General features: G+C 70.2%; 187 protein-coding genes, 6 tRNA genes, 1 other RNA gene, 4 pseudogenes and 1 riboswitch (1 of these 199 only partly in view). Of the genes and pseudogenes, 79 read left to right on the top strand and 119 right to left on the bottom strand.

The window, feature by feature from the left end; all coding sequences use genetic code 11:
• Nucleotides 1-143 precede the first annotated feature (143 nt).
• On the bottom strand, nt 144-1,736 hold the full coding sequence (locus ACFYW8_RS06525; protein WP_389068601.1) for a beta-N-acetylhexosaminidase: 1,593 nt from the start codon (nt 1,734-1,736) through the stop codon (nt 144-146).
• A gap of 130 nt (nt 1,737-1,866) precedes the next feature.
• Between ACFYW8_RS06525 and ACFYW8_RS06520 the strand changes: the two genes are divergently transcribed.
• Nucleotides 1,867-2,748: a DUF4429 domain-containing protein gene (locus tag ACFYW8_RS06520; protein WP_389068600.1), complete on the top strand. Its 882-nt coding sequence runs from the start codon at nt 1,867-1,869 to the stop codon at nt 2,746-2,748.
• Between the two features lie 142 nt (nt 2,749-2,890).
• Here the strand turns inward: ACFYW8_RS06520 and ACFYW8_RS06515 are convergent, their stop codons facing one another.
• Entirely contained in the window at nt 2,891-4,459 is a 1,569-nt protein-coding gene (locus tag ACFYW8_RS06515; RefSeq protein ID WP_389068598.1) for a purple acid phosphatase family protein, read from the bottom strand.
• A 164-nt stretch (nt 4,460-4,623) separates the two neighbouring features.
• Here ACFYW8_RS06515 and ACFYW8_RS06510 point away from each other — a divergent pair, with 164 nt between their 5' ends.
• The gene (locus tag ACFYW8_RS06510; RefSeq protein ID WP_326787600.1) at nt 4,624-4,881 is read left to right on the top strand and encodes a hypothetical protein; all 258 of its coding nucleotides are present in this window, start codon (nt 4,624-4,626) and stop codon (nt 4,879-4,881) included.
• A gap of 14 nt (nt 4,882-4,895) precedes the next feature.
• Nucleotides 4,896-6,713, top strand: a complete 1,818-nt coding sequence (gene glmS, locus ACFYW8_RS06505; protein WP_365870099.1) for a glutamine--fructose-6-phosphate transaminase (isomerizing) — start codon at nt 4,896-4,898, stop codon at nt 6,711-6,713.
• A gap of 192 nt (nt 6,714-6,905) precedes the next feature.
• Here glmS and ACFYW8_RS06500 read toward each other — a convergent pair whose 3' ends face one another.
• Together ACFYW8_RS06500 and ACFYW8_RS06495 are read right to left on the bottom strand one after the other, a co-directional pair.
• Nucleotides 6,906-7,469: a GPR1/FUN34/YaaH family transporter gene (locus tag ACFYW8_RS06500; protein ID WP_365870100.1), complete on the bottom strand. Its 564-nt coding sequence runs from the start codon at nt 7,467-7,469 to the stop codon at nt 6,906-6,908.
• Between the two features lie 180 nt (nt 7,470-7,649).
• Nucleotides 7,650-8,177: a universal stress protein gene (locus ACFYW8_RS06495; RefSeq protein ID WP_261703579.1), complete on the bottom strand. Its 528-nt coding sequence runs from the start codon at nt 8,175-8,177 to the stop codon at nt 7,650-7,652.
• A 582-nt stretch (nt 8,178-8,759) separates the two neighbouring features.
• Here ACFYW8_RS06495 and ACFYW8_RS06490 point away from each other — a divergent pair.
• The 4 genes from ACFYW8_RS06490 to ACFYW8_RS06475 all read left to right on the top strand — a co-directional run bounded on the left by ACFYW8_RS06490 (nt 8,760) and on the right by ACFYW8_RS06475 (nt 11,672).
• Nucleotides 8,760-9,131, top strand: coding sequence for a hypothetical protein (locus ACFYW8_RS06490; protein ID WP_389068594.1), 372 nt, complete (start codon nt 8,760-8,762; stop codon nt 9,129-9,131).
• 374 nt (nt 9,132-9,505) lie between these two features.
• Nucleotides 9,506-10,747, top strand: coding sequence for a helix-turn-helix domain-containing protein (locus ACFYW8_RS06485; RefSeq protein WP_365870103.1), 1,242 nt, complete (start codon nt 9,506-9,508; stop codon nt 10,745-10,747).
• A gap of 141 nt (nt 10,748-10,888) precedes the next feature.
• Nucleotides 10,889-11,491: an oligoribonuclease gene (orn, locus tag ACFYW8_RS06480; RefSeq protein ID WP_355850864.1), complete on the top strand. Its 603-nt coding sequence runs from the start codon at nt 10,889-10,891 to the stop codon at nt 11,489-11,491.
• 108 nt (nt 11,492-11,599) lie between these two features.
• Nucleotides 11,600-11,672, top strand: a tRNA-His gene (locus ACFYW8_RS06475).
• A 251-nt stretch (nt 11,673-11,923) separates the two neighbouring features.
• On the opposite strand, the gene ACFYW8_RS06470 is transcribed toward ACFYW8_RS06475, so the two are convergent.
• Complete coding sequence (locus tag ACFYW8_RS06470; protein ID WP_389068591.1) at nt 11,924-12,751, bottom strand: serine/threonine protein kinase; 828 nt, start codon at nt 12,749-12,751, stop codon at nt 11,924-11,926.
• Between the two features lie 232 nt (nt 12,752-12,983).
• Entirely contained in the window at nt 12,984-14,039 is a 1,056-nt protein-coding gene (locus ACFYW8_RS06465; protein WP_365870105.1) for a LacI family DNA-binding transcriptional regulator, read from the bottom strand.
• 389 nt (nt 14,040-14,428) lie between these two features.
• Here ACFYW8_RS06465 and ACFYW8_RS06460 point away from each other — a divergent pair, with 389 nt between their 5' ends.
• The 4 genes from ACFYW8_RS06460 to ACFYW8_RS06445 all read left to right on the top strand — a co-directional run bounded on the left by ACFYW8_RS06460 (nt 14,429) and on the right by ACFYW8_RS06445 (nt 19,211).
• The gene (locus ACFYW8_RS06460) at nt 14,429-15,748 is read left to right on the top strand and encodes an ABC transporter substrate-binding protein (protein ID WP_389068589.1); all 1,320 of its coding nucleotides are present in this window, start codon (nt 14,429-14,431) and stop codon (nt 15,746-15,748) included.
• Nucleotides 15,745-16,773, top strand: a complete 1,029-nt coding sequence (locus ACFYW8_RS06455; RefSeq protein WP_365870107.1) for a sugar ABC transporter permease — start codon at nt 15,745-15,747, stop codon at nt 16,771-16,773. Before ACFYW8_RS06460 ends, ACFYW8_RS06455 begins: the two co-directional genes overlap by 4 nt.
• Nucleotides 16,770-17,681: a carbohydrate ABC transporter permease gene (locus tag ACFYW8_RS06450; RefSeq protein ID WP_389068586.1), complete on the top strand. Its 912-nt coding sequence runs from the start codon at nt 16,770-16,772 to the stop codon at nt 17,679-17,681. Before ACFYW8_RS06455 ends, ACFYW8_RS06450 begins: the two co-directional genes overlap by 4 nt.
• Before the next feature lie 99 nt (nt 17,682-17,780).
• On the top strand, nt 17,781-19,211 hold the full coding sequence (locus tag ACFYW8_RS06445) for a GH1 family beta-glucosidase (protein ID WP_365870109.1): 1,431 nt from the start codon (nt 17,781-17,783) through the stop codon (nt 19,209-19,211).
• A 276-nt stretch (nt 19,212-19,487) separates the two neighbouring features.
• On the opposite strand, the gene ACFYW8_RS06440 is transcribed toward ACFYW8_RS06445, so the two are convergent.
• From ACFYW8_RS06440 to ACFYW8_RS06430, 3 genes are all read right to left on the bottom strand, one after another.
• Nucleotides 19,488-20,231 carry a helix-turn-helix transcriptional regulator gene (locus ACFYW8_RS06440; RefSeq protein WP_389068582.1) on the bottom strand — a complete coding sequence of 248 codons (744 nt, stop codon included), beginning with the start codon at nt 20,229-20,231 and terminating at the stop codon, nt 19,488-19,490.
• Between the two features lie 10 nt (nt 20,232-20,241).
• Nucleotides 20,242-21,180: an alpha/beta hydrolase gene (locus tag ACFYW8_RS06435; RefSeq protein ID WP_389068580.1), complete on the bottom strand. Its 939-nt coding sequence runs from the start codon at nt 21,178-21,180 to the stop codon at nt 20,242-20,244.
• 134 nt (nt 21,181-21,314) lie between these two features.
• On the bottom strand, nt 21,315-21,608 hold the full coding sequence (locus ACFYW8_RS06430) for an ATP-binding protein (protein ID WP_389068577.1): 294 nt from the start codon (nt 21,606-21,608) through the stop codon (nt 21,315-21,317).
• A 24-nt stretch (nt 21,609-21,632) separates the two neighbouring features.
• Here ACFYW8_RS06430 and ACFYW8_RS06425 point away from each other — a divergent pair, with 24 nt between their 5' ends.
• A complete protein-coding gene (locus ACFYW8_RS06425; RefSeq protein WP_389068574.1) occupies nt 21,633-22,118 on the top strand; it encodes a DUF5753 domain-containing protein in 486 nt (161 codons plus the stop codon).
• Between the two features lie 11 nt (nt 22,119-22,129).
• The gene (locus ACFYW8_RS06420) at nt 22,130-22,333 is read left to right on the top strand and encodes a DUF397 domain-containing protein (RefSeq protein WP_389068572.1); all 204 of its coding nucleotides are present in this window, start codon (nt 22,130-22,132) and stop codon (nt 22,331-22,333) included.
• A gap of 147 nt (nt 22,334-22,480) precedes the next feature.
• On the opposite strand, the gene ACFYW8_RS06415 is transcribed toward ACFYW8_RS06420, so the two are convergent.
• From ACFYW8_RS06415 to ACFYW8_RS06405, 3 genes are all read right to left on the bottom strand, one after another.
• Nucleotides 22,481-23,965 (bottom strand): cellulose binding domain-containing protein, encoded by a 1,485-nt coding sequence (locus tag ACFYW8_RS06415; protein ID WP_389068569.1) that lies wholly within the window; start codon nt 23,963-23,965, stop codon nt 22,481-22,483.
• 383 nt (nt 23,966-24,348) lie between these two features.
• Entirely contained in the window at nt 24,349-25,725 is a 1,377-nt protein-coding gene (locus ACFYW8_RS06410) for a sensor histidine kinase (RefSeq protein WP_389068567.1), read from the bottom strand.
• Nucleotides 25,722-26,426, bottom strand: coding sequence for a response regulator transcription factor (locus ACFYW8_RS06405; protein ID WP_365870116.1), 705 nt, complete (start codon nt 26,424-26,426; stop codon nt 25,722-25,724). Before ACFYW8_RS06405 ends, ACFYW8_RS06410 begins: the two co-directional genes overlap by 4 nt.
• A 156-nt stretch (nt 26,427-26,582) precedes the next feature.
• Here ACFYW8_RS06405 and ACFYW8_RS06400 point away from each other — a divergent pair, with 156 nt between their 5' ends.
• A complete protein-coding gene (locus tag ACFYW8_RS06400) occupies nt 26,583-27,125 on the top strand; it encodes a hypothetical protein (RefSeq protein WP_389068565.1) in 543 nt (180 codons plus the stop codon).
• Nucleotides 27,126-27,226: 101 nt separating this feature from the next.
• Here ACFYW8_RS06400 and ACFYW8_RS06395 read toward each other — a convergent pair whose 3' ends face one another.
• Complete coding sequence (locus ACFYW8_RS06395; protein ID WP_365870118.1) at nt 27,227-28,132, bottom strand: fused MFS/spermidine synthase; 906 nt, start codon at nt 28,130-28,132, stop codon at nt 27,227-27,229.
• Between the two features lie 376 nt (nt 28,133-28,508).
• Nucleotides 28,509-28,946: a hypothetical protein gene (locus ACFYW8_RS06390; RefSeq protein WP_389068562.1), complete on the bottom strand. Its 438-nt coding sequence runs from the start codon at nt 28,944-28,946 to the stop codon at nt 28,509-28,511.
• 299 nt (nt 28,947-29,245) lie between these two features.
• Between ACFYW8_RS06390 and ACFYW8_RS06385 the strand changes: the two genes are divergently transcribed.
• Nucleotides 29,246-30,814 (top strand): hypothetical protein, encoded by a 1,569-nt coding sequence (locus ACFYW8_RS06385; RefSeq protein WP_389068561.1) that lies wholly within the window; start codon nt 29,246-29,248, stop codon nt 30,812-30,814.
• Nucleotides 30,815-30,854: 40 nt separating this feature from the next.
• Here the strand turns inward: ACFYW8_RS06385 and ACFYW8_RS06380 are convergent, their stop codons facing one another.
• The gene (locus ACFYW8_RS06380; protein WP_389068558.1) at nt 30,855-31,451 is read right to left on the bottom strand and encodes a histidine phosphatase family protein; all 597 of its coding nucleotides are present in this window, start codon (nt 31,449-31,451) and stop codon (nt 30,855-30,857) included.
• A gap of 263 nt (nt 31,452-31,714) precedes the next feature.
• On the opposite strand from ACFYW8_RS06380, the gene ACFYW8_RS06375 reads away from it, so the two are divergent.
• The 7 genes from ACFYW8_RS06375 (at nt 31,715) to ACFYW8_RS06345 (ending at nt 38,450) form a co-directional block, all read left to right on the top strand.
• On the top strand, nt 31,715-32,716 hold the full coding sequence (locus ACFYW8_RS06375; protein WP_389068556.1) for a phosphatase PAP2 family protein: 1,002 nt from the start codon (nt 31,715-31,717) through the stop codon (nt 32,714-32,716).
• Nucleotides 32,613-33,854, top strand: a complete 1,242-nt coding sequence (locus tag ACFYW8_RS06370; protein WP_389068554.1) for a hypothetical protein — start codon at nt 32,613-32,615, stop codon at nt 33,852-33,854. The genes ACFYW8_RS06375 and ACFYW8_RS06370 overlap by 104 nt, the downstream gene beginning before the upstream one ends.
• Nucleotides 33,845-35,440, top strand: coding sequence for a hypothetical protein (locus tag ACFYW8_RS06365; RefSeq protein ID WP_389068551.1), 1,596 nt, complete (start codon nt 33,845-33,847; stop codon nt 35,438-35,440). Before ACFYW8_RS06370 ends, ACFYW8_RS06365 begins: the two co-directional genes overlap by 10 nt.
• Entirely contained in the window at nt 35,437-36,771 is a 1,335-nt protein-coding gene (locus ACFYW8_RS06360; protein ID WP_365870124.1) for an AAA family ATPase, read from the top strand. The genes ACFYW8_RS06365 and ACFYW8_RS06360 overlap by 4 nt, the downstream gene beginning before the upstream one ends.
• Before the next feature lie 145 nt (nt 36,772-36,916).
• Entirely contained in the window at nt 36,917-37,294 is a 378-nt protein-coding gene (locus ACFYW8_RS06355; RefSeq protein WP_365870125.1) for a hypothetical protein, read from the top strand.
• 345 nt (nt 37,295-37,639) lie between these two features.
• Complete coding sequence (locus tag ACFYW8_RS06350) at nt 37,640-38,386, top strand: bifunctional DNA primase/polymerase (protein ID WP_389068546.1); 747 nt, start codon at nt 37,640-37,642, stop codon at nt 38,384-38,386.
• Nucleotides 38,377-38,450 (top strand) — tRNA-Lys (locus ACFYW8_RS06345). The genes ACFYW8_RS06350 and ACFYW8_RS06345 overlap by 10 nt, the downstream gene beginning before the upstream one ends.
• A gap of 217 nt (nt 38,451-38,667) precedes the next feature.
• Here the strand turns inward: ACFYW8_RS06345 and ACFYW8_RS06340 are convergent.
• Nucleotides 38,668-40,197, bottom strand: coding sequence for a M6 family metalloprotease domain-containing protein (locus tag ACFYW8_RS06340; RefSeq protein ID WP_389068826.1), 1,530 nt, complete (start codon nt 40,195-40,197; stop codon nt 38,668-38,670).
• Nucleotides 40,198-40,551: 354 nt separating this feature from the next.
• Here ACFYW8_RS06340 and ACFYW8_RS06335 point away from each other — a divergent pair, with 354 nt between their 5' ends.
• A complete protein-coding gene (locus ACFYW8_RS06335; RefSeq protein ID WP_389068543.1) occupies nt 40,552-42,480 on the top strand; it encodes a putative bifunctional diguanylate cyclase/phosphodiesterase in 1,929 nt (642 codons plus the stop codon).
• Here ACFYW8_RS06335 and ACFYW8_RS06330 read toward each other — a convergent pair.
• The 3 genes and pseudogenes from ACFYW8_RS06330 to ACFYW8_RS06320 all read right to left on the bottom strand — a co-directional run.
• Complete coding sequence (locus tag ACFYW8_RS06330) at nt 42,471-43,586, bottom strand: LLM class flavin-dependent oxidoreductase (RefSeq protein WP_389068540.1); 1,116 nt, start codon at nt 43,584-43,586, stop codon at nt 42,471-42,473. The genes ACFYW8_RS06335 and ACFYW8_RS06330 overlap by 10 nt on opposite strands.
• Before the next feature lie 238 nt (nt 43,587-43,824).
• Entirely contained in the window at nt 43,825-44,556 is a 732-nt protein-coding gene (locus ACFYW8_RS06325; RefSeq protein ID WP_389068537.1) for a decarboxylase, read from the bottom strand.
• Nucleotides 44,553-44,724, bottom strand: a pseudogene (locus ACFYW8_RS06320) (decarboxylase); the annotation flags it as partial. The pseudogene ACFYW8_RS06320 and the gene ACFYW8_RS06325, both read right to left, overlap by 4 nt.
• Nucleotides 44,725-44,981: 257 nt before the next feature.
• Between ACFYW8_RS06320 and ACFYW8_RS06315 the strand changes: the two are divergent.
• The 7 genes from ACFYW8_RS06315 (at nt 44,982) to ACFYW8_RS06285 (ending at nt 50,521) form a co-directional block, all read left to right on the top strand.
• Entirely contained in the window at nt 44,982-45,965 is a 984-nt protein-coding gene (locus tag ACFYW8_RS06315) for a D-2-hydroxyacid dehydrogenase (RefSeq protein WP_389068535.1), read from the top strand.
• A gap of 112 nt (nt 45,966-46,077) precedes the next feature.
• A complete protein-coding gene (gene ehuB, locus ACFYW8_RS06310; RefSeq protein ID WP_389068532.1) occupies nt 46,078-47,019 on the top strand; it encodes an ectoine/hydroxyectoine ABC transporter substrate-binding protein EhuB in 942 nt (313 codons plus the stop codon).
• On the top strand, nt 47,016-47,759 hold the full coding sequence (gene ehuC, locus ACFYW8_RS06305) for an ectoine/hydroxyectoine ABC transporter permease subunit EhuC (RefSeq protein WP_389068528.1): 744 nt from the start codon (nt 47,016-47,018) through the stop codon (nt 47,757-47,759). Before ehuB ends, ehuC begins: the two co-directional genes overlap by 4 nt.
• A complete protein-coding gene (gene ehuD, locus ACFYW8_RS06300) occupies nt 47,756-48,406 on the top strand; it encodes an ectoine/hydroxyectoine ABC transporter permease subunit EhuD (protein ID WP_365870133.1) in 651 nt (216 codons plus the stop codon). The genes ehuC and ehuD overlap by 4 nt, the downstream gene beginning before the upstream one ends.
• 58 nt (nt 48,407-48,464) lie before the next feature.
• Nucleotides 48,465-49,232 (top strand): ectoine/hydroxyectoine ABC transporter ATP-binding protein EhuA, encoded by a 768-nt coding sequence (gene ehuA / locus ACFYW8_RS06295; RefSeq protein WP_389068823.1) that lies wholly within the window; start codon nt 48,465-48,467, stop codon nt 49,230-49,232.
• Nucleotides 49,233-49,485: 253 nt separating this feature from the next.
• Complete coding sequence (locus ACFYW8_RS06290; RefSeq protein WP_365870134.1) at nt 49,486-50,244, top strand: IclR family transcriptional regulator C-terminal domain-containing protein; 759 nt, start codon at nt 49,486-49,488, stop codon at nt 50,242-50,244.
• A gap of 203 nt (nt 50,245-50,447) precedes the next feature.
• Nucleotides 50,448-50,521 (top strand) — tRNA-Lys (locus ACFYW8_RS06285).
• 93 nt (nt 50,522-50,614) lie between these two features.
• On the opposite strand, the gene ACFYW8_RS06280 is transcribed toward ACFYW8_RS06285, so the two are convergent.
• The 6 genes from ACFYW8_RS06280 to ACFYW8_RS06255 all read right to left on the bottom strand — a co-directional run bounded on the left by ACFYW8_RS06280 (nt 50,615) and on the right by ACFYW8_RS06255 (nt 58,354).
• A complete protein-coding gene (locus ACFYW8_RS06280) occupies nt 50,615-51,916 on the bottom strand; it encodes a M18 family aminopeptidase (RefSeq protein ID WP_365870135.1) in 1,302 nt (433 codons plus the stop codon).
• Nucleotides 51,917-52,346: 430 nt separating this feature from the next.
• Nucleotides 52,347-54,101 (bottom strand): AMP-binding protein, encoded by a 1,755-nt coding sequence (locus ACFYW8_RS06275; protein WP_389068522.1) that lies wholly within the window; start codon nt 54,099-54,101, stop codon nt 52,347-52,349.
• 90 nt (nt 54,102-54,191) lie between these two features.
• Nucleotides 54,192-54,662 (bottom strand): DUF3592 domain-containing protein, encoded by a 471-nt coding sequence (locus tag ACFYW8_RS06270; protein ID WP_389068519.1) that lies wholly within the window; start codon nt 54,660-54,662, stop codon nt 54,192-54,194.
• Nucleotides 54,663-54,795: 133 nt separating this feature from the next.
• Nucleotides 54,796-55,434, bottom strand: coding sequence for a lytic polysaccharide monooxygenase (locus ACFYW8_RS06265; protein WP_389068516.1), 639 nt, complete (start codon nt 55,432-55,434; stop codon nt 54,796-54,798).
• A gap of 216 nt (nt 55,435-55,650) precedes the next feature.
• Nucleotides 55,651-56,835, bottom strand: a complete 1,185-nt coding sequence (locus ACFYW8_RS06260; RefSeq protein ID WP_389068512.1) for an SPFH domain-containing protein — start codon at nt 56,833-56,835, stop codon at nt 55,651-55,653.
• Between the two features lie 178 nt (nt 56,836-57,013).
• Complete coding sequence (locus ACFYW8_RS06255) at nt 57,014-58,354, bottom strand: peptidoglycan-binding protein (protein WP_389068510.1); 1,341 nt, start codon at nt 58,352-58,354, stop codon at nt 57,014-57,016.
• A 183-nt stretch (nt 58,355-58,537) separates the two neighbouring features.
• Here ACFYW8_RS06255 and ACFYW8_RS06250 point away from each other — a divergent pair.
• Nucleotides 58,538-58,611: transfer RNA gene (locus ACFYW8_RS06250), tRNA-Lys, on the top strand.
• A 472-nt stretch (nt 58,612-59,083) separates the two neighbouring features.
• On the opposite strand, the gene ACFYW8_RS06245 is transcribed toward ACFYW8_RS06250, so the two are convergent.
• From ACFYW8_RS06245 to ACFYW8_RS06220, 6 genes and pseudogenes are all read right to left on the bottom strand, one after another.
• On the bottom strand, nt 59,084-59,749 hold the full coding sequence (locus ACFYW8_RS06245; protein WP_365870141.1) for a class F sortase: 666 nt from the start codon (nt 59,747-59,749) through the stop codon (nt 59,084-59,086).
• A gap of 1 nt (nt 59,750) precedes the next feature.
• Nucleotides 59,751-60,296, bottom strand: a complete 546-nt coding sequence (locus ACFYW8_RS06240; RefSeq protein WP_389068506.1) for a hypothetical protein — start codon at nt 60,294-60,296, stop codon at nt 59,751-59,753.
• Nucleotides 60,297-60,571: 275 nt separating this feature from the next.
• On the bottom strand, nt 60,572-61,351 hold the full coding sequence (locus ACFYW8_RS06235) for an HAD-IIA family hydrolase (protein ID WP_365870143.1): 780 nt from the start codon (nt 61,349-61,351) through the stop codon (nt 60,572-60,574).
• A gap of 157 nt (nt 61,352-61,508) precedes the next feature.
• A pseudogene (locus ACFYW8_RS06230) lies at nt 61,509-61,631 on the bottom strand (GntR family transcriptional regulator); the annotation flags it as partial.
• A 45-nt stretch (nt 61,632-61,676) separates the two neighbouring features.
• Nucleotides 61,677-62,603: a hypothetical protein gene (locus ACFYW8_RS06225; RefSeq protein WP_389068501.1), complete on the bottom strand. Its 927-nt coding sequence runs from the start codon at nt 62,601-62,603 to the stop codon at nt 61,677-61,679.
• 196 nt (nt 62,604-62,799) lie between these two features.
• Complete coding sequence (locus ACFYW8_RS06220) at nt 62,800-63,981, bottom strand: ROK family protein (RefSeq protein WP_389068498.1); 1,182 nt, start codon at nt 63,979-63,981, stop codon at nt 62,800-62,802.
• Nucleotides 63,982-64,209: 228 nt separating this feature from the next.
• Here ACFYW8_RS06220 and ACFYW8_RS06215 point away from each other — a divergent pair, with 228 nt between their 5' ends.
• The gene (locus tag ACFYW8_RS06215; protein WP_389068496.1) at nt 64,210-65,304 is read left to right on the top strand and encodes a Gfo/Idh/MocA family oxidoreductase; all 1,095 of its coding nucleotides are present in this window, start codon (nt 64,210-64,212) and stop codon (nt 65,302-65,304) included.
• Entirely contained in the window at nt 65,301-65,774 is a 474-nt protein-coding gene (locus ACFYW8_RS06210) for a heme-degrading domain-containing protein (RefSeq protein WP_389068493.1), read from the top strand. Before ACFYW8_RS06215 ends, ACFYW8_RS06210 begins: the two co-directional genes overlap by 4 nt.
• A 238-nt stretch (nt 65,775-66,012) precedes the next feature.
• Here ACFYW8_RS06210 and ACFYW8_RS06205 read toward each other — a convergent pair whose 3' ends face one another.
• The 4 genes and pseudogenes from ACFYW8_RS06205 to ACFYW8_RS06190 form a co-directional block, all read right to left on the bottom strand.
• Nucleotides 66,013-66,870, bottom strand: coding sequence for a fumarylacetoacetate hydrolase family protein (locus tag ACFYW8_RS06205; protein WP_389068490.1), 858 nt, complete (start codon nt 66,868-66,870; stop codon nt 66,013-66,015).
• 140 nt (nt 66,871-67,010) lie between these two features.
• Nucleotides 67,011-67,757, bottom strand: a complete 747-nt coding sequence (locus ACFYW8_RS06200; protein ID WP_389068820.1) for a YidC/Oxa1 family membrane protein insertase — start codon at nt 67,755-67,757, stop codon at nt 67,011-67,013.
• Between the two features lie 154 nt (nt 67,758-67,911).
• Nucleotides 67,912-68,220 carry a DUF6412 domain-containing protein gene (locus tag ACFYW8_RS06195; protein WP_365870148.1) on the bottom strand — a complete coding sequence of 103 codons (309 nt, stop codon included), beginning with the start codon at nt 68,218-68,220 and terminating at the stop codon, nt 67,912-67,914.
• 248 nt (nt 68,221-68,468) lie between these two features.
• Nucleotides 68,469-68,984 (bottom strand): annotated as a pseudogene (locus ACFYW8_RS06190) (winged helix-turn-helix transcriptional regulator); the annotation flags it as partial.
• A gap of 117 nt (nt 68,985-69,101) precedes the next feature.
• Between ACFYW8_RS06190 and ACFYW8_RS06185 the strand changes: the two are divergent.
• Nucleotides 69,102-70,568 carry an MFS transporter gene (locus ACFYW8_RS06185; RefSeq protein WP_389068486.1) on the top strand — a complete coding sequence of 489 codons (1,467 nt, stop codon included), beginning with the start codon at nt 69,102-69,104 and terminating at the stop codon, nt 70,566-70,568.
• A 122-nt stretch (nt 70,569-70,690) separates the two neighbouring features.
• Here ACFYW8_RS06185 and ACFYW8_RS06180 read toward each other — a convergent pair whose 3' ends face one another.
• On the bottom strand, nt 70,691-71,512 hold the full coding sequence (locus ACFYW8_RS06180) for a class E sortase (RefSeq protein ID WP_389068483.1): 822 nt from the start codon (nt 71,510-71,512) through the stop codon (nt 70,691-70,693).
• Nucleotides 71,513-71,865: 353 nt separating this feature from the next.
• On the opposite strand from ACFYW8_RS06180, the gene ACFYW8_RS06175 reads away from it, so the two are divergent.
• The 3 genes from ACFYW8_RS06175 (at nt 71,866) to ACFYW8_RS06165 (ending at nt 76,450) form a co-directional block, all read left to right on the top strand.
• Nucleotides 71,866-73,341, top strand: coding sequence for a beta-1,6-galactanase (locus tag ACFYW8_RS06175; protein ID WP_389068480.1), 1,476 nt, complete (start codon nt 71,866-71,868; stop codon nt 73,339-73,341).
• Between the two features lie 161 nt (nt 73,342-73,502).
• Complete coding sequence (locus ACFYW8_RS06170) at nt 73,503-74,519, top strand: SEC-C domain-containing protein (RefSeq protein ID WP_389068477.1); 1,017 nt, start codon at nt 73,503-73,505, stop codon at nt 74,517-74,519.
• Nucleotides 74,520-74,695: 176 nt separating this feature from the next.
• Nucleotides 74,696-76,450: a DUF262 domain-containing protein gene (locus tag ACFYW8_RS06165; RefSeq protein ID WP_389068474.1), complete on the top strand. Its 1,755-nt coding sequence runs from the start codon at nt 74,696-74,698 to the stop codon at nt 76,448-76,450.
• A 358-nt stretch (nt 76,451-76,808) separates the two neighbouring features.
• Here ACFYW8_RS06165 and ACFYW8_RS06160 read toward each other — a convergent pair whose 3' ends face one another.
• Entirely contained in the window at nt 76,809-77,480 is a 672-nt protein-coding gene (locus ACFYW8_RS06160) for an ATP-binding protein (protein ID WP_389068818.1), read from the bottom strand.
• A 217-nt stretch (nt 77,481-77,697) separates the two neighbouring features.
• Here ACFYW8_RS06160 and ACFYW8_RS06155 point away from each other — a divergent pair, with 217 nt between their 5' ends.
• From ACFYW8_RS06155 to ACFYW8_RS06125, 7 genes are all read left to right on the top strand, one after another.
• Nucleotides 77,698-78,546 carry a helix-turn-helix domain-containing protein gene (locus tag ACFYW8_RS06155; protein ID WP_389068816.1) on the top strand — a complete coding sequence of 283 codons (849 nt, stop codon included), beginning with the start codon at nt 77,698-77,700 and terminating at the stop codon, nt 78,544-78,546.
• Complete coding sequence (locus ACFYW8_RS06150) at nt 78,543-78,743, top strand: DUF397 domain-containing protein (RefSeq protein WP_389068471.1); 201 nt, start codon at nt 78,543-78,545, stop codon at nt 78,741-78,743. Before ACFYW8_RS06155 ends, ACFYW8_RS06150 begins: the two co-directional genes overlap by 4 nt.
• 256 nt (nt 78,744-78,999) lie before the next feature.
• Nucleotides 79,000-79,545 (top strand): hypothetical protein, encoded by a 546-nt coding sequence (locus tag ACFYW8_RS06145; protein WP_389068467.1) that lies wholly within the window; start codon nt 79,000-79,002, stop codon nt 79,543-79,545.
• Nucleotides 79,546-79,594: 49 nt separating this feature from the next.
• On the top strand, nt 79,595-79,897 hold the full coding sequence (locus ACFYW8_RS06140) for a hypothetical protein (RefSeq protein WP_365870168.1): 303 nt from the start codon (nt 79,595-79,597) through the stop codon (nt 79,895-79,897).
• A gap of 283 nt (nt 79,898-80,180) precedes the next feature.
• Complete coding sequence (locus ACFYW8_RS06135) at nt 80,181-81,020, top strand: hypothetical protein (RefSeq protein ID WP_389068463.1); 840 nt, start codon at nt 80,181-80,183, stop codon at nt 81,018-81,020.
• Nucleotides 81,021-81,251: 231 nt separating this feature from the next.
• Nucleotides 81,252-81,926, top strand: coding sequence for a response regulator transcription factor (locus ACFYW8_RS06130; protein WP_365870170.1), 675 nt, complete (start codon nt 81,252-81,254; stop codon nt 81,924-81,926).
• Nucleotides 81,923-83,278, top strand: a complete 1,356-nt coding sequence (locus ACFYW8_RS06125) for a sensor histidine kinase (RefSeq protein WP_389068458.1) — start codon at nt 81,923-81,925, stop codon at nt 83,276-83,278. The genes ACFYW8_RS06130 and ACFYW8_RS06125 overlap by 4 nt, the downstream gene beginning before the upstream one ends.
• A gap of 235 nt (nt 83,279-83,513) precedes the next feature.
• Here the strand turns inward: ACFYW8_RS06125 and ACFYW8_RS06120 are convergent, their stop codons facing one another.
• The gene (locus ACFYW8_RS06120) at nt 83,514-83,975 is read right to left on the bottom strand and encodes a MarR family winged helix-turn-helix transcriptional regulator (RefSeq protein ID WP_389068456.1); all 462 of its coding nucleotides are present in this window, start codon (nt 83,973-83,975) and stop codon (nt 83,514-83,516) included.
• A gap of 104 nt (nt 83,976-84,079) precedes the next feature.
• Between ACFYW8_RS06120 and ACFYW8_RS06115 the strand changes: the two genes are divergently transcribed.
• The gene (locus ACFYW8_RS06115; RefSeq protein ID WP_389068453.1) at nt 84,080-85,027 is read left to right on the top strand and encodes a zinc-binding alcohol dehydrogenase family protein; all 948 of its coding nucleotides are present in this window, start codon (nt 84,080-84,082) and stop codon (nt 85,025-85,027) included.
• 91 nt (nt 85,028-85,118) lie between these two features.
• Here ACFYW8_RS06115 and ACFYW8_RS06110 read toward each other — a convergent pair whose 3' ends face one another.
• The 3 genes from ACFYW8_RS06110 to ACFYW8_RS06100 all read right to left on the bottom strand — a co-directional run bounded on the left by ACFYW8_RS06110 (nt 85,119) and on the right by ACFYW8_RS06100 (nt 87,586).
• A complete protein-coding gene (locus ACFYW8_RS06110; RefSeq protein ID WP_389068450.1) occupies nt 85,119-85,478 on the bottom strand; it encodes a VOC family protein in 360 nt (119 codons plus the stop codon).
• 64 nt (nt 85,479-85,542) lie between these two features.
• The gene (locus tag ACFYW8_RS06105) at nt 85,543-86,061 is read right to left on the bottom strand and encodes a hypothetical protein (RefSeq protein WP_389068447.1); all 519 of its coding nucleotides are present in this window, start codon (nt 86,059-86,061) and stop codon (nt 85,543-85,545) included.
• Nucleotides 86,062-86,212: 151 nt separating this feature from the next.
• On the bottom strand, nt 86,213-87,586 hold the full coding sequence (locus ACFYW8_RS06100; RefSeq protein ID WP_389068446.1) for a DUF445 domain-containing protein: 1,374 nt from the start codon (nt 87,584-87,586) through the stop codon (nt 86,213-86,215).
• A 228-nt stretch (nt 87,587-87,814) separates the two neighbouring features.
• Between ACFYW8_RS06100 and ACFYW8_RS06095 the strand changes: the two genes are divergently transcribed.
• Nucleotides 87,815-89,143, top strand: a complete 1,329-nt coding sequence (locus ACFYW8_RS06095; protein WP_389068444.1) for an SGNH/GDSL hydrolase family protein — start codon at nt 87,815-87,817, stop codon at nt 89,141-89,143.
• 42 nt (nt 89,144-89,185) lie between these two features.
• On the opposite strand, the gene ACFYW8_RS06090 is transcribed toward ACFYW8_RS06095, so the two are convergent.
• The 4 genes from ACFYW8_RS06090 to ACFYW8_RS06075 form a co-directional block, all read right to left on the bottom strand.
• Nucleotides 89,186-90,052 (bottom strand): DUF1707 domain-containing protein, encoded by an 867-nt coding sequence (locus tag ACFYW8_RS06090; RefSeq protein WP_365870178.1) that lies wholly within the window; start codon nt 90,050-90,052, stop codon nt 89,186-89,188.
• A gap of 83 nt (nt 90,053-90,135) precedes the next feature.
• Entirely contained in the window at nt 90,136-91,278 is a 1,143-nt protein-coding gene (locus ACFYW8_RS06085) for an ATP-binding cassette domain-containing protein (RefSeq protein ID WP_389068441.1), read from the bottom strand.
• Nucleotides 91,279-91,282: 4 nt separating this feature from the next.
• The gene (locus ACFYW8_RS06080; protein ID WP_389068814.1) at nt 91,283-92,179 is read right to left on the bottom strand and encodes an ABC transporter permease; all 897 of its coding nucleotides are present in this window, start codon (nt 92,177-92,179) and stop codon (nt 91,283-91,285) included.
• Between the two features lie 4 nt (nt 92,180-92,183).
• A complete protein-coding gene (locus ACFYW8_RS06075; protein WP_389068439.1) occupies nt 92,184-92,984 on the bottom strand; it encodes an ABC transporter permease in 801 nt (266 codons plus the stop codon).
• Nucleotides 92,985-93,184: 200 nt separating this feature from the next.
• Between ACFYW8_RS06075 and ACFYW8_RS06070 the strand changes: the two genes are divergently transcribed.
• Nucleotides 93,185-95,680 carry a transglycosylase domain-containing protein gene (locus ACFYW8_RS06070; RefSeq protein WP_389068812.1) on the top strand — a complete coding sequence of 832 codons (2,496 nt, stop codon included), beginning with the start codon at nt 93,185-93,187 and terminating at the stop codon, nt 95,678-95,680.
• A 54-nt stretch (nt 95,681-95,734) separates the two neighbouring features.
• Here the strand turns inward: ACFYW8_RS06070 and bcp are convergent, their stop codons facing one another.
• Complete coding sequence (bcp, locus tag ACFYW8_RS06065; RefSeq protein ID WP_037619171.1) at nt 95,735-96,202, bottom strand: thioredoxin-dependent thiol peroxidase; 468 nt, start codon at nt 96,200-96,202, stop codon at nt 95,735-95,737.
• 135 nt (nt 96,203-96,337) lie between these two features.
• Between bcp and ACFYW8_RS06060 the strand changes: the two genes are divergently transcribed.
• The 6 genes from ACFYW8_RS06060 (at nt 96,338) to ACFYW8_RS06035 (ending at nt 99,088) form a co-directional block, all read left to right on the top strand.
• Nucleotides 96,338-96,676 (top strand): DUF3618 domain-containing protein, encoded by a 339-nt coding sequence (locus tag ACFYW8_RS06060; RefSeq protein WP_389068434.1) that lies wholly within the window; start codon nt 96,338-96,340, stop codon nt 96,674-96,676.
• A gap of 97 nt (nt 96,677-96,773) precedes the next feature.
• Nucleotides 96,774-97,076: a co-chaperone GroES gene (locus tag ACFYW8_RS06055; protein ID WP_103554526.1), complete on the top strand. Its 303-nt coding sequence runs from the start codon at nt 96,774-96,776 to the stop codon at nt 97,074-97,076.
• A gap of 53 nt (nt 97,077-97,129) precedes the next feature.
• A riboswitch (guanidine-III (ykkC-III) riboswitch) is annotated at nt 97,130-97,196 on the top strand.
• A gap of 35 nt (nt 97,197-97,231) precedes the next feature.
• Entirely contained in the window at nt 97,232-97,552 is a 321-nt protein-coding gene (gene sugE / locus ACFYW8_RS06050; RefSeq protein WP_389068432.1) for a quaternary ammonium compound efflux SMR transporter SugE, read from the top strand.
• Nucleotides 97,553-97,656: 104 nt separating this feature from the next.
• Nucleotides 97,657-98,310 carry an HNH endonuclease gene (locus ACFYW8_RS06045; protein WP_389068431.1) on the top strand — a complete coding sequence of 218 codons (654 nt, stop codon included), beginning with the start codon at nt 97,657-97,659 and terminating at the stop codon, nt 98,308-98,310.
• The gene (locus tag ACFYW8_RS06040) at nt 98,307-98,990 is read left to right on the top strand and encodes an HNH endonuclease signature motif containing protein (protein WP_365870184.1); all 684 of its coding nucleotides are present in this window, start codon (nt 98,307-98,309) and stop codon (nt 98,988-98,990) included. Before ACFYW8_RS06045 ends, ACFYW8_RS06040 begins: the two co-directional genes overlap by 4 nt.
• A gap of 13 nt (nt 98,991-99,003) precedes the next feature.
• Nucleotides 99,004-99,088, top strand: a tRNA-Leu gene (locus ACFYW8_RS06035).
• Between the two features lie 42 nt (nt 99,089-99,130).
• Here ACFYW8_RS06035 and rdgB read toward each other — a convergent pair.
• The 4 genes from rdgB to ACFYW8_RS06015 form a co-directional block, all read right to left on the bottom strand.
• Nucleotides 99,131-99,733 carry an RdgB/HAM1 family non-canonical purine NTP pyrophosphatase gene (rdgB, locus tag ACFYW8_RS06030; RefSeq protein WP_389068427.1) on the bottom strand — a complete coding sequence of 201 codons (603 nt, stop codon included), beginning with the start codon at nt 99,731-99,733 and terminating at the stop codon, nt 99,131-99,133.
• 205 nt (nt 99,734-99,938) lie between these two features.
• Entirely contained in the window at nt 99,939-100,337 is a 399-nt protein-coding gene (locus ACFYW8_RS06025) for a hypothetical protein (protein WP_365870186.1), read from the bottom strand.
• A 145-nt stretch (nt 100,338-100,482) separates the two neighbouring features.
• Entirely contained in the window at nt 100,483-101,229 is a 747-nt protein-coding gene (gene rph / locus ACFYW8_RS06020) for a ribonuclease PH (RefSeq protein ID WP_365870187.1), read from the bottom strand.
• 133 nt (nt 101,230-101,362) lie between these two features.
• Nucleotides 101,363-101,596, bottom strand: coding sequence for a PTS glucose/sucrose transporter subunit IIB (locus ACFYW8_RS06015; protein ID WP_351122607.1), 234 nt, complete (start codon nt 101,594-101,596; stop codon nt 101,363-101,365).
• 174 nt (nt 101,597-101,770) lie between these two features.
• Between ACFYW8_RS06015 and ACFYW8_RS06010 the strand changes: the two genes are divergently transcribed.
• Entirely contained in the window at nt 101,771-103,057 is a 1,287-nt protein-coding gene (locus tag ACFYW8_RS06010; RefSeq protein WP_389068421.1) for a PTS transporter subunit EIIC, read from the top strand.
• A 269-nt stretch (nt 103,058-103,326) separates the two neighbouring features.
• Nucleotides 103,327-104,574, top strand: coding sequence for a PTS transporter subunit EIIC (locus ACFYW8_RS06005; protein ID WP_389068418.1), 1,248 nt, complete (start codon nt 103,327-103,329; stop codon nt 104,572-104,574).
• A 71-nt stretch (nt 104,575-104,645) separates the two neighbouring features.
• Here ACFYW8_RS06005 and ACFYW8_RS06000 read toward each other — a convergent pair whose 3' ends face one another.
• A complete protein-coding gene (locus ACFYW8_RS06000) occupies nt 104,646-105,398 on the bottom strand; it encodes an MBL fold metallo-hydrolase (protein WP_365870190.1) in 753 nt (250 codons plus the stop codon).
• 251 nt (nt 105,399-105,649) lie between these two features.
• Between ACFYW8_RS06000 and ACFYW8_RS05995 the strand changes: the two genes are divergently transcribed.
• Complete coding sequence (locus ACFYW8_RS05995) at nt 105,650-106,123, top strand: type II toxin-antitoxin system PemK/MazF family toxin (RefSeq protein ID WP_365870191.1); 474 nt, start codon at nt 105,650-105,652, stop codon at nt 106,121-106,123.
• A gap of 211 nt (nt 106,124-106,334) precedes the next feature.
• Here the strand turns inward: ACFYW8_RS05995 and ACFYW8_RS05990 are convergent, their stop codons facing one another.
• From ACFYW8_RS05990 to clpS, 7 genes are all read right to left on the bottom strand, one after another.
• Nucleotides 106,335-107,285 carry a cysteine synthase gene (locus tag ACFYW8_RS05990; RefSeq protein ID WP_365870192.1) on the bottom strand — a complete coding sequence of 317 codons (951 nt, stop codon included), beginning with the start codon at nt 107,283-107,285 and terminating at the stop codon, nt 106,335-106,337.
• Nucleotides 107,286-107,302: 17 nt separating this feature from the next.
• Nucleotides 107,303-107,581, bottom strand: coding sequence for a MoaD/ThiS family protein (locus ACFYW8_RS05985; RefSeq protein ID WP_037619201.1), 279 nt, complete (start codon nt 107,579-107,581; stop codon nt 107,303-107,305).
• 115 nt (nt 107,582-107,696) lie between these two features.
• Nucleotides 107,697-107,798, bottom strand: a complete 102-nt coding sequence (locus ACFYW8_RS05980; RefSeq protein WP_311736770.1) for a putative leader peptide — start codon at nt 107,796-107,798, stop codon at nt 107,697-107,699.
• 79 nt (nt 107,799-107,877) lie between these two features.
• Entirely contained in the window at nt 107,878-108,300 is a 423-nt protein-coding gene (locus ACFYW8_RS05975; protein WP_328451999.1) for a M67 family metallopeptidase, read from the bottom strand.
• A gap of 110 nt (nt 108,301-108,410) precedes the next feature.
• On the bottom strand, nt 108,411-109,859 hold the full coding sequence (locus ACFYW8_RS05970) for an amino acid permease (RefSeq protein ID WP_389068411.1): 1,449 nt from the start codon (nt 109,857-109,859) through the stop codon (nt 108,411-108,413).
• A gap of 330 nt (nt 109,860-110,189) precedes the next feature.
• Complete coding sequence (locus ACFYW8_RS05965; RefSeq protein WP_389068409.1) at nt 110,190-110,795, bottom strand: DUF2017 domain-containing protein; 606 nt, start codon at nt 110,793-110,795, stop codon at nt 110,190-110,192.
• Between the two features lie 53 nt (nt 110,796-110,848).
• The gene (gene clpS, locus ACFYW8_RS05960) at nt 110,849-111,157 is read right to left on the bottom strand and encodes an ATP-dependent Clp protease adapter ClpS (RefSeq protein WP_355848856.1); all 309 of its coding nucleotides are present in this window, start codon (nt 111,155-111,157) and stop codon (nt 110,849-110,851) included.
• Nucleotides 111,158-111,283: 126 nt separating this feature from the next.
• On the opposite strand from clpS, the gene ACFYW8_RS05955 reads away from it, so the two are divergent.
• A complete protein-coding gene (locus ACFYW8_RS05955) occupies nt 111,284-112,663 on the top strand; it encodes a nicotinate phosphoribosyltransferase (protein ID WP_389068406.1) in 1,380 nt (459 codons plus the stop codon).
• A 197-nt stretch (nt 112,664-112,860) separates the two neighbouring features.
• Nucleotides 112,861-113,445: an isochorismatase family protein gene (locus tag ACFYW8_RS05950; protein ID WP_389068404.1), complete on the top strand. Its 585-nt coding sequence runs from the start codon at nt 112,861-112,863 to the stop codon at nt 113,443-113,445.
• A gap of 50 nt (nt 113,446-113,495) precedes the next feature.
• Here ACFYW8_RS05950 and ACFYW8_RS05945 read toward each other — a convergent pair whose 3' ends face one another.
• Together ACFYW8_RS05945 and ACFYW8_RS05940 are read right to left on the bottom strand one after the other, a co-directional pair.
• Nucleotides 113,496-113,858 carry a hypothetical protein gene (locus ACFYW8_RS05945; RefSeq protein ID WP_365870196.1) on the bottom strand — a complete coding sequence of 121 codons (363 nt, stop codon included), beginning with the start codon at nt 113,856-113,858 and terminating at the stop codon, nt 113,496-113,498.
• 132 nt (nt 113,859-113,990) lie between these two features.
• Complete coding sequence (locus ACFYW8_RS05940; RefSeq protein WP_389068400.1) at nt 113,991-116,345, bottom strand: immune inhibitor A domain-containing protein; 2,355 nt, start codon at nt 116,343-116,345, stop codon at nt 113,991-113,993.
• A gap of 439 nt (nt 116,346-116,784) precedes the next feature.
• On the opposite strand from ACFYW8_RS05940, the gene ACFYW8_RS05935 reads away from it, so the two are divergent.
• On the top strand, nt 116,785-117,096 hold the full coding sequence (locus tag ACFYW8_RS05935) for a hypothetical protein (protein ID WP_389068397.1): 312 nt from the start codon (nt 116,785-116,787) through the stop codon (nt 117,094-117,096).
• 225 nt (nt 117,097-117,321) lie between these two features.
• On the opposite strand, the gene ACFYW8_RS05930 is transcribed toward ACFYW8_RS05935, so the two are convergent.
• Nucleotides 117,322-118,023 carry an RDD family protein gene (locus tag ACFYW8_RS05930; protein WP_365870199.1) on the bottom strand — a complete coding sequence of 234 codons (702 nt, stop codon included), beginning with the start codon at nt 118,021-118,023 and terminating at the stop codon, nt 117,322-117,324.
• A gap of 63 nt (nt 118,024-118,086) precedes the next feature.
• Nucleotides 118,087-119,820 carry an RDD family protein gene (locus ACFYW8_RS05925; RefSeq protein WP_389068394.1) on the bottom strand — a complete coding sequence of 578 codons (1,734 nt, stop codon included), beginning with the start codon at nt 119,818-119,820 and terminating at the stop codon, nt 118,087-118,089.
• 292 nt (nt 119,821-120,112) lie between these two features.
• On the opposite strand from ACFYW8_RS05925, the gene ACFYW8_RS05920 reads away from it, so the two are divergent.
• On the top strand, nt 120,113-120,631 hold the full coding sequence (locus ACFYW8_RS05920) for an SsgA family sporulation/cell division regulator (protein WP_365870201.1): 519 nt from the start codon (nt 120,113-120,115) through the stop codon (nt 120,629-120,631).
• Nucleotides 120,632-120,809: 178 nt separating this feature from the next.
• Here ACFYW8_RS05920 and ACFYW8_RS05915 read toward each other — a convergent pair whose 3' ends face one another.
• Nucleotides 120,810-122,216: an FAD-linked oxidase C-terminal domain-containing protein gene (locus ACFYW8_RS05915; RefSeq protein ID WP_365870202.1), complete on the bottom strand. Its 1,407-nt coding sequence runs from the start codon at nt 122,214-122,216 to the stop codon at nt 120,810-120,812.
• 92 nt (nt 122,217-122,308) lie between these two features.
• On the opposite strand from ACFYW8_RS05915, the gene ACFYW8_RS05910 reads away from it, so the two are divergent.
• Nucleotides 122,309-123,970 carry a hypothetical protein gene (locus ACFYW8_RS05910; RefSeq protein ID WP_389068388.1) on the top strand — a complete coding sequence of 554 codons (1,662 nt, stop codon included), beginning with the start codon at nt 122,309-122,311 and terminating at the stop codon, nt 123,968-123,970.
• A gap of 92 nt (nt 123,971-124,062) precedes the next feature.
• On the opposite strand, the gene hppD is transcribed toward ACFYW8_RS05910, so the two are convergent.
• Nucleotides 124,063-125,208: a 4-hydroxyphenylpyruvate dioxygenase gene (hppD, locus tag ACFYW8_RS05905; protein ID WP_365870204.1), complete on the bottom strand. Its 1,146-nt coding sequence runs from the start codon at nt 125,206-125,208 to the stop codon at nt 124,063-124,065.
• Between the two features lie 122 nt (nt 125,209-125,330).
• On the opposite strand from hppD, the gene ACFYW8_RS05900 reads away from it, so the two are divergent.
• Together ACFYW8_RS05900 and ACFYW8_RS05895 are read left to right on the top strand one after the other, a co-directional pair.
• Nucleotides 125,331-125,828: an Lrp/AsnC family transcriptional regulator gene (locus tag ACFYW8_RS05900; protein ID WP_389068383.1), complete on the top strand. Its 498-nt coding sequence runs from the start codon at nt 125,331-125,333 to the stop codon at nt 125,826-125,828.
• Nucleotides 125,825-125,965 carry a hypothetical protein gene (locus tag ACFYW8_RS05895; RefSeq protein ID WP_389068380.1) on the top strand — a complete coding sequence of 47 codons (141 nt, stop codon included), beginning with the start codon at nt 125,825-125,827 and terminating at the stop codon, nt 125,963-125,965. Before ACFYW8_RS05900 ends, ACFYW8_RS05895 begins: the two co-directional genes overlap by 4 nt.
• 136 nt (nt 125,966-126,101) lie before the next feature.
• Here the strand turns inward: ACFYW8_RS05895 and ACFYW8_RS05890 are convergent, their stop codons facing one another.
• From ACFYW8_RS05890 to ACFYW8_RS05875, 4 genes are all read right to left on the bottom strand, one after another.
• Complete coding sequence (locus ACFYW8_RS05890) at nt 126,102-126,890, bottom strand: S16 family serine protease (protein WP_389068378.1); 789 nt, start codon at nt 126,888-126,890, stop codon at nt 126,102-126,104.
• Between the two features lie 338 nt (nt 126,891-127,228).
• On the bottom strand, nt 127,229-127,870 hold the full coding sequence (locus tag ACFYW8_RS05885) for an IclR family transcriptional regulator (protein ID WP_389068374.1): 642 nt from the start codon (nt 127,868-127,870) through the stop codon (nt 127,229-127,231).
• 538 nt (nt 127,871-128,408) lie between these two features.
• Nucleotides 128,409-130,211: a DEAD/DEAH box helicase gene (locus ACFYW8_RS05880; RefSeq protein ID WP_365870208.1), complete on the bottom strand. Its 1,803-nt coding sequence runs from the start codon at nt 130,209-130,211 to the stop codon at nt 128,409-128,411.
• Nucleotides 130,212-130,579: 368 nt separating this feature from the next.
• On the bottom strand, nt 130,580-131,839 hold the full coding sequence (locus ACFYW8_RS05875) for an MFS transporter (RefSeq protein WP_389068370.1): 1,260 nt from the start codon (nt 131,837-131,839) through the stop codon (nt 130,580-130,582).
• Nucleotides 131,840-131,902: 63 nt separating this feature from the next.
• Here ACFYW8_RS05875 and ACFYW8_RS05870 point away from each other — a divergent pair, with 63 nt between their 5' ends.
• A complete protein-coding gene (locus ACFYW8_RS05870; RefSeq protein ID WP_389068367.1) occupies nt 131,903-133,387 on the top strand; it encodes a recombinase family protein in 1,485 nt (494 codons plus the stop codon).
• 725 nt (nt 133,388-134,112) lie between these two features.
• On the opposite strand, the gene ACFYW8_RS05865 is transcribed toward ACFYW8_RS05870, so the two are convergent.
• A complete protein-coding gene (locus tag ACFYW8_RS05865) occupies nt 134,113-134,529 on the bottom strand; it encodes a hypothetical protein (protein WP_389068364.1) in 417 nt (138 codons plus the stop codon).
• A 501-nt stretch (nt 134,530-135,030) separates the two neighbouring features.
• On the opposite strand from ACFYW8_RS05865, the gene ACFYW8_RS05860 reads away from it, so the two are divergent.
• Nucleotides 135,031-135,222: a helix-turn-helix transcriptional regulator gene (locus tag ACFYW8_RS05860; RefSeq protein ID WP_389068361.1), complete on the top strand. Its 192-nt coding sequence runs from the start codon at nt 135,031-135,033 to the stop codon at nt 135,220-135,222.
• Between the two features lie 25 nt (nt 135,223-135,247).
• A complete protein-coding gene (locus ACFYW8_RS05855; protein ID WP_389068359.1) occupies nt 135,248-135,796 on the top strand; it encodes a hypothetical protein in 549 nt (182 codons plus the stop codon).
• 287 nt (nt 135,797-136,083) lie between these two features.
• Here the strand turns inward: ACFYW8_RS05855 and ACFYW8_RS05850 are convergent, their stop codons facing one another.
• Entirely contained in the window at nt 136,084-136,671 is a 588-nt protein-coding gene (locus ACFYW8_RS05850; RefSeq protein ID WP_389068357.1) for a hypothetical protein, read from the bottom strand.
• A 904-nt stretch (nt 136,672-137,575) separates the two neighbouring features.
• Between ACFYW8_RS05850 and ACFYW8_RS05845 the strand changes: the two genes are divergently transcribed.
• Nucleotides 137,576-138,544 (top strand): hypothetical protein, encoded by a 969-nt coding sequence (locus tag ACFYW8_RS05845; protein WP_389068355.1) that lies wholly within the window; start codon nt 137,576-137,578, stop codon nt 138,542-138,544.
• Nucleotides 138,545-139,205: 661 nt separating this feature from the next.
• Here ACFYW8_RS05845 and ACFYW8_RS05840 read toward each other — a convergent pair.
• From ACFYW8_RS05840 to ACFYW8_RS05825, 4 genes and pseudogenes are all read right to left on the bottom strand, one after another.
• Nucleotides 139,206-140,048 (bottom strand): helix-turn-helix domain-containing protein, encoded by an 843-nt coding sequence (locus ACFYW8_RS05840; protein ID WP_389068353.1) that lies wholly within the window; start codon nt 140,046-140,048, stop codon nt 139,206-139,208.
• Nucleotides 140,032-140,562: a DUF6879 family protein gene (locus tag ACFYW8_RS05835; RefSeq protein WP_389068351.1), complete on the bottom strand. Its 531-nt coding sequence runs from the start codon at nt 140,560-140,562 to the stop codon at nt 140,032-140,034. The genes ACFYW8_RS05840 and ACFYW8_RS05835 overlap by 17 nt, the downstream gene beginning before the upstream one ends.
• Nucleotides 140,546-140,737 carry a hypothetical protein gene (locus ACFYW8_RS05830; RefSeq protein ID WP_389068807.1) on the bottom strand — a complete coding sequence of 64 codons (192 nt, stop codon included), beginning with the start codon at nt 140,735-140,737 and terminating at the stop codon, nt 140,546-140,548. The genes ACFYW8_RS05835 and ACFYW8_RS05830 overlap by 17 nt, the downstream gene beginning before the upstream one ends.
• Before the next feature lie 149 nt (nt 140,738-140,886).
• Nucleotides 140,887-141,180, bottom strand: a pseudogene (locus ACFYW8_RS05825) (hypothetical protein); the annotation flags it as partial.
• Between the two features lie 236 nt (nt 141,181-141,416).
• On the opposite strand from ACFYW8_RS05825, the gene ACFYW8_RS05820 reads away from it, so the two are divergent.
• Nucleotides 141,417-141,488, top strand: a tRNA-Cys gene (locus tag ACFYW8_RS05820).
• Between the two features lie 298 nt (nt 141,489-141,786).
• On the opposite strand, the gene ACFYW8_RS05815 is transcribed toward ACFYW8_RS05820, so the two are convergent.
• The 8 genes from ACFYW8_RS05815 to ACFYW8_RS05780 form a co-directional block, all read right to left on the bottom strand.
• Nucleotides 141,787-142,953: an SUKH-4 family immunity protein gene (locus ACFYW8_RS05815; RefSeq protein WP_389068349.1), complete on the bottom strand. Its 1,167-nt coding sequence runs from the start codon at nt 142,951-142,953 to the stop codon at nt 141,787-141,789.
• Nucleotides 142,954-143,249: 296 nt separating this feature from the next.
• The gene (locus tag ACFYW8_RS05810) at nt 143,250-143,456 is read right to left on the bottom strand and encodes a hypothetical protein (RefSeq protein WP_389068346.1); all 207 of its coding nucleotides are present in this window, start codon (nt 143,454-143,456) and stop codon (nt 143,250-143,252) included.
• Entirely contained in the window at nt 143,453-145,759 is a 2,307-nt protein-coding gene (locus tag ACFYW8_RS05805; protein ID WP_365870212.1) for a molybdopterin cofactor-binding domain-containing protein, read from the bottom strand. The genes ACFYW8_RS05810 and ACFYW8_RS05805 overlap by 4 nt, the downstream gene beginning before the upstream one ends.
• A complete protein-coding gene (locus tag ACFYW8_RS05800; RefSeq protein ID WP_389068344.1) occupies nt 145,756-147,225 on the bottom strand; it encodes a 2Fe-2S iron-sulfur cluster-binding protein in 1,470 nt (489 codons plus the stop codon). Before ACFYW8_RS05800 ends, ACFYW8_RS05805 begins: the two co-directional genes overlap by 4 nt.
• Nucleotides 147,222-148,115 carry an FAD binding domain-containing protein gene (locus ACFYW8_RS05795; protein WP_389068341.1) on the bottom strand — a complete coding sequence of 298 codons (894 nt, stop codon included), beginning with the start codon at nt 148,113-148,115 and terminating at the stop codon, nt 147,222-147,224. Before ACFYW8_RS05795 ends, ACFYW8_RS05800 begins: the two co-directional genes overlap by 4 nt.
• 280 nt (nt 148,116-148,395) lie before the next feature.
• Nucleotides 148,396-150,048 (bottom strand): beta-N-acetylhexosaminidase, encoded by a 1,653-nt coding sequence (locus ACFYW8_RS05790; protein WP_389068338.1) that lies wholly within the window; start codon nt 150,046-150,048, stop codon nt 148,396-148,398.
• Nucleotides 150,049-151,208: 1,160 nt separating this feature from the next.
• Nucleotides 151,209-151,505, bottom strand: a complete 297-nt coding sequence (locus ACFYW8_RS05785) for a DUF3039 domain-containing protein (RefSeq protein ID WP_103554931.1) — start codon at nt 151,503-151,505, stop codon at nt 151,209-151,211.
• A gap of 85 nt (nt 151,506-151,590) precedes the next feature.
• Complete coding sequence (locus tag ACFYW8_RS05780) at nt 151,591-152,163, bottom strand: YqgE/AlgH family protein (protein ID WP_389068336.1); 573 nt, start codon at nt 152,161-152,163, stop codon at nt 151,591-151,593.
• A gap of 280 nt (nt 152,164-152,443) precedes the next feature.
• On the opposite strand from ACFYW8_RS05780, the gene murA reads away from it, so the two are divergent.
• Nucleotides 152,444-153,784 carry a UDP-N-acetylglucosamine 1-carboxyvinyltransferase gene (gene murA, locus ACFYW8_RS05775; RefSeq protein WP_365870218.1) on the top strand — a complete coding sequence of 447 codons (1,341 nt, stop codon included), beginning with the start codon at nt 152,444-152,446 and terminating at the stop codon, nt 153,782-153,784.
• A gap of 304 nt (nt 153,785-154,088) precedes the next feature.
• Here murA and ACFYW8_RS05770 read toward each other — a convergent pair whose 3' ends face one another.
• The 9 genes from ACFYW8_RS05770 to ACFYW8_RS05730 form a co-directional block, all read right to left on the bottom strand.
• The gene (locus tag ACFYW8_RS05770) at nt 154,089-154,370 is read right to left on the bottom strand and encodes an HU family DNA-binding protein (RefSeq protein ID WP_007382399.1); all 282 of its coding nucleotides are present in this window, start codon (nt 154,368-154,370) and stop codon (nt 154,089-154,091) included.
• Nucleotides 154,371-154,743: 373 nt separating this feature from the next.
• Nucleotides 154,744-156,177 carry an NAD-dependent malic enzyme gene (locus ACFYW8_RS05765; RefSeq protein WP_389068331.1) on the bottom strand — a complete coding sequence of 478 codons (1,434 nt, stop codon included), beginning with the start codon at nt 156,175-156,177 and terminating at the stop codon, nt 154,744-154,746.
• Nucleotides 156,178-156,662: 485 nt separating this feature from the next.
• Nucleotides 156,663-159,053, bottom strand: coding sequence for a HelD family protein (locus tag ACFYW8_RS05760; RefSeq protein ID WP_389068328.1), 2,391 nt, complete (start codon nt 159,051-159,053; stop codon nt 156,663-156,665).
• 83 nt (nt 159,054-159,136) lie between these two features.
• Complete coding sequence (locus tag ACFYW8_RS05755) at nt 159,137-159,919, bottom strand: anti-sigma factor family protein (protein WP_389068325.1); 783 nt, start codon at nt 159,917-159,919, stop codon at nt 159,137-159,139.
• 38 nt (nt 159,920-159,957) lie between these two features.
• A complete protein-coding gene (locus tag ACFYW8_RS05750; RefSeq protein WP_037619265.1) occupies nt 159,958-160,488 on the bottom strand; it encodes a sigma-70 family RNA polymerase sigma factor in 531 nt (176 codons plus the stop codon).
• A gap of 225 nt (nt 160,489-160,713) precedes the next feature.
• Nucleotides 160,714-161,301 carry a CGNR zinc finger domain-containing protein gene (locus ACFYW8_RS05745; RefSeq protein WP_389068322.1) on the bottom strand — a complete coding sequence of 196 codons (588 nt, stop codon included), beginning with the start codon at nt 161,299-161,301 and terminating at the stop codon, nt 160,714-160,716.
• A gap of 301 nt (nt 161,302-161,602) precedes the next feature.
• Nucleotides 161,603-162,754: a uroporphyrinogen-III synthase gene (locus tag ACFYW8_RS05740; RefSeq protein WP_389068320.1), complete on the bottom strand. Its 1,152-nt coding sequence runs from the start codon at nt 162,752-162,754 to the stop codon at nt 161,603-161,605.
• A 124-nt stretch (nt 162,755-162,878) separates the two neighbouring features.
• Nucleotides 162,879-164,261, bottom strand: coding sequence for a nitrate/nitrite transporter (locus tag ACFYW8_RS05735; RefSeq protein ID WP_389068317.1), 1,383 nt, complete (start codon nt 164,259-164,261; stop codon nt 162,879-162,881).
• Between the two features lie 315 nt (nt 164,262-164,576).
• Entirely contained in the window at nt 164,577-164,972 is a 396-nt protein-coding gene (locus ACFYW8_RS05730; protein WP_365870225.1) for an SgcJ/EcaC family oxidoreductase, read from the bottom strand.
• Between the two features lie 191 nt (nt 164,973-165,163).
• On the opposite strand from ACFYW8_RS05730, the gene ACFYW8_RS05725 reads away from it, so the two are divergent.
• Nucleotides 165,164-166,342 carry a sigma-70 family RNA polymerase sigma factor gene (locus ACFYW8_RS05725; protein WP_389068314.1) on the top strand — a complete coding sequence of 393 codons (1,179 nt, stop codon included), beginning with the start codon at nt 165,164-165,166 and terminating at the stop codon, nt 166,340-166,342.
• A 14-nt stretch (nt 166,343-166,356) separates the two neighbouring features.
• Here the strand turns inward: ACFYW8_RS05725 and ACFYW8_RS05720 are convergent, their stop codons facing one another.
• The 17 genes from ACFYW8_RS05720 to ACFYW8_RS05640 form a co-directional block, all read right to left on the bottom strand.
• Nucleotides 166,357-167,475: a hypothetical protein gene (locus tag ACFYW8_RS05720; protein WP_389068311.1), complete on the bottom strand. Its 1,119-nt coding sequence runs from the start codon at nt 167,473-167,475 to the stop codon at nt 166,357-166,359.
• 200 nt (nt 167,476-167,675) lie between these two features.
• Nucleotides 167,676-168,278: a hypothetical protein gene (locus tag ACFYW8_RS05715; protein WP_389068309.1), complete on the bottom strand. Its 603-nt coding sequence runs from the start codon at nt 168,276-168,278 to the stop codon at nt 167,676-167,678.
• 2 nt (nt 168,279-168,280) lie between these two features.
• Nucleotides 168,281-168,883, bottom strand: a complete 603-nt coding sequence (locus ACFYW8_RS05710) for a hypothetical protein (protein ID WP_389068306.1) — start codon at nt 168,881-168,883, stop codon at nt 168,281-168,283.
• Between the two features lie 15 nt (nt 168,884-168,898).
• Nucleotides 168,899-170,335 (bottom strand): hypothetical protein, encoded by a 1,437-nt coding sequence (locus tag ACFYW8_RS05705; protein ID WP_389068303.1) that lies wholly within the window; start codon nt 170,333-170,335, stop codon nt 168,899-168,901.
• Between the two features lie 15 nt (nt 170,336-170,350).
• On the bottom strand, nt 170,351-170,659 hold the full coding sequence (locus ACFYW8_RS05700; RefSeq protein ID WP_389068301.1) for a hypothetical protein: 309 nt from the start codon (nt 170,657-170,659) through the stop codon (nt 170,351-170,353).
• Nucleotides 170,660-170,697: 38 nt separating this feature from the next.
• Nucleotides 170,698-171,753 carry a hypothetical protein gene (locus tag ACFYW8_RS05695; RefSeq protein ID WP_389068299.1) on the bottom strand — a complete coding sequence of 352 codons (1,056 nt, stop codon included), beginning with the start codon at nt 171,751-171,753 and terminating at the stop codon, nt 170,698-170,700.
• A complete protein-coding gene (locus tag ACFYW8_RS05690; RefSeq protein WP_389068296.1) occupies nt 171,741-172,400 on the bottom strand; it encodes a hypothetical protein in 660 nt (219 codons plus the stop codon). The genes ACFYW8_RS05695 and ACFYW8_RS05690 overlap by 13 nt, the downstream gene beginning before the upstream one ends.
• A gap of 280 nt (nt 172,401-172,680) precedes the next feature.
• Nucleotides 172,681-173,370 carry a hypothetical protein gene (locus tag ACFYW8_RS05685; RefSeq protein ID WP_389068294.1) on the bottom strand — a complete coding sequence of 230 codons (690 nt, stop codon included), beginning with the start codon at nt 173,368-173,370 and terminating at the stop codon, nt 172,681-172,683.
• Nucleotides 173,371-173,390: 20 nt separating this feature from the next.
• A complete protein-coding gene (locus ACFYW8_RS05680; protein ID WP_389068292.1) occupies nt 173,391-173,906 on the bottom strand; it encodes a hypothetical protein in 516 nt (171 codons plus the stop codon).
• Nucleotides 173,907-174,104: 198 nt separating this feature from the next.
• Nucleotides 174,105-175,445: a hypothetical protein gene (locus ACFYW8_RS05675; protein WP_389068290.1), complete on the bottom strand. Its 1,341-nt coding sequence runs from the start codon at nt 175,443-175,445 to the stop codon at nt 174,105-174,107.
• Nucleotides 175,442-175,759 (bottom strand): hypothetical protein, encoded by a 318-nt coding sequence (locus tag ACFYW8_RS05670; protein WP_365870236.1) that lies wholly within the window; start codon nt 175,757-175,759, stop codon nt 175,442-175,444. Before ACFYW8_RS05670 ends, ACFYW8_RS05675 begins: the two co-directional genes overlap by 4 nt.
• A 43-nt stretch (nt 175,760-175,802) precedes the next feature.
• Nucleotides 175,803-176,849, bottom strand: coding sequence for a hypothetical protein (locus ACFYW8_RS05665; RefSeq protein WP_389068287.1), 1,047 nt, complete (start codon nt 176,847-176,849; stop codon nt 175,803-175,805).
• Entirely contained in the window at nt 176,837-177,496 is a 660-nt protein-coding gene (locus ACFYW8_RS05660) for a hypothetical protein (RefSeq protein WP_389068285.1), read from the bottom strand. Before ACFYW8_RS05660 ends, ACFYW8_RS05665 begins: the two co-directional genes overlap by 13 nt.
• Nucleotides 177,497-177,790: 294 nt before the next feature.
• Nucleotides 177,791-179,170: an acyltransferase family protein gene (locus tag ACFYW8_RS05655; protein WP_389068282.1), complete on the bottom strand. Its 1,380-nt coding sequence runs from the start codon at nt 179,168-179,170 to the stop codon at nt 177,791-177,793.
• On the bottom strand, nt 179,167-181,401 hold the full coding sequence (locus ACFYW8_RS05650; protein WP_389068803.1) for a glycosyltransferase: 2,235 nt from the start codon (nt 181,399-181,401) through the stop codon (nt 179,167-179,169). The genes ACFYW8_RS05655 and ACFYW8_RS05650 overlap by 4 nt, the downstream gene beginning before the upstream one ends.
• A 109-nt stretch (nt 181,402-181,510) precedes the next feature.
• Nucleotides 181,511-182,536, bottom strand: a complete 1,026-nt coding sequence (locus ACFYW8_RS05645; protein WP_389068280.1) for a hypothetical protein — start codon at nt 182,534-182,536, stop codon at nt 181,511-181,513.
• A gap of 311 nt (nt 182,537-182,847) precedes the next feature.
• The gene (locus ACFYW8_RS05640; RefSeq protein WP_389068278.1) at nt 182,848-183,840 is read right to left on the bottom strand and encodes a LysR family transcriptional regulator; all 993 of its coding nucleotides are present in this window, start codon (nt 183,838-183,840) and stop codon (nt 182,848-182,850) included.
• An 83-nt stretch (nt 183,841-183,923) separates the two neighbouring features.
• Here ACFYW8_RS05640 and ACFYW8_RS05635 point away from each other — a divergent pair, with 83 nt between their 5' ends.
• The 6 genes from ACFYW8_RS05635 (at nt 183,924) to ACFYW8_RS05610 (ending at nt 192,065) form a co-directional block, all read left to right on the top strand.
• Nucleotides 183,924-185,354, top strand: a complete 1,431-nt coding sequence (locus tag ACFYW8_RS05635) for an MFS transporter (protein ID WP_389068275.1) — start codon at nt 183,924-183,926, stop codon at nt 185,352-185,354.
• A 352-nt stretch (nt 185,355-185,706) separates the two neighbouring features.
• Nucleotides 185,707-187,002, top strand: a complete 1,296-nt coding sequence (locus ACFYW8_RS05630) for an ABC transporter substrate-binding protein (protein ID WP_389068272.1) — start codon at nt 185,707-185,709, stop codon at nt 187,000-187,002.
• Nucleotides 186,999-187,967, top strand: a complete 969-nt coding sequence (locus ACFYW8_RS05625) for a carbohydrate ABC transporter permease (RefSeq protein WP_389068269.1) — start codon at nt 186,999-187,001, stop codon at nt 187,965-187,967. The genes ACFYW8_RS05630 and ACFYW8_RS05625 overlap by 4 nt, the downstream gene beginning before the upstream one ends.
• Nucleotides 187,964-188,785, top strand: coding sequence for a carbohydrate ABC transporter permease (locus ACFYW8_RS05620; RefSeq protein WP_389068267.1), 822 nt, complete (start codon nt 187,964-187,966; stop codon nt 188,783-188,785). Before ACFYW8_RS05625 ends, ACFYW8_RS05620 begins: the two co-directional genes overlap by 4 nt.
• 11 nt (nt 188,786-188,796) lie before the next feature.
• Nucleotides 188,797-191,052 (top strand): alpha-xylosidase, encoded by a 2,256-nt coding sequence (gene yicI, locus ACFYW8_RS05615; RefSeq protein ID WP_389068265.1) that lies wholly within the window; start codon nt 188,797-188,799, stop codon nt 191,050-191,052.
• Nucleotides 191,052-192,065 carry a LacI family DNA-binding transcriptional regulator gene (locus ACFYW8_RS05610; protein WP_389068263.1) on the top strand — a complete coding sequence of 338 codons (1,014 nt, stop codon included), beginning with the start codon at nt 191,052-191,054 and terminating at the stop codon, nt 192,063-192,065. The genes yicI and ACFYW8_RS05610 overlap by 1 nt, the downstream gene beginning before the upstream one ends.
• A 100-nt stretch (nt 192,066-192,165) precedes the next feature.
• Here the strand turns inward: ACFYW8_RS05610 and ACFYW8_RS05605 are convergent, their stop codons facing one another.
• From ACFYW8_RS05605 to ftsE, 7 genes are all read right to left on the bottom strand, one after another.
• Entirely contained in the window at nt 192,166-193,593 is a 1,428-nt protein-coding gene (locus tag ACFYW8_RS05605; protein ID WP_389068261.1) for a hypothetical protein, read from the bottom strand.
• Nucleotides 193,590-193,727: a hypothetical protein gene (locus ACFYW8_RS05600; protein ID WP_389068258.1), complete on the bottom strand. Its 138-nt coding sequence runs from the start codon at nt 193,725-193,727 to the stop codon at nt 193,590-193,592. Before ACFYW8_RS05600 ends, ACFYW8_RS05605 begins: the two co-directional genes overlap by 4 nt.
• A gap of 157 nt (nt 193,728-193,884) precedes the next feature.
• Nucleotides 193,885-194,273: a transfer-messenger RNA gene (ssrA, locus tag ACFYW8_RS05595) on the bottom strand.
• 153 nt (nt 194,274-194,426) lie between these two features.
• Complete coding sequence (gene smpB / locus ACFYW8_RS05590; RefSeq protein ID WP_365870308.1) at nt 194,427-194,960, bottom strand: SsrA-binding protein SmpB; 534 nt, start codon at nt 194,958-194,960, stop codon at nt 194,427-194,429.
• 93 nt (nt 194,961-195,053) lie between these two features.
• On the bottom strand, nt 195,054-196,220 hold the full coding sequence (locus tag ACFYW8_RS05585; RefSeq protein WP_365870251.1) for a S41 family peptidase: 1,167 nt from the start codon (nt 196,218-196,220) through the stop codon (nt 195,054-195,056).
• 67 nt (nt 196,221-196,287) lie between these two features.
• Complete coding sequence (ftsX, locus tag ACFYW8_RS05580) at nt 196,288-197,208, bottom strand: permease-like cell division protein FtsX (protein ID WP_389068256.1); 921 nt, start codon at nt 197,206-197,208, stop codon at nt 196,288-196,290.
• A 33-nt stretch (nt 197,209-197,241) separates the two neighbouring features.
• Nucleotides 197,242-197,931 (bottom strand): cell division ATP-binding protein FtsE, encoded by a 690-nt coding sequence (ftsE, locus tag ACFYW8_RS05575; protein WP_351130846.1) that lies wholly within the window; start codon nt 197,929-197,931, stop codon nt 197,242-197,244.
• Between the two features lie 301 nt (nt 197,932-198,232).
• Here ftsE and ACFYW8_RS05570 point away from each other — a divergent pair, with 301 nt between their 5' ends.
• Complete coding sequence (locus ACFYW8_RS05570) at nt 198,233-198,424, top strand: hypothetical protein (protein WP_028805018.1); 192 nt, start codon at nt 198,233-198,235, stop codon at nt 198,422-198,424.
• A gap of 94 nt (nt 198,425-198,518) precedes the next feature.
• Here ACFYW8_RS05570 and ACFYW8_RS05565 read toward each other — a convergent pair whose 3' ends face one another.
• From ACFYW8_RS05565 to ACFYW8_RS05550, 4 genes are all read right to left on the bottom strand, one after another.
• Nucleotides 198,519-199,118, bottom strand: a complete 600-nt coding sequence (locus tag ACFYW8_RS05565) for a hypothetical protein (RefSeq protein ID WP_389068254.1) — start codon at nt 199,116-199,118, stop codon at nt 198,519-198,521.
• A 338-nt stretch (nt 199,119-199,456) separates the two neighbouring features.
• Nucleotides 199,457-200,563 carry a peptide chain release factor 2 gene (gene prfB / locus ACFYW8_RS05560; protein ID WP_365870255.1) on the bottom strand — a complete coding sequence of 369 codons (1,107 nt, stop codon included), beginning with the start codon at nt 200,561-200,563 and terminating at the stop codon, nt 199,457-199,459.
• Between the two features lie 78 nt (nt 200,564-200,641).
• The gene (locus ACFYW8_RS05555) at nt 200,642-201,886 is read right to left on the bottom strand and encodes a serine/threonine-protein kinase (protein ID WP_389068252.1); all 1,245 of its coding nucleotides are present in this window, start codon (nt 201,884-201,886) and stop codon (nt 200,642-200,644) included.
• A 105-nt stretch (nt 201,887-201,991) separates the two neighbouring features.
• Nucleotides 201,992-203,698, bottom strand: coding sequence for a serine/threonine-protein kinase (locus ACFYW8_RS05550; RefSeq protein WP_389068250.1), 1,707 nt, complete (start codon nt 203,696-203,698; stop codon nt 201,992-201,994).
• A 546-nt stretch (nt 203,699-204,244) separates the two neighbouring features.
• On the opposite strand from ACFYW8_RS05550, the gene ACFYW8_RS05545 reads away from it, so the two are divergent.
• Both ACFYW8_RS05545 and ACFYW8_RS05540 read left to right on the top strand, forming a co-directional pair.
• Entirely contained in the window at nt 204,245-208,258 is a 4,014-nt protein-coding gene (locus ACFYW8_RS05545) for an FHA domain-containing protein (protein ID WP_389068248.1), read from the top strand.
• Between the two features lie 402 nt (nt 208,259-208,660).
• Nucleotides 208,661-209,105, top strand: the beginning of a protein-coding gene (locus tag ACFYW8_RS05540) for an ABC transporter substrate-binding protein (RefSeq protein WP_389068246.1). 971 nt of this gene lie beyond the right edge of the window; only the first 445 of its 1,416 coding nucleotides appear in the window; the start codon lies at nt 208,661-208,663; its stop codon lies beyond the right edge, outside the window.

The raw sequence follows: 209,105 nt of genomic DNA, 5'->3' as shown, positions 1-209,105 counted from the left end.
GGGGGGCGCACCCTCGGGGGGGCCCCCCCCATACCCCCCGCGGGGGGGTTGGGGGGCCGGGGGGGGCGGGGGCCGGGCGGCGCCCCGGGGGGGGGGGGGCCCCCGGGGCGGGGCCCCGGGGGCCCCCCCGCCGGCATGTCCCGCTAGTTCGCGGGCCAGGGAACCTGCGGCGAGCGGTAGTAGCCGATACCCAGGGCGTCCCAGCGCGGCCCCTGGGCGGCGAGCCGCACCTTGTAGGTGTCCCAGTCGTGCGTCGACGCGGGCGACCAGCCGAGTTCGGCGGCCCCGGGCAGCCTCGGGAAGGCCATGACGTCGATGTCGGCGGAGGTCACGATCGTCTCGGTCCACAGCGGCGCCTCGACGCCCTTGACGGCCGAGGCGGGCACGCCGGGAAGGTAGCTGCCCGGGTCCCAGTCGTAGGCGCGCCGCACCTCCACCAGGCCGGCCCAGTCCTGGCCGAGCGGGGTGTCGGCGGTGTACTTCATGTCGAGGTACAGCCGGTCCGCGGGCGACAGCACGAGCCCGGTCCCGTTCCGCGCGGCCTCGGCGACCTGTGCCTTCTCCTCGGCGCTGGTGTCGTCGAGCCCCCAGTACTGCGCGATGGCGCCCTTCGCCGGGGTGGCCCCGGTGAGCTGGTGCCAGCCGATCACCTTCTTGCCGTACTTGGCGACCAGGGGCTGCACCTTGTCCATGAAGGTCACGTAGTCGGCGTGGCTGGTGGAGTGCGCCTCGTCGCCGCCGATGTGGAGGTACGCGCCCGGGGTGAGCGCGGCCAGCTCGCGGATCACGTCGTCCACGAAGGCGTACGTCAGCGGCTTGTCCACGCACAACGAGGAGAAGCCGACGTCGGTGCCCGTGTAGAGCGGCGGCGCGACCCCGTCGCAGTTCAGTTCGGCGTACGAGGCGAGGGCGGCGTTGGTGTGTCCTGGCATGTCGATCTCCGGGACGACCTCCAGATAGCGGGAGGCGGCGTACCGGACGATCTCGCGGTAGTCGGCCTTGGTGTAGGAACCGCCCTGTCCGCCGCCGACCTCGGTGGAGCCGCCGTGGGCCGCCAGCCGGGGCCAGGAGTCGACGGCGATGCGCCAGCCCTGGTCGTCGCTCAGGTGCAGATGCAGCTTGTTGACCTTGTAGAGCGCCAGTTCGTCGATGTAGTGCTTGACCTGGGCGACGGTGAAGAAGTGCCGGGAGACGTCGAGCATGGCGCCGCGGTAGGCGTAGCGCGGGGTGTCCTCGATGGTGCCGCCGGCGATCAGCCAGGGTCCGCGCCGGACGGAGTTCTTCTCGACGGCGGCGGGCAGCAGCTGACGCAGGGTCTGCACGCCGTGGAAGAGGCCCGCGGGCCGTCCGGCCGTGATCGTGACGCCCGAACCGCCGCTGTCGAGGCGGTACCCCTCGGCGCCCAGTCCCTTGCCGCCGAGCCGGAGCCGGATCGCTCCCGCGCCGTGCGAGGTGACCGGCAGCCGGTAGCCGGTGGAGGGCCGCAGGATGCCCGCGAGGTACTCGCCGACCGTGCGGGCCTCGCGGGAGTCGTCGACGCGGATACGGGTGTCGCCGGTGACGCGGTACGGGGATCCGCCCGGGTGGACGGAGGCGGGGGCCGGGACGACGCGGCCGAGCGGAGCGACGGCAGCGGCGCCAGGGGCGGGCGGTGCCGCACTGGCGAGGGAGATACCGGCCGCCGCCACGAGCAGCAGCGTACCGAGAAGGCGGGGCGTTCTGTGGCGCTGTCTCACATGTGCTCCCTTCGGTCCGGCGAAGGTCTTCGGCCGTCCGTGGCCGCGCCCTTCGCCGTGCCCTTCGAATCGGTCGAGAACCAATTGGTCGAGACCACTCTCCCGCAGACGCGGTGGAACAATCCCCGTCATGGCGGAAATCATCCAGCGGGACGGCACGTGGATCTTCGACGGAGACGCTCTGCGGCTGACCCCGGGACGGGACAAGAACGTCGGGCTGCTGCGCCGGACGCTGGGTGAACTCACCGTGCCGCTCGGCGCGTTGGCGGGTGTCTCGCTGGAGCAGGGCAGGAAGGCCGGGCGGCTCAGGCTCCGGCTGCGCGACGGCGCCGACCCGCTGCTCCAGGCGACGGGCGGCAAGCTCGCGGAGCCCGACGACCCGTATCAGCTGGCGGTGGAGGCCGACCGTTTCGGCGTCGCCGAGTACTTCGTGGACGAGGTCCGGGGCGCGCTGCTCCTCGACCAGGTTCCGTCCGGCCCGGTCGACGGCTATCTGCTGCCCGGCCCGGCGGTGCCGCTGTCCGCCTCCGCCGGTGACGGCACGGCGGGCTTCGACGGCGAGCGCGTACGTCTGGAGTGGAACTGGAAGACGGAGGACGCGAAGTCCGCGTCGGGGGCCCGGACCCTCGCCCTCGGCGACATCACGGCCGTCGAGTGGCGTCCGGCGGCCGGGCTGGAGAACGGCTGTCTGCGCTTCACCGTGCGCGGCGCCGGCACAAAAGCGCCGCCGAAGTACGACCCCAACTCCGTGGAGCTGTGGGGTTTCAAGAAGGACCCGCTGATGGCGCTGGTCGCGGCGGCGGTGCAGGCGAGGCTGCCGCATCCGGCGGCGGCGGTGCAGGACCGGACGGCCGAGGAGCCGGCCTGGGAGACGGCCCCCGAGCCCGGACCCGAGGCCGACCACGACGCCCTCCTGCGCAGGCTGCGCGAACTCGGCGAGCTGCACAAGGATGGCGTCCTGACGGACGAGGAGTTCACCCTGGCCAAGCAGGCGGTCCTGAAGCGCCTTTAGGAACGGGCGCTCGGGGACCGCCGCTCGCGGGAGAGAACCGCCGGCCAGGTACCAGGTACGCCCCGCCTTCCGGGCGTACCTGGGCACCTGTGCGCCTGTGTCTCTACGTGCCTGTGTCTCTACGTACCCGTGTGCCCGGGAGCTACTTGACCCGGCGCGCGATCGTGAAGTGGTCGACCTCCGCGCCGGTCTCGGCGATGCCGCGGACCTTCAGGGTCGCCAGGCGGCCCTTCGTGGCCGGGGTCACGTCCACGCGCAGGAACGAGTAGTTGAGGTAGCGCACGCGCGACCAGGCGACCGTCTCGGCCTGCTTGCCGTCCTTGAGGTTGATGAAGGAGGCGACGGACTCGACCTCGTTCTCCTTGCCCTCGTAGGACTCCGGCGCGCTGAACGCGTACAGGCTGCGGCCGGCCGCGCCCGCCGTCACGTAGACGACACCGTCGGTCTCCGTGTACGCCGTGCCGCCGATCGGCAGCTTCTTGGTGACCGTGTTCGCCTTGATCACGTCGGTGCGCTCGTACTGGTGGTTGTGGCCGTTGATCACCAGGTCGACGGTGTACTTCTCGAACAGCGGCACCCACTCCTGTCGCACGCCCCCCTCCGAGGCGTGCGCCGTGGAGGTGCAGTACGCGCAGTGGTGGAAGAAGATCACGACGAAGTCGATGTCCCGCGAGGCGCGGTACTTCTTGAGCTGGGCCTCCAGCCACTTGGTCTGCGTGCCGCCGGAGATGCCGAGGTTGGCCGGAATCTCGAAGGAGATGTCGTTGGCGTCCAGCGAGATGATCGCCGTGTTGCCGTGCACGAAGGAGTAGACGCCGGGCAGGTTGGCCTTGTCGGGGCCGTTGTCCGGCAGCGTCCAGCGGGCCTCCTCGCCGCCGTAGCCGTTGGGCGAGTACCAGGCCTCCATGTCGTGGTTGCCGTAAGCCGGCATCCACGGCACCTGCTTGGCGACCGTCTCGGTCTGGGCGAGGAACTGGTCCCAGATGCGCGAGTCGAACCCGGTGTCCGTGCTCTTGCCCTGGCCCGCCGGGTCCGCGTAGGCGATGTCGCCGGCGTGCAGGTGGAAGGCGGGGTTCTGGGCGAGCAGCAGGGCGTCGTTGGCGAGGCCGTGGTAGCCGACGCCCTCGTCACCGAAGGCGGTGAAGGTGAAGGGCTCGGCGTGCGAGGGCGCGGTGGTGAAGGTGCCGAGCGTGCCGAGCAGGTGGGGCCGGGCCGGGTCGAAGCCGGCGTGGCCGACGCCGTAGTAGTAGGTCCTGCCGGGGCGCAGGTGGGTGAGCTTGGCGTGCAGGTAGTACTGGGTGTGGTCGCCGCTCGCGCCCACACCGGCCGGGGTGTAGAGGGTGCGCACCTCGGCCTCGATCTTGCGCGAGAGGTCCCAGGGGTGGGCGCCGATACGGATGTAGGGCTTGCTGACCGCGGCCGGGACCTGCCAGGAGACGGTCATCTCGGTGCGCGGGTCGTTGCCGAAGGCGAGGTGGCGGCCGAAGGGGGCGACGAGCGCGCCGTCCACCTTCTCCGTCGAGGCCGGGGCGGCCGTCCGCTGCGTCGGGACGGCGGCCTGTGCGGCGCCGGGTACGAAGGCGCCGCCTGCGACGGCACCGAGGGTCACGGCGCCGCCTCTGATCATGTTGCGCCGCGAGAACTTGGCGCGAAGGTACTCGTGCTGCTCGGCCATGGTCATCTTCTCGGCGAGCCGCTCGGGTACGCCCATGCGTGGAGTGTCCATGGCACCAGAAGTTGCTCCCGGCAATCGACGCGGCGCAAGACACCGCATGGACAGCCTGTAAACAGCACACCATAAGAGATCCAACAACCCCTTGCCCGATATCGGGCAGGATTCTTGCGAATCGTCTTCCGGTACCCCAGGATCAACGGGTGCACGACGAACTCGTTGATCATTTGACGCGGTCGACCCCCCTGAACCGGGGTGAGGCGCTGCGGGTGATCCAGGACGTTCTCGCCTATTTCGACGAGACGACCCAGGAGTTCGTCCGCCGCCGCCACCGCGAGCTCCAGGCCCAGGGCCTGGTGAACGAGTCGATCTTCGAACGGATCGAGGCGGACCTGAAATATCGCGCGGTCGCGCCGCCGGAGCTCACGCTCAGGCAGCTGCGCCGCATCGTTTACGGCTGAGGGACTCTACGTATATGTGCGGAATCGTCGGATACATCGGCAGGCGTGATGTGACCCCGCTGCTCCTCGAAGGCCTTCAGCGCCTGGAGTACCGCGGCTACGACTCGGCGGGCATAGTCGTGACCTCCCCCAAGTCGGCCGGCCTGAAGATGGTCAAGGCCAAGGGCCGGGTCCGCGATCTGGAGGCCAAGGTCCCCAAGCGTTTCGCCGGCACCACGGGCATCGCCCACACCCGCTGGGCCACGCACGGCGCCCCCTCCGACGTGAACGCGCACCCGCACATGTCCGGCGACAACAAGGTCGCGGTCGTGCACAACGGCATCATCGACAACGCCTCCGACCTGCGCAAGAAGCTCGAGGCGGACGGCGTCGAGTTCCTCTCCGAGACCGACACCGAGGTCCTCACGCACCTCGTCGCCCGCTCCCAGCAGGAGAAGCTGGAGGACAAGGTCCGCGAGGCGCTGCGGGTCATCGAGGGCACCTACGGCATCGCGGTGATGCACGCCGACTTCCCCGACCGCATCGTGGTGGCGCGAAACGGCTCCCCCGTCGTGCTCGGCATCGGCGAGAAGGAGATGTTCGTCGCCTCGGACATCGCCGCCCTGGTCACCCACACCCGCCAGATCGTCACGCTGGACGACGGCGAGATGGCCACGCTCAAGGCCGACGACTTCCGGACGTACACCACCGAGGGCACCCGGACGACCTCCGAGCCGACCACCGTCGAGTGGGAGGCCGCGTCGTACGACATGGGCGGCCACGACACGTACATGCACAAGGAGATCCACGAGCAGGTCGAGGCCGTGGACCGCGTGCTGCGCGGCCGCATCGACGACCGGTTCTCGACGGTCCACCTCGGCGGCCTGAACCTGGACGCCCGCGACGCGCGCGCGGTGCGCCGCGTGAAGATCCTCGGCTGCGGCACCTCGTACCACGCGGGCATGATCGGCGCCCAGATGATCGAGGAGCTGGCCCGTATCCCCGCGGACGCCGAGCCGGCCTCCGAGTTCCGCTACCGCAACGCGGTCGTCGACCCCGACACCCTGTACATCGCGGTCTCCCAGTCCGGTGAGACCTACGACGTGCTGGCCGCCGTCCAGGAGCTGAAGCGCAAGGGCGCGCGGGTGCTCGGCGTGGTCAACGTCGTCGGCTCGGCGATCGCCCGCGAGGCGGACGGCGGCATGTACGTGCACGCGGGCCCCGAGGTCTGTGTCGTCTCGACGAAGTGCTTCACCAACACCACCGTCGCCTTCGCGCTGCTCGCCCTGCACCTCGGCCGCACCCGTGACCTCTCGGTCCGCGACGGCAAGCGGATCATCGAGGGCCTGCGCAAGCTGCCCGCGCAGATCGCCGAGATCCTGGAGCAGGAGGACGAGATCAAGAAGCTGGCCGCGGAGTACGCCGAGGCCCGCTCGATGCTCTTCATCGGCCGCGTCCGGGGCTACCCGGTGGCCCGTGAGGCCTCGCTGAAGCTCAAGGAGGTCTCGTACATCCACGCCGAGGCGTACCCGGCCTCCGAGCTCAAGCACGGCCCGCTGGCGCTCATCGAGCCGGCGCTGCCGACGGTCGCGATCGTCCCCGACGACGACCTGCTGGAGAAGAACCGCGCCGCCCTGGAGGAGATCAAGGCCCGCAGCGGCCAGATCCTCGCCGTGGCGCACCGCCACCAGGAGAAGGCCGACCAGACGATCCTCGTCCCGAAGAACGAGGACGAGCTGGACCCGATCCTGATGGGCATCCCGCTCCAGCTCCTCGCCTACCACACGGCGCTGGCGCTCGGCCGGGACATCGACAAGCCGCGCAACCTGGCCAAGTCGGTCACCGTCGAGTAGCCGACCGCCGGACGGTCCGCTCCGAGGGTCCGTGACTGAAGACCCGCCGCCGAGGATCCACCACCGGATGATCCGCCGCCGCGCATGTCCCCTGCCGACGGCCGGACCCGAACGATCCCCGTGCGCACCACCCGCGCACGGGGATCGTTCCTCAAGGGCCGGAGCCGCCCAATACCCCGGCCCGCGCCGAGGTCAGCCGGTGGCCGTCACTCCCCGGCCGGCGGCGCGTCGCGGAAGTGCCGTGGGCCAGTGGGCGAGCGCCGCGGTCGCCGCGTACCAGGCGACCGCGCCGGCCGCGACGGCGAACCAGCCGCCGGCCTTGGCCAGGTCGGCGTTGTCCGCGAAGCGGCCGATGGCGAGAAGCAGCAGGGAGACGAAGAACAGTCCGTAGGTGCCCTGGCCGAGCACGTCCCCGCCCGCGAGGGCGAGCGACAGCACGACGAGCGCGAAGAGCAGCAGGAAGAGTCCGGCCGCGTTGTCGGAGGCCTGGCCACCGGCCGAGACGGCCCAGGTGAACCAGAGGGCACCGAGTCCCGTGAAGGCCGTGCCGGTGGCCGTGTCACGGTCGCGGAACGCGAGCAGGCCGGCGACGAAGAGCGCAACGCCGCCTATGTAGTGGGCCAGTGACACGGCGTCAGCCGCCGTCACCCCGTCGATCAGGTCGGTGTACCCCAGGCCGAAGGCCAGCAGGGTGACGCCGAGCGCGAGTCTTCCTACGATCGTTGTGGTGCTTCCCGCAGAGACGTCGTTGTCCACGGCGGGCTCCCTTCATGCCTGTGCAGTCGTGCTGCGCCGTACCGGTCGCCGCGTAGGACCGGCGTCCCGTATATGCCCTTCACAAAGGCACAAACACCTCTACGCGCCAGTAGGTTCACCCACCGCGCACGGAACGCCACAGCGCTCCCCCGGGGTGGTCCGACCTGGGATGACGGCGCGTTACGGAATGACGATGACAGGGCGCTTGGCGCGCTTGGCGAGCCGTCCCGCGACCGAGCCGAAGATGCGCCCGACGATGCCGTGCGTGGAGCCGACCACTATCGCGTCCGCCTCGTACTCCCGGCCCACCTCTTCGAGTTCGTGGCAGATGTCACCGCCGCGCTCGACCAGGATCCAGGGCACCTCGGAGAGGTATTCGGCGCAGGCGAGCTCCAGCCCCAGCACCTCGGTGCGGTGGTCGGGAACGTCGACGAAGACCGGTGGCTCACAGCCCGCCCACACCGTGGTGGGCAGCCGGTTGGCCACATGGACGATGATCAGGCCGGAGCCCGAGCGGTGCGCCATCCCGATCGCGTAGGCGAGGGCACGCTCGCTGGACGTCGAACCGTCGAAACCGACGACGACGCCGTGCTTGAAAGCGGGATCGCAGGACTGGCGGGGTTCTTCCGCCGCCAGGGGCTCGGCCGCCGTGGGATCGGCGAGCGGGCGCTTGCGGTCCGCGGGATCGAAGAATTCGTGACCGGCCATGGGTGTCTCGGCGTTTGGATCCTCGTGGTGGGGACGACAACGAACGGCAGAGCTGTGTCTGGGAAACATCTTCCCAACCCCATACCCCCAAGGGTACGGCGGCACGCCTCCTCTGCCCAGATCCCGCGCGCCTTACGCGGCATTCCAGGGAGCATGCATGAGAGGACGCCCGTAACGCAATGGTTGCTGCCCCGTACAGGCGGTTTGCGCAAGACCCCCCGGGAATTTGCTCGGGCGGCCCGGGACCGGGGAATCCGGTCGCGGCACGGGACCGGGCGGCCACCTTCCGGACACACGCACCACCGGCCGGGCAGTGACCGGCCGGTCGAACACGCGTTGAACCGGTCGCAGCCGCCGCCATGGAGAACCACACACCATGGAGAACACGGAGAACACCGGAGTACTAGGGAGCAGCACGTGCCCGGCCCCGACACCGCCCCCCATTCCTCCACCCCCTCCACGCCGTCCGGCCCCTGCGGCCCCTCCCCGTCGCACACGGCACCCCCGTCCGGATCGCGATCGGGAACACGCCCCGGGGCGCGCTCCGGGTCACGCCCCTGCGCGCCACCCGTGGCGGACACGGTGAGCGATGTGGTCCGCTGGGCGGCCTTCAGCTGCGTCCTGGTCCCGGTGGTTCTCCTCTGGTGCGGCACCTCGCTCGCGGGCGCGGCCGGCGCGGCCCTGGGTCTCGCGGCCGTGACCGGGGCCTGCCTGGTCCTGCTGCGCCGGTCCGAGCGGGGTGCGGCGCTCCTGGCCGAGGAGCGACGGGGCCCGTCCCGCTCGCGTCGGCGCACCCCGCAGCGGCGCGGACGGCACGGGAGGACCGGCCCGGGGAGCACGGGAGGTGCGGGGCGCGGCAGAGGAGCGGGGACGGGGGCCGACCCGCGTGGCGGAAGCGGCACGGGAGTTCACCGAGGCGGTCGGCGCGGCGGGGGAAACAAGCCGGTCGACTGACCGGTTTGCGCGTACAGCTACGCTTCTTTTCAGCCAACTTCTGGTTGTGGCCCATCCCTTGCTCGAACGACCCCCCAACCCCCGTTCGACCTGCACCTAAAGGGGTACGGGGGGCGCGCGCACCCTACGTGGATTGGCCACTGCCGCAAGGCGCACTTCCCTGCGGCGCCCACGAGTGCAACGCTTCGTGATCGAATGCTTCACGCCAAGTTGCCATGTCGACATTCTGCGGAGTACCGAACTGGTCACCTTGGCACCGGCGAACACAGTAGATTCGATCTTGTCTTACGGCGGGGGACTCGTGCAGGACCGAGGGGAAACGTGCAGGAGCGACACAACCGAGGAGCCGCGACCACCGAGGGGGGCTTAGCAGGATGAGCCACGACTCCACTGCCGCGCCGGAAGCCGCGGCCCGGAAGCTGTCCGGGCGACGCCGCAAGGAGATCGTCGCGGTGCTGCTGTTCAGCGGCGGCCCCATTTTCGAGAGTTCCATACCGTTGTCGGTGTTCGGGATTGACCGCCAGGACGCCGGCGTGCCGCGCTACCGCCTTTTGGTGTGTGCCGGCGAGGAAGGCCCGCTGCGGACCACAGGGGGCCTGGAACTCACCGCACCACATGGCCTGGAAGCGATCTCCAGGGCAGGCACGGTCGTCGTGCCCGCCTGGCGGTCGATCACCTCGCCACCACCGGAGGAGGCGCTCGACGCACTGCGCCGCGCTCACGAGGAAGGCGCCCGCATAGTCGGGCTGTGCACCGGCGCCTTCGTGCTCGCCGCGGCCGGCTTACTGGACGGCCGTCCGGCGACCACCCACTGGATGTACGCCCCGACCCTGGCCAAGCGCTATCCGTCGGTGCACGTCGACCCCCGCGAGCTCTTCGTGGACGACGGCGACGTGCTGACATCGGCGGGTACGGCGGCCGGAATCGATCTCTGCCTGCACATCGTGCGGACGGACCACGGCAACGAGGCCGCCGGCGCTCTCGCCCGGCGCCTGGTGGTCCCACCACGGCGCACCGGCGGCCAGGAGCGCTACCTCGACCGGTCGCTGCCGGAGGAGATCGGCGCCGACCCCCTCGCGGAGGTCGTCGCCTGGGCGCTGGAGCACCTCCACGAGCAGTTCGACGTCGAGACACTGGCGGCTCGCGCCTACATGAGCCGCCGCACCTTCGACCGTCGGTTCCGCTCGCTCACCGGAAGCGCTCCGCTGCAGTGGCTGATCACTCAGCGCGTACTGCAGGCGCAGCGTCTCCTGGAGACCTCCGACTACTCGGTCGACGAGGTCGCGGGCCGCTGCGGCTTCCGTTCGCCGGTCGCGCTGCGGGGTCACTTCCGGCGGCAGCTGGGTTCGTCCCCGGCCGCCTACCGGGCGGCGTACCGCGCTCGCAGGCCCCAGGCCGACCGGTCCGCGGATCCGGACGGCCCCACGGGTCCGGTCGGACCACCACAGTCGCTGCACCAGGAGCACTCGGGCCCGGTCCCGATGCAGACGCGCCGCACCGCGGCGGCCGGCTCCCTGGGCGCGGCCGCGTCGCTCTCCGCGGAGGCGATGCGGGAGCGGGCGGAGCTGTACGCGGCGAGCAGGCCGAGCCTGCCCGGACAGCGCAGCGCGCCGTAGTCCGGCGGCAGGATGACGCGCGGGGCCCGCACCTTCGGGTGCGGGCCTCTTCGCACGTGGGCCCGGCCCATACGCGATCCGCCGCCCCGGCGGGCGCACGGGCGGGTCCACCCGACCGGGGCGGGCCGTAGGGTGAGACACATGAACGATCGCATGGTGTGGATCGACTGCGAGATGACCGGACTCTCGCTGTCGGATGACGCGCTCATCGAAGTGGCCGCGCTGGTCACCGACTCTGAGCTGAACGTGCTCGGCGAAGGTGTGGACATCGTGATCCGCCCGCCGGACGCGGCCCTGGAGACGATGCCGGACGTGGTGCGCCAGATGCACACGGCCTCCGGCCTGCTGGAGGAGCTCGCCGGGGGCACGACCCTGGCGGACGCCGAGGCGCAGGTCCTGGCGTACGTACGTGAGCACGTCAAGGAGCCGGGCAAGGCCCCGCTCTGCGGGAACTCCGTCGGGACGGACCGCGGTTTCCTGCTGCGCGACATGGCGGCGCTGGAGGGCTATCTCCACTACCGGATCGTGGACGTGTCCTCCGTCAAGGAGCTGGCCCGCCGCTGGTATCCCCGGGCGTACTTCAACAGCCCGGAGAAGAACGGCAACCACCGCGCCCTGGCCGACATCCGCGAGTCCATCGCCGAGCTCCGCTACTACCGCGAGGCGGTCTTCGTCCCGCAGCCCGGCCCCGACTCGGACACGGCCCGCACCATCGCGGCCAAGCACGTCCTGCCCGCCGAATAGGCCTTTGACGGGGCCCTGATGGGCCCCGGAAAAAGCCGTGCGCGAGCACCCCTCCGGACCCTGTACACTTTTTCTCGGCCGGTCGGAGAAGCACGAAGACCGGACATGGTGGGTGTAGCTCAGTTGGTAGAGCACCTGGTTGTGGTCCAGGTGGCCGCGGGTTCAAGTCCCGTCACTCACCCTGAGTAATCAGCCGGTGACCTGTTGAACAGGTCACCGGCTGATTGCGTTCCCGGGCACGCCGACAGCCGCTCGGCCGTAAGCGGCCGATCGACCGTACGCCGCCGGTCCAACGCACGCGGCCGATCCACCGCGACCCCGTGCGAGCGGGCGCGAGCCCCCAGCCCGTCACCGCGGCGGCGGGACTCACCGCGACCGGCGCACCCTCCAGGACGGCGAGGTCCGCCGGGAGCCGGCGGCAGGACGGTGACCTCACCCCTCGCAGGACACCCCGGCCGCGTGCCACGCGTCCGCGAAGCGGTGCACGTCGGCGTAGCGGTCGTCCGGATCGGGGAAGGTGGCGCGTTCGACGACCGCCAACTGCTGCGCGGTGCCGCGCCAGGCACGTTCGTCGTCACCCGCGTCGAGCAGGAGCCGGGCGGTGCGGCCGAGGGTGAACACGGTCGTACGGGTGTCGATGACGGCGCCCCGGACGAACTCCTCGGGGGCCATGAACCGGCGCGAGCCCGGCAGCCGTTCGTCGTCGAGGACGAAGGGGCCCGGCCGGTACTCGTCGAGGTCGATCAGGTGGACGGCGCCGGCGCCGAAGTCGTAGAGCAGCGCGCCGTCGTAGAGGTCGACGGCGACATGGCCGGCGGTCTCCACGGTGAGGTGCGCGTCGAGGACCCGGTCGAAGGCGCGCAGCACCTCGGCGGCGGGAAGGGACCGGAAGCGGGACATCGGGCTGCCCGGACTCACGCGGTCACGGGGCCCGCGCGCGGCGGGGTGGTGGAGCACCTCGCCGGAGCGCCAGGGCATGACCACCGCCCAGTCGTCCCCCACGGCGATCCGGTGGACCTGCGGGACGATCGCGGTGTGCCGGACGGCCCGGTGAAATGCCCACCCTCGTTCGAGTGAGCAGCGACCGCGTTCGTTGACCGCCTCCTTGACGAACCACCGGGCACCGTCGAGCAGCCGGACTCCGTAGGACACACACCCCGAGTCCTGCTCCCCGAACACCCTGAACACCTCGCCCACCCGGCCCAGATAGGACTCAACGGCGGGCACTTCATCGACTCCCAGCAAGGGATGCAGGACCATGGACGCCAGCCTGCCCTACCCGGGCGCCCCAGGAAGACAGAAGCCGCAGGCAGGACGTTCGTGGCGAAGCCGGGCGCCCCGCGCCCGTCCGGTCCTTCCCGCCGGACCGCGACGCCCGGCACCGCGTCGCGCCGTGCTGCCGGGTACGCCCCCGCACGACGGCGGCCTTGCGCCCCGCGACGCACGGCGCCGGACGCCGCGGTCCGATCCGGCGCGAGGGAACGGACCGTCCCTACGACGAAGCCCGCACCACCAGCTCCGCCGGCAGCACCAGCTGCCGCTTCTCCAGCCCCCGGGAGACCGCGGGGCGGCGGTCCGCGATCTCGCCGAGGAGGAGGTCGATCATCGCTCGGCCCATCTCCTCGATGGGCTGGCGGACGCTCGTGAGGGGCGGATCCATGTGCCGGGCGATCGCTGAGTCGTCGTAGCCGATGAGCGCCACGTCGTCCGGGATGCGGCGGCCGCTCTCGCGCAGCACCTGCCGGGCGCCCGCCGCCATGACGTCGGAGCCGGCGAAGACCGCGTCGAGGTCGGGGCAGCGTTCGAGCAGCAGGGACATGGCGCGCCGGCCCCCTTCCTCGGTGAAGTCGCCGGGGACGATCAGCTCGTCGAGCACCGGTCGGCCCGCGTCGAGAAGGCCCTGGCGGTAGCCGTCGACGCGCCGCTGGGCGCCGTAGACGTCCATACGGCCGGCGAGGTGGGCGATCCTGCCGCGGCCCCGGGCGATCAGGTGCTCCACGGCCGCGCGCCCGCCGCCGTAGTTGTCGGAGTCCACCGACGGAAGCGTCTCCCCCGCCGAGCGCCGGCCGCTGATCACCGCCGGGATCTCCAGCTGGGAGAGCAGGTCGGGGAGCGGGTCGTCGGCGTGCACCGAGACCAGCAGGACACCGTCCACGCGGTGCGCCGCCAGATACTGGGCCAGGCGCTGCCGCTCCCGGTCGCTGCCCGCGAATATCAGCAGCAACTGCATCTCGGTCTCGGAGAGTTCGGCACCGACACCGCGCAGCATGTCCGAGAAGTACGGTTCCGCGAAGAACCGGGTCTCGGGTTCGGGGACGACCAGGGCGATCGCGTCCGTACGGTTGGCCGCGAGGGCGCGTGCCGCCGTGTTCGGGACATATCCGAGCTCCGCGACCGCCGCCTCCACCGCGGCGCGGGTCGCGTCGCTCACCCGCGGGGAGCCGTTGATCACCCGGGAGACCGTGCCGCGGCCCACTCCCGCGCGCGCCGCCACCTCTTCGAGGGTCGGCCGCCCACCGCTGCGGCCCCGCGCTCCGTGGACTGCCATGGGCTCCGCCTCCCGTCGACACCAAGTTGGCCTGGAATCTAACAGCCTCGCCCGCGGAACCGGGCGACACTGGGCCGCCACCCCAAGAGCCCTTGTCGCACCGGGCGCTCGTCTTCGAGCGCCGAACGGGCTATAAGACTCTTCAGGCCATGTGGCGGAATGACATGTTCAGCTAACAGGCCGATAACTGAACGCATCTCTCCGCTCCTCCACCCTTGACACCCCCGCCCGAACCGACGACTCTTCAACACATCACTGGTGGGAGCGCTCCCACAGTACCTGACACATACACAACCCGCACGTTCCCCGCCCGAGCCGCAGCGAGTAACAACGGGCGCCACCAATGCAGTTGGCCGGGGGGTCGGCACGTCAGGCAACAGGAGGACGCAATGCGCACGAGTACCCGCCGGTCCCGCAGGCTGGCGGCCATCGCGGCCGTCGCAGCGATGACCGCAGGGCTGCTGGCCGGCTGCTCGAAGGACTCGAACGACGATTCGTCGAACTCGGACGGCGGTGGCAAGGGCAAGACCACGCTGACCATCGGAACGTTCGGCGTGTTCGGCTACAAGGAGGCCGGCCTCTACGACGAGTACATGAAGCTGCACCCGGACATCTCGATCAAGGAGAACGTCACCACCCGCACCGACGTCTACTGGCCCAAGACGCTCACCCGTCTGCAGGCCGGTTCCGGCACCGACGACATCCAGGCGATCGAGATCGGCAACATCACCGAGGCCGTCCAGACGCAGGCCGACAAGTTCGTCGACCTCGGCAAGGACGTCGACAAGTCGCAGTGGCTGGGCTGGAAGACCGCCCAGGCCACCACCAAGGACGGCAAGACGATCGGGCTCGGCACCGACATCGGTCCGATGGCGATCTGCTACCGCAAGGACCTGTTCGCGAAGGCCGGTCTGGAGACGGACCGCACCAAGCTCGCCGCGCAGTGGAAGGGCGACTGGTCCAAGTACGTCGCCGTCGGCAAGGACTACATGAAGAAGGCGCCGAGCGGCACCAAGTTCGTGGACTCCGCCTCCTCGGTCTACAACGCGGCGCTCGGTGGCGAGAGCGAGCGGTACTACGACAAGGACGGCAACGTCATCTGGGACAAGTCCTCGGGGGTGAAGAAGTCCTGGAACGCCGCGATGGCGGTGGCGACCAGCAACATGTCGGCGAAGCTCAAGCAGTTCGACCCGACGTGGGACCAGGGCTTCGCCAAGGCCTCGTTCGCGACGGTGGCCTGCCCCGCCTGGATGATCGGCTACATCGAGCAGAAGTCCGGTGACTCGGGCAAGGGCAAGTGGGACGTGGCGGCCGCGCCGACCGCCGCCAACTGGGGCGGCTCGTTCATCGGTGTGCCGGTGGCGGGCAAGCACCAGAAGGAGGCCGTCGCGCTGGCCAAGTGGCTGACCGCTCCCGAGCAGCAGGCGAAGGTCTTCGCCAAGCAGGCCAGCTTCCCGTCGACCCCGTCGGCGTACGCGAGCCTGAAGCCGGCCGCCGACACCACGGCGTACTTCTCCGACGCCCCGATCACGCAGATCTTCGCCGACTCGGCGAAGACCATCCCGGTCCAGATCTTCGGCATCAAGGACCAGCCGATCGGCACCGCGATCACCGACGTGGGCATCCTCCAGGTCGAGCAGAAGGGCAAGACGCCCGACCAGGGCTGGAACGCGGCAAAGGCTGAGATCAAGGACGTGCTCGGCCAGTGACCAGCTCCAAGCAGGCTCTCGCGCAGACCGCGACGAGCGCCGACGCCGCGCCCGGCTCACAGCCGGGCGCGGCCCGGGGCGCTCAGGGTCGCGGTACGCCGGCGCCCGGCCCGGATTCCTGGCGCAGCCGGCTGTACCGCTGGGACATGAAGGCGTCGCCGTACGCGTTCATCGCCCCCTTCTTCATCATCTTCGGTGCCTTCGGACTCGTACCGCTGCTCTACACGGCCTGGTACTCGCTGCACAGCGTGCAGTTGTCCGGCCTGGACCACCAGACCTGGGCCGGCCTGGACAACTACAAGAACCTGCTGTCCTCGGAGTTCTTCTGGAACGCTCTGGAGAACACCTTCACCATCGGCGTGCTCTCCACGGTGCCGCAGCTGCTCATGGCGCTGGGGATCGCCCACCTGCTCAACTACCGGCTGCGCGGCTCGACCGTGTGGCGGGTCGTGATGCTCACCCCGTACGCCACCTCGGTGGCGGCGGCGACGCTCGTCTTCACGCTGCTCTACTCGTGGGACGGCGGCATGGTCAACTGGCTGCTGCACTTCGTCGGGGTCCACCCGATCAACTGGCGCGAGTCGGACTGGGGTTCGCAGTTCGCCGTCTCCTCGATCGTGATCTGGCGGTGGACCGGCTACAACGCGCTGATCTACCTCGCGGCGATGCAGGCGATCCCCACCGACCTGTACGAGTCGGCGGCTCTCGACGGCGCGGGCCGCTGGCAGCAGTTCCGCCACGTGACGATCCCCATGCTGCGGCCGACGATCCTGTTCACGGTGGTCGTGTCCACGATCGGCGCGACACAGCTGTTCGGTGAGCCGCTCCTGTTCGGCGGGGTCAGCGGCTCGAAGGGCGGCTCCGCGCACCAGTACCAGACGCTCGGCCTGTACATGTACGACCAGGGCTGGGGCATCGGCAACCTCGGCAAGGCGTCGGCGATCGCGTGGACGATGTTCCTGATCCTGCTGATCATCGCCGCGATCAACCTGCTGGTCACCCGACGGCTGAGGAAATCCCAATGACCACCACTGAACTGACTCTCCAGCAGGCGGAGGCGAAGGGAACCCGGGCCGGCCGGAGGCCCGCGCGCCGCCGGGCGCTCGGCGCGGGCAAGCAACTGCACGCGGGCCCGGTCACCTATGCCGTCCTGATCGTCTTCGCGCTGGTCTCGCTCGCTCCGCTGGTCTGGACGGCCGTCGCGGCCTCGCGCAACAACCAGCGGCTGGCGCAGACCCCACCGCCGCTGTGGTTCGGCGGGAACCTGTTCAAGAACCTCCAGGCCGCGTGGGAACAGGCGGGGCTCGGCACCGCGATGGTCAACTCCACGATCGTCGCCGGAACCATCACCGTCGGCACGGTCGTGTTCTCCACGCTCGCCGGGTTCGCCTTCGCCAAGCTGCGGTTCAAATTCTCCGGCCTTCTCCTGCTGCTGACCATCGGCACGATGATGATCCCGCCGCAGCTCGCCGTCGTACCGCTGTACCTGTGGATGAGCGACCTCGGCTGGTCCAACCAGCTGCAGACGGTCATCCTGCCCACCCTGGTGAGCGCCTTCGGCACGTTCTTCATGCGCCAGTACCTGATCCAGGCGCTGCCCACCGAACTGATCGAGGCGGCACGGGTGGACGGCGCCAGCAGTCTGCGCGTGGTGTGGCACGTCGTATTCCCGGCGGCGCGCCCGGCGATGGCGGTGCTCGGACTGCTGACGTTCGTCATGGCCTGGAACGACTTCCTGTGGCCGATCATCGCCCTGAACCAGCAGGAGCCGACGGTGCAGGTCGCCCTCATGGCGCTGGGTACCGGTTACATCCCCGACCAGGCCGTGATCATGGCGGGAGCGCTGCTCGGCACGCTGCCGCTGCTCATCGCCTTCCTCCTGTTCGGCAAGCAGATCGTGGGCGGGATCATGCAGGGCGCGATCAAGGGCTGACCGCCCTCCAGGGGGCCGGGCCGGCGCCGCCTCGGCCCCCCTTTGTCCCTCCCCTCCTCCAACCCGTCGGTCTTGACGACCCCCCTTGGGAGCGCTTCCATGCCTGAGCCCATTACGTCCGTGACCTTCCCTCCAGCCTTCCTCTGGGGCGCGGCGACCTCCGCGTACCAGATCGAGGGGGCGGTACGGGAGGACGGCCGCACGCCCTCGATCTGGGACACCTTCAGCCATACACCTGGCAAAACGGCCGGCGGCGAGCACGGTGACATCGCTGTCGACCACTACCACCGCTACCGCGACGACGTGGCCCTGATGGCGGACCTCGGACTGGGCGCGTACCGCTTCTCGGTCTCCTGGTCGCGGGTGCAGCCGACCGGCCGGGGCCCCGCGGTCCAGCGCGGCCTGGACTTCTACCGGCGCTTGGTGGACGAGCTGCTGGCGCACGGCATCAAGCCGGCCATCACCCTCTACCACTGGGACCTGCCGCAGGAGCTGGAGGACGCGGGCGGCTGGCCCGAGCGCGAGACGGCGCTGCGTTTCGCCGAGTACGCGCAGATCGTGGGCGAGGCGCTGGGCGACCGTGTCGAGCAGTGGATCACGCTGAACGAGCCCTGGTGCAGCGCCTTCCTGGGGTACGGCTCGGGAGTGCACGCCCCCGGCCGGACCGACCCGGCGGCGGCGCTGCGCGCGGCCCACCATCTGAACCTCGCGCACGGGCTCGGCACTTCGGCGCTCCGTTCCGTCATGCCGGCCCGCAACTCGGTCGCGGTCAGCCTCAACTCCTCCGTGGTCAGGCCGGTTTCGCAGGACCCGGCGGACCTGGACGCGGTCCAGCGCATCGACGACCTGGCCAACGGCGTCTTCCACGGCCCGATGCTGCACGGCGCCTACCCCCAGACCCTGTTCACGGCGACACGGTCGATCACCGACTGGTCGTTCGTCCAGGACGGCGATCTCACCGCGATCCACCAGCCGTTGGACGCGCTCGGCCTCAACTACTACACGCCGGCGCTGGTCTCGGCGGCCGCCGCGCCCACGGACGGTCCGCGCGCGGACGGCCACGGCGCCAGCTCGCACTCCCCCTGGCCGGGCGCGGACGACGTCGCGTTCCACCAGACCCCGGGCGAGCGCACGGAGATGGGCTGGACGATCGACCCGTCGGGCCTGCACGACCTGATCATGCGGTACACCCGTGAGGCGCCGGGCCTGCCCCTGTACATCACGGAGAACGGCGCGGCCTACGACGACAAGCCGGACCCGGACGGCCGCGTCCACGACCCCGAGCGCATCGCCTACCTCAACGGCCACCTGTCCGCCGTGCACCGCGCGATCGCCGACGGCGCGGACGTCCGCGGCTACTACCTCTGGTCCCTCCTGGACAACTTCGAGTGGTCCTACGGCTACGGCAAGCGCTTCGGCGCGGTGCACGTCGACTACGCGACCCAGATCCGCACCCCGAAGTCGAGCGCCCACTGGTACGGCCAGGCGGCCCGCACGGGAACACTGGCGCCGGTGACGCCCGCCGAGTAGGCCACCGGCCCGGGGGACACGGGGGACACGGGGGACACGGGGGACACGGGGGACACGGGGGACGGGGCGCGACACCCGAGGGGGGTGCCGCGCCCCGCCCCGTTCGACCGCGTTCCCCCACCGCGTTCGACCGCGTTCCCCCACCCCGTTCGACCGCGTTCCCCCACCGCGTTCGACCGCGTTCCCCCACCGCACGGACCTCGCCCACGCGCGGTCCCTCCAACGGCCCGCCCCCGGGCGATCCGAACGACACCTCCGGGGCGGCGGCAGGAAGGTTCAACGAGGCGGTGCCTGCCGTTTCCTGGGAGGTTGCGTGAGTGAGGCCAGAGCGGTGGGCCGCACCGCGCCGGCCGCGGCCGAGCCGAGCAGCAGCCGGGCCAGATCATGGGGGCGCGCCCGCTCGTCGGCCGGAGCCGCCGCTGTGATGCGGTCGAGCCGGAAGCCCCGGCCGGCCTGCCGTGTGCGGCACCAGGCGACGAGGTACCACCTGCCGTCGGTGGTCAGCAGTCCGGCCGGCTCCACCACGCGGTCGCTCTCGCGTCCCGCCGCGTCGATGTAGGACAGCCGCAGGACCGAGTTCGTGGTGAGAGCCTGCTCCACCGCGGCGCGGACCGTGGAGTCGGTCGGGGAGGGCAGCGTGACGATCCGCGCGGCGAGTTCCTGTGCCGCCACCGAGGCGGGCCCGGTCATCGAAGCCGCGATCTTCTGGGCCGCCGTGCGGGCCGCACCGGCGTACGGGGCGCAGGCGTCCGCCGCGGCGAGCGCGACGGCCAGTGCCGAGGCTTCGGCGGCGGTGAAACGGATCGGGGGCAGGGTCATCTCCGGGTCGATCGACCAGCCACCGCCTCGCCCGGGTGTGGCGCGCACCGGGACACCGGCCTCCATCAGCGCCTGGAGGTCACGCTGCACCGTGCGGGTGTTCACCTCGAACCGCGCGGCGAGCGCGGCGACCGTCAGCGGCCGCGGTGCCGCCGCGCGCAGCTCTTCCACCAGCGCGTAGAGCCGGGTAGTACGGTTCACGCGGCCGACGCTACCTTCCCGCGGTGGACAGGAAGTCCCGCTCGCGCCGCAGTTCCCGCTCGGTGACGGTCAGGGGGAACAGGGTGAAGCCGTGCATCGCGCCGGCGACGACACCGAGTCGGACAGGCGCACCCGCCGCCTGCCAGCGTTGGGCCAGGAACAGCGAGTCGTCCAGGAGCGGATCCTCGGTGCCGACGACGATTCGGGCGGGCGGCAGGCCCGCCAGGTCGGCGAACAGCGGTGAGACCTCGGGATCGCGGCGCTGTTCCGTCCCCATCTCCGGTGTGAACAGCTCATAACTGCCCCGCAGCGTTTCGGTGTTGCTCAGCAGCCGCTTCGCTCCGAACAGTCGCTGGCTCGGTGTCATCGACAGGTCGTAGGGGCCGAAGAGCAGGTGGGCGGCCCGGAACGCACCGGTGATGCCGTGCCGGTCGCGAAGGCGCAGCAGTGTCACGACACTCAGGTGGGCACCGGCCGACTCACCGCCGATCAGTAGCCGTCGAGTGCCGAACTCGGCCGCGGCGTGGTCCACCAGCCACCGGGCGACCGCTTCGCAGTCGTCGGGCCCGGCCGGGAACGGGTGTTCCGGCGCGAGGCGGTACTCCACGCTCACCACGGCCAGCCGTGCCTGCTCGGCGAGCCGCCACAGCCTCTCGTCCTGCCCGTCCGCTGAGCCGAACGCCCAGCCGCCTCCGTGTATGTGCAGGTACACGCCGTCGACGTGGTCGGGTACGAACACGCGGACTTTCACCCCGCCCGCGATGACGCGGTCCTGGCCCTGCGGCAGTCGCAGCGGTGGCGTGTCGCCGGCGAGCCGGTTGCGCCGCAGGGCGGCCAGCAGGGTCGCGTCCGGCACCCCTTCGCGCGCCGGGCGGCTCGCCGCGGCGGCGGCGAAGCTCTCGTTGAACTTCAGGGTCTCGGCGAGGCAGTCCTCGTCTGTGATCGTCATGCTGTCGACAGTCGCAGCCGTCCGCGACAACGTCCTGTCACCTTTTCCCCGTGAGCCGCGTCACAGATCTGCCGCATCGCCTGTCATCCCACCCGGCCCTGCTGTCCGCATGGGCGCGCATCGCACCCGGCCGGTCACCCGCGGAGACCCGACCGCCCCAGCTCGAACCAGGTCGCCTTGCCCCGCCCCGGTCCGTTCCCGCACACGCCCCAGGCGTCGGCCCCCTCGGAGATGAGCTGGATCCCCCGGCCTCCCTCTTCATCGGGGCCGGGGGTACGGCGGCCGGGAAGACCCGGAGCCTCGTCGTGGACGAGGACACGCAGGCGACAGGGGCCGGCCCAGCCGGCGCGCAGCGTGACCGGGGCCGAACAGCCGCGGCCGGTACAGGCGTTGACCGCGTTGGTGACCGCCTCGGAGGTCAGCAGCACCGCGATGTCGGTGAGTTCGGGCCGGTGGGACGCGACGAGGAGGGGGACCCTCAGCGGGCGGGCCGTTACGTCGAGTTCCGCCTCGCGCGGCAGCGTGCCCTGCACGGCGACGCGGCGGTGACGTACCGGGCGGTCATCCACGAGGCCGCGTTGCACGCCCAGGTCGGCGGCCCACAAGTCATGCGCCGCCAGCTCCTCCGTCTGATCGAGGTTTCCCGACTGCCCAACGTGACCGTGCAGATCTTTCCGTTCGCGGGCGGCGGGTACTCCGCGTACAGCCGCAGCTTCGCCATTTTCGGCGGAGTAGCACCGGAGTTGGACACGGTCTACCTGGAGCACCCGATGACGTCACTCTTCCTCAGCGATGGAGAACACCTCGCCGAGTACGCCAAAATGTTCGAGCGGCTCACCGATTTGGCCCTGGCTCCGGTCGACCCGGAGTCGGCGCCGGAGAGCCACGCTTCGCGCGACTCGCTGAGCCTGGTGCAACACGTCATGTACGCCCTCTGAGAGGAACCGAGATGCCCCGACTCTCCTGGCAGAAGTCGTCGTTCAGCGGTGGCGGCGAGGGCGAGTGCGTAGAGCTGACGGCGACCGCGACCGGTCACATCCGCCTCCGGGAGAGCGATCTGCCCGGCGACATCGCCACCTCGACGCCCCGCGCGCTGGCGAACCTGCTCCTCGTGCTCAAGAGCGACTCCTGGGGGCCGGATCGGAGCCGGTGAGACGGACAAAGGGCCTTGGCCGTGTCCGGAAGATCACCGGATACGGCCAAGGCCCTTTGCGTGGTCCGGCTACGACGCCCCGGCCGGGTGGGGGGTGGAGAAGTCCGGCCGGGGCGTGCAACCCCCGTTTCACAGTGGCTGGTTGGGTTACTTCAGTGCGGCGAACGCCTTCGAGAAGGCGCCGTCGCTCTGGAGGACGGAGCTGCACACCGCGTCGGCGGTGTTCTTGGCACCGCCGGCGCACTGCTTGTCACGGGCGGCGGACCACATCGAGAGCCAGCCGATGCCCTTGGACTGCGCGAAGGTCACCAGCTGCGAGGCGTCGTCGACCTTGAAGATCTCCGAGGCGACGTCGTTGACGCCGATCATCGGGGTGATGGCGACGGTCTTCCACGCGGCGCTGTCGGAGAGGCCGAGGACGCTCTTGATCTGCGCCTGCGTGGCCGTGGCGGCCTGCTGGGCGAGGTCGCCCATGTCACCGCTGAACGCGGGGCCGTAGTCCATCGCCATGATGTTCACGGTGCTGATCTTCACGCCGTTCGACTTTGCGTCGGAGACCAGGTTCACGCCGTCCTGGGTGAGGCCCTGCGGCATGACCGGCAGGGTGAGGGAGACGTCAAGACCCGGGTGCTGCTGCTGGAGCTTCGCGATGGCCTTCGCGCGGTTGGTGTTCGCGGTGGCGTTGGGCAGCGCGCCGCCCTCGACGTCGAAGTCGACCTTGGTGAGCTTGTAGGCGTCCACGGCCTTGCCGTACGCCGCCGCCAGCGCGTCGGCCGAGGAGCAGGTCGTCGCGAGCTCCGAGCCGGAGGCGCCGCCGAAGGAGACCCGGACGTCGCCGCCCTTGGCGCGCAGCGCGCCGATCTGCGCCGCCACCGCGTCACTGGCGAGGTCGCTCACGCCGCCCCACTTGGGCGTGCAGCCGCCGCCGTCCGTGATGAACGCGAGGTTGTAGTTCTTCACGCCGGTGGCGTCGGCCGCCTTGACCAGGTCGAAGGCGGGGAAGAGGGAGGTGTCGACGTAGGGCGCGAAGCCCGCGGACGTCGTGGTGCCGCCGCCCGAGGTCTGCGTGGGGGACGGGGTCGCCGTGGCGGTGGCGGTCGCCGTCGGCTTCGGGGTCGCGCTCTGCGTCGCGCTCGCGGTCGGGGTGGGGGTGGCCGTCGGGGTCGCGGTCTGCGTCGGGCGGCCGCTCGGCTCGGGCGTCGCGCCGTCCACCGAGCACTTGGTGCCGTCGATGACACAGCCGGTCGGGTTCGCGGTGCCGTTCACGACGAAGCCGACGGTGACGGACTCGCCGGCCGCCAGACCGTCCTTGTCCCAGGACGGCGGCTTCACGGTGACGTGCTGTCCGCTCACCGTCGACGTCGCGTCCCACAGCGAGCTGAGCTTGGAGCCCGCGGGCAGGTCGAACTCCAGCGTCCAGTCCGGCTTCGCCTGGCCCGTGTCGTTGGAGACGACGTACTGCGCGGTGTACCCCGTGGACCACTCGCTGGTCCTTGTGTACGCGGCGCCGACGCTCGACGCGTTCGCGACACCGGTGAACAGGAGGGCGCCACCACCGGCCACGGCCGCCGCGACAATGCCGCCTATCGCCTTGTTCCTGCCACTGACTTTGCGCCGGTGCGTACTGCTCATCGCGTGTGCCTGCCTTCGCGGATTCACGGGGTTCGCTGGGGACGTCCCAGGGGGTGCGGGCATCACGCTAGCGATCCGGAATCGGTCAAACCGCTTGATCCGGACAGCGCTAGAGGATCTTAGGGTGCGCTTAAGGAAGGCATCGGGAGCCGTTAAAGGTCGAGACCAATGCGGGCGGTTCGGCGCGTGCCACCAGCCTGCTCGGCGCAGGCGGCGGGCCTGGGAAGCACAGGGCGCGGGGCGGCCCGGCGCGTGCCACCCGACCTCTCGACGCAGGGTGAGGACCCGCGCAGCGCAACGCGCGACTCGGCTCAGCGCAACGGGCGAGTCCGGCTCAGCGGGTTCCGCAGGCCCACTCAGAACATCAGGTCGCCCATGGCGTGTCAGCGCACGCCCGCGCCACGTCTGCGGCGCCGCACCCTGCCCCGGTGCCCGCTCCGGACCGGAGCTCTCCCGTCCAGCTGGATCCAGATACGCACCTCGGTTCCGCCCAGCACGGAGGAACCGATCCGTACGTCCCCGCCCGTCGACTCCGCGAGCCGTCGCACGATGTCGAGGCCGAGGCCCGTCGAGCCGTCGTTGCCCGAACCCCGGCCGCGCGCCATCGCCGCCACCGGATCCGCTATTCCCGCGCCTGCGTCCGACACCAGCACGATCACGGCGTCCTCGGCGTTGTGCACGTCGACCGCGAAGGCCGTGCCCTCGGGTGTGTGGCGGAAGACGTTGCCGAGGAGTGCGTCGAGCGCGGCGGCGAGGTCGGCGCGGGCCACGGGTATGCGGACCGGCCGGTCCACGCCGGCCACCCGCACCTTGCGGCCCTCGTCCTCGGCGAGCGCCGACCAGAAGTCCATGCGCTCCCTGACGACCTCGGACGCGTCACACCCGGCGCCGGCGCCGATCGCCGCGGTCTGCGGCTTGGCCTCCCGGGCCGTCCGGATGATCGTGTCGACCTCGCGCTCCAGCTGCGCGACGGCGGCCCGGGTCTGCTCGGCGGCCGGCCCGTCGCCGAGCGAGGCGGTGTTGAGGCGGAGCACCGTCAGGGGTGTACGCAGCCGGTGCGAGAGGTCGGCGGCGAGCTCCCTTTCGTTGGCGAGCAGTTGGACGACCTGGTCGGCCATGGAGTTGAAGGCGATGGCGGCCAGCCGCAGTTCGGTCGGCCCCTCCTCGGGCACGCGGGAGCCCAGTTTCCCCTCGCCCAGTTCGTGCGCGCTCTCGGCGAGGTGCTGCGCGGGCTGCACCATCCGCACGCCCAGCCGGTCGGCGACCGCGACGGAGCCGATGACGAGGGCGACGCCGACCGCGGCGAGGACCGCCCAGGCCGTACCGACGCCGTTGCTGACCTCGGCCTCGGGGACGTACACCTCGATGACCGCGATCTCGCCGGAGCTGAGCGCGATGGGCTGGAGCAGCGCGGAGCCGCCGGGCACTTCCGTGGTGGAGGCCCGGCCCAGCCGCCGGGTCATGGCGATGTCCTTGCCGACGGCGCGCTGCTTGCCTATCTCGACCGCCGGCTTGCCGTCGGCCGCGGGGATGTGCACGCCTATGCCCGCGTCCGAGCCGGCCGAGGCGACGACCCGCTCCAGCTCGTCCCGTTCGGTGGTGATGGAGAGCGCGGGCGCGATGGCCGCGGCCTGCCGCTCGGCGTTCGAGAACGCCCGGTCCCGCGCCATCTCCTTGATCACCAGGCCGAGCGGGACCGCGAAGGCGACCACGACCATCGTCGTCACCGCCACGCACACCTTGACCAGTGCCCACCTCACAGCGGCCGCTCCGCTCTCGGCGGCTCCAGCTTCACGCCGACGCCCCGCAGGGTGTGCAGATAGCGCGGACGCGCAGCCGTCTCGCCCAGCTTCCGCCGCAGCCACGACAGATGGACGTCTATGGTCTGGTCGTCGCCGTAGGCCTGCTGCCACACCTCGGCGAGCAGTTCCCTGCGCGGCACGACGACGCCGGGGCGCCCGGCCAGGAAGGCGAGCAGGTCGAACTCGCGCCGGGTGAGGTCGAGTCGTACGCCGTCGAGTTCCGCCTGGCGGCGCAGCGGGTCGATGGCGAGCCCGCCGACGCGGATGACCGTCGACACGGGCGCGTCGCCCACGGTGGTGCGCGAACGGCGCAGCACCGCCGCCATCCGCGCGGACAGGTGCTCGACCGAGAACGGCTTTGTCAGATAGTCGTCCGCACCGGCGTTCAGCAGCCGGACGATCTCCGTCTCGTCGTCCCGCGCGGTGGCGATGATCACCGGGACGTCGGTGATTCCGCGCAGCATCTTCAGCGCCTCGGACCCGTCCAGATCGGGCAGTCCGAGATCGAGGATGACGACGTCGAAGGAGAAATGGGCGACCTCGCGCAGCGCCTCCAGGGCGGTGCCGACGCTGCGCACGATGTGCGCGGCCTCGGTCAGATGCCGGATGAGGGCCGAGCGTACGAACTGATCGTCCTCGACAACGAGCACACTTGCCATGGGCGGCACCGTACGCCATCCGGGCGCGGCCGTACGGCGCCTGTGGACAACCCCGGTTGGGCACCTGTGGACAATCCCGGCCCGCCCCGCGGGGACATTCCGGATCTTGGCGGGGCCATGAGACACCCGTGGTGCTCGTGGTGCAGTATGGCCGCGATGCGCAGAGGACTCGTACACGTACTCGCGTGGTCGCTCGCCACGGGCGCGGCGGTCACGCTGTCGTGGTGGGGTGTCCACACCGTCATGACGGGGACGGCGTACGACCCGCCGCGGGCCCTGCCCATCACGGCGGCCGGTGCGACGACGCGGGAGACACGACCTCTGGCGTCCTCGACGCGACGGGCCGAGCCGTCCAGGGGTGCGCCGGACAGGCCGTCCGCGAGCCCGAGGCCGAGCGCGGCCCCCTCGAAGTCGGCACCGGCGAGCGGCGGTCCCACGCCCGCCGCCCCTTCCTCGACGGGCTCCCCGACCTCCTCCGGGCAGGTCAAGAGCTACGACTCCGCCGGCGGCCGGGTGGTCTTCGACATCGCCGCCACGTACGGGACGCTGGTGTCCGCGACGCCGAACACCGGCTGGTCCATGCAGGTGTGGAAGTTGGACACCTATATCCGCGTGGAGTTCACCTCGGGCGCCGACCGGGTGTCGGTGTTCTGCGACTGGCACGACGGGCCGCCGCACGTGGACATCGGGACGTACTGAACCGGCGGACGCGGCGAGCGGGCGTACGCACGCGGCCGGGAGCGGACGAGCGGACGGGGCGTGCGCGCCGGAGCCGCGGACCGGGGTGTGCCGAGGCCGGGTCAGCGGAACACGGACGGCGGCGGCGCGGGTGACGCGACCGCCACCGCGTCCGTGACCGGGGACGCGCCGCCCGTGAAGTCCATGAGTTCCTTGCCGTGTTCGACCCGGGCGGGATGCGGGTCGGAGGCGGCGCGGCGGGTCAGTTCGGTGATCGGCAGCGGCCGTCCCGAGGCCACGAGGACGGCGTTCCCGAAGCGTTTGCCGCGCAGCACCGTCGGGTCGGCGACCAGGGCGAGTTCCGGGAAGACGGAGGCCACGGTGGCGATCTGACCGCGGAGGTGGGCGAGCGGGGGCCCGTCGGCGAGGTTCGCGGCGTAGACCCCGGAGTCCTTCACCGTCCGGCGGACCTCCGTGACGAACTCGACGGACGTCAGGTGTGCCGGGGTGCGCGCGCCGCTGAACACGTCCGCGATGACCAGGTCCGCCCAGCCGTCGGGCACCTTGGCGAGACCTTCCCGGGCGTCGGTGGAACGCACCCTGATCCGGGCGTTGGGATCCAACGGGAGTTCGCGGCGCACCAGTTGGACGAGGGCCGCGTCGCGTTCGACGACCTGCTGGGTGGACCGGGGGCGGGTCGCGGCCGTGTAGCGGGCCAGGCTGAGGGCGCCGCCGCCGAGGTGCACGACCTGCACGGGCTTGCCGGGCGCGGCGACGAGGTCGATGACATGGCCGAGGCGGCGCTGGTACTCGAAGCTCAGATAGGCGGGGTCGTCGAGGTCGACGTGGGACTGCGGGGCCCCGTCGATGAGCAGGGTCCAGGCGCGCGCCCGGTCACGGTCGGGCAGCAGCTCGGCGAGCCCGCCGTCGACGGCCTCCACGACCGCCTCGGCCGCCGCCTGCCCGCGCCGCCCGCCCCGCCCGGTGTCGCGGCCCTCGTCCGCCCGCTGATTCCTCGCCCTCGCCATCCCGCCATTATCAGGGCGCGGGGGCGAGTCGGCTCAGTGACGGGTCACCGGGGTATCCGCCACAGGCCTCTGACGGCCTCGGAGTTGTCGCACGGCACACACCACGTGATCGTTCCGGGCCATCGCCCGGCCCGGAGGCTGGTCACGATCGCCACGCTTCACACATGATCATCCACCCGGCGGGCCCTCGGGCGAGGCGGCCCGGGAGATGACGTGACGTAAAGCGTCGGGCGCATGGTGCTGATCAGTCCGGTACGGACCGGCCACGCCCCCTGCCAGGTCGTGGTCCACGCCCTGCGTTTCCGTCGTGCCCAGGTGAGCGCACGGGCCGCCCGCTCGGCCTGCGCCTGACCCTCCGGACACACCGTGGGGCTGCTCACCGGCAGCCGTCCGCCGCCTCGATCAGCCGTGCCGCCTCGCCCAGCGCGGCCCGCAGCACCGCCGGGTCGGTCGCGAGATCCGCCTCGCCGGGCGGGAGCAGCCAGTCCGAGCCCTCGACCGGGGGCTCGGGCACCGGCCGCAGGCCGCGGCCGTTGGTCTGTGTACAGGTGCTGCCGGGCACGTCCCAGGCGTCGGCGGTGCCGGGCGGCACCAGGAAGCCGAGGGTGTCGCAGCCCCCGTCGTGCAGGACGGGCCCTACGGATTCCGCCGCGCCCCGGCGCAGGATGTCGACCGCCTCCAGCCCCTGGCGTGCCGGAACCGTCACCAGGTCGCACTCGGTGGCCTGCCGAGGCGGAGCACCGCACTCCTGGGACGGCCCGTGCTGCGTGGTCGACGGCGGCGTACGGAACTCGGCGCTCTGTGTGATCTGCATCCCGGCCTCCAACGGAACCCCTCCTCATGACGAGTGGGTCGGGAGTTCGGGCGGCTCCCGGTCCACCCGGTTCAACGCGCCAGGACGTCAACGGCTACGGCGAAACTCCGCCACAAAGGATGGCAGTTCATGGCGGATCGTGGGTGAGATATCCGGTTTGTAGCCAAACCCAGCGTGGCGGCGTTGTCACACCAGGTACGTTCTTGCCCCGCCGGAAGCAGGGCACCTACTGGGCACAACCCGGTCAACTCGGCCCGGATTCCGGCATGGTTCGACGGTTCGCAAGAGAGGGCCCGGCCATGGCGTCGTCAACGGTGACCTCGTCCCCGTCCCCCCGGCCACCACGGCCGAATCTCGCCTTCCGGCGCTTGCGCGGCCGGCGCTCCCCGGGCGAGTTCGCCGCGGCGGTGCGGAGGGCCGCGCGCGAGATCGGAGAGCGGGTCAGCTGCGACGCGCGCTACATCGGGCGCGTCGAGGCGGGCGAGATCCGCTGTCCCAACTACGCGTACGAGCGGGTGTTCCTGCACATGTTCCCCGGCCACACGCTGACCGACCTCGGTTTCACTCCCCGCTCATGGGTACGCGGACGCGGGGCGCGGGACATGGACGAAGCACCCCTCGCGCGCTCCACACCCCTTTCGCGCGCCCCACATGAGACGGACGGGGCACCCGAGACGTATGAGACGCCGGGGCCGCACCACCCCTGGGCCCCGCACACAGCGCACCACCCGCACGGCCCGCACGACCCCCATGATCCGTACGGACCCCGTGATCCGTACGACCCGCACCACTCGTGCGACCCGTACGACCCGTACGAGAAACGCGATCAGAACCACGAGGAGAGCGACGTGCAGCGTCGCGCATTCATGACGGGAGGCACCGCCACCATGGCGGCGGCCTCACTGGGACCCTTCGCGGGCGCCTTCGGCGGCAGCGCCGCGGCGGCCGAACGGCCCGTCCACCGGGCGGGTACGTCCGAGGCGGGCGCCCTCGAAGAGGCCGTCCGCAGAATCCGGCTGCTCGACGACCGGCACGGGGCCGACGGCCTCTACCGGCGCGCCGCGGCACCCCTGCGCACGGCGTACGCGCTGCTGGACGCGGGCACCACCCGGCAGGCCACCGCCGAACGGCTGTACTCCGGGGCGGGCGAGCTCGCCATCTCGGTGGGCTGGCTGGCCCACGACTCCGGGCGCTTCGACGACGCGCGCTCGCACTACGCGGAGGCACTCGCGACCGCCCGGATGGCCGGCGACCCGGGTCTTGAGGCCCACGCCTTCTGCAACACGGCGTTCCTCGCTCGCGACGCGGGGCGGCCTCGCGAGGCCGTGCGCGCGGCCCAGGCGGCACAGCGCGCCGCACGCCCCCTGGGCTCCCCCCGCCTGCTCTCCCTGCTCGCGCTGCGCGAGGCGGGGGGCTGGGCCGGGCTCGCCGACCGCAAGGGATGCGAGCAGGCGATGGCGCGCGCGCAGGCCCTCTACGAGCGGGGCCCCTCGGAGACGGATCCCGAGTGGATGACGTTCTACGGGGAGGCCGAACTGGAGGGCCTCGAAGCGCAGTGCTGGTCGACGCTCGGCGACTGGCCCCGGGCGGCCCGCCACGCACGCCGCGCCGCCCACCTCCAGGACCCGCACTTCACCCGCAACATCGCGCTCTACACCGCCGAACTCGCGGACGACCTGGCCCGCGGCGGTCGCCCCGACGAGGCCGCCCTCGCCGGTCTGCGCGTCCTGGACCTGCTGAACGAGGTGCAGTCCTCCCGCATCCAGACCATGCTGGCGGGAACGGCCCGCGTGCTGCTCCCGCACCGCAGGGCCTCGGGCGTCTCCGCGTTCCTCGACCGCCACGCGAGCCTGCCGCGCACGGCGTGAGGGCCGCCGCGGGTCCGGTCGGCCGCTCAGGTGACGCCGGTCAGGCGCTCAGGTGTCCGCAGTCGTTCCACACCTCGACGGCGGGCTCCCCGTAGGCCCAGCCGAGCACCGACAGAGAGGTCGGGTTGAGGCGGATACGGGCCGCGAAGTCCAGCGGAAGGCCCAGCCAGCGTGCCCCTATGGAGCGCAGGATGTGGCCGTGGGCGAAGACCAGCACATCGCGGTCCTCGGAGCGGGCCCATGAGACGACCTCGTCCGCGCGCGCGGAGACCCGTTCCAGGGTCTCCCCCTCGGGGACGCCGTCGCGCCAGATGAACCAGCCGGGCCGGATGCCCTGGATCTGTGCCGGGGTCATGCCCTCGTAGGCGCCGTAGTCCCACTCCATGAGCGCGTCCCAGGTGCTCGCGCGCTCCCCGAAACCGGCCAGTTCGCACGTCTCGCTCGCGCGTGCGAGCGGGCTGGTGCGCACCTCGGTACCGGGCAGCCCGTCGAAGGGCGCACGGTGGAGCCGCTCGCCCAGCAGCTTGGCGCCGCGCCGCCCCTCTTCCAGGAGCGGGATGTCGGTCCTGCCGGTGTGCTTTCCGGACAGCGACCATTCGGTCTGTCCGTGCCGGGCCAGCAGGATGCGCGGTGCCATGGAGAAGAGCCTTTCCGGAACGGGCGGCACGAGTGAGAGATGACTCACTCGATGACGTGCGGAGTGGGTCGTTCCATCATCGCTCACCTCTACCGCGGGCAACCCGGGGGGCGATCTCCGCGTCTTTGAGATCCGGGGCGCCCCTTCGGGACGTTCGCGTACACCGTAAAATCCCCGGGTGGCCACGGACCGTCGTCAGCGGACAGCGGACCGTCGGGTCACCACGAGCAGATGGGCACGAGCAGATGGGGGAGGGCGATCGGATGCCGCAGACCGATGCACCGCGTACCGAAGCGGCACCGCGCGCCCGGTCGCGCCGGTCGACCGAGCCGCGCACGTCCGCGGCGGAGCGGGCACGACTCCGCTGGTGGACCGAGGTCCCGCTGATCCTGCTCGTCTACGCGTCGTACACGGCGGGCCGGCTGCTCGCCCGGGGCGACACCGACGGCGCGGTCGGCCACGGCCTGTCGATCCTGCGCGTCGAGAAGCTCCTCCACCTCAACGCCGAACATCCGCTGAACCGGCTGTTCACGCGTGAGGCCTGGCTGGGCGTGCCGGCCGACTTCTGGTACGCGTCGCTGCACTACCTGGTGACGCCCGCGGTCCTGATCTGGCTCTTCCGCTCCCGGACCGTGCGCTACCGCGCGGCCCGCACCTGGCTGATGACCTCCACGTTCATAGGCCTGATCGGCTTCACCCTGCTGCCGACCTGCCCGCCCCGGCTGCTCTCGCCCGGTCACGGCTTCGTCGACACGATGGCCCAGTACAGCTCCTACGGCTGGTGGGGCGGCGAGGCGAGCGCGCCGCGCGGTATGGGCGGGATGACGAACCAGTACGCGGCGATGCCGAGCCTGCACGTGGGCTGGGCGCTGTGGTGCGGTGTGATGCTGTGGCGCCACGGCCGTACACCGGCCGCCAAGGTCGCCGCCGTCGTCTATCCGCTGTTCACCACGATCGTCGTGATGGGCACGGCCAACCACTACTTCCTGGACGCCGTCGCCGGCGCCGCGGTGATGGGGGCCGGCCTGCTGCTGACCCCGTTCGTGACGCGGGCGGCGAACCGGCTGCGGGCCCTCGTCGAGGGCCGCGTCCCGTGGGTCTCGGGTGCCTCGCGGGGCGAGGGTTCCACGATTGTCAGTGCGGGGTGCCAGACTTCCCCGGGTGAACGAATTCCCCGACAGCGCGAGTCCCGGACCGGGCCGGGAGCCGAGCAGGGTTCCTCTCCCACGGACGCCGGGGACAGCGCTGCGACAGCAGCTCGCTGAGCTGCGCGGACCGGACGTGGCGCCCAAGGCGCTCGACGCGCGTGCCCTCGCGGCACTCGCGGCCAATCCCGGGTGCGACCGGCGCGCCCTGCTGGACGGAGCGGGCGTCGACAAGGCGAAGCTGGCGAGCGCGCTCGGCGCGCCGTCCGCGTTCGGGATGTCGCAGTTCGCCTTCATGCGGGGCAACGCGTTCGAGGCACGGGTCAAGGCCGACGGCGGCGCGGAGCTGCTGCGGCTGGTGCACGAGAAGCTGGACCCCGGCGCCGAGCCGCCCGGCGCCGGTGCCGTGCCCGACCTGAGCGCGATCGGCCCCGAGGGACGCGCCGCGCGTACGGCGCTGGCCCTTCGCGAGGCCACCGAGGCCGGTGTCTGGACCCTCCTCGACCACCCCATGCTCGCGCTCGACGTCGCGGGCTCCGCCGCTTTCCTGGAGCCGGACGCCGTGGTCGTGCACCCCGACGGCGGCTGGACGGTCGTCGAGATCAAGTCGTTCCCGATGCTGGACGGTTCGGCCGACCCGGCCAAGGTGGGCGCCGCCGCCCGGCAGTCCGCGGTGTACGTCCTGGCCCTGGAGGAGGTCGCCGCCCGCCTCGACCCCGCTCCCGAGGTCCGCCACCGCGTCCTGCTGGTCTGCCCGAAGGACTTCTCCAACCTCCCGGCCGCCTCGGCCGTCGACGTCCGCAAGCAGCGCGCGGTCACCCGCCGCCAGCTCGCCCGGCTCACCCGCGTCGAGGACATCGCGGCCGCCCTCCCCGAGGGCAGTTGCTTCTCCCCCGCCCTTCCCGCCGAGGACCTGGTCACGGCCGTCGAGGCGGTCCCCGCGACCTACGCCCCCGAGTGCCTGTCCGCCTGCGAACTGGCCTTCCACTGCCGGACCCGCTCGCGCGCCGAGGGCGCGGTGACGTCACTGGGCCGCTCGCTGCGTGCCGAGCTGGGCGGTCTGACGACGGTCACCGACGTCCTTGCGGCGGCGCACGGCGAGTCCGGCGATCCCGCGGACCCCGCCGTCGCGGCCCTCAGGAGAGCGGCACTGCTCCGGGCGGAGGCCCTGCGCGGCACGGCCGCCGTCCCGCGGCCGGCCAGGGTACCGGCGGCGGCCACGCCGGGTGACGGCCGGGAGGCGGGCGCATGTCTCTGATCGCCACCCTCGCGCGGCTGGAGGCCGTGGAGAGCGGGCGGGCGCAGCCCGCCGCCACCGTGCTCCACCGCCATCTCGTCGAACGGCCGCTGGTGTTCGTGCCGCTCACCACCGCGGGCGAGGCGGGAGCCCCGCTGGGCGCGCTCGTCGGCACGGACCGGGACGCGCCCCGGCTGCTGGTCGTTCCGCAGCCCCGCGACCGCGACCTGCGCTTCGCGTTCCTCGCCGAGCTGGCGGACGTCGTCCTGCCCTACATCGACTCGTACGCGGACGTGGTCGAGGCCGCCGAGCGCAGCGAGACCGACCCGGAGACCGGCAAGCGCGTCAAGGTCGAGGTCGAGCTGTGCGCGGACGCGCCGCAGCTGATCGTGCCGGGGCGCGCGGGCATCGAGTTCGTCCGCCTCCTCGGGCGCTCCACCCGTTTTCGCCGCACCGCCGAGCAGGATCCCGAGACCCCGCATCCGGCGCCGCCCCGGGTGCCGTTGTTCGGGCGCTGGCTGACCCATTTCGGGGAGCGCGCCCGCGTGCCCGGCTCCGCCCTGCTCCTCGCCCTCACCGACGTACTGTCCCGGCACTGGGCCACCGGCCAGAGCAGCCTGGAGGACCAGCATCTCGGCGCGCTGCTCGCCTGGCTCGATCCGCCGGAGGGCGAGCCGGGCGCCGAGGCCGCGGTGCGGGCCGAGCTCCAGCGGGACGCACGGGGACAGCTCGTCTGCCCGCCCGCCGGACCGGCCACCGACCCCGCCTTCGACAACCAGCTGCTGGCCCCCGCCATCGAGCGCTACGACCGGGCGCGCACCGCGCTGGCCGCCGCCGAGGACGGCGTCGAGGCGGACGACCGGCTCGGTGAGCTCACCGCCGCGGAGCGGGACATCCGCGAACTCGTCGAGCGCGTCACCCGGCCCACCTGGGACGGGGTGTGGCGCGGGCTCGACCTGCTGCGGTCGCTGCCGGAAGGGGCGCACGCCGCCGACCGCTGGACCCGCGACCGCTGGTCGTTCACCGGACACCGCGACCGGGTCGTGGCGGGCGAGCCACCGCAGCCGCGCCGCGACGACGCGGTCACCGCCGCGAACAAACTGGCCACCCGCGAGCGTGAACAGGCCCGCCTGGAAGCACAGGAGGCTCTCGACGACCCGCTGGTCATGGCCGGCCGGCGGCTCGCCGGAGAGGCGTTCGCCGGCGAGGTCACCGATGTCGTGATGGCGTACGGCGAGGGCAGGCGGCCGAGCCCCCGCCCGCTGGTGACCGTCCGCACGGACGACCGCCCGCACCTGGGGGAACGGGCCAGGGTGTACCGCTCGCTCGGCGGGAAGCCGCAGGCCGCGGAGTTCGTGGAACTCGACGACGAGGGCGCCGCCGTGGTGCTGCGGATCGTCGACAAGATGGGACGCGGCAAGGAACCCGAGGCCGGGTCCCTGCCGGAGAAGGGGGATCTCGTCTGCTTCACCCTCTTCGAGCACGAACAGCGCGGCGGCGCCAAACTGCCCGACCCGGAGGAGACGCCGTGGACGCACGGAGGGCCGCCGGGTGAGCCCGACGCCCTGCCGCTGCCGGACCCGGTGACCGAGGAGGACGTCCTTTGACCGCCGTGTTCGACCCGGGTGCCGAGGCCGCCCGCGCCACCGACGCGATCCTGCGCGACACCCTGCACGGCACCGACCGCGGTGTCGTGGTCGACTCGCCGCCGGGCGCCGGCAAGTCGACCCTCGTCGTCCGGGCCGCACTCGAACTGGCCGCCGCGGGACGCCCGTTGATGATCATCGCGCAGACCAACGCCCAGGTCGACGACCTGGTGCTGCGGCTCGCCGCGAAGGCCCCGGAGCTGCCTGTCGGGCGGCTGCACAGCAGTGACTCCGACCCGTACGACAAGGCGCTCGACGGTCTCGACCAGGTGCGCAAGTCGGCGAAGGCGGCCGACCTCGCCGGCCTGGACGTCGTCATCTCCACCGCCGCGAAGTGGGCCCACGTCAAGGGCGTCGAGCCCTGGCGGCACGCGATCGTCGACGAGGCGTACCAGATGCGCTCGGACGCGCTGCTCGCGGTCGCCGGGCTCTTCGAGCGGGCGCTGTTCGTGGGCGACCCCGGGCAGTTGGACCCGTTCGCGATCGTCGGCTCGGAGCAGTGGGCGGGACTGTCCTACGACCCGTCGGCGTCCGCGGTCACCACCCTGCTCGCGCACAATCCGCAGCTGCCGCAGCACCGGCTTCCGGTGTCCTGGCGGCTGCCCGCGTCGGCCGCGCCACTGGTCTCGGGCGCCTTCTATCCGTACACGCCGTTCCGCAGCGGCACCGGCCACGGCGACCGGCGGCTGAACTTCGGTGTCCCGTCGGACGGTTCGGGCACCGACCGGGTCATCGACGAGGCGGCCGAGTCCGGTTGGGGTCTGCTGGAGCTGCCCGCCCGGCACACACCGCGCACGGACCCGGAGGCGGTGCGCGCGGTGGCCGGGGTCGTACGGCGGTTGCTCGACCGGGGTGGGGCGGCCACGTCGGAGCAGGCGGAGGATCCGGTGCCGCTGACGGCCGACCGGATCGCCGTCGGCACGGCGCACCGGGACCAGGCCGCGGCCGTGCGGGCGGCGCTGGCCGGCCTCGGCGTCACGGACGTCACCGTCGACACGGCGAACCGGCTCCAGGGACGGGAGTTCGACGTCACCGTCGTCCTGCATCCGTTGTCGGGGCGGCCCGACGCCACGGCGTTCCATCTGGAGACCGGACGGTTGTGCGTGCTCGCTTCCCGGCACCGGCACGCGTGCATCGTGATCTGCCGGGAAGGAATCACGGAGTTGCTGGACGACCACCCGTCGACCGAGCCCGTACAGCTGGGAGTGACCGTGAAGTTTCCGGACGGTTGGGAGGCCAATCATTCGGTGTTGTCCCATCTGGCGGAGCATCGGGTGGCGTGGCGGCCCTGAGACCCGCTCCGGGCACACCGGGCCCGGCGGCATCCCGGCCCGGCGGGGCGCGCTCGACCCTCCGGGCCCACTTGCGCGGGCGCGAGACAATGGACGGTGGCCCTCTACCGACAGGGGCCCCTGAACCGTACGAGGAGGAGAAGACATGGCGGAGCCCACGCCGCGTCGGAACGAACCGCGGCTACGCCCCGCGCCCCTGCTCTTCGAGCCCGCGGAAGCAGCCGGGGATCCGGAGCACTTCTTCGACCTGGAGTCGATCGACGATCCGCGCGCGCTGCTCGACCGGTCCACGGAGCTGGCGCAGGCGTTTCGCGCCGCCGCCGACCGGGCCGTCGAGTTCCAGGCCATCGCCGCCGCGCAGCTCGCGGATCCACGCCGCTTCGACCGGCTGACCGCCGCCTCGATCGCCGAGCGGGCGGAATGGACCGAGGACTACGCGAAGAAGATGGTCGAGTTCGGCCAGGACCTGCTGCGGGGCACGGAGGGCAGCGGACACGGCCACGGGGTGACCGACCCGCTCTGACGACCGACCCGCTCCGGACGGCACGCCCCCGACCGCACGCCCCGGACCACAGGCAGGACCGGGGTGGCCCGACGACCGACACCGGAAAGCCGCCGACCGACGGAGTGACGGCTCGCCGACTCTCGGACCGGCGGACCGGCATCTCGGCACTCGGCCGCTGCGGACCGGGCCGTTCGGCCAACGGCGGATCTGCAACCGACGGCCTGCCCGGGGACGACTTCGTCCTCGAAACCCGTCCCGGCTGGCATATGCCAGCCGGGCAAGATACTCCACCTCACCCACTCCTGTCCCGTTTTCCGGCAACCCTCCGGGACGGGGTGCTCACCACCGGTAGATGTATGCGGCATGAGCAGCACACGGAACCCGCCGAGCAGCACACCGCGCAGCCCCGGAGCCCCGTCGCCCGACCGGCTGGACGTATCGGGTGTCACGTCCGAGGGAGCCACCTGGCTCGCCTCGGCGGGAACGTATCCGCGCAGCACTCTCGCCCTGTGGCGCGAACGGCCGAATGCGCCGGTCGTCCTGCCCTGCGGCAGTTCCTTCGACGTCGTCAGCGCTCCGGCGCTCTTCGGGCGGCGGATGCTCGACCGGCTCTGGGACGACGGGCCGGGCTCGGGCCCGGTTGCGGCGTTCCGCGGGCGGATGCTGCTGTTCGCCGCGCCCGGCACCGCCCAGCGGCTCCCCGCGCTGATGGAGTGGGAGGAGTGGGGCTCGGGCGCCCGCGCGGGGCGGGAAGGCGTGGAGACCGAGGCCACCGCGAAGCACGGCGGGCAGGCAGGGCGTGCGGCCCGGGGGAACGGCGGGCATGTGGGGCGGTGCCGGGAGGTACCGCCGCTCCTCTGCCACGGTACGGGGGACGCGGTCACCGTGCCCGCGCTGAGCGCCGACGGTGGCGGGCCGGGGGCCCTGCGGTCCGATTCCCGCTGGCTGGTGGCCCCAGACACACGACAGCCCTGGCTTCCCGGCCCCGAGATCCTGCTCTGGGCGGCCGTACGGGCGGCCCGTGCGGCGGCCTCGGCGTCGGTACGGATATCGATTTTTCCTCGCGCCGATCAGGATGCTAAGGTCTACGACGTCAGCAGGCGCCGCTAGCTCAGTTGGTTAGAGCAGCTGACTCTTAATCAGCGGGTCCGGGGTTCGAGTCCCTGGCGGCGCACGCCAACGAGAGCGGGATGATTCGCGGAAGCGCGAGCATCCCGCTCTCGTCGTTTCCCGGGCTCCACGAGTTTCCCGGGCTCCACGAGGGCCCCGTCGACCGCAGTCCGTCGGCTGTCGTCCACCCCTCGCCACCCCCACCCGTCACCTGCCTCCTGCCACCTGCTGCCCGCCTCCGCAGGCATCCGCACGGCGCCGGCCAGTGTCACGAAAGCGGCTCAGCCCGTGGTGATCCTCACCGTCCAGGCTCCCGAAGCCGTCCGGTCCTCCACCTGGACCCGGACCTTCGCGCCCGGCACCCTGAAGCTCTCGCCGAGGCTCACCGGCGCGTCCGCGAGCGGCGGGTACACCGAGTCCTCCCAGCAGGACTCGGTGCGGGGGTGGGCGTCGAGCACCTGGATGGGGCCGCTGCCCGACTCGGTCCCACTGCGGACCCGGTAGACGAGGACGCCCTGCTCGCACGTCGAGCCGTCGTTGCCCGCCGGACCGCGCGCCTCGAAGGCGACCGCGCTGTCCGGGCCCGTGGGGACCACCACCAGCTTGGTGCCCCGGCCGGCACCGAAGGTCCGCGAGCCGGCCGGAGCCGCCACGCCCACCGCGTCCGAGGACGTGCCCGGCCCGCCCGAACCACGCGCGGCCGGCCGCGGCCGGCGGGAGGACGCCGGCGGCCCGAAGTAGGAGGCATCCGCCCGGCGCGAGGACACCTGTGGCCGCCGCGGGGCCGCCGCCGTCCCGCTCGGCGCGGCCGAACGGGTGGCGAGCACCCCGGAGCCGGCCGCCCCCACGGCGCGCGCGCCGGCCGAACCGACCGCGGAGTCGACGGGTCCGGCCTCCAGCGGCTCCAGCGTCAGACGGGTGGTGCCGGAGCCCATGACGCACGCCACCTGGTGCGGTTCCAGCCACCCCAGCCGCCATTTGTGCCAGCCGAAGAGGTCGGGGGCGAGACCGAACTGGCTGCCCATGAGGTCCCAGTCGCCCACATAGGTGTCCCAGTCCCCCTTGCCGTCGGAGGGCCGGTGGTAGAGGTCGGGCAGGTCGAAGACGTGCCCGGTCTCGTGCGCGAGGACGAGACGGTCCGGCGGATGCTTCTCGAACACCGTGACGACGCGTCGGATGTCCTTGCCGTCCGCGCGCAGGGGGGTGTCCAGGTTGACGACCTTGGTGGCGTCCGAGTCGACGCCCGGCGCGTCCGGGTCCGCGATGAAGTAGACGACGTCGTAGCGCGAGAAGTCGACCTCCGGGTCGGCCACGGCGAGCGCGTCGCGCAGATAGGCGGCTCGGTCGGCGGCGTTCCAGTCCCGCTGTATGGCGTACGACGTGGAGGCGTGCGGCATCTGGATCCAGGTGCGCTGCGGATGCGGGCGGACCGTGAACCTGCCGTACGAGGCACGCTCGAAGAAACGGCTGGTGGCGGGGAAGTAGTCGCCCGTCAGCTCGGCGGGCGTGGTGTTCGGGGTGGAGTCCGGGAAGGACAGGAAGACCATCACGGCGTCGAGGGGACGGGTGGGGCGCTCATAGGAGGAGTTCCAGGTGTCGGCGCCCTCCGAGTGGTGCGCCGCGGTCCGCGTCAGGGCGCAGGGGGACGCCAGGGGTTCGGCGAGCGCGTGACTCGGCGCCAGGGAGGTCGCGGCGAGCGCGGCCATCGAGGTGAACACGGCCGCGGTGCCGCGCCAGCGCGGTGCCCCGTCACGGGCGGGGCCGCGCGGAGCCTCGCGAGCGAGAGCCCTCAGGGGGAGCGGACGCGGCACGTCGACCTCCGGATGCGGATTTCGGGACACCGCACCCAGCCTGATTCAATTTGTAGTACTTCGCCCTGTTTGTCTGCACCGGAAGGGTGAGAGGGCACACGGGCCGACACCCCCGGACCTTCACGGAACGTCACATGCGGTCGACGAGGGAGAGAACCCGTCCAGATACAGGCAGAAACGATCTGTCAGAACGGGTGGTTGTTCCTGGACACTGGACAGTGGCCGCACCGTTTCGAGGCCAGCCTCTATGATCGGCACACTTTCCTGCACGGACACGGCTTGTGCGGCGGTCCATCACAGGCCGACCGCCCCGAGAGACCCATACGAAGAACGAGTGCACTGCGGGAGCGAGCGGTGAGCGGAACGTCCGAAGGGCCGGCGCCCGCGGGAGACCTCGTCCGGCCGACCGTCACAGAACGTCACATCAACACGTCTTCTCGTACGTTCGCCGGGACCTCTCCCGGCCCACCCGTCCCCTCCGTGTCGCCCGTAACGCCGGGGGCACCCTCCGGGGCGCCCGCGCCCATGACGGTGACCGACGGAACGTCACCCCGTACGTTCCACGCGGCCTTCTCCACCGCCCCCCTCGCGATGGCCGTCGTCGACCACGACGGTCTCGTCGTCACCGCCAACGAGTCACTGGGCACGCTGCTCGGCGCCGGGGCGCGGACGTTCGCCGGGCGGGTCGCCGCCGACCTGGTGGACCTGACTTCCGACACCCGCATCTGGCACGCGTACCGCGAGGTGCTGGCCGGCAGCCGGGCCCGGCTGCGCTGCACCCGGCGGCTCAAGCACCCCGACGGCCACGCGATCTGGGCGCAGGTCACGGTCACGCCGCTGCCGCCGCAGGAGCGGGCGGTCCTGATCTCGGTCACCGACATCGGGGCGAGGCGTGAACTCCAGGCGCGGCTGCGCCACTTGCAGATGCACGACCCGGTGACCCGGCTGCCCAACCGCACGCTGTTCTTCGAGCGCCTGTCGGCGGCTCTGGAGGCGGAGGCGTACGACGAGGTGGGCACCGGCCGGATCGGGCTCTGCTATCTGGACCTGGACGGGTTCAAGGCGGTCAACGACACACTCGGCCACCGGGTCGGGGACCGGCTGCTCGCGGCCGTCGCGGAGCGTCTGACGCGCTGCGCGGAGGAGGCCGGTCTCACCAGGGCGGCCACTCCCCTGGTGGCGCGGCTGGGCGGGGACGAGTTCGCGCTGCTCGTCGAGGACTCCACGGGCACCGACCAGTTGGCGGACCTCGCCGAGTCCGTACTGAAGTCGCTCCAGGCGCCGTTCGACCTGTCGGGGCAGCGGCTGTCGCTGTCGGCGTCCATCGGGGTCGTCGAGCGGCGCGCCACCGGCACGACCGCGACCGGTCTGATGCAGGCCGCGGACACCACGCTGTACTGGGCGAAGGCGGACGGCAAGGGCCGCTGGACGCTCTTCGACCCGGAGCGCAACGCGCACCGCATGACGCGCCAAGCCCTGTCGTCCACTCTTCGCGCGGCCGTCGAGCGGGATGAATTCGCCCTGGAGTACCAGCCGTTGGTGGGCATGGAGGACGGCGGTGTGCACGGGGTCGAGGCACTCGTGCGCTGGAACCACCCGCGGTTCGGGATGCTCACCCCGAACCGGTTCATCGGACTGGCCGAGGAGAACGGCTCCATCGTCCAGCTCGGCCGCTGGGTGCTGGCCACCGCCTGCCGCCAGGCCCGCCGCTGGCAGTTGGACCGTCCGGACGCCCCGCCGATCTTCGTCAGCGTCAACGTCGCCGTGCGTCAGGTCTGGGACTCGGACCTGGTGGCGGACGTGGCGGAGATCCTGGCGGAGACCGGACTGGCCCCGCATCTCCTCCAGTTGGAGCTGACGGAGTCGGCGGTGATGGGCTCGGCCGGCCGGCCGCTGCAGGCACTGCAGGCGCTCAGCGACATGGGGGTCCGCATCGCCATCGACGACTTCGGCACCGGCTACTCGAACCTCGCCTACCTGAGCAGGCTCCCGGTGTCCGTGCTGAAGCTGGACGGCTCCTTCGTCCGCGGCTTCCAGTACGAGAACGCCGACGGCTCGTCCGCCCACCCCAACCCCGCCGACGAGGTCATCGTCGAGGCGCTCATCCAACTCGCCCACCGGCTCGGCCTGACCGTCACCGCCGAGTGCGTGGAGACGGCCTCACAGGCGTCCCGGCTGCGCGGGATCGGCTGCGACACCGGCCAGGGCTGGCTCTACTCCCGGCCGGTGGCACCGGAGCGCATCTCCGCGCTCCTGATGTCGGCGGCCTGTCCTCAGACCTGAGCGCCCTGCTCCTTCGGCAACCCGTAGGCGTCCGCGATCAGTTCGTACGAGCGCAGCCGTACGTCGCCGCCGTGCGCGTTGCCCGTGATCATCAACTCGTCGGCACCGGTGCGCTTCTGGAGGTCGTCGAGGCCCGCGCGGACCTCGTCGGCGGTGCCGTGGATGACGTTGGCGTTCCAGGAGCCGACGAACTCCCGCTCCATGGAGCTGAATTCGTAGGCTTCCGCCTCCTCCGGCGTCGGTACGAGACCGGGGCGCCCGGTGCGCAGACGGACCATGCTCAGCGCGGCCGCCAGCACCTGGCGGCGGGCCTCCTTCTCCTCGTCCGCGGCGAGGGCGGACACGCCGATGAGGGCGTACGGGGCGTCGAGGACAGCGCTCGGCCGGAAGGACTCGCGGTAGAGGTCGAGCGCCGGGATGGTGTTCTGCGCCGAGAAGTGATGAGCGAAGGCGAAGGGGAGACCGAGGGCTCCGGCGAGACGGGCACTGAAGCCGGAGGAGCCGAGCAGCCAGACCGGGGGCCGGTGCGGGGACTGGACCCCGCCCGGCGAGGTCGACTGGACGGGCCCGGGAACGGCGCGGATACGGGCGTAGGGGTGGCCGTCGGGGAAGTCGTCGTCCAGGAAGCGGGTGAGTTCCGCGAGCTGCTCGGGGAAGTCGTCGGCGCCCTCGCCCATGCGCTGGGTACGGCGCAGCGCGGCGGCCGTCGCACCGTCGGTGCCCGGGGCCCGGCCGAGGCCCAGGTCGATACGGCCCGGAGCCATCGCCTCAAGGGTGCCGAACTGCTCCGCGATGACCAAAGGGGCGTGGTTGGGGAGCATCACTCCGCCGGAGCCGAGCCGGATACGGTCCGTGTGGGCGGCCAGGTGGGCGAGGATCACCGCGGGCGAGGAGCTGGCCACACCGGGCATCGAGTGGTGTTCGGCCACCCAGTAGCGGTGGAAGCCACGGGATTCCGCGAGGCGGGCGATCTCGACGCTGGTGTGCAGCGCGTCGGTCGCGGTGCGGCCCGCGCCAACGGTGACCAGGTCCAGTACGGACAGGGGTACGGGGGCGGTGCCCTGTGCCGTGCCTCGGATCTCGCCCGTCTCGGCCGTCTCGTCCACCGGGGTGCCTCCTGTTGCGTACGCGTTGGTGTCCTCCGCATACGAACAGGAGGGTGACTCCGGTTATTCCCCGGGCTCCCCCGGGCGGGCGGGCCTCCTCACCCGAGGTGGCTCCCCCGGCGGGCTGGGGACGGGGTGTTTCACCCCCGCCGCCCCGTCCCCGCCCCGTCCCGTACCTGGGGCTCCGCCCCAGACCCCGCTCCTCGAACGCCGGAGGGGCTGAACCCTCGCTGGACCCTCACGCCTGGACGATCGGTTCCCTCGTGAAGAGGGTGCCGAGTTCCGGGGCGTTCACTCGGCGGTCCGTCAGGCGCAGGGCCTCCCGGACCGTGACCTGGTTCGCGGTGAGGACCGGTTTGGCGAGGTCCTTCTCCAGGGCCGGGATGTGCGAGGCGGTGTGCAGGGCCGTGTCGGGGAGGAGGATCGCCTCGGCGTCCGGGTGGTCCGCCTCGCGGGCGAGCGCGAGGACCTGGTCGTAGTCCCAGCCGGCGACCTCCGCGGCGGTGGCGACACCGGAACCGCGCACCGCCACCACCTCCGTGCCGGCCTCCTTCAGGAACGCGGCGAAGAGCGCTGCCACGTCGTCGGGGTAGGTCGCCCCGATCGCCACCCGCCGCGCCCCGAGCTCCCGCGCGGCGTGCACGAAGGCGAAGGACGTCGAGGAGGCGGGCAGGCCGGCCGCCCTGGCGAGGCCGCGGACCTGCTCGTGGGCGCCCTGCAGTCCGTGGACGAAGCTGCCGCCGGCGCACGCCCAGACCACGGCCTCCGCGCCGGACAGGAGCAGCTCCTCGACCCCCGACGCCAGGTGCCGCGCCGAGCCCATTTCGAGGAGCGCGTCCAAACGGTGGGTGTCCTCCCCGATGTCCGTATGGACGACGGTCAGGCGGATGTCGCTGCCGAGCAGCTGCTCGATGCGCGGGTAGTCGTCCTCGGCCGAGTGGCCGGGGTGGAGGAATCCGAGTGCGGTCATGCCCAACCTTCCTGTTCTTCGGGAAGTACGGGTCCCCGGTGGGCGGCTCGGTCAATCAGCCGGTGACAGGGGCCCACCGCCCCGGGTACCCAGTTGGCGCAGTACTGCCCACATCGTCACCTGGTCGGCCGAGATCGCCGGGATCCGCAGTTCCGCCTCGCGGCCGGGGGACCGCCTTCCCGCGCGGCCCCGAGTCCGGGATTCCGCGCTTGGGCCGAGGAAGGGCGGGAACCGGCCGCGGAGAGGGGAACAGGCGGGCAACGGACCGTATGCGAGCCCGTGTTGACGAAGGTAGGTTCGGGTGCGAGCGTGGTCGATCCGCGCATCTCGGACGGCTCAGCCCCGTTCGCCGCATGTCTCCCCGGTCATGTCGCCCCAGGATCTCCCCAGAGAAGCGGACTCGCATTGCGAAACGGTTTCCACCGATGAGCGCCCGTATGTCCCCCGGCGCGCCCCACCCGTCGGCCCCGGCCACCCTGCTCGTCCTGGACGCCGACCCGCTCCCCCGGCTCGGCCGGCTCACCGGTCGCGTACGGATCGAGCACGCCGACGAGTCCACGCTCGCGGAGCGGCTGCCGCACGCGGACGCGCTGCTCGTGTGGGACTTCGCCTCGGACGCGGTGCGCCGTGCCTGGCCGGGCGAGGGGTCCCGGCCGCGCTGGGTGCACACCGCCAGCGCGGGCGTGGACCATCTGATGTGTCCCGAGCTCGCCGCCTCCGACACGGTGGTGACCAACGCGCGCGGCATCTTCGACCGGCCGATCGCCGAGTACGTCGCCGCCCTGGTCCTCACCATGGCGAAGGACCTGCCGCGGACCTGGGACCTGCAGCGGCGCCACGAGTGGCGGCACCGCGAGTCGCAGCGGGTGGCCGGCACCCGCGCCTGCGTGATCGGTTCCGGGCCGATCGGGCGGGCGATCGTCCGCACCCTCAAGGCGCTCGATGTCACCACGGCGCTGGTGGGGCGCGTCCCGCGCACCGGGATCCACGGTCCGAACGACCTGGACCGGCTGATGGCACGCGCCGACTGGGTGGTGTCCGCGGCGCCGCTCACCGCCGAGACGTACGGCATGTTCGACGCGCGGCGCTTCGGGATGATGCAGCCCTCGGCCCGCTTCATCAACATCGGGCGTGGGCAGCTCGTCGTCGAGGAGGCGCTCGCCGAGGCACTGTCGAAGCGGTGGATCGCGGGGGCGGCCCTGGATGTCTTCCAGCACGAACCGCTGGGCCGTGACAGCCCGTTGTGGGAGGTCCCGGGGCTGATCGTGTCGCCGCACATGAGCGGGGACACGATCGGCTGGCGGGACGAACTGGGTCAGCAGTTCGTGGAGTTGTACGAGCGCTGGGCGGCGGGCAAGCCGCTTTCGAACGTGGTCGACAAGAAGCGCGGGTACGTGCCCGGACACTGAACCGCCCCGGGAGGGACCGGAGCCTCGACCCCGGCGGTCAGGAGCGCACCGGACGCGGGCGGGGCCCGGACGCGTCCGAATACTTCACATGGTCCCGGGTAGCCGCGCGGCCATGGCTCCACCACTTGGGAACGCACGTGCAGACGAACAGGGAATTGAACGCGGAAAGGACAGACACCCGTCCGGGACCACCCGCCGGTCGCTGCTCGCGGGGGTCGCGGCGCTCGGCGCGCTCGGCGCCGCCGGCTGCAGTCGCGTGGCCTCGGCCTCCGGCACGGACGGCGGTGACCTCCTCGACCGGCTGAAGGCGCAGGGCGTCGTACGTCTCGGCATCGCGGGCGAGATCCCGTTCGGCTACATCGACCGGGACGGCCGGCTCACCGGCGAGGCACCGGAACTGGCGAAAGCCGTCTTCAAGCGGCTCGGCGTCGGACGTGTCCAGCCGGTGCCGACCGAGTTCGGCTCGCTCATACCCGGGCTCGACTCCCAGCAGTTCGACGTCGTGTCCGCCGGGATGTACATCAACGCCGAGCGCTGCCGTCAGGTCATCTTCGCCGACCCCGACTACCGGATGCTCGACGCGTTCATCGTGCGCAAGGGCAATCCGAAGGGGCTGCACGACTACAAGGACGTGGTGGCGAAACAGGCCAAGTTCGCCACGGGTACGGGCTACGCGGAGATCCAGTACGCGGTCGAGGCCGGGTACGAGGAGAGCGACATCCTGATCGTGCCCGACCAGGTGGCCGGGCTGAACGCGGTCGAGGCGGGGCGCGCCGACGTCTTCGCGGGGACCGCGCTCACCGTCCGCGAGGTGGTGCGGAAGTCCGGCAAGGCGGAGAGCACGAAGCCCTTCGCGCCGCTGGTCAAGGGCAAGCCGCACGTCGACGGCGGTGGCTTCGCGTTCCGTTCGCCGGAGACGAGGCTGCGGGACGCCTTCAACGTCGAGCTGCGGAAGATGAAGGAGAGCGGCGAACTCTTCCGCGTCCTGCGGCCGTTCGGCTTCACCAGGGCCGAGATGACCGGCATGACCGCGAAGGAGCTGTGCCGCGGATGACGTCGGGACTCTGGAAACTCGTACTCGACGGCATCTGGGTCACCGTCCAACTGCTGTTCTTCAGCGCCCTGTTGGCCGGCGCCACGTCCTTCCTCGCCGGAATCGCGCGCACCTCCCGGCGGTGGATCGTCCGCTTCCTCGCGGGCTTCTACACCGAGGTGTTCCGCGGCACCTCCGCGCTGATCATGATCTTCTGGGTGTACTTCGTGCTGCCGCTCGCCTTCGGCTGGCAGCTCGTCCCGCTGTGGGCGGGCACCCTGGCGCTCGGGCTGACGTACGGGGCGTACGGCTCCGAGATCGTGCGCGGCGCGCTGAACGCCGTCGATCCGGCGCAGCGCGAGGGCGGCATCGCGCTCAGCTTCACGCCCTGGCAGCGGATGCGGCTGATCCTGCTGCCGCAGGCGGTGCCGGAGATGATCCCGCCGTTCAGCAACCTGCTGGTCGAGCTCCTCAAGGGCACGGCGCTGGTCTCCGTGATGGGCATGGGCGATCTGACGTTCAGCGCCAACCTGGTGCGGCTCGCGCTCCAGCGGAGCGCGGAGGTCTACACGTACGTCCTGCTCATCTACTTCGTCATCGCCTTCCTGCTCACGCGGCTGATGCGCGGCCTGGAGAAGCGGCTCAAGGCCGGGATCGGCAAGGAGCCGCGGCGCGGCACGGCGGCACGCGAGCCGAAGCGGGCCGGTACGACGGCCGTGAGCGCCGGTGCGGGAGCCGCCACCGGTGGAGGTGCCTCATGACATGGGACTGGAACGCCGTCGGCGACTTCATGCCGCACTTCTGGGACGGCCTGCTGGTCACCCTGCAGGCGCTGGCCCTCGGTTCGGTGATCGCCTTCACCCTCGGCCTGGTGTGGGCGCTGCTGATGCGGGCACCGACGCGCTGGGCGCGCTGGCCGGTCGGGGTGGCCACCGAGTTCGTGCGCGACACCCCGCTGCTGGTGCAGCTGTTCTTCCTCTTCTACGTGCTGCCCGAGTGGGACATCACGTTCTCCGCGCTGACCACCGGTGTGATCGCGATCGGGCTGCACTACTCGACGTACACGATGCAGGTCTACCGGGCCGGTATCGAGGGCGTGCCCGCCGGCCAGTGGGAAGCGGCCACGGCGCTCGGCCTGCCCGTGCGGCGCACCTGGACGGCGGTGATCCTGCCGCAGGCGGTCCGCCGCGTGGTGCCCGCGCTCGGCAACTACGTCATCGCGATGCTCAAGGACACCCCGATGCTGATGACGGTCACCGTGCTGGAGATGCTCGGCGGGGCGCGGCTGTACTCGCAGCAGCACTTCCGGTTCACGGAGCCGCTCACGGTCATCGGTGTGGCCTTCATCCTCATTTCCTACCCGGCTTCCCTGCTGCTGCGAGCCCTGGAGCGACGCCTTGTCCGCTGACACGAACACCGGCCCGGACACGGGCACGACCACCGCCCCGAACGCCGGGACCGACCCCCTGAAGGACCTCGCCAATCCCCCGGTGGACGGCAGCGAGCTGATCCGTTTCGACAAGGTCACCAAGCGCTTCGGGGGCAACACCGTCCTCGACGGGCTCGACTTCCGCGTCGACTCCGGAAAGCACGTCACGCTGATCGGCCCGTCGGGTTCCGGCAAGACGACGATCCTGCGGCTGCTGATGACCCTGACCCGGCCGGACGAGGGCACGATCACGGTCGCCGGGGAGCGGCTGTTCCCCGCGGACGGGAAGCGGGTCCGCGAGGTACGCAAGAAGATCGGGATGGTCTTCCAGCAGTTCAACCTGTTCCCCAACATGAGCGTGCTGAGGAACGTCACCGAGGCGCCCGTCACCGTCCTCGGCCTGTCCCGGGACGAGGCCGAGGAGCGGGCCCGTGAACTGCTCGACCTGGTCGGGCTCGCGGACAAGTGCGACGAGCGGCCGGGCCGGCTGTCCGGCGGCCAGCAGCAGCGCGTGGCCATCGCCCGCGCGCTGGCGATGCGGCCGCAGATCCTGCTGCTGGACGAGGTGACGTCCGCGCTCGACCCCGAACTGGTCGCGGGGGTCCTCGACGTCCTGCGTGACATCGCCCGCACCACGGACATCACGATGCTCTGTGTGACCCACGAGATGAATTTCGCCCGGGACATCTCGGACCAGGTCCTGATGTTCGATTCCGGCCATGTCATCGAATCCGGACCGCCCGAGAGGATCTTCGGCGATCCGGAGCACGAACGGACCAGGGAATTCCTCGGCGCGGTCCTCTGAAGTCCGGGAGTGAACGAGGGGCGGAGAGGGAGCACAATCGGGAAGGCGTGAGGTCCGGCCGTTGGGGCATGCCCGGAGTTCCATGCCTTTGGCATATGCCAGGGTGGTGCGTTCCTGCTGAGAGGCATGGAGCGCGCCACCAATCTCGTCAACAGACGCCCACGGACGGCTGTTTGACGGCTATCGTGGAGTGAGCCCAGCTGTCCGGACCGACGTCATTTTTGAGCCGGGCCATGAAGCGCAGGGGGAAACCGTGGCGCTGATGAACGAGCCGACCGCGCCGTACCACTCGGCCCAGGACGCGCTGCGCGTCCTGGAGTCGTTGTCGCGACACACCACCGGCGTCACCGAGGCCGAACTCGCCCGCCAGTCCGGCCTCGGCGCCGACCGGCTGACCGCACTGCTGCGCATGCTGCGCCGGGAGGGTTACGTCGAGCAGGTCACGGACGGCGCGTACGTCACCGGCGCCGCCCTCGGCCGCCTCGGTTCCGCGCAGGGCCGCGAGCAGGCCCTGCGCGACAAGCTCCAGCAGACGATCGACCGGCTCCGCGACTCGGTCGGCGCCGCGATCTACATCAGCCGCTACATCGACGGCGAGGTGCACGTCACCCAGTACGCGGAGAGCCCGTCGACCCCCGCGGTCAACGAATGGGTCGACTTCCGCTCCTCCGCGCACGCCAGCGCGGTCGGCAAGAGCCTGCTCGGACAGCTCGACCACAACGGCCGCCGGGACCACCTCGCCCGCCACAAGATGGCCCGCCTCACCTCGCGGACCATCACCAGCGAGCGGCTTCTGCTCTCCCGCCTCGACTCCCAGCCGGCCACCGTGCCCGTGCTCGATCTCCAGGAGTACGCGATCGGCACGGTCTGCGCGGCCGTCCCGATCACCGCCGGCTCCTCCGTCGGCTGCCTCGCCCTCTCCCTCCCGGTCGAGCACGCCCACCGGCTCCGCCGCGCCGCGGACACGCTGAACCGCGGAGCGGCACCGGTGCTGCTCTCCCTCGCGATCTGACAGCCGCCGCACCGGACCCGCACAGGGCGTATACGGGGCCCACACAGGGCCGGCGGGCCGATCCGCCCGCCCGCCGGAGCGGGATCCGGTCACATGGCCGGACGGACGGCCCGGCAGCGGTCGGACGGGTGGTCGGAAGCACCCCCTCGGACCAGGTAGTATTTCTTTTGTCGCCGCCCGCGGAAGCGGGAGGCGAGGGTCATGCGCCGCTAGCTCAGTTGGTTAGAGCAGCTGACTCTTAATCAGCGGGTCCGGGGTTCGAGTCCCTGGCGGCGCACCTCGGTGAAGGCCCCCCACGCATGTGGGGGGCCTTCACGCGTGTCCCGGGAGTCTTGGGCGGTCCCTGTGCCCCGGACGCGGGGAACCCGGCCTACTCCGACGTGACGAACTCGGTCAGCACCCGCGCCAGCAGACCCGGATCCCGCGCGCCGCACAACTCGCGCGCCGAGTGCATCGACAGCCCGGCCACGCCCACGTCGACCGTCGTCACGCCGAGGCGGGCCGCGGTGATCGGGCCGATCGAGGTCCCGCACGGCATCGCGTTGTGGGAGACGAACGGCTGCCACGGCACCTCGGCCCGCTCGCACGCGGCGGCGAAGGCCGCGACTCCGGTGCCGTCGGTGGCGTACCGCTGATTGACGTTGACCTTGATCACGGGGCCGCCGTTGGGCAGCGGACGGTGGTCCGGGTCGTGGCGTTCGGCGTAGTTGGGGTGGACGGCGTGGGACATGTCGCAGGAGACGCACAGGGCGCCGGCGAGGGCACGGTTGAAGTCCTCGGCCCCGCCGCCCCGGGCGGTCACGGACCGGCCCAGCACCCTTTCCAGGAAGGGTCCCTGGGCGCCGGACTCCGATCCGCTGCCGACCTCCTCGTGGTCGAAGGCGGCGAGCACCGGTATGGACGCGGGCGGCCGGGCGGCGCCGGCCGCGGCGACCAGGGCGGTGACGCCCGCGTGCACCGAGATCTGGTTGTCGAGGCGCGGCGCGACGATGAACTCCTCGTCCGCGCCCAGGTACCCGGGCGGCTGGATGTCGTGCAGCATCAGGTCCCAGCCGAGGATCTCGGCGGCGTCGGCGCCCGCCTCGTCCGCGAGCCGTCCGAGCAGGGCGCCGGGCCGGGCGTCGCCCAGCCCCCACAGCGGGGCCATGTGCCGCTGCCGGTCCAGGGTGAGCCCCTCGTTGACGGTGCGGTCCAGGTGGATGGCGAGTTGCGGGACCCGCAGCAGCGGCTTGTCCACGCAGACCAGCCGGCTCGAACCGTCGCGCAGGACCAGCCGCCCCGAGACTCCGAGATCACGGTCGAGCCAGGTGTTGAGCGGCACACCGCCGTAGACCTCCACGGCGATCTGCCGCCACCCCGCCGAGCCGGTGTCCGGCGTGGGCTTGACCCGCAGGTTCGGTGAGTCGGTGTGGGCGCCGACGATCCGGAACGGGGTGCGGGCGGGTGCGCCCGGCGGGACGTACCAGGCGAGCAGCGCTCCCCCGCGGACGACGTAGCGGCCTCCCTCCGCTCCGGCCGTCCAGTCGTCCCGCTCCCGCAACTCCGCGAAACCCGCCTTCTCCAGGCGCTGCGCCGCGCTCGCCACCACGTGGTACGGCGAGGGGCTGGCTCTGACGAAGCCGAGCAGGTCGTCATTGTGTCCGCGGTCGAGCGTGTCATGCGTGGGGGACATGAGTGCCTTTCGGGTGCTGTCGAGGGTCGGAGTGGGGGTGGGGGTTGTCGGACGTCCGGCCGGGCGCACGGTTCGGCCGGAGCGACGACCGGCCCGGAGGCGGCCTGGACCGCAGGGGCATGACAAGCGCCCAACCGGGCCCGGCGCACGGCGCCACCGACGCGGACACGAGCCGGGGCGACACCGCCCCGCGGCTCCCGTGTCCGCGACCCGGATCAGGCAACGCAACGCCCTTCTTCCCTCGGCTCGGACCTCTGGCGCACAGGCCTCTCGGCACACGTGCCCGGATATCCTCCCCGCGGAAAGCGGCCGGGATGCCTCACTCCGCCGTCGTTCGAAAGAGGCCGAGGGTCGTCGCCCACCGACGCGGGCAGTCCGGTACGACCGACACGGGTGGCGCGGGGGCGCTGTCCGCGGGACGTCCGCCCGGCTATCGCGTCAGCAACTCCGCCCGGCCGTGCGCCCGGTACTGGGCCACCAGCCCGTCCACGTCCGCCGCGGTCAGCGTCCGGTACGCCGGCTCACCCGGGGGCCGCCACCACACCGGGTCCGGGCAGCGGAAACCCTCGTGCCGCAGGCCCACCCGGTGGATCTTGTTGGTGGCGGTGACCGGCATCCGCTCCACGATCCGAAGGAACCGGGGTGCCATCTTCGTGCCCAGGTCCGGCTGGGCGAGCAGGAACTCCGCGAAGGACAGCGGGTCGAAGCGGGTCCGCTCCTTCAGTGCCAGCGTCGCCATCACCTGGTCGCCCGCCACCGGATCCGGCACGGCGTACACCGCGACGGCGGCGGCGTCCTCGTACCGGGCGAGGATGTTCTCGATCACCGCGGCCGCGAGGTTCTCGCTGTCGACGCGGAGCCGGTCGTCGGTGCGTCCGGCGAAGTAGAGGAAGCCGTCGGCGTCGCGGTAGAAGAGATCCCCGGTCCAGTACCAGCCCTCCCCCGCGTCACCGCCCCCTGTCTCGCCGTCCCCCGCCTCACCGCCCTCAGTCCCGCCGTCCCCCGCCCCGCCCTCCCCGGGCCGAGGGGACGCGCCCCGGCGCCGGGCGGCCTCGGCGTCGGGATTGCGCCAGTACCCCTCGAAGGGACTGGCGCCGCGGTTCACCAACTCACCTATCGCGTCCGCGCCGTTGAGCAGGCGCCCGTCCTCGGCGAAGACGGCGGCCGGACACTCCCGCCGGGTTCTCGGGTCGATCACCGCGAGGTCGTCGGCGGGCGCCGCCCGTCCGATCGCCCCGGCCGGGGTGCCCGGTGCCCGCTGAATGGCGGCGCCGCCCTCCGAGGACCCGTACCCCTCGATCAGCCGCGCCCCGAAGCGCTTCTCGAAGGCGGCCGCGTCGACCGAGCCGGCCTCCGTGCCGAATCCCCTGCGCAGGGGGTTGTCACGGTCGTCGGGACGCGCCGGCGTGGCCAGCAGATACTGCACGGCACGACCGACGTAGGTGAAGTACGTTGCCCCGCAGGCCCGTACGTCGGGGAGGAACCCGGACGCCGAGAAGCGGCGCCGCAGCGCGATCCCCGCGCCCGCCGCCAGCGCGGGGGCCCAGTCGGCGATCACCGCGTTGCCGTGGAACATCGGCATGCAGATGTAGTGGGTGTCGTCCGCTCGCACCCCGAAGTGGTCGACGAGCGAGTGTCCGGCCGCCGCGATCCTGCCCTGGGTGCAGATCGCGGCCTTGGGCGCGCCGGTCGAACCGGACGTGAAGAGCAGCAGGAACCGGCTGTCCGGTCCGGCCCCGCCGACGTCCGGCTTCGCACCCTCGTAGGTTCTCAGGAGCTCCGCGTAGGCGTCCGTGTCGGTCACCAGGACGCGTACTCCGGGGAGTTCGAGTCCGTCGAGGAGGGGCAGATGGGCCCGCTCGGTGACCAGCACACGGCACTCGGTGTGCAGGATGTCGCGGGCCAGTTCGGGGCCGCGCCGGGTCGGGTTGATCCCGGCGACGGCCGCGCCGGCGAGGGCGGCCGCGCTCAACCACAGGGGATATTCGGGGGTGTTGTCGAGCAGGACCCCCACATGCGGTTCGGCTCCGGGGGGCAGCAGTTCGGTCAGCAGTGCCGCCCGTGCCGCCGCGCCCGCCGCCACCTGGTGGTGACTGACGACCCGGCCCTCGAACCACAGCCCCGGCCGGTGGTCACCCCACCGCTCCCGGACGAGCTCCCCGACAGTGCGTCCACTGGATCCCATGGCGCCGTAAGGTAATTGACGCATCGTCAGAAGTGGAGAGGTATGCGCTCCCCGGCTCGGGCGGGTGCCTCCGACTCGGGCGTGCGCGCCTCAGATTCCGCCGAAGAGCGCGTCGTCGCCCGCGGACATCTCGTGGTACGTGATCATGAAGCCGACGCAGAACGCGACGATCACGCCGAAGAACACCAGCATGCCCAAGGTGCCCACGGCCACCCTGACCGGGTTCGGCTCATGGGCCGTCGCCTTGTCGGGGTGCTGGGCCGTGTAGTGCACGGTGACGATGTCACCCTCGACGACCGTCGGACGTCCGTCGCTCTCCTTGAAGCGGATCGCACGGCCGTCACGCGCCGTGAACTCGTAGACGTGGTGCAGGGTCGTGGTGACCGAGGTGTCGTTGGCGCCCCCGCTGACCGTCGTGAACGCGCGCAGACAGCGTGCCTCCGCGGTCAGTCCGCTCTTCCAGGCGCTGCGCAGCTCCAGCGAGCGGCGGACCGACTTGGCCGCCGCGAACAGCACCACGGTGATCATCAGGGCGGGCAGGGCATAGAAGAACACATTCATGACGATCCCCCGTCGGTCGGTAACAGTTCCCCGCGCGCCGACCTGGTCGAGTCGACGTGCGGGGAACATACCCGCACCGTTGGCGTCCGCGCCTCAAGGGAGGCTCAGAACACCCGCCTTGGACATGCGGGCCTCAGAACGTGACGTCCGCGCAGGAGTAGAACGCGTTCGTCGTGTCCGCGACCGTCCACACCCCGAGGACGATGTGGTGTCCGCTCCTGCCGCTCGGCAGGGTGCCGGTGTGCGAGAGCGTGGACGGGGGGCGCTGTCCGTTGTAGGGGACCGTCAGGAACGGGGTGGTCTCCAGGTCCGCGCGGGTCAGCGCGTGGTTCTGGTTCCAGCCGGTCTTGGTGATGAAGTACTTGAAGTCGGTCGTCGCGTGCATCGCGGTGAACTGCCAGCGGAAGGTGTAGGTCTGTCCCGCGGTCACCTTGGTCGTCGGCCAGGCCGTACCCGCGGGGGTCCTGGGCTGGTCGAGCTGGCCGAAGTTGGTGTGGTTCGCGGAACAGATCTGACCATCGGCCGGGCCGGCCGCCGGGAAGCCCTTGAGGCCCTCGACGCTCTGCGGCTCCCATTGGATGTCACCGCAGTTGGCGACGATCCCGCCGTTCGCGGCGCACATCTTCTGCCGGCTGAGAGGCTGGTCGGTGTAGCCGTGGGCGCTGGCTCCGCCGGTGGAGAGCACGAAGGTGCCCGCCGTGGCGAGACCGAGAGCCGCCGCGTACAACTTCACTTTTCTGCTGGTGCGGGACTGGTTCGTCCGTGTGCGCATGCTGCCGCTCCTGGAGGACGTGGGGGATGTTCCCGTGAGCCGTGCGCGCGAGGTTCAGGTCTAGACCAAGTATCAGATTATTGCGGGTAGTTGAACATGTCCATACCAATAGCGGACCTGTCCGCCCGCCTGTCCGCCCCGCCCGGGGACCCGCAGCGCCCCACCCGGGGGCCCGCAGCACCCCGCCCGGGGACCCACAGCACCCCGCCCGGGTGGCTACGAGGACACCTCCCCGCGCCCCGTGCAGAACGCCACCGTCAGGTCCTTCACCAACGCCTTGCGTTCGTAGTCGTCCAGTTCGACCAGCCCCCGCAGGGTCAGTCGGGTCACCGTGTCCTCCACCGAGTCGACGACCGAGCCGAGCACGCTGTCGCGGTGCTGGGCGTCCAGGGCCGCGATCCGGCGGCGCTGCATCACGGCGGCGATCTCCGGCGCGTACTCGATCCGGGTCGGCTGCGCGGAGAACACCTCCAGGCCGACCGGAGCCGTGTCCGCGGACACCATCCGGGTCAGCGCCTCGCCGACCGCGTCCGTGTTGCGCAGGGTCAGGTCCCTGATCACGGCGGGCGGCAGTTCGGCGGGCAGCTGGGAGAGCACCCGCGAGAGCGCCGCCTCCACGCACTCGCGCAGATACGTCCGGTGGTCGTCGACGGCGAGCGTGGCCCGCGCGGTGTCCTTGACGCGCCACACGACGAGCACGACCACCCGCAGCTCGACCCCGTTCGCGTCGACCACGGACATCGGCTCGCTGCGCCAGTGCCGCAGCCGTACGTCGACCCGGCGGCGCAGCACGAGCGGGTTGACCCACATCAGACCGGTGCGCCGGACCGTGCCGCGATAGCGCCCGAACAGACCGAGCACCCAGGCCCGCCCGGTCCGGCCGCGGGCGAGACCGCCGAAGCCGAACAGACCGAGGGCGCCCGCCCCGGCGTACGCCGCCCATTGCGCGGGCCCGAGCCCGGCGCCCGCGGACCTGTGCAGTTCCAGCGCCGCCAGCACGGCGGGCGGCAGCGCCCCCGCCCACCAAGTGGTGAGAGCACATCCGGCCACACCGCAGGCCCCGGCCAGCACACCCGCCGCCCCGGGCAGCACCCGTGCGGGCCGTTCCACCAGCTCGGGATCGACCTCCGGCACCGGACGCGGAGGTCTGCCGGGCGCGGGCCGCCGGATCCTCGGCTGCTCGCCGGTGCCGCGCCGGCGGCCCACGACCGCGGGCGCGAGCGGCACGGACACCGGGTCGGGGTCGTCGCGGAAGAGCAGATGGACGGGGATCTCGGTGGTCACCTCGTTGTGGATGAGCCGGGCGGGCCGGTGGCCGCCGCACTCGGCCGCCGTGTCGGTCCGCGGTTCCACCGAGGGCGCCCCCTCGGACTCCGGGGTGTCTGACGTCGTCGTACTCATAGCTGCCTCCATGCCTCCGCGCCTGGAAGTGTGTTCACGAGCCGTGGGGAACCCGGACCGCTCAGCCGCACCGGACCGCTGCTCCGCCGCACCGGACCCGGACTGCTCCGCCGTACCGGACCCGGACTGCTCAGCCGTACGGAACCCTGCCTCCTCGCCCGTGCGGAACCCTGCCCGCTCAGGAGAAGAGCCGCCGCCAGGTCTCCGGTCCCGGATAGCCGTCGGCCGCCCCGCCGCGCCAGCCCTGGGCCCGCTGGAACGCCTCGACGTTGCGCCGGTCCGCCTCGCCCCAGCGCGGCCCCGGACCGTTTTCGTAGTAGGTGCCGAACCCCTTCTTGACCAGCTGTCTCCCCAGCTGGGTGACGTGGGCGTCGTTCGCCCCGGGCCGGAACACCGCGCGCCCCGGATAGCCGGGCACGGTGTGCGAGGAACCCGGGCCCGCCGTCGCGGCGGGGATGTTCCTGCCCTTCTTCCCCACCAGGTACGACCAGGTCCTCGGCCCCGGCAGCCCGTCCGCGTCCGCCCCCTTCCAGCCCTGCGCCCGCTGGAACGCCCGGGTGGCCCGCTGGTCCGCGGCCGACCAGCGCGGCCCCGGACCCCTCGGGTAGAACCGTCGCGCGCCCCGGTCCACCAGAAGCCGGCCGAGCTGGGTGACGTACGCGTTGTTCGCACCGGTCCCGAAGTAGGCGGCCCCCGGATAGCGGGTCGACGTGGACGGCAGCGGACCGCCGGCGCCCTCCGTGATCCCCTTGTAGCGATAGGGGACGTAGTGGCCCGAGTTCGTCCAGTACGCGTACGGGGTGGACTTCCTCCTGGTGTGCGGCGGGGTCTGCTCGTAGGCGACGTACTGGGTGTGCGTGTGGTCCGTCCAGCCTCCGAAGATGACGACGTGCGAGCCCTTCTCGGGGTTGTCGGGATTGTGGAAGAGCAGGATGTCGCCCGGCTGGAGCCGGTCCCGGGTGATCTTCACGCCGAAGCTGTCGAGGCTGCCCGTCCATTCGTTGCCCGGCAGGTTCCAGGCCATCGAGACGAAGCCCGAGCAGTCCTGCCGGTACCCGTCCCGCCAGTAGTCGTCCATGCTGTACGGCACCTGCGCGTTGATCCATGTCATGACCCGCTTGTAGATCTCCGCCCGGGTGGTGGCGGGCGCCCGGACCGCCTTCCCCGGCCTGGCCGGCAGCGCCGGTTTCCCCGCCGGACCGTGCAGCGGCGCCCTGCGGCCCTGGGGAGTGGCGTCGTGCCCGTCGGCCGGGGGAACGCCGGGCCGGACGGGTCCGTGCACGGCGGCGACCGCCGGCACCGCGCCGAGGACGGTACCCGCCGTGGCGGCCAGCGCGAGGGCCATGGGGGTTCGCGCCACCCCCGCGAGGCCGAGGGCGTGGGCGAGGGACGCCGGACGGCCCGGGGGGTCGGCCGGCCGGAGCCGCGAGGAAAGGGGCAGGGCGCGCCGCCGGTGAACGCATCCGGGGCAATCACAGTCACTCGCGGGTTCGAATTCCTCGAATACCGGAGTCTTCATGCGACGCCCCTCGTACTCCAAATGGAAATGTCCGCAATTCTGCACATTCGTCAGTTTCTCAACTGTCATCCGGTGGCGCACGTTGACGGTCCGAATGATGTACGGGACCACCCCCACCCGCCGTGGTGCTCCCGCCCGGTCAGGAGCACCCCCGCGGGTCGGGTAGAGTTTTCGCGTCAGCAGGCGCCGCTAGCTCAGTTGGTTAGAGCAGCTGACTCTTAATCAGCGGGTCCGGGGTTCGAGTCCCTGGCGGCGCACCGACCGAAGGGCCTCCCCGTGACGAACGGGGAGGCCCTTCGTCATACCCGCGAAACCGCTCACCGCGATCAGCGATGCCACCCCCGGCGCCGCCCTGGACGCCCGCGCCCCGGCACCCTTGCCACCGTCCGTCCGGCTTCCCTCCCGGGCCCGGCGTCACGGGTACGCGCGCCGCGGGGGGACCGGTGCGGCGGCCGTCGTGGACTTGGCCTCAAAGCGTCTATGAACCGTACCGCTCATCTGTTCTAAGGTGGCCTCAAGTGGCCCCGGTACCAGGCCGATTGTCCCGGCCCGATCCCCACCCCGGTGGGCGGGCCGTAAGCCTCCCGCGCCGGCGCCGGGTTACTCCCGCGACCCGTGCGCCCGCGGTCGAGGACCAGCCCGGTCGGCGGCTCCAGGGGGAGCGGGTCGTCGACCGGGCCCGGTAACCGCGCCGGCGCCCCCACCGGCGCGGCACCGGCGCCGCCCCGGCTACAGCCCGCTTCCCGTCAGGTACGCCGAGACGACCACGTTCGCCGTATAGCTGTCGCTCGTCCGGTCGAAGGTCCCGCCGCAGGTGATCAGCCGCAGCTCGGCCCGCCCCGACTTCCGTACTCCGTAAGCCTGTTGGGCGTCGAAGTGGTCGCGCGGCAGCACCTGGACGTCGTCCACGGTGAACTCGGCGACCGTCCCGTCCTCGCGCATGACCCGGATGTCGTCGCCGGGCTTGACGGAGCTGAGCCGGTAGAAGACGGCGGGGCGGGTCCTGGTGTCGACGTGGCCGACCATCAGCGCGGTCCCGACCGCCCCCGGCTGCGCCCCGGCCGCGTACCAGCCGACGACACCCGGCTGGTCGAACGGCGGCGGATCGATCGCGCCCCGGCCGTCGAGCCCGCGGGCCACGACGGGGGCCTGCACGCCCATCGAGGGAATGTCGACGCGCTGCGGCCTGGCGTTCCCGAGGGGCTTGAGCGCGGGCGGCAGCCGTACCTCCGGCGGCCGTCCCACGGCAGCGATGTCCCCCGTGGTCGGCGCCGATGTCCCCAGCCTCGGATCCGTCACCTCACGGCCCCACATCCACAGCCCGAGCAGCAGCACCATCCAGGCCACGCCGGTCAGCAGACGTCCGGCGCCCGGGGAACGCTCCCGTTCGGCCATGTCAGTCGCGGCCGTCGTGGCCCCGGCGCGCGCTGCGGACCGCCACGGCGACCGCGGCGACGCTCGCGAGGACCAGGCCGACCACGGTCTGCCTGGTGCCGGGGCCGGCCACGCGGGCGTCCCCCACCGTGGCGAGGCGGGCGGTTCCGCCGCCGCCCGCATGCACGGGCGCGACCGGTGAGGCGGGCACGGAGGCCCTGGGCGAGGATTCCCGCACCGGGACGGTGACCGTGCCCTTGACCCGGTCGCGGTGGCCGTCGCAGTCGACCCGGATGTCGTAGCTGCCGGGGCGCAGTGCGGTACGGACGCGGGTCTCGCCCACCAGTCCGCCGCCGCCCCCGCCGGTCAGCCACGCGTCCGAGACGAACGCGTCCGAGGCCGCGGCGCCCGTCCGGCCCGCGCAGCCCATGGCCCGCAGCTGGATGTCGCTGCCGGCGGCGGGGGACCCGGGAGTCACGGAGACCCCGGCCGGTCCCGTGCCCGCCGCGTACGCGGTGGGCGTGAACGCGGCGGCGACCACCGCCCCGGCGCAGAGAGTGAGTCGCATTGAGCGCATCGTGAAACCTCCAGATATCTGGAGACTCCCCCTCGCGGCGGCGGCCCGCATCTCCAGGTGGCCGCCACTGCTCCGTACGGGTCTGTCCGCGGCATCGCGGGTTTGGGGGTGCGCTCGGCACGCCCCGGGGCTCCGATGCTCCCGGCGCGCCCGGAGGCCGAGTCGCGTTCGGCGAGACCCGCGCCTCGGACGCGGTGGGCGAAACCCGCGCCTCAGATGCGGTGGGCGAAACCCGCGCCTCAGATGCGGTCCACGAGACCCGCGCCTCAGATGCGGTCGACGAGATCCGCGATGGAGTCGACGATCTTCGAGGGCCGGTACGGGTAGCGCTCGATCTCCTCCGGCGTGGTCAGCCCGGTCAGAACGAGGAAGGTCTGCATCCCCGCCTCCAGACCGGCCAGGACGTCGGTGTCCATGCGGTCGCCGATCATCGCGCTGGCCTCGGAGTGCGCGCCGATGGCGTTCAGGCCCGTCCGCATCATCAGCGGGTTCGGCTTGCCCGCGAAGTACGGCTGCTTGCCGGTGGCCTTGGTGATCAGCGCGGCGACCGCGCCGGTGGCCGGCAGCGGGCCCTCGGTGGACGGGCCGGTCTCGTCCGGGTTGGTGGCGATGAACCGGGCGCCGCCCTTGATCAGCCGGACCGCCTTGGTCATGGCCTCGAAGGAGTAGGTACGGGTCTCCCCGAGGACCACGTAGTCCGGCTCGTGATCGGTCAGGACGTATCCGATGTCGTGCAGCGCGGTGGTCAGACCCGCCTCACCGATGACGTACGCCGTGCCGCCGGGCCGCTGGTCGTCGAGGAACTTGGCGGTGGCGAGGGCGGAGGTCCAGATGTTCTCGACCGGCACGTCCAGGCCCATGCGCTTGAGCCTCGCGTGCAGGTCGCGGGCCGTGTAGATGGAGTTGTTCGTCAGGACCAGGAAGGGCTTGCCGGATTCGCGCAGCTTCCTGATGAAGACGTCGGCGCCCGGGATCGGCACCCCCTCGTGGATGAGGACACCGTCCATGTCGGTCAGCCACGACTCGATCGGCTTGCGCTCTGACATGTGCGGGGTCTCCTGCCGTCCTGGCGTACGTACGCACTCGATCCGGGGGCGCCGGAACGACGTCGTGCCGACGCCCCAGCCTAGTCAGGACGGCACGGTCCCGACCGGGTCGGACCGCCCGGACCGGCACTCCGCCGATCACCCGGTACCGGTTGTTCCCCAACTCCTCGACGAGCCGGGCGATGTGGGCCTTGACCGCGTAGTACTTCGGGATGCGGCCGTGCTCCGGAATACCGGAGCGGACGGGGGCGCCGGGAGCCTGGTCGTTCGGATAGTCCACGGAAACGATCGTCGCAGACGGCGTTCCCGCCACGGCTTCCAGGTGTCAGCGCCGACGCCGGAGTACCCGCCGTGACAGGGCGAGCAGTCCGGCTCCGCAGGCGACCAGCGCGAGCGCGAGCACGGCCAGTGCCGGCCGGTTCGGCCCGCCGGTCCCGGTCCTGGCCAGCTCGTTCGCGGACGGCGCGGCCGTACCGGTGCCGGCGGTACCGCCGACGGTGGTCCCGCCGCTGGTCGTCCCGCTCACCGTGCCCGTCCCGGCACCGGCGCGAGAGCCGACACCGGGGCCGGCACTCGCATCGGGACTCGCGCCGGCGTCGGTCCCGCTGTCCACGGTGTCGCCCTGGTCCTGGCCCGCCTCCTTGCCCGTCTCCTTGCTCGTCTCCGTGGACTTGCCCCCGCCCTCGACGCCGAACCGGTAGTCGTTCGACTCCCCTACCCAGTCGCCGTCGTCGCCGTGCTTCTGCACGACGGCGGCGTTGGCGACGACGGTGTTCGGAGCGGTGGCGTCGGAGGCCAGGGACAGCCGCACCTTCACGGTGAGGGTGCGGCCGGGGGCCACGGTGAACCCGGGGAAGCCGTCGTCGAACGGCCCCACGTTCTCGGCCTGGTCGCTCCGCTCGAACTTCACCGTGTGGGCCAGCTCCCCCTCGTAGAACTCCAGCCGCGCCTGTCCGGGCCGCAGCGTCCGCCTCTCGTCCACGAGGACGACGACCGGGTGGATCGCGCCGCAGGTGTGCGCCGTGGCGTTGGTGAGGTCGATGTACCAGGTCCCGAAGTCGCCGCCGGTCTGGTAGGCGTCGGGGCCACCGTGGATACGGGTCTTGATCGGGAAGTCATGGGTGTCGGACGAGACGCAGGCGGGCAGGGGGTCCAGCGCGTTCGCCGGGGCCGGCGTGAGCGTCACCCACAGCGCGAGAGCGGTCGGGGCGAGGGCGGTCGGAGCGAGCGGATGGGACGTACGCAGTCGCATGAGGAGCCTTTGGCCGATCGGGAGGGGGCGGGGATCGGGAGGACCGAAAGCGTCAGTCGGTGCCGGGCAATGGCCTCGCGACCCTGGCACGTGTCGCCCCCGCCGACTGACCGCCACCCGTGAAGGGCCCCCCGTTCGGCCGCGAATTTCCCTCATCCGGCCCCGAGTCCCCTCCCCGGGCCCGCACTCCCCTCGTTCAGCCCTCTCCCCGCCCGAACAGCGGGGCCAGCAGCAGCTGGGCCGCACCCTCGGCCACTCCTCGCGCTCCGCCGGGGGCCACCCGGACCGGTACCGGGGCGCCGCCCCCTTCGCGCCGGGCCCGTTCCTCCAGGACGGCGCCGACGCCGCGTACGAAGACCTCCTCGTGAGCGGCGACCGTACGACCGCCCAGCAGCACGAGGTCGATGTCGAGCAACCCCACCAGATTCGCCGCCCCGGCCCCGAGCACGCGGGCCGCCTCGGCCACGGCCCCCCGCCCCACCGCGTCCAGGCACAGCACCTCGATGCACCCCCGGTTCCCGCACTCGCACAGCGGCCCGTCCAGCTGGATGACCTGATGTCCGAACTCCCCGGCCCCGGTGCGGGCCCCCCGGTGCACGACCCCGCCGATCACGAGCCCGGCCCCCAGTCCCGTACCGAGATGCAGATACGCGAAGGACCCGCCGCCCGCGAAGCCGGAGCCGGAACCGAACCCGGAGCCGGTGCCCGAGCCGGAACCGAACCCGGTGCCGGACGGGGCGCCGGTCCCCACCGCGACCCCGAGCGCCGCCGCGTTGGTGTCCTTGTCCACGACCACGGGCAGCCCGAGCCGCCCGGCCAGCGCGTCCCGCAGCGCGAACCCGTCCCACTCGGGGAATCCCGTGACCCGGTGCAGCACCCCCAGGGTGTGATCCAGGGGCCCCGGCAGAGCGACCCCCACGCCCAGCGGTGCCACCCCGCCGAGCAGGGCCGACACCTCGCCCGCCGCCCCCTCGACCACCGCGTCGGCCCCGGCCCCCAGATCCAGCGGGGCGCGCCGCACGGCCACCACGGCCCCGGTGAGATCGCAGAGCACGACGGTCAGCTCGTCCCGGTCCAGGTGCAGCCCGACCGCGTGCCCCGCCTCGGGTACGAGCCGCAGGACCGTACGGGGTTTGCCGCCCGTGGACGCGCGGCGCCCCGCCTCCGTAGCGAGGCCGTCCGTCCGCAGCCGCGCGGTGATCTTGCTGACCGCCTGCGGGGTCAGCCCGGTCCGCTCGGCGAGTTCCAGGCGGCTGATGCCGGAAGCCCCCGCCGTGCGCAGCAGATCGAGCACCAGCGCGGCGTTGTGACTGCGCAGCGCCGGCAGGTTCACCCCGGCGGCCCCGGCGCCCGCGCCGGTTACCGGACTCCCGGGCACCCCCTGGTTCCCGAAGACGCCATAGGTCCCGGTCCCGGCCGCACCCCGGTTCGTGAAGACGCCGGAAGCCCCGGGTCCACCCTGATCCGCGAAAACACCGGAGGTCCCGGGTACACCTGGATTCCCAGGGATCCCCGGCGTCCCGTCCCCACCCACGCTGGTCCTGTTCACATCACCCATTGTCCCCCGCGCTTGCACTTTGGCAACAGCGTTGCGAAAGTAGGACCCATGACAGGCATGACTGGTACTGGTACCCCCCTTCGCGTGGGTCTCGTCGGCTACGGCCTCGCGGGTTCCGTTTTCCACGCCCCGCTGATCGCCACGACCGAGGGGCTCGCCCTCGACACGGTCGTCACGACCCATCCGGAGCGTCAGGCGCAGGCCCGCGCCGAGTTCGGCGACGGACTCCGGTTCGCCGCCACGCCCGACGAACTGCTGGCACGCGCCGACGAACTCGACCTCGTCGTCATCGCGTCCCCCAACAAGACCCACGTCCCGATCGCGACCGCCGCCCTCAAGGCGGGCCTCCCCGTGGTCGTGGACAAGCCCATCGCCGGTACGGCGGCCGACGCCCGCGAGCTGGCCGCCCTGGCCGACGAGCGCGGCCTGCTGCTCTCCGTCTTCCAGAACCGCCGCTGGGACAACGACTTCCTGACCCTGCGCAAGCTGTTCGCCGAGGGCGAGCTGGGCGACGTCCACCGCTTCGAGTCCCGTTTCGAGCGCTGGCGCCCGCAGCCGAAGGGCGGCTGGCGCGAGTCGGGCGACCCGGCGGAGATCGGGGGTCTCCTCTACGACCTCGGCAGCCACCTGGTCGACCAGGCACTCGTCCTCTTCGGCCCCGCCGCCTCGGTGTACGCCGAGTCGGACATCCGCCGTCCGGGCGCGCTGACCGACGACGACACGTTCATCGCGATCACGCACGAGAGCGGGGTCCGCTCCCACCTGTTCGCCTCCGCGACGACCGCCCAGCTCGGCCCGCGCTTCCGCGTCCTCGGCTCGCAGGCGGGTTACGTCAAGTACGGCCTCGACCCCCAGGAGGCCGACCTGCGCGACGGCAAGCGGCCCGGCGGCACGACGGCCGGGTGGGGCGTCGAGCCGGAGGCCCTGTGGGGCCGCGTCGGCTCCGGCGAGTCCCCGCTGACCGGCGGCGGCCGCCCCGAGCCGACCGTCCCCGGCGCGTACCCCGCGTATTACGCGGCCGTCGCCGCCGCCATCCGTGACGGCGCCCCCAACCCGGTCAGCGCCCACGAGGCCGCCGCCGCCCTCGACGTCCTGGAGGCGGCCCGCCGCTCCGCCCACGAGGGAGTGGTGGTGTCCCTGTGAACGCGCCCGTCGCACCGGAGATCGCCGAGCTGGAGGAGCAGGAGCGCCGTCTGACGCTCCCCCGCTTCACCCACGACGACGCCTGGACTCTCGGCACCCTCCTCGTCGAGCTCGCCCGCGAGCGGGGCGCGCCGGTCGCCGTGGACATCCGCCGCGCCGGCCAGCAGCTCTTCCACGCGGCACTTCCGGGTTCCACCCCGGACAACGACGCCTGGATCGACCGCAAGCGCCGCGTCGTCGAGCGGTACGGCTGCTCCTCGCTGCTGGTCGGCTCGCGCTTCCGCGCCAAGGGCACGACCTTCGAGGAGTCCTCGCGCCTGGACCCCGACGCGTACGCGGCCCACGGGGGCGCGTTCCCGATCGCCGTGACCGGCGCGGGTGTCATCGGCACGGTCGTCGTGTCGGGCCTTCCCCAGATCGAGGACCACAAGATGGTGGTCGAGGCCCTGGAGAAGTTCCTCTCCGCCTGAGAGCTGCCCCAGCGCGCCGTTCCCCGCGCCCCGAAAGGGGCGCGGGGAACGGCGCGAGCAACCACGGCACACCCGCTGCGAACCATGACGGCACAGCCCCTTCAGGGGCGCGAGGAACTGCGCGACCAGCCACAACGCACCCGCGGCCAAGAACGCGCCCCGGCACCGGCGGACCCGAACCGCGAACCGGCACCGGCACCGGCACCGGCGGACCCGAACCGCGAACCGAGCGGAGCGATCACGCGTTCTTGAGCTCTTGGCGCTGCCGCCCCAGCCCCTCGATCTCCAGCTCCACGACATCCCCCGCCCGCAGATAGGGCTTCGGCTCGGGCTGCCCGAGAGCGACCCCGGCCGGCGTCCCCGTGTTGATGACATCGCCGGGGTACAGCGTCATGAACCGGCTGACGTACCGGACGACCTCGGCGACCGGGAAGATCTGCTCGGCCGTCGTACCGTCCTGCTTGAGCTCGCCGTTCACCCAGAGCCTCAGCGACAGCGCCTGCGGGTCCGGGACCTCGTCCGCGGTCACCAGCCAAGGACCCAGCGGGTTGAACGTCTCGCAGTTCTTGCCCTTGTCCCAGGTGCCGCCGCGCTCGATCTGGAACTCGCGCTCGGAGACGTCGTGCGCCACCGCGTACCCGGCGACATGCGCGAGCGCCTCCTCCGCCGACTCCAGGTAGCGGGCGGTGCGGCCGATGACGACCGCCAGCTCGACCTCCCAGTCGGTCTTCTCCGACCCGCGCGGCACGAGCACCGTGTCGTTCGGCCCGATCACCGTGTCCGCCGCCTTGAAGAAGATCACCGGCTCGGCGGGCGGCTCGGCCCCGGTCTCCCTGGCGTGGTCGTGGTAGTTCAGCCCGATGCACACGACCTTGCCGATCCGGGCCAGTGGCGGACCGACACGCAGTCCGGCCGCGTCCAGCGCGGGCAGCTCGCCGGCCGCCGCGGCGGACCGGATCCGGCCGAGCGCCGCGTCGTCGGCGAGCAGCGCCCCGTCGATGTCCGCGACGACGCCCGACAGATCCCGCAGGGTCCCATCGGCGTCGAGCAGCGCGGGCCGCTCCGACCCCGCCGTACCCACTCGCAGCAGCTTCATGGTCACCGTCTCCCTCGATCGCGGGCCGTCGACCGAGGGGTGCGGCCGTCGGAGGACCGGCCGATCCTCCAAGCTCGCCGTCCAGTCCGCAAGACCCCGTTCACGGACTGGACCGACCGCGAGCTGTGGCCGTAAGCCCGTCAGGCGAGAGCCATGGCCGCGGGCGCCGCCCCCGGCATGTCCCGGTACAGCGCCGCTCGCTCCACCGCGCTCCAGGTCGTACTGGTCACGACGTACAGCGCGGCCGCCAGCGGCACCACGGCCACGGTGAACAGTGTGAAGAAGGACATGAACGGCATGAACTTGGCGACCGAGGCGAGGGCGGCCGCCTGGTCACCCTCGCCCACCGGAGGCGCCGCGGCGGTCATCCGCTTGGTACGCACGTAGTTGAAACTCGCCACGACCGCGACGACGGCGAAGAGGGCCAGGTAGACGAGACCGGCCGGCCCGAAGAGCCCGCCGTCGCCGAGCGCGTCAGCCCACCGGCCCCCGAGCGGCGCGGCGAACAGCTTGTGCCCGAGCAGGGTGTTGGCCCCGCCGCCGATCGTCGAGCTGGAGAACAGGTGGTAGAGCAGGAAGAAGGCCGGCATCTGGAGCAGGCTGGGCAGGCATCCGGAGAGCGGCGACACCTTCTCCTGGGCGTGCAGTTCCATCAGCGCCTTCTGGAACCTCTCGCGGTCCTTCCCGTGCTTCTTCTTCAGCTCGGCGATCTGCGGCTGAAGCGCCGCACGCGCCCGCTGCCCGCGCGCCGCCGCACGTGACAGGGGATGCACGAGCAGTCGTACGAGCGCGGTGAACAGGACGATCGCGGCGGCGGCCGCCGAGTCGTGGAACAGGGGCTGGAGCAGGTCGGCGATCTGCTCGACCAGGTGCGCGAACGCGGACATGAACGTGGACATCGGGTGAGCCCTCCGGGGGTCTCGTCTTGCCGGGAGTACGGAATGCGGCATGACGACCCGCGCAGGTCACCTGGGACGGAGAGCCACCCGGGGGTGGAAAGTCACCGGGTGTGAAGATTCACCGGGGGTGAAGAAGGGTGCCCTACGCGGTCGCCGGGAGGGCGTGTCCGGGCGCCCTGGGCCGCGGCCGTCCACTGGCGTCCGGATCGCGTTGCGGCAGGAAGGCCGTGCGGCGGGCGCGGTCGCGGATGGCCGTACGCACTCGGGTGGGCGGCACGACGGGCGCGCAGCGCGCCACGATGAGGGAGCAGGCGGCGAAGGCGGACCCGGCCGCCGCGGTAGCGGCGAACGCGACGGTGGCGGTGAGGCTGCCGGTGTCGAGCAGGGCGACTTCGAGGAGCAGGAGCAGCAGTACGGCGGCGGGACGGGCGTTGGCCCAGGTCCGGATCATCGACCGCTCCTCCTCTCGTACGTGGTGCGCCCCTCGACGAGGAGCGCGTGTCCTTCCGTTCGTTATACAGGATGATTCTGGGCCAACCGCCCGGCATCCGCCTTGGTATTCGTGGTGACATTCGTCCCGTCGTCCGAGCCGGCGTCCGCCCCGGCAGCCGTCCTAGCGGGCTCTGACGAGTCCCCGGCCGGCCGGGAGTCCGGCCCGACCCGCACGCGGGACTCGACCCCCGCCGGCTTCCGGGGTTCCGTGTCGACCGGCTCCAGCAGCCGCCTCGGCCCGAGCAGGGCGCGGCTGACCGGGTCCGCCGGGTCCAGGTCGAGCCCGGGGCCCGGCGTCATCTCCACATCCGGGACGGGCACGACCATGGCGCACGCGCGGCATTCGCCGTACGGGCCGAGTTCCGTGCCGCAGACGGCGTGCCGGAAGTAACGCAGGCGACTCTCCGAGAAGTGCTCGCGGCCCCACAGGCCGAGCGAGCGCAGGGTGGGCCACAGGGCGATACCGCGGTCGGTCAGGACGTACTCGTCACGCGGCGGCGACTCCTGGTACCGGCGCTTTTCGAGGATGCCCTCGGCGGTGAGCGCCTGGAGGCGGGCGGCCAGCACCGCACGCGGGATGCCGAGGTGCACGAGGAAGTCGTTGTAGCGCCGTACGCCGTAGAGCGCGTCGCGGATGACGAGGAGCGTCCAGCGTTCGCCGACGACCTCCAGCGCGCGGGCGATCGAGCACTCCTGCGTCGCGTAGTCCTTGCCCAGAGCCATGCCCCCACTCTAGCGACTTTTCGACATGTTGGTTCAGTGAACGAACCTAGGATGTTACGGTCTACCCGTACCAAAGGTTCAATGACCGAACCTACCCAGTGAAGTGAAGGGCAGGCCATGACCCGGCTCGACCGGACCGACACCAGCACGCAGCCCGCGCACGCCACCACACCCTCCGGGGCCACGGTGACGTCGGCCTCACCCTCCGGTTCGGCCGACGCCCGTTCCTCGGCCTCCCCGGCGGAGAGCACCCCGCGGGCCACCCCGACCCTCGCCCTGACCAGTGCCGCCACCGCCGTGGCCCTGATGACGTACACGGCGCCGATGGTCACGCTCCCCGACACCGCGGCCGCGCTGCACACCTCGGTCTCCGCCCAGGCCTGGCTGCTCAACGGCACCCCGCTGGGCCTGGCCGCGCTGCTCCTCGTCGCGGGCAGCCTCGCGGACGACTACGGCCGCCGCCGGATCTTCCTGGCCGGCACGGTCGCCCTCGGTATCACCACCGCCCTGGGCGCCCTCGCGGGCTCGACCTGGCTGTTCACCCTGACCCGCGTCGCGCAGGGCGCCGCGAGCGCGGCGATCCTCGCGAGCAGCCTGGGGCTGATCGTGCACGCCTTCCCGACCCCGCGCGGGCGACTGCACGCGACGGGGGTGTGGGGCGCGTTCGTCAGCGGCGGCATCGCGGCGGGCCCGCTCCTCGCGGGGGCCATCGCGGGCTGGAACTGGCGGATGGCGTACGCCGTCCTGGGCGCCGCCGCCCTGCTCGTCGCCCTCCTCGGAACCCGCGCCCTGACCGAGTCCCGCGCACCCCGCGGCGGCCGGCCCGACCTCGCCGGGGCGCTGACCTTCGGACTCGCGCTGGTGTCGCTGGTGGCCGCGCTGACGCTCGGCCGCGACGGCTGGCTGCGCGCGCCGGTGGGGCTGCTGCTGGCGGCGTTCCTCGTCCTGATGGCCGTGTTCGTCGCCGTCGAACGCCGTACCGGGACGCCCATGATCGACCTCGGACTGCTCCGGCACCGCCGTTTCCTCGCCTCGTCGGCGAGCGGGCTTTTCATGGGCCTCGCGGTGATCGGCCTGTTCAGCTTCCTTCCCGCGCTGCTCCAGCGAACGCTCGGACTGTCCGCCATGGACACCGCGTGGCTGTTCCTGCTGTGGTCCGGCCTCTCCTTCACGGTCGCCCTCCAGGCCCGCCGTCTCGCCGGCCGGGTCTCGCACCGTCATCAGCTCGCCCTCGGTTTCGCGCTGCACGCGGCCGGCGTTCTGACGATGCTGGGCGCGATCGGCGCCGGCTCGTGGCTCCGGCTGCTCCCGGGCTTCGTGATCTCCGGGGTGGGCAGCGGCCTGCTCAACGCGGCGCTGCCGCTGCTCGCCGTCGAGTCCGTGCCCGCGACGCGCGCCGCGATGGGCTCCGGCGCCCAGCAGACCTTCCGCTACATCGGGTCGTGCGCCGGGGTCGCCCTCACGATCGCCCTGGTCACCTCCTCCGGCGGCCCGGCGCGCGGCGCGGACATCGCGATCATCGTCTCGGCGGTGCTCGCCGCACTGGCGGCGGCGAGCGTCCTGGTCCTGCGGGACCGGGCGTGAGCCCGCGGGGGCGACGGCACGGCAAGGGGTTCCCGGCGTGAGCGGGGCCCGAGCCGAGCAGGCGTCAATGGGGATCGGGATCGAGCCGGGCCCGCGTCAGCGGGGCCTGAGCCGGGCCCGAGTCAGCGGAGCCGCATGGCGGTGAGCTTCCCCCACACCGCCATGCGGTACCGGGAGGTGTAGTCGGGGGTGCACGTGGTGAGCGTGATGTAGTACCCGGGCTGCGTGTACCCGTACGACGGCCGGACGGTGCTGCGCGGCACCGGGCGGATCACCCCGCCGTCCCGCGCGGACGTCCGCGGAAGCGTCCGGTCGACGGTGTACGTGTAGACGGCGGCCTTCGTCTCGACGGTGATCGTGTCACCGCGCCGGAGCCTCGGGAGGTACCGGAACGGCTCCCCGTGCGTGTTCCGGTGTCCGGCGAGAGCGAAGTTCCCGGCCTGCCCCGGCTGTTGGGTGCCCTTGTAGTGGCCGACGTACCCCTTGTTGAGGACGCCCGCCTTGCTGACGCCCTCGGCGACGGGCACCCGGAGGGAGAGCCGGGGAATACTGAGGACGGCGTAGGCCTGGGACCAACGGGGGTGCACCTGACCGCCGTTGGCACCCGACGGGGAGGGTTGTCCGGCGGAATCTCCGGCGCCCCCGGCATCGGACCCGCCCTCGCCGGTCCCCCCGGTGCCGCCACCGCCGCTCGCGCCGTCGACGGTGCCCGCGTCCGGGGCGGCGCTCCCATGGACCGGGGTCCCCCACTCCCGCTCCAACGCCTGCACCTTGCGCTCCGCGCCGTGCTGCGCCTGCCGGTTGGTCCACCACAGCTGGTGCGCGACCAGGAGGAGCAGCACCACTCCGACGGTGACGAGCACCTCGGCACCGCTCCAGACCGCGCGCCGGTACGCGGCCCGCCGTCGCCGCGTGCCGTGGTGCACGACCTCCGGAGCCCGCATCCGTACGCCCCCTTCGCCGGGCGCACGATAAGCGCCGCCCCGCCAACTCGCCAGCCCCGCGCGGCTTCCGTACGCACCGATGCCCCTCGGCGCTCCGGCAGCGCACCGACAGCTCACCCACCGGGTGTGCCGCCGATCGCGCCGACCGGGGCTTCCTCCACTGGTTTTAGAAAGGGCTGTCACAACCCTCGACAACCCCACGCGCCACACCCGATGCTTCCTGATGGCATCAGCGGAACGGGCAAGCGCCGGTGGGGACGAGCCGGCGACCGAGTTCGAAGTCGAGTCGACATCGACGGCCAACTCCATTGAGAAGAACGGGAGTTGTGCCGAGACGGACGGAGAAGCCAGCCATGATCCGACGCAGAACACTTCTGGCCGCCGCGGGCGGTACGGTCCTCGGCGGCGCCCTGGCGACGGGCACCGCCCGCGCCGACGCGACGATCGCGGTCAACCCCGCCACGACGTACGGGAAATGGGAGGGGTGGGGCACCTCACTGGCGTGGTGGGCCAACGTCTTCGGCGCCCGCGACGACTTCGCCGACCTCTTCTTCACCACCAAGTCGACTACGTACAACGGCGCTTCGCGCCCCGGTCTGGGTATGACCATCGCCCGCTACAACCTCGGCGCGTGCAGCTGGAACACCGTGGGCGGCGAGAGCATGACCGCGTCCGCCAACATCCCCTCCTTCAAGCAGATCGAGGGCTACTGGCAGGACTGGAACAACGAGGACCCGACGTCCTCGGCCTGGAAGTGGACGGCGGACGCCACCCAGCGCGCCGCCCTCACCAAGGCGACGGCGCGCGGCGCGACGAGCGAGCTGTTCGCCAACTCCCCGATGTGGTGGATGTGCCTGAACCACAATCCGTCGGGCGCCTCGGGCGGCGGCAACAACCTCCAGTCCTGGAACTACCGCCAGCACGCCTCCCACCTCGCGGCGGTGGCCCTCTACGCGAAGACGAACTGGGGCGTGAACTTCGCCACCGTGGAGGCGTTCAACGAGCCCTCCTCCAGCTGGTGGACGTCCACCGGCACCCAGGAGGGCTGCCACATGGACGCGTCCGTCCAGTCGGCCGTACTTCCGTATCTGCGCAGCGAGTTGAACGCCCGGGGCTTGACGTCCACCAAGATCTCCGCGTCGGACGAGACGAGCTACGACCTGGCCCGTACGACGTGGGGCTCCTTCAGCTCGACGACCAAGGGCCTGGTCAACCGGGTCAACGTGCACGGCTACCAGGGTTCGGGCGGCCGACGGGACCTCCTCTACACGGATGCCGTGACGTCGTCCGGCAAGGCGCTGTGGAACTCCGAGTACGGCGACGGCGACGGCACCGGCCTCACCCTGGCGAGCAACCTCCTCCTCGACTTCCGCTGGCTGCACCCGACCGCCTGGGTCTACTGGCAGGTGATGGACCCCACGGCGGGCTGGGGCATGGTCAAGTACGACGCGAGCACCCTGACGGCCGGCGCGGTCGAGACGAAGCTCTACGTGATGGCCCAGTTCAGCCGCCACATCCGCCCGGGAATGACGATCGTGGACACCGGCGTGGACTACGCGGCGGCGGCGTACGACGCGACGGCCAAGCGCCTGGTGGTCGTCGCGGCCAACAAGGCGACGTCCGCCCAGACCCTGACCTTCGACCTCTCCCGCTTCACCACGGTCTCCGGCGGCACGGGCGGACTGGTCCCCCGCTGGAACACCCTGACGTCCGGCGGCGGCGACCTCTACACGTCCCACTCGGACACCTACCTCGGCGGCAAATCCCTCGCGGTGCCGTTCGCGGCCGGGGCGGTACAGACGTTGCAGGTGGACGGGGTGGTGGTCTGAGACGGGCCTGAGGGGCGCGGCGGCGCGAACCGCCGCGCCCGACGGTCCACCGGGCGCGCGACGGCTCAACGGGGCGCTCCGGAACATGCCGTCAGGGACTCCCGCGTCTCTGGCCTGCAGGTCTCTCTCCTCGGCGGCCCGACGGCAGTACGGTGTCCCCCATGCGCCCCGACACGCCTGCCGAGAACGTCGACCACACCGCCGAAGCGGCTCGCCTGGAGCGGACCGCCGGCCTGTATCCGGAGGACGCCGAGCACCTGCTCCTGCAGGCCGCGGCCCACCTCGAACTGGCCGGCGACCGCCCCGGCGCCACCACTCTCTACGACCGCCTGCTCGCCTCGGACACTCCCCTGGAGAAGCCGTATCTGGTACGCGCCCTCAAGGCGTCGAACCTGTGGGAGTACGACCACGAGGCCGAGGCCCGAGCGATCATCGACGGAGTCAGGGCAGCGGCCCCCCGCGACCCGGCCCCCTGGGTGATCGTGGCCGAGGCCCTGGAGTCGCACGACGAACTGGAAGCGGCGCAGGACACGTTCACGCAGGGAACGGTCCTGCTCCTGACGGACGTGCCCGAGCCCCCGTACGCCACACTCCCGCTCCTCTTCGGCCGCCACCGCGTGCGCCGGATGCTGGGCGCGGCCCACGACGAGTGGGACGCCCTGGCCGACACCCTGCACTCGTCCGCGATCTCCCTGGACGAACTCCACGACCCCAAGCGGATCTGGTCCCTGGGCTCGGACAACCCCGCGGAACTCCAGGCCGAGATCAGCCGCCTCCAGGCGGAACTGAGCACCTACCGCGAGGCCCTCTCCCGCCCGTTCCCGGTGGCGGTCCTGCACTGGTCGGCCCCCGAACTCGCGGAACTCACCGCCGCGTACCCGGACCTCACCAGCGAGTACCCCTCCCACGAGGAGCACCTCGCGACGATAGAGGCGTCCCTGCGCGAACTGGCCATGTCCGGCACCCCGAACCTCGGCATCGTCACCGCCACAGTCCCGTCCTACGAGGCCTTCGCCGCCTCGGAGGCCGCGTCCCCGTCGGACGCCACCCTCCTCCCCCAGTACGCGACGACACTGGCGGCACGGGGGCTGGCGGTGGCTTGGCCGCCGCAGCGGACGAGCGAGTGCTGGTGTGGGTCGGGGGCGGCTTATGGGGAGTGTCACGGGGTCACCCAGTAGAAAACGTCTCACTCAAGTAGGCATCCGATACAGGAAGTCGCTGTTTCGGATGCTCTTGCCGTGCTGACGATAGAAAAAATATTGCAGGCCGACCACAGCTCCGACCGCGAATCGGTTTGGCGGTCTGTCAGTATGATGGTCTGACGCACACAGCCGCGACGCCCAGAGGGGGGCCAATGGTCTGGCAGGAGCAGCACTCGTCAAAGCAAATGTCGACTCCGGATACTCCATCAATTAAAGAGCTGATGGACGATATGAAGCGAGGTCGACTCGCCATACCGGATTTCCAGCGAAGTTTCGTTTGGGATCCGGCCGATACACAAAAGCTCCTCGTCTCCATAGTTGCCCGCTATCCAGCAGGAACCCTTCTCTTCTGGGAACAGAAGACGCCGCAGATTAAACGACGGCCCTTCGAAGGGTTCGACGGCGTCCTACTCAAAGAGTCCGCCACTCTGGTCCTTGACGGACAGCAGAGACTGACATCGATATTTCAAGCCCTCACGGGCACGGGGCCGCAAAGATTCTTCGTCGATCTCAAGCTTCTAGGCTCGCTCGACTCTGATTCTCCAGGCCTTCTGGACGCGAGCCGCCTCGACGACGTGATCGTTTATCGAGAGATCAACGCCAGGTCGCTACGCAGGCGCCCTCCGCCTGACGCATCAGAAGAGATCAAGCAGTCACTCTTCCCGCTATCACTAATCGAGTCTGACCGAATCGAGGAATGGCTTGATGTAATGGAAGACGCCATAGAAGGCGAGAACTGGAAAGCCATTCGCAGCGAGGTAAGAGAGTTGGTGAGAAAATACCTGCGGCCGATTGGAAATTATCGATTCCCGGTGGTTGAACTACCAGAAGCGACACCTCTTGATGCGGTGTGTCGCATATTCGAGACGCTAAACCGAACAGGTGTCAAGCTCAGCGTGTTTGAGCTTTTGGCCGCCCGCTTTTGGCCAGCCGGCGTTGACCTTCGAAGAGATTGGGAAAGGGTGCAACACAAACACCCGATCCTAGGATCTTTCGAAGTTGATGCCTACTATCTACTTCAGGCTGTTTCACTTCGAGCGACGGCTGAAAAATTCAAGGGTGCGCGGGGAACCAAGTCGGCTTCTGCGCAACGCAGTGACGTCTTGGAGCTGACACCCCAAGAATTTGAAAAACACTGGGATCAAGTCGCCCAAGGAGCTGCACGCGCACTAACCTTCCTTCGCGATGAATGTGGAGTACTCGCCCCAAAGTGGCTTCCGTATTCTATGATTCTCGTCCCCTTGTCGGCGGTGTGGCATGTACTTGAAACTAAGCGATCAGTAGAGAGTGGCGCAGCCCTTCGAAAGATTCGCCGCTTCTTCTGGTGTTCCGTTTTTTCTAGAAATTACGACCAAGGCGGTAACAGCCAAGCAGGCAAGGACTTCATGGACCTCACCTCTTGGCTCAATAACGGCGAAAGGATCCCTGAAGCCGTAGAGGGGTTCACTTTCACCGGCGAAGTCCTAGACTCGGCCCGAACCAACTTGCAAGCCCTATACAAAGGCGTAATGGCGTTGACACTGAGCAGCGGGGCACGCGATTTTCATTCGGGTTCAAATTTGACACCAGAAAAGATCCTCGAAGAGAGCATTGACGCTCACCATATCTTCCCCAAGAAATATCTTGAAGAAATAGGCGACCCAGGCAATCCCGAGCTAATTCTCAATCGAGCATTGATCGACAAGAGGACCAACCAAAGCATTGGCAAACGTGCCCCGTCAGAGTACCTCGCTACCATGGAAGACGCTTTGGGGGAAGAAGAAGTAGCCGGTATTCTGCAGTCACACTTGCTGCCCGGAGACCAGAATTCCCCGCTGCGGAACGATAATTATGGCGCGTTCCTTCTCTCTCGCAAGAATCTGGTCGTTAGAGCCATCGAATCGGTCACCGGCGAATCAGGAACATAACCTGCACCCGGCGTTTCCTTTATGTACTCTAGCCACTCCAGCTTGACCGTGCATTCGACGGATGCCGAACGACCACACTGCTGAACCGGAGCAGTTTCACCGTCAGGTCGAGGCCTTATCCCGAGACGTAGCCCAAATAAGACCTCGGCTTGCGAATTTGGCACCTATAGAGCTCCAACACAGCTGGCGTAGCATATCGAGGGCAACAGTCTGTCCGCTAGGGCCTGTCCGGGCGATCACGTGACCGCCCATTATCCGGGGTCGTTGTTGTAGGTATGGGGCGGGGCGAAATATGAACAGGCCAACACCTATAGGCGATCCGCTCTGGGGGCTGAGCGCTTCGGTGGCCGAATTCTCACTACTCGGCCACACTCCGGGCTGAGATTAATTCGCCATCCCAACCCATCCCCAGCTCGGCTTCAAACTTCACCTGCGCCCGGTCCAGCACCTCGTCCACGTCACGGCCATGCGCTTGGAGCCAGTGGAGGAGGTCCGCGATAACACCGATGACCGCTTCCTCCTCTACGGCCGCACCTAACGTGCTCGGAGCCGTCACCCGGGACAGTTGCGTCACACCGTAAAGACCGAGCATCGCTGCGGCTCTTGCCACGCGATCGCCGCCGCTATGGCCGTCGGATGAGCTCAGCTGGGTGGACAGCTCGCACCACGTGGTTTTTCGGTCCGGGTGGAGCAGCACACCCCAGCGGTCGGCGACGGCGTCGACGAGCGCCATACCCCGCCCACTTTCGGAATCGACTCCCGCCTCGACAAGCGTTGGCAAGGCGCGAGCGTCTGGGTCATGAACCTCGATACGCAGACGGGTGCCGTTCATCGAGACCGCGAGCGTGGCCGGGGTTCCCGCGCCGACGTGCGTGATGATGTTGGACACCAACTCGCTCACACAGAGTTGGGCCGCGTCGGTGACCTCGTGCAGGCCCCAGCCCCCCAAGTGCAACCGCATGATGCGGCGCAAGGCGGCCACTTCCTCGGGTTCCGCGGTGAAGTCCAGTTCCCACGGCTTCCGTGACATACACGCTTCCTGGATCACGAAGACCCCTCTCGTCGCATGCCATCTCCGCATGGCCAGCGGAGCGTCACGCATCCTCACGATGAGTTGCGTCCTGGATCAGAGTGGCGTGCGCCCATCCCGTCGTGCAATGTGCAGGACGGGATTCCCACTTAAGAGTGATTGGCAGGAACAGGCCTTGGCGCAAGACTGAACACCCACTGTTCAAGGGATGGTTGAGATGGCTGGTTCACCGACGGCGCGCCGTCGTCGTCTCTCGATCGAGCTGAAGAAGCTCCGCGAGAGCAGCGCACTGACGTGCGCGCAGGTCGGCGAGTCCTTGGACTGGAGTGGGTCCAAGGTGAACCGGATGGAGACGGGGACCGGCAGAGTCCAACCGTCCGACATCGACGCGCTGTGCCGCTTCTACGCCACCACCGACGAGCTTCGCGAGTTCCTCAAGTCACTGGCCCGGCAGGCAAATACGCGCGGCTGGTGGCAAGTGCACGGCGCCGGGGTGCCCGAGTGGTTCAACATCTACATCGGCCTGGAGCAGGACGCGTCCACGTTTCGCCAGTACCAATGCGAGTTGATCCCGGGCCTGATGCAGATCGAGCCGTACATCCGCGAACTCCACACGACCGGCGCCCACATGTCCGCCGAGGACATCGACAGGGCCGTACGGGTGCGTGCGGAGCGCCAGACCATGTTGTCGCAAGTCGAAGCCCCCGACGCCTGGTTCATCGTGAACGAAGCCGCGCTGCGCCACATCATCGGGGATCGGGCGCTGATGCGAAGCCAGCTCGAACGCATCTTGGAATCAGCCGAGTTGCCGACCGTGACTCTGCAGGTCCTTCCGTTCGACTCGGGCACCTATCCGGTCACGGGTTCTTTCACCATGCTGGGCTTTCCGGCACAGGAAGCACCGGACCTGGTGTATCGGGACGGCATCACCGACGCTGTCTATCTGGAGGGAGAGCATCATGTTCGGGAGTACACAAGGGCGTTCGACGGGCTACGAGCCGCAGCCTTGAGTCCTCAGCGTTCCGCCCTACTGATCAAGTCCGTCCTGAAGGAATACGCACAGTGAGCATCTCGGAGTCCACGAACCCCGGCGACCCGGCGTGGTTCACCTCGTCGTACAGCAACGGTGCGGGAGGTGAGTGCGTGGAGGCCGCCTTCGTACCCACAGGTGTGCTGGTGCGGGATTCTAAAGTGCCGGGCGGCCCTCATCTCAAGGTGTCCGCCGAGCCATGGCGCAAGTTCCTCACGACATCGACGGGCTGACGAGAGACGGCGACACTCTCTCGCCCTCGACTCTCTCCCCCAGGGGCGCGGTCGAGACAGGCGACTCGGATGCCGTCTCGGCGGCGAGGTGCGATGAGTGGTCAGCGTGCGCCAACTTGACGTTCCCGCAGGGAGTTCGGGGCATGTGGTGCCGGGCGACGGAGGGTTCTGCCGGTCGCCGGCGCGAGCTGAGGTCGGACTGTGACACCCCTGTTGCCGGAACTATGGGCTCCGCCACAGGTGATCGGGGACGGGCGTGCTGGACTCGGCGGACTCGCTGTTCAACCGACCGGGGGCCGCAATGTGGTTGCTGAACCTGCTGTTCGTCGTCATCGCGGTCGTCACCGCCTTTGGACTCGCCGGGTACGGCTGCAGCGCCCTGGCCCGGCACGGCGTCCGGCGCGGGGGGCCGGTCCCAGTACTGCGCGCGCTCGGTGCGCTCGCGGGCGCTGTCGCCGCCGGGCTGTACGCATGGGGACTGCTGATCATCGTCGGCGCACTCATGACGGCGGAGGACGGCGGGACCAACTCCGCGCCGCCCCAGTCCTGTCGCACGTCTGGGTGGTGGGAGCGGCAGAAAGAAGGGATCGGCATCGTCGACTATTCCGTGAGCTACGTACCGCTGCGGTTCGTGTGCGAGACGAGTGACGGCGGGCGCTACGACAACGGCGACGTTCCCGGCTATGTGAACCCCGCCGCCCTGGGCTTCGCCCTCGCCGGTACCGGTTTCGTCATCTCCGCAGGTTATGCGGCCGAGCTGCGAACCAGGGGGCAGGCCCGCCGGGCTGAGCCGGGGCGTTAGCCTCGGGGAGCATCCCTGAACTGGTATGGGGCAGCGGTAGGAGGCAGCAATGGCGAAGGTACCGGCCGCGGTAGTGGCCGCCGGGGGGCTTGTCGGTGGGTACGGCGTCGCCCGTTGGAGCAAGAAGCGGCAGCTCGGCGGGGTCGTGCTGGCCGGCGCCGGGGCCGTCGCCGCGCGGCAGTGGAAGCAGCAGGCCGGCGGGAAGGCCGCGGGGGCGCTGACCGCCGCGTACGTCGCCGCCTTCGCCGGGTCGCATCCGCTGGCCAAGAAGGTGGGCGCCTGGCCCGCCGTCTTCGGCGTCGCCGGTGCCGTGGCCCTCGCCTCCTGGGCCGTCGCCGACCGGCACGCCTGAGCGACGAACGACCGGCACGCCTGAGCTGCGAACGGCCAGCACGCCTGAGCCGCGAACGGCCGGCCCCGGGGAGCAGCCAGGCGGCACGGCAGCGCGGCGGCCAGAGGGGTACGAGGAGTACGGGCCGCGCGGGGTGCGCCCGGAAGCGGCCCGCCGGCCGGAGCGGCGGACGGGCTCTAAGGTCCGCCTAAGCTTTCGTGACAGTTCCCTTGAGTTCCGCATGGTCTTCTCGGCCGTGGGTGACGGCAGCCGCCGACGCCCGCGAGCGCGAAGGAGAGCACGGATGCCAATGCCACGCACGTCACGCATGAAGAGCAGGGCACGGTGGACCGCCGTGGCGGCCGCGGCCACCGCGGCGATCTGTCTGACCGGGTCGGCAGCCGCGTCCTCGACCCCGTCGCCCGGTGGGAAGCCGACCACGACCACTGCCGTCGACGGGGCCGAGGCCGCCAAGGCCAAGGCGGTCGCGGCCGCCAAGGCGAACGGCAAGGACCATCGCAAGGACCATGGCAAGGGCAAGCCGACGGAGGATCAGGGCCGGCTTGTGGAGGCCTTCGCGAAGGGGGTCGCCGCGCGGCTCGGGGTGAGCCCGGCGTCGGCGCGGCAAGCCGTCAAGGAGTTGTTCGCGCTGGCGGACCGGCACGGCGGCGTCGACCCGAGGAGCCCCGAGTTCGCGGCCATCGCCAAGCGGCTCGGCGTCACCCCCGCGCAGTTCGAGAAGGCACTGTCCGCGACCAAGCAGGCCATCGGTGAGCAGCAGGGCCCAGGAAAGCCCGGTGAGGGCAAGGGCAAGGGTGCGGACAAAGGCAAGGACGACGGCAAGGGCAAGGGCAAGCCCGGGCGCGACAGGCCCGTCATCAAGCACCAAGGACCGGACAACCCCGCCGACGTGCGGAGCGTCGCCCTGGGCGTCGCCCATCGTCTCGGAGTGAGCACGGCCGCCGCGGAGCGAGCGGTCAAGGAGCTGTTCGCGCTCTCCGACCGGGTGGGCGGTGTCGACACCGGAGGCACGGAGTTCGCGGCCATCGCCAAGCGGCTCGGCGTCACCCCCGCGCAGTTCGAGAAGGCACTGTCCGCGACCAAGCAGGCCGCGATCGCCAAGGAACAGTCCCTGAAGGGCTGATCCGGCAGCGTTACGGTCGGTCCGGCTGGTCCGGCAGGTGACGGTCGGGCCGGCTCATCCAGCAGCATGACGGTCGGTCCGGCGCCCCCGGGCCGACCACCCTTGCCGCCCCGGCCACCCTCGCTCACCCATTCGTCCCACCCTGTCCGTCCCCGCCTCCCGGACAGCCCTCACCCCTGCCCCTGCCCCTGCCCCTATCCGATCCGGCCCCCGAACAGGACGATTACCCCCATGCGTGTGCTGGTGGTGGACGATGACGACGCGGTACGCCTCGCGCTCTCCCGGGCTCTGGTCCGGGATGGCCACGAGGTGGCGGAGGCGAGCGACGGGACAGCGGCTCTGGCGGCGCTCGGAGGCAGTCGGCCCGACGCCGTCATCCTGGACGTGCTCATGCCCGAGCCCAACGGCCTGGAGGTGTGCCGCCGGATCCGGGCCCGGGGCGACCGTGTGCCGATCCTCATGCTGACCGCCCGGGACCTCGTCGAGGACCGGGTCGCCGGGCTGGACGCGGGCGCCGACGACTACCTGGTCAAGCCGTTCGCCCTGGACGAGTTGCGGGCACGGATCCGCGCCCTGCTCCGGCGCAGCGGCGCCGCTCAGGAGGAAGTCGTCCGCTTCGCCGACCTGGAACTGGACGTGGCGGCCTGCCGGGCCCGGCGCGGCGGGCGGACGCTGGAACTCACCCGCACCGAGTACGCCCTCCTGGAGCTGTTCCTGCGCAACCCGCAGCGCGTGCTCAGCCGTTCGCTCATCTTCGAGTCGGTGTGGGGATACGACTTCGGGCCCTCCTCCAACGCGCTCTGGGTCTACGTCAGTTATCTGCGAGCGAAACTGGAGGCGGGCGGCGAACCCCGGCTGCTCCAGACCGTGCGCGGACTCGGATACGTACTGCGGGAGGAGCCGTGACCCTGAGCAACCGGGTGGCGCTGGCCGGGGGCGCCGTGGTCTGCGCGGCCCTGCTGCTCGCCTCGCTGATCATCTACCCGTCGCTCAGCGCCGGTCTGCACCACCAGCACGATTCCGTACTGATCACCGCCGCGGACAAGGACGCCTCCAAGCTGCTGGCGGGGTTCAGGACCAAGATGCAGGCGTTGGAGCGGGAGGGCACGCCTCTGGCGGCGCCGACCTCACCGGTCACCGTCGGCTCCACACAGCTTCAGTTCATCGTCCCGCCGGTCACCTCCGGTACCGAGGGCGACTTCATCCCCGTCACCGCGAAAGATGTCCAGGTCGCCCGGGGCGCGTCCCCGGCCTATTTCCAGGACGCCACGTTCAAGGGAGTGAACTACCGGGTCTACACAGCGCCGTTGGCCAGCTGGAACGGGGCGCTCGTCCGCTCGTTGATACCGCAGTCCGTGGTCGACTCCACGCTCGGCCCGCTCGCCGTCATGCTGATCGTGATCACGGCCTGCGGCACCCTGCTGGCCGTCCTCGGCGCGCGGCTCGTGGCGGGCCGGGTGCTCCGCCCCGTACGGCGGCTCACCGAGACGGTCGAGCACATCACGGCCACCCAGGACCTCACGGCCCGGATCGACGTACGGGGACGCGACGAGATCGCCAGGCTGGCAGGCTCCTTCGCCGCGATGATGACGGCCGTGGAGGAGTCGGTACGAGCGCAGCGGCAGCTGGTCGCCGACGCCTCGCACGAGCTGCGCACCCCGCTGACCAGCATCACCACCAATCTGGAGCTGCTGAGCGAGGGCCCCGGTGTGGCCGATCCGCAGGCCCCCGCCCTGGTCGAACAGGCCCGCGCTCAGGCCGAGGAGCTCCGGTCCCTGGTCAACAACCTGGTGGAACTTGCCCGGTTCGGGCAGCAGGACGCCCACACCGAGGACACCCGCCTCGATCTGCTCACCGAGCGGGTGGTGGCCCGCACCGCCCGCCGCAGCCCTCAGGTGACGCTGCGTACCGATCTCGGCGCGTGCATGGTGCACGCCGACCCCGACGCCCTGGAGCGCGCCGTGGGCAACCTCGTCGACAACGCCGTCAAGTGGAGTCCGGCGGGCGGTCAGGTCCTGGTCGCGGTGTTCCCCGACGGTACGGTCACGGTCACCGACGAGGGGCCGGGCATCCCCGCGGCCGACCTGCCCTTCGTGTTCGACCGCTTCTACCGTTCGCCGACCGCCCGGTCCCTTCCCGGGTCCGGCCTCGGGCTCGCGATCGTCAAGCAGGTCGCGGAGACCCACGGCGGCACCGTGGCCACCGAACCCCTGGACCGGGGTCTGCGCATGAGACTCTCCCTCCCGGCCGCGCCCTGACCTCTCGCGTACGCGGGAGGTCGGCGGCCCGCGGTCCCGCCGCGGGAGGTCAGGTCCGGAACCGGTGCCGCCAGGGCTTGGTCGCGTCGGCCTTGAGCCGGCGGTCGGCACACCACACCGTGGCGGTGGGCTCAGGCGGTGAAGTCTGGCCGTGGGCTCAGGCGGTGGGCTCAGTCGGTGAGTTCAGACGGCGGGCTCAGGCGGTGAGCTCAGACGGCGGGCCCAGGCGGTGAGCTCAGGCGGTGGGCGGGGCTGTCGCGCGGCGCGTCTGCTGGATCAGGACGGTGGTGGCGCGTTCCAGGAGTTCGCAGAGTGCGGTGTGTTCGGAGGGCGTGAACGCGTCGGTGAGCGCGCGCTCAAGGATGATCACCTCCTGGTAGGCGCGGTCCAGCAGCGTCTGGCCCTCAGCGGTGAGGGTGGCGATCTGCACCTTGGCGTGCACGGGGGACGTCTCGCGCCGGATGAGTTCCTTGTTCTCCATGTTGGTCAGCACGCTGCTCATGCTCTGCTGCGTCACCCCGCAGGAGCGGGCCAGCTGGGCGCCGGACATTCCGCCTTCACGCGAGATGACCAGCAGCACGGTGTACTGCGTCATGGTCAGCCCATAGGCGCGCAGTACCGCCTCGTGGTGCGCCATCAACGCCTGCTCCGACCGCCTGATCCGGGAGCACAGGTCGTTCTCGATCGGGATTTCCACCGCGCACCCTCACTCCATTAACAGGTTCATGGGTTGACTCAGGAACCTTATACACCTACGTTCTCGACTATAAGGATACTGAGTCAACGCAGGAGGCTGTAACCATGAAGGCTGTCGTTCTCGACACCGATGACCGTTACCGGGTCGCCGAACTCGACGAGCCCGCCCCCGGTCCCGGCCAGGTGGCGATCCGTGTGGCCTACGCCGGGATCCAGTGGGGCGACACGATGGTCAGGGACGGCCACTTCGCGGTACCGCGTCCCTTCGTCCCCGGGTTCGAGCCGTCCGGGCACATCGTCGGGGTCGGCGCGGGCGTCGACGCGCGCCGTGTCGGTACGCCCGTCACCGCGCTGACCGCCTCGGGCGCCTACGCCGAGGTGGTCCTGGCGCCCGCCCAGCTCACGTTCGACATCGGCGGCATGCCGCTGAGGACGGCCGCGGGTCTCGGGTGGGGCGCACCGACCGCCTACGACCTGATCAACACCGCCGCGCACGTGCGGCCCGGCGAGACCGTGCTGATCCACGCCGCCGCCGGCTCGGTGGGCACCCTCGCGGCCCAGTTCGCCCGGCTGGCCGGAGCGGGCCGGATCATCGGTGTGGTCGGCACCGCCGACAGGGCCGACTACGCCGCACGGTTCGGGTATGACCGGCTGCTGCTTCGCAAGGAGTTCCCGGCCGGGCTCGGCGACGAGAAGCCCGACGTCGTCCTCGACCCGGTCGGCGGCTCGACGCGCGCCACCGGCCTCGAACAGCTCGCACCACACGGCCGGCTGGTGGCATACGGCAACCTCGCCACGTACGAACCCGTCCGCGCCGACACCAACGACCTCCTCACGCACGGCAAGTCACTGCTGACCTACAACAGCAACCTGCTCAGCCGGACCCACCCCGAGCGGCTCGCCGACAGTGCCCGCCGCGCGCTCGGCCTCGTCGCCGAGGGCAAGGTCCGCATGGACATCACCGCCGAGTACGCCCTCGGGGACCTGGCCACGGCCGTACGGCACCTCGCCGAGGGCACGACTCAGGGCAAGAGCGTCCTCCGCGTCGCCTGACAACACGCACAGGGCGCCGACCACGAGGCGGCTCACACGATGACGCAGCCGGGGTGGGGCAAGACCACCTCGCCCCACCCCGGGCGCGCCCTCACCTCCCGTGCCCCAGCACATTCACCACCCGCCCGTTCGGGTCCCGTACGAAGAACCGTCGTACGCCCCACTCCTCGTCGTGCAGCTCCCGCAGGACCTCCGCACCCGACGCGGTCACCCGCGCGTACACGGCGTCGACGTCCTCGACCTCCACGCTCAGGTCCGGGACGACGGGGGCGGTGCGTTCCTCGGTGAGGAAACTGATCTGCGCGGTGGGGTTGGACGGGGAGGCGAGCGTCATGACCCAGCCCTGGTTCATGACCTCCTCGAAGCCGAGGAGGCCGTAGAAGTCCCGGTTCGTCGCCATGTCCTTCTCGGACCCGATCCGGATGTCCGGGACGATCCTGCGGATGGTCATGGCGCTGCCTCCTCGTGGCCCACGGACGGTGAGCCGGTCTCGTCCCGGACCGGGGCGGTTCGCGTCACCGGCCGTGGGCCCATGCCCGTCGCGATCGGTGGACCGGCACCTCGGTGTCGGCCGCCCAGGCCCACTCCTCTTCCATGGCGTCCGCCAAGTCTGCCCTGAACTGCCGTGCCACCGAGGCAACGACCAGCACGGCGGCAGCGCCCAGCAGTGTGACGGCCGCCCACGTCAGCGGCCACACGTCGGCGAAGCCGTCCGGAGCGGCGGGATGGGTCCGCAGCGACATGTGGAGCAGGATCGCCGGAGGCGCCGCGACCAGGAGCAACGGCCAGGCCAGCGCGTCCCGGAGGCCGAAGTGGACGGCCAGGAGCCCAAGGATCGCGGCGAGGGCGAGGAGACCCGTTCCGGTCACCGGGGTGGTCTCCACGGCCGACCCCGGCGTCTCGGGGCGGTTGCGCAGATCCCAGGGCAGGCAGACGAGGTACGCCGCGCAGGACAGGGCGGCGCCGAGCACACGCGTCAGCCAGCGTTCCGGCCAGGGGCGCGTTCGCAGAGGACGGAGCAGCTTCTCGGTCATGCGTACGAGAATTCCGCGCCCGGCGGCGGCGCGACAGAGTACGCGTACTCAGACGGCCTGCCCGCCCGGAAAAGGCCACTTGGAACCGGGACAGCCCGGCACCCTACGGAAGCGCATGACGTGAACCCACCCGGATTCCCGCCCCGGCCGATCATGCCCCCAGCGCGCGCGACACCACGTAGATCAGCAGTCCGGCCAGTGAGCCGACCACCGTGCCGTTGATCCGGATGAACTGCAGGTCACGGCCGATGTTCGCCTCGATCTTCCTGGTCGTGTGCTCGGCGTCCCAGCCCGCGACCGTGTCCGTGATGAGCGAGGTGATCTCCTTGCGGTACGTCGTCACGACGTACACCGCGGCGCCCTCCACCCAGCTGTCGACCTTGGCCTGGAGCTTGGGTTCGGTGGCCATCCGGGACCCCAGGGACAGCAGCGAGGCGCGCACCCGCAGCCGCAGTTCGCTGCGCTCGTCCTCGGCCGCGGACACGATCATCGACCGTACGGCCGTCCACGCGGAGGCGATCAGGTCCTGGACCTCGCCGCGGCCCAGCACCTCGCCCTTGAGGCGCTCCACGCGCGCGCGGGTGTCGGTGTCCGACTGGAGGTCGGAGGCGAAGTCGGTGAGGAACCGGTCGAGCGCGCCGCGGGCCGGGTGGGACGGGGAGTCGCGCATCTCGGTGACGAAGCGGAGCAGTTCCTTGTAGACGCGCTCGCCGACCTTCTTGTCGACGAAACGGGGCGTCCAGCCGGGCGCGCCGCCCTGGACCGCGTCCATCACCTGCTCGTCGTGGAACACCAGCCAGTCGTGGGCACGGGTGACCACGAGGTCGACGAACCGTCTGTGACCGCCGTCCGCGACGATCCTCTCCAGCATCTTCCCTATGCCGGGGGCGATCTCCTGGGCGTCGGCGCGACGGGTGATCGCCTCTCCGACCACGGCCTGGACGTCGGAGTCCCTGAGGACGGTCAGCGCGCCTCTGAGCGCGGCGGCCAGTTCGGCCGTGACCCGGTCCGCGTGGTCCGGATCGGCGAGCCAGGCTCCCAGCCTGCTGCCGATGCCCACCGCGCGCAGCCGCTGCCGGACGACCTCCTCGGAGAGGAAGTTCTCGCCGACGAACTCACCCAGCGAGACGCCGAGCTGGTCCTTCTTCTTGGGGATGATCGCGGTGTGCGGGATGGGCAGGCCGAGCGGGTGCCTGAACAGGGCCGTGACCGCGAACCAGTCGGCCAGCGCGCCGACCATGCCCGCCTCGGCGGCCGCCGCGACATAGCCGGCCCAGGCACCCGCGCCTTCGTGCGAGGCCCATTTGGCCAGCACGTAGACGAGGGCGACGAAGAGCAGCAGGCCGGTGGCGGTCGCCTTCATCCGGCGCACTCCGCGCCGCTTCTCCTCGTCGGCGGGGCTGAAGGTGTTCATCGCCCGGCCCGGCGGTCCGGCGGCCGGAGCGGCGTTCACCGCGTTCGTGGCGGTGCCGGGACGGGCATGCTGCTCCGTGCCGTCCGCTTCACCCGAATTCGTGCGTTCCATTCGCTCCACCCGTTCGCAGGCCTGTCGCGCCCCGTGCACATTGTCCCTTTCTCCCTCTCTTCCTGACCGACTCCTGGAACGACACAGGAGTTCCCGGCGTCTGTTCGGACGGGGAATCGACCAGGGGTCCCCCTAGGGGGCGCGTCGGAGCTCTTCCCCCGCATGACCCATCATGGGTGGGATCGCACCGGAGCCCGGGGCTCCCTCGTTCGAGGAGAAACGCACCGCATGACCAAGCGTCACGGCCATGGCCTGCTCGCCGCGGTCCTCACCGTGGTCGTGGTCCTTTCCACAGCCATCTACCTCGGTGTCGAGGCCGGCGGCGGCAGCGGCGCGAGGGCCGACGTCGCCGGTGGCCGCACATCGCAGAACGCCGCCCCCGCCTCCACCGGCACCTGGGTCGGCGCCTGGTCGGCCTCCCCGGCCGGACCCGAGCCCGGCACGGAGTCGAGCGGGCTGGCGGGCCGCTCCGTGCGCAACGTCGTCCACGCGGCCGTCGGGGGCACGAGTGCCCGCATCACGCTGTCCAATCTCTACGGGCAGCAGCCGCTGGTGGTCACGCACGCCACGATCGCCGTCGCCGCGACCGCGAACACCGCCGCCGCCACGCCCGACACCATGCGCCGCCTCACCTTCGGCGGAGCCACGACGGTCGTGATCCCGTCCGGTGGACAGGTCAGGAGCGACGCCGTTCGCGTCCGTATCCCGCACGGCGCGGACGTCCTCGTGACGACGTACTCGCCGGCCCCGTCCGGTCCGGTCACCTACCACCCGCGCGCCCGGCAGATCTCGTACGTGGCCACCGGCGACCGCACACAGGACGTGAGCGCCACCCCGTACACCGGACGGAGCTCGTACTGGCGCTACCTGACCGCGCTCGACGTGCTGAGCGACGAGGCCACGGGCACCGTCGTCGTCCTCGGCGACTCGCTCACCGACGGCGTCACCTCCACCGTGGGGGCCAACCGCCGCTGGACGGACGTCCTTTCGGAGCGGCTGCACGCGTCGGCCGGATCCGGCGACACGCCCCGCTACAGCGTCGTCAACCAGGGCATCAGCGGGAACCAGGTCCTCGCCGAGAGCTCGGGCGGGCCGGCCGACAGCCCCAGCGGGCTGAGCCGGTTCGGACGCGACGTACTCGACCGGACGAACGTCAGGGCCGTCGTCATCGACCTCGGCGTCAACGACATCCTGCGCAACCCGAACCAGGTCGACCCGCGCTCCGTCACCGACGGCCTGCGGATCCTGGTGCGCCGGGCGCACGCCCATGGGCTGCGGGTGGTCGGCGCCACTTTGATGCCCTTCCAGGGGCACCGCGGGTACACGGACGCGCGGGACGCCGTGCGCCAGGCCGTGAACGCGGAGATCCGGGCCGGGAAGGTGTACGACGCCTTCGTCGACTTCGACGTGGCGCTGCGGGACCCGTACGACCCCCGCCGGCTGCGGGCCGACTACGACTCGGGCGACCACCTGCACCCCAGCGACAGGGGGTTCCGCCGGATGGCCGACGTGTTCGAGCTGAAGGACCTGTCGGGCTCGGCTCCGGCCGAACTGTGACCGAAGCCGCCTGAAGTCAACAGCCCCGCACACCGCCGGAGTTCAGTAGTCGCCCTCGCGCCGGCGGTCCTGCCGGCGGTCCCGGTGCCGCTCCCTGCGTTCCTCATGGCGCCGGCGGCGCTCCTCATGGCGCTCACGCCGGTCCTCGTGGCGGTCACGGATCAGGTCGCGGACGTCGTCGAGCGCGTCGTACGCGTCACCGAGGCCCCCGCCCTGTGAGCCCTGCAACTCCTTGCGGGCCTCCCGGCGTTCCACCTTCTCCTGGCGACGCTCCTCCTTGAGGCGCTGCCGCTCCGCACGGGTGAGTTTGCGCTCTACGCCGACACCGCCCCAGAAGGCGAAGCCCGTGATGATCACACGGGGTGCGCCGGGGTCGCCCGCCCGGTCCGACTCACGGTGGTCGAAGCCGCCCATGATGCCTATGCCGCGGACGACGACCTCGACGCCGGGCGGCACGATCACGTTCATCCCGCCCATGACCGCGACGCAGTTGATGACGACCTCGCGGTCCGCGAAGTTCGCCTCGCGCAGGTCGATCTCACCGCCGCCCATGAACGCGAAGGTGTTGAAGCGCTTCGGCACCGTCCAGCGGCCCTTGCGCTCGAAGCCGGAGAGGATCGCCACACCCCACGAGGACGACCCCTCGCCGCCGACGATGCGCGCGCCCCAACTCCCGTCGTCCACCGGCTGCTTGACCATGGAGACGCGAGCGGTCGGGGCCGCGCCGGGCAGATCACGGGTGATCGGCGCCAACTCCCCGTAGGTGCGGGCGGCGTACGTCGCCTCCAGCCGCTCCTCGAACTCCTCCATGTCGAGACGACCCTCCGCGAGGGCGTCCCTCAGCTGTTCGGAGACTCGTTCACGATCGGCGTCGGAGGCGCGCAGCTCCGGGAGTTCGTCGTCGGTCATGGACAGCAGCCTACGAGTTCCCCCGCCCGTGGGCCATCCGGCCCACCCATCCGGCAGCCTCCGCCACGACACCGGATTCCCGGCTACGAGACCGACTTCCCGGCGTACATGCGGCTGATGACCGCCTCGATGTCGGGCTCCCGCACCGAGAGGTCCACCAGCGGGTACTCCGCCGCGATCCGCGCCACCAGCGGAGCCGCCGACCGCGCGGCGGGGAAGGCCAGCCACTGCCGCGGCCCCTCCACCTTCACCACCCGCGCCGACTCCACCTCGATCGGGGGCAGTTCGCGCTCCAGGTCCACGACCAGGGTCCGCTCGCTCTCCCCCACCTCGTGCAGCCCGCTCAGCGCGCCGTCGTACATCAACCGCCCGTGATCGATGACCATCACCCGTCGGCACAACTGCTCGATGTCGGTGAGATCGTGCGTGGTGAGCAGGACGGTCGTACCGCGCTCGGCGTTCAGGTCCCGCAGGAACTCCCGGACCCGCACCTTGCTGACCACGTCGAGCCCGATCGTCGGCTCGTCGAGGTAGAGCACCTCGGGGTCGTGCAGCAGGGCCGCCGCGATGTCGCCGCGCATCCGCTGCCCCAGCGACAGCTGCCGTACGGGAACGTCCAACAGGGCGCCGAGCTGCAGGAGTTCGACGCAGCGGTCGAGGTTCTCCCGGAACCGCGCGTCCGGGACGCGGTACATGCGATGCATCAGCCGGTACGAATCGATCAGCGGGAGGTCCCACCACAGCGTCGTACGCTGCCCGAACACGACCCCGATCCGGCGCGCGACCCGGGTGCGCTCACGGGACGGGTCGAGTCCGGCGACCCGCAGCCGGCCGCCGGACGGGGTGAGGATGCCGGTGAGCATCTTGATGGTGGTCGACTTGCCGGCGCCGTTCGGGCCGATGTAGCCGACCATCTCGCCGCGCGCCACGGTGAAGGAGATCGAGTCGACGGCCCGCACCTGCCGCCGCTCGCTGCGCAGGAACCCCGTCCTCTTGCGCACCTCGAAGACCTTCTCGACACCGTCGAGTTCGATGAAGCCGCCCTCCGGACCCGCTCCCCCACCCGCCTCCGGGCCCGCTTTCCCGCCCGCCTCCGGGCCCGCTTTCCCGCCCGCCTCCGGACCCGCTCCCCCGCCCGTCTCCGGACGAGCCTCCCCGCCGGTCTCCGGACCCGCTCCCCCGCCCGGAGTGGTGAACCCGCTGTTTCCGGTGATGGCCACGCCCATTCCCCTAACTTCCCGTACTCCGGTACGCGCGCAGCCCCGCGCGCCAGGCGATCCCGGCCAGCGCGCAGCAGCCCGCCGCCACGAGTGGTGGTGCGAACGCGACCCACGTCGGCAGGTCGAGCGGATAGGGCCGCCCCAGCACGTACAGCGCGGGCAGCCAGTTGACGAAGGCGAGCGGGAGGACGAAGGTCACCCCGCGCAGCAGGTCCTTGGAGAAGACGGTCGGCGGGTACTGCAGGAGCGTATTGCCGCCGTAGGTGAAGGAGTTCTGCACCTCGGAGGCGTCCTGGGCGACGAACTGGAACGCCCCGCCCGCCACGAACACCGCCGAGAAGATCGCTCCACCGCTGAGCAGCGTCATCGGGATGATCAGCACCTTGAGCGGCGTCCAGTGGATGTCGAGCACGGCGAGGGCGTATCCGAGGACGAGCAGCCCCTGGGTGATCCGGCCCAGGCGGCGCAGCGCGAAGCGGTCCGCCGCGACCTGCGCGAGGACGGGCACGGGACGCACCAGAAGCGTGTCGAGGGTGCCGTCGCGCACCCGGCGCCCGAGCCGGTCCATCGAGCCGAGCCCCAGGTCCGCGAGCCCGAAAGCCGTACCGGACAGCCCGTACAGCAGGGCGACCTCGGGCAGGCCGTAGCCGCCGAGCCGGTCGACCCGCGAGAACATCAGCAGGATCGCCACGAAGTCGAGGGCGGTCGCCGCGAAGTTCCCGAGGGCCGTCATCGCGAATGAGGCCCGGTAGGCCATCGTGGAACGGATCCACATCGCGGTGATCAGCCGGTAGGCACGCAGCCCGTCCCGCAGCCGCTCGTACGCCCCCTGCCGCTCGAAGGGGTGATGGTCCGCGCGGGCGGTCTCGCGCAGCGGACCGGCCACGACCCGCGTCCCCCGCTCCATCGAGTCAGCCACCCTGCACCACCACCCTGCGCGTCGCCACCGACTGGACCAGCCGCCCGGCCGCGAGCAGTCCCACCGCCCAGGAGGCCTGCACCGCGTAGGTGCCCAGCGGGTCGGCCGTGCCGAGCAGGACGTCCACGGGCGCCTGGATCAGCGAGGACCAGGGCAGCGCCCGTACGACCTCACCGAGCGCACCCGGGAAGACGTTCAGCGGCAGCAGCATCCCCGAACAGAAGACCCCCGCGATGGACGTCAACTGCGCCACCCCCGCGCCGTCGAGCAGCCAGAACGCGGACAGCGCCACCAGGAATCGGATCGCGAACCCGACGACCACCCCGAGCGCCACCGCGACCAGGAAGGCGAGCCAGGCCAGTGGATCCGAGGGCAGCGCCAGATCGAAGACGAGCGCGCCGAACACGAGCGGAACCACTCCGCGGCCGAGCAGGTGGAACAGCGCCCGGCCGACGTCCTGCGCGAGCCACCACATCTGGAGGTCGGCCGGCCGGTACAGATCGATCGCGATGTCACCCGTACGGATGCGCTCGATCAGTTCGTCCTCGAAGCCACCGCCCAACACCGCGACCACCATCAGCAGCCCCTGGCTGACCCACACATAACTGAGCGCCTGCGCCTGGTCGTAGCCGCCGAGGTGCGGCTTCGTGTCCCACAGGGCGATGAACAGGTACGCCAGGATCAGCCCGAAGACCGTGTTCGTGAAGACACCCGCCGCGGTCGCCGTCCGATAGGTGGCGTAACGCCGGAACCCGCTTCCCACGACAGCCGCGTACAGCCGCGCTGCGCCCACAACCCGTCCCTTTCCTGAGCTTTGAGCCAAAGCGCAGGAGCCTAGCCCCCGCCCGACTCGCCCCGCCAGGCATTTTCCGGCGCGACGCGTGCCGGGATCGGGGAACGGAACGCATGGTGCGAGAGTCTTCAAGAGGTGACATACAAGGCGTACGAGGGCGTATGGGAACGTACGACGCGAAACAGGAGTTCGGCGAACAGATGAGCGACGAGCCGCAGCAGCGCAGCCGGGGCTGGGCACCCAGGGAACCGGAAACCGGCCCCCGCCCGGCCCCGGCCACCGCGGCGGGACCGCAGACAGGACCGCGACCAGGACCGCGGACGGGCAAGCCCGGCAAGAAGCCGAAGCGGAAACAGCGGCCGAGGCGGACCGGCCTGCGCAGGCTCGTCCCGACCTGGCGCGCGCTGCTGGGCACGATCCTCGGCACGGTGCTGTTCCTGGCCGGCCTCTTCGCGCTCGGCTACTTCCTCGTCAGGATCCCGTCCGCGAACGCCGCCGCGATCAAGCAGAGCAACGTCTACCTGTACGCCGACGGCAGCCAGCTCGCCCGCGACGGCGACGTCAACCGCGAGAACGTCCCGCTCGCGCAGATCTCCAAGGACGCCCAGCACGCCACGCTCGCCGCCGAGGACCGTGACTTCTACAGCGAGTCCGCCATCGACCCCAAGGCGATGCTCCGCGCCGGCTGGAACACGGTCACCGGCAAGGGCAGGCAGTCCGGCTCGACGATCACCCAGCAGTACGTCAAGAACTACTACCTGGGCCAGGAGCAGACCGTCACCCGGAAGGTGAAGGAGTTCTTCATCTCCATCAAGCTCGACCGGGAGAAGAGCAAGGACGACATCCTGGAGGGCTACCTCAACACCAGCTACTACGGCCGCAACGCCTACGGCATCCAGGCCGCGGCCCAGGCCTACTACGGCGTGAGCGCCAGGGACCTGACGGTCGGCCAGGGCGCCTACCTCGCCGCACTGCTCAACGCGCCCAGCGAGTACGACGTGATCGCGCACCCCGAGAACAAGGCCGCGGCCCTCGCCCGCTGGAACTACGTCCTCGACGGCATGGCCAAGCAGAAATGGCTGACCCGGGCCGACCGCGACCGCGTCGCCTTCCCGGCGCCCAGGCAGGCCAAGGGCTCGGCGGGCCTGTCGGGCCAGCGCGGCTACCTCGTGCAGGCCGTCAACGCCTATCTGACCTCGAACGGGATCGTCGACGAGGACACTCTCACCAGCGGCGGCTACCGCATCACGACCACACTCCAGAAGTCCAAGCAGGACGCCTTCGTGAGAGCCGTCGACGACCAGGTGATGGACCAGCTCGACAAGAAGAACCGCAAGGTCGACACCTACGTCCGCGCGGGCGGCGTGGCCATCGACCCGTCCAGCGGCAAGGTCCTCGCCATGTACGGCGGCGTCGACTACACCAAGCAGTACGTCAACAACGCGACCCGCCGCGACTACCAGGTCGGCTCCACCTTCAAGCCGTTCGTCTTCACCTCGGCCGTCCAGAACGGCTCCGGGACCCAGGACGGCCGTACCATCAACCCGAACACCGTCTACGACGGCACCGACCAGCGCCCCGTGCAGGGCTGGAACGGCGGCTCCTACGCGCCGGAGAACGAGGACGGCGTCTCGTACGGCGACATCTCCGTCCGCACCGCCACCGACAAGTCGGTCAACTCGGTGTACGCGCAGATGGCCGTCGACGTCGGTCCCGCCGAGGTGGAGAAGACCGCCGTGGCCCTCGGCCTCCCCGCCGGCACCCCCGACCTCACCGCCTCCCCGTCCATCGCGCTCGGCCCGGCCACCGCCAGCGTCCTCGACATGGCCAAGGCGTACGCCACGCTCGCCAACCACGGCAGGCACGGCACGTACACACTCGTCGGGAAGATCACCAAGGACGGCTCGGAGGACGTGGGACTGCCGGTCCGGGACGTCCGGCCGAGCACCCGGCAGGTGGTGAGCCGCGAGGCCGCCGACACCACGACCTCCATGCTCCAGAGCGTCGTCGACGGCGGCACCGGGCAGGCCGCGCAGGACGCCGGCCGGCCCGCCGCGGGCAAGACCGGCACGGCGGAGGAGGACACCGCCGCGTGGTTCGCCGGCTACACACCCGACCTCGCCACCGTCGTCGCCGTGATGGGCCAGGACCCCGAGACCGGCGCCCACAAGTCCCTGTACGGCGCCCTCGGACAGTCCCGCGTCAACGGCGGCGGCTACCCCGCCCAGATCTGGGCCCAGTTCACCCAGGAGGCCCTGGACGGAACGGACGCGACGGACTTCGACCTCCAGCTCCAGCCGGGCGCGGACGAACAGGACGACCCCAGCTACGACCCCGGCACACCGGACGCCACCGACAACCAGGACAGCGGCGGCACCACGGGCGGCGGCCAGGACGCGGGCGGCACACAGGGCGGGGCCAACGGCAGCACACCGGCGTCGACGAACGGCCGCACACAGGGCCAGGGTCAGGGCCAGACCCAGGGCGAGACGAACGGCCGGCCCCGGGGCCAGGCCGACGGCGGCACCGACGCCACCGGCACGACCACGACCGGCACCACCGGTGGCACCACCACGGACGGCGGTACCACCGGATCCACCACGACCGGCGGGGGCACCACGGACGGCGGCATCGTGGGCACGACAGCGGGCCAGGGACCACTCAGCGGACTCACACCGAAGAAGCAGAGACACTGAGCCGGCGGAGGCCGGAAAGGGCGGGGCCGGAAAGGGCGGGGGCCGGACCGGCGGTCAGATCCCCAGATCCTTGATGATCTTCGCCACGTGCCCGGTGGCCTTCACGTTGTACAGCGCCCGCTCGACCTTGCCCTCCTCGTCCACGACCACCGTGGAGCGGATGACACCGACGACCGTCTTGCCGTACAGCTTCTTCTCGCCGAAGGCCCCGTACGCCTCCAGGACCGTCTTGTCGGGGTCCCCGACCAGCGTGACCTTCAGCGACTCCTTCTCACGGAACTTCGCCAGCTTCTCGGGCTTGTCCGGGGAGACACCGATCACGTCGTAACCGGCGCCCGCCAGCAGGTCCAGGTTGTCCGTGAAGTCGCAGGCCTGCTTCGTGCAGCCGGGGGTCAGGGCGGCCGGGTAGAAGTACACGATGACCTTGCGGCCCTTGTGGTCGGCCAGGGAGACCTCGTTGCCGTCGGCGTCGGGCAGGGTGAAGGCGGGGGCGGTGTCGCCGGGCTGGAGTCGCTCGCTCATCGGAACCTCACGTGGCCGGGGTGCATGGAATGGATACGGAACGAGCGTAATGGGGGGTGCCGAGGGGTGCGGCCCCGTCCGAACTGACAGACTGTCCGAATCAGGGAGTCACTACACGACCACGGAGGCAGCGCGGTGTCGGATACGTCGAGAACGCCGGATACCAGGACTCCGGCGCAGATCGAGGCGGACATCAAGCACCGCCGCACAACACTCGCCGACACGCTCGACGAGATCGGCGTACGGGTGCACCCGAAGACCATCGTCGAAGACGCCAAGGCGAAGGTCGCCTCCAACATCGATCACACGCTCGGACGTGCCTACGTCGGCGTCAACCGCGTCGTCGGCGATGTGAAGGGGCAGTTCGTCACCGAGGACGGCGCGCCCCGGCTGGAGCGCATCGTGCCCGCGGCTCTCGTCGCGGTCGGACTCGTCGGACTGTTCGTGGTGGGCACACGGCGCCGCAAGCGCTGACCCGCCCGCGTACGAAACAGGCCGGGACAGGTAGGTTCGGGGCGTGAGCGCCAATCGTGAAACGCACAGCACCCATGACGACAAGCTGCCCATCCGGATGCTGCACGACCGCGTGCTGGTTCGGCAGGACGCCGCCGAGGGCGAGCGGCGCTCCGGCGGCGGCATCCTGATCCCCGCGACGGCGGCCGTCGGCCGGCGCCTCGCCTGGGCCGACGTCGTCGCGGTCGGGCAGAACGTCCGTACGGTGGAGCCGGGCGACCGGGTCCTGTACGACCCCGAGGACCGTGCCGAGGTCGAGGTGCGCGGGATCGCCTACGTGCTGATGCGCGAGCGGGATCTGCACGCCGTGGCCGCGGACCGCTTCGAAGGGTCCGAGGACTCCACCGGCCTGTATTTGTAGGGCATACGCACCCGAAGGGGCCGGTGACCATGGTCACCGGCCCCTTCGCCATTGTTTTGCTACGGTGGAAGCACCCCCGACGAGACGCGCCGTACCGGGGCTCCGCAAAGACGACGCACCCCGTCTCAAGCCGTCGTCTCCCGGAGGTGCCTCCCATGGCCTGGGTCCTGCTCGTCGTCGCCGGTCTGCTCGAAGTCGGCTGGTCGATCGGAATGAAGTACACCGAGGGCTTCACACGCCTGGTCCCGAGCGTGCTCACCGGCGCGGGCATCGTCGCGAGCATGGTCCTGCTGTCGTACGCCGCCAAGTCGCTCCCGATCGGCACCGCCTACGGCGTCTGGGTCGGCATCGGCGCGGCGGGCGCGGCGATCCTCGGCATGACCGTCCTCGGCGAACCGGCAACAGCCGCCCGCATCTTCTTCGTCTGCCTGCTCCTGGTGTCGGTGGTGGGCCTGAAGGCGACGTCGGGGCACTGAGCCCACTCCGAAACCCGACCGGACACTCACTGGGCGTAACCGTCCGATAAACGGTTCGTTAGTCCGTACGAGGTCGCGAACAAGCGACCGGAACGGAGGGGACGATGCCGGTCAGTCCGTACACCAAGGAGCGCCTGACGGAGGCGGCTCGGGCGTCGCGAACGTTGTCGGAGGCGTTGACGAAACTCGGTGTGGATCCTAAGAGTTCGACACGGCGGTACGTCCTTGAGCGGATGAAGAAGCTCGACGTGGACACCACTCACTTCGAACGTGAGGGAGCGCGGTGGACCAAAGAGATCCTTGAACCGGTCGTCTCCGCATCGACAAGCGTGTACGAAGTGCTGCGCCGACTCGGTCTCGACGCGGTGGGCGGTCACCACACCAACATCCACCGCCGGATCAAGGCGTACGGCGTCGACACGTCGCACTTCCAAGTCCCAGCCCAGCGCGGGCAGACCAGACGACCTCGCACGCCCGAGACCTTGCTCGTCGAGCAGTCGACCGATCACACCCGGCGCATCCCGAGCGGCCAACTCAAACGGGCGATGACGACCCTGGGCGTGCCCGAACGTTGCGCGCACTGTGGCACGGAGCCGACCTGGCGAGGTCATCCACTTCCTCTGGAGGTCGACCACATCAATGGCAACTGGCGTGACAACCGCATCGAGAACCTCCGGCTTCTGTGTCCCAACTGCCACTCCACGACGGACAGTTACCGAGGTCGCGCCAAGGGGCGCACCAGGGGTGGCGCCTCATGAGCAGGGGCGTGCGGTACACCCGCGAGCGGATGACGCAAGCCGCCGAACAGTGCTCCGACATCGACGAGGTCATCGCCCTTTTCGGCACCCAGCCATACGGCTACCTCCGGCGCTACCTGACGAGACGCTTCGCTCACTTCGGAATCGACATCTCACACTTCCAGCATTGCGGCAGGCACACCAAACAGACTCGGCCCACGTCTGACGAACTGCGCGTGGCAGTGGCAGAGTCATTCTCCATCGCCGAAGCGCTTCGTCACCTCAGCCGCCCGGATAACGGCAACCAACGCGCGATGTTTCGCCAGTGGATCGCCGAAGAACGCCTCCCGACCGCCCACTTCCTGGGACAGGCACACCAGCGGGGAAGGCCAGGCACATCGCCTGCCAAACGACCGGAGGACATTCTGATCCAGCACAGCGGGAAACGCCGGACTAAAACTCCGCAGTTGCGCCGAGCGCTCTGCCAAATCGGCATACCCGAGCAATGCGCCGAGTGCGGCACTGGATCTGCGTGGCTCGGAAAACCCATGACGCTGGAAGTCGACCACATCAACGGGGACTGGAGCGACGACCGCCCGGAGAACCTCCGTTTGCTGTGCCCCAACTGTCACGCGATCACCACCACCTGGTGCCGAGGAGGCCGCCGAACACCAGATAGGCAATCACCGCGGGACCGGTAGCATGGCGGCGTACGCGGCCGTGGCGAAATTGGCAGCACGCGCGGGCCTTAGGAGCCCGTGGGCGAAAGCCCGTGTGGGTTCGAGTCCCACCGGCCGCACACAGAGAGGGGCCGTCCAACAAGGCGGCCCCTCTCCGTATCTCAGCCCAACAACTCCCGCACCACCGGCACCAGCGCCCGGAACGCCTTCCCCCGGTGGCTGATCGCGTTCTTCTCCGCGGGGGTCAGTTCCGCGCAGGTGCGGGTGTCGCCGTCGGGCTGGAGGATCGGGTCGTAGCCGAAGCCGTTCGTGCCGGCGGGGATGTGGCGCAGGGTGCCGCGCAGTTGGCCCTCGACGACGCGTTCCGTGCCGTCCGGCAGGGCGAGCGCCGCCGCGCAGGCGAAGTGGGCGCCCCGGTACGGGGCTTCGATGTCTGAGAGCTGGGCGAGGAGCAGGTCCAGGTTGGCCCGGTCGTCGCCGTGGCGGCCGGCCCAGCGGGCGGAGAAGATGCCGGGCGCGCCGTTGAGGACGTCGACGCACAGGCCCGAGTCGTCGGCGACGGCGGGCAGGCCGGTGGCCTGGGCCAGGGCGTGGGCCTTCAGCAGGGCGTTCTCGGCGAAGGTGACGCCGGTTTCCTTGACGTCGGGGACGTCGGGGTAGGCGTCCGCGCCGACGAGGTCATGGGTGAGCCCTGCGTCGGCGAGGATCGCCGTCAACTCGGTGAGCTTTCCGGCGTTGCGGGTGGCGAGGATCAGGCGGGTCATGGTCGCCAGTATCTCCGAGTCCGGTCCCGGGTCCGGCCCCTGCCGGATCCCGGGCCAAGTCCCGAGTCCGGCCCCGCCGGATCCCGGGCCAGGTCCCGGGTCAGGTCCCCTGAAGCCCCGGTCCGGGCCCCCGCCCGACCGTCTCCTGGATCCCGTCCGACCCCCGCCCGGTCCAGAGCCGGGCCCCGGTCACGAGCCGGCCCCGTTACGGCGTGCACACCTTCGTCAGTTCGCCCGCCGCGGCCGTGACCGGGCTGATGTCGGGGGTGCTGTCGCCGTTCTTCACGGCCGTACGGACGTTGTCGACGGCCTTGTTGAGGTCGTCGACCGCCTTGTTGACGTCGGCGTTGTCGGTCTTGTCGCCTATCTTGGCGAGGTTGGTCTCTATGGAGTCGAGGGACGCGTCGGTCTGCGTCGGGTCGTTCGCCGCGTTCTCGACGGCCTGCTGGAGCGCGGTGACGCTGTCGGCGATCGAGTCGGCGGTCTGCACGCAGTCGAGCGCCTTGCTGACCGCGTCGCAGCCGACGGCCGCCGGCAGGGCGACGAGTGCGGCGACGGCGGCGATTGCGGCGGTGCGGCGGCGATTGCGGTGGCGCGCGGCCATGGAACGGTCCCTCCCCGTGGGCATGATGTGGCGCGGCCACGTCGGCGGACCGCACCGGCCCGCTGCGCGGTCGGCCCGATCCACCCGAAGGGGCCGGCGGGCGCACGGCTGGACCGTACGCCCGTACCCATAAGAACGCGAAGGATTAACCGGCGGTTGCCTCACCGGTCGCTTCGAGTACCGCGCGCTGGATGGCGGCGAGTTCGTCGCAGCCACCGACGGCCAGGTCCAGCAGGGCGTTGAGTTCCTTGCGGTCGAAGGGCTCGGCCTCGGCGGTGCCCTGGACCTCGACGAAGCGGCCGTCGCCGGTGCACACGACGTTCATGTCGGTGTCGGCCCTGACGTCCTCCTCGTAGCAGAGGTCGAGGAGGGGGACGCCGCCGACGATGCCGACGGAGACCGCCGAGACCGTGCCGGTGAGAGGCTTGCGGCCGGCCTTGATCAGCTTCTTGCCCTGGGCCCAGGTGACCGCGTCGGCGAGGGCGACGTACGCGCCGGTGATGGCCGCGGTGCGGGTGCCGCCGTCGGCCTGGAGGACGTCGCAGTCGAGGACGATGGTGTTCTCGCCGAGTGCCTTGTAGTCGATGACGGCGCGCAGCGAGCGGCCGATGAGGCGGCTGATCTCGTGGGTGCGGCCGCCGATCTTGCCGCGGACGGACTCGCGGTCGCCGCGGGTGTTGGTGGCGCGGGGCAGCATGGAGTACTCGGCGGTGACCCAGCCCTCGCCGCTGCCCTTGCGCCAGCGCGGGACGCCTTCGGTGACGGAGGCCGTGCAGAAGACCTTGGTGTCGCCGAAGGAGACGAGGACGGAGCCCTCGGCATGCTTGCTCCAGCCACGCTGGATGGTGATGGGGCGCAGCTGTTCGGGGGTGCGGCCGTCGATTCGAGACATGACGTCGAGCCTATCCGCACAGGCGTGAGGGGCTGCCCGCCGGTGGCGGAAACAGCCCCTCACGGGTGAGCCGGAGTTCCTGAAGCGGTGTGCGGCCGGTGGGAGCCGGGCCGGCTTCAGTGGGTCCCGTCGCTCACATCATGTCTTCGATCTCGCCGGCGATGGGGTCGGCGTCGGTGCCGATGACGACCTGGATGGCGGTGCCCATCCGGACGACTCCGTGCGCTCCGGCGGCCTTCAGGGCGGCCTCGTTCACCAGGTCCGGGTTGGCGACCTCGGTACGGAGGCGGGTGATGCAGCCTTCGACCTCTTCGATGTTGTCGATGCCGCCGAGCCCGGCGACGATCTTCTCAGCCTTGGTGGCCATGTCGTACTCCCTGATCAGAACCGCTTTGTCGCAGTAACCCACAGTTGGCCCATCTTCGCGAGCGGTCATGTCGTGGGTGCCGAAGGATGGCGGTCACGACAGAGCGACGCGTCGTCAACTGGTCTACACCAGTGGGCGGGCAGTCGCCAAACCGGCCCGGTCCGGAGGACGCCCATGAGTGCCGTCAGCGCCGTCTCGCCAGCGCGCGCCCGCTGGAACAAGGCTTTCCAGGGGCTGCAGAAGATGGGCCGCAGCCTGCAGTTGCCGATCGCCGTGCTGCCGGCAGCGGGCATCCTGAACCGGCTGGGGCAGCCGGACGTGTTCGGCGCGGACGGGCTGGGCTGGGACAACCTCTCCAGGGTGATGGGGGCGGCGGGCGGCGCGCTGCTGGACGGCCAGCTCGGACTGCCGATGCTCTTCTGTGTCGGCGTGGCCATCGGCATGGCGAAGAAGTCGGACGGCTCCACGGCGCTCGCGGCGGTCGTGGGCTTCCTCGTCTACTACAACGTGCTGCGCGCGTTCCCGGAGACCTGTCCGGGCGGGAGCGTCAAGATCAAGCTGGGCTGCCAGCTCGAGGACAACTCCGTCGTGGAGTTCACGTACCAGAATCCCGGGGTCTTCGGCGGCATCGTCATCGGGCTGCTGTCGGCGTACTTCTGGCAGCGCTACCACCGGACGAAGCTGGTTGACTGGCTCGGCTTCTTCAACGGGCGGCGCCTGGTGCCGATCATCATGGCGTTCGTGGCCGCCGCGTTCGCGTCGCTGTGCGTGTGGGTCTGGCCGCCGATCGGTACCGGGCTGGAGAACTTCAGTGACTGGCTGGTGGGGCTGGGGGCGTGGGGGTCGGGTGTGTTCGGGCTGGCCAACCGGGCGCTGCTGGTGATCGGTCTGCATCAGTTCCTGAACGTGCCCATCTGGTTCCAGTTCGGCAGTTACACCAAGCCGGACGGTCAGGTCGTGCACGGGGACATCAACATGTTCCTGGCGGGCGACCCGAACGCGGGGCAGTTCCTCACGGGCTTCTTCCCGATCATGATGTTCGCGTTGCCCGCGGCGGCGCTGGCGATGACGCACACAGCGAAGCCTCATCGCCGCAAGGAGATCGGCGGTCTGATGCTGTCGGTGGCGCTGACGTCGTTCGTCACGGGCATCACCGAGCCGATCGAGTACTCGTTCATGTTCATCGCGCCGCTGCTCTACGTGGTGCACGCGGTGCTCACCGGCGTTTCCATGGCGGTGACATGGGGGCTCGGGGTGCATGACGGCTTCAGTTTCTCGGCAGGCTTGATCGACTACATCATCAACTGGAACCTCGCGACCAAGCCGTGGGCGATCGTGCCGATCGGGCTGTGCTTCGGCGCCGTCTACTACGCGATCTTCCGGTTCGCGATCACGAAGTTCGATCTGAAGACTCCGGGGCGGGAGCCCGAGGAGGACGTGGAGGACACGACCAAGGCGTAGACCTCTGCAAGCTCCGCATCAAGTCACAGGCCTCCCGGGCCTGGACCACTCCACGAAGGGCCCCCGGACCAGCCGGTCCAGGGGCCCTTCGTCATGACCGGAACTAGTTGTTCCCGTTATGGCCGAGGCCACAAAATTCGAGGGTTCCTCATCCAGCCTTCACCGTGCTAGAAACAGGTCTACACCACTGGTGGTGTAGACCACATGGTCGCTGCCGACCCTGTCGTACCTTTCCCGTCCCCCGGCAGCGCCCAGCGCATGGAGGAACTATGAGCACCGCCACCGTCCCGGCGGCACCCGCGAAGAAGCGGGGATCCGGCCTGTTCCAGGGCCTGCAGAAGGTCGGCCGCAGCCTGCAGCTGCCGATCGCCGTGCTTCCGGCGGCGGGCATCCTGCTGCGACTGGGAGTGCCGGACATCGCACAGAAGCTGCACCTGCCCGACAAGGTCACGGAGGTGTTCGCCACCGCCGGTCACGCGATCTTCGACAACCTGCCGATGCTGTTCTGCATCGGTGTCGCGATCGGCTTCGCCAAGAAGGCGGACGGCTCCACCGCGCTCGCGGCCCTGGTCGGCTTCCTGGTCTACAGCAAGGTGCTCGAGGCTTTCCCGGTCACCGAGGCGAAGATCCAGAAGGGCGCCGACATAGCGGCGACCTACAACAACCCCGGTGTCCTCGGCGGCATCATCATGGGTCTGCTGTCCGCCGCGCTGTGGCAGCGCTACCACCGCAAGCAGCTGGTGGACTGGCTCGGCTTCTTCAACGGCCGCCGTCTGGTGCCGATCATCATGGCGTTCGTCGGAACGATCATGGGCGTCTTCTTCGGCCTGGTGTGGGAGCCGATCGGTCACGGCATCTCCAACTTCGGCGAGTGGATCACCGGTCTCGGCACGGTCGGCGCCGGTCTGTTCGGTCTCATCAACCGCGCGCTCATTCCGGTCGGCATGCACCAGTTCGTGAACGCCGTGTCCTGGTTCCAGATCGGCGACTTCAAGGACTCCACGGGCGTGGTCGTCCACGGTGACCTCAACCGGTTCTTCGCCGGTGACCCGAGCGCCGGAATGTTCATGTCGGGCTTCTTCCCCATCATGATGTTCGGTCTGCCGGCCGCCGCGATCGCCATCGCGCACTCCGCCCGCCCCGAGCGCCGCAAGGCCGTGATGGGCATGATGATCTCGCTGGCGCTGACCTCGTTCGTGACGGGTGTGACCGAGCCGATCGAGTTCTCGTTCATGTTCATCGCCCCGCTGCTGTACGCGATCCACGCGGTGCTGACCGCCCTGTCCCTGGCGGTCACCTGGGCGCTCGGTGTCCACGCGGGCTTCACGTTCTCCGCGGGCTTCATCGACTACGCGCTGAACTGGAACCTGGCCACCAAGCCCTGGCTGATCATCCCCATCGGCCTGGTGTTCGCCGCGATCTACTACACGGTCTTCCGCTTCGCGATCATCAAGTTCAACCTTCCCACCCCGGGCCGTGAGCCCGAGGAGGAGATCGAGGACCTCACGAAGGCGTGAGCCGTCCCCGCCTGCGCGCGAAGGCCCCCGGAACCACCTGGTTCCGGGGGCCTTCGCGTACGCGGACGGCGTCAGATCTCGTACACGGCCCCCGGCGCCGCCAGTTCCACCGGACCGGTGTACGCCGAGCGGGCGTCCGTCAGGTTCGTGTGGGCGTCCGTCCACGGGGGGATGTGCGTGAGGACGAGGCGGCGGGCGCGGGCGCGGGCCGCGGTCTCGCCGGCCTCCAGGCCGTTGAGGTGGAGGCCGGGGATGTTCTCCTTGCCGTGGGTGAACGCGGCCTCGCACAGGAACAGGTCCGTGTCGCGGGCGAGTTCGTCCAGGGTCCCGGTCATCCCGGTGTCCCCGGAGTACGTCAGTGACCTTCCGCCGTGCTCCACCCGGATGCCGTACGCCTCGACGGGGTGGCTCACCCGCTCCGTGTGCACCGTGAAGGGGCCGACCTCGAACGTGCCCGGCTTGACGGTGTGGAAGTCGAAGACCTCGCTCATCGAGGACGCGGACGGCGTGTCGCCGTAGGCCGTGGTGAGACGGTGCTCCGTTCCCTCGGGTCCGTAGACGGGGATCGGGTCGCAGCGGCCGCCGTCGTGGCGGTAGTAGCGCGCGACGAAGTACGCGCACATGTCGATGCAGTGGTCGGCGTGCAGATGGCTGAGGAAGATCGCGTCGAGGTCGTAGAGACCGCAGTGGCGCTGCAGCTCGCCCAGGGCACCGTTGCCCATGTCGAGAAGCAGCCGGAAGCCGTCGGCCTCTACGAGGTAGCTCGAACAGGCCGATTCCGCGGACGGGAACGACCCCGAGCAGCCGACGACGGTGAGCTTCATAAGAGCTGGAACCTCCGCGCTGGCAGGACGTGCAGAGAGAGTAGATGCGGGGTGCAGGTACTCGGTTGCAGATACGGGAACGGGGGTCGTGCGGTCCATCGAGCGTAAGGCGCAAAAGGGCCGGTCGCTCCTCCGCCTGGGGCTGTTGTGGGCGAACTCACCTGTGGTGTCACCGGTTCGGATGGACCTTGGGGCACCTGGGGTCCGCGCAGGGCGGGCGGCGGCACATGCGCGCCGGTACCTTCTACGCCATGGACACGTCCTGGTGGCTCGCGTTGGCGGCGGTGGTACTGCTCGCGCTGGTCGCGACGCTGGTTGACGGCTGGGGGCGCCGCGGGCGCCGGCCGGCCGGCGCGACGCGTCCGCCGGGCCGGCCGCGCGGACCCCGCCGGAGCACGACACGGCGCGGCGGGCCGCTTCCGCGGGCGGCGGAGATCTGGTGGGCGAACGTCCCCTACGAGGACGGGCCGGGGGCCAAGGACCGGCCGTGTCTGGTGCTGGTGGTGCGCGGGAAGCGGGTGACCGTCGCGAAGATCACCAGTAAGTACCACGACGAGCGGCCCGGGGTGATCCCGCTGCCTCCGGGGGCCGTGGGAGACGCCCACGGGCGGCCGAGCTTTCTGGAGACGGACGAGCTGCGCGAAGTGCCGGTCGGCGACTTCCGGCGGCGGGTCGGCGTGGTGGATCCGAATCTGTGGGACCAGGTCCGCTACCTGGCACGCTGAGCACACTTCCAGGCCCGGTCCCAGACCCGATCCCGGTCCTGGGCCGAGGCGGAGTGCTGGGCCGAGGCGGGGTCGCGGGCCGAGGCGGAGTCGCGGGCCCCGTCCCGGGCCGTGCGCCGAGCCTCTTCCTCGTATGCGCGCGAACGCCGGAGGGCGCGGGGGCCGTGATCGCTCCCCGCGCCCTCCGGTCCGGCCGGTCCGGTTGCCCGGGCTACGCCCAGAGCTGTCCCTGCAGGGTCTCGATCGCCTCTTCCGTCGTCGCCGCCGTGTAGACGCCCGTCGACAGGTACTTCCAGCCGCCGTCCGCGACCAGGAAGGCGATGTCGGCGGACTCTCCGGCCTTGACGGCCTTGTTGCCGACGCCGATGGCCGCGTGCAGCGCGGCCCCGGTGGAGACGCCCGCGAAGATGCCCTCCTGCTGGAGGAGCTCCCTGGTGCGGGTGACCGCGTCCGCCGAGCCGACGGAGAAGCGGGTGGTGAGGACGGAGGCGTCGTACAGCTCCGGTACGAAGCCCTCGTCCAGGTTCCTGAGCCCGTAGACCAGGTCGTCGTAGCGCGGCTCCGCGGCGACGATCTTGATGTCCGGCTTGTGCTCGCGCAGGAAGCGTCCGACGCCCATGAGGGTGCCGGTGGTGCCGAGGCCCGCCACGAAGTGGGTGATGGACGGGAGGTCGGCGAGGATCTCCGGGCCCGTCGTGGCGTAGTGCGCGCCGGCGTTGTCCGGGTTGCCGTACTGGTAGAGCATCACCCAGTCCGGGTGCTGCGCCGAGAGTTCCTTGGCGACGCGGACGGCGGTGTTGGAGCCGCCGGCGGCCGGGCTGGGGATGATCTCGGCGCCCCACATGCCGAGCAGCTCACGGCGTTCCTGCGAGGTGTTCTCGGGCATGACGCAGACCATGCGGTAGCCCTTCAGCTTCGCCGCCATGGCCAGTGAGATGCCGGTATTGCCGCTGGTCGGCTCCAGGATCGTGCAGCCCGGAGTCAGACGGCCGTCCTTCTCCGCCTGCTCGATCATGTGGAGGGCCGGCCGGTCCTTGACCGAACCTGTCGGGTTGCGGTCCTCCAGCTTCGCCCAGATACGGACGTCCGCGGACGGCGACAGGCGCGGCAGGCGCACCAGCGGGGTGTTGCCCACCGCGGCGAGCGGGGAGTCGTAGCGCATCGGAGACCAGCGGCCGATCAGGCCATGCCACCGGCGACGGCCGGCAGGATCGTGACGTTGTCGCCGTCGGTCAGCTTGGTGTTGATGCCGTCGAGGAAGCGGACGTCCTCGTCGTTGAGGTAGACGTTGACGAAGCGGCGCAGCTCGCCGCCGTCGACGATCCGGGCCCGGATGCCCGCGTGACGGGTGTCGAGGTCGGTGAACAGCTCGGCAAGGGTCGCCCCGCCGCCCTCGACGGCCTTCTCGCCGTTCGTGTAGGTGCGGAGGATGGTGGGGATGCGGACCTCGATGGCCATGGTTGCGGGCTCCTGTCGGAAGGAAAGTCAGGTCGGACGACGCGCGGCAGCGCGGGCAGGGCAGGGGGTACGCCGGTTGCGGAGCCGCGGCTCTCCGGCCGTACGCGGCGGCGGGTCAGCGCGTACAGATGGCGCTCTGCAGCCTGCACAGGTCGACGTGCAGCCGCGCGACGAGCAGCATGCCCGGCGTCTTGTCGCTCACGTCGTGGAAAACCATGGGCTCATCGTATCGATTCCCGGTACGGGCCCCGGAGTGTGATCTCGCATTCCGGACGCTTTTTGACCGTTGGGTGAGATCAGTAGCTTTCTACGACCTTGACCTCCTCCTCCGTGACCTCGCCCTCCACGATCCGGTACGAGCGGAACTGGAAGGGGCCGGCGTCGTCGGTGTCCGCCGTGGAGACGAGGACGTAGTGCGCGCCGGGCTCGTTCGCGTAGGCGAGGTCGGTGCGGGAGGGGTAGGCCTCGGTCGCGGTGTGCGAGTGGTAGATGACGACGGGCTCCTCGTCGCGGTCGTCCATCTCGCGGTAGAGCTTGAGCAGATCGCCGGAGTCGAACTCGTAGAACGTGGGCGAGCGGGCCGCGTTGAGCATCGGGATGAAGCGCTCGGGGCGGTCGGTGCCCGCGGGTCCCGCGACGACGCCGCACGCCTCGTCGGGGTGGTCCTGGCGCGCGTGCGCGACGATCTGGTCGAACAGGGCCTCGGTGATGGTCAGCATGCTGGTCAGGATAGACAGAAGGGCCGTCCCGTACCGAGGCGTGGTACGGGACGGCCCGTATGCCGGACGTCCTGAGCGGTGGCCGGGGCGGCCGGACGTCCGCGGGGCGGTCAGCCGATCGTCTCGAGTTCCGGCTCACGGCGTTCGGTGGCCTGCGGGTTGCGTGCCTTGAGGACCGCCCAGCCGATGGCCAGGGCGGCGGCCCAGACGGCCATCACGTACAGGCAGATGCGGGACTCGGAGTCGTAGGCGATGAGGCCGGTGACGAAGAGGAGGAACACGACGGCGACCCAGCTGCACTTCGCGCCGCCCGGGGCGGGGAAGGACGAGGCCGGCAGCCGGCCGGCGTCGACCGCGCGGCGGTACAGGATGTGGCTGGCCAGGATCATCAGCCAGGTCCAGATGCCGGCCGCGGTGGCCACCGAGGTGACGTATCCGAAGGCCTTCTCGGGGACGACGTAGTTGAGGATCACGCCGATGCCCATGAAGAGCACGGAGACGGTGATGCCGAGGGCGGGCGTCTTGGTGGACGACAGCTTGCTGAAGACCCTCGGGGCCTCGCCGCTGTCGGCGAGGTTCCGCAGCATGCGGCCCGTGGAGTACATGCCCGAGTTGCAGGAGGACAGGGCGGCGGTGAGGACCACGAAGTTGACGATGCCCGCGCCGGCCGGGATGCCGATCTTCGCGAAGGCCTCGACGAAGGGGCTCACTTTGGGTGCGAACTCCGTCCACTTCACGACGCAGAGGATGACGGTGAGGGCGCCGACGTAGAAGAGGGCGATGCGCCACGGGAGGGTGTTGATGGCCTTCGGGAGCGTCTTCTCGGGGTCCTCGGACTCGCCCGCGGTGACGCCGACGAGCTCGACGGCGAGGTAGGCGAACATGACGCCCTGGAGGGTCATCAGGGACGAGCCGATGCCGTTGGGGAAGAAGCCGTCGAACTGCCAGAGGTTGCTGACGGAGGCGGTGTCACCGGCGGAGCTGAAGCCGAAGGTGAGGACACCGATGCCGATGACGATCATGCCGATCAGCGCGGTGACCTTGACCATCGAGAACCAGAACTCGATCTCGCCGAAGAGCTTCACCGAGATCAGGTTCGCCACGAACAGGACGACGAGGAACACGAGTGCCGTCACCCATTGGTGGATGCCGGGGAACCAGTAGTGGACGTAGATCGCGGCGGCCGTGAGTTCGGCCATGCCGGTGACCACCCACATCAGCCAGTACGTCCAGCCGGTGAAGTAGCCGAAGAACGGACCGAGGAACTCGCGGGAGTACTCGGCGAAGGAGCCCGATACCGGGCGGTAGAGCAGGAGCTCGCCGAGCGCCCGCATGATGAAGAAGATGATCACGCCCGCGAGGGCGTACATCACGATGAGGCTGGGGCCGGCCTTGGCGATGTTCGCCCCGGCTCCCAGGAAGAGGCCGACGCCGATGGCGCCGCCGATCGCGATCATCTGGACCTGGCGGCTGCCGAGCCCGCGCTCGTACCCCTCTTCGGGGGCGTCGCCCACGGCCTCACTGCCGTCGTACTGCTTGTCGACCTGCGATGAGGTCATGTTGGTGCGCCTTTCTCCATACCGGTCCGAGCCGGTCACTCGGCTTCGAATCGGCTTCCGATCCCCCCGGACAGGTGGAGCTTGTGCCTGGCCGGCGGTCCGCCGGCTCGGTGGCGCACCCGGCGGGACATGGGTGGTGTCCTGCCGGGCGGTCGTGAAGATCTATCACGGCGGCGGCGTTGATCGGTTGAGGGTGATGTTGCGCAGACCACAGAAAGAACCGGACAAAACATCGAACCGCGCCCCATAGGGCGCGGTTGCGGTGACGTGATCGTTATCCGGATTTGAGCGTCCGCTGAGCGAACGCGAGAGGTGTCGTGTCGTGACAGTTCAGGGCATAAGGGTTTCGACCAGGGTCTCCTGGAGGCCGCCGAGCCAGAGGTACGCCATCACCATCGGCTTGCGCGGGTCCTCGTCGGGGAGCCGGTAGAGGAGGTCGGTGTCCTCCTCGTCGACGACGTCGAGCCGCGAACCGATGGCCAGGCGCAGGTCGTTCAGTGCGCGCAGCCACTGCTCGGACTGCGCGGTGGTCAGTTCGAGGACGGCTCCGCCGTCGCCGCCGGGCGTCAGTCCGTCCAGCGAGCGGATCACCGTGAGGGCGTTCTCGCGCTTGCCCGCGCGCAGGTCGTTCTCGGTGAAGCGGCGGAACTCGGCGGAGTGGGCGTGCTGCTCCTCGGCCTGCTCGGGCGAGCCGGCCTCGACGCCGGGGCCGCTGTAGGCGTCGGGAAACAGGCGCCTCAGCACCGGGTCGCTCGGCGGCTCACTGGGGCCTTCCGCGAACAGCTCCGCGAGCGGGTCGGCGGAGGCGTCCTCCGCGGGGCCGGGACCGATGAGCTCCAGGAGCTGGACGGCGAGGGAGCGGATGATGGAGATCTCGACCTCGTCGAGCGCGACGGCCGCGCCGCCGCCGGGGAGCGGTTCGAAGTGTCCAGGCATGGAGTGAGTTCGCTACTTCCGGTCCTGCGGGCGGTCGGTTGACAGGGGGCCGGCTACTTCCGGTCCTGCTGAAGGGTGGCCCACAGACCGTAGCCGTGCATCGCCTGCACGTCGCGCTCCATCTCCTCGCGCGTGCCGCTGGAGACGACGGCCCGGCCCTTGTGGTGGACGTCCATCATCAGCTTGGTGGCCTTGTCCTTGGAGTAGCCGAAGTACGTCTGGAAGACATACGTCACATAGCTCATGAGGTTGACCGGGTCGTTGTGGACGATCGTGACCCAGGGGACGTCCGGCTCGGGTACGGCGAAGACCTCCTCCGCCGACTCGGTCTTCTCGATCTCTAGAGGTGCAGGAGCCGTCACACGCCCATGCTGCCACCAGAGGGGGTCACCCGCACAAACGCACCCCCGAAACGGAGGCCGGCTCCCCCGGAATCGCAGGGCTCCCCAGAAATCGTCAAAGTGACGAGATGGGGGTACGATCCTGCCATGAACACAGCGGACCTTGGGCTGCCGGAAGAAGCAGGGCGCGATGCGCTTCCGAAGAAGGGCGGTGGTGGGCGACGGGTGGGCGTTCCCTCTACGGCGCTCTTCACCGACCAGTACGAGCTGACGATGCTGCAGGCCGCCCTCGCGGCCGGGACCGCCGAGCGGCGCTCGGTCTTCGAGGTCTTCACCAGGCGGCTGCCCGAGGGGCGGCGCTACGGAGTGGTCGCGGGCACCGGCCGCGTCCTCGACGCCGTCGAGAACTTCCGGTTCGACACCGACGTCCTCCGCTTTCTGCGCGAGCGCGGGATCGTGGACGAGCCGACCCTGGAATGGCTCTCCTCGTACCGCTTCGGCGGGGACATCTGGGGCTACCCCGAGGGCGAGGTGTACTTCCCGGGTTCTCCCCTCCTGCGGGTCGAGGGCAGCTTCGCGGAGTGCGTGCTCCTGGAGACCGTGATCCTCTCGATCCTCAACCACGACTCCGCCATCGCCGCGGCCGCCTCCCGGATGGCCTCCGCCGCGGGCGACCGGCCGCTGATCGAGATGGGCGCACGGCGCACCCACGAGCTGGCCGCGGTGGCCGCCGCGCGGGCCGCGTACATCGGCGGGTTCACCACCACCTCCGACCTGGCCGCCGGTTTCCGCTACGGCATCCCGACCGTGGGCACCTCCGCGCACGCCTTCACCCTCCTGCACGACCACGAGCGGGACGCCTTCCGGGCGCAGGTGGACTCGCTGGGCCGGGGCACCACGCTGCTCGTGGACACCTACGACGTCGCCGAGGCGGTCCGCACGGCCGTCGAGGTCGCCGGACCCGAGCTCGGCGCGGTGCGCATCGACTCCGGAGACCTGCTGCTCGTCGCCCACCGGGTGCGCCAGCAGCTGGACGAGCTGGGCGCGACCGCGACGAAGATCGTCGTGACCTCCGACCTGGACGAGTACGCCATCGCCTCGCTGGCGGCGGCGCCCGTGGACGCGTACGGCGTCGGCACCCAGCTGGTGACGGGATCCGGCCATCCGACGTGCTCGATGGTCTACAAGCTGGTCGCCCGTGCCGAGTCGGCGGACCCGGAGGCGCCACTGGAGCCGGTGGCCAAGAAGTCCACGGGCGGCAAGACGTCCATCGGCGGCCGTAAGTGGGCCGCGCGGCGCCTGGACGAGCAGGGGGTCGCCGAGGCCGAGGTGATCGGTGTCGGGCCGGTGCCCGGCGAGCTGGCCGACCAGCAGCTCCTGGTCCAGCTGGTCAAGGGCGGACAGGTCCTGGCCCGCGAGCCGCTCGACGTCGTACGCGACCGGCACGCGGCGGCCCGCGCCCGGCTGCCGCTGTCGGCGACCCAGCTGTCGCGCGGCGAGCCGGTGCTTCCCACCGCATACGTCTGAGGCGTGCGGGGCGGGCGGTGCGGGAGTGACACCGCGCATGAACCTTCGGTGAGCGGGAATGCAACGGCAGCGGGCCCGCGCGGGCCGCGGAAGCCGAATTGCCCCTCCCGCACAGCCCTCGAAGTCTCTAGGCTCGGAAGTTCAACGGCCGGGCCCGCACCCTTGTCTGCCGCACCCATAGCCGAAGGACACCGCCCATGCGCCGCGCCTTGATCGTCGTAGACGTGCAGAACGACTTCTGCGAGGGGGGCAGCCTCGCGGTGGCCGGGGGCGCCGACGTGGCCGCCGCCGTCACGGAGCTGATCGGGCAGGCCCCCGCCGGCTACCGGCACGTCGTCGCCACCCGCGATGTCCACATCGCCCCCGGGGGCCACTTCGCCGACAACCCGGACTACGTGCACTCGTGGCCCGCGCACTGCGTGGCCGGCACGGAAGGGGTGGGCTTCCACCCGAACTTCGCACCGGCTGTCGCCTCCGGCGCGATCGACGCCGTCTTCGACAAGGGCGCCTACGCGGCGGCGTACAGCGGCTTCGAGGGTGCCGACGAGAACGGGATGGCGCTGGGCGACTGGCTGCGCGCCCACGGGATCGGCGAGGTGGACGTGGTCGGCATCGCGACCGACCACTGTGTCCGGGCGACCGCCCTGGACGCCGCGCGCCAGGGCTTTCGCACGACGGTCCTGCTCGACCTGACGGCCGGAGTGGCGGAGGAGACGACGGAGCGCGCGCTGGAGGAGCTGCGCGCCGCCGGTGTCGAGCTCACGGGCAAGCCCGTGGTGTAGCCGGACCGCGACACCGGGTCACACCTGCCCCAGCGGGCACTCCCGTGGCGTCACGGCTGCGGTGCCGGGCGTCTGAGCAGCGTCCTGATCGGGTGCCACAGCTCCTGGGGGAGCTCGGGGGCACCGCAGCCGGTGACGCCGCTGGTGACACCGGCTTCGGGGGCCGTGCGCCATATGAGCCCGTCGGGGTGGTGCAGGACCGCGGTGATCTCGTCGGGGGTGGGCGGGGCCGCGTTGCCCCGGAGGTAGACGGCGCGCAGGCCCAGGTTCCGCAGCCTGGTCAGGGCGCGGGCCCGGTTCTGGGCGACGACCAGGAACCGCAGGCAGCCGTAGCCGGAACCCGCCGGACTGGGCAGGTTCAGCGCCACTACGACGCTGCCGTTCGGCAGTCTGCAGAAACCTCCTGCGGCCATGCGGTCACACCCCCGTGTGAGTCGGTGTCGATGTCGGTGTCAATAAGCCGGGCACAGGACGCACCTAAACACGATCGGCGGCAACCCGCCAGGGGTTGCCGCCGATACGTCTTTGACCTGCGGAAATGCTGGTTACTTCACCGCGGGGCCGACCTTGAGGGAGATCGTGGAGCCGTCCTTGGCCTCCTTGACGATCTCGATCTTGGTGTTGGTGTCAGTGATCTTGACGCCGCCGGTCGGGTTCCGGTTGTCGTAGTAGTCGCTGGTGTGGTCGTTGAAGACCGACACCCCCTTCGACGACGGGATCTTCGTGGCGACGTCCGCGCTGTGCAGCGTGAGGCCGTCCGTGCGGTACAGGCTGAACGGGGAGTCGTAGGCCTGGATGCGGTTGCGCATCAGCGTGCCGTTGTCCCACCACAGGGCCTTCGGGTGCGAGTCGACCGGAAGCGCGAGGCCGACACCCGGGTGCTGGCTGGTGTTGTTGTCCGCCTGCGAGGTGTCCCACTTCCAGATCAACAGGCCGTTCTGGTAGGCGTAGTGCTCCACCCAGTCCGGACGGGTCGTCGAGAAGCCGAAGTTGTACGGGCCGACCTTGAGGGTCTTGTCGTACGAGACGTACTGGCGGTTCTCCGCGAGGTAGTACTGCGCGTAGTCCTTGGTGAACGAGGCGCCGATGCGGGAGAAGCCGCTCGCGGTCCAAGCGGCGTCTGCCGTCTCGGCGTTGTCCGAGAAGAGCGCGGTGCCGTCCGCGGTGACGCCGATCTCGTCGGCCGCGAAGCCCTTCAACGCCACGCCGCCGTCGCTCTGGTAGCGGAAGCGGACGTCGATCTTCTTGCCCGCGTAGGCGTCGAGCGGGTACGCCAGTTTCTTGTACGCGTCGACCGTGCCGGTGAGGGCGGGCTTGTCGCTGCCGTCACGCGGGATGGCGGCGCCGTCCACCGTGCCGTCCAGGGCGGTCCAGTTGGCGCCGCCGTCGGTCGAGACCTCGGTGTAGAGGTAGTCGTAGCCCGCCTCGATGTCGTACCAGCCGTCGAGGGTCAGCGTCGCCGACGACTTGCCCGTGAGGTCCACGGACCGGGTCAGCGTGTTCTTCAGGTTGTCGCCGCTGCCGCTCCACCACTGGGCCGAGCCCTGCGCGGGGTTGACGACCGTGGTCGTGACCGCCTTGTCCGGCAGGCTCACGACGAGCGCCTGCTTGTTCCAGGTGTTGTACTCGGCGACGCCCAGCTTGTGCGTGGACTGCTTGCCGGCCTTGGCCGTGTCGTAGTTCAGCCAGCCGAGCTGGAGCTTGTCCCAGGCGTTGAAGTCGCCGGGGAGGTCGCCGATGGAGTCCTTGCCGGTGCCGAGCCAGGAACCCGAGGACATCAGGGTCCAGAAGCCGGTGGAGTTGTCGCCGCCGGCGGTGTCGTAGTGGTCCGGCAGACCGAGGTCGTGGCCGTACTCGTGGGCGAAGACGCCGAGTCCGCCGTTCTCCGGCTGGATGGTGTAGTCGCCGACCCAGATGCCGGTGTCGCCGATCTGGGCGCCGCCGAGCCTGTTGTCGGCCGGACCCGTGGCGCCCGCGTCGGTGCCGAACGCGTACCAGCGGTGGGCCCAGATCGCGTCCTTGCCCTGGACGCCGCCACCCGCGGACTCGTCCTCACCGGCGTGCACGATCTGGAAGTGGTCGATGTAGCCGTCGGGCTCGTTGAAGTTGCCGTCGCCGTCGTAGTCGTAGCGGTCCCACTGGTCGAACTGGGCCAGGTCCGCCTTGATGGCCGCGTCGGACTTGCCGGCCTCCTTCTGCTGGGCGACCCAGGCGGTGACGCCGTCGCTGACGACGTTCCACACGCTCGGGCAGTTGGTGGAGCCGCAGGCGTCGTTGCCGTAACGGGCCTCGTTGTAGGGGACCTTGACCCAGTCGGCGACCTCGCCGTCCACCGAGTAGCGGCCCGAGGACTGCGTCTCGTAGAACTTCTTCATCGACTCGACGTTCTTGCCGGTGCCGAAGTAGAGGTCCTGGAAGTGCTTCTGGTTGTAATCCGCCTGCCAGGCCGTGCTGTTGTCCTTCTTGCGGTCCGGCTTGGCTATCTGGTTGTGCAGCGGTCCGGCGGTGCCGCCGAACTTCGGGTCCGTCTTGTCGCCGAACTGGACGAGGATCGTGAAGATCTTGTCGGTCTTCTCGCGGCCCAGCTCGACGTACTTGCTGCTGCCCTTCTTGCTCTTCAGCTGGACAACCTGCGAACCGTTGCGGTTCTGCACCTTGGCGTCACCGGATATGACCTGGTTCAGCGCCTCTTGGTGCTGGGCGTTCTGGGTCTTGCTCAGCGGGCCGTCGAGGTCGTGGTCGACCGTGTTCCTGACCGGCTGCGGGTCGTGACGGTTCACGACGGGTGACGCGGCGGCCGAGTCGGCCTGCGCCACTGCGTACGTCGAGAACGTGGCGGTGGCCGCCGCGAGGGCGACGCCCACCGCTGCTGCTCTGAACGTCCATGGTCTGTTGGTCACTTGATGTCCTCCCCCGCGCACGTTCGCGCGGAGGGGGTTCCGGGTCATGGAGGTCCGCGCGCGTCTACGCGATTCAAGTGACGCCATTTGACCGGAGTTACCAAAGAAAAAACAGATCTTGACTTGAACCTGGCAAGTGCATTATGCGGAGCCTACGTTCGCTATCCGGACGCCCCCGAAGCTCCCAACAGGCGCGTCCACACGTCCACTTGATGGACGCGATGACTCCGTGCGCCCCCTGTGCTCCGGCACCGTGGGTAAGGTCACGCTTACCGGACGTTCCACTCGGGCATGCAGGCGAATAGAGTCGATTGGCGGAGCGTCGGAAGCCGGCGGAAAGCCACGTCGACACCGTTGTCTCACCCCGATTCCTATCCGCACCCTCCCCCAACGCGAGAGGCACCCGGGGGGAGAACCCCCATCCGAGGACACGATTGCCATGCCTCGTCCGACCGCCGCACAGCTCGTCTACGGTTCCTGCACCGTGATCTTCTCCACCCTCGCCATGCTGCTGCTGTCACAGACGAGTTCGAGCCTGGGGATCGCGCTGATCGCCCTCTCGGCACTCGCCCTCGGACTGCTGGTGGCCATGACGGTCCCGCTGCCGAAGCCCGCGCCGTCCGCCGCCTCCGCCGTCATCCACGAGCGGATGCCGGCTCGCCGTGAGACCGCGTCCGTCTCCGTCTCCGTCTCCGTCTCCTCCGCGCCCGAGCCGGTGCGCGAGCCCGTGCGCGAACCCGCGGGGCCCTGAAGCGGCGTACGCGAGCCCGCGCGCCCCGGTTCCCCGGCGAACCGCCGGACCGTCGGCGGCCCCGGACGCTCCGACCTCGTACCCGAACGGCGGGCCCGTGGACCACGGGCCCGCCGTTCGCGTGTGCGCCGTCACCGTCGCCGCTCCGGCCCTCGCCGCCGCGGTCCGTGTCGTCCGGCCCTCGTCGTCCGGCCCTCGTCGCCGGGCCGTACGCCCCGGCCACCGTCACCCGGCGTCGACCACCACCGTCTTGGCCGCCTTGTCGTGCAGGCCCTGCTTGTAGGGCTTGTCGAAGAAGCTCCAGCCGCCCGCGATGGCCGTCCAGACGCAGGCGCAGCAGAACGCGAACGGGATCCACAGGACCAGGGCGCGGACCAGGGAGGTCTGCACGGAGGGCGTCGAGCCGTTGTCGAGGTTGGCGACGCGGTGGTTGAACAGCCGCTTGCCGAGGGTCTGGCCCGTCTTGCTGATCATCACGGTGTCGTAGGAGACGTAGCACACGGCGGCCACCACGGACTGCCCGAGCGACTTGCTGAACTCGATCTTGTTCGAGTCCATGTTGTACTCGGTGACCCCGAACGCCCAGGACAGCAGCCACACCACGATGCCCACCAGGATCATGTCCAGGATCCTCGCCAGCACCCGCTTCCCGCTGTCCGCGAGCGGCGGCATCCCGGCGAGCGGATCGCCGCCGTAGGGACCGCCGCCGCCGTAGGGGTCGCCACCCCCGTCGTGGGGGCCGCCGCCCGCACCGTAGGGGCCGCCCTCGAACGGGGGCGGCTGGCTGCCGTAGGGCGGGGTCTGGCCGCCGGACGGAGGAGACGGGTCGTACGGGGAACCCGTCCCCTCGGCGGGCGGGGGCTGCTTCTTGAACGGGTCGTCGTCCGGTGGCCGGCCGGGGCCCGGGGGCGGCGGTTCGCTGCTCATGGCCCGAGTCGACCGCGAACCCCCCGGCTCCGCATCCGGCGAAGGGCCGTCCGGGGGACGGGATTACCGGGCCGGCCCCGCCACGAAGGTGTGCGCGGCCTTGTCGTGCCAGCACTGGTTCCAGGGCTTGTCGAACAGGCACCACAGGACGCCGACGAAACCGACGAGCAGCAGGCACGGCACGCTGAGGACGAGCCAGCGGCAAAGGGCCCGTCCGAACGTGGGCGGTTCGTGACCCTCTATGTCGCGCACCTCGATGCCGCACAGCTTCTTGCCCGGCGTGCGGCCCCACTTGGCGGTGGGCAGGACGTCGTAGAGGACGCCGAAGAGGAGCAGTACGGCGAGGACCGCGCCGAGGCAGGACGCGGTCGTGCCGTCGAGGAGCCAGACGGTGACCTGCTCGCCCGACAGCCTGGCCGCGTCGATCTTCTCGTTGACGTGGTCGACCGCCCTGGTGCCCAGCGGCACGGCGGCCGCCGCGGTGACACCGGCGAGGACGGCGGTGTCCACCAGCCTGGCGGCCAGCCGTCTGCCGAGCCCGGCCGGCCGGGCCGCCGACTGCCGGCGGGCGGCAGCCTGGAACACGTCGTCGACCGGCGGTTTCCACTGCGGGACCCGCTGTCCCTCCTCCGCCGGGTCACCCGCGAGCTGGTGCACCTGCTGGGCCCAGGAGGGCTGGCCGCCGCCGGCCCCGGAGCCCATGGGGGCGGAGCCGCCCGGCTGTTGGGGAACGGTGGAGGAGGGAGCGGCCTGGGCGGCGGACGCCCTGGCGGCGGCCTGCGCGGCGGCGTTCGCGGCGCTCTGCGCGGCCTGAGCGGCCGCGTCATGGGCGGCCTGCCCGGCTCCCAAGCCGCCTCCGGCCGACGCGCCGGACACACCGGACGCGGTCGACGGGCCGGACGCGGCGGGTGCGGCGGACCCGCCGGGCGAGGCCGCCGCGTCCGTGCCCCCGCCGCGCGCCCCGCTCTGCTGTTCCGTACGCGGGGAGGGCGCACGAAAAGTCCTGTCGCCATCGGAGCGGGCGGGGTCCTGCGCACCGGGAGTGGCGGTGGAGCGTCCGGCCCCGGACAGCCCGGTGCCGGCGGCGGCCCCGGTCCCGGGCTCGTCCCAGCCGTCGGATCGGCTCGAACTCACTTCACCCGTACGGCTGATACCGCCCGCCCCGCCGGTGTCTTCAGCGCCCTCCGGCCCCGTGGGCGCCACCGACCCAGTGGGGCGGCGGAAGACCACGGGGCCCGCGGACGCCGGGGGCCAGAGGGCGCCACCGGGGTCGGCGGGCGGAATCGTCGTCGTGCCGTCCGTGCGCGCCGACTCCCCGTCGGGCTGGGTCACCGCTTCGGCGGACCCCGCCGCACGCGGGACGTGTGGGTCGGGTCCCTGCGGCGCGCCCCAGGACACCTTGCGGTCCTGGTCGCCGCCGAAGCCGGACTGCTGGGAGCGGTCGGCGCCCCATGCGGCGGCGGGCTCGGGCCGGCTGCCGTGCTGGGACTCGGCGCGGGTGGCGCGGCGGGGCTGCGGGTCCTCGTCGAAGAAGTGCGGACCCGTCTCCTCCGCGGCGGGAGTGCTTCCCTGCCCGCGCGAAGCGGAGGACTCGGGGGATTGCGCCGGAGCGGGCACGTGCGCGGGACGCACGCCGGGCGGCGGGGCGAGCGCCTCGCCGCCCGACGGTGCCGGACGGCTCGTGCCCGGTACCCAGGCGGCACCGTTCCAGTACCGGACATATCCAGGAATGGAGGGGTCCGGGTAATACCCTTCGCGGGGCCTGTCGTCACCGGGGGCCGGGGTTGGGGCGCTCATGTCCGTCGTCCCGTATCTGCTCGGGGGTCGTTTTGGGGGTCCACATCTACCAGACCCGCGCACGCGTCACGGCCCGTCCCGCCGTACCCACTCCTTTCGGGCAAGGTTCCGCCGCGTCTTGAGAGCGGACGTCCGAGGCTGTGCGCGGTGTGCCCGGACAAGGGCCGAGGCAGGGCCGGACAGGACCCGAAAGAGTTCTCCGAACCCGCGTAATGGTTCCGCCGCCGGGCGCTCTCCACTCGTACGGGCTCCCGCCGGCGGGAGCCCGTACGACGAAAGGAAGCGCATCGACATGCACACCGTGGTGGAACGCGAGCTGGAGCTTCATCTCGTCCTGTCGCCCGAGCGCAGCATCCCTGTGCCGGCGCGCCTCAGTTACCGCTCCGACGACCCGTACGCCGTCCGCGTCACCTTCCACATCGGCTCCGACCATCCCATCAACTGGACGTTCGCCCGTGAACTGCTCGTCGAGGGGGTGTTCCGGCCGTGCGGCCACGGCGACGTGCGGGTGTGGCCGACGAAGGTCGGCGGCCGGGGTGTCGTCCTGATGGCGCTGAGTTCGCCGGACGGCGACGCGCTGCTCGAAGCGCCCGCCGCGCAGATCTCGGCCTGGCTGGAGCGCACGCTCAGGGCGGTCCCCCCGGGCTCCGAGGCCGGGCAGCTCGGCATCGACGCCGGCCTGGCCGAGCTGCTCGCGCCGTCCCCGAGGCTCTCGGCCTCGCTCGACCAGGGGGGAACCCCGTCGCCCGACGACCTGTGGCTGCGCGACCCGTGGCCGTCGGACGAGTCCACGGACGGTGAGCAGCCCTGACGTCGGTCCACGGACGGTGAGCAGCCCAGACGTCGGTCCACGGGCGGTGATCAGCCCTGACTGAGGTCGGCACACGGAGAGCGGCCCTGATGGGTGGGCCCACGGTGGGCAGCCGGGCCGGGACGACGGGACGGCGAGCGGCCCTGACGCGCCGGCGCCCGGTGAACGGCCCCGGGGCTCAGAACAGTTTGCCCGGGTTCAGGAGGCCCAGCGGGTCGAACGCCGTCTTGATCGCCCGCTGCATCTCCACGCCCACCGGGCCGATCTCCCGGGCCAGCCACTCCTTCTTCAGCACGCCCACGCCGTGCTCGCCGGTGATCGTGCCGCCGAGTTCCAGACCGAGGGCCATGATCTCGTCGAAGGACTCGCGGGCGCGCCGGGACTCGTCGGGGTCGGTGGCGTCGAAGCACACGGTGGGGTGCGTGTTGCCGTCGCCCGCGTGCGCGCAGACGCCGATGGTCAGGGCGTACTTCTCGGCGACGCGCTCGATGCCGTCGAGCATGTCGCCGAGCCGGGAGCGCGGCACGCACACGTCGTCGATCATCGTGGTGCCCTTGACCGCTTCGAGCGCGGTGAGCGACAACCGCCTTGCCTGGAGGAGAAGTTCGGATTCGGCCGCGTCCTCGGCGGGGACCACCTGTGTCGCGCCGGCGGCCTCGCAGAGGGCGCCCACCAGGGCGAGGTCGGCGGCCGGGTCGTGGGTGTCGAAGGCGGCGAGCAGGAGCGCCTCGGTGGTCTCCGGGAGGCCCATGTGGGCGAGGTCGTTGACGGCCTTGACGGTCGTACGGTCCATCAGTTCGAGGAGGGAGGGCACATGGCCGCCCTCCATGATCCGGCAGACGGCGTCGCACGCGGCCCGCGCCGACCCGAACTCGGCGGCCAGGACGAGCTGTTGGGGAGGCTGCGGCTTCAGCGCCAGGATCGCCCGTACGACGATGCCGAGCGAGCCCTCGGAGCCCACGAAGAGGCGGGTGAGGTCGTATCCGGCGACGCCCTTGGCGGTGCGGCGTCCGGTGGACATCAGCCGCCCGTCGGCGAGGACGACGTCGAGGCCGAGGACGTACTCGGCCGTCACCCCGTACTTCACGCAGCACAGGCCGCCGGAAGCCGTGCCGATGTTGCCGCCGATCGTGCACGTCTCCCAGCTGGAGGGGTCCGGCGGGTAGTACAGGCCGTGTTCGCCCACGGCCCGGGAGAGCGCGGCGTTGACGACACCGGGTTCGACGACGGCGATGCGGTCGACCGGGTTGATCTCCAGGATGCGGTCCATCCTCACCAGGGACAGCACCACGCATCCGTCGGTGGCGTTGGCCGCTCCGGAAAGGCCGGTGCGGGCGCCCTGCGGGACGACCGGGACGCGCAGTTCGGTCGCGACGCGCATGACGTGCTGGACCTGCTCGACGGTACGCGGCAGGACGACCACGGAGGGTGTGCCCGCCTCGCAGAAGCTCGCCATGTCGTTGGCGTAGGAGGCCGTGACGTCCGGGTCGGTGAGGACGGCCTCGGCCGGCAGACCGCTCAGCAGACGGTCCAGAAGGCTGCCGGTCGCTTCGTCGCGCGGGGCTTCGATACGGCTCATGATCACAGCGTCGCACCCGGGGCCATCGGTGTGAACCCCATCCGCGCGAGGCTTCGCGTGCCGGGGCGCGGTCTTCGTATTGACGCACAGTGAGCCGCATGGAGATCGAAGAGCGACAGCCGGGGCCCGCCGGGTCCGGGCACGCGGTGCCCTCCGGCGCGCGGCCCGAGGAGCCCGTCGGCGCGCAGTCCCCCGAGTCCTCCGGTCCGCGACGCTCCCCGCGCGCCCGGCGCGCGCTGATCGGCGCGGTCGCCGGCTGTGTGGTGCTCGGCGGTGTGCTGGTGCTGCTGCCCTCGCTGGACCGGGGCGGGGCGCCTCGGCCCGCCCCGGGTCCGGTGGCGCGGGCGGTGAGCGCGGTGGGAGCCGGGGTGCCCGCGGCGCTGCCCGATCTCGCCGCGCTCATCGACGACCGCGAGGCCCGGGTGCGGGCCCGGCCGCGCGACGACGTGTCGTGGGCGGTGCTCGGCGTCGCGTACACGGAGCAGGCACGGCGGACGGCGGCGGCCGTGTACTACCCGAGGGCCGAGAAGGCGCTGCGCACCTCGCTGAGCGTACGGCCGAAGGACAACCCGGCGGCGCTGGTCGGGCTGGCCGCTCTCGCCGACGTTCGGGGCGACTTCCGGACCGCGAAGGAGTGGGGCGAGGCCGCGGTGAAGCTGGCGCCGAAGCGGTGGACGACGTATCCGACGCTCATCGACGCGTACACCGGGCTCGGTGACCACAAGGCCGTGGACAGGGCCCTCGACAGGCTGCTCGCCCTGCGTTCCGGACCGGCGGCGCGGGCGGTGGCGGCGCGCGTGTACCGGGACCGCGGCCGGCGCGAGGACGCGGCGGCGGCGGTCTCGGACGCGGCGGCGGGGGCCGCGACCCCCTCCGAGCAGGCGGCCTTCCTCCAGCAGGCCGGAGACCTCGCGTGGGAACGCGGTGACCGCCAGGAGTCCCTGGACCACTACCGGGCCGCGGTGAACACCGACGCCGACGCTTACGACGCGCTGGCCGGGCAGGGGCGCGCACTGGCGGCGCTGGGGCGCACTTCGGAGGCGCTGCGGGCGTATCGGGTAGCGCTCGCCAAGCGGCCCGCGCCGCGTTACGCGCTGGAGCTGGGCGAGCTGTACGAGAAGCTGCGGCTCGGCGGGGCCGCACGCGTGCAGTACGACCTGCTGCGCGAGCTGGTGCGGCAGGAGAGCGCCTCGGGGGTGGACGACGCGCTGGTCCTCGGGCTCTTCGAGGCGGACCACGGCGATCCTCAGTCGGCGGTACGGGCGTTGCGCGCCGAGTGGCAGCGGCAGCCCGGCATCGCGGTGGCGGACGCGCTGGGCTGGGCGCTGCACCGCGCCGGGGACGACAGGGAGGCGCTCGACTTCGCGGTGCGGGCCACGGACCCGGAGCACGGGGGCGGTGTGCGCAGTGCGTCGTACGCCTGTCACCGGGGGCTGATCGAGCGTGATCTGGGGATGTCCGGTCCGGCCCGCAGGCATCTCGCCGAGGCGCTGCGGATCAATCCGTACTTCTCGCAGCCGCTGGTGCCCGAGGCTCAGCAGGCCCTGGCGGCGCTGGGCGAGCCGCCGGCCGGGGGCCCGCCGGAGGACTCCGGGGAGAACTCGGGGGAGAACTCGGGGGAGCTTGACGGGTCGGATCCGTCGCAACCGTCCGATCAGCCACAGCAGTCCCGGCAGCCCCAGCAGTCCGAGGGATCCGGCGGCTCCCCCGGTCCGGCGGTCCCACCGGTCACCCTGCCGGGGCCGACCCCGGCAGGGTGACCGCGGGAACAGAGGTGTCCGGTGCAGGCCGCTCGGCGCACACCGGACACGTGAGAATCAACTAGCCCTCATGGACGGCCCGTTCCACGGGTTCAGAGGTTGCCGCGCTTCTCCTGCTCGCGCTCGATCGCCTCGAAGAGGGCCTTGAAGTTGCCCTTGCCGAAGCCCATCGAGCCGTGCCGCTCGATCATCTCGAAGAAGACGGTCGGACGGTCCTGGACCGGCTTGGTGAAGATCTGGAGCAGATAGCCGTCCTCGTCGCGGTCGACGAGGATCTTCAGCTCGCGCAGGGTGTCGACGGGGACGCGGGTGTCGCCGGCCCACTCGCCGAGCGTGTCGTAGTAGGAGTCGGGGGTGTCGAGGAACTGGACACCGGCCGCGCGCATGGCCCGCACGGTCGCGACGATGTCGTTCGTGTTCAGCGCGATGTGCTGGACACCCGCGCCGCCGTAGAACTCCAGGTACTCGTCGATCTGGGACTTCTTCTTGGCGATGGCGGGCTCGTTGATCGGGAACTTGACCTTGAGCGTGCCGTCGGCGACGACCTTCGACATCAGCGCGCTGTACTCGGTCGCGATGTCGTCGCCCACGAACTCCTTCATGTTCGTGAAGCCCATGACCTTGTTGTAGAAGCCGACCCACTCGTTCATCCGGCCGAGCTCGACGTTGCCGACGCAGTGGTCGATGGCCTGGAAGGTGCGCTTGGCGGGCGGCTCGACGATCGGGGCGGCGGCCACGTACCCGGGCAGGTAGGGGCCGTCGTAGCCGGACCGCTCGATGAGCGTGTGGCGGGTCTGGCCGTAGGTGGCGATGGCGGCGAGGACGACCGTGCCGTTCTCGTCCTTCATCTCGTACGGCTCGGCGATCGAACGGGCGCCGTGCTCGACGGCGTAGGCGTACGCGGCGCGCGCGTCCGGGACCTCGATGGCGAGGTCGACGACGCCGTCGCCGTGCTCCGCCACGTGCTCGGCCAGGAACTCGCCCCAGGGCGTCGTCGGCCTGATCACCGAGGTGAGGACGAAGCGCGCCGAGCCGTTCTCGAGGACGTACGACGCCGTCTCGCGACTGCCGTTCTCCGGTCCGGAGTACGCGACGAGCCGCATGCCGAAGGCCGTGGAGTAGTAGTGCGCGGCCTGCTTGGCGTTGCCGACGGCGAAGACGACCGCGTCCATTCCCTTGACCGGGAAGGGGTCGGCCTGCCGGGCGGTGTCGGGAGTGTGGTGTGTGGTCTGCGTCATGGCCGCAGACTCCCTCCGTTCCGCAAGGTGCGCAATAGTTCGCCTGTCGGCTGAACAATGTGTGCAGCGAGAGACCCGGACCGTCGGGCTTTCTGTACATGATGACCATCTCGGAGGCCCGCATGGCGATCGATCATCTGGACGGGCGGCTGCTCGTGCTGCTGGCGAAGGAACCGCGTATCGGGGTTCTGGAGATGTCGCGGCGGCTCGGGGTCGCGCGGGGAACGGCGCAGGCCCGGCTGGACCGCCTTCAGTCGAACGGAGTCATCCGGGGCTTCGGTCCCCAGGTCGACCCCGCCGCGCTCGGTTATCCGGTCACGGCGTTCGCGACGCTCCAGATCCGGCAGGGCCAAGGCGCGGACGTACGCGCCCACTTGGCGACCGTGCCCGAGGTGCTTGAGCTGCACACGACCACCGGCGGCGGGGACATGCTGTGCCGTCTCGTGGCCCGCTCGAACGCCGATCTCCAGCGGGTGATCGACCGGGTCGTCGGTTTTGACGGCATCGTCCGGGCGTCCACGGCGATCGTCATGGAGAACCCGGTTCCGCTGCGGATCATCCCGCTCGTGGAACAGGCGGCGGCCGAGCACAGAACCGAGGAGCGGGGTGGCGTGGCGTGAACTTCCGGGAGTACCTGGGCGGCCGCCACGAACAGCTGCTCACGGACGCCTGTCAACACGCCGGCGCGGTGTTCCGGTGCGTGGTCGTGGCGACCCTGGACTGGATGACGCAGGAGGGGTTCGTCATGCGGGACTGACCCGGCGGGTCCGGTCCGTGCGGCGGGCCCGTGCGGCGGGCGCGTGCGGCGCGTCGGATCCGGTCCGTGCGGCGGGCGCGTGCGACACGGCGGGCCCGTGCGACGGGGCCGGTCCGTGCGATCACATCGCCGCCCGCTAGCAGCTCGGAACCGAGCCCTTGTCCTTCTCCAGGTCCACCAGGGCGTTCACCGCGCCCTGAAGGGTGGTCACCGGGATCAGCCGGAGCCCCTTGGGCAGCTCCGACTTCGCGTCCGAGCACTCCGCCTTCGGAACCAGGAACACCGTCGCGCCGTCGCGGCGGGCAGCCTGGGTCTTGAGGGAGACGCCGCCGACCGCACCGACCTTGCCGACCGCGTCGATCGTCCCGGTACCCGCGATGACACGGCCGCCAGTGAGGTCGCCGCCGCTGCCGTCGCCGTCCAGCTTGTCGACGATGCCGAGCGAGAAGAGCAGTCCCGCGCTCGGTCCGCCGACATCGGCGAGCTTGAGGGTGACCTTCACGTCGCCCTTCTCGTGCAGGTACCCGAGGGCCGCCTCGGTGGCGGTGTCCTGGGACTGTTTCATCTCGTTCGCGTTGTGCTGCTCGATCTCCTTGACGCTGCCGCCGCCCGGGTAGACCGAGTCGCGGGGCATCACGGCCCTGTCCGTGGCGAACCAGCCGCTGAGCACGTCGCCGAGGGAGACGCTCGCGTCCGGGCCGGTGGCCTCGATCGTCGTCATCCGGAGCTGACCGCTGGTCGTCCGGGTGGGCGCGCCGGTGATCGTGATCACCTGGGCGCCCTTGTTCTCGCCGAGGACGTTCGCCGTCAGACCGGGCTGCGCCAGGGAGAACGGCAGCGGCGCGAACGCCGCCGTGGCGAGCAGAGCCACGACGGGGAGGGCGCAGACGGCGACGGCCTTGGGGCGCGTGAGGCGAGAGAGCACGGGTTCAATCTAACGTCACCGCCCGGCGAGACCCCCGTACAGGTCCCGTGGGACGGCCAGGGGACCGGGACCCAAGGCCGGGGCCCGAGGCCGGGACCGGGAGCCGGAGCCGGCCTTGGGTCCCGGGAGCCGGAGCCGGGGCCGGGACCCAAGGCCGGGACCGGGAGCCGGGACCGGGAGCCGAGGCCGGGCCCGGGACCGCAGGCGGGAGGTGCGGGACCGGGGGCGGCAGGTGCGGGACCGGGACCCGAGGCCGGGACCCGGAGCCGGGGCCGGGGGCAGCACAGGGACTTCGCGGCCGGAGGCCAGAGGCATCCGGCCGGCAGCGACGGGCGGGGTCAGCGCAAGGCGTCTGCGACCTCGCGGGCCGCGTCGACGACGCGCGGCCCCACCCGCTCCGGTACGGCGTCCGCCAGCATGACCACACCCACGCTGCCCTCGACCCCCGTAACCCCGATCAGCGGCGCCGCGGCCCCGCTCGCGCCGGCCTCCAACTCCCCGTGGGTGAGCGTGTATCCGGGCCCTCCCGCCGGCGCCTGCCGGGCGGCGAGGATCGCGCGGCCCGCGGCTCCCCGGTCAAGGGCGTGCCGGAAACCGGCGCGGTAGGCCACGTGGTAGTCCGTCCAGGTGGGCTCGACGACGGCGACGGCGAGCGCCTCCGTCCCGTCGACCAGCGTCAGATGAGCGGTCGCCCCGATGTCCTCGGCCAGCGCTCGCAGTGCGGGCAGCGCCGCCTCCCGTACCAGCGGATGCACCTGACGGCCCAGGCGCAGCACCCCGAGCCCGACCCGGGCACGGCCGCCCAGATCACGGCGTACGAGAGCGTGCTGCTCCAGCGTGGCGAGCAACCGGTACACCACGGTCCGGTTGACGCCCAGTTTGTTCGAAAGCTCGGTGACGGTCAGCCCGTGATCCGTGTCGGCGAGCAACTTGAGGACGCGCAGTCCCCGGTCGAGCGTCTGAGAGGTCTCCGCGGTCACGACGCCCACTCCTTAGTGGTGAGGTCGACGGCCCCCGCACGGCGGGTTGCGGCACCGAGTCCCGTCGGCGACGCGCTTCAGAGGCCGCCGGTCGGCCGGCGACCGGGCTGTTCCCGGGCGCGGTCGCTTCACGGCTGCGCTCCGCGGCGGCGCTGCCACGGGGCGTGTGCGTAGCGGGACAGTAGCGAGCCGGTCCGCTCAGCGGAAGTCTCCGTCCAGAATCCGGGCATCCGCTGGTACGGACTGATTCCGTATGTCCCAGAACGTGGGGCGCGCGCACCAGGCGTACACCGCCCACGTACGCAGCGCACAGGCCGCGACGCACGCCTCCCCCGACAGAACACGCCCCCGCGGTACGGGCTCGGCACCCCGTGCCGGCGGTTCCGGATACCACCGGCTCCCGAGGTGACCGGCTCCGGATACCACCCGCTCCGGATCCACCGGCTCCGGAGGTGACCGGCTCCGGATACCACCCGCTCCGGATCCACCGGCTCCGGAGGTGACCGGCTCCGGAGGTGACCGGCTCCCCGTGCGGACGTCACCGCATCCGGGTGGCCCACTCCTGGACCTTGGCGATCCGCTGCCGGAGCTGTCCCGCCGTCGCCTCCGCGCTCGGCGGGCCGCCGCAGACGCGGCGCAGCTCGGTGTGGATCACACCGTGCGGCTTGCCGCTCTGGTGGACGTACGCGCCGACCATGGTGTTGAGCTGCTTGCGCAGTTCCAGCATCTCCTTGTGGGAGACCACGGGGCGGCGCTCGGCGGGAAGTTCGAGGAGGTCCGCCTCCTCGTCCGGCTTCCTGCGGCTGTGCGCGATCTGCCGGGCCTGCCGCTTCTGGAGCAGCAGCTGCACCTGGTCGGGTTCGAGGAGCCCGGGGATGCCGAGGTAGTCCTGCTCCTCCGCGCTTCCCGGGTGGGCCTGCATGCCGAACTCGGCACCGTCGTAGAGGACCCGGTCGAAGACGGCCTCGGACTCCAGCGCCTCGAAGGAGAACTGCTCCTGCTCGCCGGTGTCCTCGTCCTGCTCCTTGTTCGCCTCGTCCATCTCCTGCTCGGACTCGGCGTACGGGTCCTCCTCGCCCTCCTTCTTGGGCTTGTCGAGGGCGTGGTCGCGCTCGACCTCCATCTCGTTGGCGAAGGTGAGGAGGTCGGGGACGGTCGGCAGGAACACGGACGCGGTCTCGCCGCGCCTTCGGGACCGTACGAAACGGCCGACGGCCTGGGCGAAGAAGAGCGGGGTCGAGATGGTGGTGGCGTACACGCCGACGGCCAGGCGCGGCACGTCGACGCCCTCGGACACCATGCGGACGGCGACCATCCACCGGTCCTCGCTCGCGGCGAAGTCGTCGATGCGCTTCGAGGCCCCGGTGTCGTCGGACAGCACGAGGGTGGCCTTGGTGCCGGTGATCTCGCGGATCAGCTTGGCGTAGGCGCGGGCCGATTCCTGGTCGGAGGCGATGACGAGCGCCCCGGCGTCGGGGATGCCCTTGCGCACCTCGGTGAGCCGCTGGTCGGCGGCGCGCAGCACGCTCGGCATCCACTCGCCGCGCGGGTCCAGCGCGGTGCGCCAGGCCTGGCTGATGGCGTCCTTGGTCATCGGCTCGCCGAGCCGGGCGGCGATCTCGTCGCCCGCCTTGGTGCGCCAGCGCATGTTGCCGCTGTAGGAGAGGAAGATGACAGGCCGCACGACGTGGTCGGCCAGCGCGTTCCCGTACCCGTACGTGTAGTCGGCGGAGGACCGCCGGATGCCGTCCCTCCCCTCCTCGTAGGTGACGAACGGGATGGGGTTGGTGTCGGACCGGAAAGGCGTACCCGTGAGCGCGAGCCGGCGGGTGGCGGGCTCGAACGCCTCCAGGCAGGCCTCGCCCCACGACTTGCTGTCACCGGCGTGGTGGATCTCGTCGAGGATGACGAGGGTCTTGCGCTGCTCGGAGCGGTTGCGGTGGAGCATCGGCCGGACGCCGACACCGGCGTACGTGACGGCGACGCCGTGGTACTCCTTGCTGAGCGGCCCGGCGCTGTATTCGGGATCGAGCTTGATCCCTACCCGCGCGGCCGCCTCGGCCCACTGCTTCTTCAGGTGCTCGGTCGGCGCGACGACGGTCACCTGCTGCACGACGTGGTGGTGCAGCAGCCAGGACGCGAGGGTCAGCGCGAACGTCGTCTTTCCGGCGCCGGGGGTGGCTACGGCGAGGAAGTCGCGCGGCTGCTCCTGGAGGTACCTCTCCATCGCCCCCTGCTGCCAGGCGCGCAGCTTGTTGGCGGTGCCCCAGGGGGCTCGGCCGGGGAAGGCGGGCGAGAGGTGATGCGTGTGCGTGGAGGCGCTGGCGGCGGTGGTAGTCACGGTCTCCGGTCTGGGTGTCGATTGGGAGCGTCCGGGTCCGCGCGCGGCGCGTCAGATGTGGCGTGACGGGAGGCGGGCGGGCGGCTCGGCTACGTATGACAACCGGGCCACCCTACCGGCGCCCGGCTCACGACGACGTGCGGACAAGGCCGGGGCACGGGTGGATGGGACTGACGTCACAGGCCGCGCGGTGGCCCCCGGACCCACCACGGCTCACCCTTCGCCCCCGCCACCCCACCGGTGACCAGCCCGTACGCGGCGGTCCCGGTCACAGCCCCGGGAAACAGGCTGCCGGGCGCTCGAAACCCGGAACGGCACGGTCGGCACGCTCTCCGTCTTCACCCGTGCTCACCGTTCTTCACCCGTGCTCACCGTTCCCGAAGCCGGGTCGTCACCCACGCTCCCACCAGCGCCACCCCCGCCATCGGCAGGAAGACCACGGTGAAGGCGGCCGGGTGGGAACTGGGTGTGGCGGATGTCACGGCGGTGGCCGTGCGGGCCACCGCGCCGCCTCCAAGGGCCGCGAAGGCGGCTCCGCCGACGGCGAGCAGCAGCACGTTGGAGAGGGCGTCGGAGATCTGCAGGGCGGCCGAGTTGGAGCCGGCCTCCTCGGGCGCCGAGAGGTGGAGCAGCAGCACGCTGGTCGAGGCGATCACCAGGCCCATCCCGAAGCAGCCGAACGCCCAGGCGACGGCGACGGTCCACACCGGCACGGCGGAGATCAGCACGCTCGGCGCCGCGGCGACGGCCGCGGCCACGAGCAGCATGCCGAGGAACATGAGGCGGTCCCGGTACGGCTCCACGCGCGGCCGCGCCTGCACCCAGGACCCCAGCGCCCAGGTCCCGCCGCCGGCCGCGAGCGAGAGCCCGGCGAGCGTCGGCGACAGTCCCCGCTGGGTGACCAGCATCAGTGGCACGAAGGACTCCGCGGCGATGAAGGCGCCGGCGGAGACCCCGCGCAGCAGCACCACGGACGGCAGCCCGCGCGCCGCCCGGCAGGTGCCGCGGGGCAGCAGTCCGCGCACGGCCGGGACGAGCAGCGCGGCACCGGCCGCGGCGGGCACGAGGGAGAGCGGGCGCAGATCCTGGGCGGCGTACTGGAGCAGTCCGGCGCCCAGCGCGATCCCGAACGCCAGCCGGATGCGCCGCCGGTCCAGCGGCGCACGGTCGTCCCCCGCCGCCTGTCCGGACGCCCGCCGCCGTATCTGCGGCAGCGCGAGCGCGAGCGGAACACCGACCAGCGCCGGAATGCCTATGAACACCCAGCGCCAGCCGAGGTGCTCGGTGACCGCGCCGGCGGCGAGGGGTCCGACCACGGACGGCACCACCCAGGCCGCCGCGAACGCCGCCATGATCGCGGGCCGCAGCCGCTCCGGGTAGGCCCGGCCGACGACGACGTACAGCGCGACGATGACGAGTCCGCCGCCGAGGCCCTGGACGGCCCGCCCGAGGATGAACATCCACATGCCGCCGGCCGTCCCGGACAGCAGCAGCCCCGTGGCGAACGCGCCGATGCCCGAGGCCAGCGAGGCCAGCGGCCCGTCGCGGTCGGACCACTGCCCGGCGAGCACCATCCCGAACAGGCTCGTCGTGAAGTACCCGGAGAACGCGCAGGCAGCTTTCCCCACCACAGCACCACTGCCCTCCCCCGTACCCTCGGTGGGGGGAAAGGGTGCAAGGAACGGACGAGCATGGGCAACAAGCTGCGGCTACTGGGAGCACTCAGAGAGTCGAAGCTGAGGGAGCACTCAGACTCCTTCGAGGGCCAGGAGAACGACGTACGGAAGCTGGCCGACTACAAGGAAGCGGACCTCGTCCACATCACCCGTGACCGTGACGTGTCCGGCCGGGAAGTACGCCTCTTCCAGCGCCCCGAGTTCGGGGAGTGGCTCAAGACCCCGGACCTGTACGACGGCATCGCGGCACAGAAGATGGACCGCATCACTCGCAGGCCGGTAGACCTGTACCTCTTCCTGGAGTGGCTCAAGGAACATGACAAGTTCCTCATCACCAATCTGGACTCAATCGACACCCGCACCGCATCCGGCAAGCGGTACGCAGAGTTGATGGGCATGGTCGGCTCCTGGGAGTGGGAAGCAATCCAGGAGCGGAACGAGCAAAGCCACGAAAGGTCTAGGGCCGCCGGTAGGTGGCACGGCGGTCACGCTGTCCCGTTCGGCTACAGGGTCGAGGGGACCAAGGGGAACTATCGTCTCGCCGTCGACGAACTGGATTCCTGGATCGTCCGCTGGATGGTGAAACTCCTTCTCGAAGACGGGCTGGCCTTCGTGGGCATTGCCCGGAAGCTCGAAGAGTGCGGCATTCCGACACCCAAGGGAGCGAGCACATGGGGAAACGTAGCCGTACAGCGAATGCTCACCTCCCCGAACATTGTGGGTCGCGCAGTCCACAAGGGAGAAGAGATCCTGGACGAGTTCGGCCTGCCTCTCGAAAGGGCCGAGCCTCTTATCTCTCTGAGCGAGTGGCAGAGGATTAAGAAGGTGGCCGAGGAGAGGAAGGCCCCTGAGCGTAGACCTCGGTCGAATGCCACTCCCTATCTTCGGGTCGTGGTGTGCGGCCTCTGCAACAAGAACATGTACCGGCAGGTCTCCGTCCGGGGCACCACACCGTTCTACCTCTGCCGGAATCCGCACTGCGACAACAAGTCGATCAGTGAGCCGGTTGTTTCCTGGTACCTCACCAAGGAAATCATGTCGTGGCTCGAAGGCGAGCCGAGGTACAAGAAGGTGCACCACTACGGGGTGAACCACTCGGCCGAGATCGAAGAGCTGAGGGCCCGCATTTCCCGTCTGCGGCGACAGGACGAAGAGGGAGACTGGGACGACGACCGAGAGGGGTACCGGGCGCGGATGGACGCCCTGAGGACCCGCCTCGACCGCTTGTCGGCCACGCCGGTACAGGAAGACTGGACAGAGCTTGTGCCGACCGGCGAAACCGTGGATCAGGTCTGGGCTTCATGGGACACCTGGCAGCGTGGCGAAGAGATGAGGGACAACGGCGTACAGGTGGTGGTCGGCGCCGAACCCATTCCGGCGAGCGAGGAAGAAGAACAGAATCTCAGGCGAATGAACGTTCAGGCCGGAAGGCTGAGCCTGAGACTCACCAAGGGGAATGACGCTTCCCTGTACTCGGCTCTGATCGAAGACAAGAGCTAACAAGACTCCAGCACCACGAAGGGCCCCGGCTTTCGAGTCGGGGCCTTTCTCATGTCCACACGAAAAATAAGGAATCCAGCATTTGGACAGATTCAGCAAAAAGCGCCTCTTGCCCAGCAATACCAAGGGCGCGTGATTGTAGTCACACACCCCGAATGGCCTCTCTTTTCCGGCTTCCAAATCCACGGGAACCCGTACAGGATCTCAGACCATATGACGTCCCGATCCGGAAACGCGCATAGGCGGACCCCTCCCCCTCCCCCCTGGGGCCCATATACGCATGCGTTGCGAGAAATCCACGAACAGACTTGTGCACTCGATCGATGAAAGATGAGAGCAACTGCTAACGCTTCTCTGAGTCTCGATCTCAGCTCTCGTGACCGTGATCATTCGGCTGCAAGATCACAGCGACTCACGCGCCTTCGAGTTGCCGAGAGAAGACCTGAGAGAAGCCGCCTGCCGTAGACCGGTGGCGGAGCGGCCTAGAAGCCAGGAAAGGACACAGGAAGCCCCAGGAGGGGCCAGCGGAACCAAGGACGGCCGGAGGCGCCTGGGACCGGGGAGGGTCCCTGAGTGGACGGCAGGAGGCACCAGGGGTCTTACCGGCCAGCCACTACCCGACACACCAAAGGGGCCGACCCCTTAGAGCCGACCCCAGGGGTCTTATCAATCACCCATCCAGCTACTCGATTCCGGTCGAAGAGAGGGACCCCCCCCCCCCCTCCCTATTCGAGGAATCCCAGTTCCCTAGCTTTGGCCAAGTGATTCTCGATGACGGCTGACTCATCTGGAAGGAAGTAAGACATCCTCTCGACTGGATCTGCTGCACTTGTCTTACTCATTGCCACATAAGCAGCGGCTAGCGCCTTGAGGTAGTCGTCATTCACTGGACCATCTCCATCACTCCGATAATCCCTCACTGTCCGCAGTGAATCGAGGGCCGCATTCATGGCAGACATAGCCTCCGGGGGATTCGGGTGGATGAGCTTCACCTCTCGAAGCACTGAGTTCGAGATGCCGTACTCGGCGGCCCCCGGCTTGTCGGTCGTGATGTGCAGCTCCGAGGGGAACGGACCTGTCTCTGTCCAGACGGCCCGCACGGTCCAGGGGCCGATGTGCTGTGTCGTCTCTGTGCTCTCCATGCCGACGACCGTACTCCCTGGCTTGGGGCCTCAACTCATGGGCAGCTATTGCTACTTGCTCTTAAGTAGCCGTGCGGCACCCTTTACCTAGTGAGAGACCTTGCAGAAGGAGTGACCAGGGTCACTCGCTCTTAAGTCACTGGGGCACACCCTTTACTTAGGTGAGGGACCCGGCAGGCAGAGTGTCCGACGCCACTCCCGCTTGTGTTGCTGTGTGACGCCCTTTACCTAGGTGAGAGAGGAGCTACACAACCCGAGTGACCAGGGTCACTCGGCCTTAAGGCGCCCTGGAGCACCTTCATACCTAGATGAGGGACCGCACAAGGGACCTTGCAGAGAGAGTGGCCGGTGCCACTCAGGCTTAAGTCACTCGAACAACCCTTGATCTAGATGAGGGCAGTTCGCACCCTTACCTCTGACTCATGAGTCGGCATCAAACGATGCTGGCTCTTTTTTAATGCCCAGACATGAGAGGTGCAGCCTCTCCAGAAAGGACTACCGATGATCAATACGCACAGACTCAAGAGCGCTCGACTGGATATGGGACTCACTCAAGCTCAGCTAGCCAAGAAGCTCGACGTAACCCGAGAAACCATCTACCGATGGGAGACCGGAAAGGAGGTGCCAACCCTCAGCAACCTGAGCCGCTGGGCGAAGGCGCTCGACATCATCCTTTCTGATCTGTTCGCCTGACCTACCCACCAAAAGGAGCCAACACATGAACACTCACGACTGCGCAGTCCCTCTCGGCTGCACGCCCTTCGATCCTTGCTCGACCTTCTTCGAACCTGCGACTCCCCAGGAAGACCGACGTCTTCCCGACCTACGGCCCGAGGAGGTCAATAAGACGTCCGAGATTGGCCCTGGAACGCCGATACCGAGCGGCCGAGCCGTAAAGGCTACGTACGACGTCAAGGAGCTGGTCTCTCGCATGTTGATTGATGAGTTCGGTCCAGGCGGCTGGATTGCAGAGAACTTCGGGGATCACTTCAACCGGGAACACCTTCTCTGGACTCTCGTTCTCATCCGAAGCGTGAACGGTCGTACTGGATGCACCTACCGAGGAGACAAAGACATTGCCCAATCTCTCGGATACACAGGGAACAACCACCCTGGGACTGAAACCCGAAAGCTACTGAAGAAGATGGGGTTCTTCATCGAGACCGGCCGGAAGAGTGGCCGGGTAAAGGAGCTACGCCTGTCGGTCCCGAGTGCACTCCTGGACTCTGAGACCTACCAAGGAACCTTTGATGACTCACTGGTGTGAGTTCAGGTCTCCATGTTCCCCCTGGAGGGGGAACTAAGTAGGAAGTAGTAAGAGTAAAGCTCAGAGCCTAAAGCTCTGAGCATATAGATGAAGGTAGCTCGACTGAGGGTCGAGCAGCCATGGCCACCAAATGGCGGCCTAGTAGATATCTCTATCTCAGATGCAAGGGAACCCTGAGGGTTCCCGATAGATGTCCTATCGGCCAGCGGGTAGAGCTGGCCTCTATATAGATCTGATCCTCAGACGGATCATCATTGAAGTATGCAGCTGACTAAGTGTCAGCCTTATCAAACAGGAGCCAACCCATGACGAACGTAAAGATCACTGACACTGATGTAGACCAGTGGCTTGCCGAGAACGATCCCGAGTATGCCCAGGAGAAGCGCGCCCGCTGTGATACCTGGCTCCGGTTCACAGTCGGTGCCGACGGAGCCGCTGACTGGCTCCGTGCCCAGGATGACGAGGAACTGGCCCTGATCGACATCTTGCAATCGGGAGTCCCCGAGAACAGTGGCTACGCCCTTCCTAGTGGCACCGCCGAGGTAGACGAGACCTGCCATTGGTCCGAGTGTCAGGAAGCGCTGTACGGCCCCCAGGAGCGCCGAGGACGGGGCAAGCCTAGGAAGTACTGCCAGGAGCATCAGAAGCCAGCCGAGGCCCGCAGGAAGCGGCTCCAGTATCGAGGCATCAAGGTTGGTCAGCATCGCAATCTGAGCTACCGGCCTAAGGGTGAAAGCAAGCCAAAGGCTGTATGGATTGGCGATCCCCCAGAGGGCGGTAAGAGCGTCGATCAGTACGAGCAGAGTCGACAGATATGGAAGTCCAGGAACCTTCCCCGTCGCGCTTATTAGCCACAGCTCGGGAGGGAAGTTCATGCCCTCTCATATTCGCTCTAGAAACCTGACGGGGGGTCAGGGCCGGCGCCGAGCCGGATAAAACTCGCATCGGTAAAGAGATCGGCTCTGAGGGCCGGTTCTCGTGTTTATTCAGAGAAGGTGAAGGGACTAGTCGCTAACCTCTCTCACGGCTTCGGCTGGTCCCTTCTTCTCCTAGGAGGATTTGGGCTCCGTTCGCGTTGTTCAGTTGCATGCATCCGAGAGATGGCCTCGACAGGTTTGGTGGCTCCTGCCTGTCGGGGCTTTCTCTTTTCTAGATCTCATTCAGGCCCGAAATTTGAAAGGAGGTGACGTCGATGAAGGAATGCACACGATGTGAGGTGAACAAGAACCTCTCTGAGTTCAACAAGGGAAGTGCTTTCCGCGATGGCTACCAGCGTTGGTGCCGTCAGTGCTTTCGTGAGTACAACCGACTCTGGGAAAGCCACCATAAGCGGACTCGCACGAAGCGATAGGAGCAAGAGCCATGACTGAACACGAGAACGGACGTAGCGATGACGACTAACCCAACCCCTCGCTTGCTTGAGTCACGAAGTCGAGCGGTTTTCTATAGGAGCCCGGAGCTATCTAGCTCAGAGGATCGGATACCGGTCCGACTCACATACTCAGCACGAGTGCTTCACCATGTAATCCCAGCAGTCCCCGTCGGAGGGAACGGCACTGCTGTTGGTCTCAGCCTTGTTGCCTCCCCAGACGGCTCAGTGCGCATCTACAGCGGTCCGGTAGGGGAATACCTCGGACTCATTGAGCGAGGGCCTAGGGGATGGCTCCAGCGATTCCAGCTTGAAAGGGCAGCCCGCCGGAGGTTCAAGAATGAGCGGCACGCACTACTGAAAGACGAACGAGTAGCGGCATTGGCCGCTGAGATCAAGGAGAACTGACAATGACCACGTACATGCCTGAGCGTTTTGATGACATCCCCGACCTCACCTATAACGCGCAGCCGGTAAACATGGCGCACGTCGCTTACGAGCGAACGCGTATTGATGAGCTGGAGAAGGAACTCAGCCAGAAAAACGACCCGACTTACCGGGCCGCTTTCGAGGCTCCAGCCCTGCCCCCTAGGTACACCGAACACGAGACTGACGACACTGCGGTAAAGGCTCTCGGTAAGGACCTGGTCAACCGACTGGCTTACGTCGAGCGGAATCGCTCTGAATATGAAGTCCAGACAGTTGACTTTCTGGCTATGGTTTCTCGACGTAAGCAAGACGAGGCTGATTACCAGTCCCGACTTTTCCAGTCAGTGGAAAACGGCGATGACATCCCGGACCCGGTAGACCACCAGGATTTGACTCCGCTACACCGGCAGTTGAATAAGCTAGAGGGCGCTATTGCAGTGGGGGCTAAGGTGGCCCACGAAAGCCGGGCCAAACTGGATGCCGCTTATCAGGATCTCTACGCTTCGGACTCTTACCGGAAGTGGGCTGACAAGGAGATCAGTAAGCGCACCCAGGATGCCGTCAAGGCTCTTGAACTTCTCCGCATTGCTCTGGATTCTCGTGCGTCTGTTATCGGCAAGCTTCCGGACGCATTCGCTGACTCGGATGGTGTGGCTTTCGTCCGGCCGGTGAACCTAGGCCGAGGCGGAATGGACCCCTACGCCGAGGACAAGAAGGAAGTGTCCCTGAGTGAGGCACTGAGCAAGATTGAGTCCGTCACCATTCCGGGTGACGGTATTCGGAAGTGGTCTAAGGCCCAGCTTTCGGATGACGAACTGGAGAGTTACGCCGACCGCTCCGCTAAGTCCAAGGCTGCTCGGGAGGACACTCGTACATCTGAGCAGAAGCGACAGGATGCCGACAATGAGCGTCACTCTCGCTACCTCGGTAACGGAGGAATGCCCAAGTGAGTAGCGTCATGGATGAGGCACGAGATTGGGCCCGTCGCTTTCGGGCCCTGGAGCGTGGGGAGACACTCCCGACATCGGAGAGGGAGCCGGTATTCGAGAACGACGGTTTGGGGCGGGGAGGAATGGACCCGACCGGCGGTGACAGCGTCCTTGACCTCTCGATCGAGAGTGACTACAGCGCCCCGGTTAAGTTCCTTGATTGGTAGCGGTCACAGGAAGGCCCTCGGCATTTCGACCGAGGGCCCCCTGCTGGGCAGAGGCGGCCTCTGTGGTTTCAAGTGCCGCCCCCATTTCCGAGGACGTGCCATTGTCGTTCGCCGTCGCACTACTCCTCGGAGACTCAGGATCAAGCATCGTCACGGGCATGAACGGTGCGATAGCGCCGAACATCTCCGCCTCCCCCTACCTCGGGCACTTCTCGTAGTGCCGGTACGAGCCTTGAGCCGGGGACGCAGACTGACGCTCGATAGTCACCCGCCACACGCGGTCGAGGCTCTTGAACTCTCGCCCGCAACCGATGCACGTTTCACCTCTAGGTGCGTAAGTGACGTACTCGCCATTCCCGGCATCCGTCAACGTCGAAGTGATATCACTCGCCATGGTCACTGCCTCCCTGCTCCTAGGACTCAATGGTCCCTCGAAGAGGAGCTATCCAGGCTCACTATTCGTGTTGTCGGGTAAAGCTGTCTGACCACTCGGACAGAAGTGCCCGGCAGTCGTTCCCGAACACTGCGGAGGTCTCGTACCTGTCGAAGTATTCGCGGTATGCAGTCACGTCTCTGTGATCCCGAAGGATCAAAGCCCCAGTACCTGTCTCGACGGTGGCAAGCCGTCGGTCATAGATCGTGAAGGTATTCAGTGGCATCTCTGGAATGTGACCGGCCAGAGGGATTACACCTAGCCGCACGCTAGGAATCCGAGAGACAGACGCTAGCCAATCGAGCTGCATAGCCATGCCGACTGGAGGCAAGAAAGGCCACCGCACGGCCTGCTCAGTGAGGATGAACGTGAACGACTTGGACGAGTCGTGCAGGATGCTTTGGCGTTCGAGCTTCTTTGCCACCGTCTTCGACTGATCTCCAGGCACATCCGCGAGACTTGCACGCACATATTCAGGGGTGGCCAGTAGGCCAGTGATGGCCGAAAGCAGGAAGTATCGAAACTCAGTCGAGGCCGCTTCGAGCCTCGCTAGCTCGTTCTGTTTCTTGTCCAATCCTCGACGGCGGGAGGACCAGTGATCCTGCCACTCGGTATTCGCAGTGCGAGCCAGGGACAGAAGCTCTTCGGCTTCCGGCCCCTCGGCTCCGAGTGCATCCAATATCAGCTCAACGTCAACCAAGGCGGGAGTAAGTCTCCCGCTCTCAATGTTACTGACTTTGGTTTGTGACAGGTTGCAGCGGCGAGCCAGCGCCGTTTGGGTGACACCGGCCCGCTTCCGCAGCGTGCGCATTGCTTCGGCTAGGTCTGACCTGGACTGACCCAGCCTTTCAGGTTCGAACGTCAAGGCCCTTCACGTACTCCTCGAAGGGAACCGACTCGGCTACAGCGATCCGCTGAAACTCGATGAACGGAGTCACGTCACCCTCGAATACCTCGCGGCTGATCTGCCGTCCGTCCGGGTGATAGTTCATCAGGACCACTTCGGCGTGATCGAATATCCAGAAATCCTGGACCCCTTCGAGCGGGTTTTCCCGGTCGGTTACGTCGAGAATGCGAATCTGTTCACCGGCCAGCGCGTGAGCGTTGTAGTAGCGGTGAAACTCGAACCTGAGGTAGTCGGACAGAGGCCGAGTCACAACGTGTACGCGGCCCTGTGAGCGGCCCTCGGCCGTCTGTCGGCGCAACCGGTCGGTGTACTCGTTCGAGACCGTCTGAGGGTCGATCCGGGCTCCTGCCTTGAACGCCGCGAACTCCTCGGCCTCCGAGGGCATGAGGTACTGCGGCAGGGTCTCCAGTCGCCAGGCTTCCCGCGTGAAGCCCTCGAACCGTGCTGCCCACTCCTCACCAGCCAAGAGCACGAACGGCCTCCCTCAGGACGGCTTCCGGGATCTCCACGAGCCCCTCGCCGGTCGGTGGGGTGAAGGCGTCGGACACGTCGCCCTGGACGACGAACGAGCCTGAGGCGGTGCGGTAGACGTTGGGGCAGTCATCCTGACCACACTCCCCGGTGCCGTTGCCGGTCAGTCGGGTCAGTTACTCGCGTGCCATCTGAACTCCCCTTCGACTGGCCCCTGTTGGGGCGTCTGCATCGACCGTACGAGGGGGTCCTGAGCTGCGTCTATGCGACCGGCCGGGTATTCGCGTCATCGGGTAAAGCTGCGGCCCCGCTCTCGCTGGCCGGACCCGCTAGAGTCTGTAGTGAAAGATGCTGCCTTCGAGAACGCGAACGCGTACAGGCCGACCCCGCCGAGTTCCCGCGCGGCGACGGGCATCGCCGTCCCCACGGCCGTCGCCTCGAACGCGATCACCACCACCACGGACACGATGCCGATGCTGAGCGCCCGGTAGGTCCGGCTCAGCACCCCGCCCCGTTCCTCGGACGGAACCGTGGCCACATCGCGCGCTTCCACTATTGTCATGGCCGCCAGCGTAAGGTGCGCACCCCGTCGTGACTCCTGTCCGAAGACGGTGATCAACCCGTCCTTCGGCCCTAGGACCACTCCCGGAACCCCTGCACGCCTCCGCCCGAAGGCCGCGCACGACCCGTCCCGGTCCGGCGCACGACCCGTCCCGGTCCGGCCGCCCCTCGGTTCATGAACGGCGTGTGGCAGTCGCGTTGCGGCGTTCCCGGAACCCTTGAGCCCACTCCCGCGCCCCGCCTACGGTCGACCCATCAGGTTCGGAACGAGTGAGCCGTGCCGCACCTGAGACCGGCCGTGTGCCCGAGTGGTTCAGGGACTCGCCTGCAAAGCGAGTTACGTGGGTTCGATTCCCGCCACGGCCTCTGGAGCCCGAACAGGCGAAGAAGGGGGCGGCACCTCTGGAGAGGTGCCGCCCCTTTGCCTTGCCCGGCTCTTCGTCCGTCTCGGATTCGTCATTCGTCTCGGAGGTCGACGACGAGCACCGGGATCTGACTAGCCTGCGGAGCAGAGACCATCGGTCGGGCAGAACATCACCCACGTGGTGTTGCGTACGGGTCCCACGCCGACTGGTGGCAGTTGATCCCGGCGGGCTGGCTGGTGATGGTTCCGCCGCCCCAGCCGTCGCTGACCCACGCTGACAGTTGCGCGGGGCCGGGGCCGCTACGCGTACAGCGTGCCGCCTGCCTGGTCCTCGAATATCTCGGGCCAGTAGCGGCGGCCGTCGTCGCCCGGGAGGGACGGGGTCGGGTCGCAGGCGGTGGGGTCGACGGTGGCGAGGGTCTCGGTCAGAGTGGCGGCGAGCTGGTCGTAGGAGTCGCTGAGGCCGTGGGCCGCGTCGACGGTCTTCTCTCGGTGGAGGAGCCAGAGGGTGAACGCCAGCGTGGAGATGTCCGCGTTGAGCGGGCGCAGGGTGAGGTCCGGCTCGCTCCAGGCGAGCACCGCGCCCGTGGTGCCGTCCATGACCAGGCTCGTGTCCTCCAGCAGGTACCCGAGGCGTATGAGGCGGTCGGCGGAGGCCGGGAGCATGCCTGCGGAGAACTCGCCGGGGCGCTCGTCCGCGTAGTACTCGGTGAGGGCCGGCAGCGGCACCTCCGTGTCCAGCTGGAAGAGGAAGCCGTCCTCGGGCAGGCCGGACTCCCGCAGGAAGCGGCGGGTCGGCTCGTGCGTCAGCGCGGGCGGGAAGTCGACATCCTCGAAGCGCATGATCCCGCCCGCGCCGAACTCCTCGTCCAGCAGCCGCTTCGGCAGGCCGAGGACGAGCCCTTCACCGGGTCCGGCGATCCGGGCGAGCGGGCGGATCAGCGCGGCCATCCGCCAGTACGGCGGCACGTCCGCGCCCGCGGCGTCCTCGAAGACGGCGCTCAGCCGGTCCGAGACCTCCGCGACCGCCTTCGGGCCGAACGGGCCCGGCCGGACCCGGGACACGGTCAGCTCCTCGGTGGCCGCCGCGAAGCGCAGCAGTGCCTCCAGGGAGGGCGCCAGGGGCGAGAGGTCCAGAAGGGCGGGGTTCCGCCGGACGTACGTCGAGGAGACCTCGCCCGTCGTCCCGTCCAGCACGATCGACTCCAGGTCCCGGTCCAGGCTGCGCAGGGCCCCGATGACGAGCTGGTCGCGCAGCTCCTCGGCGAGCTTGTCCGCGTCGCCCGCCAGGTCGGCGACGGTGCGCAGACCGTGCTCGCGCAGCGCGCCGAATCCGAGCAGTGTGCCGTCGCACGGCAGTCCGGGTCCGGTGAGCCGGTCGCGGGTGCCCGCGTGTGTGACGTACGGATCCAGCTCGTCGCCGGTCAGTGTGATCACGCCACCGACATCGGTGTCAGTCGTACTCATGGCTCCCCCGCGCATGTGAACCCGTCGTGCTTCCCCCGGAGGGAACGGCCGGTCGTCCCACGGCAGTTCCCCATTGAGCCAGAACCATACGCCGCCCCACTGACAACGCCGGAAACACGCGGAAACAGGCCCGCCACGGGACAGGGACGGTCCGGGCGCGGGGTCCACGGCCCGCGAACCGTCGGGATCCGGCCGTCCGCGGAGGGCGTGCACCGGTGCGGGCGCCGGGCCATCCGTGGCGCCCCGTGCGCGGGGTCACGTGAGCCGTGCCGCGGAGACGTGAGCCGTGGCGTGCGTCAGGTGAAGTAGACGCCGCCCAGGACGACGACCACTGCCGCCAGCACGAAGAGCAGCACCCAGATCAGCAGCTTCCCGACGCTGGGCGTGGGTTCGTAGCGCGGCTGTCCGGACTCGCCGTCGTGAGCCGAGGGGTCGGTGCTCCGCGCCGACGCCTCGGCGCCGTTCGGCGAGGCTTCGCCGGTCGGCGGCTCCGGCGCGCTCACTGGGCCGTCACCACCGCCGCCTGCGGGCGGATCGGCAGACGGTTGACCGGCCGGCCGGTGGCCGCCCGTACGGCGGACGCGATGGCCGCGGGCGAGGTCACGACCGGCACCGCGCTCACCGCCTTGGCGCCGAAGGGGGCGACGACGTCGCGCTCCTCGACCAGTTTGACGATACGGATGTCGGGCGCGTCCAGGGCGGTCGGCAGGGCGTAGCCGGTGAGGTCGGGGTGGCGGACCAGGCCGCGGGCCGTCCGGAGGTTCTCGGTCAGCGCGGCGCCGACGCCCTGGGTGACGCCCGCCTCGATGCGGGCGGTCAGCTGTGCCGGGTTGAGGATCCGGCCGACGTCCTGGGCGAGCGCCAGTTCCACGACCCGTACGGAGCCCAGTTCGATGTCGACGTCCACCACCGCGCGGATGGCGCAGAAGGCGAGGCCCACGAAGGCGTCGCCCTGACCGGCCTCGTCGAGCGGTTCGGTCGGGTGGGGGCGGCACTGCGCGGTCGCCCACAGCTCCTTGCCGTCCATCGCCTCGGTGACCGTCGTCGACAGCACACCGTCGTACGACGTGATCTTGCCGTCGGTGATCTGGAGCAGCTCCGTGGACATGCCGAACTTGTGCGCCAGCGGTTGCAGCAGTTGTGTACGGACCATCTTGGCCGCGCGCTCCACCGCTCCGCCGGACACCCAGGTGTGCCGGCCGCGGCAGCTCGGACCCGCCGGGGGCTGGTCGGTGTCGACCGGGGCCACGTGCACCTCGTCGATGCCGAGCGTCTCCTGGACGATCTGCCGGGCCAGCGTGGTGAAGCCCTGGCCGGTCTCCACGGCCGCGCAGAGCACCGTGGCGACACCGTCGTGGACCTTCACGGTGGCCGTCGAGACCTCGTCGGCGCCCTCGGCTCCGAGCATGTGCACCATGCCGAGCGCGTAGCCGACACCGCGGCGTACGGCACCCGGTTCGCCGGCGCCCTCGGGGCCGCCGGGAAGCAGCCACTCGTCCTCGGGGGTGTCCTTGGGGAGGGCGGGCAGCGGATAGTCGCGTACGGCCTGGAGCAGCTCGGCGACGGGCGCGGGGCAGGTCACCGTCTGGCCGGTCGGCAGGACGTCTCCGGTGGCCATGGCGTTGCGCAGGCGCAGTTCCGCGGGGTCCGTCCCGAGTTTCTTGGCCAGCTTGTCCATCTGGGCCTCGTAGGCGGCGCAGACCTGGAGGGCGCCCTCACCGCGCACATGCCCGGAAGGCGGGTTGTTGGTGCGTACCGCCCAGCCCTCGATGAAGGCGTTCGGAACGACGTACGGGCCGCAGGCGAAGGAGACCGCGGCGGCGAGGGACTCGCCGGAGGTGTCGGCGTAGGCGCCCGCGTCGAGCAGGATCTGTGCCTCGACCTTGACCAGCATGCCGTCGGCGTCGGCGTGATGCCGGTAGCGCAGCAGGGTCGGGTGCCGGTGGGCGTGGCCGAGGAAGGACTCCTCGCGCGTAGCGGTGAGTTTCACCGGGCAGCCGGTCTTCAGGGCGAGAAGTCCGAGGGCGAGCTGGAAGCCCTGGTCCTCACGGTCCGCGGAGGCTCCGGGGACGCCGGTGACGACGACCTTCACGCGCGCGGGTTCGAGGCCGTAGCAGGCGGCGGCGGCGTCGCGGTCGCTGTGCGGGTCGGTGGAGGCGATGTAGAGCTCGACGCCCCCGTCGGGGCGGGGCACGGCGAGTCCGGCCTCGGCGCCGATGGGTGCGGGGTCCTGGCGGCCGATGCGGTACAGGCCCTCGACGACGATCTCGCCGACCGCGTCCGGGTCGCCGTGGCGCAGCGGGATGTGGCGGATCAGGTTGCCGTCGGGGTGCAGGGGTTCGGCCTCGAAGGCATGCTCCGGGTCGGTGACCGGTTCGAGGACCTCGTACTCGACGATGACGGCGGCGGCGGCCATCCGCGCGGTGTCCGGGTGGTCCGCGGCGACGGCCGCGATGGGCTCCCCGTGGTGGCGTACGACCTCGGAGGCGAACACCGGGCGGTCGGCTCTGCCGCGGCCGTGCAGCGGGGTGCCGGGCACGTCCTCGTGGGTGATGACGGCGCGTACGCCGGGCATCTCGCGCGCGTGGCTGGTGTCGATGGACAGGATGCGCGCGTGCGGGTGGGGCGAGCGGAGCACGGCGGCCCACAGCAGGCCCTCGGCCCACAGGTCGGCGGCGTAGGGGAAGGTGCCCTCGGTCTTCGCGCGGTCGTCGGCTGCGGGCAGCGAGACGCCGAGCCCGTGAGGCAGCGGCTCGGGGCCTGTCTCGTGCGCCGCGGGTGTCGCGGTCGCGGCCTGGTTGGTCACGCCTGGCCTCCGTCCTGGCCGTACGGCTGTTCGTGCTGGGCGCGGGAGCCGTAGGCGGCGTCGTCCTCGTACGCGGACGGGTGGACGCCGCCGGCGCCTGGGCCGGCCTGGTGCGGGATGCGGGCCCCGTCCGCCTCGGGGGCTGATTCGGCCGCGGCGGCGGAGTGCGCCTCGCGTTCGGCGACGACCTCGCGCACGGCGTCCAGGACGCCGCGGTAGCCGGAGCAGCGGCACAGGTTGCCGCACAGGGCCTGGCGGGTCTCCAGCTCGCTCGGCGCGGGGTTGCCCTCCAGCAGGTCGTGCAGGGTCATCGCCATGCCGGGGACACAGAATCCGCACTGCACGGCGCCGCACTTGGCCAGTGCCCGCTGGACGTCGGAGGGTTGGCCGTCGGCGGCCAGGCCCTCGACGGTGCGCACCTCGCTGCCTGCGGCGGTGACGCCGGGTACCAGGCAGGACGCCACGAGCCGGCCGTCGACCTGGATGTTGCAGGCGCCGCACTCGCCCTGCGAGCAGCCGTCCTTGGCGCCCGCGAGGCCGAGCCGCTCGCGCAGCACGTAGAGCAGCGATTCGCCGATCCAGGCGTCGGTGACCGGCCGGTCGGCGCCGTTGACGCGCAGGACGTAGGAGGCGAGGGGGTGTTCGTCGTGGGCGGCCGGGGCGAAGTGGTCCGCGTCCGGCGTCTCGTCGCCCGTCCCGGGTGCCTCGTGCGCCGGATCGGGCTCGGGCACCTCGTGTGTCCCCGCGGTCACCGGCTCGGGGTCGGCGACGGGCTCAGGGGCCTCGTGGGCGGGCTGTACGGGCCGCTGGACGGCCTGCGCGGACGATTCGGCCTCCGGCTGCCCCACGCGCCCCGCGAGGGCCTCAGTGGCCGTTTCACGCGCGTCGGCGGTCCAGGACTGTCCGATCTCGCTGGCCCAGGGCGCGGACGCGCCGCCGGGGAGCGTGGCGGGCGGCGTGCCGCCCCACTGCTCGACGAGTGCCGAAGTGGTGAACTCGCCCGATTCGTCCGGAAGGTTGCCGTCGGCCACCGGAATCGACCACTGCCCGGTCACGTCGTGTCCGGGCTCGTGTCCCTGGCCGTGCCCGGCGCCGTCACGGGCGGCGGCGTCGAACTCCCACTGCCCGGTGGCCCCGGGGCGGTACGAGAACCGGTCGTCGGGTGCGCCGGGTCCCGGCTGTGCGGCGTTCGGATCCGGCCACGGGGCGTTGCCGCCCTGCCCGGCCCACGTTCCGTCGGCCGTCGGGTCCGCCGCCCCGGGCGGGGCGGGCGTCACGGCGATCTGCGGGGGCACATAGCCGTGTCCGGGCGCCGCGAGCGGCTCCCTGGCGGCGAGGAGGGCCTCGATGCCCCCTTCGGGGAGCTTGACGAAGGCGGTGGCGCCGTCGTCGTAGTCGCCCTGGGGCAGCGGATCCCAGCGGCTGCCGCTGCGCGGAGCGGCTCCTTCGTGCTGGTCGTCGGTCACGACAGTGCCCTCCCAAGTGCTCGTCGGGCCAGCGCGGCGACGGTACGCCGCAGATGCAGTACGGCGGGCGGAAGCGGTGTCAGGGATCCGTCCTCGGCGGGGACGGGATCGGGGATGCAGGCCGCGGCCACGTACTCGCCGAACGCCGTCAGCGCCTCCGGGACGATCGCGCGACTGTTGTCCCAGTCGATCAGCTGGGCCACCCATGCCTCTGCGTCCAGGGGCCGCAGCGGCATCGGCGCTATGGCGCCGACGGCGCAGCGCACGCCGCGCCGGGCCGGGTCGAGGACGACCGCCACGGAGGCGATGGCGCGCCCGGGTCCGGTCCGTCCGGTGGCCTTCAGGAAGACCTGCGGGGCGTGCAGCAGCGGTACGCGCACGTAGCCGATGAGTTCTCCGCCGCGGAGCATGTCCACGCCCGCGAGCAGGTGCGACACGGGAATCTCGCGGCGGGCTCCGCCCGGGCCCGCGATGATCAACGTGGCTTCCAGGGCGGCCAGCACGGGCAGCGCGTCCCCCGTGGGGGCGGCCGAGGCGATGTTGCCGCCGAGGGTGCCGGCGTTGCGGATCTGCGGCGGTCCGGCCGCCCGCGCGGCGGCGGCGAGTGCCGGGATGAGGGCGGCGAAGTCGGGGCGGCCCATGCGGGCGTGCGTGAGTCCCGCGCCGAGCAGCGCGTGGCCGTCCTGGTACTGCCAGCCGCGGATCTCGCTGATCCGGCCGAGGCCGACGAGCGCGGACGGCCTCAGTTGTCCGGAGTTGACCGCGGCCATCAGATCCGTGCCGCCGGCCACCGGAACGGCCGTGGGCATGGCTGACAGCGCCGCCACCGCCTCGTCCAGCGAGACGGGCAGCGTCACGGCCTGCGCCGTCTGCAGTGCGTGCGTGGTCAAACCGGTTGCCCCTTCCCGCTGCCCCACCTGGTCCCACCTGTGCTGCCGTACGGTACGTGCTGACAGGGCGGACGTGGCAACTCTGGCACATCTTCCCCGGCCCTCGACGCGGGGGTCCGCTAGGAGGCATTCGCCCCTCTCACCAGGGAGTTGGCCGGTTTTCGCACGGCATCGCCGGTGGGCACGGATTGTCACTCTTCGGTGACCCTTGGGGGCCTTTTTTCCTTGTGGGACAACGGTGCCAGGGCATCGGCCGGGGGCACACCGGCCGTGAGCCGTCTCACACCTTCGGGGGCGCCCCTTCGATCGGGCGTCCGAGCACCCCGGGGCGCCGCTGCCACGGCCGCGGTCCCGTGGGCGGGCGGTAGGCGACCCCGAGGGCGTCGAGCCGCTCGTAGTGGACGGCCATCCGTCGCTCGAAACCGGCGTAGTCCCGCTCCGCGGGGGCCGGCAGCCGGCTCCAGGCGACCTCGGCGAAGGCGGCGAGCCTCGGGAACGCCTGGTAGTCCACGCGCGTGTGGTCCTCCATCACCTCGGTCCACACGTTGGCCTGCGTGCCCAGCACGTGTCGTGCCTCCGCCTCGCTGAGCTGCGGTGGAACCGGCTCGAAGCGGTAGACGTCCTCCAGAGTGCGCACATAGGCGATGGGCACCGGTTCGTCCTCGCCCGCGGCCTGCCGGTAGTCCAGGTACACGTGCTGCTCGGGGCACATGACGACGTCGTGGCCCGCGCGCGCGGCCGTGACGCCGCCCTGGTAGCCGCGCCACGACGACACCGCGGCGCCCGGCGCGAGACCGCCTTCCAGGATCTCGTCCCAGCCGATCAGCCGACGCCCGCGCGCGGACAGCCAGTTGTCGAAGTGCCGGATGAACCAGGACTGCAACTCGTCCTCGTCGGCGAGCCCGAGTTCCCTGATGCGCGCCTGGGCGGTGGCCGACCGCTTCCACTGGTCCTTGGCGCACTCGTCGCCCCCGATGTGGAAGAAGCCCGAGAACTCCGGGAAACGCGCGGGGTCCGCCGGGAACAGGTCGAGGAGTTCCTCGAAGACCCCTTCGTAGAAGCGCAGGGTGTTGTCAGTGGGGGCGAGTACGTTTTGGGAGACGCCCCAGTTGTCCCAGACGGTCAGGGAGGTCGTGTCGATGACGTCGGTGTTGCCCAGTTCCGGATACGCGGCGATGGCGGCCTGCGAGTGGCCGGGGATGTCGATTTCGGGGACGACGGCGATATGCCGCTCGGCCGCGTACGCGACGATCTCGCGGATGTCGTCCTGTGTGTAGAAGCCTCCGTGCGGTTTCTCCTCCCACAGCGGCGAGGCCCGGTGGCCGAATTTGGTGCGCGCCCGCCAGGAACCGACCTCGGTCAGCCGCGGATAACGCTTGATCTGGACACGCCATCCCTGGTCGTCGGTGAGATGGAAGTGGAAGACATTGAGTTTGTGCGCGGCCAGCAGGTCGAGGTAGCGCAGGACGCCTTCCTTGGGCATGAAGTGCCGGGAGACATCGAGCATCAGGCCGCGCCAGCGGAATCGGGGTGCGTCCTCGACGGTCCGGTGCTCGATTCCGTACGTCGTCCGCGGGCGGATCGGGGCGCGGCGAAATGCGTCGGGGCCGAGCAGTTGACGCAGTGTCTGCGCGCCCCAGAAGACCCCGGCCGCGTCGCCGCCGCGGATGTCGACGCCGTCGTCCCCGACTCCCAGCCGGTACGCCTCCGGTTCCAGGGTGTCGTCGAGGAGGAGGCGTACGGCACCCGGGGCGTCCCGCGGCCCAGGTCGCAGCGGTAGTCCGAGTGCGGCGCCGAGCGTCGAGCGCAGCCAGCGTTCGGTGGTGTCCGTGCCGGGCGCGGCCCAAAGGGTGGTGTCCGCGTCCAGTTCGAACCGCCCGTGGGTGGCGCCCTCGACGACGAGGGGCGCGGGAATCAGGCCCGTATCCGTCATGTCCATCCGTCCTTCAGTCCTTTACCGCCGCCGGGGCCGGAGGCGGGTCACCGGTGTACGCGTACGAAGAAGATCGGCACGTGAATCGTCACCACCCCGGAGGTGGCCGCCATACCGTCCGGTCGGGCCGCACCGGCTTACGGAAGACGAGGAGGACCGGCCGCGCGGGGACCGCTGGACGCCGTCGGGGAAGAAGGGCTCGCGGAGCGGGAAATCGTTCCCGGCCGGGAGGAAGGAAAACATCCCGGCGGCCGTGGCCACGGTGAGGACGAGCGGGAAATGCGTCCGCCGGTGGAATCGCGCGCGGCTCGTTCCGTCCAGGTACGCGACCGCTTCCGGCGCGTCCCGGACGGCGTCGGCGGAACCCCGTGGCAACCGGATCACGAAGGGCGGCGAGAAGGCCCCGCGCGGCGAGGTCCGCAGGCCCGGCGTGTTCGGCCGGCCGAAGTGCCGCGGGGTGAAGAACGGGAGGGAGAACAGGGGGATCGCCGGGGCCTCGACGGGCATCGTCCGGGCTGCCGGGAACATGATCGGCGGGGTGGTCCGGAATCGGAAGCGGAATGGTCTCGCCGCCGTCGCCGACACAAACCCGATGAGCGCCCGGACGATCACCACGGAGCTCGCGGCAAGAAGGAACTCGGGGAAGTACCGGCCGAATTCCCGCTGCCGGAAGACGCGCCGGAAGGAATCCGGGGAGGGCGAAAGCGACCGGAACCCGGACCCGGCGGCCCCCCACTCCCCCGCCGGTCCGAAAGCGCCGAGCACCCTGCGGCAGAGGAACGATCGCCGTCCGGGCCGCAAGGATTCCGGGAACGGCGAGCTTCATCGAGCGTCCTCCAACGGCGCGTTGCAGCATGCGCAATGACGGTTTCGCATCGCACAACACTCCGGAGGTTATGGAGTCCGCGTACCTCCCACAAGAGGTCTCAACCACTACGTGACCACGGGCCGCGCTCCGGGCGACGCCCAGCCACCGCCGGGCTCCCCGCCGGGCCGGTGAGCCCGCGCTCCCCCGGATCTCCCGCGATCGGCCCGCGCGGGGGGTCCTGGGGGTCGGCGGGGGTCGGCCTCTCGAACGACACGGCCGCGACGCCCCTCGCCAGGGGTGTCACGGCCGTGCTCGGTCCACGCGGCGTACCGCGCCGGGGAGGGCCTCGGCGCTACTTCTTGTCGCCGCCCTTGCCCTGGTCACCACCGGCGCCCATGGACTCGAAGATCTCCTTGCACATGGGACACACGGGGTACTTCTTCGGGTCGCGGCCCGGCACCCACACCTTGCCGCACAGCGCCACGACGGGCGTGCCGTCCAGCGCGCTCGCCATGATCTTGTCCTTCTGGACGTAATGGGCGAAGCGCTCGTGGTCCCCGTCGCCGTGCGACACCTGCGGCGTCGGCTCTACGAGGGTCCCCGTCCCCGTGCCTCGCTGGGGCTGGGTCTCAGGCTCAAGAGTGCTCATGGACCCAAGGGTACTGGGGCTCGCACCCGTCAGATGAGGGAAGGGTCGCGTGCCGGTCAGGGAAGCGTCGGGGCCGGTGTGCCGGTCAGTTGAGAGAGGGGTCGTCGGGATACGTGGCCACCATCGCGAGTTCGCTGCGCTGACGGCGCAGCACCTCGCGCCACAGGCGTTCCGGTGCCGGGGAGGAGACGTCCCCGGGTTCGGATTCGACGACGTACCAGGCGCCGTCGACCAGTTCGTTCTCCAGCTGGCCCGGTCCCCAGCCCGCGTATCCGGCGAAGATGCGCAGGGAGCCGAGGGCCGAGGCGAGGAGTTCGGGCGGGGCCTCCAGGTCCACCAGACCGATCGCGCCGTGCACCCGCCGCCAGCCGAGTGGCGCGCGCTCCCCCGCGATGCCGCCCGGGATGACCGCCACCCCCAGCGCCGAGTCCAGCGAGACGGGACCGCCCTGGAAGACGACACCCGGCTCCCCCGCCAGACCGGCCCAGTTCTCCAGGATGTCGCCGACACCCACCGGGGTCGGGCGGTTGAGGACGACACCGAGGGAGCCCTCCTCGTCGTGGTCGAGGAGCAGCACCACCGCACGGTCGAAGTTCGGGTCCGCCAGGGCGGGCGTGGCCACGAGCAGCCGCCCTGTGAGCGAGGACACCTCGGTCATGCCAGACATGATCCCCCACATTCCCTTCATGTGGGGAGCCAATACGCGTACGGGAGTGAATGCAGCTCAGGGCGCAACGGAGCGTTGCCCGCGCACATCGGGGCCGGTGACCCCGTGTGCCCGATTCGGAACGGTTCGTGTTGTGGCCAAGCTATGACTGAGCTGAGTCCTCATTGGGCTTACTGCGCCGGGGTGGGCGGCCATTACCCTTGCTGTTCGGCTCCCGTACGACCGGCCGGCCGACGACCACACCTGCCCAACTCATCGGAACGCGAGATACATGACCGTCAACGACGATGTCCTGCTTGTCCATGGCGGAACCCCGCTTGAGGGCGAGATCCGTGTCCGCGGTGCGAAGAATCTCGTACCGAAAGCCATGGTCGCCGCCCTGCTGGGCAGCGGACCGAGCCGGCTGCGCAATGTCCCCGACATCCGCGACGTACGTGTCGTACGCGGACTGCTGCAGTTGCACGGTGTGACCGTCCGTCCGGGTGAGGAGCCCGGTGAGCTGATCCTCGATCCCTCGCACGTCGAGAGCGCGAACGTCGCCGACATCGATGCCCACGCGGGCTCGTCGCGCATCCCGATCCTCTTCTGCGGCCCGCTGCTGCACCGCCTCGGCCACGCCTTCATCCCGGGCCTCGGCGGCTGCGACATCGGCGGCCGGCCGATCGACTTCCACTTCGAGGTGCTGCGGCAGTTCGGCGCGAAGATCGAGAAGCGGGAGGACGGCCAGTACCTGGAGGCCCCGCAGCGGCTGCGCGGCACCAAGATCCAGCTGCCGTACCCGTCCGTGGGCGCGACCGAGCAGGTGCTGCTGACCGCGGTCCTCGCGGAGGGTGTCACGGAGCTCTCGAACGCGGCCGTGGAGCCGGAGATCGAGGACCTGATCTGCGTCCTGCAGAAGATGGGTGCCATCATCGCGATGGACACCGACCGGACGATCCGCATCACCGGTGTGGACTCGCTCGGCGGTTACACCCACGCGGCCCTCCCGGACCGCCTGGAGGCCGCCTCGTGGGCTTCCGCGGCGCTGGCGACCGAGGGAAACATCTACGTCCGCGGCGCCCAGCAGCGCTCGATGATGACGTTCCTGAACACCTACCGCAAGGTGGGCGGTGCCTTCGAGATCGACGACGAGGGCATCCGCTTCTGGCACCCGGGCTCGCAGCTCAAGTCCATCGCCCTGGAGACGGACGTGCACCCCGGCTTCCAGACCGACTGGCAGCAGCCGCTGGTCGTGGCCCTGACGCAGGCCACCGGCCTGTCGATCATCCACGAGACGGTGTACGAGTCCCGGCTGGGCTTCACGTCCGCGCTGAACCAGATGGGCGCGCACATCCAGCTCTACCGTGAGTGCCTCGGCGGCTCCAACTGCCGCTTCGGACAGCGCAACTTCCTGCACTCCGCGGTCGTTTCGGGCCCGACGAAGCTCCAGGGCGCCGACCTGGTCATCCCCGACCTGCGCGGCGGCTTCTCGTACCTGATCGCGGCACTGGCGGCGCAGGGCACCTCCCGCGTCCACGGCATCGAGCTGATCAACCGAGGCTACGAGAACTTCATGGACAAGCTCGTGGAGCTGGGGGCGAAGGTCGAACTGCCGGGCAAGGCACTCGGCTGACCCAGCCACCCGGCTCCGGCCGGGCAGGCTCCCTTCCGGCTGGGGGTCCGGGGGTTACCCCCCGGGCAGACACAGCATGGACAAGCTCGTGGAGCTGGGGGCGAAGGTCGAACTGCCGGGCAAGGCACTCGGCTGACCCAGCCACCCGGCTCCGGCCGGGCAGGGCACTGGGTTGACGCCGGTCCCTGCCGGGCGCGGCAGACGCACGTACGACGATGGGGCGGCCCCCCTGAAAGGGGCCGCCCCATTGGCGTTGTGTGCGCCTTGTACGCCTCCCGCGTCGGCGGGAACGTACAGGCGGGCCTTACTTGCCCTTGGCGGCTTCCTTGAGCTTCGAGCCCGCGGAGACCTTCACGCTGTAGCCGGCCGGGATCTGGATCGGGTCGCCGGTCTGCGGGTTGCGCGCGGTGCGAGCGGCACGGTGGGTGCGCTCGAAGGTCAGGAAGCCGGGGATGGTGACCTTCTCGTCGCCCTTGGCGACGATCTCGCCGACGGTCTCGGCGAAAGCGGCCAGAACGGCGTCGGCGTCCTTGCGGGTCACCTCGGCACGGTCGGCCAGCGCGGCCACCAGCTCACTGCGGTTCATGTTGTTACTCCCGTGTTCTTCTTGCTGTTGAGGCGTGCCACGCGGCGGAGCCGCATATCGGGCACAGTGAAGCCGATGCTGCCAGGGTCCTCGGTCGGCCCCCGGACCCGGGTCCGTAGCCAGACCGTCGCGCCCGAAGACGCATCCTGCCCCCACCTGCGGCGGGAAAGCCAATCCGGCACCCCTGGGAGTCACACGAACACCCTTGGGGGTCACACGAAGCGGCCCTGCGAGGCCTGAGCCTGGCCGCCACCCTAGAGGCGGCCACTGGCCCCGCGTTCCGCGACGCGCCGGGGTCCGGGCGGTCGTGGCGCCCGTCACAGACGGTACGACGGCCGCTGTGACGCGGGCGCGGGGCCCGGCTCGACCAGTGCTACACGCTCGTGTTGGCCGCGTCCGACGCCCCCGCCGCCTTCGCCGCGTCGCGCACCGCTCCGGCGACCGCGCCCGCGACCTTGTCGTTGAAGACGCTGGGGATGATGTAGTTCGGGTTGAGCTCGTCCTCGGTCACCACGCTCGCGAGGGCGGTCGCGGCGGCCAGCATCATCTCCGTGTTGACGGTACGCGACTGGGCGTCCAGGAGGCCGCGGAAGACGCCCGGGAACACCAGGACGTTGTTGATCTGGTTGGGGAAGTCGGAGCGGCCGGTGGCCACAACTGCCGCGGTCTGGCGGGCGATTGCCGGGTCGACCTCGGGGTCGGGGTTCGCGAGCGCGAACACGATGGAGTTCTCGGCCATCGAGGCCACGTCGTCACCGTCGATGACGTTCGGGGCGGAGACACCGATGAAGACGTCGGCGTCGCGCACCGCCTCCTTCAACGTGCCCGTGAGGCCTTCGAGGTTGGTGTTGTCGGCGATCCAGCGCAGCGGCGAGTCCGCGGCGGCGTCGACGAGGTCGGCCCGGCCCGCGTGCACGACGCCGTGGATGTCGGCGACGACGGCGTTCTTCACACCGGCGGCGATCAGCAGCTTGAGGATGGCCGTACCGGCCGCGCCCGCACCCGACATGACGACCCTGATGTCGCCGATCGCCTTGCCGGCGACGCGAAGCGCGTTGGTCAGAGCCGCGAGGACGACGATGGCCGTGCCGTGCTGGTCGTCGTGGAAGACGGGGATGTCGAGGGCCTCGCGCAGCCGGGCCTCGATCTCGAAGCAGCGCGGCGCGGAGATGTCCTCCAGGTTGATGCCCGCGAAGCCGGGGGCGATCGCCTTCACGATCTCGACGATCGCGTCGGTGTCCTGGGTGTCCAGGCACAGCGGCCAGGCGTCGATGCCCGCGAAGCGCTTGAAGAGGGCCGCCTTGCCCTCCATCACGGGCAGCGCGGCCATCGGGCCGATGTTGCCGAGGCCCAGCACGGCGGAGCCGTCCGTCACGACCGCAACGGAGTTGCGCTTGATGGTGAGGCGGCGGGCGTCCTCGGGGTTCTCGGCGATCGCCATGCACACCCGGGCCACACCCGGGGTGTAGATCATCGAGAGGTCGTCACGGTTGCGGATCGGGTGCTTGGACTGCATCTCGATCTTGCCGCCGAGGTGCATGAGGAACGTACGGTCGGACACCTTGCCGAGGGTGACGCCCTCGATGTGCCGCAGCTGCTCGACGATCTCCTCGGCGTGCGAGGTGGACGTCGCCGCGATGGTGACGTCGATCCGGAGCTTCTCGTGGCCGGAGGCGGTCACGTCGAGGCCGGTCACCGAGCCTCCGTGTGACTCCACGGCCGTGGTGAGCTGGGAGACCGCCGTTCCGCTCGCGGGTACCTCCAGCCGGACCGTCATCGAGTAGGAGACGCTGGGCGCCGTTGCCATGGCCGACTTCCTCTGCTTTCACCGTGTGTCACTGCTTTGTGCCGTCCGATCGTCGCACCTACCCCTGAGTACGGGGTAGTCGCCCCCGATTGCGAACGTTTTGTTCGCCAGGGTTCACGGTTTCGGAAAGTGGATTCCACCCTACGAGAGGGGACCGGACGACGAAAGAGGCCCACGTCACGGGTGACGTGGGCCTCTTCGGGTCCTTCGGTGAAGGACGACGTTCAATGACACCGACCCGCCATGCTCGCCTCGCGGCAAGTGGTCGCTCGTGGCGACGAAGGTTGGGCCCGGGGGCTTGGATCGGGCCGGTGTCACGTCAAAGGTAACAAAGGATTCCCGTAAGGCAATTCCCGTCCCCGGAGTTCTTTTCGGCCGGGACGCGCCGGGGGCGGACAGGCCGCCCCCGGCCCGGGAACCCGGACCGGGGGCGGCCCGTGGCCGGACGGGGGACGCCGGCGGCGTCCGCCCCCGCAGGAGCTCCGTCAGTCCCGCAGCAGGTCGGGGACGCCGTTCGCGTCGGGGTCGTCGCGGTCGCTGGAGACGACGGTGAGCTGCTGCGTGGCCCGGGTCAGGGCGACGTACAGGACACGCAGTCCGGCCGGCGACTCGTCCGCGATCTCCGCGGGCGACACGACCACCGTGGCGTCGTACTCCAGCCCCTTGGCCTCCAGGCTTCCGAGGGCCACCACGCGGTCCCCGAGCCCGGCGAGCCAGCGGGCGGCCTCCTCGCGCCGGTTCATGGCGACGACGACGCCCACGGTGCCGTCGACCCGGTCGAGGAGATGGGCGGCCTCGGCGCGCACGGTCTGCGCGAGGGAGTCCCGTACGACCGCGAACCGTGGCTCGACGCCCGTGGACCGTACGGCGGACGGCGACTCGGAGCCCGGCATGGCGAGGGCGAGGACCTTGGCGGCCAGCTCGGCGATCTCGGCCGGGTTGCGGTAGTTCACGGTGAGCGTGAAGCGGCGCCTGGGCCGGGTGCCGAGCGCCTCGTCACGGGCCTCCGCCGCCTCGTCCGGGTCGGACCAGGAGGACTGGGCCGGGTCGCCCACGACCGTCCAGGTGGCGTGCCGGCCGCGCCGGCCCACCATCCGCCACTGCATGGGCGTGAGGTCCTGCGCCTCGTCGACGATGACGTGCGCGTACTCGGTCCGCTCCTGCGCGAGGCGCTCGGCGCGTTCGCGCTGCGTCTCCTCGCGCTGGGGCATGAGCTCCTCCAGACCCGTGAGGTGGGCCAGCGGGTCCACATCGCGCCGCTTCCTGGGGCGGGCGGGCGCGCCGACGATCGCCTCCAGCTCGTCGAGCATCGCAACGTCGTGCACCGAGAACCCGTCCCGCCTGAGCGAGCGCGCCACCCGGCGGACCTCGCCGGGGTTGAGGATCCGGCGCGCCCAGCGCCCGAGCCGCCGCTCGTCCGCCATGGCGGCCAGCACCCCGCGCGGGGTCAGCTCCGGCCACCAGGCGTCCAGGAAAGCCAGGAAGCTGTCCTCGGAGGTGACGTCCTCGTCGAACGACGAGCGCAGCTCGGCGGCCAGCTCCGGGTCCGCGTGCCGGGTCCCGGCGCCCGACCGCGACCACAGCGCGTCGAGCAGCAGCCGGCGGGCACGCGGCCGCAGCAGGTTGACCGGCGCGGTCCCGCTGAGCGCGTTGTGCTTGATCCGGTCCAGCTCGGCGGACTCCAGCTCAAGACGACGCCCGAAGGCGACGACCCGCAGCCGGGTGGGGGGACCCGTGGGGGCCGTGTCCGGCTCCCCGAGGGCGAGCTGGCCGGAATTGCCCCCGGCCGGGCCGGCCGGGCTCTCCAGCGCCCCGCGCGCCGCCTTCCGCAGCACCCTCAGCATCCGGTGCGAACCCTTGGCGCGGGCCACCGCCGGGGAGTCGTACAGCGTGGCGCCCACACCGTCGACGAGCGAACCGATCGCGCGGATCGCGACCTGCCCCTCCTCGCCGAGCGAGGGCAGGACCCCCTCGGTGTAGGCGACGAGCAGCGGGGTCGGGGAGACGATCAGGATGCCGCCCGCGTAACGGCGGCGGTCCTGGTAGAGCAGGTAGGCGGCCCGGTGCAGGGCCACCGCCGTCTTGCCGGTGCCGGGGCCGCCCTCGACATAGGTCACGGACGCGGCGGGCGCGCGGATCACCATGTCCTGCTCGGCCTGGATGGACGCCACGATGTCGCGCATGGTGTGGCTGCGGGCCTGCCCGAGCGCGGCCATGAGCGCGCCGTCGCCGATGACGGGGAGCTCGCGGCCGTCGAGGGAGGCCGTCACCTCCGGACGCATCAGGTCGTCCTCGACGCCGAGGACCCTGCGGCCCTTGGAGCGGATGACCCGGCGGCGTACGACCCGGCCGGGGTCGACCGGGGTGGAGCGGTAGAACGGGGCCGCGGCGGGCGCCCGCCAGTCGATCACCAGCGGCGCGTAGTCGGCGTCCAGGACGCCGATACGGCCGATGTGGAGCGTCTCCGCGATGTCGGCCGTGTTGTCCTCGCGGACCGCGCCCTCGGCGGGTTCCACCGCCGTGTAGGCCCCGTCGGCGCCCTTCGTGCCGTCCTTCCCGCGGAGCAGGTCGATCCGGCCGAAGAGAAAGTCCTCGAACTCGTTGTTGAGACGGTTGAGGTGGATTCCCGCGCGGAACACCTGGGCGTCCCGCTCCGCGAGCGCTCCTGGTGTTCCGACGTGACCGCGCTGGGCGGCGTCGTGCATCAGGAACTCGGCCTCGTGGATCTTCTCCTCGAGGCGCCGGTAGACCCGGTCCAGATGTTCCTGTTCGACGCCGATCTCACGGTCCCGTACGGAGTCGTCCTTGACGGATTCGTCCGGTACGGAAACGTGGACCGAGCCGAGCGCGGTTTCCTGCTGAGCCTGAGCGGCCACCGGGCCCCCTTCTGACGTGCTGGGCAGCCGTCAACCGTACGCGAAGGGAGGCCCGTGAGGCTACGTGCGCGCCCGGAGTCCGCTCACGCGTTCACCTCGACCAGCCGCTTCCCCTCGAAGGTCATGACCTCGAAGTGATCGATCTGGTTCGGTGTGAAGGCCGCGCCGCCGTGCACGTACAGCGGCTGCTTGGCCTCCGCGTTGTTCGTGTTGGACAGCCCGTAACCCCGGTCCGGAACCGCCCAGGAGGTCACCGTCTCACGTTCGCCGTTCTTGCCGACGGCGATCAGGGAGCACTTGAGCGGGCCCTTGACGTTCTTGAGCTGGAGGACCGCGTGGGTGCCCCAGTCCTTCGGCTCGACGGCGACGACGGCGTTGACCTTGGTCTTCGGGTCCGTGGCCTCCGTCTTGTCCGTCATGACGTCGAAGGCGGCCTTGGCCGGGCTGCTGGCCATCGCCTGCGGCGTGTTCGTACCGGTGTCACTGCCGCCGTTGACCGCCATGACCGTCAGCGGACCGCCGATGATCAGCGCGGCGGCCGCCGCCACCAGGTACATGCCGCGCCGGCGCTTCTGCGTGCGCCGTGCCGAGACCTCGTCGACGAGGCGCTCCGCGAGCCGTGGGCTCGGGCGGGCCGAGAGGGACTCCGCGATGGCCGGACTGCCCTGCGAGGCGGGCAGGTCCGCGAGCGCGGCGAGCATCGGCTCCATCCCGGCGAGCTCGTCGAGCTGCTGCCCGCACCACTCGCAGGAGGCGAGATGCTCCTCGAAGGCCGTCGCCTCCGCGTCGTCGAGAATGCCCAGGGCGTAGGCGCCGACAGTCTCGTGGATGTCCCCGGACCCCTGCTGTCCTCGTGGACCTTGCATGGCTCCCGGACCACCTGTTCCGTAACCCCCGTACGTGTTCATGCCGTCACCCCCCGCTCCTCCAGCGCAAGCTTCATCGACCGCAGGGCGTAGAAAACCCGTGAGCGCACAGTGCCGCTGGGAATGCCGAGCGTTTCGGCCGCCTCGTTGACGGTACGCCCTTTGAAGTATGTTTCGACCAGTACTTCCCTGTGAGCAGGGGTCAGGTCGTCCAGCGCGTCCGACAGTGTCATCAGCCACAACGCCTTGTCGATCTCGTCCTCCGCGGGGATGACCTCCAGCGGCGACGGGTCGACCTCCTGCGGCCGGGCCTGCCGACTGCGGTGGCCGTCGATGACGATGCGTCGGGCGACCGTCACCAGCCAGGGGCGTACCGAACCGGTCGCTCGATTGAGCTGACCGGCGTTCTTCCAGGCACGGATGAGTGTTTCCTGCACAACGTCCTCGGCGCGCTGCCGGTCTCCGGCGACCAGGCGCAGCACATAGGCCAGCAACGGCCCCGCATGCTCCCGGTACAACGCACGCATCAGCTCCTCGTCGGGTTCGGTCGACGAAGACTGCTGAGACATGCGATGTCGGGCCCTTGGCTTGTGTTCATCAGCCACGGCTGAATCCTTGCGCACGCCTACCTCCGGTGTCCGGGGGTTCCCCCAGTCGGTCGCTCATCACCGGGTACGTGTGTGGGTACGCGGGTGTTCAAAGTGTTCAGGGTTTTTTCTGTTGAAGATGTGTAGACACCGAAAAGAATGCGTATCGATCACCTCGTGTCACTGGAAGATCACGTACAGGTGTGATCAGGCGCGCGCCAGGGCCGCCCGCCGCCGGTGCCGGGCAACTCGCTCCCGATTGCCGCACACTTCGCTGGAACACCAGCGTCGGCGCCGGCCCCGCGAGGTGTCGAGGTAGACGATCGGGCAGTTGTCGCCCTCACACTGTCTCAGACTCGCCCGGGCCGGCGGATCGGTGAGCAGATCGAGGGCGTCCCGGGCCACCACGGAGACCAGTTCGGCACAGTCCGGCGGGGTGCGCACCGCGCGGCGCAGCGATCCGTCGTCGGTGCGGACGGCCCAGGGGGCGGGCGGCGCGGCGGCGGCGACGGCGTTGACGCGGGCGAGCGCGCCGTCCGCGGGGTGTCCGTCCAGCTCGCCGCGTACCAACTGGGCGATATGTCCGCGCAGTTCCCGGAAGCCGAGCAGCCAAGTACCGTCCACCGCGGCGAGCGGGGTGCCCGCGGGTACCAGCCCGGACGCGATGACCCAGGCGCGCAACCGGGCTGCCGAGTCGAGGCGTTCCTCGGGATGGGTGGTCGCCGTCAGGTCCAGGCAGATCCGCCCGGAGTCGAACCGCGACTCGTACGAGGCTGTGGCCATGCCCGATGCCATGCGCCTGTCACCGCCTTGGGGTCACCTGCCGTCGTACCCCTACAGTGCATGCCCCGAGGCTCCGCCGGAAGACTCAGCACCGGCCCCGTACGGGACATGTCCGGATGCGTACCTGATGCGTACCGGACGGGGGTTCAGGCCGGTGCCGTCGGCATCGCGGCGGAACGCGTGGCGGACGGGCCCGTCCGCGTGTTCCCGCACCCGGCGCCTGCGCCGTGGCATTGCTTGTGCCGTGCCCGCGCCTGCGCCGTGGCATTGCTTGTGCCGTGCCCGCGCCTGCGCCGTGCCTGTGCCGGTGACCTCAGGCGTCCGCGTACTTGGAGTCCGCGGCCGGGTCGAGCGCGAGCCGGTAGCCCCGCTTGACCACCGTCTGGATCAGTTTGGGCGAGCCGAGGGCCGTACGCAGCCGGGCCATCGCGGTCTCCACGGCGTGCTCGTCACGGCCGGATCCCGGCAGCGCGCGCAGCAGTTCGGCCCGCGCCACCACCCAGCCGGGCCGCCGCGCGAGGGCCCGCAGCAGCGACATCCCGGCGGGCGGGACGGGCCGCAGCGACCCGTCCACCAGCACCGCGTGCCCCCGGATCTCCACCCGGTGCCCGGCGATGGGCAACACCCGTGCCCGTCCCGGCAGTTCCTGGCACAGCAGTTGCACGAGGGGACCGAGCCGGAAGCGCTCGGGCTGGACGGTGTCGATGCCGTGCGCCTGCAACGGCAGCGCGGTGACCGGGCCGACGCAGACGGGCAGGACGTCATGGTGCAGCGCGGCGAGGAGTTCGGGTCGCAGGCCCCGGTCCTGGGCCCTGGACAGCAGGGAGGCGGCGGCCGGCGCGCTCGTGAACGTGACCGCGTCCAGGCCTCGGGTGAGGGCCGCGTCGAGCAGCCGGTCGACCGGCCCGATGTCCTCCGGTGGCATCCACCGGTACACGGGCACGGGGACGACCTCGGCGCCGGCGGCCCGCAGCGACTCCACGAACCCGGGCAGCGGTTCACCGTGCAGCTGTACGGCGATACGGCGGCCCTCGACGCCTTCCTCCAGCAGCCGGTCGAGTACCTCGGCCATCGACTCGGAGGACGGCGACCACTCCTCGGTCAGCCCCTGGGCCCGGACGGCGCCTTTGACCTTGGGCCCGCGGGCGAGCAGCTCGACGCCCCGCAGCCGCGCGAGCAGTTCCTCGCCGAGGCCCCATCCGTCGGCGGCCTCGACCCAGCCGCGGAATCCGATGGCGGTGGTGGCCACCACCACGTCCGGCGCGTCGTCGATCAACTCCTGGGTGGCGGTGAGCAGTTCGCCGTCGTCGGCGAGCGGCACGATCCGCAGGGCCGGCGCGTGCACGACGGTGGCCCCGCGCCGCTGGAGCAGCGCGCCGAGCTCGTCGGCCCGGCGCGCGGCGGTCACCCCCACGGTGAACCCGGAGAGAGGCCCGTGGTCGGGTCGCTGCTGTTCGTCGTACATGGCTCTCGTCTCGCGCTCGTCGAGTCGTCGTACGGGTCAGTGCTGTGTCGTACGTCCGCGGCGGATCCGAGCCTGTCAACGGACCGTGACAGGCTCGGATCAAGGCGATGTCGGGCGTGTTACGTCACACCTCGGCGTAGCCGAGCCGGGAGTTCGCCTCGGTGGTGGCACTCGCCCGGGTCTCGGCGGCCGCCGGCCGACGAAGGTATACGGCCCAGGTGACCGCGAAAGCGAGCGCGTAGAAGACGAGGAAGGTGACGAAGGCTCCGGTGCCGGAGCCGGAGTCGAGGAACGACTGGCGGAAGGCGAGGTTGATGCCGACACCGCCGAGCGCGCCCACCGCGCCGATGAGCCCCATGGCGGCACCGGAGAGCCGACGCCCGTACCGCGCGGCCTCCTCCCCTTCGAGCCCCTTGTCCACGGCCTTCTTCTGGAAGATGCCGGGAATCATCTTGTACGTCGACCCGTTGCCGAGCCCGCTGAGCACGAAGAGCACCACGAAGACGCCGACGAACAGCGGCAGGGACTTCTCGCTGCCGGCGACCACGAGGATCCCGGTGGCGGCGGCCATGCCCACGAAGTTCCACAGGGTGATCCTGGCGCCGCCGTAGCGGTCGGCGAGCCATCCGCCGACGGGCCGGATCAGCGAACCGAGCAGCGGGCCGATGAAGGTGAGGTAGGCGGCCTGCAGCGGCGTACGCCCGAACTCGACCTGGAGGACCTGCCCGAACGCGAAGGCGTAACCGATGAACGAGCCGAAGGTCCCGATGTACAGGAACGCCATGATCCAGGTGTGCGCGTCCTTCGCGGCGTCGAGGGCGGCGCCGGTGTCGTTCTTCACGGAGGCGATGTTGTCCATGAAGAGGGCGGCGAGGACTGCGGCCGCCGCGATGAGCGGGATGTAGATCCCGAGGAGCACCCGCGGCCCGCCGCTCGCCCCGATGACGGCGAGCGCGACCAGCTGGATGACGGGCACGCCGATGTTGCCGCCGCCCGCGTTGAGGCCGAGCGCCCAGCCCTTCTTCCGCAGCGGGAAGAAGGCGTTGATGTTGGTCATGCTGGAGGCGAAGTTGCCGCCGCCGACGCCGGCCAGCAGACCCACCACGAGGAAGGTGGTGAACGAGGTGCCCGGCTTCATCACCAGGAACGCGGCGACGGTCGGCACGAGCAGCAGACTCGCGGACACGATGGTCCAGTTCCGGCCGCCGAAGAGCGCGACGGCGAAGGTGTAGGGCACCCGCACGACCGCGCCGACCAGCGTCACCATCGAGGTGAGCAGGAACTTGTCGGCCGGGGTGAGCCCGTACTCCGGACCCATGAACAGGACCATCACGGACCACAGGGTCCAGACGGAGAACCCGATGTGCTCGGACAGCACGGAGAAGAGCAGGTTCCGCCGGGCGACCTCCTCCCCCTTCTCCGCCCAGAAGGCCTCGTCCTCCGGATCCCACTCCTCGATCCAGCGACCGCCCCGCGCAGGGGCCGTACTCGTGGCTGGGGCAGTCATCTCGCGCCTCCGTTGGGTTCTCCGGGCTTACTGGCCGCCGTTCCGGGCTGCTGTTTCCCGAAGGTAGGGAGGACGCGTTTCCACGCTGTGGCTGTGGGTGACCGGAAGGGAACGTTGCTCTCACCCGGTCCCGGACCCGGCGGTGAGGACGGGGCGGGACCGGGTGGGGGCGTCCGGACCGGAACCGGGCGAGAGTTGTCCGGACCGGGGCCGGGCCGGGCGAGAGACGTCGGGGCCGAAGTCGGGCGAGGGACGTCGGGGCCCGGCGGGCGGCGCGTTCGTCAGACGGCGGTGTTCAGACTCGGACGGCGGTGTTCAGACCCCGGCGTTGTGGTACGAGGTGATGGCCCAGGTCCCGACGGCGGGATCGCGGACGAGCACCCAGGTCGCACGGTGGAGGCGGTCGGCGGGCACCTCGTTCTCACCGGCCAGGAGGATCCCGGCCTCGCTGACGACGACGGCGGTGCCGGGGAGCGGGAAGCGGATCCGCCGGGGCTCGTCGAGCGGCCGGGAACCCTTCAGCGGTCCGTCGAACGCGGCGGCCATGTAGGCACGGATCTCCTCCCGCCCGTCGTTGAACACGCCCGGCATCACGACGGTCGCGTCCTCGGTGTAGAGCTCGGCGAAGGCGTCGGCGTCGTAGTCCGCCCAGGCGGAGTAGAGACGGTCGAGGACGGTGCGGATGTCCTGGCCGGCGTCGGTGGGGTTCATGGTGATCCTTCTCCTCGGATTGGTTCGGCATCTGTACGTACCTCGGCCCACGCCGGAACTCATCGGTGCCGGGACGATGAGTTCGGACGGGTCCGGAGGTAGGTACCGGTGAGTGACGGGACTCGAAGGGCTCGGGCCCGAGGAACCGGACCGCCGGGGACCCGTGCCGCGCAGGAGCCGAGGAGCAGAGCATGGAAACGCGTGACGACGAAGGCCGCGACGACGACAGCGGTGCCGAAGACCGCCACGGCGCCGACGGCCGTGGTGCCGACGGCGACGACCACGACGGCCGTGGTGCCGACGGCGACGGCGAAGCCGACAGACCTGGCGACGACGGCGACGGCGACGGCGAATACGACAGGCGTGGCGAGGACGGCCGGGACGGTTTCGAGGAACGGACGGCCCCCTATCGCCGCGAACTGCTGACCCACTGCTACCGGATGCTCGGTTCGGTGCACGAGGCAGAGGACCTGGTGCAGGAGACGATGCTTCGGGCGTGGCTCGCGTTCGACCGCTACGACGCCACCCGCGCGTCCCTGCGCACCTGGCTGTACCGCATCGCCACCAACACATGTCTGACCGCGCTGCGCGGCCGCGCCCGCAGGCCCCTGCCGTCGGGCCTCGTCGGCGCGCTGGAGGATCCCGGGGCACCGATGACACTGGGGGCGGAGGTGCCGTGGCTGGAGCCGTTCCCGGACCGGGGCACGGCCGGGCTCGCCCTCGGTGCCGGGGCCGCGTCCGCGGCCGGGGATCCCGCGGGCGTGGTCGTCGCCCGGGGCAGCCTGCGCCTCGCGCTGATCGCCGCGATGCAGTTGCTGCCCCCACGCCAGCGGGCGGTCCTCATCCTGCGTGACGCACTGGCCTGGCCGGCGACCGAGGTGGCCGAAGCCCTCGGTACGTCGACCGCCTCCGTGAACAGCGCGCTCCAGCGGGCCCGCGCACGGCTCGGCGAGGCCGGCCTGACGGAGGACGAGGTGACGGAACCGCCGGACCATGGGCAGCGCGCGGTGATCGACCGCTATCTGCGCGCCTTCGAGGACGCCGACCTCGACGCCCTGCGCACCCTGCTCACCGAGGACGTCGTCCTGGAGATGCCCCCGGTCCTCAACTGGTACGTCGGCCCCGACGCCTACGTCGCCTTCATCGCCCGCGTCTTCGCGATGCGCGGCACGGACTGGCGCCTGCGGCCCACCTCGGCGAACGGACAGCCCGCACTGGCGGCATACGTCCGCACCCCGGGCGACGACAGGCACCGCCTCCACACCTTGCAGGTCTTCACGGCGGACCACGGCGCGGTGAGCCACACGGTGGTCTTCCAACTCCCCACGGTCTTCTCGGCATTCGAGCTGCCCGAAGTCTGGGAGAAGTAGAAGGCCTTAAGGCCTCACTGCCGCGGAGGCTGTGGGCCACTCGCGTTCGGGTTGGGGTCAGGGGGTTGCGGTACGGGACCGGGCTGGGCGGCGTACGGATTGCCGGGACCACCCGGGGCGGGAGCGGCCGGGGGATGCTGACTGTAGGGACCGGGAACCGAGGAGCCGTAGAAACCCGGGGCCGGGAGGTGGGACTCACCCTGAACGGGAGCCCGCGCCGGGGCTTGGCGCTGGGACTGGGGCTGGGGCTGGACCGGGGCTTGAACCGGGCCGGCGTGCGGGGACTGCCCGGCGTACGGGGCCTGAGGAGCGTGACCGGGGTACGGGGCCTGGGCCTGGGGCTGGGCCTGCGGAACCTGACCGGGGAACGCGGGCTGGGCCTGCGGAGCCTGGCCGGCGAACGGGGGCTGCCCGGCATAAGGGCTTTGCGGAGCCTGGCCCGGGTACGGGGCTGGAGCCTGGGGGGCGTACGGAGCCTGGCCCGCACAGGGGGCGTACGGGGCGTAGGGGCCGTACGGGCCGGCCGCCTGTCCGCCGTACCCCGCCGTGGGCGGCAGATACCGCACGCGCCCGTCCTCCTCCGTCACCGGCGCGAACCCCGCCGCCCGCAGCAACGCCGCGAACTTGGCGTTGCGCTTGCGCGTGACGACGAGACCGACGCCGAGGACGACCATCAGCACGGCCCACAGGACGCCGGCCACCGTGAAGGCGCCGGAGCCGCCGCCCGCCCGGACCGCGAGGGCGACGCACCCGACGGTGAGACCGACTGCCGCGTACACCATCCGCTTCTCGGCGTTCTTGCCGGTGAGGTCGAAGTTGATACGGGCCTTGAGGAGTTCCAACGCGTCAGGAACGACGGGCGGCAACGACACCCCGTCGGCGGCCTTCGGATACTGCGCCCAGTTCTGCGCGGCACGCGCCTGAGCCTGCGGGCCGGGATCGGGCACGATGAGCATCGTGAGCGCGTTGTTGCGGCCGCTGCCCTGCCGCACATCCGCGTACTCGTAGCCGAACTGCTGCGCCATGAAGGCGAGTCGGGCCAGTTTCTTCACCGAGGCCATGGGACTCGTGAGCTGCACGGCCTGCCCCCCGGCCATCAACCGGAACATCTGCCGGATCTGCCGTTTACTCACGCCGCCCCCAACTCCCCGCCGAACAAGCCCGTTCACACCAGCAACCGCCCCACCTTTTCACGCACCCCTCCTCCACAGAACAGCCGAGCAACCCGATTTACCCGCACTTGACTCGGCTTTGACGGGCGGAGAAGCGCAGCTGTGGCTGTCGTCGGCTCACCCGACTGATGTCTCTTCTTCGCGGCCTCCCCAACCGGCCATCAGGTCCAGCTCAGAGACTTCGCGATCGCCTCAAAGAGCTCAACCAGGGCTTCGGCGAACGGGTCCAGCGAAGTCGAGAAGGTCAGCAGCAGCGATGCGGTGGTCATGGGGATCTTGACCCCGTAGTCGACCGTGGTCACGGGAAGGCGGTTCCCGGATGAGTCGTCGTCGGCTGGGACCGTACGCGTTCGCCGACGGATCGCAGGTCCCGCGAAGGGCAGCAGAATCTCGTCGATCTCCTGAGCGCGCTGCGCTCCTGTGACCGACAGGCCAAGATCCTCATCAGGAGGGACCACCGTCACGAGAAGCGAGGCGGAGACAGGAATTGGCCCGACCGAAGTTGTCGAGATGTAGAGCTCGACGCCCCCGTTCCGATAGGCATCCTCCGCACGGGCAGCGAGCTCCTTGGTCAACTGCCGCTTGAGGGCAGCAGCATCATCCTGACCTCTCAGCGCGTTGTCGACCAGAGCCCGGATCGAACGCTTCCATTCGCCGGGCTCCAGGGGAATCCTGAACCAGTCGAAAGGAACGATCAGCCTGTAGTCGGTTGGAGGTGCCGTACCGGCTTCTCCTGTCGAAATCTCGACGACTGGTTCCGGCACAGTCAGGCCTCCTTCACCTGGGCGAGCTCCAACGACTCCGCAAGCGTTTGGGACAACTCCAGCAACACCTCGCTGAAGATGAGGTTCGTCCAGGTCACGCGGAGGACCAGAACGTTGTCCACCTGCGGAGGAAGAACAGCGTAGGTGACCGACTCCAACTGCGTCTTCTTCTTGAAGAGCGATCCCGTGACAACGGACTGGATCTCCTGCACCCGCAGGCCGGGACCAGTCGGCAGGTCGACGTGGATGGCATGTCGGCGGTCCGGTGTCGTGGGTAGGACATCACGCAGCAGATCGGGCAGACGATCGACGGATTCGTATCCCTCGCTGTCGTAGTCGTGGACCTCATAGACAGCCATCACAGCCTTCGCCGCATCGATCACATAAGCGTAGGCAAAGGTGGGGGCACCCAGCTCCGACGAAGTAGCCAGTTGAGCCAGGATCGTCGCCAATTTACGAAGCTCAGCACGAGGGGCGGCGACACCGAGATATGTTTTCGCAGCCCGCTTGGACCACTCTCCCAAATTTAGACCCTGCCCCACCGGCAGCCTGATGCTTCCTTCCGGTTCAGAGATCAAGCATTGCCACACCACATCATCGCTCATTGGAACTCTCCTCGGTCACCCCTGGCCCACCGTCCAAGATTCTTTCCACTTATTGTAGGGGTTGTCCCATTTGGCGAGACCGTGAATCTTATCGTTTCCGTCGATCACAGTAGCGGCGATGGTGTGCCCTAGCCATCTGTTTCCAGCTGCCCGCACGTAGTCGGTGAATTTCACGCCGCCCATCGCTTCGAATTTATTGAGAATCGGGACCTCTTGAAGGATTTTTCCGGATTCAACCCATTCCGGATTCCCGAACGGCCGGGCACCGGCCCACGCATCCCGACTGAACAACTTTCCAACGTCTTTGAGATCCTTAAGACCCTTCACGGCATCAACGGAATCCCGAAAGACAACCTTCGGGTTCAGCACGTGCGAGAACTCATTGATCTTTCCGAAGAAACCGGGAAGGTTTCCGGAAAGGCGTTGCGCGGCCTCTTCGGCCGCTTTGTTGGCAACCTTCGTCGCTTTGCCCTGGAGCGTGTTCACGGCCTTTGACGATCGACCTGCCAGGGTATTTGCGGCCAGGAAGTCAGTACGAGCCGAGCGACTGGCCGTCTGCACCCCTCGCACACCAGCAGCCGCGGTGCGCCCCGCGCTCAGAGCCGCCCGGCCCAGTCCGAGCGTGAGCAGGGCGATGCCATCCAGGACGAGATCCGCAATGCTCGCATCTCCGGTGAACACCAGGACCAGATGGCAGGCGAGGGAGAGGAGCGTCGCCAGCAACGCGATCGCGTCCAGGGCGCCCGCGAGCACCCATCCAATGATCGGGATCCAGCCGACGAGGAGCGACGTCAGGGCGCAGATGGTAGCCACCCACCCTGCGATATCTGCGGCAACCTTCAGAGCACCCTTGATGTTCTCCCAGGTCGAGTCTTTCAGTTTGTCGTGATCCATCAATTCTTCGAGCGCACGAGCGGCTTTCTCTGCAGCCTTGTTGCGGGCGTTCTTTGCCGCATGGACCCGCTTGATGGACTCCTGAATCCGATCAGCGGCATCGTCACGCTTTCTCACAAAGTCGCGCTTCTTGTCCTCGTAGCCGTCCGCCGACTTGTCAAGGGACTCGATCAGCCTGTCCAGCCTGCCCTTCTCGTCACAGTCGGCCTCGGCGTCGTTTCGGGCCTTGTCGGCGGACTGCTGGGACGAGGCCAGAACGCTCGCGTATTTTTGATCAGGCTGCTCGGACTGCTCGCCCAGCGAGTCGGCGGCCATGTCAAAACGATCCATGACCTTCTTCAAGCGGCCGGCTGTTCCATCAGCGGCTTTTCTGAACTCATCAGCCGCGTCACTCTGCCATCCATCGACTCCGCACAATGCGGCGATGTTCCCTGACTGCTCCCTGATGGCGTCGGCCACCGCCCGGAACCGCCTGCCCAGCTTCGCCACCGCCACCGGGTCCCCGGACACCGGATCGGATTCAAGATCGACAGGCGACCAATCCTTGGGACGAGTCATGATTCAGTCCAGCCCCTACGACTTCTTCTCATTCTTGCGCACGGCATTGGCCAGGTCCGTATCAATCGACTCGTACGCTTCTGACGCAGCCTTCGCGATACCGGAGAGCTTCTTCAACTCTTCCTCGAGCTTGGACCGCTTGTAGTCCCAATTGGCGGCGAAGTCGTTCAATCGATCAGTCAATTCCTCATGCCCGACGATCTCTCGATTCCACCCATACTGCTCTTTATGGTCGAGCCGCTCCAGCTCGCCAACGATTTTGGAAAGTCCGACAGAAACGCCTTTAATCACGTTCAGGTCATCGATTCGGGTCCTGTCGCCCATACCTTCCCCGTTCTATCGGTCAATCCGCCGGATCGGACTCAGCGGTTGATGGACTGGATCTCTTGTACGACGACGTCCTGGTCGGCTCCGAAGGTGCCGTCCGGCAAGTTTTGCTCGTCAGTGACACCGGTACCTGTCCAGTGGATCTTCCAGGTGATGGTCGCCCTCAGCTTGTACGAACCGCCGCCGGAAGAACGGAGGTACTTCACCCCGCAAGGAGGCGTCTCCTCGGCCTTGCCCTTCGCGTACGCCTCACCGATGTGATCGCCGGCTATCTCACACACGCCAGAGGCGGGATAGGTCTCCGCATCTGGCGTACCAGGATCAATCTTGAGCGAAACCGGCTCCGCCGTCGTGGTCGCCTCGATGCCCAGAATCGGAACAGAAGCAGTGACGGAGACAGGCTTGAACTCGGCGCCGTCAAGCCAGGACCAGGTAGGCAGGTTGACTTTGGTCGTGCCCTCGGGCGCCAGGCTTACCTTGGTGCCGGGGACACGGATCTCGGCGTACGCGAGTTCGGCCAAGACCTCAGGAGTGACTGCGTTCTTGATACGGGCAGGCGGGGGGTCACCCGTATCCACCCAGAAGATGGGTTCTTTGCAGGAGTCCCACCCAGGCGGAAATTCCTTGTTGACGTACGAGTCCCACCAGTACCCTTGGCCCGTCTTGGCCTTGTTGAAGTCCTTGTAGTCGCCATCGACGTAACGCTTGCGTTGTTCCGCATCCCAAGCATCGCCCGTGGAGCCGGCAGCCCAAATCGGCTCCAGATAAGCCTTGAGCCCCTCCGGCGTGTACTTCGGGGCATACCAGCAGGCTGGCGGCGCCCAAGATGCAGTTGCCCTGACGGCTCCTACAGAAGCGCCTTTGCCGTTCTTCGAACGATCGAAGACGATGCCGCCGGCAGTCGCGGAGACCGTGTCGCCGTCAACTGCGCCCGATGCGTTGCCGTCCGATCCAGAGCCGGACCCGCCACCGAACACACCTCCGCCCGGAGGGCTTTGGTCGGCCACCGCGGACTGGGATGCGACCAAGCAGGCCGACCCGGCGAGGAGCGCAACCGATACGAGACGAAGGAGCCGGGTCACGGCTGACACCTGTCCGCCCCCCGAGTGGACGCGATCTTCACGAGTTCCCAGACCCCCTGCTTGTTCTTCTCCACCTGAATCCCGTACGCGATGTAGCTGTTCTTGGTGGTCTTCGTCTTCTTGACCTCGCCGGTCTTGATGACCTTGCTGAAGCCCTTGCTCTCGTCAGCGCAGTAGCTGAGCGAAGCGCTGTCCTTGGAGTTGACCGTCACCTGCCGGTCGAAATAGCGCACCGTCCCGGTGACTGTCCACCCGACGGCCTTGAACGACTGGACCCACTGCTGAGCTGCCACCGCACCCTCGCCCTCTGTGTAGAACTCAAGAGCAGGAAGGCGCGGATTCTGGGCATCGATGGCTGCGTTGAGCGCACGGACGAGCTCCGCGTTGTCCTTGAGAATCGCGTCCTGGACCGCGTCACCTGATGCCTCGGGAGTGAAAGTGATCGTCAGGTCGGACGGCAGCTCGATCTTCGGTCGCCCCGCGGATTGCGTCGCGCTCGGGCCCGGCGCAGCCGACGTCGTACCCCCCGTGGCCGCGCCCGCGATCTTGTCGTTGGCCTTCGGCTTGTCGCCGCCGCCCCCGCCGCACGCGGTCAAAAGCAGCGCGGCTGTCGCTCCGGCAGCGGCTGTGGCAAGCAGGCGGGGACGGCGGTTCACGGCGGACTCCTGTGCGGCGTGGGGTGCGGAAGGGCAGCAACACGCTATCGGGGGCCCGTGTAACGACACCAGAGCGAATGGTGCCAAGCGAGTAACAGAACACTAGGCAAAGCGACGCATAACGCTACCAACTGGCTTCCGAAAAGCTTCGATTGAGTGAAGTTCGCCAGCGATCAGCTTCCCCGAATTGGCGTCCGCAAAGCCTTGCCTCCAGTTACTCCGCCGAAGTGACCGTCATGTTCGCGCCACTCGTTCCCTGTTGGGCTTCTGGTGTCCGCGGTCAAGGAGCCTCACGGGTACTCGGGACCAACGGGTTCTCGAAGGTGGCCAGGGTCGCGATGTGGCGGAGGATCGCACGGTACTGCTCACGGCGTTCGACGGCCGTCGTGCTCAGCGTGAACACAGCCAGTCGCCTGCAGTCCGGATGCGGCAGGTGAGCGCGGAACTGAAGCAAGGGCGTCCGAGGCAGACCGTCGACAGCTCTGGGAGTGTGAACGGACTCGCTGAACGTGACCGGTCCACAGGGGAGTTCGACGTATTCGATGCGAGCCTGCGGATCGAGTTCGCTCACCGCGCGGGCAGCCGTCACGGCTCGCGGCGACACTGCCGTTGCCCGCCAGGAGACGGTGAAGAACGACAGCAGAGGACGGCCCCTGCTCGTGGCCCAATCACCGACGTCATCCCGGTGCAGCCCGATCGAGCAATGGACAGTTCCGGCTTCCCTCAGAGCACCGAGCAGTTGCTGCCCCTGCGCGAACTGGGCGATGAACTGCTGCCGCGACACGTCGTCGGGAGCCGCTTCCAGAAAGGGCGCGAGGGCGGTGCGCAGATCACCGGCACCTGGGGAGTCGGGTGCGGGAAGCAGCGCGTCGAGGGGCACGGCGGTGAAACCCGCGGGTTCCGCGAACCAGACATCGGCCTCGGGGTCTTCGGCCGAGTCGGCGATGCTGAAGTGGGGGGTGGTGGTCATCGTGTCCTGCCAGGGACGAGTCAGTACGTACGCGGGTGCGGATGCACCACGTCGGGAATGTGAGCGCCGGAACGGCGGGCACGTTCGAGTGCGGCCGGGCTCGCGTTCCAGTCGGTCGGCTCGATGCCCCGCCGGCCCGTGGCCGTGCGCTGATAGAGCAGATGCAGTCTCTTGGGGCCCTCGCCCTTGCGGTTGGTGGCCGCGATGACGGCGATGAAGCGGGGGTCACCGGCGAACCAGAGCGGCTCGATCTGTGCCTTCAGCTCGGGTTTCGTACGAGCGGTGCCGAAGCGTCGCATCCACCAGAAGGTGCGCATGCCGGAAAGAAAGAGCAGAGGGATCTGCTCCTCCGGCTCCTCCGGATTGGGCAACTCCAGCCACATCTCGTCCTCTTGAACCCGCGGATGCTTGTTCCGGCCCCGGGGAACACCGGTGAGGAGTTGCCAGGGGTACTGCCATAGGACGCGCTGGATGTAGATGGAGGGGCGGATGTAGGCGAGTTGGAGGACGGCTCGGAACGCGGAATAGAGAAGCACTGGGATGAATAGGAAGGCGTAGCCGGGGCTCAGAAACGAGACAAGCACTCCTAGCGAACTGATCCAGGCTGCGGTCCAACCCACGAGTCGCGCAAAGACCATGATCAGGTGTTGCGTCCAAGCCCGTCGGGTCGGTGGATGATCCCAGGCAGTCGGATACTTGGTCGGATCCATGCTGTAAGAGCCTCCGGCTCATGGCTAGAAGACGTGACGAGCAATATCGAAAAGGGCTCCGCCATCAAGACCCAGCCGTAGCCCATCGATGCCTGCCACGGAGCCGTCCTTGATTCCGTCGTCGTCCGTGTCTACGGCGGTCATGACCAGACCGAAGCCCGCGGTGGTCACGCCGACCGAAGCGGACGTGACCTCGACGGCTTTAGTGATTTGGGCTGCGCGGGCACCTCGAATCGTGAAGCCGAGCAAGGAGTTGTCCAGGTCGGAGATGGCCTGCGCATGCTCCATCGTCCCGCCTCCGAACCGGACCACGCGTTGACCGATTGTGAGGGCCTCACCAGCTTCGCCAGTAGCTCTCAGTGCCGTTGCCGCGCCCTTCCCAGCCGCACCAAGGCCAGGCAGCGCACCGAGGACATCACCCCCGACGGTGACGAAATTGCTCCAGAAATCCGTGTCGAGCTCACCTTTGGTGAACCCGTCCTTCAGCGATGCCCACACGGTTGGGTCCTGGGTGATCCGGATTGACAACGACGTCACGCTCAGCGCCGCAGCGGCAAGCAGTAGTGCAGCGGCAACCGTCCCACCGGACACGACAAACAACGCCACCAGACCGATTACCGCTGCAACCGTGCTCAGAATGTCCGGCAGATTCTCGGTCAACCAGTCGAGTGCCGAGTCGAACCAGCCCGGCTCGTGTGGCGCCAGCTTCTTCGTGGCGTCGCGGATCCTGTCTGCTCGACGCTGGGCCTGGTGCTCGTGTTCGTCCGCGAGTGCGCGCGCCTTGCCGCGGATCTTGCGGAGGTCGTCCTCCGCGTCGTCCACCGCCGTGTTCGCCTTGGCCAGTGCCTTATGTGCCTCGTCCCGCCCGGCACCCTTCCCCCGCAAGTCGGGGCTCTCACCCGCTTTCGTGGCGTGGCCCTTCGCCCGTTCCACCGCGGCTTGAGCTTCCTTCGCGTCCTGTTCGAGTCGCTTCGCCCGCCGTTGGAAGTCGTCGAGTTCGCCTTCCCAGCGGCCGAGTTGTCCGGCGGCTTTACGGATGGAGCGGGCGGCGTTCTTCAGGTTCAGGGGGAGCGGACCGCCGTCCAACTGCTCGCGGAAAGCGACGGCCGCGTCGCCCTTCCAGTAGCTGCCGTCCATCAGCCTGGTGACGAGCTCATGCGTCTCTTCGAGAACCTTCGCGCACCCCGTGAGCTTCTTGCACAGGCCACCCACCGTCTCCGTGCTGCCGGGCACCGGATTGAACCCGAGATGCGGATAGGCGGGGTTGGCGATGTGCGGGGCCGATTTGAGGCCCTGCGGCTTGTCTCGGTCGGCGAGGGACCGCGGATCGAGCGCCGCTCCCGTGTCCTCGGGCTGGTACGTCACCTCGCACCGCCGCCCCTGCCGTTCCCGGCCTGCTTCAGGGCTTGCTCCAGGGCCTTGTCCACCTCGCGGTAGCTGTCCCTGCTCTTCCCGATGATCTTGGCCAGGTCCTCGGTCTGCTCACCGATCTGGTCGGCTCCGTACTTCCAGTTGTCCTGGAAGTCCTCGCAGGCACAGTCGAGATCGTCCGTTCCCAGACCGGTGACCGTGGCGTCCTCCAACGCCCTGCGCAGGCCTTTCAACGACTCGGTCGACGTCCTGAGCAACTTCATGAAGTGCGACAGCTCATCGCCGTCAACGGCCAACCGCTCCGCCACGCCCTCTGCCTCTTCCGAACTCAGTGAGTCCGGAGGGCCGGACTCAGCGGTTGATGGACTGGATCTCTTGTACGACGACGTCCTGGTCGGCCCCGAAGGTGCCGTCCGGCAGGCTCCGTTCGTCGGCCACGCCGGTACCCGTCCAGTGGATCTTCCAGGTGATCGTCGCCCGCAACTTGTACGAACCATCACCGGAAGAACGGAGGTACTTCACCCCGCAGGGCGGAGTCTCCTTGGCCTTGCCCTTCGCGTACGCCTCACCGATGTGATCGCCGGCTATCTCGCACACGCCGGAAGCGGGATAGATCGCCGCATCCGCCGTGCCCGGCTCGATCCTCAGCGAGACCGGCTCCGCCGTCGTCGTCGCCGTCACACCGAGCAAAGGCACCGACGCCGTCACCGACACCGGCCTGAACCTCGCCGTGTCCAACCACGCCCACGTCGGCAGATTCACCTTCGTCGTACCCGCAGGCGCCAAATCCACCTTCGTCGACGGCACCCGTATCTCCGCATACGCCAACTGCGCCAACATCTCCGGAGTGATCGCCTCCGGAATGTCCGCCGGCGGCGCAGCACCCGTGTCGACCCAGAAAATGCCCTTCGTACAGTCCAACGCACGCGGGTCGCCCTCACGCCCCTCAGTCACGTACGAGTCCCACCAGTAACCCTGGCCCGCCTTGGCCTTGTTGAAATCCTTCGCCACGCCGCCGTTGACATACTTGTTCCGCTGCTCCAAGTCCCACTGAGGACCCGTCGACTCGGCACTCCAGATCGGCTCCAAATACGCCTGCAACGCATCCGGCGTGTACTTCGGAGCGTAATAACAAGCAGGCGGAGTCCAATTACCCGACGCAGCCGTCACCGGACCCGCAGAGTCACCCGACCCGTTCTTCGACCGATCGAACACCACAGCACCCGCCGTCGCGGACACATTGCCGTTTCCATCCGAGTCACCTGATGCTTTGGTATTTGAGCCGTTGGTGCTGCCACCGTGCCCGTATCCCGCGAAGGCTTGGGGCGCGCAGATCATCATGACCGCGGAAGCTACGACGGCGACCGCTCCGGCCTTGCGGTGCTTCAGAACTGGCATGCAGTGCTCCCCCGCTGCGAAGTCAGCTTCTCCGTGATCCAGACGTCCTGCTTGTTGACCCGAAGGAGGCTGCTGTAGAGGACGTAATTGTCCTTCGACTTCGGAGTCACCTCGGTCTTGCCCGTCTTCAGGCTCTTGTTGTAGGCCTTGTTCTGATCTTCACAGTAGACGAATCCCGCCGTTCCATCGGAATTGATCTTCACGTTGGACTTGTAGTAGCGCTTCACCCCGGTGATGCGGTCCTTGTAGTCCACGAACTCCTGGATGAACTTCTGGCTTCCGGCTGCCGCCGGACCCTCGGAATAGAAGCGGTACGCCTTGTGCAGCGGATCCTGTTCAGCGATCGCCATGTCCACGGCCTTGATGAACTGCTCGCTGTCGTTGAGCACCGCATCCTTGTCCCTGTCGCCCGTCTTGGGCCACTCAAAGGTGTACGTGAGGTCGGACGGCAGCTCGATCTTCGGTCGCCCCGCGGATTGCGTCGCACTCGGGCCCGGCGCAGCCGACGTCGTACCCCCCGTGGCCGCGCCCGCGATCTTGTCGTTGGTCTTCGGCTTGTCGCCGCCGCCCCCGCCGCACGCGGTCAAAAGCAGCGCGGCTGTCGCTCCGGCAGCGGCTGTGGCAAGCAGGCGGGGACGGCGGTTCACGGCGGACTCCTGTGCGGCGTGGGGTGCGGAAGGGCAGCAACACGCTATCGGGGGCCCGTGTAACGACACCAGAAAGAATGGCGCCAAGCGGGTAACAGGAGCTGGATATACAGGTTCATAGCGTGACCAACTGGCCACCGAGAACCTTCGATTGGGTGACATGGGTGGGGGGTGGGGCGGGGTGGGGCGTCTGGTCTGGGGGTGCCCGGCGCCGGGCTTGAGGGGTCCCCAGCTCAGAGGGCGCCCCCAGCCCGGAGAGCGCCCTCGTCATTCAGCCTTTGCTCGAGCCTTCGCTCAAGCCTTGCCTCGACGCCCCCGCTTCGGGCCGCTGTTGGACTTTCGGCCGCTGGAGCCGTTCGGCCAGAGTCGGGGGCTTCGCTTTGCCGCGATGTCCTCGATCCAGCCGAAGGCCATGATGGTCAGGCCGATCAGCGGCCACACCAGGACGAACATCCACAGCATGTACGTCGCGTCGAGGGCCGACACCGCGCGGTCGCTCTGCATGAAGGGGAGGTTGTAGATCTGGTCGAGGATCGGGACCGTGGCCATGATGAGCATGTTGTGCCAGAGGTAGATCGTGACCGCGCGGTTGTTGGACAGCGTGATCAGCTTGTCCCACTTGGCGAGGCGGCCCGGCAGTTGCTGCCAGGACGGGCTGTACTGGAGCAGGATCACCACGAAACCGAAGGACCACATCGCGTCGGCCAGCGGGATGTCGTTCAAGTCCCAGCCGTCGGGGCCCAGATGACCCGAGGCCCACCAAAGGGCGAAGGCCATCATCAGGGCCGAGCACGAGACGGCGATGTAGCGCGGGACCTTCGCCAGCATCCCCTCGTGGTGAGCGAAGCCCAGGACCCAGCAGCCGCCGTAGACGGCGAAGTCGGTGATGGCGTTGCCCGTTTCACCGGGGATGGTGACCAGCCCGGTGCCGACCACCGCCGTCAGGGCGAGGGGAGCCAGCAGGGTCGCCCACGGAACGCGGCGGAACGCCCACAGCAGGAGCGGGGACGCGACCACGAACCACAGGTAGGCGCGCAGGTACCAGAGCACGCCCGCGCTCTGAACCGCCCAGGTGTTCTCCAGCAGGCCCGACTGGGAGCCGATCTTCCAGGGGAACGGCGGGGCGCCGACCGGGACGATGTAGTTGAGCAGGTCGACCAGGCCCCAAGTGCCGCCGTGGTCGGGGTCGTTCACGGGGTTCCAGCCCTGCGCGAACATCATGGCCAGGGCCACCGCGCTGAAGGCCCACAGCGGGGGCAGCAAACGCCTGACGCGTCCTCTGATCACGCTCAGCGGCGGCCTGCTCAGCGAACGCGCCATCAGCGAGCCCGCCAGCGCGAACATCACGCCCATGGAGGGGAAGAGGACCGTCAGCCACGCCCACCCGAACAGGTGGTACACGACCACGCGGACCAGGGCTATGGAGCGGAGCAGGTCCAGGTAGCGGTCACGGCCGGGGCGGCGCGGCGCGGACTGCTGCGCCGGATCGGGCACCGCGCCCGTGTCCGCCACCGGGGTCGGGTCGGGGCGCGTCGCCGGGTCCGGGGCCGCCTCCGGCCACGGGTTCAGCCAGTCGTCCGAGGGCGCTCCCGGGTACGAACGCGGATGCGGGACCGCCGCCTTCGGGGTGCCCAGTGGCGGAGTCGCCCCCACCGGGTACTCGTGCGTGGTCATCCGACCGGCCTCCGTTCGTTCCCGATGTGTGACGCCCGCTGCTGCGGGACCGATCCCGGCGCCCCCACGACGCCCGTGCGGCGCAGCTTCTGCCAGCGCAGCCGGCCGCCGGTGAGGGCGGTGATCCAGGACTGCAGCAGGACGACGTACATCAACTGCCGGTAGAGGATCTGCTGGAGGGGGAGGGAGATCAGATGGGTCATGCGTTCCTTGTCCAGGCGGAACGCGTACGCCGCGCACACCAGCTGGATGGCCAGGACACCGAGCCAGGCGATGACCGTCTTCTGGGTCGGGCCGAAGACGACGCCGTACAGGAGGAAGACGTCGATCAGGGGCGCGAGAAGCGGGGCCAGAACCATGAACAGCGACACCAGAGGCAGGCCGACCCGGCCGAAGCGGCCCGACGGGCCGCGTTCGATCAGGGCACGGCGGTGCTTCCAGATCGCCTGCATGGTGCCGTAGCACCAGCGGTAGCGCTGGGACCACAGCTGCTGGACGGACTCCGGGGCCTCGGTCCAGGCGCGCGCGTTCTCCGCGTAGACGACCCGCCAGCCGTCGCGGTGCAGGGCCATCGTGATGTCGGTGTCCTCGGCGAGCGTGTCGTCGCTCATGCCGCCGACGCGTTCCAGGGCCGAGCGGCGGAAGGCTCCCACCGCGCCCGGGATCGTCGGCATGCAGCGCAGGATGTCGTACATACGACGGTCCAGGTTGAAGCCCATCACGTACTCGATGTGCTGCCAGGCGCCGATGAGGGAGTCGCGGTTGCCGACCTTGGCGTTGCCCGCGACCGCTCCGACCCGCGGGTCGGCGAAGGGCTGGACGAGCTCGCGGACCGTCGCCGGTTCGAAGACGGTGTCGCCGTCCATCATCACGATGATGTCGTGACTGGCGTTCGCCAGACCCCTGTTGAGGGCCGCGGGCTTTCCGGCGTTCTGCTGGCGTACCACGCGTACGTTCCGCAGGCGCATGTCCTCGACGATGCGGGCGGTGCCGTCACTCGATCCGTCGTCGATGACGATGATCTCGACGGGGTGCTCGCTCGTCATGAGGGAGTTCACGGTGTTCTCGATGCACTTGGCCTCGTTGTACGCCGGCACCAGTACCGACACCGGTTCGGTGACCGATGCCGGGCCCCAGCGGAAGCCCTTGCGGCGCACCCGGCGGGCGTGCAGTACGGAGAGCAGGAGCATCATGCCGAAGCGGGTGAAGACCAGTACGCCGATGATCGCGATGCAGACGATCAGGCCGTCGGTGATCTTCTCCGAGGCCTGGACCAGGAAGATCCAGGCCTTGCCCTTCCACAGGTCGAGGCCCTTCACCGGGGTGTGCGCGCTCGGTGCGTTGAGCGCCTCGGTGAGGTTCTCGAAGTCGTAGCCCTGCCGCTGGAGTTCGGGCACGAACTTGTCCAGCGCCTGCACGGTCTGATGGCGGTCGCCGCCGGAGTCGTGCATCAGGACGATGGCGCCCTTGCCGCCCTTGGGCGTGGCGCGGCGGATGATCTCGTCGACGCCCGGCTTCTGCCAGTCCTCACTGTCGGTGTTGTTCACGACGGTGATGTAGCCGCGGGTGCCGACGTACTGCGTCACCGGCCAGGACTTGTCGTCCATGGCGTCGGCGAACGAGGAGTACGGGGGACGGAAGAGCGAGGTGCGGATGCCCGCGGCGCCCTCCAGTGCCAGCTGGCTCTGGGACAGCTCCCAGTCGATACGGCTCTTGGACTGGTACGACAGGTCGGGGTGGTTGAACGTGTGCAGGCCGACCTCGTGCCCCTCCCGCACCATGCGCGCCACGAGCTCCGGGTAGCGCGAGGCCATGGTGCCGGTGACGAAGAAGACCGCGTGGGCGTGGCGTGCCTTGAGGACGTCCAGGACCTTGGGGGTCCAGGTGGGGTCCGGGCCGTCGTCGAAGGTGAGGACCAGACGGTGGTCCGGAACGCTCAGGCTGGTGGTACGGCCGCTGCGGGTGTCGATCACCGGGCCGCCGTCGAGGATCTTGTCCGGCACCTTGTCGGTGGCCGCCTCGGGCCTGATGCGGTGGTCGGCGAGGATCTCGCTGTGCACGTAACCGCGCAGCATCAGCATCGCCATCATCGCGACCAGGATGGTCGTGGGCAGCAGGAAACGCATGGGCAGGCGTCGGCGCCGGGCGTTGCGGTCGTGCTTCGGGGTGGTACCGGAGTCATGACCCGGCGCGCTGGGCGCAGGACCGCGACGGCTGGTGCGGGACATCAGAGGAGGTTCTCCGGGAACGAGGGGGAGAGGGAGTACGGGGAACCGAGGATGCTCGGCTGCCCGGACACCCGATGGTTCTGCCCGGCGGGTGTCCGCCGAAGAGGGCCGCTCATTGGACGCCGGCCCCCGCTCCGGTGGCGCCTTGGGTGCCCGCGGTCTCCGTCGGAGCGGCCGTGCTGCCGGGGGTGGTCGCCGGGGTGGAGACCGGGGGCGTGGCCACCGAGGAGGACGGCTTGGGGTCGGGGTCCGGCTTCTTGGTGGTGACGCCGGGCTTCGGCTTCTTGGTCGCCGACGTGGAGGGCTTGGGGTCGCTGGACGCGCCCGTGGCGGTGGCGTCGGGCGAGGCCCCGGGTGTGACGGCCGAGCCGGGTGAGGTCGTCGTGCCGTCGCTCGCCGTCGCCACCGCGCCGGGCGCGGTGGCGCTGCCCGTGCCGGAAGGATTCACCGACTGCGTGGGCAGCGGCGAGGTGTCGACCTGGCCGGCGGGCTGGTCCTCCTCCTGGCCGGGCACCGGGAGCCAGGGCGCGTTCGAGTTGCCCGACAGGAGCGTGGCGACGATCACGACGGCGTAGACCGCGCACGCCACGGCGACGAGCATGCCGAGCCGGCGGTAGCGACGGCTGCGGCGGCCGGACTCGTCGACGAAGACGGGGCCGTCCGAGGCCTCCGGGGGCGTCGGGGCCTCCTTGGCCTGCTGGACCAGCCAGTCGTCCAGTTCGCGGCCCGCGCCGTCGAGCTGGATGGTGACCTCGTGCGGGTCGTGGCTGTTCGCCGGTTCGTCGGGCCGCTCCCAGGAAGCGGGCAGCGGACGGCCGAGGTCCGGCGTGGACTCGGGCAGCAGTTCGGTCGCCGGACCGTCGGCGAAGAAGGGCCGTGTCTCCGTCGTGCGGGCGCGGGACGGTCCGGCCTGCGCCGGGGCGTCGAAGCTGAACCACGCCGCGGCCTCGCGCTCCGACGGCGATCCCGCCTCGGGCCAACGGCCGGAGAACGCGCCGGACCCACGACCGGAGAACGCGTCGCTCTCCGTCGCGCGACCGACGAGCAGTTCGGTCTCCGGCTCCGGGGTTCGCTCGGGACGTCCGCCGACTGCTCGCTCGGCGCGTTCCCCACGCTCAGGACTGATGCCAACTCCCATATTCGGCCACGAAACTGTTGCGCCGGCCCCGGGCCGGGCGATCGACTCCTCGGCTTCTCGCCCAGGCGACGGATCGATTCGGCGCCCGTCCGGCCGATCGACGTTTGGTCCAGTCGGTTGGGCGTCTTTCCGCCAGTTCTCCACGCGCACGTGCATCCCCCCACGGGACTGTTCACGGGTGCGCGACGACTCCGGGCAAATGCTGTCTATGTCGTCCGGGTCGAGCCCCCACCCGACCCGAGCGCCCCCCAATATCACACTGCGCCCGGACGAAGAATGTAGCGCATGTGTGGGACTCGTGCGGTTACGTCTCATGTACGTTTCATGAGAATGAGGGCATCGGTGGCTGGAATCCATCTCCCTTGGGGGCTCAGGAGCCACTTCTCTTCGCTCGCGAGTTCGGCAGCGGCTCGTATGAGCGCATCGATCCCCGGATGAACGAGTCCCTTGCGCCACACGAGTGACACTGGTGACAGGGGAACGGGGTCGACGAGGGGCCTCGACACGGTCCCCTCCATGGCCGGAAACTCCACTACGGCAAGGACGGGATTCCGCCGCTTCGCCATGATCCGCCGGAATTCTTCGGCTCCGACAGCCACCGGTGCGGGTGACGCGAGTTGGATGCCCCGTCCCTCGAACAGGTGATGCGCCAGGTCGGTCCACTCCAGCGTCCGGGGGTTTCCCGCTCCCGCGTACACGGTCTCGCCCGCGAGCGCGGCCAGCGGCACCGCGTCCAGCGCGGCGAGGTGATGGTCCTCGGGCAGGACGACGGCCATCGGCTCGTAGCGCACGATCCGCTGCTCCAGCCGGGCCCGGACGGCCGGGTCCAGTCCGGCGAACCGGCCGAAGGACGCGTCCAGACGGCCGGCGAGCAGGTCCGCCGCCGCCCCGGTGAGCCCGCTCTCGTAGCGGGCCATCAGCTCGCTGCCGGGGGCGAGGTCGCGGGCCCGGTCGAGGATGCGACTGGTTACCAGGCCGGGCGAATTGACATCGACGAGCAGCGGTCTCTCCTCACCGCCGTGCCCCGCGAAGGCGTCCAGCAGCGCGTCGTGCGCCTCCAGCACGCGGCGCGCGTACGGCAGCAGCCGCTCGGCCTCCACGGTCGGCGTCACCTGCCGGGTCGTCCGCACGAACAGTTCCGTCCCGAGCTCCCGCTCCAGCCGGCGTATGTCGCGGCTCAGGGACTGCTGGGCGACATACATCCGGGCTGCGGCGCGGGTGAAGTGCAACTCCTCGGCGACGGCGAGGAACGCGCGCAGCAGACGGAGATCCAGATGACCGGGAAAGGGGCGTCGACCAGGCATCACGCGAACCTACAACCCAGGTGCGTCAATCGCGAAGGAGTAGGTGTTGGACCGTTCCCGGGGCGCCGGGCGACGGTTCCCCCATGTCACCGCTCACCCCGTACCGCCGTCTCTTCGCCCATCCCGGCACCCGTGCCTTCACCCTCGGAAACCTTGTCGCGCGGCTGCCCATGGGCATGTTCAGCGTGAGCGCGGTCATCATGATCGCGAGTTCGCGGGGCTCGTACGCGCTCGCCGGAGCCGTCACGGCGACGGGCCTCGCGGCGACGGCGGTGGTCGCTCCCTGGACCGCGCGGCTCGTCGACCGGCACGGGCAGGCCCGGGTGGCCGTGCCCGCCACCGCCTTCGCGCTGCTCGGCGGGATCGGACTGGTGGTGTGCGTGCGCCTCGGCGCGCCCGACTGGAGCCTGTTCGCCGCGTACGCCGCCACGGCCACGACCCCCAACACGGGCGGGATGTCCCGCGCGCGCTGGGCCCACCTCCTCCGGGGGGACGCGGCGGCGCTGCACACCGCGAACTCCTTCGAGCAGGCCGTGGACGAGCTGTGCTTCATGCTGGGCCCGGTGCTCGCGGCCCTTCTGTGCGGGACGGTTTCCCCGGAGGCCGGCATGCTCGTGGGGTCGGCGCTGCTGATGACCGGCGTGCTGCTCTTCACCGCGCAGCGTTCGACGCAGCCGCCGCCCCAGCCTCGCCCGACGTCCGCGTCACCCGCGCTCGCGCCCGGGATGCCTTCGCTGCTCCTCTCCTTCCTCGCCACCGGCGCGGTGTTCGGCGCGATGGAGGTGGTGACGATCGCGTTCGCGGACGAGCGGGGACACCGGTCCGCCGCGGGCGCGGTGCTCGCCCTCCAGGCGGCGGGGTCGTGCCTGGCGGGCCTGCTCTTCGGCACGATGAACCGGGGCACCCCGTCCCCCGCGCTCTCGACCCCGCTCGACCGGAGAGCCGCCTCCCCCGAACACGCGGCCCCTCTCGCCCCCGCGGCGCACTCCCCCGAACCCTCGGACCTCCTCGACGACCGCACCGCGCACTCCCCGGAGTGCCCGGCGCCGCTCGACGTCGAGGGGACCTTCGCGCGGCGGTTCGCGGTGTGCGTCGGTGCCATGGCGGTTCTGCTGACACTGCCCCTCCTCGCCGTCCGGCTCACCGGCGCGCTCCCGGTTCTCGCGGGTGCGCTGCTCGTGGCCGGTATGGCGACGGCCCCGACGATGGTCACCGGCATGACGCTGGTCCAGCGGCGTACGCCCGAGGGCCGGCTGAACGAGGGCATGACCCTCGCGGTGACCGGTCTGCTGGGCGGGATCGCCGGTGGTTCGGCGGTCGGCGGATGGGTGGCGGAGCACGTGTCACCGGCCGCGGGGTACACGGTCCCGGCCGCGGCGGCGACGGTCGCGCTCGCCATCGCCACGCTGGGCGCGAGAACGGGTGCGAGAACAGGCGCGAGAACAGGCGCGAGAACGGGTGCGGTACGGCACCGGGAGCCCCGGCTTGAGACCCGCCCGGCGAACACCCCGTAGTTCGCCCCGCCGAACACCGCGAACACCCCGTAGCCCGGCCCGCGGACCCCCTGCCACCCGGGCGGGGCGACACCTCGTGGTCCGACCCGCCGGACCACGGGGTGTCGCCCCGCCCGGGAACATCCCACCCTCCAAACCCGCCGGACCCCCGGCAGACGGTCCACCGCCGACCCGCGAGGCCCCCGTCGTCCGGCCCGTCGAACCCCTGCCCCAATTCCGGCGCAGGGCATTGACGCAGCGACGGCCCCCACATACCTTCCCCCGTCGAAGCGCTTCGACGGCATGCATCGAATCGGTTCGACGAACGATGCGTGACGGCCCGATACCCATCCAACTCCTCTGGAGGCAGTGGATGTTGACGACACGAAGGCGTGTGGCGGCGGCGGTGGCGGTGGCCTTGACGGGCGCCCTGCTGGCGACGTCCTGCGGCGGCTCGGACAGTGGCTCCTCCGATGGCAAGACGCTGAAGCTGTGGCACTACGAAGGGCCGGACAGTGCGATGGGGGTGGCCTGGAAGGAGGCCATCAAGGAATTCGAAGCGCAACACCCGGGCGTGAAGGTGAAGTTCGAGGAGAAGGGCTTCGAGCAGATCCAGAAGACGGCGCCGATGGTCCTCAACTCGAACGACGCCCCCGACCTCATGGAGTACAACAAGGGCAACGCGACCGCCGGACTCCTGTCCAAGCAGGGGCTCCTCACCGACCTCACCGCCGAAGTGGCCAAGCACGGCTGGGACAAGAAGATCAGCGGCGGGGTACGGACCATCAGCCAGTACGACACCGACGGGGTCATGGGCTCCGGCAAGTGGTACGGCGTGCCCGACTACGCCGAGTACACGATGGTGTTCTACAACAAGGACCTCTTCAAGAAGTACGGCATCGCCCAGCCCACCACCCTGTCCGAACTCACCTCCGCGATGGACAAGTTCGTCGCGAAGGGGATCACCCCGCTGGCCGACGCGGGCGCCGAGTACATGGCTCAGCAGTACCTCTACCAACTGGCCCTGTCCAAGGCCGACCGCTCCTGGGTCGACACGTACGAGCTGTACAAGGGCAAGGCGGACTTCCACGACGCGGCCTGGACGTACGCCGCGACCACCTTCGCCGACTGGGTGAAGAAGGGATACATCGGCAAGAAGTCCAGCGGGCTCAAGGCCGAGGACGCGGGGGTCTCCTTCATCCAGGGCAAGAGCCCGATCCTGTTCTCCGGCAGCTGGTGGTACGGCCGCTTCAAGACGGAGAACAAGTTCGACTGGGGCACCTTCCTGTGGCCCGACAGCAATCTGACCCTCGGCTCGGGCGGCAACATCTGGGTCGTCCCCAAGGGCGCGAAGAACAAGGACCTCGCCTACGACTTCATCGACATCACGCTGTCGAAGAAGATCCAGAACCTGCTGGGCAACAAGGGCGGCGTCCCGGTGGCCGCCGACCCCGCGGCCATCACCGATCCCCAGGCCAAGACACTGATCGGCGACTTCAACACCCTCTCCGGGAAGGACGGGCTCGCCTTCTACCCCGACTGGCCCGTCGCCGGTTTCTACGACGTCCTCGTCTCGGAGACCCAGAAGCTGATCACCGGGAGCGAGAACCCGGACGCCTATCTGTCCGCATTGCAGAAGGCGTACGACCAGGGCGTACCGAAGACATGACGGTCACCGTCGAGCGGGGCGGCCGGGCCGTCCGCGGCCACCACCGCGCCGCGGCGAGCCCGCGCCGTCCCCGCACCTCCTACGTCCTCTTCCTGCTCCCCGGGTTCATCGCCTTCCTCGTGGTCGTCGTCGTCCCCTTCCTGATGAACACCGGTGTGAGCTTCACCGACTGGCAGGGGGTCGGCACTCCCACCTGGTCGGGGCTCGCCAACTACCGCGCGCTGATCGACGATTCCGAGTTCTGGGCGTCCTTCCGGCACAGCCTGTTCATGGTCGTCGCGATGGCCGTCGTACCGACCGCTCTCGGACTCGTCCTCGCCGCCGCCCTCTTCGACTTCGTCGCCAAGCACTTCGGGACGCGGACGGCGGCCGTGCTCCGCGCCTGCTTCTACCTTCCGCAGGTCCTGCCGATCGCCGTCGCCGGCATCGTGTGGAGCTGGATCCTCGCGCCCGACAACGGATCGCTCAACGAACTGCTCAAGGCCGTCGGCCTCGGTTCCTGGCAGCAGGACTGGCTCGGCGACCCCGACCTCGCGCTCTACAGCGTCATGGGCGTGATGGTGTGGGTACAGATCGGCTTCCCGCTCGTCGTCTTCATGGCGGGGCTGCAACGGGTGGACCCGCAACTGTACGAGGCCGCCGAGCTGGACGGAGCGGGCTGGTGGCGGCGGTTCCGGCACATCACGCTGCCGCAGATCCGACCGGAGATCTCGGTCGTCCTCCTGTGGTGCACGATCGCCGCGCTGAAGGTGTTCGGGGCGGTGTACGTCCTGACGAAGGGCGGTCCGGGCGGCGCCACCGACGTGCCGTCGTACTTCTCCTTCACGACCTTCTTCGAGAAGACGCAGGTCGGCTACGGCGCCGCGATCTCCACCGTCCTGACCGTGATCATCCTGGCGTTGGCGGTGATCGGGCTGAGGTTCCAGACGCGCGCCGAGGACGCCGAGGAAGGGGCCGGCGTATGACAGCCCTGCGCCGCTACCCGGTTCTCGCGGCCCTCGTCATCGGCGCGCTCTTCATGGTGCTGCCCTTCGCCGTCGTCGCGGTCAACGCGGTCAAATCACCCGCCGAGTACTCCGCGCACGGGCCGCTCAGCCTTCCGCACGGCCTCTACCTCGACGGTGTCGAGGACTTCTGGCAGCGCGTCGACTTCGGGCGCAAGCTCCTCAACTCGGTGCTGATCTCCGGCTCGGTGGCTCTCGGGGCCGCCGTCCTGTCGGTCCTGAACGCGTACGCGATCGGCATCGGCCGGATCCGGGGCCGCACCTGGGTGCTCGCCTTCTTCGTCCTGGCGAACACCCTGCCGCAGGAGGCGCTGGTCTACCCGGTCTACTACCTGAGCAAGCAGGCCGGCCTCTACGACACCAGGCTCAGCGTGATCATCGTGTTCACGGTGATCCAGGCCGCGTTCGGCACCTATCTCCTCTCCACCGTCCTCGGGCGGTTCCCGCGCGAGATCATCGAGGCGGCGCGGATCGACGGGGCGAACCAGTGGCAGGTGCTCTGGCGGATCGTCGTCCCGGTCAGCCGCCCCACCATCGGTGTGCTCCTGGTCTTCTTCTTCATCTGGACGTGGAACGAGTTCCTGCTGCCGCTGGTCATGCTGATCTCCAACGACAACCAGACGGTGTCGGTGGCCCTCGGCGTCCTCCAGGGCCAGCGACTGATGGACGCCACGATGACGAACGCGGCCGCGCTCCTCGGTGTCCTGCCCGCCATCGTCTTCTTCCTGCTCTTCCAGCGGACCCTGACCCGCGGTATCGCCGTCGGCGCAGTCAAGTAAGGGGTGGGACAGTGAAGTTCACGGACGGCTACTGGCTGCTGCGCGAGGGTGTCACCGCGGCCCATCCGGTCGAGGTCCTCGATGTGACCTCGGGTCCCGGCGGCCTGGAGATCCACGCGCCGACGCAGCCGATCCGGCACCGCGGCGACCTGCTGAAGGGACCGGTCGTGACGATCAGCGCCCATGCGCCGATGCCCGACGTCATCGGCGTCACGTTCACGCACTTCCAGGGCGAGGAGCCGCGGGGGCCCCGGTTCGAGGTGCGGGGAACCGAGTTCACACCGCACGTGGAGTACGACGACGACCACGCGACCCTGACCTCGGGCGCCCTGTCCGTCCGGGTCGCCCGCACCACCCCCTGGCACATCGGCTTCCTCGCGCACGGCCGCGTCCTCACCGGCAGCGGCCCCAAGGGCATGGGCATCATGCGGGACGCGACCGGAGCCCACTATCTGCGCGAGCAACTGAACCTCGGCGTCGGCACGCAGGTCTTCGGCCTCGGCGAACGGTTCGGACCGCTCGTCAAGAACGGCCAGGTCGTGGACATGTGGAACGCGGACGGCGGGACGGCCACCGAACAGGCTTACAAGAACGTGCCGTTCTATCTGACGGACGCGGGCTACGGCGTCTTCGTCGACCATCCTGGCCGGGTCTCCTTCGAGGTCGGTTCGGAGGCGGTCTCCCGGGTCCAGTTCAGCGCCGAGGCACAGCAGTTGACGTACTACGTCATCCACGGCCCGACCCCGAAGGACATCCTGCGCAAGTACACGGCGCTCACCGGACGTCCGGCCCTGCCGCCCGCGTGGTCCTTCGGCCTGTGGCTGTCGACGTCCTTCACCACCTCCTACGACGAGGACACCGTCACCTCCTTCATCGACGGCATGCGGGACCGCGAACTCCCGCTGTCCGTCTTCCACTTCGACTGCTTCTGGATGCGCGAGTTCAACTGGTGCGACTTCCGGTGGGACCCGCGGGTGTTCCCCGACCCGGAGGGGATGCTGGCGCGGCTGAAGGACAAGGGACTGCGGATCTGCGTCTGGATCAACCCGTACATCGCGCAGCGCTCACCGCTGTTCGCGGAGGGGCGGGCCCTGGGGCATCTGCTGCGGCGGCCGGACGGCAGCGTGTGGCAGTGGGACCTGTGGCAACCGGGCATGGCGCTGGTCGACTTCACCAGCCCGGCCGCCCGGGACTGGTACGCGGCGAAGCTGGAGGCGCTGCTCGAACAGGGCGTCGACTGCTTCAAGACCGACTTCGGCGAGCGGGTCCCGGTGGACGTGGCGTACGCCGACGGCGCCGACCCGGAGCGGATGCACAACTACTACACGTACCTCTACAACCAGACGGTCTTCGACGTGCTCCGCAAATACCGAGGGGAGGAGGAGGCCGTCGTCTTCGCCCGCTCGGCGACGGCCGGCAGCCAGCGGTTCCCGGTGCACTGGGGCGGCGACTGCGAGGCGACGTACGCGTCGATGGCCGAGTCGCTGCGCGGCGGGCTCAGTCTCGGCATGTCGGGGTTCGGGTTCTGGAGCCACGACATCGGCGGCTTCGAGGGGACACCGACGCCCGCGCTGTTCAAACGGTGGATCGCCTTCGGGCTGCTGTCCTCGCACAGCAGGCTGCACGGCTCGTCCTCGTACCGCGTGCCCTGGCTGTTCGACGAGGAGGCCGTGGACGTCCTGCGGCTCTTCACCCGGCTGAAGCTCGGCCTCATGCCGTATCTGTACGAGGCCGCCCGCACCGCCCACGTGGAGGGGGTCCCGATGATGCGGGCGATGGTCCTGGAGTTCCCGGACGATCCGGGGTGCGCGCATCTGGAGCGGCAGTACATGCTCGGCCCGGATCTGCTGGTCGCGCCCGTCTTCAGCGACGAGGGGGACGTCTCCTACTACGTGCCCGAGGGCGTCTGGACCCCCTATCTCGGCGGGCCGCAGGTGACCGGCCCGCGCTGGGTGCGCGAGCGGCACGGTTTCGCAAGCGTGCCGCTGCTCGTGCGGCCGGGCGCGGTGATCCCGGTGGGCGCGGTGGACGACCGCCCCGACTACGACCACGCCGACGGGGTCACCCTGCGCGCGTACGGCCTGAAGCGGGGAGCCCGGGTGACGGTGCCGGTCGGCGATGTCACCTTCACCGTCGTACGCGAGGGGGCCACCCTGCGCGCGTCCTGCACCGATCCCTCGGCGCCCTGGGGGCTGACCGCGGGCGGCCACGAGGTGCGGGCCCGTGCCGGGACGGGCTTCCTCTCCCTGGACCTGGAGTCCGCGTGATGGTCAAGATCACCGATGTGGCGCGGCACGCCGGGGTCTCCCCCAGCACCGTCTCGTACGCCCTCAGCGGCAAGCGGCCGATCTCCGAGGCGACCCGGCAACGCGTCGAGGAGAGCATCCGCCGCCTCGGCTACCGCCCGCACGCCGGGGCCAGGGCGCTGGCGAGCAGCCGGTCGAACGTCCTCGCGCTGGTCGTCCCGCTGCGGACGGGCATCCATGTGCCGGTGGTGATGCAGTTCGCGGTGTCGGTGGTGACGGCGGCCCGGCTGCACGACCACGACGTCCTGCTGCTGACGCAGGAGGAGGGCGAGGAGGGGCTGCGCCGGGTCGCGGACACCGCACTGGTGGACGCGCTGATCGTGATGGACGTCCAACTCCACGATCCCCGGCTGCCCTTGCTGCGCGCGCTGGACCGGCCGTCGGTGCTCATCGGCTTCCCGGCCGCCGCCGACGGGCTCACCTGCATCGACCTGGATTTCAAAGCGGCCGGTGAGCTGTGCGTGGAGCGGCTCGCGGGGCTCGGGCACCGGGTCGTCGCGCTGGTCGGGTCGCCGCCGGAGGTGTACGTGCGGGGCACGGCGTTCGCGCAGCGGGTGGTCGAGGGGTTCACGGCCGCCGCCGACCGGAACGGCCTGGCCTCGTCCGTCCACCCCTGTGAGGCCTCGCCGGCCGCAGCCCGCCGGGTCGCCGAGCAACTGCTGCGCGAACAACCGGCATTGACGGGTGTCGTGGTCCACAACGAGCCGGTCCTCGAGCCGCTGGTCGACGCCTTCGAACAGCTCGGCCTGCGGGTCCCGGCCGATCTGTCCGTCACCGCCATCTGTCCGGACGAACTCGCCGCGAGCCTGCGCGTCCCGGTGACGTCCGTCGCCATCCCGTCCGCCGAAGTGGGCGCGCGGGCGGTCGAGTTGCTGATGAACAGGCTGAACGGCACGCCCGCCGCGGAGGCGACCCTGCTGACTCCCCGGCTGACGGAACGCGCGAGTACGGCACCGCGCACGCTGAACCCTTGAGGAGCCCGGACACGAGGGAGGAAGGCCGCAGGCGCGCGGGACGGCAACCTCGTACGACCGCGCGCCGGCGGCCGCCACGTTCACCCCGTGTCGGGACCGGTCAACCTGTCTCGATCAAGTAGTCCACGTCGGAGACGTGATACTCGCCGTACCCGAAGCGCTCACCGATCGCCCGGTACCGGTCGTACCGCTCCTGCGTGAGGGACACCTTCAGCGCGCTCAGGACACGGAGGTACAACCGGAAGCCGAGATCGGGATCGATCCGGGTGACCACGTGTTCCAGCGCGTCCATGACCTCCGTCGCGGGCACGGGGCGCCAGTGGGGGCTGACGGCCTTGTCCGCCACCGTGGGCGCGGTCTCCCGGACTTCACGCAGCACGAGGTCGGCGAGTTCGGTACGAACGGGCGCCACGACGGGTCCGTACGTGGGGACGACCTCCCTCAGCCGCTCACGGCACACGTCCGCGATCAGCCGAAGCCAGTCCCGGCCGTCGCCGCTCCGTGGCCAGGCCGAGGCCCCGAACCACAGGGCGGAGACCGCCGCGTCGGGCAGCGCGGAGCGCAGCAGGCGGAGCGCGTCCTCCAGGAGGACGGCCGCCGCGGAGCCCGGGGTCTGCCCGACGTCGTCGCCCTCGGCCGCACTCCGGATGTCCTCCCGGCTGCCACGCCAGTCCTGGTGGGCCTGCCCGGCGAGACGGGAGAGCCCGAAGTCCCAGACGGCATCCCGGCGGGCGGTGTCGATGGGCGGCCACGCGACGTCGAGACCGGTGTCGATCAGAGGACAGCAGTAGCCGAACCTGTCACCCAGCGCCTGGAACCGGTCGTACCGCTCCTTGTCGATCCGCACGGAACACGCCTTCAGCACGCGGAGGAAGAGCCGGAAGCCGAGATCGGGATGCACACGGGCGGCCACCTCTTCGAGGGCCGACAGCGTGTCGGGGAAAGGGAGGGGACCGGGGGAAGGGAGGGGGCCGGGACCGGGGGGAGGGAGGGGACCGGCCGACTGCTCGCGACAGGACCGTATCTCCGCGACGACGTCGTCACGCACCTCGTCGGCCGCCGGCCGCCAGGCTCCCCACCACGAGGAAGGCGCTGGGCGCCGTCCGGGGATTTTCCGGGGCGGGCGTGCGGCGCAGGTCTCGTCGACGCGCCGCAGCCAGTCACGGGCGCTCATGCCGTGCGCCGCGGGATCCCACACGCCCCCGGCGGCCGCTCGCCACACAGCCCGGATCGCGTCGTCCGCCAGCGGGGACTCGACGAGCCTGCGGACGTCCTCACGCAGCTCGTCGGCGTACCCCCACTCGTCGTGGCTGGTGTCATAGCCGAGGATGCTCCGCTCATCCGCGCTGAGATGGTCGACGCTGCCCACAGAACACTCACGGTCGTACGCGTCGAGCTTCGCCATGACGAGCCCCAGTGCCGCGCCGGTGTCCTCCGGAGCGGGTGAGAGGGCGAACGCCTCGGTCAGCCCACTGAGCCCGAAGTCCGCGTCGTAGTCCACGAAGTACGGCTCTTGCCGTCCCGTCACAGTCGTCCCTTCCAACCAGCCCGCAGCACCGTCTCGTCCTCGGCCGTCAGCCCCTTGATCCGGTCCCGGACCGCGACACCCGACGGACCGGGCACCACGTACGACACCGCCATCACCCGCAACCCACTGCCCAACCCGCTCACCCCCGACCCGAACACCCCGCGAACACCCCGTCACTCCACCCGACGACCACCACCCGCACAGGTCACCCCTTCGAGGGCGAGACCCGGGCTCCGGGAATGACACAGGCCCCGCCGCTCGAAAGCGGCGGGGCCTGTGCCCACATGGGATGAGTGGAGATGGCGGGAATCGAACCCGCGTCCAACGGTGCAAAATCAGGGCTTCTCCGTGCGCAGTTCGCTGTGATTTTCTCAGCCCCGGCAATCACGCGAACAAGTCGCCGACGGGCTCAGTCACTGTTTGATTTCCCAGCGAACCCCGTGACCGGGCTCGATGGTTTAGTCCCCTAGATTATGCCAGGATCCGGGTCGGGAACACTCCCGGGCTGACACCCATTAAGGGTCCCTCACTCACTGCTTATTAGGCAGCGAGGGCGAAGGACTGGGAATCGCTCTTGGAATTGGCGATTATTTTTTGCGACATATGGTTTACGAGATCATTGCCGCTTCCTCGACACGCTTCCCCTGCTTCAACAGCCGCTGTCGAAACCGATCATCCCCATGTTGATTTTTCAAAGCTCGGCCCCTCCGAGGAGGAACCCCGCACCCGCTGTGAGGTGCAGTGCCATCGTACGTGACCAACGCACGACGGTGCCAGCCTATTCCGGTGGACCCGCTCCGCCCGCGTCGCGGCCCGCCCGGCGGCTCGGCACGTTACTCGCCGCGCTGCTTCCGCTTGGCCGCCGCGATCGCGCGGTCCGACTCGCGCCGGTCCTGCTTCTCGCGCAGGGTCTGCCGCTTGTCGTACTCCTTCTTTCCGCGGGCGAGCGCGATCTCCGCCTTCGCCCGGCCGTCCTTGAAGTACAGGGCGAGCGGCACGATCGTGTGACCCGTCTCCTGGGTCTTCGCCTCCAGCTTGTCGATCTCCTCGCGGTGCAGGAGGAGCTTGCGCTTGCGGCGCACGGTGTGGTTCGTCCAGGTGCCCTGGCTGTACTCCGGGATGTGGGCGTTGTGCAGCCACGCCTCGTTCCCGTCGATCTGGACGAAGCCGTCGGTCAGCGAGGCGCGCCCCTGGCGCAGCGACTTCACCTCGGTGCCGGTCAGGACGAGCCCGGCCTCGTAGGTGTCGACGATCGCGTAGTCGTGCCGCGCCTTCTTGTTCTGCGCGACGATCTTGCGCTTGCCGTCCTTGGTCTTGCCGGAGCCCTGGCCGCCCTGCTTGGGCTGGGACTCCTTCGGTACGTACATTCCCTTGCTCATAGTGCTGGCCATTTTCGCACTACAGGGGGGCTCGGGGGAAAGCCGATTACCGTGCCCGCGGTCCAGGGGGGAAGACGGAGGTCACGACGGGTCCCCGAGGCCGCTCAGCACGGTCTCGGCCCGCTTCAGCGACTCCTTGTCCGCCTCCAGGTCGGGGGTGATGCCCCTGCCGTCGACGGAGCGCCCGGCGGGGGTGCGGTAGTGCCCGACGGTCAGCTCGGCGACGGAGCCGTCGGGCAGTCTGCTCGGCATCTGGACCGAGCCCTTCCCGAAGGTCCTGGACCCCACGACGACCGCGCGCCCGCGGTCCTGGAGGGCCCCGGTGAGCAACTCGGCGGCGCTCATCGTGCCGCCGTCGACGAGCGTGACCAGGGGCCTGGTGGTGTCTCCGCCGGAGTCCGCGTGCAGGACGCGCTGCGCGCCGTTCACGTCGTACGTGGCGACGAGGCCGCCGTCGAGGAAGACGGAGGCGGTGGTGACTGCCTCGGTGACCAGACCGCCCGAGTTGCCGCGCAGGTCGAGGACGATCCCGGCCCGGTCCGGGGCCCGGCCGACCGCCGCCCGTACGGCGTCGCCCACGCCCTTGGTGAAGGCGTCGACCTTGATCAGGGTGACACCGCCGGGAAGGCCGCTGACGGTCACGGAGTCCGTGGAGAGTCTGGCTCGGCGCAGGGTCCGGCTCCACGACTGCGTGCCGCGCTCCAGGCCGAGGGAGACCTTCGTGCCGGCGGACGCGTCGTCCGCGTCGCCGCGCAGTAAGGAGACCACCTCGGTGACCGGCCTGCCGTCCACCTTCGCGCCGTCGACGGTGCGCAGCCGGTCGCCCTTGCGGATGCCCGCGGCGGCGGCGGGCGAGCCGGCGCTGACGCGGCTGACCTCGATGCGTCCGTCGCGCTCACGGCGGGCCCACAGGCCGACGCCGGTGTACTGGCCGTCGAGGGCTTCCTCGAACTCCTCGTACTCGCCCTGGGAGTAGACGGCACCCCAGCGGTCTCCGCTGCGGCTGACGGCGCGTTCGGCGGCCTCCATGGGGGACTTGCCGTCGGCCATCGCCTCGGCGGCGGCCTCGGCGACCGCGTCGTGGTGGCGCGCCGATGCCGAACCGGGCGTCGGGGCCGGGGTCTTCCGGGCGGGGTCGGAGAACGATCCGGTCGCCGCACCGGCGACGAGGACACTCGCGAACACCAATGTCAGGGCCGCCCCGCGGCGGATGCGGCGGGGCTCGCAGAACAGGTCACGGCCTGACATGCCGGTGAGTCTAGGACAACGCGAAGGGCCGCACCGCCGGTTGACGGTACGGCCCTCTTGGTATGCGTCACACCTTCAGGTACTTGCGCAAAGCGAAGAACGCCGCCACCGCGGGCATCAGAAGGCTCGTCGCGAGGATCAGCGGGAGCTTGGTCAACACGGCGTCCCAGCCGATGAAGTTGATCAGGTTGAGCTTGTGGGACAGATCCAGACCGTGGTCGATGATGAAGTACCGGGCGATCAGCAGGAAGCCGCAGGCGACTCCGCCGCCGATGAGTCCGGCGACCGAGGCCTCCGCGATGAACGGCGCCTGGATGTAGAAGCCGGAGGCGCCGACGAGCCGCATGATGCCCGTCTCGCGCCGCCGGCTGAACGCCGAGACGCGGACGGTGTTGACGATCAGCATCAGCGCGACGACGAGCATCATCGCCATCACCGCGCGCGCGGCCCAGTTCATGCCGTTGAGGAGCCCGAACAGGTTGTCCAGGATGCCCTTCTGGTCCTGCACGGACTGCACGCCGTCACGGCCGTCGAAGGCGGTCGCGATGACCTGGTACTTCTCCGGGTCCTTCAGCTTGATCCGGTACGACTCCTGCATCTGGTCCGGCGTGAGGGAGCTGGCCAGCGGGGAGTCGCCGAACTGCTCCTTGTAGTGCTTGTACGCCTGGTCCGAAGACTCGTAGGTGACCTTCTGGACGACCGTGGACATCTTGCCCAGGTCGGCGACGATCTGCTTCTTCTGGTCGCTGGTCACGGCGCCCTTGGCGCAGTGCGGGTCGGACTCGGCGTCGCTCTTGTTGCAGAGGAAGATCGAGACGTTGACCTTGTCGTACCAGTAGCCCTTCATGGTGTTCACCTGGTCGCTCATCAGGAGCGAGCCGCCGAACAGGGCGAGCGAGAGGGCGACCGAGACGACGACCGCGAAGGTCATGGTCAGGTTGCGGCGGAGACCGACACCGATCTCCGACAGAACGAACTGCGCGCGCATGGCGTCTTCCTCAGACCTTTCCGTGGACGATGATCAGTGCTGGTAGCCGTAGACGCCGCGCGCCTGGTCGCGGACGAGACGGCCCTGCTCCAGCTCGATGACGCGCTTGCGCATCTGGTCCACGATGTTCTGGTCGTGCGTCGCCATCAGGACCGTGGTGCCCGTCCGGTTGATCCGGTCGAGCAGTTTCATGATGCCCACGGAGGTCTGCGGGTCGAGGTTTCCGGTCGGCTCGTCGGCGATGAGGAGCTTGGGCCGGTTCACGAAGGCTCTCGCGATGGCCACACGCTGCTGCTCACCACCGGACAGCTCGCCGGGCATCCGGTCCTCCTTGCCGCCCAGGCCGACGAGGTCGAGCACCTGGGGCACGGACTTGCGGATCTCGCCGCGGGACTTGCCGATGACCTCCTGGGCGAAGGCCACGTTCTCGGCGACCGTCTTGTTGGGCAGCAGACGGAAGTCCTGGAACACGGTCCCCAGCTGGCGGCGCATCTGCGGCACCTTCCAGTTGGAGAGGCGCGCGAGGTCCTTGCCCAGGACGTGCACCTGACCGTGGCTGGTCCGCTCCTCGCGGAGGATCAGCCGCAGGAAGGTGGACTTTCCGGAGCCGGAGGACCCCACGAGGAACACGAATTCTCCGCGCTCGATCTCCAGGGAGACATCCCTGAGAGCGGGGCGGGTCTGCTTGGGGTAGACCTTGGAGACATTGTCGAATCGGATCACGGATGCACCACGGGTCGCCGGGGGTAGGTGAGCGTGACCATACGCGAACCGGGTGTACGAGCGCAGTCGGCGTACGGGGTTCCGCGCGGCTTGCACGATTTGTCACGGATCTGAGGCGCGATTCACACCGGATCCGAGCGGCTGACGGCACTCCGGGAGGGGCAGGATAAGGCGAGCCGCGCCGAAATCCGCGGAACCTGGCACAGTGGTAGGGGAACGGTTGCGTTCGCCGAAGCGTTAAGAGAGCGATGTGTACGCGAGAACGCTGCGTACGCGGAGACGTCGCAAGGAGGGTCGGCGCATGACGTACGACCGATTGGTATGCGCTAACTGCGCGGCACCCGTCAGCGAGGGCCGCTGCCCCGTCTGCCGCGCGAACCGGGAGCGACTCCAGCAGGAGAGCCCCTTCGCGGGGCTCAACCCCATGGCACTGATCGCCCTGCTCGCGGTACTGATCGCGGCGCTGGCACTGGTGGCCCACCAGACGGTGTGAGAGCCGCGCGGACGGTCCCGCACGGCCGGCCGGCACCTGACACGACAAGGGCCCGGAGCGAGCTGCTCCGGGCCCTTCGTCACGTGTGCGCCCGTCAGGCGGCGGCACCGTCGCGGCCGGCGGCGAGGCGCGGCAGCAGACGGAAGCCGATACCACCGGCGATCATCGTGGCGGCACCGACGAGCAGGAACGCGGTCTGTCCGGCACCCGTCTCGGCCAGCGCGCCGTCCTTGCCCTGGGCCGAGGTGTCCGAGCCCGTGTCGGTGAGGGCCGAGGTGCCCGCCTCCTGCGCGGAGGACCCACCGTTGGGGTCGTTCGCGTTGCCGCCGGAGCCGCCGCCCGCGGGCGCGGAGGACGAGCCGGAGGCGGGCTCCTCCGTCGGCTCGGTCGGGTTCCCGGTGGGCGTGGTGACGGTCGGGGCCGGTGACGTCGGGGGGACCTTGGTGGGAGGCTGCGACGTCGGGGGCACCCCGGTGGGAGGCGGCGACGTCGGGGGCACCCCGGTGGGAGGCGGCGACGTCGGGGGCACCCCGGTGGGAGGCGGCGACTGCGGGATACCCGTGACGGCCGGGGCCGGAGTCGAGCCGGTCGCGCCGGTCGCCGAGGCGACTCCCGCCGCTGTCAGTGAAGCGCCGGCGGCGATCATCACGCCGGCCGCTATTCGTGCCGCGAGGATCCGCGTCTTCTTGGTCATCTGCCTGCTACCCCCAGTAGCCGATCGTCAATGGAGCAGCGTCCGGAGCCACGGCGTCACAGGAGGCTTCGCTCGACCCCCCGGTGCACATGCGCCCCGGTGATACGCGTGCCACACGTCACCCTTCCCAGTTTCCAGAGCATCGTCAAGGTCGTTGCGTACGCGATGTCCGGAACACCATCGTTTGCCTGGCGTGCGGACATCTGACTGTGACGTAAAACCCAGACCGCCCCCCAACGACAAAGGCAACTACCGCCTGGTAGACGGTAGTTGCCTTGTCGATAAAGAGGTTCTACAGGGGTGGGAAAAGTCCGCCTCTCACCACGCCTCGCGCGCGCCTACTTCTCCTGCTGCTTGCGCCAGCGAATCCCGGCCTCCAGGAAGCCGTCGATCTCGCCGCCGAACACGGCCTCGGGGTTGCCGACTTCGAACTCGGTGCGCAGGTCCTTGACCATCTGGTACGGGTGCAGGACGTACGAACGCATCTGGTTTCCCCAGGAGTTGCCGCCGTCGCCCTTGAGGGCGTCCATCGCGGCCTGCTCCTCCTGCCGGCGCCGCTCGAGGAGCTTGGCCTGCAGAACGTTCATGGCCGAGGCCTTGTTCTGGATCTGCGACCGCTCGTTCTGGCAGGAGACGACGATGCCGGTCGCCAGGTGGGTCAGGCGCACCGCGGAGTCGGTGGTGTTGACGCCCTGACCACCGGGACCGGACGAGCGGTACACGTCGATCCGCAGCTCGGACTCGTCGATCTCGATGTGGTCGGTCTGCTCCACGACCGGCAGGATCTCGACACCGGCGAAGGAGGTCTGACGGCGCCCCTGGTTGTCGAACGGCGAGATGCGCACCAGCCGGTGCGTGCCCTGCTCCACGGAGAGCGTCCCGTACGCGTACGGCACCTTGACGGCGAAGGTGGTGGACTTGATGCCCGCCTCCTCCGCGTACGAGGTCTCGTAGAGCTCCGTCTTGTAGCCGTGGCGCTCGGCCCAGCGCAGGTACATGCGCTGGAGCTTCTCGGCGAAGTCGGAGGCGTCGACGCCGCCGGCCTCGGCACGGATGGTGACGACGGCCTCACGGGAGTCGTACTCGCCGGACAGGAGCGTGCGGACCTCCATCTCGTCCAGCGCCTTCTTGACGGCGACGAGCTCGGCGTCGGCCTCGGCACGGGTGTCCGGGTCGTCCTCCTCCTCGGCCATCTCGAAGAGCACGCTCAGATCGTCGATGCGCCCGCGGAGCGCCTCGGCCTTCCTGACCTCCGCCTGGAGGTGGCTCAGCTTGCTGGTGATCTTCTGCGCCTCGTCCGGGTCGTCCCACAGGGACGGCGCGGCCGCCTGCTCCTCGAGCACGGCGACGTCTGCCCTCAGCTTGTCGAGGTCCAGGACGGCCTCGATCGACTCCATGGTCGAGGAGAGGGACTTGAGCTCTTCGGATACATCGACGACTGCCACGCCTCCAGCGTAACGGTTACGACAACCGGGCCTCGCCCCTCGCCCCGGAGGGGCCCCGTCCCGCCCCTGCCCGGGAGGTCAGGGGGAGGCCGGGGCCGAGTTCCTCGTGTCCTGGGGGGTCGCGTCGGCGCCGTCGCCGGAGGTGGCGAGCCAGGTGCCGACACCCACCGCGGCGACGAGGACCGCCGCCGCCGCTCCCAGGGTGATGCGCCGCCGGCGGGCGGAGGCACGGTGCCGGGCGGACCCGGGGCGGGGCGCGCCCGCCGCGCGGGGCACCCGGGCCGTTCCCCGGGCCCCGCCGGCCAGCTCGTCGGGCGCCGGCACCCGCATCGAGGTGTGTGTGTCCCGGTTCGAGTCGGGCGCCGCCCCCGGCACGAGGGGTACGGCCCCGCGCCGCTCGCGCGCCGCGGCGGGCGCGGGCGGTTCCGCGGTCTCCTCGTACTCGTCGTCCCCGTCCGCGGACTCCGCGTCCGGGGAGTCCACGTCCAGCGGCGGCATACCGGCCAGCAGCGGCAGCTGCTCCCGCAGCCGTGCCCCCATCTCGGACGCCCGCAGCCGGGACGCGGGCGCCTTGGCCAGGCACTGCACGATCAGCTGCCACAGCTCGTCCGGAATGCCGGGGAGCGGGACCACGGTCTCCGTGACATGGCGGCGCAGGACCGCGCCGGGGTGTCCGCCCCCGAAGGGCGTGAACCCGGCGAGCAGCTCGTAGAGCACCGTCGCCAGGGCGTAGATGTCGACGGCGGCGCGCGGCGGCAGGCCCTCGATGATCTCGGGTGCCAGGTAGTCCGGCGTGCCGATGATCTTCGTGACCCGGGTCCGGCGCGGCGAGTCGATGAGCTTGGCCACACCGAAGTCGGTCAGGAGGGCCGGGTGGGAGCCGCCGGGGCCGAGCGGGCCCTGCATGTCGAGCAGGACGTTCTCGGGCTTCACATCGCGGTGGACGACCCCGGCGGCGTGCGCGGCGGCGAGTCCGTCCGCGACGTCGGCGACGATGGCGACCGCGGCCTCGGGGGCGAGCCGCCGCTCCCGGTCGAGCCGGGTGCGCAGGTCGGTGCCCCGTACGAGGTCCATGACGAGCGCGAGGTCGTTGCCGTCCACCACCAGGTCGCGCACCGCCACCACGTGGGGATCGTCGAGACCGAGCAGTGCGGTGCGCTCCTGCACGAAGCGTCCCACCAGCTCCTGGTCGGACGCGAGGTCCTCGCGCAGCAGCTTGATGGCGACAGGCCCCTCGGGTCCCTCGCCCAGCCACACCGTGCCGGCGCTCCCCCGCCCCAGGATCTGGTGCGCGGTGTACCTGCTGCCGATCTTGCGTGCCAAGACTGCTCCTACAGACGCGTGTTGCCGCTTAAAGTACGCGCCCGCGGAGCCAACCTTCACTCCCGAGACCGAAATCACCCGTCAGGTATCGACAAATCCCCAGAGTCAGTCGCCCAGGAAGTTGTTCGAGCTGCCCGAGGGGGTGTTCGAGCCGAGATCCCCGATCCAGCCCTTGACCTCGTCGTACCGGTAGGTCAGCTCGTCCCAGAAACTCCTGGTGGAGTGGATCCAGCCCTGAAGAGGACTGAATTCCCAGATCAGCCAGCCGGCGACGAAGAAGATGACGATCGTGAACAGGCACCCCTTGAGGCAGCCGAGCCCCGGGATCTTCATGGGGTTGGCGCCGCGCTGACGGGGCTCGCGCGGCTGGCGCGGCGCGGGCTGCTGGGGCCGCTGCGGCTCGGGCGCGTACCGCTGCGGCTGGGGCTGCCGCTGCGGCTCGGGGGCGTAGCGCTGCGGCTGCTGCTGGTGCTGCGGCGCGTACTGCTGTTGCTGCTGCTGCGGATGTCCGTATCCGGGCGGCGGCTGCTGGCCGCGCTGCGGACGCTGCTGCTGCGGCTGCGGCTGCTGCTGCTGCTGCGGTCGTGCGACCTGCCGCTGGGGGCGGCGGCGCAGCGGGTCCTCGTTCGGGTCGAGGTACTGGACCTGCGTCTGTTCGTTGCGGTCGCGGGCCGCGCGCAGCTGGTTCTGCCAGGGGTGCGGGTCCTCGCCCTGGCCTGGCTGTCCGCCCGGTCCGCCCGGCTGGTTCCGCGGCACGGGCGGCAGAACGGCGGTCGGGTCGGCAGCGCCGGAGGTGTGCGGCAGCACGCTGGTCGCGCCGTACGGGTCGTACGAGCCCGCGCCCTGCGGCAGCACCTGCGTGGGGTCGGCGGCGCCGGCCATGTCCGGGACCGGCGCCGGGGTCGGGTCCGGAGCGAGCAGGGCACCCACGCCCTCGGCCGCCGCGATCTGCGCGGCGTTCGCGTGCACCCCGACGCCCGCGGCGACGGCACGCAGTCCGCGCGCGAGGTTCTCGGCGCTGGGCCGTTCGTCCGGGTTCTTGCGCAGGCAGCGCTCTATGACCGTCCACAGCGGGTCCGGGACGGTCGAGGGGCGGCGCGGTTCGGCGCTCAGGTGCTGGTGCAGCACTTCGAGGGCGGACCCGCCGCCGAACGGCGGACGCCCGGTGACCAGCTCGTACATCAGGATGCCGGCGCCGTAGATGTCGACGGCGGACGTCTGCGGGCGTCCCTCCGCGGACTCCGGGGCGACATACGCGGGCGTGCCGACGAATTCGTGGGTGCGGGTGAGGCCGGGGGAATCGGCGAGCCGCGCGATGCCGAAGTCGGTGAGCATCGGGTGCATCCCGCCGGCGTCCTGCTTGAGCAGGACGTTCGCGGGCTTCAGGTCGCGGTGCACGACGCCGTCGGCGTGGCTGGCGGCGAGCGCGTCGGCGACCTGGGCGGTGAGGAGGGCGGCGGCGACGGGCGAGAACGGCCCGTTCTCGCGCAGGTAGCGGTGCAGGTCGGGGCCGTCGACCAGGTCCATGACGAGGGCGAGGAGATCGCCTTCGACGACGAGGTCGCGTACACGCACGATGTTCGGGTGGGTCAGGCGCAGCAGCACCGACCGCTCGCGGAGGAACCGCATGACGATGTCCGCGTCGCTCGCGAGCTCTTCCTTCAGGACCTTGATCGCCACGGTCTCGCCGGGCTGCCCGGCGACGGCCGCCTCGGCGCCCGCGGTCTCCCGCTGGCGGGCTCGCCAGACCGTGCCTGTGGCGCCGCGCCCCAGCGGCTCCTCAAGGAGGTACTTGCTCCCTACCGGCCGCACGTCATGCGCTCCCTGTTGCTTGCTTGCCTGGTCCGTCCACCGTGATCACCGTGGTACAGGAGTTTCCGACCCACTGTAGTGCCGCCCTGCCCGGCGCAGCGCTGTCCTCTTCGTGTGCTTTCCCATAGGTCCCATGCGTACCTGTGGTCCGCATAAGCGCTTACGTACGCGTTCCCGTCGATGTTCGACGGAACGCGTACGAGGTTCGAGGTTCGAGGTTCGACGGCCCACGTTCGGTGGTCCGCGGAAAGTCGCTCTCTCGCGTTCGACGGAAAGACGCTCACTCCGGTCGCTTGGTTGCCGGGGCCGGGCGTGACCGATCTCAAGCGGACACCGGCCGGGCACTGGTCAGGCACTTTTGCGGGCAGAGCCGACCAATCAAGATCACTTACGGGTGGGGGGCGGGCGTGTTGTCGGTGGCAGGTGCGAGGATGCCTCCAGTACTGGCCGACGTGCCCGTGTGCGGTGGGGGAATCTGCGGTGGGGGACCGCAGCGCAGCCTCGTCCTCGTCGCGGGCACCTGCGCGGAAGGGACCCCTCACGGCGATGCAGATCCGGCTGACCGTCGTAGACCCGCTGGGCCCGCCCTCGGAGCCGCGGGGGCGAGCCACGTCCTGCGATGTGCTGGTCACCGCGCCCGCCGGGACGGCGCTGGCCGCGGTCGCGTCGGGGCTGGCCGCGGCGGTCGGGGGAACCGGGAGTGCCTCCCAGGGCGAGCGGGGCCGTGAGCCCGGCGGGGGCCAGGTCGTGCTCTACGCGGGCGCGGAGCGGCTCGACGCCCAGCGCTGCACACTCGGCGAGCCGCCGCTGACCGACGGCGCCGTGCTCTGTCTGGGCACACCCGCCGAGCCCGGTCCCGACCTGGACGACGTCTCGGCCCAGCTGCACGTGGTCGCGGGACCCGACGCCGGTGGTGTTCACCTGCTGCACGGCGGCCAGATCCGCGTCGGCCGCTCCGCGGACGCCGACGTGCCCCTGGACGACCCGGACGTGTCCCGCCTGCACTGCGCGGTCACCGTCACCCCCGAGGGCCGCGTCTCGGTCGCCGACATCGGCTCCACGAACGGCACGACACTCGACGGCTCCCGTGTCGGCAACCGGCCGGTCCCCTTCACCGAGGGCGCGCTGCTGCGGGTCGGCGAGTCCGCCCTGCGGCTCGCCCCGCCCGGCGGTCCGGGTGTCGTGGAGACGGCGCCGGACGGCGAAGGCCATGTGAGGGTACGGGCCGGGTCGGCCGAGGACGGTCCCCCCGGAGCCGGTGGGTCCGACGGCCACGGCGGCCCGGCGCGCGCCGGCACCGCCGCCCGGCCGGACCAGGCCTCCGCGACCGCGGGCCGCTCCCCCGCGCGGGTCTCGCCGGGCGACTCCTCCGCCACCGGGCCGACCGCACCCTCCTCCTCCGCGCCTCCGGAATCCCCGTCGGCTCCGGGTTCCACGCCGGGTCCGTCGCAGCCGCGCGGTGCCGTGCCCCACGCGCGCGGGGGGAGCGCCTCCCTCGCGCAGGGAGGTGCCCTGCCGCCCGTGGGCGAGACACATCACGCCTACGGGACCGCGGAGTGGGGGGCCTCCGGTGGCGGCGTCCCCGGAGCGCTGCAACACGGACGGACGGTGCCCCCGGCCGTGCCGGAGCAGGGCGGGGCACCCCGGATCGAGAGCAGGCCGCGGAGCGCCACGCCGGAGGGCCGCGGTTCCGGCCCCGGCGCGTCCCCGCGCGGGGCAGGTCACCCCGGCGGGTCGGCGGAGACCTCAGGTGGACGGCCCGGGACGGAAACCGCGTCCGCGGGGGCCTTTGCCCCCGGGACCGACGACACGTCCGGCGCCCTCGGAGCGGGCATCCCGGGTGCGCGCAAAGGCACACCGACGCGGGGCACGGACCTCCCGCCGGGGGTGCGCAGGCGGGGCGGCATCGGCGCGTGGGCCCGGCGTCTGACCGGCGGCCGCGGCGGACCGGCCGGAACCACGCAGGAGGCGTACGACGACGCGGCCGTCGCCGTGGAGGAAGTCCTTCCCGCCGTACGGCGGTCGCCCGACAGCTGGCCCGACCCGGCGACCCTGCTGCTCACCGCGCTGGGGCCGGGTCCCCGGCTGTGGGAGCGCGGCCCCGGGCACCCCGAGGCACTGACGGTGCGTCTGGGCACGGCCGACCGGGCGGCACCGGACGGCTCGGGCCTGCTCCCCGCCGTGCCGGTGACCGCCGGGCTGCGGGAGGCCGGCTCGCTGGGCCTGGCCGGACCGCGGGCGCGTCTCGCGGGACTGGCCCGCGCGGTCCTCGCGCAGCTCGCCGCGCTGCACTCCCCCGACACCCTGGAAATCGTCCTCATCAGCACCGACCGGGCCCGCACGGTGGAGGAGCGCAGCGCCGAGTGGTCCTGGCTCGGCTGGCTCCCCCATCTGCGCCCCGCCCACGGCCAGGACTGCCGTCTCCTTCTCGCGTACGACCGCGAGCAGGCGGCGGCGCGCACGGACGAACTCCTGCGCCGCCTGGAGGACCACCTCGCGGAGGCGGAGGGCACGACCGTCGGCCGCGGCCCGCTGCCCAGGAGCGCCGGTGCGACGGTCCCGGCCGCCCGGTCCGCGACGCACGACAACGGCGAGCGCGCCGCCCCGGCCGGCGAGGACGGTCCCGGCGGCCCGGTGCGGCGGCCGTCCTGGGCACGGGAGGACGACTCGGACGACGGCTACGACGGCCCGTTCACCGTGGTCGTCGTGGACGGGGACCCCGGCGGCGCCGACGTACGGGAGGCCGTGATGCGCCTCGCGCACGAGGGCTCGCGGGCCGGCATCCATCTGGTGTGCCTCGCCGAGACCGCGGCGGCGTCGCCCGCGTCGCCGGTGACGGAGACGTACGAAGCGGCCTGCGAGGCCTCGCCCGCCTTCCGCGAGTGCGGGGCGGTGGCGCTGCTCAGCGGCGACGTGGCCACGGCGCTGCGGCTGATGCGGGTGGCACCGGGCGGTACCGGCGAGCGCGCGCCGCACACCGGGTCCTTCGGCACCGGCTCCCGGCACGGCGGACTCGACAGCGCCGCACCGGACCGCGGCGGACGGGGACCCGCCGGGCCCGCGCACACCGGATCATCGCGCTCCGGTCCCACGCACACCGCCCCGTCGCACTCCGGTCCCCGGCACGACGGATCCACCCACACGGGCATCCCTCACCCGGCGGCCGCGAGGCGTACGGGTCCCGGGGGCGTGGCCGGACCCGCCGACGCCACCGCGTCACGCACGGGCCGTACGACCTCCATGACGGCCGGACAGCTGCCGCGCGGCCCCGTGGGGCATGGCACAGTCGCCGCCGTGGACGCGGTGTCCCTCGCCTGGGCCGAGCGGTTCGCCCGCTCCCTCGCGCCGCTGCGGACGGACGGAGCGCTCGGGGACCGGCACACGCGCGTGTCCGCGCCCCTGCCCCAGATGGCGCGCCTGCTCGACGAGTTGGGGCTGGCGCGAGCCACCCCCGCCTCCCTGATGGCACGTTGGGCGGACGCCGCGGACGACAGCGAGGCGTTCGGCGGACGGGCGCGGGCCGTGCTCGGCGCGGGCCCGCGCGGCCCCGTCGCCGTCGACCTGCCCGTCGAGGGCCCGCACCTGCTGATCGAGGGACCGCCCGGCAGCGGCCGTACGGAACTGCTGCGCTCGGTCGCCGCGTCCCTCGCCGCCGCCGAGCGCCCCGACCGGCTCGGAATAGTCCTGATGGACGGACGCGACGGCACGGGAGGCCACGGCGCGGCGTACGGCGGGGAAGGACTCCAGGTCTGCACGGACCTGCCGCATGTCACCACCCACCTCACGGCCAACGACCCTGTGCGGATGCGGGAGTTCGCCCAGTCGCTGAGTGCCGAGCTGAAGCGGCGGTCCGAGCTGCTGGGCCGGCTCGGCTTCGCGGAGTGGCACGCGGGGCGGACGGTGCCCGGCCGGATCGTGGCCCAGCGCTCGGCCGGCCCCTCGTCGAACACGGCCTCGTCCCTGGGCGCCTCGGATCTCGACACACCGCCCAGCTCGACGCTGCGGCTGCGGCCCGCCGCCGCGAGGCAGCGGACCGAGCCGGGGCCGCCGCTGGCCCGGCTGGTCGTGGTCGTCGACGACCTGGACGCCCTGCTGTCACCGCCGCTCGGGTCCCCGGGGCGCCCGGCGGCCGGTTCGGTCGTACGGGCGCTGGAGGCAGTCGCCCGCGAAGGGGACCGGCTCGGGGTGCACCTCGTGGCGGCGTCCAACGTCGGCGGCCGTACGCCGGCGTCGGAACTGGCCCGTTCCGCCGCGCTGCGCGTCACCCTCGACGCACCGCTGCCCGGACCCGAGGAACCCGCCCCCGGACGGGGCCGCCTGCTCCGTCCGGACGGCCGGGAGACACCGTTCCAGAGCGGGCGGGTCACGGGGCGCATTCCCCGTACGGCCACGCTCCGCCCCACGGTCGTCCCCCTGGAGTGGCACCGCATGGGCGACCCGCCGGCCCGCCGTCCGGTCCGCGAGCTGGGCAACGGACCCACTGACCTGGCCCTGCTCGCCAGCGCCCTGGAGCGAGCCGCGCGTTCCGTCTCCGCGGTCGAGATGCCCTCACTGCTCTAGCCCGCGCGCCACGGGACCGGCGCCGCTCCGTCCCGCGGGGCACTGGGCACGCGCCGCTCCGGCCCGCGGGGCTCTGGGCACGCGGCACTTCGGCCCGCGGGTCATGGGGCTTCGTCGAGGCCCGCGCGCACCGCGCGGCCGCCGTCGCGGTGCGCGGACCGGCGTCACGGGGCGGACCGACATCACGGGGTGGACCGGCGTCACGGGGCGGACCGGCGTCACGGGGCGGACCGGCGTACCTCTTCGACGGGCCTCACCATCCGTGACCCCACGTCACGACCCAATCACGATCGCGTACTTGACAGCACCGGCGGTCTTGCCGCCCCTGAGCGACCAGGCGTAGACCGGAGCGCACGGGGCAGCCGCTCTGACGTTCAACGAAGAACGAAGAACGGGGCAGTGATGCGCAGCAATCGTCGTGTACGCAGGTCGTCCAATCGCTCCACGCACCGCTCGCACAGATCCGCACAGGCCGCCGTGGCCGCCGTCGCCATAGGCGCTCTCACGCTCACGGCGTGCGGTGGCGGCAACGGCGACAAGAGCAAGGGGAACGACAAGGGCACGGGTACGGAGAGCGGCGGCACCGGCGCGGACTCGGTCACCCTCCCCAAGCTCGACGGCGCCACCCTGGAAGTCGCCGCCGTATGGACCGGCGCGGAACAGGCCAACTTCAAGAAGGTGCTGGCGGAGTTCGAGAAGCGCACGGGCGCGAAGGTCACCTTCGTACCGGCGCAGGACCCGATCATCAACTTCCTCGGTTCGAAGATCGCGGGCGGCGCGCCCCCGGACGTGGCGCTGCTCCCCCAGGTCGGCGCGGTGAAGCAGGCCGTCGACAAGGGGTGGGCGA

This window comes from Streptomyces sp. NPDC002742, assembly GCF_042888885.1.
GTDB lineage: Bacteria > Actinomycetota > Actinomycetes > Streptomycetales > Streptomycetaceae > Streptomyces.
This window is presented reverse-complemented; position numbering and strand designations above follow the sequence as displayed.

Excerpts from the sequence above, each read along its gene's own strand:
- ACFYW8_RS05640 (WP_389068278.1), bottom strand. The coding sequence starts at position 183,840 with ATGCCTGGTCGACGCCCCTTTCCCGGTCATCTGGATCTCCGTCTGCTG.
- ACFYW8_RS05975 (WP_328451999.1), bottom strand. The coding sequence starts at position 108,300 with ATGCTGACCATCACCGAGGCCCTGTTCGACCAGATCGTCGCGCACGCG.
- ACFYW8_RS05765 (WP_389068331.1), bottom strand. The coding sequence starts at position 156,177 with ATGGCAACGGCGCCCAGCGTCTCCTACTCGATGACGGTCCGGCTGGAG.
- ACFYW8_RS05855 (WP_389068359.1), top strand. The coding sequence starts at position 135,248 with ATGAACACTCACGACTGCGCAGTCCCTCTCGGCTGCACGCCCTTCGAT.
- ACFYW8_RS05685 (WP_389068294.1), bottom strand. The coding sequence starts at position 173,370 with ATGACCACCACCCCCCACTTCAGCATCGCCGACTCGGCCGAAGACCCC.
- ACFYW8_RS05870 (WP_389068367.1), top strand. The coding sequence starts at position 131,903 with ATGGGCAACAAGCTGCGGCTACTGGGAGCACTCAGAGAGTCGAAGCTG.
- rdgB (WP_389068427.1), bottom strand. The coding sequence starts at position 99,733 with ATGACCCGCCTGATCCTCGCCACCCGCAACGCCGGAAAGCTCACCGAG.
- ftsX (WP_389068256.1), bottom strand. The coding sequence starts at position 197,208 with ATGCGCGCGCAGTTCGTTCTGTCGGAGATCGGTGTCGGTCTCCGCCGC.
- ACFYW8_RS06100 (WP_389068446.1), bottom strand. The coding sequence starts at position 87,586 with ATGGAACGCACGAATTCGGGTGAAGCGGACGGCACGGAGCAGCATGCC.
- ACFYW8_RS06115 (WP_389068453.1), top strand. The coding sequence starts at position 84,080 with ATGAAGGCTGTCGTTCTCGACACCGATGACCGTTACCGGGTCGCCGAA.
- ACFYW8_RS05815 (WP_389068349.1), bottom strand. The coding sequence starts at position 142,953 with ATGAGTACGACTGACACCGATGTCGGTGGCGTGATCACACTGACCGGC.
- ACFYW8_RS06170 (WP_389068477.1), top strand. The coding sequence starts at position 73,503 with ATGCGCCCCGACACGCCTGCCGAGAACGTCGACCACACCGCCGAAGCG.
- rph (WP_365870187.1), bottom strand. The coding sequence starts at position 101,229 with ATGTCTCGAATCGACGGCCGCACCCCCGAACAGCTGCGCCCCATCACC.
- ACFYW8_RS06110 (WP_389068450.1), bottom strand. The coding sequence starts at position 85,478 with ATGACCATCCGCAGGATCGTCCCGGACATCCGGATCGGGTCCGAGAAG.
- ACFYW8_RS05920 (WP_365870201.1), top strand. The coding sequence starts at position 120,113 with ATGCACACCGTGGTGGAACGCGAGCTGGAGCTTCATCTCGTCCTGTCG.
- ACFYW8_RS05620 (WP_389068267.1), top strand. The coding sequence starts at position 187,964 with ATGACAGCCCTGCGCCGCTACCCGGTTCTCGCGGCCCTCGTCATCGGC.
- ACFYW8_RS06185 (WP_389068486.1), top strand. The coding sequence starts at position 69,102 with ATGACCCGGCTCGACCGGACCGACACCAGCACGCAGCCCGCGCACGCC.
- ehuC (WP_389068528.1), top strand. The coding sequence starts at position 47,016 with ATGACGTCGGGACTCTGGAAACTCGTACTCGACGGCATCTGGGTCACC.
- ACFYW8_RS05780 (WP_389068336.1), bottom strand. The coding sequence starts at position 152,163 with ATGACCGAGGTGTCCTCGCTCACAGGGCGGCTGCTCGTGGCCACGCCC.
- ACFYW8_RS05665 (WP_389068287.1), bottom strand. The coding sequence starts at position 176,849 with ATGCCAGTTCTGAAGCACCGCAAGGCCGGAGCGGTCGCCGTCGTAGCT.
- ACFYW8_RS05790 (WP_389068338.1), bottom strand. The coding sequence starts at position 150,048 with ATGACGGATACGGGCCTGATTCCCGCGCCCCTCGTCGTCGAGGGCGCC.
- ACFYW8_RS06380 (WP_389068558.1), bottom strand. The coding sequence starts at position 31,451 with ATGGCACCGCGCATCCTGCTGGCCCGGCACGGACAGACCGAATGGTCG.
- ACFYW8_RS06445 (WP_365870109.1), top strand. The coding sequence starts at position 17,781 with ATGCCTGAGCCCATTACGTCCGTGACCTTCCCTCCAGCCTTCCTCTGG.
- ACFYW8_RS06350 (WP_389068546.1), top strand. The coding sequence starts at position 37,640 with ATGAGCAGCACACGGAACCCGCCGAGCAGCACACCGCGCAGCCCCGGA.
- ACFYW8_RS06315 (WP_389068535.1), top strand. The coding sequence starts at position 44,982 with ATGAGCGCCCGTATGTCCCCCGGCGCGCCCCACCCGTCGGCCCCGGCC.
- ACFYW8_RS06180 (WP_389068483.1), bottom strand. The coding sequence starts at position 71,512 with ATGCGGGCTCCGGAGGTCGTGCACCACGGCACGCGGCGACGGCGGGCC.
- ACFYW8_RS06105 (WP_389068447.1), bottom strand. The coding sequence starts at position 86,061 with ATGACCGAGAAGCTGCTCCGTCCTCTGCGAACGCGCCCCTGGCCGGAA.
- ACFYW8_RS05950 (WP_389068404.1), top strand. The coding sequence starts at position 112,861 with ATGCGCCGCGCCTTGATCGTCGTAGACGTGCAGAACGACTTCTGCGAG.
- ACFYW8_RS06175 (WP_389068480.1), top strand. The coding sequence starts at position 71,866 with ATGATCCGACGCAGAACACTTCTGGCCGCCGCGGGCGGTACGGTCCTC.
- ACFYW8_RS06435 (WP_389068580.1), bottom strand. The coding sequence starts at position 21,180 with ATGACGATCACAGACGAGGACTGCCTCGCCGAGACCCTGAAGTTCAAC.
- ACFYW8_RS06515 (WP_389068598.1), bottom strand. The coding sequence starts at position 4,459 with ATGGGCGTACCCGAGCGGCTCGCCGAGAAGATGACCATGGCCGAGCAG.
- ACFYW8_RS05545 (WP_389068248.1), top strand. The coding sequence starts at position 204,245 with ATGCAGATCCGGCTGACCGTCGTAGACCCGCTGGGCCCGCCCTCGGAG.
- ACFYW8_RS06165 (WP_389068474.1), top strand. The coding sequence starts at position 74,696 with ATGGTCTGGCAGGAGCAGCACTCGTCAAAGCAAATGTCGACTCCGGAT.
- ACFYW8_RS06095 (WP_389068444.1), top strand. The coding sequence starts at position 87,815 with ATGACCAAGCGTCACGGCCATGGCCTGCTCGCCGCGGTCCTCACCGTG.
- ACFYW8_RS06400 (WP_389068565.1), top strand. The coding sequence starts at position 26,583 with ATGCGCAGAGGACTCGTACACGTACTCGCGTGGTCGCTCGCCACGGGC.
- ACFYW8_RS05980 (WP_311736770.1), bottom strand. The coding sequence starts at position 107,798 with ATGGTTTTCCACGACGTGAGCGACAAGACGCCGGGCATGCTGCTCGTC.
- ACFYW8_RS05970 (WP_389068411.1), bottom strand. The coding sequence starts at position 109,859 with ATGACCTCATCGCAGGTCGACAAGCAGTACGACGGCAGTGAGGCCGTG.
- ACFYW8_RS05630 (WP_389068272.1), top strand. The coding sequence starts at position 185,707 with ATGTTGACGACACGAAGGCGTGTGGCGGCGGCGGTGGCGGTGGCCTTG.
- ACFYW8_RS06460 (WP_389068589.1), top strand. The coding sequence starts at position 14,429 with ATGCGCACGAGTACCCGCCGGTCCCGCAGGCTGGCGGCCATCGCGGCC.
- ACFYW8_RS05930 (WP_365870199.1), bottom strand. The coding sequence starts at position 118,023 with ATGAGCAGCGAACCGCCGCCCCCGGGCCCCGGCCGGCCACCGGACGAC.
- ACFYW8_RS05655 (WP_389068282.1), bottom strand. The coding sequence starts at position 179,170 with ATGACCACGCACGAGTACCCGGTGGGGGCGACTCCGCCACTGGGCACC.
- ACFYW8_RS06055 (WP_103554526.1), top strand. The coding sequence starts at position 96,774 with ATGCTGCACGACCGCGTGCTGGTTCGGCAGGACGCCGCCGAGGGCGAG.
- ACFYW8_RS06485 (WP_365870103.1), top strand. The coding sequence starts at position 9,506 with ATGAGCCACGACTCCACTGCCGCGCCGGAAGCCGCGGCCCGGAAGCTG.
- ACFYW8_RS06375 (WP_389068556.1), top strand. The coding sequence starts at position 31,715 with ATGCCGCAGACCGATGCACCGCGTACCGAAGCGGCACCGCGCGCCCGG.
- ACFYW8_RS06130 (WP_365870170.1), top strand. The coding sequence starts at position 81,252 with ATGCGTGTGCTGGTGGTGGACGATGACGACGCGGTACGCCTCGCGCTC.
- murA (WP_365870218.1), top strand. The coding sequence starts at position 152,444 with ATGACCGTCAACGACGATGTCCTGCTTGTCCATGGCGGAACCCCGCTT.
- orn (WP_355850864.1), top strand. The coding sequence starts at position 10,889 with ATGAACGATCGCATGGTGTGGATCGACTGCGAGATGACCGGACTCTCG.
- ACFYW8_RS05965 (WP_389068409.1), bottom strand. The coding sequence starts at position 110,795 with ATGCCTGGACACTTCGAACCGCTCCCCGGCGGCGGCGCGGCCGTCGCG.
- ACFYW8_RS06010 (WP_389068421.1), top strand. The coding sequence starts at position 101,771 with ATGAGTGCCGTCAGCGCCGTCTCGCCAGCGCGCGCCCGCTGGAACAAG.
- ACFYW8_RS05705 (WP_389068303.1), bottom strand. The coding sequence starts at position 170,335 with ATGACTCGTCCCAAGGATTGGTCGCCTGTCGATCTTGAATCCGATCCG.
- ACFYW8_RS05750 (WP_037619265.1), bottom strand. The coding sequence starts at position 160,488 with ATGTCTCAGCAGTCTTCGTCGACCGAACCCGACGAGGAGCTGATGCGT.
- ehuB (WP_389068532.1), top strand. The coding sequence starts at position 46,078 with ATGGCTCCACCACTTGGGAACGCACGTGCAGACGAACAGGGAATTGAA.
- ACFYW8_RS06135 (WP_389068463.1), top strand. The coding sequence starts at position 80,181 with ATGCCAATGCCACGCACGTCACGCATGAAGAGCAGGGCACGGTGGACC.
- ACFYW8_RS06240 (WP_389068506.1), bottom strand. The coding sequence starts at position 60,296 with ATGCGACTCACTCTCTGCGCCGGGGCGGTGGTCGCCGCCGCGTTCACG.
- ACFYW8_RS05985 (WP_037619201.1), bottom strand. The coding sequence starts at position 107,581 with ATGGCCATCGAGGTCCGCATCCCCACCATCCTCCGCACCTACACGAAC.
- ACFYW8_RS06005 (WP_389068418.1), top strand. The coding sequence starts at position 103,327 with ATGAGCACCGCCACCGTCCCGGCGGCACCCGCGAAGAAGCGGGGATCC.
- glmS (WP_365870099.1), top strand. The coding sequence starts at position 4,896 with ATGTGCGGAATCGTCGGATACATCGGCAGGCGTGATGTGACCCCGCTG.
- ACFYW8_RS06085 (WP_389068441.1), bottom strand. The coding sequence starts at position 91,278 with ATGGGCGTGGCCATCACCGGAAACAGCGGGTTCACCACTCCGGGCGGG.
- ACFYW8_RS06045 (WP_389068431.1), top strand. The coding sequence starts at position 97,657 with ATGCCGGTCAGTCCGTACACCAAGGAGCGCCTGACGGAGGCGGCTCGG.
- ACFYW8_RS06420 (WP_389068572.1), top strand. The coding sequence starts at position 22,130 with ATGCCCCGACTCTCCTGGCAGAAGTCGTCGTTCAGCGGTGGCGGCGAG.
- ACFYW8_RS06520 (WP_389068600.1), top strand. The coding sequence starts at position 1,867 with ATGGCGGAAATCATCCAGCGGGACGGCACGTGGATCTTCGACGGAGAC.
- ACFYW8_RS06140 (WP_365870168.1), top strand. The coding sequence starts at position 79,595 with ATGGCGAAGGTACCGGCCGCGGTAGTGGCCGCCGGGGGGCTTGTCGGT.
- ACFYW8_RS06415 (WP_389068569.1), bottom strand. The coding sequence starts at position 23,965 with ATGAGCAGTACGCACCGGCGCAAAGTCAGTGGCAGGAACAAGGCGATA.
- ACFYW8_RS05990 (WP_365870192.1), bottom strand. The coding sequence starts at position 107,285 with ATGCGCTACGACTCCCCGCTCGCCGCGGTGGGCAACACCCCGCTGGTG.
- ACFYW8_RS06270 (WP_389068519.1), bottom strand. The coding sequence starts at position 54,662 with ATGAATGTGTTCTTCTATGCCCTGCCCGCCCTGATGATCACCGTGGTG.
- ACFYW8_RS05755 (WP_389068325.1), bottom strand. The coding sequence starts at position 159,919 with ATGCAAGGTCCACGAGGACAGCAGGGGTCCGGGGACATCCACGAGACT.
- ACFYW8_RS05785 (WP_103554931.1), bottom strand. The coding sequence starts at position 151,505 with ATGAGCACTCTTGAGCCTGAGACCCAGCCCCAGCGAGGCACGGGGACG.
- ACFYW8_RS06405 (WP_365870116.1), bottom strand. The coding sequence starts at position 26,426 with ATGGCAAGTGTGCTCGTTGTCGAGGACGATCAGTTCGTACGCTCGGCC.
- ACFYW8_RS06200 (WP_389068820.1), bottom strand. The coding sequence starts at position 67,757 with ATGTCCGCGTTCGCGCACCTGGTCGAGCAGATCGCCGACCTGCTCCAG.
- ACFYW8_RS06090 (WP_365870178.1), bottom strand. The coding sequence starts at position 90,052 with ATGACCGACGACGAACTCCCGGAGCTGCGCGCCTCCGACGCCGATCGT.
- ACFYW8_RS06275 (WP_389068522.1), bottom strand. The coding sequence starts at position 54,101 with ATGGGATCCAGTGGACGCACTGTCGGGGAGCTCGTCCGGGAGCGGTGG.
- ACFYW8_RS05635 (WP_389068275.1), top strand. The coding sequence starts at position 183,924 with ATGTCACCGCTCACCCCGTACCGCCGTCTCTTCGCCCATCCCGGCACC.
- ACFYW8_RS06215 (WP_389068496.1), top strand. The coding sequence starts at position 64,210 with ATGACAGGCATGACTGGTACTGGTACCCCCCTTCGCGTGGGTCTCGTC.
- ACFYW8_RS06225 (WP_389068501.1), bottom strand. The coding sequence starts at position 62,603 with ATGCGACTGCGTACGTCCCATCCGCTCGCTCCGACCGCCCTCGCCCCG.
- ACFYW8_RS05570 (WP_028805018.1), top strand. The coding sequence starts at position 198,233 with ATGACGTACGACCGATTGGTATGCGCTAACTGCGCGGCACCCGTCAGC.
- ACFYW8_RS05730 (WP_365870225.1), bottom strand. The coding sequence starts at position 164,972 with ATGAACCCCACCGACGCCGGCCAGGACATCCGCACCGTCCTCGACCGT.
- ACFYW8_RS06365 (WP_389068551.1), top strand. The coding sequence starts at position 33,845 with ATGTCTCTGATCGCCACCCTCGCGCGGCTGGAGGCCGTGGAGAGCGGG.
- ACFYW8_RS05610 (WP_389068263.1), top strand. The coding sequence starts at position 191,052 with ATGGTCAAGATCACCGATGTGGCGCGGCACGCCGGGGTCTCCCCCAGC.
- ACFYW8_RS05710 (WP_389068306.1), bottom strand. The coding sequence starts at position 168,883 with ATGAGCGATGATGTGGTGTGGCAATGCTTGATCTCTGAACCGGAAGGA.
- ACFYW8_RS05745 (WP_389068322.1), bottom strand. The coding sequence starts at position 161,301 with ATGGCATCGGGCATGGCCACAGCCTCGTACGAGTCGCGGTTCGACTCC.
- ACFYW8_RS05725 (WP_389068314.1), top strand. The coding sequence starts at position 165,164 with ATGGAAACGCGTGACGACGAAGGCCGCGACGACGACAGCGGTGCCGAA.
- ACFYW8_RS06255 (WP_389068510.1), bottom strand. The coding sequence starts at position 58,354 with ATGAAGACTCCGGTATTCGAGGAATTCGAACCCGCGAGTGACTGTGAT.
- ACFYW8_RS06325 (WP_389068537.1), bottom strand. The coding sequence starts at position 44,556 with ATGACCGCACTCGGATTCCTCCACCCCGGCCACTCGGCCGAGGACGAC.
- ACFYW8_RS06260 (WP_389068512.1), bottom strand. The coding sequence starts at position 56,835 with ATGAGTACGACGACGTCAGACACCCCGGAGTCCGAGGGGGCGCCCTCG.
- ACFYW8_RS05935 (WP_389068397.1), top strand. The coding sequence starts at position 116,785 with ATGCCTCGTCCGACCGCCGCACAGCTCGTCTACGGTTCCTGCACCGTG.
- bcp (WP_037619171.1), bottom strand. The coding sequence starts at position 96,202 with ATGAGCGAGCGACTCCAGCCCGGCGACACCGCCCCCGCCTTCACCCTG.
- ACFYW8_RS05945 (WP_365870196.1), bottom strand. The coding sequence starts at position 113,858 with ATGGCCGCAGGAGGTTTCTGCAGACTGCCGAACGGCAGCGTCGTAGTG.
- sugE (WP_389068432.1), top strand. The coding sequence starts at position 97,232 with ATGGCCTGGGTCCTGCTCGTCGTCGCCGGTCTGCTCGAAGTCGGCTGG.
- ACFYW8_RS06385 (WP_389068561.1), top strand. The coding sequence starts at position 29,246 with ATGGCGTCGTCAACGGTGACCTCGTCCCCGTCCCCCCGGCCACCACGG.
- ACFYW8_RS05645 (WP_389068280.1), bottom strand. The coding sequence starts at position 182,536 with ATGGGAGTTGGCATCAGTCCTGAGCGTGGGGAACGCGCCGAGCGAGCA.
- ACFYW8_RS05700 (WP_389068301.1), bottom strand. The coding sequence starts at position 170,659 with ATGGGCGACAGGACCCGAATCGATGACCTGAACGTGATTAAAGGCGTT.
- ACFYW8_RS06070 (WP_389068812.1), top strand. The coding sequence starts at position 93,185 with ATGAGCGACGAGCCGCAGCAGCGCAGCCGGGGCTGGGCACCCAGGGAA.
- ACFYW8_RS06000 (WP_365870190.1), bottom strand. The coding sequence starts at position 105,398 with ATGAAGCTCACCGTCGTCGGCTGCTCGGGGTCGTTCCCGTCCGCGGAA.
- ACFYW8_RS06280 (WP_365870135.1), bottom strand. The coding sequence starts at position 51,916 with ATGTCCCCCACGCATGACACGCTCGACCGCGGACACAATGACGACCTG.
- ehuD (WP_365870133.1), top strand. The coding sequence starts at position 47,756 with ATGACATGGGACTGGAACGCCGTCGGCGACTTCATGCCGCACTTCTGG.
- ACFYW8_RS06395 (WP_365870118.1), bottom strand. The coding sequence starts at position 28,132 with ATGGCGAGGGCGAGGAATCAGCGGGCGGACGAGGGCCGCGACACCGGG.
- ACFYW8_RS05850 (WP_389068357.1), bottom strand. The coding sequence starts at position 136,671 with ATGAACTTCCCTCCCGAGCTGTGGCTAATAAGCGCGACGGGGAAGGTT.
- ACFYW8_RS06265 (WP_389068516.1), bottom strand. The coding sequence starts at position 55,434 with ATGCGCACACGGACGAACCAGTCCCGCACCAGCAGAAAAGTGAAGTTG.
- ACFYW8_RS05735 (WP_389068317.1), bottom strand. The coding sequence starts at position 164,261 with ATGACTGCCCCAGCCACGAGTACGGCCCCTGCGCGGGGCGGTCGCTGG.
- ACFYW8_RS06465 (WP_365870105.1), bottom strand. The coding sequence starts at position 14,039 with ATGGCAGTCCACGGAGCGCGGGGCCGCAGCGGTGGGCGGCCGACCCTC.
- ACFYW8_RS06355 (WP_365870125.1), top strand. The coding sequence starts at position 36,917 with ATGGCGGAGCCCACGCCGCGTCGGAACGAACCGCGGCTACGCCCCGCG.
- ACFYW8_RS05900 (WP_389068383.1), top strand. The coding sequence starts at position 125,331 with ATGGCGATCGATCATCTGGACGGGCGGCTGCTCGTGCTGCTGGCGAAG.
- ACFYW8_RS05925 (WP_389068394.1), bottom strand. The coding sequence starts at position 119,820 with ATGAGCGCCCCAACCCCGGCCCCCGGTGACGACAGGCCCCGCGAAGGG.
- ACFYW8_RS06015 (WP_351122607.1), bottom strand. The coding sequence starts at position 101,596 with ATGGCCACCAAGGCTGAGAAGATCGTCGCCGGGCTCGGCGGCATCGAC.
- ACFYW8_RS06160 (WP_389068818.1), bottom strand. The coding sequence starts at position 77,480 with ATGTCACGGAAGCCGTGGGAACTGGACTTCACCGCGGAACCCGAGGAA.
- ACFYW8_RS05585 (WP_365870251.1), bottom strand. The coding sequence starts at position 196,220 with ATGTCAGGCCGTGACCTGTTCTGCGAGCCCCGCCGCATCCGCCGCGGG.
- ACFYW8_RS06080 (WP_389068814.1), bottom strand. The coding sequence starts at position 92,179 with ATGGAGCGGGGGACGCGGGTCGTGGCCGGTCCGCTGCGCGAGACCGCC.
- ACFYW8_RS06205 (WP_389068490.1), bottom strand. The coding sequence starts at position 66,870 with ATGAAGCTGCTGCGAGTGGGTACGGCGGGGTCGGAGCGGCCCGCGCTG.
- ACFYW8_RS06195 (WP_365870148.1), bottom strand. The coding sequence starts at position 68,220 with ATGATCCGGACCTGGGCCAACGCCCGTCCCGCCGCCGTACTGCTGCTC.
- ACFYW8_RS06245 (WP_365870141.1), bottom strand. The coding sequence starts at position 59,749 with ATGGCCGAACGGGAGCGTTCCCCGGGCGCCGGACGTCTGCTGACCGGC.
- ACFYW8_RS05770 (WP_007382399.1), bottom strand. The coding sequence starts at position 154,370 with ATGAACCGCAGTGAGCTGGTGGCCGCGCTGGCCGACCGTGCCGAGGTG.
- ACFYW8_RS05565 (WP_389068254.1), bottom strand. The coding sequence starts at position 199,118 with ATGACCAAGAAGACGCGGATCCTCGCGGCACGAATAGCGGCCGGCGTG.
- ACFYW8_RS06495 (WP_261703579.1), bottom strand. The coding sequence starts at position 8,177 with ATGGCCGGTCACGAATTCTTCGATCCCGCGGACCGCAAGCGCCCGCTC.
- hppD (WP_365870204.1), bottom strand. The coding sequence starts at position 125,208 with ATGACGCAGACCACACACCACACTCCCGACACCGCCCGGCAGGCCGAC.
- ACFYW8_RS06040 (WP_365870184.1), top strand. The coding sequence starts at position 98,307 with ATGAGCAGGGGCGTGCGGTACACCCGCGAGCGGATGACGCAAGCCGCC.
- ACFYW8_RS06025 (WP_365870186.1), bottom strand. The coding sequence starts at position 100,337 with ATGGCCGCGCGCCACCGCAATCGCCGCCGCACCGCCGCAATCGCCGCC.
- ACFYW8_RS05910 (WP_389068388.1), top strand. The coding sequence starts at position 122,309 with ATGGAGATCGAAGAGCGACAGCCGGGGCCCGCCGGGTCCGGGCACGCG.
- ACFYW8_RS05955 (WP_389068406.1), top strand. The coding sequence starts at position 111,284 with ATGAACACAGCGGACCTTGGGCTGCCGGAAGAAGCAGGGCGCGATGCG.
- ACFYW8_RS05995 (WP_365870191.1), top strand. The coding sequence starts at position 105,650 with ATGGACACGTCCTGGTGGCTCGCGTTGGCGGCGGTGGTACTGCTCGCG.
- ACFYW8_RS05625 (WP_389068269.1), top strand. The coding sequence starts at position 186,999 with ATGACGGTCACCGTCGAGCGGGGCGGCCGGGCCGTCCGCGGCCACCAC.
- ACFYW8_RS05740 (WP_389068320.1), bottom strand. The coding sequence starts at position 162,754 with ATGTACGACGAACAGCAGCGACCCGACCACGGGCCTCTCTCCGGGTTC.
- ACFYW8_RS06450 (WP_389068586.1), top strand. The coding sequence starts at position 16,770 with ATGACCACCACTGAACTGACTCTCCAGCAGGCGGAGGCGAAGGGAACC.
- ACFYW8_RS05845 (WP_389068355.1), top strand. The coding sequence starts at position 137,576 with ATGACCACGTACATGCCTGAGCGTTTTGATGACATCCCCGACCTCACC.
- ACFYW8_RS06390 (WP_389068562.1), bottom strand. The coding sequence starts at position 28,946 with ATGCAGATCACACAGAGCGCCGAGTTCCGTACGCCGCCGTCGACCACG.
- ACFYW8_RS06155 (WP_389068816.1), top strand. The coding sequence starts at position 77,698 with ATGGCTGGTTCACCGACGGCGCGCCGTCGTCGTCTCTCGATCGAGCTG.
- ACFYW8_RS05860 (WP_389068361.1), top strand. The coding sequence starts at position 135,031 with ATGATCAATACGCACAGACTCAAGAGCGCTCGACTGGATATGGGACTC.
- ACFYW8_RS06235 (WP_365870143.1), bottom strand. The coding sequence starts at position 61,351 with ATGTCAGAGCGCAAGCCGATCGAGTCGTGGCTGACCGACATGGACGGT.
- smpB (WP_365870308.1), bottom strand. The coding sequence starts at position 194,960 with ATGTACGTACCGAAGGAGTCCCAGCCCAAGCAGGGCGGCCAGGGCTCC.
- ACFYW8_RS06470 (WP_389068591.1), bottom strand. The coding sequence starts at position 12,751 with ATGGTCCTGCATCCCTTGCTGGGAGTCGATGAAGTGCCCGCCGTTGAG.
- ACFYW8_RS05865 (WP_389068364.1), bottom strand. The coding sequence starts at position 134,529 with ATGGAGAGCACAGAGACGACACAGCACATCGGCCCCTGGACCGTGCGG.